Source organism: Streptococcus sp. FSL E2-3494 (genome assembly GCF_038007085.1).
GTDB lineage: Bacteria > Bacillota > Bacilli > Lactobacillales > Streptococcaceae > Streptococcus > Streptococcus thermophilus.
In genome coordinates, this window is record NZ_JBBOWN010000001.1 from 807,402 (window position 1) to 1,038,087 (window position 230,686).

General features: G+C 38.8%; 202 protein-coding genes, 1 tRNA gene, 40 pseudogenes and 1 riboswitch (2 of these 244 only partly in view). Of the genes and pseudogenes, 201 read left to right on the forward strand and 42 right to left on the reverse strand.

All coding sequences use genetic code 11. The features are described 5' to 3' along the window. The 7 genes from NST05_RS04215 to NST05_RS04245 form a co-directional block, all read left to right on the forward strand. A protein-coding gene (locus tag NST05_RS04215; protein WP_084828948.1) for a type I restriction-modification system subunit M crosses the window boundary here: on the forward strand, window positions 1-95 show its 3' portion. The gene continues 2,470 nt to the left of window position 1, outside the view; the window shows 95 of its 2,565 coding nt (coding positions 2,471-2,565); its start codon lies beyond the left edge, outside the window; the stop codon is at window positions 93-95. Continuing rightward, a complete protein-coding gene (locus NST05_RS04220; RefSeq protein ID WP_084828947.1) occupies window positions 95-1,339 on the forward strand; it encodes a restriction endonuclease subunit S in 1,245 nt (414 codons plus the stop codon). Before NST05_RS04215 ends, NST05_RS04220 begins: the two co-directional genes overlap by 1 nt. Window positions 1,340-1,372: 33 nt before the next feature. After that, window positions 1,373-4,495: a type I restriction endonuclease subunit R gene (locus NST05_RS04225; RefSeq protein WP_084828946.1), complete on the forward strand. Its 3,123-nt coding sequence runs from the start codon at window positions 1,373-1,375 to the stop codon at window positions 4,493-4,495. A gap of 157 nt (window positions 4,496-4,652) precedes the next feature. Continuing rightward, window positions 4,653-5,378: a hypothetical protein gene (locus NST05_RS04230; RefSeq protein ID WP_252989143.1), complete on the forward strand. Its 726-nt coding sequence runs from the start codon at window positions 4,653-4,655 to the stop codon at window positions 5,376-5,378. A 123-nt stretch (window positions 5,379-5,501) separates the two neighbouring features. Next, window positions 5,502-6,680 carry a hypothetical protein gene (locus NST05_RS04235; RefSeq protein WP_252989142.1) on the forward strand — a complete coding sequence of 393 codons (1,179 nt, stop codon included), beginning with the start codon at window positions 5,502-5,504 and terminating at the stop codon, window positions 6,678-6,680. A 178-nt stretch (window positions 6,681-6,858) separates the two neighbouring features. Then, window positions 6,859-8,274 carry a Y-family DNA polymerase gene (locus NST05_RS04240; RefSeq protein WP_084828945.1) on the forward strand — a complete coding sequence of 472 codons (1,416 nt, stop codon included), beginning with the start codon at window positions 6,859-6,861 and terminating at the stop codon, window positions 8,272-8,274. Next, window positions 8,271-8,630: a hypothetical protein gene (locus NST05_RS04245; protein ID WP_011681370.1), complete on the forward strand. Its 360-nt coding sequence runs from the start codon at window positions 8,271-8,273 to the stop codon at window positions 8,628-8,630. The genes NST05_RS04240 and NST05_RS04245 overlap by 4 nt, the downstream gene beginning before the upstream one ends. 45 nt (window positions 8,631-8,675) lie before the next feature. On the opposite strand, the gene NST05_RS04250 is transcribed toward NST05_RS04245, so the two are convergent. Next, window positions 8,676-8,885: a hypothetical protein gene (locus NST05_RS04250; protein WP_084828944.1), complete on the reverse strand. Its 210-nt coding sequence runs from the start codon at window positions 8,883-8,885 to the stop codon at window positions 8,676-8,678. Between NST05_RS04250 and NST05_RS04255 the strand changes: the two are divergent. Then, window positions 8,881-9,388, forward strand: a pseudogene (locus NST05_RS04255) (SSURE domain-containing protein); the annotation flags it as partial. The gene NST05_RS04250 and the pseudogene NST05_RS04255 overlap by 5 nt on opposite strands. Window positions 9,389-9,467: 79 nt before the next feature. Next, window positions 9,468-10,121 (forward strand): annotated as a pseudogene (locus NST05_RS04260) (response regulator transcription factor). A gap of 215 nt (window positions 10,122-10,336) precedes the next feature. Here NST05_RS04260 and NST05_RS04265 read toward each other — a convergent pair. Next, window positions 10,337-10,600: a hypothetical protein gene (locus NST05_RS04265; RefSeq protein WP_011227387.1), complete on the reverse strand. Its 264-nt coding sequence runs from the start codon at window positions 10,598-10,600 to the stop codon at window positions 10,337-10,339. Window positions 10,601-10,867: 267 nt separating this feature from the next. On the opposite strand from NST05_RS04265, the gene NST05_RS04270 reads away from it, so the two are divergent. Beyond that, window positions 10,868-11,212: a hypothetical protein gene (locus NST05_RS04270; protein ID WP_011681366.1), complete on the forward strand. Its 345-nt coding sequence runs from the start codon at window positions 10,868-10,870 to the stop codon at window positions 11,210-11,212. A 220-nt stretch (window positions 11,213-11,432) separates the two neighbouring features. On the opposite strand, the gene NST05_RS04275 is transcribed toward NST05_RS04270, so the two are convergent. Then, entirely contained in the window at window positions 11,433-12,917 is a 1,485-nt protein-coding gene (locus NST05_RS04275; protein WP_084828943.1) for a DUF1846 domain-containing protein, read from the reverse strand. 336 nt (window positions 12,918-13,253) lie between these two features. Between NST05_RS04275 and galE the strand changes: the two are divergent. The 7 genes and pseudogenes from galE to NST05_RS04310 all read left to right on the forward strand — a co-directional run bounded on the left by galE (window position 13,254) and on the right by NST05_RS04310 (window position 19,673). Continuing rightward, window positions 13,254-14,254: pseudogene (galE, locus tag NST05_RS04280) on the forward strand (UDP-glucose 4-epimerase GalE). A 136-nt stretch (window positions 14,255-14,390) separates the two neighbouring features. Next, on the forward strand, window positions 14,391-15,233 hold the full coding sequence (locus NST05_RS04285; protein WP_002951320.1) for an aldo/keto reductase: 843 nt from the start codon (window positions 14,391-14,393) through the stop codon (window positions 15,231-15,233). Between the two features lie 64 nt (window positions 15,234-15,297). Next, a pseudogene (locus NST05_RS04290) lies at window positions 15,298-15,985 on the forward strand (DUF1275 family protein). A gap of 92 nt (window positions 15,986-16,077) precedes the next feature. After that, entirely contained in the window at window positions 16,078-16,710 is a 633-nt protein-coding gene (locus tag NST05_RS04295; RefSeq protein WP_014608498.1) for a nitroreductase family protein, read from the forward strand. A 188-nt stretch (window positions 16,711-16,898) separates the two neighbouring features. Continuing rightward, window positions 16,899-18,191, forward strand: coding sequence for a PTS transporter subunit EIIC (locus NST05_RS04300; protein WP_084828941.1), 1,293 nt, complete (start codon window positions 16,899-16,901; stop codon window positions 18,189-18,191). Beyond that, window positions 18,178-19,041: an alpha/beta hydrolase gene (locus NST05_RS04305; RefSeq protein ID WP_011681357.1), complete on the forward strand. Its 864-nt coding sequence runs from the start codon at window positions 18,178-18,180 to the stop codon at window positions 19,039-19,041. The genes NST05_RS04300 and NST05_RS04305 overlap by 14 nt, the downstream gene beginning before the upstream one ends. A 182-nt stretch (window positions 19,042-19,223) precedes the next feature. Then, entirely contained in the window at window positions 19,224-19,673 is a 450-nt protein-coding gene (locus tag NST05_RS04310; RefSeq protein WP_071417530.1) for an Rrf2 family transcriptional regulator, read from the forward strand. 76 nt (window positions 19,674-19,749) lie between these two features. Here the strand turns inward: NST05_RS04310 and NST05_RS04315 are convergent. Then, window positions 19,750-20,999 (reverse strand): annotated as a pseudogene (locus NST05_RS04315) (ISL3 family transposase). A gap of 228 nt (window positions 21,000-21,227) precedes the next feature. Between NST05_RS04315 and NST05_RS04320 the strand changes: the two are divergent. The 8 genes and pseudogenes from NST05_RS04320 to NST05_RS04355 all read left to right on the forward strand — a co-directional run bounded on the left by NST05_RS04320 (window position 21,228) and on the right by NST05_RS04355 (window position 26,188). Continuing rightward, entirely contained in the window at window positions 21,228-22,046 is an 819-nt protein-coding gene (locus tag NST05_RS04320) for a VOC family protein (protein ID WP_084828940.1), read from the forward strand. A 179-nt stretch (window positions 22,047-22,225) separates the two neighbouring features. Continuing rightward, a complete protein-coding gene (locus NST05_RS04325) occupies window positions 22,226-22,828 on the forward strand; it encodes a nitroreductase family protein (protein ID WP_064355605.1) in 603 nt (200 codons plus the stop codon). Window positions 22,829-23,036: 208 nt separating this feature from the next. Then, window positions 23,037-23,135, forward strand: a complete 99-nt coding sequence (locus NST05_RS04330; protein WP_223899660.1) for a glutamyl-tRNA amidotransferase — start codon at window positions 23,037-23,039, stop codon at window positions 23,133-23,135. Next, a pseudogene (locus tag NST05_RS04335) lies at window positions 23,136-23,961 on the forward strand (aldo/keto reductase). 149 nt (window positions 23,962-24,110) lie between these two features. Continuing rightward, window positions 24,111-24,629, forward strand: coding sequence for a WHG domain-containing protein (locus NST05_RS04340; protein ID WP_084828939.1), 519 nt, complete (start codon window positions 24,111-24,113; stop codon window positions 24,627-24,629). A gap of 50 nt (window positions 24,630-24,679) precedes the next feature. Continuing rightward, window positions 24,680-25,361 (forward strand): annotated as a pseudogene (locus tag NST05_RS04345) (ABC transporter ATP-binding protein). Window positions 25,362-25,364: 3 nt separating this feature from the next. Further along, window positions 25,365-25,776, forward strand: a pseudogene (locus NST05_RS04350) (ABC transporter permease); the annotation flags it as partial. 151 nt (window positions 25,777-25,927) lie between these two features. Then, complete coding sequence (locus tag NST05_RS04355; RefSeq protein WP_084828938.1) at window positions 25,928-26,188, forward strand: SemiSWEET family transporter; 261 nt, start codon at window positions 25,928-25,930, stop codon at window positions 26,186-26,188. Window positions 26,189-26,295: 107 nt separating this feature from the next. Here NST05_RS04355 and NST05_RS04360 read toward each other — a convergent pair whose 3' ends face one another. Continuing rightward, window positions 26,296-26,778: a glutathione peroxidase gene (locus NST05_RS04360; RefSeq protein WP_084828937.1), complete on the reverse strand. Its 483-nt coding sequence runs from the start codon at window positions 26,776-26,778 to the stop codon at window positions 26,296-26,298. Between the two features lie 383 nt (window positions 26,779-27,161). On the opposite strand from NST05_RS04360, the gene NST05_RS04365 reads away from it, so the two are divergent. From NST05_RS04365 to NST05_RS04385, 5 genes are all read left to right on the forward strand, one after another. Further along, complete coding sequence (locus tag NST05_RS04365; protein WP_340742904.1) at window positions 27,162-28,157, forward strand: uroporphyrinogen decarboxylase family protein; 996 nt, start codon at window positions 27,162-27,164, stop codon at window positions 28,155-28,157. Window positions 28,158-28,175: 18 nt separating this feature from the next. Continuing rightward, complete coding sequence (locus NST05_RS04370; protein ID WP_084828935.1) at window positions 28,176-29,042, forward strand: transporter substrate-binding domain-containing protein; 867 nt, start codon at window positions 28,176-28,178, stop codon at window positions 29,040-29,042. Between the two features lie 68 nt (window positions 29,043-29,110). Continuing rightward, complete coding sequence (locus NST05_RS04375) at window positions 29,111-29,803, forward strand: amino acid ABC transporter permease (protein ID WP_084828934.1); 693 nt, start codon at window positions 29,111-29,113, stop codon at window positions 29,801-29,803. Window positions 29,804-29,806: 3 nt separating this feature from the next. Beyond that, complete coding sequence (locus NST05_RS04380) at window positions 29,807-30,493, forward strand: amino acid ABC transporter permease (protein ID WP_084828933.1); 687 nt, start codon at window positions 29,807-29,809, stop codon at window positions 30,491-30,493. 11 nt (window positions 30,494-30,504) lie between these two features. After that, window positions 30,505-31,269 carry an amino acid ABC transporter ATP-binding protein gene (locus NST05_RS04385; RefSeq protein WP_084828932.1) on the forward strand — a complete coding sequence of 255 codons (765 nt, stop codon included), beginning with the start codon at window positions 30,505-30,507 and terminating at the stop codon, window positions 31,267-31,269. 69 nt (window positions 31,270-31,338) lie between these two features. Here the strand turns inward: NST05_RS04385 and NST05_RS04390 are convergent, their stop codons facing one another. Genes NST05_RS04390 through NST05_RS04400 form a run of 3 tightly spaced genes read right to left on the reverse strand, consistent with a single transcriptional unit; the run spans window position 31,339 to window position 32,396 of the window. After that, complete coding sequence (locus NST05_RS04390; RefSeq protein ID WP_228024395.1) at window positions 31,339-31,728, reverse strand: hypothetical protein; 390 nt, start codon at window positions 31,726-31,728, stop codon at window positions 31,339-31,341. Next, window positions 31,703-31,966 (reverse strand): hypothetical protein, encoded by a 264-nt coding sequence (locus tag NST05_RS04395; protein WP_340742905.1) that lies wholly within the window; start codon window positions 31,964-31,966, stop codon window positions 31,703-31,705. Before NST05_RS04395 ends, NST05_RS04390 begins: the two co-directional genes overlap by 26 nt. A gap of 58 nt (window positions 31,967-32,024) precedes the next feature. Next, on the reverse strand, window positions 32,025-32,396 hold the full coding sequence (locus NST05_RS04400; RefSeq protein WP_134973317.1) for a hypothetical protein: 372 nt from the start codon (window positions 32,394-32,396) through the stop codon (window positions 32,025-32,027). Window positions 32,397-32,533: 137 nt separating this feature from the next. Between NST05_RS04400 and NST05_RS04405 the strand changes: the two are divergent. Beyond that, a pseudogene (locus NST05_RS04405) lies at window positions 32,534-32,839 on the forward strand (IS3 family transposase); the annotation flags it as partial. Between the two features lie 37 nt (window positions 32,840-32,876). On the opposite strand, the gene NST05_RS04410 reads toward NST05_RS04405, so the two are convergent. The 7 genes and pseudogenes from NST05_RS04410 to NST05_RS04440 all read right to left on the reverse strand — a co-directional run bounded on the left by NST05_RS04410 (window position 32,877) and on the right by NST05_RS04440 (window position 37,358). Beyond that, window positions 32,877-34,024, reverse strand: a protein-coding gene (locus NST05_RS04410) for an IS3 family transposase (RefSeq protein ID WP_099421341.1) whose coding sequence is annotated in 2 segments (ribosomal slippage) — window positions 32,877-33,772 and window positions 33,772-34,024 — 1,149 coding nt in all. Because the reading frame shifts where the segments join, the coding sequence is not laid out codon by codon here. Between the two features lie 172 nt (window positions 34,025-34,196). Further along, entirely contained in the window at window positions 34,197-34,991 is a 795-nt protein-coding gene (locus NST05_RS04415) for a hypothetical protein (RefSeq protein ID WP_334222915.1), read from the reverse strand. A 515-nt stretch (window positions 34,992-35,506) separates the two neighbouring features. Further along, window positions 35,507-35,689 (reverse strand): hypothetical protein, encoded by a 183-nt coding sequence (locus NST05_RS04420; RefSeq protein WP_223899663.1) that lies wholly within the window; start codon window positions 35,687-35,689, stop codon window positions 35,507-35,509. Between the two features lie 105 nt (window positions 35,690-35,794). Next, window positions 35,795-35,854, reverse strand: a pseudogene (locus NST05_RS04425) (hypothetical protein); the annotation flags it as partial. 47 nt (window positions 35,855-35,901) lie between these two features. Continuing rightward, window positions 35,902-36,132 (reverse strand): annotated as a pseudogene (locus NST05_RS04430) (hypothetical protein); the annotation flags it as partial. Window positions 36,133-36,206: 74 nt separating this feature from the next. Further along, entirely contained in the window at window positions 36,207-36,803 is a 597-nt protein-coding gene (locus NST05_RS04435) for a hypothetical protein (protein ID WP_322745648.1), read from the reverse strand. A 12-nt stretch (window positions 36,804-36,815) separates the two neighbouring features. Then, window positions 36,816-37,358 (reverse strand): hypothetical protein, encoded by a 543-nt coding sequence (locus NST05_RS04440; protein WP_223899664.1) that lies wholly within the window; start codon window positions 37,356-37,358, stop codon window positions 36,816-36,818. Window positions 37,359-37,680: 322 nt separating this feature from the next. Between NST05_RS04440 and NST05_RS04445 the strand changes: the two genes are divergently transcribed. Beyond that, window positions 37,681-39,066 (forward strand): amino acid permease, encoded by a 1,386-nt coding sequence (locus tag NST05_RS04445; RefSeq protein ID WP_022097091.1) that lies wholly within the window; start codon window positions 37,681-37,683, stop codon window positions 39,064-39,066. 870 nt (window positions 39,067-39,936) lie between these two features. On the opposite strand, the gene NST05_RS04450 is transcribed toward NST05_RS04445, so the two are convergent. Next, complete coding sequence (locus NST05_RS04450) at window positions 39,937-40,131, reverse strand: CsbD family protein (protein WP_014608492.1); 195 nt, start codon at window positions 40,129-40,131, stop codon at window positions 39,937-39,939. A gap of 67 nt (window positions 40,132-40,198) precedes the next feature. Continuing rightward, window positions 40,199-40,276, reverse strand: a pseudogene (locus tag NST05_RS04455) (DUF421 domain-containing protein); the annotation flags it as partial. Here NST05_RS04455 and manA point away from each other — a divergent pair. The 13 genes and pseudogenes from manA to msrB all read left to right on the forward strand — a co-directional run. After that, window positions 40,270-40,975: pseudogene (manA, locus tag NST05_RS04460) on the forward strand (mannose-6-phosphate isomerase, class I); the annotation flags it as partial. The pseudogenes NST05_RS04455 and manA overlap by 7 nt on opposite strands. A 213-nt stretch (window positions 40,976-41,188) precedes the next feature. Further along, window positions 41,189-42,517 carry a branched-chain amino acid transport system II carrier protein gene (gene brnQ, locus NST05_RS04465; protein WP_014608489.1) on the forward strand — a complete coding sequence of 443 codons (1,329 nt, stop codon included), beginning with the start codon at window positions 41,189-41,191 and terminating at the stop codon, window positions 42,515-42,517. Window positions 42,518-42,789: 272 nt separating this feature from the next. Then, window positions 42,790-43,929 carry a M20 peptidase aminoacylase family protein gene (locus NST05_RS04470; RefSeq protein ID WP_340742906.1) on the forward strand — a complete coding sequence of 380 codons (1,140 nt, stop codon included), beginning with the start codon at window positions 42,790-42,792 and terminating at the stop codon, window positions 43,927-43,929. A gap of 2 nt (window positions 43,930-43,931) precedes the next feature. After that, window positions 43,932-44,114 (forward strand): hypothetical protein, encoded by a 183-nt coding sequence (locus NST05_RS04475; protein ID WP_002953250.1) that lies wholly within the window; start codon window positions 43,932-43,934, stop codon window positions 44,112-44,114. Between the two features lie 2 nt (window positions 44,115-44,116). Beyond that, entirely contained in the window at window positions 44,117-44,983 is an 867-nt protein-coding gene (locus NST05_RS04480; protein ID WP_252989140.1) for an iron-containing alcohol dehydrogenase, read from the forward strand. 2 nt (window positions 44,984-44,985) lie between these two features. Then, window positions 44,986-46,161, forward strand: a complete 1,176-nt coding sequence (locus NST05_RS04485; protein WP_023909783.1) for an aminotransferase class I/II-fold pyridoxal phosphate-dependent enzyme — start codon at window positions 44,986-44,988, stop codon at window positions 46,159-46,161. Continuing rightward, on the forward strand, window positions 46,158-47,471 hold the full coding sequence (locus tag NST05_RS04490) for an MmgE/PrpD family protein (protein WP_084828929.1): 1,314 nt from the start codon (window positions 46,158-46,160) through the stop codon (window positions 47,469-47,471). Before NST05_RS04485 ends, NST05_RS04490 begins: the two co-directional genes overlap by 4 nt. A gap of 3 nt (window positions 47,472-47,474) precedes the next feature. Continuing rightward, window positions 47,475-48,020: a GNAT family N-acetyltransferase gene (locus NST05_RS04495; RefSeq protein ID WP_002953238.1), complete on the forward strand. Its 546-nt coding sequence runs from the start codon at window positions 47,475-47,477 to the stop codon at window positions 48,018-48,020. After that, entirely contained in the window at window positions 48,010-48,699 is a 690-nt protein-coding gene (locus tag NST05_RS04500) for an amino acid ABC transporter permease (RefSeq protein ID WP_002953237.1), read from the forward strand. Before NST05_RS04495 ends, NST05_RS04500 begins: the two co-directional genes overlap by 11 nt. After that, the gene (locus tag NST05_RS04505; RefSeq protein ID WP_084828928.1) at window positions 48,686-49,453 is read left to right on the forward strand and encodes an amino acid ABC transporter ATP-binding protein; all 768 of its coding nucleotides are present in this window, start codon (window positions 48,686-48,688) and stop codon (window positions 49,451-49,453) included. Before NST05_RS04500 ends, NST05_RS04505 begins: the two co-directional genes overlap by 14 nt. A gap of 9 nt (window positions 49,454-49,462) precedes the next feature. Then, entirely contained in the window at window positions 49,463-50,812 is a 1,350-nt protein-coding gene (gene purB, locus NST05_RS04510) for an adenylosuccinate lyase (RefSeq protein ID WP_084828927.1), read from the forward strand. Window positions 50,813-50,830: 18 nt separating this feature from the next. Beyond that, a complete protein-coding gene (locus tag NST05_RS04515) occupies window positions 50,831-51,643 on the forward strand; it encodes an amino acid ABC transporter substrate-binding protein (RefSeq protein WP_002953233.1) in 813 nt (270 codons plus the stop codon). A 127-nt stretch (window positions 51,644-51,770) separates the two neighbouring features. Continuing rightward, complete coding sequence (gene msrB, locus NST05_RS04520) at window positions 51,771-52,721, forward strand: peptide-methionine (R)-S-oxide reductase MsrB (RefSeq protein WP_041827064.1); 951 nt, start codon at window positions 51,771-51,773, stop codon at window positions 52,719-52,721. A gap of 364 nt (window positions 52,722-53,085) precedes the next feature. On the opposite strand, the gene NST05_RS04525 is transcribed toward msrB, so the two are convergent. The 3 genes and pseudogenes from NST05_RS04525 to NST05_RS04535 form a co-directional block, all read right to left on the reverse strand. Continuing rightward, entirely contained in the window at window positions 53,086-54,435 is a 1,350-nt protein-coding gene (locus tag NST05_RS04525; protein WP_014621757.1) for an MATE family efflux transporter, read from the reverse strand. A 127-nt stretch (window positions 54,436-54,562) separates the two neighbouring features. Next, a pseudogene (locus NST05_RS04530) lies at window positions 54,563-55,830 on the reverse strand (nucleobase:cation symporter-2 family protein). Beyond that, window positions 55,830-56,410, reverse strand: a pseudogene (locus NST05_RS04535) (xanthine phosphoribosyltransferase). The pseudogenes NST05_RS04530 and NST05_RS04535 overlap by 1 nt, the downstream one beginning before the upstream one ends. A gap of 150 nt (window positions 56,411-56,560) precedes the next feature. Beyond that, window positions 56,561-56,656: riboswitch (purine riboswitch) on the reverse strand. 204 nt (window positions 56,657-56,860) lie between these two features. Here NST05_RS04535 and NST05_RS04540 point away from each other — a divergent pair. The 26 genes and pseudogenes from NST05_RS04540 (at window position 56,861) to NST05_RS04665 (ending at window position 79,608) form a co-directional block, all read left to right on the forward strand. Continuing rightward, a complete protein-coding gene (locus NST05_RS04540; RefSeq protein ID WP_011681349.1) occupies window positions 56,861-57,541 on the forward strand; it encodes a response regulator transcription factor in 681 nt (226 codons plus the stop codon). Beyond that, complete coding sequence (locus NST05_RS04545; protein WP_340742984.1) at window positions 57,531-58,505, forward strand: sensor histidine kinase; 975 nt, start codon at window positions 57,531-57,533, stop codon at window positions 58,503-58,505. Before NST05_RS04540 ends, NST05_RS04545 begins: the two co-directional genes overlap by 11 nt. Before the next feature lie 144 nt (window positions 58,506-58,649). Then, complete coding sequence (locus NST05_RS04550; protein ID WP_011681347.1) at window positions 58,650-59,408, forward strand: ABC transporter ATP-binding protein; 759 nt, start codon at window positions 58,650-58,652, stop codon at window positions 59,406-59,408. Window position 59,409: 1 nt separating this feature from the next. Further along, on the forward strand, window positions 59,410-61,410 hold the full coding sequence (locus NST05_RS04555; protein WP_014621753.1) for an ABC transporter permease: 2,001 nt from the start codon (window positions 59,410-59,412) through the stop codon (window positions 61,408-61,410). 84 nt (window positions 61,411-61,494) lie between these two features. Beyond that, window positions 61,495-61,989 carry a YkgJ family cysteine cluster protein gene (locus tag NST05_RS04560; RefSeq protein WP_014621752.1) on the forward strand — a complete coding sequence of 165 codons (495 nt, stop codon included), beginning with the start codon at window positions 61,495-61,497 and terminating at the stop codon, window positions 61,987-61,989. Between the two features lie 12 nt (window positions 61,990-62,001). After that, window positions 62,002-62,667, forward strand: a complete 666-nt coding sequence (locus NST05_RS04565) for a hypothetical protein (RefSeq protein WP_011681344.1) — start codon at window positions 62,002-62,004, stop codon at window positions 62,665-62,667. Window positions 62,668-62,804: 137 nt separating this feature from the next. Further along, window positions 62,805-63,482, forward strand: coding sequence for a hypothetical protein (locus NST05_RS04570; RefSeq protein ID WP_014621751.1), 678 nt, complete (start codon window positions 62,805-62,807; stop codon window positions 63,480-63,482). 70 nt (window positions 63,483-63,552) lie between these two features. Beyond that, window positions 63,553-63,753: pseudogene (locus tag NST05_RS04575) on the forward strand (ATP-binding cassette domain-containing protein); the annotation flags it as partial. A 175-nt stretch (window positions 63,754-63,928) separates the two neighbouring features. Then, entirely contained in the window at window positions 63,929-64,933 is a 1,005-nt protein-coding gene (locus NST05_RS04580) for an IS5-like element ISSth7 family transposase (RefSeq protein WP_011681261.1), read from the forward strand. 143 nt (window positions 64,934-65,076) lie between these two features. Further along, on the forward strand, window positions 65,077-65,706 hold the full coding sequence (locus NST05_RS04585; protein ID WP_340742907.1) for a DUF6572 domain-containing protein: 630 nt from the start codon (window positions 65,077-65,079) through the stop codon (window positions 65,704-65,706). Between the two features lie 139 nt (window positions 65,707-65,845). Continuing rightward, window positions 65,846-66,130 (forward strand): hypothetical protein, encoded by a 285-nt coding sequence (locus NST05_RS04590; protein ID WP_011681341.1) that lies wholly within the window; start codon window positions 65,846-65,848, stop codon window positions 66,128-66,130. After that, window positions 66,130-66,486 carry an NUDIX hydrolase gene (locus NST05_RS04595; RefSeq protein WP_014621749.1) on the forward strand — a complete coding sequence of 119 codons (357 nt, stop codon included), beginning with the start codon at window positions 66,130-66,132 and terminating at the stop codon, window positions 66,484-66,486. The genes NST05_RS04590 and NST05_RS04595 overlap by 1 nt, the downstream gene beginning before the upstream one ends. Window positions 66,487-66,663: 177 nt before the next feature. Then, entirely contained in the window at window positions 66,664-67,539 is an 876-nt protein-coding gene (locus NST05_RS04600) for an Rgg/GadR/MutR family transcriptional regulator (protein WP_011681339.1), read from the forward strand. 373 nt (window positions 67,540-67,912) lie between these two features. Next, window positions 67,913-70,246: a ThiF family adenylyltransferase gene (locus NST05_RS04605; protein WP_340742908.1), complete on the forward strand. Its 2,334-nt coding sequence runs from the start codon at window positions 67,913-67,915 to the stop codon at window positions 70,244-70,246. Further along, entirely contained in the window at window positions 70,224-71,453 is a 1,230-nt protein-coding gene (locus NST05_RS04610; protein WP_064355611.1) for a transporter, read from the forward strand. Before NST05_RS04605 ends, NST05_RS04610 begins: the two co-directional genes overlap by 23 nt. Before the next feature lie 358 nt (window positions 71,454-71,811). Beyond that, complete coding sequence (locus NST05_RS04615; protein ID WP_014621746.1) at window positions 71,812-72,063, forward strand: hypothetical protein; 252 nt, start codon at window positions 71,812-71,814, stop codon at window positions 72,061-72,063. Between the two features lie 150 nt (window positions 72,064-72,213). Further along, a complete protein-coding gene (locus tag NST05_RS04620; RefSeq protein WP_011681335.1) occupies window positions 72,214-72,423 on the forward strand; it encodes a hypothetical protein in 210 nt (69 codons plus the stop codon). A 10-nt stretch (window positions 72,424-72,433) separates the two neighbouring features. Then, window positions 72,434-72,613: a hypothetical protein gene (locus NST05_RS04625; protein WP_011681334.1), complete on the forward strand. Its 180-nt coding sequence runs from the start codon at window positions 72,434-72,436 to the stop codon at window positions 72,611-72,613. Further along, complete coding sequence (locus NST05_RS04630; RefSeq protein WP_084828926.1) at window positions 72,606-73,487, forward strand: ABC transporter ATP-binding protein; 882 nt, start codon at window positions 72,606-72,608, stop codon at window positions 73,485-73,487. The genes NST05_RS04625 and NST05_RS04630 overlap by 8 nt, the downstream gene beginning before the upstream one ends. After that, window positions 73,484-74,221: an ABC transporter permease gene (locus NST05_RS04635; protein WP_014621744.1), complete on the forward strand. Its 738-nt coding sequence runs from the start codon at window positions 73,484-73,486 to the stop codon at window positions 74,219-74,221. The genes NST05_RS04630 and NST05_RS04635 overlap by 4 nt, the downstream gene beginning before the upstream one ends. Beyond that, entirely contained in the window at window positions 74,214-75,296 is a 1,083-nt protein-coding gene (locus NST05_RS04640) for a sensor histidine kinase (protein WP_084828925.1), read from the forward strand. Before NST05_RS04635 ends, NST05_RS04640 begins: the two co-directional genes overlap by 8 nt. After that, window positions 75,293-75,895, forward strand: a complete 603-nt coding sequence (locus NST05_RS04645; RefSeq protein ID WP_084828924.1) for a response regulator transcription factor — start codon at window positions 75,293-75,295, stop codon at window positions 75,893-75,895. Before NST05_RS04640 ends, NST05_RS04645 begins: the two co-directional genes overlap by 4 nt. A gap of 407 nt (window positions 75,896-76,302) precedes the next feature. Continuing rightward, window positions 76,303-77,291, forward strand: a pseudogene (locus NST05_RS04650) (ABC transporter ATP-binding protein). Window position 77,292: 1 nt separating this feature from the next. Beyond that, a pseudogene (locus NST05_RS04655) lies at window positions 77,293-78,110 on the forward strand (ABC transporter permease). Between the two features lies 1 nt (window position 78,111). Next, window positions 78,112-78,896 (forward strand): annotated as a pseudogene (locus NST05_RS04660) (ABC transporter permease). Between the two features lie 142 nt (window positions 78,897-79,038). Continuing rightward, entirely contained in the window at window positions 79,039-79,608 is a 570-nt protein-coding gene (locus tag NST05_RS04665) for a hypothetical protein (RefSeq protein WP_084829225.1), read from the forward strand. Between the two features lie 307 nt (window positions 79,609-79,915). Here NST05_RS04665 and NST05_RS04670 read toward each other — a convergent pair. The 3 pseudogenes from NST05_RS04670 to sdaAB form a co-directional block, all read right to left on the reverse strand. Then, window positions 79,916-80,148, reverse strand: a pseudogene (locus tag NST05_RS04670) (IS30 family transposase); the annotation flags it as partial. Window positions 80,149-80,331: 183 nt separating this feature from the next. Further along, window positions 80,332-81,200 (reverse strand): annotated as a pseudogene (sdaAA, locus tag NST05_RS04675) (L-serine ammonia-lyase, iron-sulfur-dependent, subunit alpha). Between the two features lie 12 nt (window positions 81,201-81,212). Further along, window positions 81,213-81,889: pseudogene (gene sdaAB / locus NST05_RS04680) on the reverse strand (L-serine ammonia-lyase, iron-sulfur-dependent subunit beta). A 277-nt stretch (window positions 81,890-82,166) separates the two neighbouring features. Between sdaAB and NST05_RS04685 the strand changes: the two are divergent. From NST05_RS04685 to cls, 3 genes are all read left to right on the forward strand, one after another. Further along, a complete protein-coding gene (locus tag NST05_RS04685; protein ID WP_084828922.1) occupies window positions 82,167-82,862 on the forward strand; it encodes a YjjG family noncanonical pyrimidine nucleotidase in 696 nt (231 codons plus the stop codon). Between the two features lie 59 nt (window positions 82,863-82,921). Then, window positions 82,922-84,709 carry an excinuclease ABC subunit UvrC gene (uvrC, locus tag NST05_RS04690; protein ID WP_084828921.1) on the forward strand — a complete coding sequence of 596 codons (1,788 nt, stop codon included), beginning with the start codon at window positions 82,922-82,924 and terminating at the stop codon, window positions 84,707-84,709. Between the two features lie 88 nt (window positions 84,710-84,797). Then, on the forward strand, window positions 84,798-86,348 hold the full coding sequence (gene cls, locus NST05_RS04695; RefSeq protein WP_340742985.1) for a cardiolipin synthase: 1,551 nt from the start codon (window positions 84,798-84,800) through the stop codon (window positions 86,346-86,348). A 90-nt stretch (window positions 86,349-86,438) separates the two neighbouring features. On the opposite strand, the pseudogene NST05_RS04700 reads toward cls, so the two are convergent. After that, window positions 86,439-87,121: pseudogene (locus NST05_RS04700) on the reverse strand (transposase); the annotation flags it as partial. Then, window positions 87,103-87,240, reverse strand: a complete 138-nt coding sequence (locus NST05_RS11040) for a hypothetical protein (protein ID WP_002948564.1) — start codon at window positions 87,238-87,240, stop codon at window positions 87,103-87,105. The pseudogene NST05_RS04700 and the gene NST05_RS11040, both read right to left, overlap by 19 nt. A gap of 158 nt (window positions 87,241-87,398) precedes the next feature. Between NST05_RS11040 and NST05_RS04705 the strand changes: the two genes are divergently transcribed. The 11 genes and pseudogenes from NST05_RS04705 to NST05_RS04755 all read left to right on the forward strand — a co-directional run bounded on the left by NST05_RS04705 (window position 87,399) and on the right by NST05_RS04755 (window position 101,748). Then, window positions 87,399-87,911, forward strand: a complete 513-nt coding sequence (locus NST05_RS04705) for a GNAT family N-acetyltransferase (protein WP_002951148.1) — start codon at window positions 87,399-87,401, stop codon at window positions 87,909-87,911. A gap of 191 nt (window positions 87,912-88,102) precedes the next feature. Continuing rightward, window positions 88,103-88,743, forward strand: a pseudogene (locus tag NST05_RS04710) (DNA alkylation repair protein). 296 nt (window positions 88,744-89,039) lie between these two features. Next, the gene (locus tag NST05_RS04715; protein WP_014621738.1) at window positions 89,040-90,116 is read left to right on the forward strand and encodes an aspartate-semialdehyde dehydrogenase; all 1,077 of its coding nucleotides are present in this window, start codon (window positions 89,040-89,042) and stop codon (window positions 90,114-90,116) included. Between the two features lie 337 nt (window positions 90,117-90,453). Continuing rightward, window positions 90,454-91,389, forward strand: coding sequence for a 4-hydroxy-tetrahydrodipicolinate synthase (dapA, locus tag NST05_RS04720; RefSeq protein WP_014608458.1), 936 nt, complete (start codon window positions 90,454-90,456; stop codon window positions 91,387-91,389). 156 nt (window positions 91,390-91,545) lie between these two features. After that, complete coding sequence (gene rnc / locus NST05_RS04725; protein ID WP_002951139.1) at window positions 91,546-92,235, forward strand: ribonuclease III; 690 nt, start codon at window positions 91,546-91,548, stop codon at window positions 92,233-92,235. 2 nt (window positions 92,236-92,237) lie between these two features. Beyond that, the gene (gene smc, locus NST05_RS04730) at window positions 92,238-95,771 is read left to right on the forward strand and encodes a chromosome segregation protein SMC (RefSeq protein ID WP_084826040.1); all 3,534 of its coding nucleotides are present in this window, start codon (window positions 92,238-92,240) and stop codon (window positions 95,769-95,771) included. Between the two features lie 619 nt (window positions 95,772-96,390). After that, a complete protein-coding gene (gene pheS, locus NST05_RS04735) occupies window positions 96,391-97,434 on the forward strand; it encodes a phenylalanine--tRNA ligase subunit alpha (protein ID WP_084828919.1) in 1,044 nt (347 codons plus the stop codon). A gap of 16 nt (window positions 97,435-97,450) precedes the next feature. Continuing rightward, window positions 97,451-97,969 (forward strand): GNAT family N-acetyltransferase, encoded by a 519-nt coding sequence (locus tag NST05_RS04740; protein WP_011226187.1) that lies wholly within the window; start codon window positions 97,451-97,453, stop codon window positions 97,967-97,969. A gap of 300 nt (window positions 97,970-98,269) precedes the next feature. Beyond that, window positions 98,270-100,678, forward strand: coding sequence for a phenylalanine--tRNA ligase subunit beta (pheT, locus tag NST05_RS04745; RefSeq protein ID WP_084828918.1), 2,409 nt, complete (start codon window positions 98,270-98,272; stop codon window positions 100,676-100,678). A 419-nt stretch (window positions 100,679-101,097) separates the two neighbouring features. After that, entirely contained in the window at window positions 101,098-101,319 is a 222-nt protein-coding gene (locus tag NST05_RS04750; protein ID WP_014621735.1) for a hypothetical protein, read from the forward strand. 90 nt (window positions 101,320-101,409) lie between these two features. After that, on the forward strand, window positions 101,410-101,748 hold the full coding sequence (locus tag NST05_RS04755; protein WP_014608455.1) for an ATP cone domain-containing protein: 339 nt from the start codon (window positions 101,410-101,412) through the stop codon (window positions 101,746-101,748). 43 nt (window positions 101,749-101,791) lie between these two features. Here NST05_RS04755 and NST05_RS04760 read toward each other — a convergent pair whose 3' ends face one another. Beyond that, on the reverse strand, window positions 101,792-103,057 hold the full coding sequence (locus NST05_RS04760) for an aminotransferase-like domain-containing protein (RefSeq protein ID WP_011681310.1): 1,266 nt from the start codon (window positions 103,055-103,057) through the stop codon (window positions 101,792-101,794). 157 nt (window positions 103,058-103,214) lie between these two features. Here NST05_RS04760 and NST05_RS04765 point away from each other — a divergent pair, with 157 nt between their 5' ends. From NST05_RS04765 to nox, 8 genes and pseudogenes are all read left to right on the forward strand, one after another. Next, entirely contained in the window at window positions 103,215-103,745 is a 531-nt protein-coding gene (locus tag NST05_RS04765) for a DUF5067 domain-containing protein (protein WP_084828917.1), read from the forward strand. Between the two features lie 137 nt (window positions 103,746-103,882). Beyond that, window positions 103,883-104,392, forward strand: coding sequence for an ECF transporter S component (locus NST05_RS04770; RefSeq protein WP_011226181.1), 510 nt, complete (start codon window positions 103,883-103,885; stop codon window positions 104,390-104,392). Continuing rightward, window positions 104,393-105,251: pseudogene (locus NST05_RS04775) on the forward strand (pyridoxamine kinase). Then, window positions 105,241-105,345 (forward strand): annotated as a pseudogene (locus tag NST05_RS11045) (ECF transporter S component); the annotation flags it as partial. The pseudogenes NST05_RS04775 and NST05_RS11045, both read left to right, overlap by 11 nt. A 90-nt stretch (window positions 105,346-105,435) precedes the next feature. Next, window positions 105,436-106,611, forward strand: a pseudogene (locus NST05_RS04780) (IS256-like element IS1191 family transposase). Window positions 106,612-106,660: 49 nt separating this feature from the next. Beyond that, window positions 106,661-107,092, forward strand: a pseudogene (locus NST05_RS04785) (ECF transporter S component); the annotation flags it as partial. Between the two features lie 138 nt (window positions 107,093-107,230). Then, window positions 107,231-108,769, forward strand: a complete 1,539-nt coding sequence (locus NST05_RS04790) for an ABC-F family ATP-binding cassette domain-containing protein (RefSeq protein ID WP_340742909.1) — start codon at window positions 107,231-107,233, stop codon at window positions 108,767-108,769. 315 nt (window positions 108,770-109,084) lie between these two features. Continuing rightward, complete coding sequence (nox, locus tag NST05_RS04795; RefSeq protein ID WP_084828913.1) at window positions 109,085-110,458, forward strand: H2O-forming NADH oxidase; 1,374 nt, start codon at window positions 109,085-109,087, stop codon at window positions 110,456-110,458. 124 nt (window positions 110,459-110,582) lie between these two features. Here the strand turns inward: nox and NST05_RS04800 are convergent. Together NST05_RS04800 and NST05_RS04805 are read right to left on the reverse strand one after the other, a co-directional pair. Next, a pseudogene (locus tag NST05_RS04800) lies at window positions 110,583-112,140 on the reverse strand (IS1182 family transposase); the annotation flags it as partial. Window positions 112,141-112,324: 184 nt separating this feature from the next. After that, window positions 112,325-113,311 carry an L-lactate dehydrogenase gene (locus tag NST05_RS04805; RefSeq protein WP_084828912.1) on the reverse strand — a complete coding sequence of 329 codons (987 nt, stop codon included), beginning with the start codon at window positions 113,309-113,311 and terminating at the stop codon, window positions 112,325-112,327. 218 nt (window positions 113,312-113,529) lie between these two features. Between NST05_RS04805 and gyrA the strand changes: the two genes are divergently transcribed. From gyrA to NST05_RS04825, 4 genes and pseudogenes are all read left to right on the forward strand, one after another. Further along, window positions 113,530-115,965: a DNA gyrase subunit A gene (gene gyrA, locus NST05_RS04810; protein WP_100262487.1), complete on the forward strand. Its 2,436-nt coding sequence runs from the start codon at window positions 113,530-113,532 to the stop codon at window positions 115,963-115,965. A 32-nt stretch (window positions 115,966-115,997) separates the two neighbouring features. Beyond that, window positions 115,998-116,759 (forward strand): class A sortase, encoded by a 762-nt coding sequence (locus tag NST05_RS04815; RefSeq protein WP_100262488.1) that lies wholly within the window; start codon window positions 115,998-116,000, stop codon window positions 116,757-116,759. 37 nt (window positions 116,760-116,796) lie between these two features. Beyond that, window positions 116,797-117,198, forward strand: a pseudogene (gene gloA2 / locus NST05_RS04820) (SMU1112c/YaeR family gloxylase I-like metalloprotein). A 113-nt stretch (window positions 117,199-117,311) separates the two neighbouring features. After that, entirely contained in the window at window positions 117,312-118,280 is a 969-nt protein-coding gene (locus NST05_RS04825) for a DUF1002 domain-containing protein (RefSeq protein WP_084828908.1), read from the forward strand. A gap of 265 nt (window positions 118,281-118,545) precedes the next feature. On the opposite strand, the gene NST05_RS04830 is transcribed toward NST05_RS04825, so the two are convergent. The 6 genes and pseudogenes from NST05_RS04830 to nrdH all read right to left on the reverse strand — a co-directional run bounded on the left by NST05_RS04830 (window position 118,546) and on the right by nrdH (window position 123,667). Then, window positions 118,546-118,974 carry a transposase gene (locus NST05_RS04830; protein ID WP_084828907.1) on the reverse strand — a complete coding sequence of 143 codons (429 nt, stop codon included), beginning with the start codon at window positions 118,972-118,974 and terminating at the stop codon, window positions 118,546-118,548. Between the two features lie 23 nt (window positions 118,975-118,997). Further along, on the reverse strand, window positions 118,998-119,498 hold the full coding sequence (locus NST05_RS04835; RefSeq protein WP_340742987.1) for an IS110 family transposase: 501 nt from the start codon (window positions 119,496-119,498) through the stop codon (window positions 118,998-119,000). Continuing rightward, a pseudogene (locus tag NST05_RS04840) lies at window positions 119,465-119,931 on the reverse strand (helix-turn-helix domain-containing protein); the annotation flags it as partial. The gene NST05_RS04835 and the pseudogene NST05_RS04840, both read right to left, overlap by 34 nt. Window positions 119,932-120,076: 145 nt before the next feature. Then, complete coding sequence (gene nrdF, locus NST05_RS04845; RefSeq protein WP_002946459.1) at window positions 120,077-121,039, reverse strand: class 1b ribonucleoside-diphosphate reductase subunit beta; 963 nt, start codon at window positions 121,037-121,039, stop codon at window positions 120,077-120,079. Between the two features lie 157 nt (window positions 121,040-121,196). Continuing rightward, the gene (gene nrdE, locus NST05_RS04850; protein ID WP_084828904.1) at window positions 121,197-123,356 is read right to left on the reverse strand and encodes a class 1b ribonucleoside-diphosphate reductase subunit alpha; all 2,160 of its coding nucleotides are present in this window, start codon (window positions 123,354-123,356) and stop codon (window positions 121,197-121,199) included. A gap of 86 nt (window positions 123,357-123,442) precedes the next feature. Continuing rightward, window positions 123,443-123,667 (reverse strand): glutaredoxin-like protein NrdH, encoded by a 225-nt coding sequence (nrdH, locus tag NST05_RS04855; RefSeq protein ID WP_084828903.1) that lies wholly within the window; start codon window positions 123,665-123,667, stop codon window positions 123,443-123,445. 322 nt (window positions 123,668-123,989) lie between these two features. Between nrdH and acnA the strand changes: the two genes are divergently transcribed. The 7 genes and pseudogenes from acnA to NST05_RS04890 all read left to right on the forward strand — a co-directional run. Then, entirely contained in the window at window positions 123,990-126,653 is a 2,664-nt protein-coding gene (gene acnA / locus NST05_RS04860) for an aconitate hydratase AcnA (RefSeq protein ID WP_084828902.1), read from the forward strand. 1 nt (window position 126,654) lies between these two features. Beyond that, the gene (locus NST05_RS04865; RefSeq protein WP_011226166.1) at window positions 126,655-127,779 is read left to right on the forward strand and encodes a citrate synthase; all 1,125 of its coding nucleotides are present in this window, start codon (window positions 126,655-126,657) and stop codon (window positions 127,777-127,779) included. 14 nt (window positions 127,780-127,793) lie between these two features. After that, window positions 127,794-128,969, forward strand: coding sequence for an NADP-dependent isocitrate dehydrogenase (gene icd / locus NST05_RS04870; RefSeq protein ID WP_084828901.1), 1,176 nt, complete (start codon window positions 127,794-127,796; stop codon window positions 128,967-128,969). Window positions 128,970-129,230: 261 nt separating this feature from the next. Next, the gene (locus NST05_RS04875; RefSeq protein WP_002946351.1) at window positions 129,231-129,494 is read left to right on the forward strand and encodes a phosphocarrier protein HPr; all 264 of its coding nucleotides are present in this window, start codon (window positions 129,231-129,233) and stop codon (window positions 129,492-129,494) included. Between the two features lie 4 nt (window positions 129,495-129,498). Then, window positions 129,499-131,232: a phosphoenolpyruvate--protein phosphotransferase gene (ptsP, locus tag NST05_RS04880; RefSeq protein ID WP_084828900.1), complete on the forward strand. Its 1,734-nt coding sequence runs from the start codon at window positions 129,499-129,501 to the stop codon at window positions 131,230-131,232. 219 nt (window positions 131,233-131,451) lie between these two features. Continuing rightward, window positions 131,452-132,885: an NADP-dependent glyceraldehyde-3-phosphate dehydrogenase gene (locus NST05_RS04885; protein ID WP_002951091.1), complete on the forward strand. Its 1,434-nt coding sequence runs from the start codon at window positions 131,452-131,454 to the stop codon at window positions 132,883-132,885. A 78-nt stretch (window positions 132,886-132,963) separates the two neighbouring features. Further along, window positions 132,964-133,115, forward strand: a pseudogene (locus NST05_RS04890) (ATP-grasp domain-containing protein); the annotation flags it as partial. A gap of 57 nt (window positions 133,116-133,172) precedes the next feature. Here the strand turns inward: NST05_RS04890 and NST05_RS04895 are convergent. Then, window positions 133,173-134,255, reverse strand: coding sequence for a DEAD/DEAH box helicase (locus NST05_RS04895; protein WP_084828899.1), 1,083 nt, complete (start codon window positions 134,253-134,255; stop codon window positions 133,173-133,175). 97 nt (window positions 134,256-134,352) lie between these two features. Here NST05_RS04895 and udk point away from each other — a divergent pair, with 97 nt between their 5' ends. The 5 genes and pseudogenes from udk to mprF all read left to right on the forward strand — a co-directional run bounded on the left by udk (window position 134,353) and on the right by mprF (window position 140,741). After that, window positions 134,353-134,988, forward strand: a complete 636-nt coding sequence (udk, locus tag NST05_RS04900; RefSeq protein ID WP_002946476.1) for a uridine kinase — start codon at window positions 134,353-134,355, stop codon at window positions 134,986-134,988. Window positions 134,989-135,024: 36 nt separating this feature from the next. Further along, complete coding sequence (locus tag NST05_RS04905) at window positions 135,025-136,944, forward strand: ABC-F family ATP-binding cassette domain-containing protein (protein WP_084826024.1); 1,920 nt, start codon at window positions 135,025-135,027, stop codon at window positions 136,942-136,944. Between the two features lie 89 nt (window positions 136,945-137,033). After that, window positions 137,034-137,282, forward strand: a pseudogene (locus tag NST05_RS11050) (YiaA/YiaB family inner membrane protein). Window positions 137,283-137,469: 187 nt separating this feature from the next. Continuing rightward, window positions 137,470-138,189, forward strand: a complete 720-nt coding sequence (locus NST05_RS04910; RefSeq protein ID WP_064355969.1) for an alpha/beta fold hydrolase — start codon at window positions 137,470-137,472, stop codon at window positions 138,187-138,189. Beyond that, on the forward strand, window positions 138,186-140,741 hold the full coding sequence (gene mprF, locus NST05_RS04915) for a bifunctional lysylphosphatidylglycerol flippase/synthetase MprF (protein ID WP_084828898.1): 2,556 nt from the start codon (window positions 138,186-138,188) through the stop codon (window positions 140,739-140,741). Before NST05_RS04910 ends, mprF begins: the two co-directional genes overlap by 4 nt. Window positions 140,742-140,791: 50 nt before the next feature. Here the strand turns inward: mprF and gatD are convergent, their stop codons facing one another. Beyond that, window positions 140,792-141,580, reverse strand: a complete 789-nt coding sequence (gene gatD, locus NST05_RS04920) for a lipid II isoglutaminyl synthase subunit GatD (protein ID WP_011226159.1) — start codon at window positions 141,578-141,580, stop codon at window positions 140,792-140,794. Continuing rightward, a complete protein-coding gene (gene murT / locus NST05_RS04925) occupies window positions 141,580-142,923 on the reverse strand; it encodes a lipid II isoglutaminyl synthase subunit MurT (RefSeq protein WP_084828897.1) in 1,344 nt (447 codons plus the stop codon). Before murT ends, gatD begins: the two co-directional genes overlap by 1 nt. Window positions 142,924-143,024: 101 nt before the next feature. Between murT and cdaA the strand changes: the two genes are divergently transcribed. The 24 genes and pseudogenes from cdaA to NST05_RS05045 all read left to right on the forward strand — a co-directional run. Next, window positions 143,025-143,876: a diadenylate cyclase CdaA gene (gene cdaA / locus NST05_RS04930; RefSeq protein WP_084825642.1), complete on the forward strand. Its 852-nt coding sequence runs from the start codon at window positions 143,025-143,027 to the stop codon at window positions 143,874-143,876. Next, complete coding sequence (locus NST05_RS04935; RefSeq protein WP_084828896.1) at window positions 143,873-144,838, forward strand: CdaR family protein; 966 nt, start codon at window positions 143,873-143,875, stop codon at window positions 144,836-144,838. Before cdaA ends, NST05_RS04935 begins: the two co-directional genes overlap by 4 nt. A 223-nt stretch (window positions 144,839-145,061) precedes the next feature. Then, a complete protein-coding gene (glmM, locus tag NST05_RS04940; protein WP_084828895.1) occupies window positions 145,062-146,414 on the forward strand; it encodes a phosphoglucosamine mutase in 1,353 nt (450 codons plus the stop codon). Between the two features lie 2 nt (window positions 146,415-146,416). After that, window positions 146,417-146,857 (forward strand): GtrA family protein, encoded by a 441-nt coding sequence (locus tag NST05_RS04945; protein ID WP_002951076.1) that lies wholly within the window; start codon window positions 146,417-146,419, stop codon window positions 146,855-146,857. Between the two features lie 97 nt (window positions 146,858-146,954). Then, the gene (locus NST05_RS04950) at window positions 146,955-147,641 is read left to right on the forward strand and encodes a tRNA (adenine(22)-N(1))-methyltransferase (protein ID WP_084828894.1); all 687 of its coding nucleotides are present in this window, start codon (window positions 146,955-146,957) and stop codon (window positions 147,639-147,641) included. Further along, window positions 147,631-148,419 carry a Nif3-like dinuclear metal center hexameric protein gene (locus NST05_RS04955; protein WP_011226154.1) on the forward strand — a complete coding sequence of 263 codons (789 nt, stop codon included), beginning with the start codon at window positions 147,631-147,633 and terminating at the stop codon, window positions 148,417-148,419. Before NST05_RS04950 ends, NST05_RS04955 begins: the two co-directional genes overlap by 11 nt. 12 nt (window positions 148,420-148,431) lie before the next feature. After that, a pseudogene (locus NST05_RS04960) lies at window positions 148,432-149,260 on the forward strand (ZIP family metal transporter). A gap of 66 nt (window positions 149,261-149,326) precedes the next feature. Beyond that, window positions 149,327-150,418, forward strand: a complete 1,092-nt coding sequence (locus NST05_RS04965) for an NAD(P)/FAD-dependent oxidoreductase (protein ID WP_084828893.1) — start codon at window positions 149,327-149,329, stop codon at window positions 150,416-150,418. A 230-nt stretch (window positions 150,419-150,648) separates the two neighbouring features. Further along, the gene (rfbA, locus tag NST05_RS04970) at window positions 150,649-151,518 is read left to right on the forward strand and encodes a glucose-1-phosphate thymidylyltransferase RfbA (RefSeq protein WP_084828892.1); all 870 of its coding nucleotides are present in this window, start codon (window positions 150,649-150,651) and stop codon (window positions 151,516-151,518) included. Then, complete coding sequence (locus tag NST05_RS04975) at window positions 151,518-152,111, forward strand: dTDP-4-dehydrorhamnose 3,5-epimerase family protein (protein ID WP_084828891.1); 594 nt, start codon at window positions 151,518-151,520, stop codon at window positions 152,109-152,111. Before rfbA ends, NST05_RS04975 begins: the two co-directional genes overlap by 1 nt. A gap of 429 nt (window positions 152,112-152,540) precedes the next feature. Then, window positions 152,541-153,587 (forward strand): dTDP-glucose 4,6-dehydratase, encoded by a 1,047-nt coding sequence (gene rfbB, locus NST05_RS04980; RefSeq protein ID WP_084828890.1) that lies wholly within the window; start codon window positions 152,541-152,543, stop codon window positions 153,585-153,587. 162 nt (window positions 153,588-153,749) lie between these two features. After that, entirely contained in the window at window positions 153,750-153,893 is a 144-nt protein-coding gene (locus NST05_RS04985; protein ID WP_223899688.1) for a hypothetical protein, read from the forward strand. Next, window positions 153,871-154,245 (forward strand): hypothetical protein, encoded by a 375-nt coding sequence (locus tag NST05_RS04990; RefSeq protein ID WP_232693823.1) that lies wholly within the window; start codon window positions 153,871-153,873, stop codon window positions 154,243-154,245. Before NST05_RS04985 ends, NST05_RS04990 begins: the two co-directional genes overlap by 23 nt. 202 nt (window positions 154,246-154,447) lie before the next feature. Then, window positions 154,448-154,747 carry a hypothetical protein gene (locus tag NST05_RS04995; RefSeq protein WP_084828888.1) on the forward strand — a complete coding sequence of 100 codons (300 nt, stop codon included), beginning with the start codon at window positions 154,448-154,450 and terminating at the stop codon, window positions 154,745-154,747. 207 nt (window positions 154,748-154,954) lie between these two features. Continuing rightward, window positions 154,955-156,188 (forward strand): annotated as a pseudogene (locus NST05_RS05000) (IS256 family transposase). A 103-nt stretch (window positions 156,189-156,291) separates the two neighbouring features. Further along, a pseudogene (locus NST05_RS11055) lies at window positions 156,292-156,988 on the forward strand (hypothetical protein). A 94-nt stretch (window positions 156,989-157,082) separates the two neighbouring features. After that, on the forward strand, window positions 157,083-158,219 hold the full coding sequence (gene hemW / locus NST05_RS05010) for a radical SAM family heme chaperone HemW (protein WP_084828887.1): 1,137 nt from the start codon (window positions 157,083-157,085) through the stop codon (window positions 158,217-158,219). Continuing rightward, complete coding sequence (locus NST05_RS05015) at window positions 158,220-158,963, forward strand: acyl-ACP thioesterase domain-containing protein (protein ID WP_084828886.1); 744 nt, start codon at window positions 158,220-158,222, stop codon at window positions 158,961-158,963. Between the two features lies 1 nt (window position 158,964). Beyond that, entirely contained in the window at window positions 158,965-159,738 is a 774-nt protein-coding gene (locus NST05_RS05020; protein WP_084828885.1) for a TIGR01457 family HAD-type hydrolase, read from the forward strand. Continuing rightward, window positions 159,728-160,372 (forward strand): TIGR01906 family membrane protein, encoded by a 645-nt coding sequence (locus NST05_RS05025; protein WP_084828884.1) that lies wholly within the window; start codon window positions 159,728-159,730, stop codon window positions 160,370-160,372. Before NST05_RS05020 ends, NST05_RS05025 begins: the two co-directional genes overlap by 11 nt. Window positions 160,373-160,380: 8 nt before the next feature. Further along, entirely contained in the window at window positions 160,381-161,115 is a 735-nt protein-coding gene (locus tag NST05_RS05030; protein ID WP_082245845.1) for a PHP domain-containing protein, read from the forward strand. Window positions 161,116-161,211: 96 nt separating this feature from the next. After that, window positions 161,212-162,010 (forward strand): annotated as a pseudogene (locus NST05_RS05035) (phosphodiester glycosidase family protein). Next, window positions 161,988-162,383, forward strand: a complete 396-nt coding sequence (locus NST05_RS11060) for a hypothetical protein (RefSeq protein WP_445684142.1) — start codon at window positions 161,988-161,990, stop codon at window positions 162,381-162,383. Before NST05_RS05035 ends, NST05_RS11060 begins: the two are co-directional and overlap by 23 nt. Before the next feature lie 75 nt (window positions 162,384-162,458). Continuing rightward, window positions 162,459-163,582, forward strand: a pseudogene (locus NST05_RS05045) (IS3 family transposase); the annotation flags it as partial. A 34-nt stretch (window positions 163,583-163,616) separates the two neighbouring features. Here the strand turns inward: NST05_RS05045 and NST05_RS05050 are convergent. Next, window positions 163,617-164,764 (reverse strand): IS3 family transposase gene (locus NST05_RS05050; RefSeq protein WP_095559415.1). Its coding sequence is split into 2 segments (ribosomal slippage): window positions 163,617-164,512 and window positions 164,512-164,764, totalling 1,149 coding nucleotides; the frame shifts between segments, so codons are not numbered across the junction. 206 nt (window positions 164,765-164,970) lie between these two features. Between NST05_RS05050 and NST05_RS05055 the strand changes: the two genes are divergently transcribed. The 33 genes and pseudogenes from NST05_RS05055 to NST05_RS05215 all read left to right on the forward strand — a co-directional run bounded on the left by NST05_RS05055 (window position 164,971) and on the right by NST05_RS05215 (window position 193,331). Next, the gene (locus tag NST05_RS05055) at window positions 164,971-165,102 is read left to right on the forward strand and encodes a hypothetical protein (RefSeq protein WP_265578702.1); all 132 of its coding nucleotides are present in this window, start codon (window positions 164,971-164,973) and stop codon (window positions 165,100-165,102) included. 424 nt (window positions 165,103-165,526) lie between these two features. Continuing rightward, window positions 165,527-166,579 carry a histidinol-phosphate transaminase gene (gene hisC / locus NST05_RS05060; protein ID WP_084828882.1) on the forward strand — a complete coding sequence of 351 codons (1,053 nt, stop codon included), beginning with the start codon at window positions 165,527-165,529 and terminating at the stop codon, window positions 166,577-166,579. Beyond that, a complete protein-coding gene (locus NST05_RS05065; RefSeq protein WP_014608424.1) occupies window positions 166,576-167,556 on the forward strand; it encodes an ATP phosphoribosyltransferase regulatory subunit in 981 nt (326 codons plus the stop codon). The genes hisC and NST05_RS05065 overlap by 4 nt, the downstream gene beginning before the upstream one ends. Then, window positions 167,549-168,199, forward strand: a complete 651-nt coding sequence (hisG, locus tag NST05_RS05070) for an ATP phosphoribosyltransferase (RefSeq protein WP_023909728.1) — start codon at window positions 167,549-167,551, stop codon at window positions 168,197-168,199. Before NST05_RS05065 ends, hisG begins: the two co-directional genes overlap by 8 nt. After that, a complete protein-coding gene (gene hisD, locus NST05_RS05075) occupies window positions 168,196-169,479 on the forward strand; it encodes a histidinol dehydrogenase (protein WP_023909727.1) in 1,284 nt (427 codons plus the stop codon). The genes hisG and hisD overlap by 4 nt, the downstream gene beginning before the upstream one ends. A 19-nt stretch (window positions 169,480-169,498) precedes the next feature. Continuing rightward, complete coding sequence (gene hisB, locus NST05_RS05080; protein WP_014608422.1) at window positions 169,499-170,083, forward strand: imidazoleglycerol-phosphate dehydratase HisB; 585 nt, start codon at window positions 169,499-169,501, stop codon at window positions 170,081-170,083. Further along, on the forward strand, window positions 170,080-170,688 hold the full coding sequence (gene hisH / locus NST05_RS05085) for an imidazole glycerol phosphate synthase subunit HisH (RefSeq protein ID WP_014621710.1): 609 nt from the start codon (window positions 170,080-170,082) through the stop codon (window positions 170,686-170,688). Before hisB ends, hisH begins: the two co-directional genes overlap by 4 nt. A 48-nt stretch (window positions 170,689-170,736) precedes the next feature. Next, window positions 170,737-171,456 (forward strand): 1-(5-phosphoribosyl)-5-[(5-phosphoribosylamino)methylideneamino]imidazole-4-carboxamide isomerase, encoded by a 720-nt coding sequence (gene hisA / locus NST05_RS05090; RefSeq protein WP_023909725.1) that lies wholly within the window; start codon window positions 170,737-170,739, stop codon window positions 171,454-171,456. 1 nt (window position 171,457) lies between these two features. Beyond that, a complete protein-coding gene (hisF, locus tag NST05_RS05095) occupies window positions 171,458-172,216 on the forward strand; it encodes an imidazole glycerol phosphate synthase subunit HisF (protein WP_084828880.1) in 759 nt (252 codons plus the stop codon). After that, window positions 172,213-172,551, forward strand: a complete 339-nt coding sequence (gene hisI / locus NST05_RS05100) for a phosphoribosyl-AMP cyclohydrolase (protein ID WP_023909722.1) — start codon at window positions 172,213-172,215, stop codon at window positions 172,549-172,551. The genes hisF and hisI overlap by 4 nt, the downstream gene beginning before the upstream one ends. Window positions 172,552-172,559: 8 nt before the next feature. Further along, entirely contained in the window at window positions 172,560-172,874 is a 315-nt protein-coding gene (hisE, locus tag NST05_RS05105) for a phosphoribosyl-ATP diphosphatase (RefSeq protein ID WP_084828879.1), read from the forward strand. 503 nt (window positions 172,875-173,377) lie between these two features. After that, window positions 173,378-174,547: pseudogene (locus NST05_RS05110) on the forward strand (FtsW/RodA/SpoVE family cell cycle protein); the annotation flags it as partial. Between the two features lie 377 nt (window positions 174,548-174,924). Beyond that, window positions 174,925-176,163, forward strand: a complete 1,239-nt coding sequence (gene hflX, locus NST05_RS05115; protein ID WP_084828878.1) for a GTPase HflX — start codon at window positions 174,925-174,927, stop codon at window positions 176,161-176,163. Next, window positions 176,156-176,803: a cystathionine beta-lyase gene (locus NST05_RS05120; RefSeq protein WP_011681259.1), complete on the forward strand. Its 648-nt coding sequence runs from the start codon at window positions 176,156-176,158 to the stop codon at window positions 176,801-176,803. The genes hflX and NST05_RS05120 overlap by 8 nt, the downstream gene beginning before the upstream one ends. A gap of 31 nt (window positions 176,804-176,834) precedes the next feature. After that, window positions 176,835-177,764 (forward strand): ribonuclease Z, encoded by a 930-nt coding sequence (gene rnz / locus NST05_RS05125; protein ID WP_011226135.1) that lies wholly within the window; start codon window positions 176,835-176,837, stop codon window positions 177,762-177,764. After that, window positions 177,764-178,531, forward strand: coding sequence for an SDR family NAD(P)-dependent oxidoreductase (locus NST05_RS05130; protein ID WP_011681258.1), 768 nt, complete (start codon window positions 177,764-177,766; stop codon window positions 178,529-178,531). Before rnz ends, NST05_RS05130 begins: the two co-directional genes overlap by 1 nt. Before the next feature lie 12 nt (window positions 178,532-178,543). Continuing rightward, a complete protein-coding gene (gene recJ / locus NST05_RS05135; protein ID WP_011681257.1) occupies window positions 178,544-180,754 on the forward strand; it encodes a single-stranded-DNA-specific exonuclease RecJ in 2,211 nt (736 codons plus the stop codon). A gap of 114 nt (window positions 180,755-180,868) precedes the next feature. Then, on the forward strand, window positions 180,869-181,387 hold the full coding sequence (locus NST05_RS05140) for an adenine phosphoribosyltransferase (RefSeq protein WP_002947203.1): 519 nt from the start codon (window positions 180,869-180,871) through the stop codon (window positions 181,385-181,387). Between the two features lie 170 nt (window positions 181,388-181,557). Next, window positions 181,558-182,502 (forward strand): homoserine O-acetyltransferase MetA, encoded by a 945-nt coding sequence (gene metA, locus NST05_RS05145; protein ID WP_011681256.1) that lies wholly within the window; start codon window positions 181,558-181,560, stop codon window positions 182,500-182,502. A 71-nt stretch (window positions 182,503-182,573) separates the two neighbouring features. Beyond that, entirely contained in the window at window positions 182,574-183,272 is a 699-nt protein-coding gene (locus NST05_RS05150) for a DnaD domain-containing protein (protein WP_002947201.1), read from the forward strand. Continuing rightward, the gene (nth, locus tag NST05_RS05155) at window positions 183,272-183,916 is read left to right on the forward strand and encodes an endonuclease III (protein WP_011681255.1); all 645 of its coding nucleotides are present in this window, start codon (window positions 183,272-183,274) and stop codon (window positions 183,914-183,916) included. Before NST05_RS05150 ends, nth begins: the two co-directional genes overlap by 1 nt. 347 nt (window positions 183,917-184,263) lie before the next feature. Next, entirely contained in the window at window positions 184,264-184,797 is a 534-nt protein-coding gene (locus tag NST05_RS05160) for a hypothetical protein (RefSeq protein WP_223899692.1), read from the forward strand. A gap of 188 nt (window positions 184,798-184,985) precedes the next feature. After that, window positions 184,986-186,326, forward strand: a complete 1,341-nt coding sequence (gene xseA / locus NST05_RS05165; protein ID WP_084828877.1) for an exodeoxyribonuclease VII large subunit — start codon at window positions 184,986-184,988, stop codon at window positions 186,324-186,326. Further along, window positions 186,304-186,519 (forward strand): exodeoxyribonuclease VII small subunit, encoded by a 216-nt coding sequence (locus NST05_RS05170; protein WP_002951008.1) that lies wholly within the window; start codon window positions 186,304-186,306, stop codon window positions 186,517-186,519. Before xseA ends, NST05_RS05170 begins: the two co-directional genes overlap by 23 nt. Continuing rightward, a complete protein-coding gene (locus NST05_RS05175) occupies window positions 186,519-187,391 on the forward strand; it encodes a polyprenyl synthetase family protein (RefSeq protein ID WP_084828876.1) in 873 nt (290 codons plus the stop codon). The genes NST05_RS05170 and NST05_RS05175 overlap by 1 nt, the downstream gene beginning before the upstream one ends. Continuing rightward, entirely contained in the window at window positions 187,384-188,250 is an 867-nt protein-coding gene (locus NST05_RS05180; protein WP_011226127.1) for a TlyA family RNA methyltransferase, read from the forward strand. Before NST05_RS05175 ends, NST05_RS05180 begins: the two co-directional genes overlap by 8 nt. Continuing rightward, window positions 188,198-188,644 carry an arginine repressor gene (locus tag NST05_RS05185; RefSeq protein ID WP_011681252.1) on the forward strand — a complete coding sequence of 149 codons (447 nt, stop codon included), beginning with the start codon at window positions 188,198-188,200 and terminating at the stop codon, window positions 188,642-188,644. The genes NST05_RS05180 and NST05_RS05185 overlap by 53 nt, the downstream gene beginning before the upstream one ends. An 8-nt stretch (window positions 188,645-188,652) precedes the next feature. Then, on the forward strand, window positions 188,653-190,323 hold the full coding sequence (gene recN / locus NST05_RS05190; RefSeq protein ID WP_002953185.1) for a DNA repair protein RecN: 1,671 nt from the start codon (window positions 188,653-188,655) through the stop codon (window positions 190,321-190,323). Between the two features lie 70 nt (window positions 190,324-190,393). Beyond that, the gene (locus NST05_RS05195) at window positions 190,394-191,230 is read left to right on the forward strand and encodes a DegV family protein (RefSeq protein ID WP_011681251.1); all 837 of its coding nucleotides are present in this window, start codon (window positions 190,394-190,396) and stop codon (window positions 191,228-191,230) included. After that, on the forward strand, window positions 191,223-192,098 hold the full coding sequence (locus NST05_RS05200) for an SGNH/GDSL hydrolase family protein (RefSeq protein WP_014608413.1): 876 nt from the start codon (window positions 191,223-191,225) through the stop codon (window positions 192,096-192,098). Before NST05_RS05195 ends, NST05_RS05200 begins: the two co-directional genes overlap by 8 nt. Beyond that, on the forward strand, window positions 192,091-192,660 hold the full coding sequence (locus tag NST05_RS05205) for a YpmS family protein (RefSeq protein WP_011681250.1): 570 nt from the start codon (window positions 192,091-192,093) through the stop codon (window positions 192,658-192,660). Before NST05_RS05200 ends, NST05_RS05205 begins: the two co-directional genes overlap by 8 nt. A 136-nt stretch (window positions 192,661-192,796) precedes the next feature. Further along, on the forward strand, window positions 192,797-193,072 hold the full coding sequence (locus NST05_RS05210; RefSeq protein ID WP_002950996.1) for an HU family DNA-binding protein: 276 nt from the start codon (window positions 192,797-192,799) through the stop codon (window positions 193,070-193,072). A gap of 58 nt (window positions 193,073-193,130) precedes the next feature. Next, entirely contained in the window at window positions 193,131-193,331 is a 201-nt protein-coding gene (locus tag NST05_RS05215; protein ID WP_011681249.1) for a hypothetical protein, read from the forward strand. A gap of 64 nt (window positions 193,332-193,395) precedes the next feature. Here the strand turns inward: NST05_RS05215 and NST05_RS05220 are convergent, their stop codons facing one another. Then, window positions 193,396-194,334, reverse strand: a complete 939-nt coding sequence (locus NST05_RS05220; protein ID WP_002950994.1) for a dihydroorotate oxidase — start codon at window positions 194,332-194,334, stop codon at window positions 193,396-193,398. Between the two features lie 254 nt (window positions 194,335-194,588). Between NST05_RS05220 and NST05_RS05225 the strand changes: the two genes are divergently transcribed. The 10 genes from NST05_RS05225 (at window position 194,589) to pyk (ending at window position 207,368) form a co-directional block, all read left to right on the forward strand. Next, complete coding sequence (locus NST05_RS05225) at window positions 194,589-195,281, forward strand: phosphoglycerate mutase (RefSeq protein ID WP_011226119.1); 693 nt, start codon at window positions 194,589-194,591, stop codon at window positions 195,279-195,281. A 346-nt stretch (window positions 195,282-195,627) separates the two neighbouring features. Continuing rightward, window positions 195,628-197,190, forward strand: a complete 1,563-nt coding sequence (locus NST05_RS05230; RefSeq protein ID WP_084828875.1) for a 2-isopropylmalate synthase — start codon at window positions 195,628-195,630, stop codon at window positions 197,188-197,190. A 12-nt stretch (window positions 197,191-197,202) separates the two neighbouring features. Continuing rightward, window positions 197,203-198,240 carry a 3-isopropylmalate dehydrogenase gene (gene leuB / locus NST05_RS05235; protein WP_011681247.1) on the forward strand — a complete coding sequence of 346 codons (1,038 nt, stop codon included), beginning with the start codon at window positions 197,203-197,205 and terminating at the stop codon, window positions 198,238-198,240. A gap of 4 nt (window positions 198,241-198,244) precedes the next feature. Further along, entirely contained in the window at window positions 198,245-198,526 is a 282-nt protein-coding gene (locus tag NST05_RS05240; protein WP_064355867.1) for a DUF1294 domain-containing protein, read from the forward strand. Between the two features lie 30 nt (window positions 198,527-198,556). Further along, complete coding sequence (leuC, locus tag NST05_RS05245; protein WP_011681245.1) at window positions 198,557-199,939, forward strand: 3-isopropylmalate dehydratase large subunit; 1,383 nt, start codon at window positions 198,557-198,559, stop codon at window positions 199,937-199,939. 9 nt (window positions 199,940-199,948) lie between these two features. Beyond that, window positions 199,949-200,539 (forward strand): 3-isopropylmalate dehydratase small subunit, encoded by a 591-nt coding sequence (gene leuD / locus NST05_RS05250; RefSeq protein WP_011226115.1) that lies wholly within the window; start codon window positions 199,949-199,951, stop codon window positions 200,537-200,539. Between the two features lie 96 nt (window positions 200,540-200,635). Beyond that, window positions 200,636-201,421, forward strand: a complete 786-nt coding sequence (locus tag NST05_RS05255; RefSeq protein ID WP_002950974.1) for an L-threonylcarbamoyladenylate synthase — start codon at window positions 200,636-200,638, stop codon at window positions 201,419-201,421. A gap of 152 nt (window positions 201,422-201,573) precedes the next feature. Further along, on the forward strand, window positions 201,574-204,684 hold the full coding sequence (locus NST05_RS05260) for a DNA polymerase III subunit alpha (RefSeq protein WP_084828874.1): 3,111 nt from the start codon (window positions 201,574-201,576) through the stop codon (window positions 204,682-204,684). Window positions 204,685-204,776: 92 nt separating this feature from the next. Beyond that, on the forward strand, window positions 204,777-205,796 hold the full coding sequence (pfkA, locus tag NST05_RS05265) for a 6-phosphofructokinase (RefSeq protein WP_084828873.1): 1,020 nt from the start codon (window positions 204,777-204,779) through the stop codon (window positions 205,794-205,796). Between the two features lie 69 nt (window positions 205,797-205,865). Next, complete coding sequence (gene pyk, locus NST05_RS05270; protein ID WP_084828872.1) at window positions 205,866-207,368, forward strand: pyruvate kinase; 1,503 nt, start codon at window positions 205,866-205,868, stop codon at window positions 207,366-207,368. Window positions 207,369-207,432: 64 nt separating this feature from the next. Here pyk and NST05_RS05275 read toward each other — a convergent pair. Further along, window positions 207,433-208,682, reverse strand: a pseudogene (locus tag NST05_RS05275) (ISL3 family transposase). Window positions 208,683-209,539: 857 nt separating this feature from the next. On the opposite strand from NST05_RS05275, the gene NST05_RS11065 reads away from it, so the two are divergent. The 19 genes from NST05_RS11065 (at window position 209,540) to NST05_RS05365 (ending at window position 222,474) form a co-directional block, all read left to right on the forward strand. Beyond that, window positions 209,540-209,644, forward strand: a complete 105-nt coding sequence (locus NST05_RS11065; RefSeq protein WP_372588902.1) for a hypothetical protein — start codon at window positions 209,540-209,542, stop codon at window positions 209,642-209,644. 26 nt (window positions 209,645-209,670) lie between these two features. Continuing rightward, window positions 209,671-209,889, forward strand: coding sequence for a hypothetical protein (locus tag NST05_RS05280; protein ID WP_133264056.1), 219 nt, complete (start codon window positions 209,671-209,673; stop codon window positions 209,887-209,889). Between the two features lie 164 nt (window positions 209,890-210,053). After that, window positions 210,054-210,317, forward strand: coding sequence for a hypothetical protein (locus NST05_RS05285; RefSeq protein ID WP_084829223.1), 264 nt, complete (start codon window positions 210,054-210,056; stop codon window positions 210,315-210,317). Between the two features lie 140 nt (window positions 210,318-210,457). After that, window positions 210,458-210,802 (forward strand): hypothetical protein, encoded by a 345-nt coding sequence (locus NST05_RS05290; RefSeq protein ID WP_340742910.1) that lies wholly within the window; start codon window positions 210,458-210,460, stop codon window positions 210,800-210,802. A gap of 1 nt (window position 210,803) precedes the next feature. Continuing rightward, window positions 210,804-211,013 carry a hypothetical protein gene (locus tag NST05_RS05295; RefSeq protein WP_064355875.1) on the forward strand — a complete coding sequence of 70 codons (210 nt, stop codon included), beginning with the start codon at window positions 210,804-210,806 and terminating at the stop codon, window positions 211,011-211,013. 201 nt (window positions 211,014-211,214) lie between these two features. Then, window positions 211,215-211,436, forward strand: coding sequence for a DUF4649 family protein (locus NST05_RS05300; protein WP_024704154.1), 222 nt, complete (start codon window positions 211,215-211,217; stop codon window positions 211,434-211,436). 135 nt (window positions 211,437-211,571) lie between these two features. Continuing rightward, window positions 211,572-212,573 (forward strand): tryptophan ABC transporter substrate-binding protein, encoded by a 1,002-nt coding sequence (trpX, locus tag NST05_RS05305; RefSeq protein WP_011681237.1) that lies wholly within the window; start codon window positions 211,572-211,574, stop codon window positions 212,571-212,573. A 9-nt stretch (window positions 212,574-212,582) separates the two neighbouring features. Next, the gene (locus NST05_RS05310; protein WP_011681236.1) at window positions 212,583-213,452 is read left to right on the forward strand and encodes an ABC transporter permease; all 870 of its coding nucleotides are present in this window, start codon (window positions 212,583-212,585) and stop codon (window positions 213,450-213,452) included. Continuing rightward, window positions 213,449-214,207, forward strand: a complete 759-nt coding sequence (locus tag NST05_RS05315; protein WP_002946104.1) for an ABC transporter ATP-binding protein — start codon at window positions 213,449-213,451, stop codon at window positions 214,205-214,207. Before NST05_RS05310 ends, NST05_RS05315 begins: the two co-directional genes overlap by 4 nt. 181 nt (window positions 214,208-214,388) lie before the next feature. Continuing rightward, window positions 214,389-216,050, forward strand: coding sequence for a ribonuclease J (locus tag NST05_RS05320; RefSeq protein WP_011681235.1), 1,662 nt, complete (start codon window positions 214,389-214,391; stop codon window positions 216,048-216,050). A 124-nt stretch (window positions 216,051-216,174) separates the two neighbouring features. Next, a complete protein-coding gene (locus NST05_RS05325) occupies window positions 216,175-216,957 on the forward strand; it encodes an alpha/beta hydrolase (protein WP_014608401.1) in 783 nt (260 codons plus the stop codon). Between the two features lie 119 nt (window positions 216,958-217,076). Beyond that, on the forward strand, window positions 217,077-217,796 hold the full coding sequence (locus tag NST05_RS05330; protein ID WP_014608400.1) for a matrixin family metalloprotease: 720 nt from the start codon (window positions 217,077-217,079) through the stop codon (window positions 217,794-217,796). A gap of 11 nt (window positions 217,797-217,807) precedes the next feature. Continuing rightward, complete coding sequence (locus tag NST05_RS05335) at window positions 217,808-218,179, forward strand: hypothetical protein (protein ID WP_011681233.1); 372 nt, start codon at window positions 217,808-217,810, stop codon at window positions 218,177-218,179. Between the two features lie 85 nt (window positions 218,180-218,264). Next, complete coding sequence (locus NST05_RS05340; protein WP_002888085.1) at window positions 218,265-218,708, forward strand: flavodoxin; 444 nt, start codon at window positions 218,265-218,267, stop codon at window positions 218,706-218,708. Between the two features lie 50 nt (window positions 218,709-218,758). Then, on the forward strand, window positions 218,759-220,294 hold the full coding sequence (locus NST05_RS05345; protein ID WP_084828868.1) for a ClC family H(+)/Cl(-) exchange transporter: 1,536 nt from the start codon (window positions 218,759-218,761) through the stop codon (window positions 220,292-220,294). 74 nt (window positions 220,295-220,368) lie between these two features. Then, entirely contained in the window at window positions 220,369-220,641 is a 273-nt protein-coding gene (locus NST05_RS05350) for a chorismate mutase (RefSeq protein WP_011226101.1), read from the forward strand. A 9-nt stretch (window positions 220,642-220,650) separates the two neighbouring features. Beyond that, window positions 220,651-221,877 (forward strand): voltage-gated chloride channel family protein, encoded by a 1,227-nt coding sequence (locus NST05_RS05355; RefSeq protein WP_014621688.1) that lies wholly within the window; start codon window positions 220,651-220,653, stop codon window positions 221,875-221,877. Window positions 221,878-222,004: 127 nt separating this feature from the next. Further along, window positions 222,005-222,352, forward strand: a complete 348-nt coding sequence (rplS, locus tag NST05_RS05360) for a 50S ribosomal protein L19 (RefSeq protein ID WP_002950935.1) — start codon at window positions 222,005-222,007, stop codon at window positions 222,350-222,352. Between the two features lie 50 nt (window positions 222,353-222,402). Beyond that, a tRNA-Arg gene (locus NST05_RS05365) sits at window positions 222,403-222,474 on the forward strand. Between the two features lie 816 nt (window positions 222,475-223,290). Here NST05_RS05365 and NST05_RS05370 read toward each other — a convergent pair. After that, window positions 223,291-223,467, reverse strand: a complete 177-nt coding sequence (locus tag NST05_RS05370) for a DUF3042 family protein (protein WP_014727550.1) — start codon at window positions 223,465-223,467, stop codon at window positions 223,291-223,293. A gap of 75 nt (window positions 223,468-223,542) precedes the next feature. Here NST05_RS05370 and miaA point away from each other — a divergent pair, with 75 nt between their 5' ends. The 4 genes from miaA (at window position 223,543) to NST05_RS05390 (ending at window position 227,051) form a co-directional block, all read left to right on the forward strand. Further along, window positions 223,543-224,442, forward strand: a complete 900-nt coding sequence (gene miaA / locus NST05_RS05375; protein WP_084828867.1) for a tRNA (adenosine(37)-N6)-dimethylallyltransferase MiaA — start codon at window positions 223,543-223,545, stop codon at window positions 224,440-224,442. A 44-nt stretch (window positions 224,443-224,486) separates the two neighbouring features. After that, window positions 224,487-224,987 (forward strand): GAF domain-containing protein, encoded by a 501-nt coding sequence (locus NST05_RS05380; protein ID WP_282634675.1) that lies wholly within the window; start codon window positions 224,487-224,489, stop codon window positions 224,985-224,987. Then, window positions 224,987-226,639, forward strand: coding sequence for a DNA polymerase III subunit gamma/tau (gene dnaX, locus NST05_RS05385; protein ID WP_084828865.1), 1,653 nt, complete (start codon window positions 224,987-224,989; stop codon window positions 226,637-226,639). Before NST05_RS05380 ends, dnaX begins: the two co-directional genes overlap by 1 nt. A gap of 226 nt (window positions 226,640-226,865) precedes the next feature. Beyond that, window positions 226,866-227,051: a DUF3272 family protein gene (locus NST05_RS05390; protein WP_011681224.1), complete on the forward strand. Its 186-nt coding sequence runs from the start codon at window positions 226,866-226,868 to the stop codon at window positions 227,049-227,051. On the opposite strand, the gene birA is transcribed toward NST05_RS05390, so the two are convergent. Beyond that, the gene (gene birA / locus NST05_RS05395; protein WP_011681223.1) at window positions 227,038-227,976 is read right to left on the reverse strand and encodes a bifunctional biotin--[acetyl-CoA-carboxylase] ligase/biotin operon repressor BirA; all 939 of its coding nucleotides are present in this window, start codon (window positions 227,974-227,976) and stop codon (window positions 227,038-227,040) included. The two genes, NST05_RS05390 and birA, sit on opposite strands and share 14 nt — an antisense overlap. 280 nt (window positions 227,977-228,256) lie before the next feature. Here birA and metK point away from each other — a divergent pair, with 280 nt between their 5' ends. Both metK and NST05_RS05405 read left to right on the forward strand, forming a co-directional pair. Further along, a complete protein-coding gene (gene metK / locus NST05_RS05400) occupies window positions 228,257-229,450 on the forward strand; it encodes a methionine adenosyltransferase (protein ID WP_084828864.1) in 1,194 nt (397 codons plus the stop codon). 663 nt (window positions 229,451-230,113) lie between these two features. Further along, window positions 230,114-230,686: the 5' portion of a hypothetical protein gene (locus NST05_RS05405; RefSeq protein WP_223899678.1), read on the forward strand. It continues 240 nt past the right edge of the window; only the first 573 of its 813 coding nucleotides appear in the window; its start codon is at window positions 230,114-230,116; its stop codon lies beyond the right edge, outside the window.

Sequence of the window (230,686 nt, forward strand, 5' to 3'; positions counted from 1 at the left end):
AACGTTACTCTGAAACATTAGATAGTCTAGATGATGAAATCTCTAAACTGGAAAAAGAACTGGAAGCAATGATGAAGGAATTGGTGGTGCTTTAATGACGAATAGTAAACATCTACCCAAAAGACGGTTTAAAGAGTTTGAATTAGATGGTGAGTGGGAACAATTAAAGTTAGGGGATCATGCCAATATTCTAACAGGTGGGACACCGAATACTTCTATATCTAGTTATTGGGAACCTAAAGAGATACCTTGGATGTCGTCAGGAGAAGTCAATAAAAGAAGACTTGATAAGACTGATAATATGATTTCAAATGATGGAATTCGTAACTCTAGTGCTCGTTGGGTGAAAAAACATTCAATTCTCATTGCATTAGCTGGACAAGGAAAGACACGTGGAATGGTTGCGGTTAATAATATTCCGTTAACAACTAATCAATCAGTTGCCGCTATTGAACCAGATAAAACACTAAACTATGAATTTGTCTTTCAGAATTTATCTAAACGATATGATGAACTCCGTCTGATATCATCCGGAGATGGAAGCCGTGGGGGACTTAACAAACAAATTGTCTCTGATATATCAATCGCTTGTCCGAACGTTAATGAGCAAGAACTGATTGGTAATTTTTTAGCTGATTTTGATAGCCTTATCACTATGAATCAGCATAAACTTGATAAACTCAAAAATCTGAAAAAAGCCTATCTCTCAGAAATGTTTCCAGCTGAAGGTGAGCGCGTGCCGAAACGTCGTTTACCTGGTTTTGAAGGGGAGTGGAGTACGAAGAAACTTCGAGAAATCACATCCCTGATAACGAAGGGAACAACTCCTCTAGAGAAATCTGGAGAAGGTGAAGTAAACTTTATAAAAGTGGAAAATTTAGATGCTTCTAACGGGAAAATATTATCATGTTCTAAAATTTCTAGCGAAGAACATAATGGGTATTTAAAACGATCACAACTTAATGAGAATGATATTTTATTTTCGATTGCTGGTACATTAGGTAGAATAGGTATAGTAGAATCTAGAATTTTACCAGCAAATACAAATCAGGCTCTTGCTATTATTAGAAATAAAAGATCTAATCTAAGGTATTTAGCAATAGCACTTAAGAGTGGGTCTATTACTAATTTTATTCTCAGTAATCCAACAATTGGGGCACAGCCAAATTTATCTTTAGAACAAGTAGGAAGTTTAGAAATACCATTTCCTTCATTAGATGAACAGAAACAAATTGGCGAATTTTTCCATAAGCTTGATCAGTCAATCACTCTCCAACAACAAAAACTAGACAAACTAAAAGATTTGAAAAAAGCTTATTTGAATGAATTATTCGTGTAACATCAGCTCCAGTTTGAGATAGAAAGGACACGTATGAGTAATGCTCCAAAAAATGCTTCAGAAAAGGCATTTCAGGAAAATTTCGTAAAAGAATTAACGAAGTTTAGGTGGCAAGCTCCCGATAAACTTAATGGTAATCTACATAAAGTAACTGTTCAAGACCTTATTAATAACTGGCGTGATGAACTAAATCGTATCAATGCGGACATCTTAGAGGGTGTTGCCTTGACGGATAATGAGTTCCAGCAGGTTATGGCGAAGGTCAAACAGATATCAAATAGTTATGAAGCCGCAAAGATCCTATCAATGGAAGGTTCAACGGGTAAAATCGACGGTATCTATCGTGACAGTCACCCAGATGTTACTAGACGACAAATCACCCTAACGATTCTGAGAAAGGCTCAAGTTAGTGGTGGAGACTCTAATTATCAAATTGCGCGTGAAGTACAGACTGACTATAATAACCGATTTGATATTGTCCTATTAATTAATGGACTGCCATTAATTAATATTGAGCAAAAACGTACGGATAAAACATTAGACGAAGCCTTTGGACAATTTAAGCGTTATTATCGTGATGGTGAATATACCAATAACTTCATGGCATTTTCACAAATGATGGTTGTGACAAGTGAGATTGAAACACGTTACTTTGCGACACCTAAAACACTCAACGATTTCAACCCTGCTTTTGTATTCCACTGGTCGCTTGTGAGAAAAAGTCAAGTTGATGGTAAGTTCTTGGGTCATCGTATTCTGACTGATTATCGAGAGGTCATTGAACATTTCTTAAAGATTCCTATGGCCCATCAAATGGTTGGGGATTATTTGATAATAAATGAAGATAAATTTGAAGAAAATCGCCGTCATATGTTGATGCGACCTTATCAAGTCCACGCGTTACAAGCCATTGAAAAGGCCGTTTTTGGCTCGCCAAATGATAGTATACCGCACGGTGGTTTTGTCTGGCATACAACTGGTTCAGGAAAGACCATCACAAGTTTTAAGACAGCTCAGGTTTTAGCCACTCGAACGGAGTATGATAAGGTAGTCTTCTTATTAGATAGACGTGATCTTGACGACCAAACTTCAGAAGCTTTTAAGGCTTATTCTGTTTATGAATCGGTAAATGTGGATGATACAAAAAGCACCTATCAACTTAGAAGACAATTGATGTCTGCTAAGAGTGGGATTGTTGTTACAACAACCTTTAAACTATATAACCTCGTTGAAAGTCTTGTTAAAGGACAGGATGATAGCCTAAAAGAGAAGAAAATAATCTTTATTATTGATGAGGCCCATCGGACAACTATGGGTGGTATGATGGCTAAAATTAAAGAGTATTTCTTTCAAAATGGTTTGTTCTTTGGTTTTACCGGGACACCTTTGTTTGATGAAAATAAGGCTAAAGGTAAAGTCAATAAACGTAGCGAGCTCATTAATACGACTGAAAAGCTCTTTGGCCCCTTGCTCCATCAATACACTATCGATGAAGCGATTGCGGACGGTAATGTCTTAGGTTTTCATGTTGATTACATCAATACAGGCGAGTTTAGAAATTATGATGAACTCCGTGAGCAACTGATTGAGACCTTATCTGAGCAACACCCAGAAAAAGGTGAGAAAGCCATCGCACGAGAGGTCTATCAGTGGGATGATTTGGAGGTTGAAAGCAAGGCTGCAGAAGAAGGTATCTTAATCTACCAAGATGAGACTCATATTCCACGAGTAGTTGAAGAAGTGCTAGATGGTTGGCAGGAACAGTCTCAAAACGGAGAGTTTAATGCAATCCTCACGGCTGCATATAAAGAGCGTGTAATTGCTTATTACCATGAATTTAAGAAACAAATTGCTGAGAAATTTAAAGATGGTGAAGCTAAACCCAATGTCGCCATGACGTTTAGCTTTGGAAACGAGAATGATCCAGATAATATTGCTCAAGAAGTCGTTGATGAGATGTTTGAAGATTATGCTAGTTTTACTGGTATTTCCTTTGTTCCTGGTAATAAGACTCATGGTGAAGCAGCCTACTTTGAAGATGTAACAGACCGTATGAAACGTGGGGGCAGTGGTAGAAACCCTAAGAATATCGATATTCTTATTGTTGCTGACCAATTACTAACAGGTTATGACTCAAAACGTATTAACACCCTTTATGTTGATAGACGTCTTGAACTTCAAGGCTTGATTCAGGCTTATTCTAGAACAAATCGTGTTTTTGGTTCTTCTAAAGAATTCGGAACGATTATTAATTTCCAATATCCAAGAATGACACAAGAGCTTGTTAGGGCTGCCCTTGAACTTTATGGTAGCGGGGGTAATAATAGTAAAGTTATCGTTGCTAAGTATGAGGATGCTGTCGATGAACTGAATAAGCGAATGGTTAATCTCATCCAAGAACTTTCAGACCCAACACGATGGATAGACCTACGTGACGATGAAGACGGCAAAAAACGATTTAAAGCAGCATTCGAAGAAGCTGCTAAACAGTTAAATGTTGTTAAACAATATTATGAATTTGTCTGGGATAATAAGCGTTTTGGCCTTGATGAGCATAAGTGGCTTCAGTATATAGGTGCTTATAGAAACCTTTTCCCTAGAGGTGGAGATGGACCAGAAGAGGAAGTCATTAGAGAATTACAAGGGAGAACTAAACTTCAAGGATCTCAAGTCATTGATGCTCAGAGCATCTTAGAGTTAATTGGAAATAAGACGACAACAGAAGGTGGTTATATTGTAATCAATGATAATAATTTGGTCTTAATTCAAGAGCAAATCCAAGAGTTGAGTAACCTTGGGGAACATGAAAAGGCTGAGTCTTTGAAACGTTTTGTTAATGAAGAATTACGAGGTGGTCACATTCCGGCTACTAGCAATTTTGATGAAGCCTTTCAGGATTGGCAGGACAAACAACAATTCAAAGAAGTTAAAGCATTTGCGTCCGAGTGGGGGATTGATGCTGATTTACTTAGTAAGTCGCTTAAAGAGTACAGTCTTATCAAGCCAGAAGAGATTCCATTTCGTGATGATATCTCTAAAACATTGGATCCTGATAAAGCTACCAATACCTTTGCAGGCAATAAGTTGATGCTTAATATGAAATTAGGTCCTGTTCTTCAAAAATGGATGCGTGAAATCAAACAGAAATATAAGTGATAACTCAAATAAAGAGTCAGGATTTTTCCTGGCTCTTTGAATTTTGAGAGGTATCATAGGCGATATAAAGAACGGTTATTATACACTAGGTTTCTTTCGGGTTGGAATTGTTTAAATGGTATAATAGTGGTGGGAATGGAATTAGGAGGGGATGACTATGCCTAAAAAACTACTTTTTGCGGTTCTGATGGTTGTCTCATTGTTCTTATGCAGTTCGGCTGTTAATAAGGCAATTACCTATGATAATGATTTCATCATTTCGTTGGCTGGGGGGTTAGATAAACGGCACCAAGAACGATTTGAGGTATTATGTGAAGCTCAAAAAGCTGAAAAGGACGGGCATCTTAATTTTGCCTCGGACGATGAATATAAAACAATCATTGATGCTGTAATGACTGGAAAATGGTCTGAAGAACTCTTTATGATCAACCTCTCAAATCCTATTGGATGCGAACACTTCCTTGCAGCACGAGAAGATGGCAATGGCGGACTAATTTGGGATGTCGTTGATTATAGTGAGGGAGACCGCTTCACCAAAGAACAAATCCAGACGATTGTTCCAGAGGCATATCGATATAGTGCCTTTATGGTCTCTGAGATTGCTGCAGAAAAAGACTGGGGCCCAGAAGCTCAACACCAACGACTTGAACAAGCCAAAGAACATGAAGAGCCTATCGAAAACTTTCCAAAACCTCGTGTAATCACAGATGAAGAAAGTCAAAATGAGCTTACTCAAAGTACTATTCGGACAGTAGCAGCAACTTTAGGACCTGCACAACAAACATTGAATGAACTAAGGATAACATCACTATATGCTATCCTTTTTGTATTGAATCGCATACCACGCGCAACATTTCACTTCTCAACTCCAATAATTTTCTAGAATAATAATCAAAAGACTACTTTAAAATGTGAGAATATTTAAGTATAATAAAAACAGAATACTTAATAGGAAGTCCCCGTTAGCTATTTGAGGTAACGAACACTTGATTTTTGGAGATTAAAAATGAAATCTGATTTTATGAAAAGAATTAATACAAAGAAAAGTGCCATAATTTCTCTTATCGTACTATTTTGTTTCGGTATAGGGTACTATGTACTTGCAATTTCACCACATCAAAGAGCGGTACAGTCATTTAATGAAGTGACAGCCAAAATTCAAAAAGAAAACCGTAGCATAGAGGAAACAATCAAAGTATCTAAGGAACTACTTAGTAGTAAAGATAAACCCTTAGACGAAAGTCTGACGGTTGAGTTAAAAAACGAAGTCTCAACTGCTGAAAAGAAAAAACAAGTAATTCCTAAAATCAAAAAGAAAACAAGCGACATCAATAAACAAGTTAAATCACTAAAAAAACCAATTAACTACACAACAGAGATAAAAGTACTTAAAGATAAAAACCAGAAGTATTCAACAAGTGTTAAGCAGTTAAAACAAATTACAAATCCTTCCAATACATTTGTGGAAAGTCGTCTTAAGGAAATTGATACGATTTCAGATGTTCAGTCAGCCACAGAAGATAATGATCCAAACCAAGGCTTAAACAAGCAAGGAAGTTATACGGCAGCAGTTTATTTCGCTGACAACGAAGTAACTAATCCAGTTCCTGGTGCTGATTTAGTAGCAAAAGGTACGGATGCAGGTGGGTGTGTTGAAGTCTATAAAACTGCAGAAGATGCCAAAAAACGAAATGACTATTTAAGTGCTTTCGATGGCCTTCCAACTGTCATCAACCCTGGGTCACACTATGTTTACGGAACGGTTGTTATTCGTGTCGCAGCATCATTAACGGCATCGCAACAAAATGCTTTGACGCAAAAAATATATGAGAAGTTAATTGAGATTAAAGATGATAGCACAAGCAAAAACACCTCAAAAACGGAAACCTCATCCTCTACGAAACCATCATCGTCTAGTTCAAGCTCTACTCAAGCAACCGTTAGTGAATCAGCTTATAGTGACACCAGAACTGTAGCTGGAAGCACCCCAAAAACACCTGCACAACAACAAGATTCTGGGGTTCCCGAATCATCAAATGATATAATGTTAAATCCTGAATACCATAGCTATGTTGATGAAAATGGTTATAATTCGCTCTTGGGTGCCAATGTCCTAGATAATAGCAACGGAGGCAATAACTCTAATGCCTCTACCGAGTCATCATCAATGGGAAGTTCTGAATAAGTTACTTATAACTCGATACTCCTTTTAAAATGAATTAGAAGACTACTGAAAACGCCAATTACACAGTTATTGGTGTTTTTTTACTCTCAAATACTATTGGCAACACTGTAACACTTGAAAACCTCACGAAAATAGTCTATACTTTTGTTAGTATATAAACTAACAAAAGAGGTAACACATGGGATATTTTGATTACACTAGGGAACCTCGCAGTGATATTGCCTTTATTGATATGAAGTCTTTCTATGCTAGCGTAGAATGTGTTGAGAGAGGGCTACATCCTCTAAAGACTTCTCTATGTGTTATGAGTAGAGCTGATAACTCTGCAGGTCTTATCCTAGCTTCTTCACCGATATTTAAGAAAGTATTTGGGAAATCAAACGTAGGAAGAGCATACGACCTCCCTTTTGATGTTCAAACAAGAAAGTTCTCGTACTACAATGCCAAGAAACAAGGACTGAGAACAGATCCAGAATACGTGCGATTCATTGAAGACTGGGCAAAAGTGACTTTCATCGTTCCTCCCAGAATGGACGAGTATATCGCAGTTAATATGGAAATCCAAGGCATTTTTCAAAACTATGGTAGTCCAAATGATATTTACCCTTATTCTATAGATGAAGGTTTTATTGACCTATCTAGTTCTCTTAATTACTTCGTTCCAGATAAGCAGTTGTCTCGAAAGCAAAAACTCGACCTTATTTCATCAAGGATCCAAAGAGACATCTGGAGACAAACTGGTATCTATTCAACCGTTGGTATGTCCAACGCTAACCCTTTACTAGCTAAACTTGCCCTTGATAATGAAGCAAAGAAAACTCCAACCATGAGGGCTAATTGGTCCTATGAGGATGTAGAGCAGAAAGTATGGGCTATTCCAAACATGACGGATTTCTGGGGTATCGGTAAAAGAATGGAGAAACGCTTCAACACATTAGGTATCCATTCAATCAAAGACTTGGCAAATGCTAACCCAGATATCTTGAAGAAAGAACTAGGAGTAGCTGGCCTTCGTTTATGGTTTCATGCTAATGGTATTGATGAAAGTAACGTTCATAAATCCTATAAACCCAAATCAAAAGGTCTAGGCAACTCCCAGGTTCTCCCTAGAGACTATTTTAGACAACGTGATATTGAGATTGTCCTTAGAGAGATGGCCGAGCAAGTTGCTATCCGACTGAGAAAGATAGGCAAAAAAGCGACTGTTGTTTCTATACACCTTGGCTACTCTAAGCAAGAAAACAAACGTTCTATCAATACTCAAATGAAAATTGAACCAACGAATAACACTAACAAGCTGACAAACTATGTGTTGAAGTTATTCCATAATAAATACACTTCAGGAGCAATCCGAAGTGTAGCGGTTAATTATTCTGGTTTTGTAGATGAATCTTTTGATTTAATCTCACTGTTCGATGATGTCGAACAAATTGAAAAAGAAGAAAGGCTCCAGACAGCAATAGATTCTATCAGAGACCAATTTGGCTTTACCTCTCTACTAAAAGCTAATGCACTTGACGGTGCATCGAGAAGTATTGCCAGAAGTAGGCTCATCGGAGGACATTCTGCTGGAGGATTGGTTGGTTTAAAATGATTGATCGTTCCTATTTACCATTTCAAGCAGCAAGAGAATACCAGGATCCAGGGATGCAAAAGTGGATGGGGTTCTTTCTGTCCGAACATACCTCATCATTACATGCTGCTAAATATCGTGTTGACTTTTCAACAGACTTAAGTAAACCTCAGAAACTCTTATTACTTTCTCAACTCTATGCCAACCAACTTAAAGGGCAGTTCACTATCAAACATCGTGATAGGAAAATTACTTTATTTGGTGAAGTGAGAGAACTGTCTCGTAAGGAAATATCAATAAAGACTAATGAAGGGTATAGATTAGTCCAACTCGACAATATTCTTCAAATTCATCTTTTGGAAAATCACATATACTAAAAAAAGCAACAACCTATATTATGTGGTTGTTGCTTTTTAACTAGATTAACTAAAATCAACTGTAATGATTGAACCATCTTCATCAATGATAATATCGACAATTTCATCATCTTTATCTGCTTCATTCAATAGATTTTCAGCATAATCCTTTGCACTTGTTTCCTTAATAGTTTCTATTTCGTTTTTTTCTTCTGCCTTTAGTTCCTTATGTGTTTTATATTTATTCCAACCCCACTTACCTAAAGATACAATCACACCTCCAAAAGGCTTGGCTAAAGGCCAATATTTCTAAGAAGTAGATTTGAATGGTAACACGACAGGCAAAGAAGGACAAGCCCTTCTAGACCAACTTCGTGCCAATGGCACTCACACTTACCAAGCTACTGTCAAAGTGTATGGTTCTAAAGATGGCAAACCAGACTTGAGCAATCTAGTTGCTACTCATCAAGTAACGATTCGACTTCATGGATCAGAAATGATGTCCAGAACTCCTCAAGGAGATCAGATAACCTATGTCTTCTTCTACGTCAGACTCAATGAACAAAATTAAATATATGACGAAAGAGGCCCATGTTTCAGAGATGAGAATGGCTGATTCCACAGATAATTCCATGGCTAAGACTAAGAAAAATGATGGGCAACCTATACTACCAAATACTGGGAAAGCTCAAACGGCTACAGCTGGCCTTGGTATGTTTGGTCTAGCCTTGGCAGGTCTTGTTGGACTTTTAGGTTTGACAACCAAACGAGAAGATTAAGATTCAAATCATTTAAATATTAGAATAAATAGTGTTATACTGACTATGTGTAACACTGTTTTTATCAAAGGAGCGTCAGATGAAAAAGACAATTTTGCTGGTTGATGATGAGATAGATATTCAAAACCGCTATTTTTTACAGGCGGGATACGATGTTTTAGTTGCTCATGATGGCAAGGAGGGATTAGAACTTTTCAGAAAAAAATCTATTGACGTCATCATCACAGATATCATGATGCCCAATATGAACGGTTATGATTTTATCAGTGAGGTTCAATATATTGCTCCTAATCAACCCTTTCTCTTTACAACTGCTAAAACAAGCGAGCAGGATAAGATTTATGGATTAAGTTTGGGGGGATATGATTTCATAGCCAAACCGTTTAGCCTGCGCGAATTGGTTTTAAGAGTGAATAATATCTTACGTCGCCTTAGCCGTTGAAGTGAGACAGAGCGGATCGATCTTGGTGACTTAGTAATCTACCATGTGACTCATGAGGTTCACATAGGGGACCAATCTTTGGAATTGACAGTGAAATCCTTTGAACTTCTATGGATATTGGCTAGCAATCCTGAGAGAGCCTTTTCAAAGACGGAACTTTACGAGACGGTATGGCAAGAGGAATATGTGGATGATAGCAATACACTCAATGTTCATATCCATGCTTTGAGGCAAGAGTTGACCAAGTATACAAATTCAAATACTCCTGCTATCAAAACTGTTTGGGGTTAGGGCTATAAGATGGAAAGACCAAGAGATTGAAAATGAAATAAAAAAACTATAATCAAATAGACATGGGAGAGACCAAAAATATAGGCTAAGTAAACCAACCGATGAAGCCAATGCCAAGTCTCGTATTTGAGACTTTTACCAAGAAAGGCCAGAACTACAATGGCCAAGAAAGTATGAATGTCAAGGTTTCCTAGCTGACCAGCTAGACGGGACCCCTATAGACTCCCCATACCGATGTTGTGGAAGACAAGGAGAATAACTGATAAGATGGCAAGAAATTTGTGGATAGCGTACATTCTCTCAATTCCGTTAAAGAGTTTTTCTAAAAGTCGTGATCGTGTTGCCAACATAAAAGTCCATGATAAGGTTGTTAAAGCTAGACCGGGAGTGACGAAGTTTGTCATGCCCGTTGCTAACCAGACGTAGACCGTAAGAACAATGCTTACGGTTAGTAGGAGAATTCCTTTATATGATTTCATGTAACCTTTTTTCTATATTTACATTATTACCAACTAGTTGTAAACGACGTTGTTACATTATATCTTAATATCTTATAACGGATTTCCTGTCAAAAATAATTGATTTTTTGAAGGAAAAGTGGATAGTGATATAGCAATCAAGATATCCAATACTTTTTGAAAAGGCACAAAATTGTAAAGGAACCTTGATTTAATAGTCGATTATCTTGTGAAAGCTTTTCGAAAAAGTGTATACTATAAGTAGAAGATAGGAAAAGGAGATGCTTAGTGGCTAGTATTACAATAGAAGCTAGTAAGGTGGCTAGAAAGAGTCCCATTCGAGTAGACACTAGTCTTGTCGGGACGGTTTCTGGTGTGGAAGCAGTGACTGTTTCCCTACCATCATCAAAAGCTCGATTGAGTGTTGGTAAATTGGGTTACAAGTCCAACACTATTACTGTGGAGGATGGACAAACCGTTCGGGTTACTAGCAATTTTCTAAATCATTTGATAGCGATAGCTCCATTGCTTCTCTACCTTTTTGGAGGTCGTTACCTCCCACTTGTTGCTGTTCTATCTACTATAGTTTTGCTTTTTAGCTTACCTTTTCTCAAGTTAGAAATCGTAGGCTGATTAGAATCGGGAGTGGCTTAGCCCTCTGTTTGATACCTTTAACTCATTTTTTTCATAATAATGCTAGGCCACCCCTTTTTATTAGGAACGGGTTGAGACGAAAAATTAGTTATCAAAAAGGGAACTCGATAGAGTTTCCCTTTTTTCTTTATCAAGCTAAAGTCATTTTTAAAAGACCCTAGTTATTAAAACTGAGGTCTTTGATGTTTATAGTCAGTTATCACTTACGGTACAATTTGTCGTATTGATAGTAAGGATCGAATGTGACATTGATACCAAGCTTACGAAGAACATTTTTATCTTCATCAGTAAGGATTATAGTTGAGTGAGCTTCAGACCCCTTAAGGTTATCAAGTTCCTCCATGGCACGTGCCGCATCCACATTGTTGGCAGCTGTAATAGCCAAGGCAATGAGGATTTCGTTGGAATGTAGACGAGGATTACGGCTACCCAGATGGTCAATTTTCAGACCTTGGATAGGTTTAACCACTTCAGGCTCGATAAGTTTAGTATCCTTATCAATACCTGCAGAAGTCTTGATAGCATTAATCAAAGCAGCTGCAGTTGGACCAAAGAGTTCAGAATTTTTACCAGTTATGATTTGACCATTTGGCAATTCGAGGGCAAGAGCAGAACCACCTGTTTCTTCAGCCTTAGCGCGTGCTGCAACGACCACTTGGCGATCTTCAGGAGTAATACCAAGATCATTCATGAGCAACTCAATCTTCTTGACAGCAGTCTCAGGCACACGTTCATTTTTGAAATCAAGAACGGTTTGATAGTAGCGACGGATGATTTCTTGTTTAGAGGCTTCTTTAGCTGCCTCATCATCCGTAATGGCAAAACCAACCATGTTAACACCCATATCCGTAGGTGAAGCGTAAGGTGACTCACCAAGGATGCGCTCAAGCATACGTTTGAGGACTGGGAAAATCTCGATGTCACGGTTGTAGTTTACCGTAGTTTTGCCATAAGTTTCCAAGTGGAATGGGTCAATCATATTGACATCATCAAGGTCGGCAGTGGCAGCTTCATAGGCCAAGTTAACTGGGTGATGAAGCGGCAAATTCCAAACTGGGAATGTTTCAAATTTAGCATAACCTGATTTGATACCATTGATTTGGTCGTGGTACATGTTAGACAAACATGTTGCTAATTTACCAGAACCAGGACCAGGTGCGGTAACGACAATCAGGTTACGGCTAGTCTTGATATAGTCGTTTCTTCCCATACCTTCAGGAGAAATGATATGGTTTATATCCGTTGGATAGCCCTTGATAGGGTAGTGGATGTAAGACGTGATGCCATTTTTTTCCAGTTGGTTATGGAAGGCGTCAGCCGCAGGTTGACCTGAATACTGCGTAATAACAACAGAACCTACATAGATATTGAGCTCGTTGAATTTATCAATCAGACGAAGGACCTCTTGATCGTAAGAAATTCCAAGGTCACCACGAGCCTTAGAGTGCTCAATATTGCTAGCATTGATGGCGATAACCACTTCGACTTGCTCTTTAAGCTCTTGAAGGAGCTTGATTTTATTGTCAGGTTCATAACCAGGAAGGACACGGGCAGCGTGGAAATCTTCCAACATCTTTCCACCAAACTCCAAGTAGAGCTTACCGTCAAACTGGTTAATACGCTCCAAAATATGGTCGCGTTGTAGATTCAAATACTGTTCAGAACTAAAAGCTTGTTTCTTCATAAATAAAAATACCTCTGAGAAAAATTATATCAAATGCCGAAGGTAAATGCTATTGGTGAGAGATGAATTATGGGAGAAAAAAGAGTGTGAAAGTCAATCATGAAACGTATTTTTTATGATAGTCCTTTAGAGTTATTATTTAATTTGGGTTCTCATCTCAGCAGTTAGATTTCTAGATAACAATCGCTTTAGAATATTTAATTTCATAAAGGAAAAATGCTTGCCAACTAACTGTTGGCGACCATTTTTTATCCTCTTTCACCTTACTTAACTCAAGTTGGTCTCGTAGACTAGAAGTATGTTTTCATAATAGAAAAATAAGAAAAAGGTAAATTTATGGCAATCTTAGTTTTAGGTGGGCTGGTTACATCGGTTCTCACATGGTGGACCGTTTGGTTGAAGCGGGCCAAGAAAAAGTTGTTGTCGTGGATAACTTGGTGACGGGTCACCGTGCGGCAGTCCATCCAGACGCTGTATTCTACGAGGGGGATTTAGCAGATCAAGATTTTATGCGTAAAGTCTTTAAGGAAAATCCTGATGTTGATGCGGTTATTCATTTTGCGGCTTACTCACTTGTGGCTGAGTCTATGGAAAAACCACTTAAATATTTTGACAATAACACTTCTGGTATGGTGAAGTTGCTTGAGGTCATGAACGAATGTGGTGTCAAATACATTGTCTTCTCATCAACAGCTGCGACTTATGGTATTCCTGAGGAAATTCCAATCCTTGAAACCACACCACAAAACCCAATCAATCCTTACGGTGAAAGTAAGCTTATGATGGAAACTATCATGAAGTGGTCAGACCAAGCCTACGGCATCAAGTATGTTCCTCTTCGTTACTTTAATGTGGCGGGTGTCAAACCTGATGGTTCGATTGGTGAGGATCGTGGTCCTGAAACCCACCTCTTGCCAATTATTCTCCAAGTGGCTCAAGGTGTTCGTGAGAAAATCATAATTTTTGGAGACGACTACAATACTCCAGATGGTACCAATGTTCGTGACTATGTACATCCATTCGACTTAACGGATGCCCACCTCTTAGCAGTGGAGTATCTCTGTAAGGGCAATGAGTCAACAGCCTTCAACTTAGGATCTTCAACAGGATTCTCAAATCTTCAAATCCTTGAAGCAGCTCGTAAGGTTACTGGTAAAGAAATTCCAGCTGAGAAAGCAGGTCGTCGTCCTGGTGATCCAGATACATTGATTGCATCCTCTGAAAAGGCTCGTACAGTCCTAGGTTGGAAACCACAATTTGACAATGTCGAAAAAATCATCGAAAGTGCCTGGGCATGGCATTCAAGCCATCTAAAAGGTTATGACGATAGAAATTAATCATAAGGAATAGGAGCACCACCTAATAGAAAACTGCAATTTGGAGTTTTTCCTATATATAGTCCATAGCAAATCTTTGCATTTTTATTTGATATCTTTTAAGATAATTCTATTACAACTTGAAAAGGAGAACAGGATGGAAACATATACACTTTCAAATGGGGTTACTATTCCTAAAATTGGTTTTGGGACTTGGCAGATCCCAGAAGGGGAAGAAGCCTACAATAGCGTTAGTTTCGCACTTAAGGCTGGTTACACACATATTGATACAGCACAAATCTACGGTAACGAGGTTTCTGTAGGTAAGGCGATTGCTGATAGTGATGTGGCGCGTGAGGATCTTTTCCTAACGACTAAACTCTGGAATGACAAGCACGATTACGATTTGGCTAAGGCCTCTATCGACGAATCTCTCGAAAGATTAGGTGTGGATTATTTGGATCTTTTTCTCATCCACTGGCCAAATCCAAAGGCACTTCGTGAGAATGATGCTTGGAAGGCTGGCAATGCAGGGGCTTGGAAGGCAATGGAAGAAGCCTACAAAGAAGGTAAGGTGCGTGCTATCGGTGTGTCTAACTTTATGCAACATCATCTAGAAGCTCTTTTTGAAACAGCTGAAATTGTTCCACATGTCAATCAAATTCTCTTGGCTCCAGGTTGTACCCAAGAAGATTTGGTTGCCTATTGCCGAGAGCGTGACATTCTTCTTGAAGCGTATAGCCCACTAGGTACTGGTAGTATTTTTGGGAATGAAGATGTTGAAGCAGTGGCTGAACGTAATGGAAAATCTGTTGCTCAAGTTGCCCTACGTTGGAGCCTTCAAAAAGGTTTCTTACCACTACCTAAGTCAGTGACACCAAAAAATATTGAAGCCAACTTGGATATCTTTGACTTTGATTTGTCAGAGGAAGACATGGCAGTCTTGGATAAGATTCAAGGGATCAAAACTCAGGTTGATCCTGACACAGTTAATTTTTAGTGTGTTTCTTTAGATTTGCTATAATAAAACTATCATTTTTTTATTTATAGATGGGAGTTACGTAATGGAGTCTCGAAATCTTTTGCCTCAGAATACACGTATGATGGCCAATTTGCTCAGTTTTTCGGGGGGAGCTTTGGAATGTCTTTTGTCATATGTATTACCATAGTTTGGTTGCCACTCAGACGGGGAATATTCTCTTGTTAGTTGCTGACTGGCGTAGTAGTAGCATGTACCATAACATGTTGCGATGTTTTTCTATTCTATTCTTTTCCATAGGTTTTCTTTTTGGAATGTGGTTTAAAGACCATCGTAAGAATGCTTACTGTCGTGTTCATGGTCTACTTCCTCTTTGTGTGATGACTGCTATTTTACCATTCTTATGGCCAAATGCTCTAATAGAGCTTCCGATTATTGCATTTTCTGCGGGTGTCATGATGAAGACTTTTACCAGTAGTCAGATTGAAAATCACCCCTTTGTGATTTTTATGACTTCAGGAAATTATCGAAGGATGCTGACGGCACTTTATTATGTTATTCAGGGTAGCAAGGATCAGAAAGAATATCGTTGCCAGGCGGTCAATTATAGCTTTGTCGTAGGCAGTTTTGTGCTTGGTGCTGTTGTATCAGCTCTTCTCATGCGCTTCATTTATATTAAGTCAATCTGGCTAATCACACTCAGCCTCTTTACCATCATGGTTTACTATTCATCTGAAGTGAAACGTCTGGGACTCAAGAAAACCAATCTTTAGGTATTTTTGTAGTAATTGTTTTTGATAAAAATAGTCTTGTGTTATAATCTTGGTTATATCAATATTGTCTAATGATAAAAGGGAGACATAAGATGCCTATAGTAAGTAATGATTTTTCAGATATTGTATATAACCGTCGTTCCATTCGTAAGTTTGATACCTCTGTCAAGATTCCACGTGAAGAAATGTTGGAAATCTTGGATAAAACCGTTACGGCACCATCATCAGTGAACATGCAACCTTGGCGCTTTGTTGTCGTTGATAGCGAAGAAGGCAAAGATAAATTGAAACCTTTTGTCAGCTACAATGGTGTACAAAATGAAACATCCTCAGCCATGGTTCTCATTTTTGCCGATTTGAAGAGCCAAGAAAGAGCAGAAGAAATCTATGGGAAGGCCGTTACTCAAGGAAAAATGCCAGAAGAGGTCAAGGAGAAACAACTATCAAGCATTGTACCAATGTATGAGAAAGCTCCTTTCGAAGTGATGAATGAAATTGTCCATATCGACTCTAGCCTTGCTGCTATGCAGTTAATGCTCGTTGCTCGCTCTTATGGATACGATACAAATGCCATCGGTGGCTATAAAAAAGACGGTCTTGCCAAAGCGTTTGGTCTTGATGAAGACCGACATGTGCCTATTTTGATTATTGCCCTTGGGAAAGCTGATGAAGAAGGCTTTGAGTCTGTTCGTTTGGACGCCTCTGATGTGACTACTTTTGCTTAATAAATAATCGGCCATGAGTCTCAAAAGTGGAGACTCATGTTTTTTTGTATTAAAAGATAACAAAGTATTTTTAGTAAGATTGAGAAGTTGGTGTAACCCAGGATTAAGGTGAGGCCTCTTTCTTTGTGCTATAATGTAAGAAAACGTTGCATTTAAAGTTTACTTTTGCCAATTTCTAGGAGTCTTTCATGATAGACTATTTGATCCTGAGGTTTCTCTGGCTTCGTGAGCGGGGCTTTGTCCAGATTACTCAAAAGACCTTGATTTCGCTCTTTCCATTTTTTCTGATTTCAGGAATTATTCGGGTGATTTCACTATCTGTTTTTTCGGAGATGGGCTATATCAATCAGCTGTTTTCAGTTTCTGACTGGTTACCGACCTTTAAGATAACTGGGCAGGTGCTCATTAATCTTTCCAACTTTCTTGGTGGCTTAGCAGGGCCCTTATCAACCTATTTTGCAGGAAAATACACAGCTGGTCACTATGGTAGAAGTACTGGTACAGCTGGTGTGACATCCCTTTTGGTTAGCTTGATTATAGGATCGCAGGAGCTGTTGCTGTCACCGCTAAACGATGGTGTCTTGACTCGTATCAATTTACCGGATTCAATCAACATTATTTTGGCTATATTTGTGGGGTATCTGGTTGGCCAGATTTTTCGCTTTTCGAGAGCTAGTGATGATCAGATTGTGGATAAGGACTATATTTATCAACCAAAGACTGTTCGTCCCATTTTTTTATCACTCATTTTAGCTATTGGGCTTAACCTTCTTCTTGTTATTGGAGATCAAGCTAATGTTTTTCAAACGATTAGGAAGTTTACTTCTACCTTTACTGTAACTGATAATCATCTGTTGTCAACCTTTATGATGGGACTTTTGAACACTTTTTCTGCTTGGATTGGGAATAATCAGGTTTTTACCCCAAATTCCATTGCCGAGGATAGTTTTGCCTTGAAAAATCTGACCTATGCTGTTTCTCATCATACGACGACTGGGCTTCCCCACCTTTATACGCTAACAAACCTTTATCATAGTTATGGTATGGTTGCTGGCATTGGCTCAGGGCTAGCCCTCTTGGTGGCTCTGCTTTTAGCATCAACCAGTTATAAGGATAAGAAGGTGAGTCTTCTAAGTGTCTTTCCTAGTCTCTTTAACTATGGGGCTCCATTTATGGTGGGGATACCAGTCTTGTTAAATTTAGTTTATTTGGTTCCTTTCCTACTGGCACCTATGGTAAATATAGGTATTGCTGCGGTGTCCTTGGCTATCCATCTTATGCCAGCTGCGGTTTATCCAGTTCCAGATGGCACACCAAGTCTTCTTTACGCCTTTATCGGAACTGGGGGTAGCTTACGAGCTCTAGCTATTAGTATCCTCTGTTTGGGAGTCGACATTCTTATCTTTATTCCATTTGTGCGTCTGTCTAATAAGGTACAACACGGTCTAAAAGAGGAAGGAGAAAGCCTTGAAACTAAATAAAAAAACTAAGTTGGTCTTTATCCTTGTTGCTCTCTTTCTCATTGGTCTAGCCGTCCCATCCTATAGTTGGACTAGGAAAAATGTCAAGGAAATAGAGACTTTCTATAATTCAAAATTGTCTCCCATTATCATGATTCCAGGGAGCTCTGCTACGGAAAATAGATTTGATGGCCTAGTCCGTAAGCTTAATCAAGACCGTCGTGGTACCAAGCATAGCCTCCTCAAGGTTAAGGTTTGGAATAATGGGCGTATCACCTTTGAGGGTAAAATCAGGAAAAATGACAATGAACCTATTATTGTTATCGGATTTGAAAATAATAAGGATGGCTATAGCAATATTAAGAAACAATCCAAGATGATGAATCAGGCCTTTGAAGCCTTGCAGAATAAATACAATTTCAATAATTTTAAAGGGTTGGCACATTCAAATGGTGGCTTGATTTATACGGCTTTTATTGAAAATTATCTTAGCGACTACGATGTCAAGATAAATTCTTTGATGACTATCGGAACGCCCTATAATTTCACTGAAACCAATATTAAAAATAAATCGGTCATGCTAGCAGACTTTATAGCTGCTAAAGAGAATATTCCGTCTACCCTGCATGTCTATTCGGTAGCGGGAACCATTACCTATGATTCGGACGAGCTGGTTCCTGATGCTAGTGTGTCCGCTGGGAAATATATCTATCAGAATCAGGCAAAAAGTTACACTGAAATCACTGTTACAGGTGAAGATGCCCAACACTCGGATTTACCAACCAATGATGAAGTAGTGGACTTGATCAAACAACATATCGAAGGACAAGGTCTTCGCAAGAAGCAAAAGACCAAGTTAGAGCCTCACTAGACTAATAATACTATGTATTATTAGTCTAGTTACTTATTTTCAAATACAAAAGGATAGAGTTTATGATAGCTCTATTTTTTTAGTGTAAGAGGAACTCTTTCAGTTGTTGTAACTCCTTGTTTTACAACGTTGGTTTTGTTATAATTGATTGAAAAGAAAAAGATTAACGAGAGGTTCTTGATATGCAAATTCCAAGTCGCTTTACCATTGCTGTCCATATTTTGACCCTCATAGCACAAAATAAGGGAAATGAAACTAAGCTAACCAGTGATTTAATGGCGAGTAGTGTGGGTGTCAATCCAGTTATTATCCGCAAAACCTTGTCACAACTGAAGAAAGCAGACTTGATTTTTGTTCAAAGGGGAAGTGGAGGAGCGACATTAGCCATGGCACCAGAGGAAATTAACCTTTTACAGGTTTATCGTGCGGTGGATAGCATCGGTCCAAGTGGGCAACTCTTTAGTTTTCATGACAATCCTAATCCAGCGTGTCCAGTAGGACGTAATATTCATGGTATTTTGGATCAGAGCCTAGAAGATGTTCAAATGGCAATGGAAAAAGAACTCGAAAAGAAAACTTTAGCTGGTATTTTAAAGGATGCTAAGGATAACTGGAAAGAAACTGGAGCTTGATTTTTAGATCTTAAATGATAAGAAATCGAAAATTATGGCTCTTTGTCAACTGTAGTGGGTGACGAAAAGCTAACATCTAGAGAGGACCGGATAGGTCCTTTTTTTATGTATGTTCAGTGTGATGAAGACACGCTTCTTAAAGTTGATAAAGTTTCTAAAACCGAAGCCCAAACGTTTGATGTCTTTGATCAACTTATTAGTCGCTTCAAGTTTCGCGTTTGAATAGTCCGTTTCTAGTGCGTTTTTGATGTATTGCTTGTGTCTAAGAAAAGTCCTAAAGACAGTTTGAAAATAATGATTGACCTTGCTCCTATTTTCCTCTATCAGTTCAAAGAACTCATCTACTCTCTTCTCCTGAAAGTGAAAAAGCAAAAGCTGATAAAGTGTATAGTAGTCAGTAAGCTCTTTTGAAAAGACTAGTGTCTTCGCAACAACTTCATGTGGTGCTAAAGTTTGACGGAAAGTCTTTGAATAAAAAGAGTTGAGAGATAGTTTACGGCTGTCCTTTTGGAAGAGTCGCCAGTGATTTTTCAGGGCTCGATAGGGTAGTGACTTCTTATCGAACTGGTTCATAATTGCAATTCTTGTCTTTAAAAAGGCACGTCCAAGGTGCTGGATGATGTGGAAACGATCAAGAACGATTTTTGCGTTTGGAAAGAGCTTGCGAGCCAGTGGAATATAAGCTCCAGACATATCCATCGTGATAAACTGTACCTGTTGTCGGACTTTCAATGGATACTTCAAAAAGTAGTTTCGTATAGTAGTTTGGCGGCGATTATCAAGGATGGTTATGAGTTCGTTTGTCTCATAATTCTGCGCCACAAAAGCCAATTCCCCTTTCTTGAACCCAAACTCATCCCAGGACATAACAGCAGGGAGTTTGTCATAATGTTCCTTGAAAGTAAACTGATCAAGCTTACGATAGACAGTGGACGTCGACACGCGAAGTCTTCTTGCAATATCAGTTAGTGACACTTTCTCAGTTAGGAGTTGTGTAACTTTTTGTCGGACTAGATTGGAGATTTGGCAGTTTTTCTCAACGATAGATGTCTCAGCCACCCTTACTCTCCTACAACTTTTACACTGGAAACGACGTTTTTTCAGACGTAGTAGAGTTGGCGTTCCCGCTTGCTCGAGAAGAGGGATTTTAGAAGGCTTTTGAAAGTCGTACTTGATCATCTTTCCATGGCAATGAGGACATGATGGTGCAGGGTAATCAAGTTTTGCTTTAATCTCGATATGAGTGTCAGTTTCAAAAACAAGTGAAATCTTGATATTTTGGTCTTTAATTCCGATTAATTCTGTGTTATTCTTAATAAGTCTCATAAGTTCTTCCTAATGATGGTTTGGTTGCTTTTCATTATAGTTCTTATGGGACTTTTTGTCTGCATTCAAAAAGCTCTATAATCTCTATGGTGGTTTTACCCACTACAGAAATTATAGAGCCAAAATTTATTCGGTTTCTTTTTTGATTCTAGGTTGTAATAATTGATATTACAATAAAACCAAGTATAATAATGTCACATAAAAGATTACAACACAGGAGAAAATCATATGACATACGATTACAATAGTAAGATTTACCTCGCAGAGGCGGTACTCAATGTAAAGGACTTAGCTGGTCAGACGGAGACGGCCTTTTACACACAGATTGTTGGACTTGGAATCCTAACCAAAACGGAAAGGGAAGTTGTTTTAGGAGCTGGAAACAAGCCTTTGGTCCATCTGATTCAGACCAATCGTGAGGAAGCGGTCAAGTCCAGTTATGGTATCTACCATATGGCGATTTTGTTACCGTCTCGCGAAGATTTAGCAGATGTTTTCAAACATATTGCTGATCTGGATTATCCATTTGTCGGTGCAGCTGACCATGGTTATAGTGAAGCCCTTTATTTGGAAGACCTTGAAGGCAATGGTATTGAGCTTTATAGAGACAAGCCGGTTGCTGAATGGGATATTCGTGAGGATGGTCGCATCGTTGGTGTCACAGAAGAGTTATCAGCTCAAGAAATTTACGATATGGGACGGAAGGTTGAGCCTTTTGTGATAGCTAAGGATACTCGCATGGGGCATATTCATTTATCAGTCAAAGATAGTCAGCTAGCAAGTACTTTCTATCAGGATGTTTTAGAGCTAGCGGATAAGTTTACCATTCCAAGCGCTAGTTGGATTGCTTCAGGTGATTACCACCGTCACCTTGCTGTCAACGAGTGGGGCGGAAAAAACTTGTCCAAACGTGACAAAGATATGCCTGGTATTGCTTACCACGTCATTGAATTGGCAAACAAGGACGACTTGGTTGGCATAGCAGAGCGTACTAACAATCGTGGAGGCAAGGTCAAATGGTCATCTTCTAATGAGTTAACAGTTTAGGATAAGGATGGTATTTTGACACGCGTAAGAAAGAAATATTAATAACTAGTGATTTTTTGAGTCGTAACTATTGACGTTACATTTTTAACGGCTATAATGGTTATTGTAATCAAAGTTATTACAAAGTAGCTTAACAATTTTAACAATTAACATTTATGATAAAGGAAGAGGGAATACCTATGACCTACTTTACAGACTTACAAATAAAACGCCGTTCAATCTATGCTTTGGGAAAAGACCTTGAGCTCTCTAACCAAGAATTGATTGAAACCATTCAAGGAGCTGTCCTTAACACACCAACAGCCTTCAACTCACAAACATCACGTGTGGTGATCTTGCTGGATGAAGAATCAGATGCTTTCTGGAATGAAATCGCTTATTCAGAGCTTGAAAAAGTAACGCCAGCAGAAGCTTTTGAGGCAACAAAAGAACGTTTGGCAGGTTTTGCTCAAGCTAAGGGAACAATCCTCTTCTATGAAGATCAAGATGTAGTGAAAGGCCTTCAAGAGCAATTCCCACTTTACGCTGAAAACTTCCCAATTTGGTCAGAGCAAGGTCATGGAATCGCCCTTTATGCGACATGGTTGGCTTTGGCTGAGAAGAATATCGGTATGAACGTACAACACTACAATCCACTTGTTGATGAACAATTAGCTGAAAAATATGACATTCCAGCTAACTGGAAACTCCGTGCTCAAGCACCATTTGGTCAAATCGTAGCAGCAGCAGGAGACAAAGACATCCAAACAGAAGGTCGTTTCAAAGTTTTTGGCGATAAATAATCACTTTAACTCAGGCAGTTAGCTTGACAATTGGCTGTACTATGACTGAACATTATCAAAATTATAAGACAAAAAAGTAGCAGGATTGAGAAATCTTGTTATTTTTTTGTATCCTAATACCAGTTAGTAGATTAATTATAAATGAAAGCTATAACTTGAGATTTGAAACCCTTTTCACTACAATAGAACTATAGAAAAGGAGGCGGACATGAAGTATATTGAGTTTGCTGAAAATGAGCGTTTATCAACCATTGTTCTTAGGATGATGCGGATTAGTCATATGAGTGAAGATGAGGTGGAGGTCTAGGTGGATACAGCCTTGTCGATTGGCATTAACACTTTTGACCTAGCGGACATCTATGGTGATGGCCAGTGTGAGGTTCTGCTGGGGAAGGTTCTCAAGCGCCGTCCGGATCTTCGAAATCAGATGTGGATTCAGTCCAAGTGTGGTATTCGCAAGGATAGCTTTACCTATTTTGATTTTTCCAAGGACTATATTTTGGACTCCGTTGATGGCATCCTTGAGCGTCTGCAGATTGAACGATTAGATAGTCTCCTCCTTCACCGACCGGATGCCCTCATGGAGCCTGAAGAAGTGGCGGCAGCTTTTGACCACTTGGAGCAAGTAGGAAAGGTTCGTCATTTTGGAGTGTCCAATCAAAATCCTATGATGATGGAATTGCTCAAAACGGCTGTCAAACAGCACCTAAAAGTCAACCAGTTGCAGTTGAGTGCCGGCCTTTACACCGAGCTTTGAGGCTGGTTTTCATGTTAATATGGAAGGTCCTAAAGCAGCCGTGCGAGATGGCAGTGTCTTTGAGTATTGTCGCTTAAATAACACAGTGATTCAGGCTTGGTCCGTCCTCCAGCATGGCTATTTCGAGGGGAATTTTGTCGGAAATGAAGAGTTTGCAGCCCTTAATCATGTCCTTAATGACTTGGCGAAGAAATACCAGGTCACTCCGACAGCTATCGCCCTTGCTTGGGTCCTCCGCTATCCAGGTAAGATGCAGGCTGTCATCGGAACAACCAAGCCCCAGCATGTCCTTGAAGTGGGGAAAGCAGCAGAAGTCACCTTGACCCGCAAGGAATGGTACCAAATCTACCTGTCTGCAGGTAATGATTTACCTTAGAATATTTATTAGTAGACCAGACGTCACTTGTATCGGTGAGCTGGTTTTTTGTTTTATGCTTTGCAGATTTTTCTTGGCAAGTCTTTCTTTGTTATGGTATTTGTTAGGTAACAAATGTTGCGTAACAACTGTTGCGTGAAAGGAGTCTTATGCCACCAAAGGTTAAATTTAGTAAAGAGACTATGATTGGGACGGCTTTACAATTGGTGAGAGAGAAGGGCATGGCTAGTTTGACGGCTGGGGCATTAGAGAAACTGGGAGCTACACCAAGAGTCATTTTTGGGCAATTTGCTAATATGTCTGAGTTACAAGCAGAGGTTATTATTGCTGCGGAGATGGTCGTGGTGGAGTATATACGCAAGTCCTTAGAAGATGAGAAGCCGTTTCGATATGTCGGGGTTGCTTATATCCTGTTCGCCTCAAAAGAGCCCCAACTCTTTCAATTGCTTTTCCAAAATCCTAGCAAGGATCCGATTCGTCGCTTTCAAGATTTTCTTCCCATGAAGGATCATAGTTACCAATTGGTTCTGGATTCGATTATCGCAGATTATCCGTTGACGTTAGAGGAAGCTAGTCGCTTGTACCAGCATCTATTTGTCTACTCACATGGGATGACCTCTTTGGTTGCTTCTGGTATTTATCAGTTCAGCATGGAAGAAGTGATTTGATTAATGACAGAAGTTTGTCAATCTCTCATCAAAGAAATGGTAGGAAAGAAATGATTCAACTAGAAAATGTTCACAAAAGCTATGGTCAAACCAAGGTTTTAAAAGTAATTGATTTGCAGATTCAAGACCAGGATGATGTGGTTATCCTAGACCCTTCTGGATCAGGAAAGTCAATCCTCTTAAACGTATTATCCGGATTAGACAAGGTAGATGAGGGGCATATTCTCATTCAAGGACAGGATTTATCTCAACTCACGGATGCTCAATTGACAGCCTTCAGACGTGAGAAGATTTCCTTTATTTTCCAGCAGTATTATTTATTGCCTAATCTAACGGTTAGACAAAATGTAAAGATGGGAGCTGACCTGGCAAACAATCACGATTTTTTGCAGATCATTGAGGATTTGGGTCTTGGCGATAAGCTGGACAAGTATCTAAGTGAATTGTCTGGTGGGGAACATCAGAGAGAGTCTATAGCTCGGGCCTTGGCCAAAAAGCCAGAGATTCTTTTCTTAGATGAGTCAACGGGAGCTCTCGATGAAGAAACAGGGCGCAAGATTCTTGACTATATCTGGAAGTTGAAGGAAAAGCTGGGCTTTTACCTTAATCATGGTGACGCACAACCAAAATATTGCGGATATGGCAAGAACCATCATTCGCGTCAATAGTGGCAAGATTACCGAAGTGGTGACCAACGATCAGCCTCAGACTACCTATGAGATTGGATGGTAAGCCATGTTTTCAGTAAAAGATATTCGAAAATTAGTTGTCGTCAGTATTATTGGGGCTTGTGCGGTCTCTGTGGCCAATCTCTTCTTGAATTTTTACCTGGATATCGAGCAGTTGGAGATTTCTAAAACCAATACGATGATTCAGACCTACTATGATGCCCAGGTTTCGCTATCTTGGATGGTGGTCATGGTTCAGTGGGGTTGTCTTGTCCTTAACGTCAATCCTACTCATGTGTTTTTATATCAAACAATTTGTCGATGACCACAAGGAATAATTAGGAATTTTAAAGACTTTGCGGTATAGCAATGGCCAGTTGGCTAAACGATTTTGGGCTTTTGGACTCAGTTTTGGAGCTGGAGCGCTCCTTGGCTATTTCGCTTCTTTTCTCATGATGGGACATTTTTATGACTTCCGCTTATTAACATTGTCCCAGAATCCTTGCATTCTTTGCTATGATAGCGTGAGATGGACACTGTTTTAATTTTAAAAGATTGAAACATGTCTCGAGGATAATATAACAGGTCTAAAGGACAAAGTGAATTTTTTTATGAAGGAGGAGAATCAACATGTCTGATAAACAAATGAAAACCCTATGTTGGGTAGCGACCTTCATGTCAGTAATGATGTACGTATCTTACGTGCCACAAATCATGGACAATCTGTCTGGTCATGAAGGAAACTTTATTCAACCTTTGGTAGCAGCTGTCAACTGTAGTCTTTGGGTTTACTATGGTCTCTTTAAAAAAGAACGTGACCTTCCCCTGGCTGATGCAAATGCGCCAGGTATCATCTTTGGAATGATTACAGCATTGACAGCTTTGTTCTAAAATAAAGAGAATTTTCTTTCTATACTTTTTTTCTTAACACAGAAAACGAGAGCAGAACCGGCGACAGTCAGTGATTGTCGTTCTAGTTTTACTCTCGTTTTTTGTTTTTAGTTATTGAGAAGAAACGTGATAGTCTCTTCCATTTTTAGTGGATCAGTTTTGGAAGAAAAGCGTTCGACGACTTGTCCTTCACGGTTAATCAAAAACTTAGCAAAGTTCCACTCAATTCTAGCCCCAAGTGGTCCGGATTTTTCTTTCTTAAGCCAATCAAAAAGTGGCTCAGCTTCCTTACCATTGACCCTGATTTTGGCAAAACGAGGGAAGGTTGTATGGTAGTTGAGGGTGCAAAAGGTGTTTATTTCTTCAGCACTACCTGGAGCCTGACCCATAAACTGATTACAAGGAAAATCAAGAATCTCGAATCCTTGGTCTTTGTATTTGTCATAGAGTTTCTGTAAGCCCTGATACTGTGGCGTCAAACCACAGCCTGTTGCTGTGTTGACAATTAGAACTACCTTTCCCTTATAGTCCTGGAGAGACACAGGTTGGTCAGCTTGGTCTGAAACTGTAAAATCGTATAAGTTAGTCATAAAAAGTCTCCTTTGCTTTGTTTGAGACTATTATAGCAAAGTTAGTCAGATAAGTGATTTTTCAAGAAGACCAGAGATTAAATGATGTTTGTGATAGAAATTATTTATCTTGGCGTTAAGAATTACTTATAACCAACAGGGATAATACTTTATAGTGATAGATAGCTTGATAATAGATAACTACTGGCTTGATTGGGAGTTTGATACTTTAATCATAAATTAAATTTATGGCAGAGGATAAAATTTTTTTATTTTACTGATTTGTTATTCTCTGATAGGATTATGTCATTCACTTTTGAAACAGCGATGATAATAGGAGTTTATAGAATTTTAGGTATGTTCATTAAGCTGTTGATATTAGGATAAAAGAAAAGGAGAATCTTATGTCAGAAAAAAGAGAGTTAGTTTTGAAAGCATTTCGTGGAGAGAGTGTTGATCGTGTTCCAGTAGGATTTTGGCATCATTTTACAACTGAAGACGAGTGGTTACATGGTTTTGAAAATCCAGGAATTATTGATAAGAACAAAGCTGGTCATAAAAATTTTATTGCAGAAGTCAAACCTGATTTTGTTAAATTGATGAGTGATGGTTTCTTTGCCTACCCACAACCAGCTAAAGATTTTAAATCAATCAGTGATTTGCAAAGGCTTGAACCTTTAGGTGCAAAACATCCTTGGATTTCTGCACAAGTTGAACTTGTAAAAAGTCTGATTGCCGATTTTCCTGAAGATATTGTTGCAATTTACAATATTTTCGCTCCTGTTACTTATTTTAAATGGTTAGTTGGAAGAGTTTCAGGTGGGGATGATCTTATCGCAGATTACATGGTGGAGAACCGTAAGGCGTTTAATCATGTTTTAGATGTTATTGGCGAAGACATTGCAAGTCTTAGTCAGAGGGTGATTGAAGAAGCAGGTGCTGATGGTATTTACCTAAGTGTTCAAAGTATTCAAGATAATCGTGTTAGCGCTGAGATTTATAAGGAAATCATTGCTCCAAGTGAATTAAAGGTTTTAGAAGCAGCTAACGAAGCTAAAGGACATAATATTCTACATATTTGTGGTTATGAAGGGGCCCGTAACAACATTGAACTTTTTAAAGATTATCCTGCTCAGGTAGTTAATTGGGCGGTTGTTTCTGAAGGAATTAGTTTGGCAGAAGGTCGTAATATTTTTGGTGGCCGGACAGTTCTTGGAGGTTTTGAAAATGGTAAAGATGGTCTTTTATACAATGGAAGTAAAGAGGTCATTCAAGAAAAGGTTAAAGAGATTATTGCTGATACAGGAACTCATGGGTTAATCATAGGGGCTGATTGTACGATTCCTAGTGATATTAGCCTCGAGCGTATTGCATGGGTTCGTGAAGCAGCAATTTTATAAGAAATAGGAGAGATTAATATGAGTAAAAAGACATGGATTATTGGTGGAGCTGTTGTTGTAGCACTTATTGGAGCTACAGTTATTGGACGTAGTTTAACAGGAGATAAAAAGGGAAAATCAGACTCTGGAAAGGTGACAACACTAAAAGTTGCCCATAATCAGAACTATGTTCCTTATGATTTTGTGGATAAAGATGGTAACTCTGATGGCTATGAGGTAGCTGTATTAAAGGAAATTGATAAAAAGCTTCCTCAGTATAAATTTGAATATACAGGAACAAGTGATGATGACCTCTTAATCGGTCTGGAGTCAGGTAAATATGATATTGGTACTAAGGGTGCTTGGTACACAGATGAACGAGCTAAAAAGTTCATCATACCAAAAGATCCAATTGGAGCAAGTATTATTGGATTTACCATTCGTAAGGAAGATAAAGATAAATATAAAAATATCTCAGATTTTGCCAAACAAAAGGGGAAATTGGTACCTATCTCACCACAAAATGCACAGTGGAATGTTATCAAGGAGTATAACGATAAACATAAAGATCAGCCAATTGAGTTGACATCTGCAGAATCTTTCCAAGTTTCAGATGCCTATGCATGGGTCTTGGAAAATCGTTATGATGCTTATTTTGATATTAAATTGTCTTTTGAAAAAGCTGTGACTGATAAGGATGGTGCTTATCATAAATATGCGGATAAGTTAACTTGGTTCCCATATAAAGGTATTCCGACTTACCCACTCTTCCATCGTGATAGTAAGAATGAAGAGTTTTCAAAAGAATATACTAAGGCTATCAAGGAACTAAAAGAAGACGGTACGCTTGAAAAGTTATCTAAAAAATACTTTGGCGAAGATGTTTTTTCATTTGTTGATAAATAATTAGATTGTGATGTATAAACAGTGGGCTACTTTGATAAGCTTCTGAACGAGTTTAGTTAGGAGAAAATATGGTCAATTACGACATTTCAAAAGTGATTGGAGCAATTCCCGAAATCATAAAGGGCTTACCAATGACATTGTTAGTTCTCTTGTTAACGACTATACTAGGGTCGTTATTAGGAGGTTTGATAACATGGGCAAGTCTTTCTAAGAATAAAGTTCTTGAAAATCTGGCTAAGGGTTATGTTTTTATCTTACGTTGTACTCCACCTATTGTATTGTTGTTCTTGGTATTCTATGGAGTTCCTGAATTTCTCAATTGGTGGTTAGGGTTAGATATAAACGATTGGTCTAAATTGATATTTGTTCTTGTGACCATGGTTCTCCTATTTTCAGCAATGATATCAGAAGTGTTTAAAGCAGCTTATCAAGCAATTCCTAAAGGACAATTAGAAGCTGGGCTTAGTATTGGACTTACTTCTGAACAAACTTTTGTAAGAATTATTACTCCTCAAGCATTTAGGATTGCTTTACCTAATATTACAACAGCTATGCTTAACCTAATGCGTGATTCAGCATTGGCTTATACGATTGGATTTATTGATGTCATGGGGAAGGGAAACCTTTTGATTAGTCGTCATTTAGGAAATTATTCTTTGGAGACATACACAGCTGTTGCCCTTGTATATTGGGGAATAGCATTAATAATATCTCTAATTTCTAGAATGATAGAGAAAAAATTGAGTATCAAAGCGAGGTAAAAAATGAATTCAACTTTTATTATTGATACCTTTATCAAAGCTTTACATGGGGTCCCAGTAACACTTGGAATCATGGTTGTGGCTATTCTATTGAGTTTTCTACCTGCTCTTTTCTTAGCGTTAGGTCAAATTTATCAGGTTAGAGGTGTCAAAACATTTTCAGTTATTTATCTTGCCTTTATCCGAGCAACGCCACCCATTTTGTTAATTTTATTTTTTTATAGTTTATTCCCCAGTTTACTAAACCAGTTTTTTAAAGGAATTGGAAGTCATGTAGATATCTTCAAGGTTAATCCGCTCTACTATGCTTTTATTATCTATAGCTTGATGACAACAGGAAGCTTATCTGAAATCATTCGTTCAGCATTGCTAACTGTTGATAAGGGGCAGCTAGAAGCTGCACAAGCCATAGGTTTAACAACAAGACAAGCCTATTTGAGAATAGTTTTTCCACAAGCGCTTAAAGCTGCTCTGCCAAATTTGTGTAACTTAGTTATTAATATTGTAAAAGGTACCTCACTTGTTTTTGTTATGACGATTAAGGATATAACAGCAATTGCACGAGTTGAAGCAGCATATGGATATCAATATTTTGAATCTTATTTTGTCATCTTCATTTTATATTTAATCATTTGTGGTATCATTCAAGTTCTCTTTAATTTTGGAGAAAGAAAATTGCAATTTACGTAGAGGGAGTCACTATGCTAGAAGCTAAACATATATCAAAAACATTTGGAGATCGTCAGGTTCTTGTTGATGTTAATCTACAAGTGAAACAGGGAGATGTAGTTGTTATATTGGGACCATCTGGTTCAGGAAAAACAACTTTCTTACGTTGCCTTAATCATTTGGAAAATGCAGATGGAGGGCAATTAACAATTGCTGGTAAGGATTACTCTTTGGACAAATTGTCGAAAAAAGAGATTTTGGATATACGAAAGAAAACGGCTTTTGTATTCCAACATTACAATTTATTTGCCAATAAGACTGCCATTGAGAACATCTTAGAAGGTTTAGTGATTGCTAGAAAAGTTCCAAAAGGTGAAGCACAACAAATTGCTAAAGAGGCACTTAAGAAAGTTGGTCTTTTGGAGTTTAAAGATTACTATCCTTCACAACTTTCAGGTGGTCAACAACAACGTATTGGCTTAGCCAGAGCAATTGCAGTTAAACCAGAAGTTATCTTGTTGGATGAACCAACATCTGCACTTGATCCAGAGTTAGTCGGGGATGTTCTCGACGTTATGAAACAACTTGCTAATGAAGGAACAACAATGGTAGTCGTTACTCATGAGATGGGCTTTGCACGAGATGTAGCTAATCATGTTGTCTTTATGGATGGTGGCCATGTCATTGAAGAGGGGAGTCCAAAGGACATTTTTTACAGACCAAAAGAAAAACGCACCCAACAATTTTTGGCACGTATTCTTTCTGATGCTAGTTACGACTTGGAATATATGATTTAAAAAACTACTGTGTTGATTAGGAATGAAAAAAACAAAGACGAGTTTAGTTTATCTTTGTTTATTTATTACTTATAGGTAATCTACTGCAAGGATAGGAGTGTTCTTTTTAGATGGTACACGTGTTTTGACACCATTATTCCCTTTAGGGAGACGTAATTTTGCAGTTCCTTGGTTTGAAGAATTTGTTTGGTGTTTGTAGTTAACAGGGATACGCGTTTTTACACCGTTATTGCCTTTAGGAAGACGAAATTTTTTATTATTTGTTGGTATAACTGGAGTAGTTGGTGTAACAGGTTTTTCAGCTGTACCTTCAGTTACTTCCTTGTAAATATACGTGATTGTCACAGTATTTGAGATACTAAATTTGTGTGACTTAATTTCTTGGTCATCGATTAATTGTAGCTCATATGTTTTACCATTTACCTGAATTGTTTTAGGTGCAGTCGGGGAAATAGGCATAGTAAGCTAAATCAATATCGCGTCTAACCATGTTGACTTTTGTTGGAGCAATTTCCTGTCCCTTATCATCGACAAAACGGGCCTGTTGCGCGACAGTTGGCGGCAAGGCTAACATCATCATAGAAGTAGGTGACATCAATAATGGGACTTGAAACAATTCCTTTTTTTGGAGCACCGTAATTACTCTTGTTGTTAAGCACCATGTCATCGTATTTAGCAAAATACCATGTTTTTCCATTTTCATCGGTAACGGTTGCTGGCGCAAAAGCTTTGTCGTATTCAGTGAAAGCAGGGGTTTAAATCGTTGCGTAAAGCACATCTGTTTGAAAGCTGAATTGTGAGTAACTTGCTTCGGTTGTTCGACGGATATGATGAATACGAACTTCTGACACACGCTCATCAACTGTTGGTGTGTATACAACTGGACTTGATTCTTCAAGATTTACAGGGGTTGCATTTTCAATTGCTGGTGCAGGTGCAGTTACTTCCTCATTAAGGACAGCAGTGGTCGCTGAGTTAACTTCAGTGGCAGGATTAGCAGTAGTAACTGTGTTTGCGGATTCGTTTGCTAGATTAACATCAACGGCTGAAGCAGGGATGTTTTCAACAACTAGGTTTTCAAAAGAAGTGTTATCAAGAGCCTCTTTAGCGGGAAGACTTACTGGCAATTATTGTTCATCTGCAAGTGCAGAAGATGATAGCCCAAGTGCTAAAATTGCAGCACTAAGACCCAATAATAGCATGTAATTTCTTATTCATGTTCTTTAATTCCTCCTTGATATATTGTGATTATAACAGAGGATATTATGAAAATACAATTCCCCATAGCGACCAAGGTTGGCAATACCAACATCAGTATTATCATCAATTTTTAGAGGATCAAGGGATCCAACCGTCCATGTCACGTAAGGGAAATAGTCCAGACAATGGTATGATGGAGTCTTTCTTTGGCATTCTCAAGTCTGAGATGTTTTATGGTTACGAGAAGATGTTTCACTCACTTGAGCAATTGGAACAAGCTATTGTAGACTATATTGATTATTACAACAACAAACACATTAAGGTAAAATTAAAAGGACTTGGTCCTGTGCAATACAGAACTAAATCCTGGAAAGTCAACGAAAAACTAGACACGGAGTTAAGAGAATTTAAGAATTATATTTTTCAAAGTCTTTTGGAGACTTGTAATCAAGACCTGAATGCATCCTTTTTGTATTGTAATAGGTCTCAATGTATTTAAATATTTCTTGAGTAGCCTCAGCTCTTGTCTCAAAATGAGCATCATTAATAAGCTCCCTCTTTAGCGTCTTATAAAAAGACTCCATCATTGCATTGTCATAGGGATTTCCTTTACGACTCATGCTAGATTGAGCACCGACTTGACGAAGAGTAGATTGATAACGAGAGCTTGTATATTGACTCCCTTGATCAGTATGGACAATCAAGCCAGGCTGAGGATGTTCTTTCCCACAAGCTTGTAAGAAGCAATCCCTCACCAGTTTATCTTGCATCCGTGAAGACATTGACCAGCCTACAATCTTACGTGAAAAAACGTCGATATTCACGGCTAAGTATAAGGTGCCTTCTTTGGTAGGGATATAGGTCATGTCTCCCAGCCATACTTTATTAGGAGCTGTTGCTTTAAAGATCTGATTAATTAAATTGGGTCTTGAAAGCGAAGCTCCTTTTCTGTTGTAATGTTTATATTTATAACGGCTTCCCTTGGCATAAAGTCCCATCAAGTGCATCAGTTTCCCAACACGTTTCGTGTTGGTCATAATACCAGTATTATGAAGTACCTTGGTAATTCTAACCGCACCATAGCGTCCCTTATGCTCATGAAAGACAGCTTTTATCTTCTCTGAGAGAATTTCTCTCTCCACTTGTTGTTTTGAAGGACGACGATGCATGTATTCATAGAAACCTGAGCGAGAAACCTTAAGAACTTTTACTGCATGCTTAATTTTTATCTTCCCATAATGTTTCAAGAGAAATTCAAAACGTTTTACTTGCTTCGCTTCAAGAAGACCCGGAACTTTTTTAGAAGTTCAAGTTCCTCCTGAAGATAACGATTTTCTTTCTCTAACAATTTAATCTTATGTTGGGCATTAGCTAGGGCTGTCCCATTGCCTGGAAAAGCACTTTCTCCATATTCTTCAACTTCTTGAACCCAGCGATAAAGACTATTGGCATGAACCTCAAGCTCTTGGCTGACTTCTTTAACAGAGTAACCCTCTTCAAGAATGAGTTTTACTGCAGAATTTTTAAATTGTTTATCGAATTTTCTTCTTGCCATAATAAACCTTTCCACGATTTCTCTTAACTTTGTGTCTAGTTTATTATAACCTTTCCATCCTTTGGATAAATTAGTTGTCTAACTTTTTGGGGTCAGTACAATACTAGAGTCCTCCTAGCCTATCATTTTGGTGTCAAAAAAACCAAGACATAAGTCTTGGTTTCATCTCATCTTAAGACACCACATGTCCATCTTTATCGAAGGTATAGATTTTACCATCGATGAGGACAGAGCGGTTAGTGTATCTTTCCCCTGTTTTAGGGTCGAAATAATAGGTGTAGTTATCAACTGTGACAAAGCGTCCGAGGACTTGTTTGCCTTCAGCGTCGAAGTAGAGGACTTTTCCGTCAAATTCTTGGAAGCCGGTAACTTTCTCACTTTTGTCATTGTAGTAATAGTTGTCACCCTTATCGTAGAGAATACGATTGCGATAGGCAGGTTCATCCTTGCGGTCAGTAACTACGCCATTGTCATCAGCATTGTAGGCTCTGTATCCTATGACAAAACGTCCTGTTTCAAGGTTGCCACTAGCTAGGAAGTAGTAGTCTTTGCCGTCGATGGTTTGCCAATCGGTAAGAGCAGCTCCGTCGTTGCCATAGTAGCGTGTTGGGTAGTATGGATAGCGTGGAGAGCCTTCATAATTGTATGATTTTGAAAAGGCGTTGCGTGTCATGATACCAGTCAATTGGTCAAATTGGTAAGTTTTACCGTTAATTGTAGCCTCTGTTCCTTTGGCTTGACGACCATCTTCATAGAAATAGTAACTGACGCCATCAAAGGTCTTCAAACCAGTGACTTTTTGACCATTTTTATAGAGATAACTTGTACCGCTAGGATCCGTTTGCAATTGGTCAAAGTGGATGGCTTTTTCTTTTGTCGCATCAATACCCTTGGCATCAAAATTAAAGGTCACACCTCGATAGGTAAGGGCTTTGTTAGTTGTTGTAATGGCAACGTTTGTGGTCACTTTTTGGCCATTTGGGGCTGTGAAGGTCATTGGCATTGAGTCGAAGTGGTAGAGGTGTCCATTAAGAATGTTCCATTCATCAAAAGTTGACCATTGTGATTGGCGGATGCTACTATATTTAGACCCAATAACCTTACAATCATACTGATAAGGACCTTCTTTGATATTACCGTTAGTATCTGTGACATAGACACCCTCAAGCTCATAAGCATTTTCACCAGTACGCTTGAATTCAGGCTAGAGACCGTTTGTCAAGAGTTTCCCATCTGGACTAAAGAGTTGTGAGCTGATGACTCCTGTGTAAAGGTTTCCTTTGGGGGTATCGTCATCAGAATAGTCGCTAGCGTAGTATCGGTTACCGTTGACTTCTAACCAGCCTGTCTTGAAGGCACCGTCATTGCCAGCGTAATAGATTTTTTCAGAGAAGTTGCCATAAGGGCCAGTTGATGTATCGTGATAAAAGGCATTACGAAGGGTAGCACCAGTATCTTTGTTGGCGACGTAGTAGTTTTCACCTAGGTTGAAAATACCTCCTCGAACTTGTTGGCGCCTTTATTGTTAAAGTAGTAGAGGTCCTTGTTAATGGTTTGGAAACCAGTGACCTTTTTGCCGTTAGCATCGTAGTAGTACCATTCTTGATCGGTACCCTTAACAAATTGGTTTTGATGTGTGGTTTGGTCAGCTTTAGTGGTTACCACACCATTATTGTCAAAGTTATAGACCGTACCGTTTAAGGTAAGTGAACGATTAACCCACTTGTCACCTGTATTTGGATCGAAGTAGTAGGTTTTGCCGTCAACAGTAACCAATTGTCCCTTGGCTTGAACGCCATATTCGTGGAAACATAGGTTCTGTCCGTTAATGGTTTGGAAACCAGAGACGGCTCTTTACCATCAGCTTCGAAATAGTACCAAGCATCATCTCTATTAACGAATTGGTTAGTTACTGGATTTCCATTATCCTTATCGAAATAGTAAATATCGTTATTGTAGTAAAGAAAGTCACCTTTGACTTGTTGGCCACTATCATTGAAGTAATGAAGGTTACCGTCCACTGTTTGAAAACCGTGAAGCGCTCTACCATCTTTGCCAAAGTAATACCAATTCCCCTGATCGTCAGAAACATAGCGATTGGTTACCATGATACCAGTCTTAGTATCAAAGTAATACTGTTGGCCGTTCAGGTTATGCACGCATGTCTTATAGTCCGGATTGGCTACGGGCTACGGTCTAGGAATTCGGCATCAAAACCAAATGGGGCTGAGAAACCTTTAGTTGCCTTGAAGTACCTCATGTAATACCAATGACCAGCTTTATCTGAAACAAAGACAAAATTAGGTTGATTGCCAGTAGCATCAAAGTAGTAAAGATCGCCATTCTCGGTGACGAAGTCATCTTTGACCATCTTGCCATCTTTGTCGAAGTAGTAAAAACCAAAGTATTTATGGTTGACGTTGTCAAGAGCTTGTCGACCTGTTACACGACGCCCATTGTCTTTATCGAAATAGTAGCTATCACCATCAATAGTGATGATTTCGTTTTTAGCTTGTCTACCATCTTCGTGGAAGTAGAGGTTAATGCCATCAATGTTCTGAGCACCAGTGACGGGTTTGCCATCTTTTCCAAGGTAATACCAGTTGTGGTTATTATCTTCGATAAACTGGTTGCGTTTGTTAGTTTCAGGAAGAACAGGTGTTAAACGTCCTTGGGCATCTGCATTATAGGTTTGACCATCGATGTTGATAGAAGTATTTGTTACCTTACGTCCATTGTCCTGGTCATAGTAGAAAAATTGTCCATTTTCAGTGACAATTTCCCCCTTGGCCTACTTGCCATTCTCGTGGAAATAAAGGTCGAAATGGTCAACGTTTTGAGCACCAGTCAGATTTTTCCCGTCTTTGAGATAGTACCAGTTGCCATCAGCATCGCTCTTGAAATGACCACCAGAAACGACAGCAGTTTCAACAGATTCTGGTACTTGACTGTTTACGTCAGTAGCTGAGCTAGCTACTTCTGAATTTGAAGTAGCAGTTCTTGTTTCGATGCTAGCCAAATTGTAAGTGCTACTTGCTTGGTCTTCTTTATGGACAGGCTGCTTATCAGCTGTAACAGTAGCAGTTGAATCAGTTGTATGATTGGTTGCGACTTGATTAGCTTTTGTCGTAGCTACAGTTGTTTCTGTGACGACAAGATCTGGATTTTGGCTGACGCTCTCAGCTGTGTTAGCTGAGCTTAATGGATTTGTTGCCTGCTCGTCGGCAGAGACACTAACTCCAATCAAAGAGGCACAAAATGCCAAACCAGACACGGCAATGGTAACCCATTGTATCTTCACTTTATGAAGTTTAAATTGAACTCTATTTTCCATAAAAGTTACCCTTTTCCTTTTAATGCCACCTTTCTAACATCTTTCATTAGAAAAATCAAACGCAATTGGTAACCTTTCCATAGTGTTTTCTAATTTAAATGATCCCAATTTACTAAAACTGCAGAATAATGGACAACTAAAGCAAAGTTTTGAGCAGTCGGTTTTTGATAGATATAGGGCACACGTTAGAAAATACTTATTACGAAATCTTAATCTTGATATGTTTTTTATTAATAGAGGTATAAAAACACAGAAATAGCTCTATTTTTGTCTTGCAGTATGGTATAATAGTGCGGTATTTCTCAGAAAATGGAGTATAAAAATGAGTATTTTTCGTAAAAAGGATGTTGGTTTGTCTCAAACCGAGATGAAACGGCATCTGACCCTTAGGGATGTAGTCCTTCTGGGAATCGGTGCCATGGTTGGGACAGGAATCTTTACGATTACTGGTACCGCGGCATCAACCTTGGCAGGTCCAGCCCTGATTATTTCGGTTTTGATTTCAGCCGTTTGTGTGGGTATGTCGGCGATTTTCTTTGCTGAGTTTGCCTCACGCTATCCATCCGCTGGTGGTGTTTATGGTTATCTCTATGCTTCTTGGGGTGAGTACCCTGCTTGGATGGGCGGATGGCTTACAATGATCGTTTTCATGAACGCCGTGTCTAGTGTTGCCTCTGGTTGGGGAGCCTACCTCAAGGGGCTCTTGGCAAGCTTTGGTCTACAGCTCCCCAAGGCTATCAGTGGCCCTTTTAATCCGAGTCAGGGGACCTATATTGACCTATTGCCAGTCTTGGTTTTGGTGCTTGTGACGGCTCTTCTCCTCATGGATTCCAAACAAGTCCTTCGTTTGAACTCACTCCTAGTAGTGCTTAAGTTCTCTGCCTTGGCGGTTTTCATCCTAGTTGGTCTTTTCCATCTGAATCCGGACAACTGGGCTAACTTTGCACCATTTGGCTTCGGCCAAATTTATGGTGGGAAGACGGGGATTATGGCAGGTGCTTCTCTCATGTTCTTTGGTTTTCTTGGATTTGAATCCATTTCTATGACAGTAGATGAGATTAAGGAACCACAAAAGAATGTTCCTCGAGGTATAGTTCTCGCTTTGATTATCGTCGCTTCACTTTATGCAGTGGTTTCATTAGTCTTGACGGGAGTTGTCCACTATACCAAGTTAAATGTCGACGATGCCGTAGCTTATGCCCTTCGTTATATTGGTGTGTCTTGGGCAGCCAATTATGTATCGGTAGTTGCCATTATGACCTTGATTACCGTATGTATTTCCATGGCCTATGCCCTTAGTCGCATGGTTTATAGCTTGGCGCGTGATGGATTTCTTCCACAAACTTTTCAAAAGGTTTCAAAGACCCATAAGGTTCCACATTATGCGACACTTTTGACTGGAGTCCTTTCTGCCATCTCATCAGGCATCTTTTCTTTGGCTAATATGGCATCCTTGGTTAATATTTCGACTTTGGCTTATTTGGTCCTCTTGGCTATTGCTCTTATCATTCTTCGTAAAGACAAGGGCTTGCCACAGAAGGATGAGTTCAAGGTCCCATTTGTTCCTGTCTTACCAATCCTTTCCATCATCGTCTGTCTCTCATTTATGAGTCAGTACAGTTGGCAAACCTGGTCAGCCTTTGGCATAGCAGTGCTAATTGGTTCGGCTATTTATGCCTTTTACGGTTACAAACATTCTAAGTATTAAGATGAGAATGGTAGAGCCCTTTTGGCCTACCATTTTTGATATTTGAAGTAGAGACAGACTAGCTCACAATTTGGTTTTGATGGGACAAAAGACAGTAATTAGCTCACCTGTCGACTTGTTTGCAGTTAGCTAGGCCCCATTGCCCAAGTAAAATGCCGTTTGTATTATTGAAACAACTAAAATTGTGGTTCTTCCTTTTAAACAAGTTAGCGTTGACCATACAAAGAAGGTAAAGGAGATTGAATCCTAGCTTACTGGCAAAAGATTCATGAGGACCTCTTTAGCAAATGGTTGCATGAGGCCGGATTGAATTTTAGTTAGGAAAGCCAAGTTGTTTTGGAAAAATTTAGACTGGTCTATCCTAGAGATTGAAAGTTCTCAATATTTTGGGGACTTTTTTACTTTAAGTAAAGATTAACGTTTCTTTAAGCCTTGTTCTAGTTTTCTAGTGTTTAATAGAGTCATCGCAAAAGTAAGTAGAAGGTTTAATAGATGACATACAAACATACCAAACAAACACAAGAACGTTATGCCATTAAGAAATCATCAAAACGGGAAAAAAGTTGGGGCAGTCCTAGTCGCTAGCTTAATTTTGGGTAGCTCAGTTGTACAAACTAATCTTGTTCAAAAATAAAATAAAAGCTCTAAGGCTAACCAGTCTGCTAAAAGTTCACAAAGTAGCCAAGTAAATAAATCAACTTTACCAGATACTGGTGATGTGAGTAGCTTGGGATTAGGTGCATTAGGAGCTGTACTTATGAAACATCATTTGCACTTAAAGGAAGCAAGCGTTCTCGTAAGTAATTTCAGTTTAGAAAAAAATAAAAAAGAAGTTCTCTTGCCAAATGGCTTGAAAACTTCTTTTTTGTCTTATTTTTTAAAGCTATTTTTAAGGACTTCAACCGCATCATCAACGCCTTCTTTAACATATTTGATACCGTCTTTTGCTTTTTCTACAACTTTTTCAACCGCACCTTCGATTTCAGTCTTTTTATCGCCAGTCAGTTTACCAGCACCCTCTTTAAGAGCTCCTTTAGCTTGATTCAATTTATCTTCGATACCCATGATAGTACCTCCTTTTTTATGATGAGACCATTGTAGAAAATCTTAGACCGTAATGCAAGTGATTTGTCTAATAAGTCACGACATTAATGTTTCCTTTATCATATTCAGTGATGAAGATATCTAAAATGTTGTCATATCCCATTTTTGACGAAGATTTTGGATGCCAATGATTGGCTTTCAGTTCAGGTCCACCCAGATGATGCTTATGGACTTGAACATGAAGGTGAGCTTGGTAAAATAGAGTGTTGGTATATCATTCCCGCTGAACCAGGTGCAGAAATCATTTATGGTCACAATGCTAAATCAAAAGAAGAATTGCGCCAGCAAATTGAAAGTAAGGATTGGGAAAATTTCTTGACCAAGGTTCCAGTTAAAGCAGGAGATTTCTTCTATGTACCAAGTGGTACCATGCATGCTATTGGTGCAGGTATCATGGTTCTTGAAACACAACAATCTAGTGATACGACTTTATCGTGTTTATGATTTTGACCGTAAGGATGACCAAGGCAATTTGCGTGATCTCCATCTAGAAAAATCTATCGACGCGCTTACTATCGGTGAACCTGCCAACAGTCGCCCAGTTACAACAAAAGTAGATGATCTCAAATCAACGCTCTTAGTGGCAAGTGATTTCTTTGCTGTTTACAAATGGGAAATTTCAGGTAAGGCTGATTTTGAAAAGACTGCTGATTACAGTTTGTTTAGTGTGCTTGATGGTCAAGGAAGCCTTAACGTAGACGGGCAAGATTACGACATTGCCAAAGGAGGTTATTTCATTCTACCAAGCGATGTTCAAGCTTGGGAAATCGAGGGAAATCTTGAACTAATTGTTAGTCACCCATAATTTAAGTCGTTAAACGAGACGAGATAGGAATCTTGTCTAGTTTTTTCATACAATCAGACAGAATATTTGAAATTTTAAAAACCTTTGTGGATAAGTTTCAATAGCTTGAAATTCCAAATTAATCATGTCATACTAATTAAGTTAACTAAAAGTATTAATGAACAAGCCGTTTCCTTTTGAAACGTCATGTTTTGTTTTAGATTGGAGTAACTTATGTTAAAAAAAGGAGGCCTTACAGCCCTTTTACTGTTTGGTATGTTCTTCGGAGCGGGAAACCTAACTTTCCCACCTCAGCTAGGCTTTGAATCTGGAGGTCATTTCTGGCCAGCTATTGCCGGTTTTGTTCTATCTGGTGTCGGAATTGCAATTCTAACACTTATTATTGGGACTCTAAATCCGAAGGGATATATTCATGAGATTTCTCAAAAAATCTCACCTAAGTTTGCCTTGCTATACTTGTCGGTGCTTTACTTGTCTATTGGACCATTCTTTGCCATCCCAAGGACAGCAGCAACAGCTTTTTCAATTGGTATTGAACCAATGCTTGGTAATAGTCATACTAGTCTATGGTTACTTGCCTTCACAGCCGTTTATTTTGCCTTGGCTTTATGGATTGCAATGAATCCTTCTAAGATTTTAGATAGTATTGGTCGAATCCTGACTCCTATTTTTGCCCTATTAATCGTTATTTTGATTGTAGTTGGTGCCTTTAAATATGGTGGTCATAGCACACATACTGCAACAGAAGCTTATAAAGCCTCAGCTTTTGGTAATGGTTTCTTGGAAGGGTACAATACTTTAGATGCCTTGGCTTCGGTAGCCTTTAGTGTGGTGGCAGTAGTAACCCTCAATCAATTAGGCTTTAAATCTAAAAAAGAGTACATCTCAACCATTTGGATTGTAGGTATTCTGGTTGGATTGATGTTCTCAGGTTTATACTTAGGTCTAGCATTCTTGGGTAACCATTTCCCACTTGATACATCAACTTTGGGAGAAGGTGCTAACCTTGGAGCAGCAGTTCTATCGAGTGCAACACAGGCTATCTTTGGTCCGATTTCACAGATTTTCCTAGCAGTTATGGTAACAGTGACGTGCTTTACGACAACAGCAGGCTTGATTGTGGCGACCGGTGAGTTCTTTAATAAGGCCTTCCCACAAGTCTCATACAAAACCTATGCTATTGTCTTTACTCTTATTGGATTTGCGATTGCCAACTTGGGACTTAATAATATCATTGCTTTCTCAGTACCAGTACTTTTGATTCTTTACCCAATTACAATTACAATTGTTATGATTGTAATTGCTAATAAGTTTGTAGCCTTGTCTAAACCTGGTATGCAAATTACAGTTACTGTAGTGACACTTATCGCTTTGCTTAGTGTAATTGGCAGTCAGTTCAAACTTGCAGGACTTAATGCCATCATTAACTTCCTTCCATTATCGGGAGCATCATTGCCATGGTTGATACCAGCCATCTTGTGTATCCTCTTGTCTCTCGTTTTACCAGATAAAATCAAGAGCGAAAGCTTTGAAATGGAATAAAAATAAAATCCTATCACAATTGTGATGGATTTTTTTTGTGTGGGTGATAGATTTTATTTATGGGTAGATAGGTTTTAGTAATGTCATCTCTCATTTTTCTTTTTATAAGAGTATTTAGAAATGTATAAAACCATTATTCTATAAGGAAATATAGATAGATTAAAAATTTGCAATAAATATTTTTTATAGCTAGCCATAATTTATGACAATTATGCAAGTTTAGAATGCAATGTTATGATATGGACTATGAAATTTTCGAGAGAGGTAACCCGATGACTGATACTTTTTATAGTAAATTAGCTAAAGTGAGACACTATATTCATGAACATCCAGAGATTTCTGAGCAAGAATATGAAACAACAAAATATATAAAAAACTATTTATCTGAGCTTGAAATCAAACCTTTGGATTATCCATTGGAGACAGGTGTGATTGCTGAGATTGGATCTGGGTTACCAATTATAGCTTTACGTGCTGATATTGATGCACTTCCAATTGTTGAGAGGACGAATCTTGACTATGCTAGTTCAAATGGTGCTATGCATGCGTGTGGTCATGATTTTCACCAAACAAGTTTGCTTGGTGCAGCAGAACTACTGAAAGAGCGTGAAGCTGAATTAAATGGGACAGTTAGGTTGATATTCCAACCAGCTGAGGAGAACTTTCAAGGTGGTCATAAGGTTATTGAAGCTGGTGGGCTTGAAAATGTTTCAGCTATTATTGGTTACCATAATAACCCGCATCTAAAACCAGGTCAAATTGGATTACGCTCAGGTGCAATTATGGCAGGGGTTGAACAGTTTAAAGTAATAGTAAATGGAGTGAGTGCTCACGCAGCTCGTCCAGACCTTGGTGTTGATACTGTTTTGGTTATTACGACAATCATTAATAATTTGCAAAATATCGTGTCTCGTACGGTATCACCTTTTGAATCAGCTGTTTTATCAGTTACTCATATTGATGTAGGTACAACTTGGAATGTCCTTCCAGCAAATGGTTATTTTGAAGGAACCATTCGTTCCTTTGATCCAGAGGTAAGACTTTCTGTAATTGAAAGATTTGAGAAAGTCGTAAAAGCTGTTTCGCAACAATTTGATGCAAGAGTTGAGATCAATTGGGGAAATGCTCCAAATGTAACATTTAACGATAGAGACTTGACACCAATCATTTTTGAAAATAGCAAAAAGTTTGCTGAAGTGATTGAAACACTTCCTTCAACAGGAGGAGAGGATTTTGCTGCTTATCAGGAAAAGATTCCTGGGGTCTTTGCTTTTGTAGGTTCAAATGGTGAAGAGAATGCTCCTGATTGGCACCATGATGATTTTATTGTTAGAGATGAAGCTTTACCAGTTGCAGTGAATTATTTCGTTGAAAGTGCATTTGCGCTACTGAATCATTTTAAAAAGGAGTAACGATGGTAAAACGCATTATTAGAATGAGACTATCAGAATATATAAATAAGGCCGGTATTTTGAATCAACTCCCATCTTTATTGAAGGATAGAGGAATTGATCGATCTATTATTCTGACAGACGAGATAGTACTGGAAGTTATCAAACCATTTCTCCCAGAAAGCTTTTTAGTTGAAAATCTATAATATTGTTCACGGGATATTGCACATTCCAAGAAGTTGAAAGAATAGAAAAAATTATCACTGATGCGGATGCTTTAATTGCTTTTGGTGATGGTCAGTTGGTAGACACAGCAAAACTTGTAACTGATAACTTATCGATAAAATCAGTTATCGTCCAAACAGTTCCTTCAAACTGTGCCGCCCTTATAACAAAGAGTATTGTCTATTCTGAGGCTCACGAAAAAATAGCTAATGTGAGACATAAAAAAGCGGTGGATTTAGTCTTGTTGGAACCAGATATTCTAAAGACAGCACCACGAAAATATCTTTTATGGGGCATTGGGGATACACTTGCTAAATTTTATGAAATAAGACGACAAATTACCAAGGAAAATGAGAACCTTGTCTCTGCACAAATAGGAAAAGAGTATATTACAATCTGTAGGCGTGAAGTGTTGAAGGTGACTGACATTGAAGCCCTAGACGATTTAGCATTGACCAATTTATTTGATACGATTTTCTTAGTTGCTGCATCTGTAGATGGGATATTGGATCAAGATGGTAGAAGTGTTATAGCTCATGCATTTTATAATGGCTATGTCAAAGTAAAACCGGATTATATAAAAACACACGGAGAAGCTGTTGCTTTAGGAAGTCTTCTACAGACAATCATTGAAAGGGAGCCTTCGGCAGTTTATCGTAAGGAGATTGAGGACTACCACGCTAAGATTGGTTTACCTTTGACATTAAAAGAACTGGGCTTGGATACAGACGAAGAGCTTGATGAATTATCTAACTATATATCTAAATCAAATGATAGCCGAGTTCAATCAGTATTCCCAGGTTTGGAAGCACACATTGTCAGGGAAGCTTTAGAAGAAATTAGAGGATAGATATGGAAATAATAGCGCCCTATCGAGTGTCTCAGAGACAGAATCATTTTACATCTCATCAACAGGGAGAAATAAAAAAATTAAACAAAGAGGGAAAAAGGGTCATTAACTTAGGACGAGGTAATCCTGATCAACCGACCTTTCAACCCATCGTTGAAGAATTTTTAAAGGCTTCAGTTAAGGTGAAAAATCAGGGCTATCCTCCATATGGAGGTAAGGACAGTTTAAAAGAAGCAATTATTTCTTTTTATAAATCTGAGTATGATGTTGAACTTAGTAATGACGAAGTGATGATATTTAGTGGTTTGCTTGTGGCATTAACTGCTTTACCAATGGTTCTGGCGAATCCTGAAGATATCGTTTTAACACCGAATCCAGCATTTTTTGGATATGATGCGGGAATTAAGATGGCTGGAGCCGTTAATTATCCTCTCCCTTTAACTATTGAAAATAATTTTCTACCTCAATATTCATCTATTCCTAAAGAAATCCTAGAGAAATCAAAATTACTTTTTTTAAATTATCCCAATAACCCAACTGGTGCTGGAGCAAATGACGAATTCTTTAAGGAAACTGTAGCCTTTGCTAAAGAGAATAATCTTGTTGTTTCTCATGATTTTGCTTATTCGGATATTAGCTTTTCAGGAAAATCTCCTAGTTTTCTGCAGGCTCCCGGAGCTAAAGAAGTAGGAATAGAAATCTATACACTTTCTAAGACCTTTAACATGGCGGGCTTTGGGATTGCTTTTGCAGTCGGAAACAAAGAGGTTATTTCTCTTCTAAAAGGCTATATTAGGGCTTCTGTTGGAGGAACGTTTGGATCGGTTCAGGATGCTTCGACATATGCACTTTTATATTCAGAGAAGGAACGTGGGCAACTTCAAAAGTTGTATAAGGAAAGACGAGATCTTGTTTTAAGTCTGTTGGAAGAACATAATATTGATGTTATAAAATCAGAAGGAACTTTTTTCATTTGGATTAAACTACCTAAAACAATAGATGATATTACTTTTGTGGAAGAGTTTCTTACAAAGGAACAAGTAGCTTTGATTCCGGGTTCTACTTTTGGAGAATTTGGTAAGGGATACATCCGATTAAGTTTAGTATCAGATTTAAAAACGATTCAATTAGGAATTGAGAAGCTAATTGCTTTTCTAGAAAAGAAGAGAGTTATATGACAGTAACTGAAGATTTAGTTTTTCATCTCTTGAAAAGATATAAACCTTCCACTCATAATCAAAAACAACTTGAGATAGCCTACCTAGCATTTATTGATTATCTTGCTTGTTTATCAAAGGGCTTGGAAACTACAAAGAACCAAGCGTTTATTAAATCATTCGGTTTGCTAGGAGAGAAAAAAATCTGGTTTTCATCGTATTCAACGACTCCTGAGAGATTAGCTCTATTACAAGGTTATCTAGCACATTACGAAGACTTAGATGATGTTTTAGTAACTTATAGAGGACATCCAAGTGCAGTCATTTTCTCAGCTTTGCTTGCAGTTTCTGAGAATGATGTTCAGCTAAAAGATTTTCTCTGGTCCTATGTTCAAGGAGTTGAATTAGCTGGTAGACTGGGGCAACAATTTCAACCACAACATGTCAAAGAAGGTTGGCATGCGACAGCAACAATTGGGACTTTGGCAGCAACAGCAGCAATAGGAAGCTTAAAACAGTTATCGAGCGATTGTTTTTCGCAATTATTATCATTGGCCACAAGTCAAGCATCTGGTTTTCTATATCAAGAAGGAACTGATGGTAAACCATTGAATGCGGGTTTTGCAGCGAGAAATGCAGTGGTTGCTTATCAAATAATAAGGTCAGGCTTAAGTGCGTATGCGGATCCTTTTTCGTCTAAAAGAGGATGGAGTCAAACTATAATTGGTAAGGCATTAGATAGTAAGCAACTTCTAGAGAATTGGTTGCAACCTAGCCAGTTAGAAAAAGTGGGTCTTTGGTTTAAGAATTATCCTATCTGCTCAGCAGCAACAGCAGGTTTAGAAGCGGCTCAGAAAGCTTTTGAACTAAACCTATCTCTATCAGAAATTGAAAGTCTTGTTATTCATTTTACCGAGGATGGTGACAGAGCTTTAACACATCGTACTCCTCAAAATGGTATCGAGGGAAAATTTTCAATCGAGTATATTACTTGGTTGGGTTTGATAAAAGGTAAGGTTGACTATTCTGATTTCTCTGAAAACACTGTTGACCAAGCATTTCATCAGTTTCGAAATCTGATTACACGAAAAAATGATTTAAAAGCAAGCTCAGAAAAAAGGACTATTTGTTTAGAAATCATTACTAAAGAGGAGACTTACTCATTCTTAGTTGAGGATCCTAAAGGTTCACCAGCTAATCCTTTATTAGAAGATGACATTTTTGAGAAGGCTTCTCAGCTAAGTCATGGAAAATTAGATGTTCTATTTAAGATAAAAGAAAGAGAAACTTTAACACTGGGTGAAATCAAGAAATTACTTTCAGAAAGGTAAGATATGGAGAAAGTTAGTATAAAAGAGATTGAACAGCTCACAGAACTCTTTCACACAGCATATAGTAATAATGAAAAGCTAGGAATTCATTTCAAAGCTGCTACCATTAGTTCTGAGGAAGTTGAAGACCATTGGCTAGGGCAACCCATGTTTACTGAAAAGGCCGATGGAAAGATAGTGACAACAGCATCTCTAAGATTACCATGGTCTAAAAATCCTTCTCCCTTTGCTTTACCTCATCTTGGTTGGGTTGCGACCCATCCTGATTATCAAGGGAGGTCTTTGGCTAGGATGCTTATAGAAGAAGTAATTGACGAATTTGTTATTAAGAAATTGAGAGCACCTGCTATAACTTTGGGAACTGCACTTGAACACCCATGGCTTATCAAAGCTTATGAGAAGTTGGGCTTTGTTTACTTATCGGAAAAACAACTTTTTTCGGATCATAAGACTATATATATGATTAAGATATTGGATAAAAAAGCTCTTTTGAATGTTAATGATAAAGAATTACAAGATCTAATAAAGGAGAATGTTAATGAATTTTAGTTGGGAATATTTTTTTGAATTATTTGTAAAGTTACCAGCCTATATTCCAGTAACTATTTTTATAGCTCTTATTTCTATGATTTTAGCTATTCTAATTGGACTATTTATTACATGGTTGCAATTGTCTAAAAATAAGGTTTTGATATTTATCTCACAAGTTTATATTTCTCTCTTTAGGGGAATGCCAACGCTTGTTCAATTGTTCCTTATTTTTTATGGTTTGCCTCAACTATTTCCTGCTTTCAAAGGGATGTCGGCATTAACTGCTGCTTTAATTGGACTTGGGTTAAAAGAGGCTGCTTACTTGTCAGAAATATTTAGGGCGGCAATTAACTCTATTGATAAGGGACAAATCGAAGCTGGGGAAGCATTGAACATTCCTGCCTGGAAGGTGTTTCTCCATGTCATTCTTCCCCAAGCTACCCTAAATGCTCTTCCTGCAACAGGAAATACCTTTATTAGTTTGTTGAAAGAAACATCTTTGGCTTTTACATTAGGGATAACAGAGCTTTTTGGTAATGCTAAGATGATTGCTGGCGAATCGTTTCGTTATTTTGAAACCTATTTAGCAGTTGGTCTACTATATTGGATAATGATTGTAGTATATACATGGGTTCAAAAACAATTTGAAAAAGAATTAGAAATTCCGTATAGGAGGGATTTACATGACTCTTATTAGTTTGAAAGATCTAGATGTAACAATTGGTAAAAAACAAATTTTGAAAAATATTGACTTGGAAGTTGAAAAAGGTTCAGTTACTGTTTTTATCGGACCGAGTGGTTCTGGTAAAACAACCCTACTAAGAACTATTAATTTACTTCAAAAGCCCAGTCAAGGTATATTACGGATTTCTAATACAGAAGTTGATACTTCAAAATTGTCTAAGAATGCTATTCGAGAGATAAGACAATACTCAACAATGATCTTTCAGAGTTTTAACTTATTTAAAAATTTTACCGTACTAGAAAATGTGTATCGTCCTCTTATTCTAAACGGAAAATATAGTAAGTCAGAAGCTAAAGAAATTGCGCTACAAGCTTTAAAAGACGTTGGTCTTGAGAAATTTGTTTCACAATACCCTGCTACCCTATCTGGGGGTCAGCAGCAACGGGTGGCAATTGCGCGTGCGGTTGCTTTTCATCCAGAAGTTATTCTATTTGATGAACCTACGTCTTCACTAGATCCTGAGATGGTTGAAAGTGTTCTTCAAGTTATTGTAAATCTTGCGAAGAAGAATATTACAATGATCTTGGTAACACATGAAATGGAGTTTGCAAGAAAAATTGCAGATAAGGCTGTCTTTATAGAAAATGGTGAAATCCTAACTCAAGGAGATGCTAAGATTTTACTATCTAATGAGGGTAGTCATGATAGGGTACGTTCTTTTGTAAACTCACTGTACAGAGGCACACCAGAAAGTGCAGAATTGTAAGGAGATTCTATGACGAGTGTTTTAGATTCCATATTATTGCAAAATAATTTTTCAACTCCAGCTATACGTTCTATATGGAGTGATGATAATAAAATTTCAAAACAATTGGCTGTTGAAGCTGCTTTAGCGAAGATTGAAGGTGATTTAGGCATCATTCCAAAATCAGCAGCTGATAAAATTGTGAAAAAAGCCAAGGTAGATAACTTTGATTTTCTTTCTCTACAAAAAGAAAGTGCTGAGAAACGTCATTCATTGATTGCTCTCATTCATGCTTTGCAAGAAGAGGTTGGAGGAAAAGAAGGTGAGTTTGTTCATTATGGTGTCACTACCCAAGATATAGTGGATACTGGTATAATGTTGCAAACTAAAGAAGCCTATAATATCATTTTGGATCATACAAAAGACCTTATTTCTACTCTAGCAAAATTAACCAAAGAACATCGTTCGACACTTATGATAGGTCGGACACATGGTATACATGCTATTCCAATCACTTTTGGCTTCAAATTGTCAATCTGGTTGGATGAACTCTTACGAAGTCAACGAAGGTTGAAGCAATTGCTTGAGAATGATGTTTTCGTAGGTAGTATCAGTGGTGCGGTTGGTTCTTATGCCTCATTTTTCGGTAGAGGAAGAGAAGTTGAGAAGGCAGTCTTAAAAGAGTTAGGCTTAGCTGTTCCTAACATCTCTTGGCAACCTTCTCGAGATCGTTTTTCTGAATTTGCAAGTGTTTTAGGTATTTTCTCAGGTACACTTGGGAAAATCGGTCGTGAGCTTTTTACATTGATGAAAACAGAAATTGATGAGGTACATGAGCCTTTTAAAAAAGGTGAAGTAGGATCATCAACCATGCCTCAAAAACGTAATCCTGCCCTTATTGAAGGGTTAGCGAGCCTGACACAACCGGTCTTTAAAGATGTTGATTTGATGTTTCAATCGCTTCTAATTGATGGTGAGCGGGATGCTATTCATTGGCGTAATGAATGGGTAGCTTTACCAGAAATTACAAGCTATCTTGATGCTCAAATCGTCAACGCAACTTATATTTTATCTGGATTGAAAGTTAATCAAGATAAGATGCTTGATAATTTAAATAAACAAGGAGCTCTCCCATATTCTGAGCGTATCATGTTTGAAGTGGGACTAAAACTCGGCAAACAGACTGCCCACGAAATTGTCTATCAGGCAGCAATGACTGCACTTGAAGAAAACAAAGACTTCATTGACTTGGTTTACTCAGATGAGAGGGTGAGGTTAAACTTCACAAAAGAAGATATATTATCTTGGGTAGATCCTAAAAATAATATTGGTGAATGTCTAGAAAAAGTGGATGAAGTTTTATCACAAGTAACTATTTAATTTATAAAGGAGATTATTATGAAAAAGAAATCAATTTTTGCTATTGTAGGTATTATTTTTATTGCTGTAATTGCATATTTTGGCTATCAAACTGCATCAGGTTCGAAAACGACCCAAACAGTCTCAAAATCTAGTTCAAATGAAAAGGTTCTACGTGTTGCCACAACAGGTGTAAGTTTCCCTGGTTCTTATAAAGATTCGAATGGTGATTTGACAGGTTTTGATGTAGAAATTGCTAGAGCAGTTGGCAAGAAAATCGGCTATAAAGTGGAGTTTATAACAACAAGTTTTGATGGACTGTTTGGTCTTTTGCAAAGTGGTAAAGTTGATGCGGTCGCAAGTAGTATCGCAATTACGGATGAACGCCAAAAATCTTACGATTTCACAACACCGTATGCAACCTTCCAATATGGTGTTGTCGTTAAAAAAGATTCTTCACTAACAAATATTAATGAGCTTGGGGGTCATACATTAGCAGCAACCGTTGGTTCAAACCAAATTAAAGTTGTTAATGCTTATGATCCATCTATTCAAATTCAAACCTTCGATGACCGTGAAGCAGCTTTGACAGGGGTAACGAATGGTCAAGTTGATGGTTACTCAAACTCTAAGACAATCTTATCAGCTATTATTAAACAAAAAAATCTAGATCTGAAGATTTTGGATGGTGAATTAGGACAAGAAAACATTGCCATTGCTTTCAATAAAGGAAAAAATAAAGACTTACGAGAAAAAGCGGATAAATCTGTGGAAGAGTTAATTAAAGATGGAACAGTCTCAAAACTTTCTAAAAAATACTTCTCAGGTATTGATGCCACTTATAAAAAATAACCCTCATCAAACAACGACCCAATGTCGTTGTTTTTTTCTCTCCAAGTCACCATAAGTGCGAAATCTCCCAAAAAGAGTTACACTTAAAGCGTGGAGATGCAAGTATCTAGTGAAGGGAGTGCTAAAAATGTCAAATCCAAATAATCATGTGATCTATCTTGCTGGTGGCTGTTTCTGGGGTGTGGAAGAGTACTTCTCTCGTGTGCCTGGTGTGTTAGATGCGGTTTCGGGTTATGCTAATGGTAGTAGTGAGACGACTCGTTATGAGCTCATCAGTCAGACGGGACATGCTGAGACTGTTCAGGTGACCTATGATGCTGGCAAGGTGACATTGCGAGAGATTCTGCTACATTTTTTCCGTATCATCAATCCTCTAAGCAAAAACAAACAGGGGAATGATGTGGGAACCCAGTACCGTACGGGTGTTTACTATACTGATGTAAATGACCTTCCAATCATCGAGAAAGTTTTCCAAGAAATGTCTGAGCAATACGGTCAGCCTTTGGCGGTTGAGTTGTTGCCACTTCAGCACTTTATTCCTGCTGAGGAATACCATCAGGACTATCTCAAGAAGAATCCTAATGGCTATTGCCATATTAATGTTAATCAAGCCGTTAACCCTGTTATTGATTCAAGTTCTTATCACAAGCCAAGTCAGGAGGAACTTAAAGTAAGTCTGAGTCCAGAAGCCTATGCTGTGACCCAAGAAAATAGAACAGAACGAGCCTTTACAAGCCCACTTTGGAATCATTTTGAACCAGGGATTTATGTTGATGTAGTGACCGGTGAGCCTCTCTTTTCATCTAGGGACAAGTTTTATTCAGCCTGTGGCTGGCCAAGTTTCTCTCGTCCTATTAGTCCCGAGGTTGCCAACTACAAAGAAGACCATTCTCACAATATGGATCGTATTGAGGTTCGTAGTCGTGTAGGAGATTCTCATCTTGGGCATGTCTTTCCAGATGGGCCAAGTGACAAGGGGGGGTTACGCTACTGTATCAATGGTGTAGCAACGCGATTTGTGCCTAAAGCTGATATGGAAAAAGAAGGCTATGCCTACTTACTTGACCAAGTAGATTGACTAGTCACGAGTTTTAAGAGATGTTTTTAGCAGAATCATGTCATAACTAAAGAGGTTGGAGTCCCTTGCTACCAACCTCTTTTGCATGTAAAAGAAATTAAGGAAAGCCTTTTAAATCTAACATAAAATATCACCTAACCTTTCAGGACAAAAATTGACCTTTTTCAATATTAAACATCTATGCTTTCATTAATGGATCCAGTTTGGCAATAAGCAGGAAAATCTGAATATAACTAATCACTCATAAAAGAAACTTTCTGTACATTGACAACAGTTTATTTGTTTTCAATATGAAGGAGGCTTTTTCTTTATTATCAAGTTTTGAGCAGAGAAAAAGCAGTCTAACTAGACTGTTTAAGGTATATTAATGATGTGATTCGTAGCGTTTGACGATTCTATTTAGGCGCCATTGGTAACAAAGACCACTGACGATAAGACTGGCAATCAGGCCAATCCAGTAACTATATGGACCCAGTCCAGCAACTTTTTCAAGAAGGTAACCAACAGGAAAGGTCAAGCCCCAGTAGGACAAGACACCGAGATAGAAAGGAACCTTGGTGTCCTTATAGCCACGCAGAATTCCTTGAAGTGGAGCCGCAAAGGCATCCGATACTTGAAAGAAGAGGCTATAGGTCATGAAAACGGTTGTCATTCTCAAAAACTCAGGTTCATGTCCATAGAGTTCAGCTAAATCATATCTCAAGAAATAGAGAAAGAACAAGGTAAAGCCAGCAAAAACTAAGGCAGTTAGACGTCCTAGTTTGCTATAGCTCTTAACCGCATCCATGCGTTTAGCTCCAAATTCATAAGAAATAATGATAGCCATTGCACTGGAAACACTGAGAGGAAAGGCATACGTGAGGTTTGAGAAATTCATGGCTGCCTGATGACTGGCAATGACTAGGGATGGATACTTGGCCATAACTAGACCAACGCCTGAGAAGATGGAGACCTCCGCAAAGACCGTTCCACCAATGGGGAGGCCTAGTTTCAGTGCATCAAGCAGAGCCGTCTTATCAAGGGGTTGGATTTTTTCAATCTGGTAGGGTTTAACCTTCTTATGCTTTCTGATAACTGCGATGGAAATAAGGAAAAGAGCCCAGTAAGCCAATGAAGTTCCCAGACCTGCTCCGGCTCCCCCCAACTCTGGTAGACCAGCGATGCCATAGATGAGGAGAAAATTGAAGAAACCATTTAGTGGTAGAAGCAAAAGCATGAGGTACATGGAAAGGCGCGTGAGGCCAAGCGCATCAAGGAAGGAGCGAACCACGCTAAAGAGCAGAAGGGGAATAATTCCAAGGCTCAAAAAGCGTAGGTAACCAAGGGCTACCTTTCTGACCACTGGTTCCAAACCTAAGTGTCCCAGAACTAAGGGTGCCCCCAGAAAAACGAGGGCAAAGAGGATCAGTGATAGACCTAAAGCCATATAGAGAAATTGATAGAAATCTGGAGCTACTCGATCCTTGCGACCTGCCCCTAGATGGTGCCCGATAATCGGAACCAAGGCAGAGACGATACCTGTTAAGAAGGTAAAAAAAGGACTCCATAAACTCGTTGCCATGGCTACACCCGCCAAGTGTAGGGCATCGTATTGACCAGTCATGGTAGTGTCCACAAAGGCTGCCGAGAAGTTGGCGAACTGATAGATTAGTATGGGCACAAAAATCTTGAAGAAAACAAGAAATCGCTCACGGAGAGAATGTGTTTCGTGCATTCTATTCTCCTTTCTAAATTAATTTTTCAAACATTTATATTTTTATTGTACTATAGATATGACTTGGATTCAATATGTTTTATTGCATGATAAAACACCTAAGTAAAGCGACTCAGGTGTTCTTGTGTTATTTTTCTTTTTTATTATGGTTCAAAATGGCACATTGAGGACGATGGCAAGTAAGCTTGCGACCACGATACCGTTTGAGAAGAACATTTGGAAAGCTGTTGGTAAACTGTTGAAGAGGTTGCTATTGTTAAGACCAACCCCTGCAGCGATTGATACCGCAGCAATCAAGAAGTTGTGTTCGTTGTTAGCAAAATCAACACGTGCCAAGATTTGCATCCCTTGAATAGAAACAAAACCGAACATGACTAGCATAGCACCACCAAGTACTGGGCTTGGGATGATTTGAGACAAGGCACCAAACTTAGGAAGGAGTCCGAGAAGAACAAGGAAGCCAGCTGTGTAGTAGATTGGCAAGCGTTTCTTAATGCCTGACAACTTCACAAGACCAACGTTTTGAGAGAAACCTGTGTATGGGAAGGTATTGAAGAGTCCACCAAGGAGAACAGCCATACCCTCAGCTCGGTAGCCGTTACGGAGGCGAGTGCTATCAATTGGGTCTTTGGTAATGTCAGAAAGCGCCAAGTAAACCCCGGTTGATTCAACCATTGACACAGTAGCGATGATACACATCATGATGATTGATGACAACTCCAATTTAGGCATTCCGAAGTAGAATGGTGTTGGCACATGGACAACAGGTGCCGCAGCTACCGGTGAGAAGTCAACTAAGCCCATGCTTGCTGCGATAACAGTACCTATAACCAAATCAATTAAGATTGAGATTGATTTGATAAATCCTTTGGTAAAAATATTAACCAAAAGGATGATAAGAATCGTTAGCTGCAAGGAAGAGGCTTTGACCAGTTGGTTTGTCAACATTGTTCCCCATATTTCCGATAGCGACAGGGATAAGGGTCAAACCAATAGTTGTGATGACCGATCCCGTAACGATGGAAGGGAAGAGGTTGGCAAATTTTGAAAAGACACCAGAAACAAAGATAACATAAATCCCTGAAATGATAAGGGCACCAAACATGGCACCGCTACCATGACTCTTACCAATCATAATGAGTGGAGCCACTGATTGGAAGGCAACTCCAAGCACAACTGGAAGACCAATACCGAAGTGTTTATTGAGTTGAAGTTGGAGGAAAGTTGCCACACCACACATGAAGATGTCAGTTGAAATCAAGTAGGTTAATTGATGAGCTGAGTAGCCCAAAGCTCCAGCAATCATGATTGGAACCAGATTGAGCCTGAGTACATGGCGAGTAAGTGTTGCAGTCCTAAGATTGCCACTTGTGAGTGTTTCTCTTTATTTTGCATTAGATGTCTGCCTCCTTAAATACGACCTGACCATTTTCGAAACGCTCCAAACGAGCAAGTGAAACAACTGGGTAGCCGGCTTCTTCCAAAAGAGCACGACCATCTTGGAAGGATTTCTCGATAACGATTCCGATAGCTTCGACGTGTGCGCCAGCCTCTTCAATGATTTGAATCAATCCTTTGGCAGCTTGGCCGTTAGCTAGGAAATCATCAACGATGAGAACCTTATCTTCAGGAGTGAGGAACTTGCTTGCGATAGAGACAGTACTAGTCACCTGTTTAGTGAAAGAGTAAACCTCAGCAGTGAGGATACCCTCATTCATGGTGATATTTTTAGCCTTCTTAGCAAAAATCATAGGGACATCTAAGGCTTCAGCTGCATAGAGGGCTGGTGCAATACCAGATGCTTCGATAGTCACCACCTTGGTGATGCCAGTATCCTTGAACTTTTTAGCAAATACCTTTCCAATTTCACGCATGAGCTCAAAGTCAACTTGGTGAGTTAAAAATAGTCAACTTTGAGGATAATTTTCCCAAGAACATTCCCATCATTGAGAATGCGGTCTTCCAGTAATTTCATATTACCTCCTATAAATTGAATAACAATGCTGTGCTTTGATTTATTTCAGAATCTATTGAGACTCTGACAAAAACCAAAACAATCGAATAATATAAAAAAGGCCTGCAAAGCAAGCCTTTAAAATCACAAAAAGACAGTGAAATCTTTCTATGACTAAATTAGCTTACTTATTGTTAGGTGTTACGGCACCTTGTAGAAACGTCACGCCCATTCGTGACATAAATAAGTAATGTTCTCATTGTTTGATGAAGCTTTCGAAGGTTGATGATAAACCAACATCAACACTATTATAATACTATATTTTCTTTGAAGACTAAAATAATTTTTCCATAAAAATGCACTCTTTAAAAAGTTGCAAAATTCAATCTAACATTATTGTAAGATTTGCTGAGAAAGGGCGATTCTTATGTCATTTTTGTTATAATAGTGAGAAATGAAAGAGGTTGAGTTATGCATAAGATTTTATTAGTTGAGGACGACGAGGTTATCCGTCAACAAGTCAAGAAAATACTAGAACAGTGGGAGTACGAAGTTGTTCTTGTTGAAGATTTCATGGAAGTATTATCTCTTTTTGTAAAAGAAGAACCCCACTTGGTTCTTATGGATATTGGTTTACCTCTATTCAACGGTTATCACTGGTGTCAGGAAATTCGGAAGGTCTCCAAGGTGCCTATTATGTTCTTGTCTTCCAGAGATCAGGCCATGGATATCGTTATGGCAATCAATATGGGTGGGGACGACTTTGTGACTAAACCCTTTGACCAAAATGTTCTCTTGGCAAAAATTCAAGGGCTTTTGCGCCGATCTTATGAGTTTGGAAAGGATCAGAGTCTTTTGGAATATATGGGTGTGATTCTGAACCTTAAGGCCATGGATCTGGTTTATCAGGGAGAAGTCGTTTCTTTGACTAAGAATGAATTTCAGATTTTACAAGTTCTCTTTGAGCGTTCTGGTAATATCGTTAGTCGTGAAGACCTCATGAAGGAGCTTTGGAATAGTGACTTCTTTATTGATGATAACACTCTCTCTGTAAATGTGGCACGTTTACGTAAGAAGTTAGAGGCAGTTGGTTTGAAGGACTTTATTGAAACCAAGAAAGGTGTCGGTTACGGGTTGCGTCATGATGGATAAGCGTCAATTTATCACATATCAGATTAGGTCTCGTCTACCTTTCTATCTTTTGCTTATTTTTAATGGAATCATCTTGGTTTTGTTTGCTTTTTTATTTGAAGAGGCAGCAGATATTCTTCATTATGCCTTGACCATACTGACATTTGTGGCTATCATCATAGTTATTTGGGACTTGGTTAGCTCTTATCAGTCTTATAACTTAGCCTATCTCTATGAGAAAATGACACCATCAAGTCCTTTAGAGTTTTATCTAGCTCAGGCCTTGGAAAATGCTAAGGAGAGTCAAATGGTTCAGACTGAGGAGGAGCGCAAGCGCTATACAGATTTGATGGACTACTATACCCTTTGGGTGCATCAAATCAAGACGCCAATAGCAGCCAGTCAATTATTGTTAGGGGATGTTACAGATAGTAAAACGAGGGCTCTCTTGGAGCAAGAGGTCTTCAAGATTGATGCCTACACCAATCTGGTCTTGCAGTATTTACGTTTGGAAAACTTTCATGATGATTTGCAGTTGAGGCAGGTTGCATTAGACCCCTTGGTTAAAGAAGTTATTCGAAAGCATAGTCTTTTCTTTATTCAAAAAGGGTTGACTATTAACCTAGATGACCTGGATGTTAAGGTTATTTCAGATGAAAAATGGCTCTTAGTCATCATTGAGCAGGTCTTGTCAAATAGTTTGAAGTACACAAAGAGTGGTGGCATTGACATTTACTTTAAAGATAATACGCTTTATCTTAAAGATTCTGGGATTGGTATCAAGGATAGTGATATTTTACGGGTTTTTGAGCGTGGTTTTTCAGGTTACAATGACCGATTGACTCAGCAGTCGTCTGGGTTAGGTCTCTATCTTTCAAAGAAAATTGCTGATCAGCTTGGACATGATATTAGTATTAGCTCCCAAGTAGGTCAAGGAACCACGGTTTCCATTCATTTTCAAAAGCAGAAGTTGGCTATTGATTAATAACTTACAAAAGTGTAAGAAATAAGACTAGAAATGAAAGCAAGGGTTATGGTTGAGACCTTGCTTTTTCTATAAAATGGTATCAGAAGTTAAGTAAGAGGTTCCTAAAATCTCTTCCAAATCTATTAAATAAAGGAGCTTATTATGACATTACTAGATGTTCAACATGTTAAAAAAATTTATAAAACGTGTTTCAAAGGAAATCAAGTTGAAGCCCTTAAAGATATCCATTTTACGGTTGATAAAGGTGACTATGTTGCAATCATGGGTGAGTCCGGGTCAGGAAAATCAACCTTGCTTAATATCCTTGCCATGCTTGATAAACCAACAGCAGGGCGTGTCTATCTGAATGGTATGGACACAGCAAGAATTAAAAATAAGGATGCTTCCAGTTTCCGTCGTGAAAGATTAGGATTTGTTTTCCAGGATTTCAATCTTTTAGATACCCTATCTGTTAAAGATAATATCTTGCTACCTTTGGTCCTTTCTCGATGCTCAGTTAAGCAAATGATGACACAAGTTGAAGCTATCAGTCGTCAACTGGGAATTCACTCTTTGCTAGAGAAGTACCCTTATGAAATTTCAGGTGGCCAAAAACAAAGGGTTGCAGTTGCGCGTGCGATCATCACTAAACCAGAAATCCTCTTAGCAGATGAGCCAACAGGCGCCTTGGATTCCAAATCTTCAGCGGCACTCTTGGATGTCTTTGATACTATTAATGCCAGCGGTCAGACCATTCTTATGGTAACTCACTCAACATCGGCCGCCAGTCGAGCGCAGCGTGTTTTGTTTATCAAGGATGGTATTCTTTATAATCAAATCTTCAAAGGGGATAAGTCTGAACATCAAATGTTCCAAGAAATTTCCGATACACTTACAGTAATGGCAAGTGAGGTGAACTAATATGTTTCGTCTAACCAATAGACTGGCTTTGTCCAATCTCATAAAAAATCGTAAGCTTTATTATCCGTATACATTGGCAACTATTCTGGTTATTGCTATTACCTATATTTTTACATCTTTAACGCTTAATTCGCATCTGGATGACTTAACTGGGGCAGATGCTATCAAGATGGTTTTGGGGTTGGGACTTGGAATTGTCGCCCTATCCTCTGGGATTATTGTTCTTTATGCCAACAGCTTTGTTATGAAAAATCGTTCAAAGGAGCTTGGTCTCTATAGTGTGCTAGGCTTAGAGAAACGTCACCTCTTTAGCATGATTTTAAAAGAAACGATGATTATGGGTTTTGTGACTTTGCTTCTAGGTATAGGTGTAGGGGCGCTATTCGATAAACTCATTTATGCTTTTCTTCAAAGGATTATCGGTGAAGGTACTGGTTTGGTTTCGACCTTTCAAGTAATGACGATCCCTATTGTTCTTGTCATCTTTGCTTGTATTTTTAGTTTGTTGGTTTTGGTAAATGGTTTCCGATTACTACGGCTTAATCCTTTACAATTAACTAAAGATGGCCTTAAGGGTGAGAAAAAAGGACGTTTCCTAGTTATTCAAACCCTTTTAGGACTTGGGACTATGGGATATGGTTACTATCTTGCTCTCTCTGTTCAGAATCCAGTAACGGCTATTATCAGTTTTTTCCTAGCTGTTTTACTGGTCATTTTAGGGACTTATCTTCTCTTCAACGCTGGGACAACAGTAGTTCTGCAACTCTTGAAAAAGAAGAAAAGCTACTATTACAAGCCTAATAATATGATTTCCATTTCCAACCTTGTCTTTCGGATGAAGAAAAATGCAGTTGGGCTTGCAACCATTGCTATCCTCTCAAGTATGGTTCTCGTGACGCTTGTAGGTGCTGCAAGTATCTATGCTGGAAAAAAAGACTATCTGGCGAGTGCTGCTCCACATGATTACACAGTTACCGGAACGAATGTAGATGTAACAAGTACACAAAAGGTTATGGATGATTTCTTATCACAGTCGGGAAATCAGGTCAATAGAAAAACGGAAGTAACTTACCTCTACTTTGGTATCAAAGAACAAGAAAAAAACAAGCTAACCATCTTTTCTGAGAATGAAAGAAAAGTTCTACCAAAGTCAGTTTTTCTTGTCTTCTCACAAGCAACTTATAAGCAATTAACAGGTAAAGACCTCAATCTGACTTCAAATCAAGTTAGCTTATTTACTAAAAATAAAATATTGAAAGATCAAAAGAGTGTCTCTATTAATGGTCAAAACTACCAGATTCAGGAAAGCCTTAATGACTTTATTAAAGGTAAAGTACCTAATATCTTTACAACCATAGTTTCTGATTATAGCTACCTTGTCGTTCCTGATATGGATATTTTTAAAGAAAGTATCAAAGGAACAGCAACAACTCAATCTACTTATGTTGGTGTTAACGTCAAAGACCCTACACATGAAGCCAAGAAAAATTCAGATTTGTTAGACAAACTCACGGATAAAGAAATGCAACAGTTAGCTGGACAAACTACTGGTGTCCCTGGGCCTAACCTCACTGCTAATAGCCGATATGATGTAGAAGGGATGCTAAATGGCTTTGTTGGCGGAACCTTATTTATCGGTATTTTCTTATCCATTATCTTTATGCTTGGCACAGTTCTCGTGATTTACTATAAACAGATTTCTGAAGGTTATGAGGATCGTGAGCGCTTTGTTATTCTTCAAAAGATTGGGTTGGACGACCTTCAAGTCAAGCAAACCATTCGTAAGCAAGTTCTTACCGTCTTCTTCCTCCCTTTGATTTTTGCCTTTATTCACTTGGCCTTTGCTTATCATATGATCAGTTTGATTGTGCGTATCATTGGAGTTCTCAATCCAGATCTTATGTTAGTGGTTACAATTATTGTTTGTGGCGTTTTCTTCTTAGCTTATGTCTTGGTTTTCGTCCTAACGTCGCGTTCTTATCGTAGAATCGTATCAATGTAACTGACATAGAGTCTAGTTCAAGCTAGGCTCTATTTCTTTTATGCTATAATAGATGAAAGAATTATAAATCATCGGAGAAAACACATGTCACAGACTATTGATGTCAAACGTTATGAGGAATTGGCACGTCAAAAGCAGGGGGAGCACCGTAAGTTTCTAGCACAACTTAAGAAGAAGGCTCCTAAAAATTTAGATAAGATTGTTCAGGAGGTGCACAATGAAGTCTTTCAGGAGATTGATTGTACCCAGTGTGCTAATTGTTGTAAGACGCTTGGTCCCGACTTCACAGAGCAGGACATTACTCGCATTGCCAAGCATTTTCGAATGAAATTACCTGCCTTCGAAGAGATGTACCTGCAGGTAGATGAGGATGGCGACAAGGTCTTCAAGTCTATGCCTTGTCCTTTTTTAGGGCCTGATAATCTCTGTGATATTTATGATGTCCGTCCTAAGGCTTGTGCAGCCTTTCCTCACACGGATCGTAAGAAAATCTATCAGATCAATCATCTGACTATAAAAAATACGCTTTTCTGTCCAGCAGCCTACCTTTTTGTGGAAAAACTCAAGGACAGGATTTAGGGAGGACTTGTTATGAAACGCTTTAATTCAGGTGTTATTACCTTACTTATCATTGCAGCCTATTTTATCGCAACAGCTTTTATTCCAGATTTGTATTTGGCTTTTAATTATAAGTTGATTTTAGCCTTGCTTTTTGTGCTTTTGAGCTGGCAATCTAAGGGAAAATTTCTCTTTTTCTTGGGGATGGCCTTTCTATCAACCTACATACATGACCTTTTTCGCTTGGACTATTCGGAATGGACTCTCTTTGTAGGGATTCTTATCTTGGGGATTGCAGTGGACCGTTTGAGCAAGCCAAGTTATAAGAAAAAATTCTCTTACAAGGTGTCTAAAGAACATGAGCGAGAAATTTTTGCTAAGACTCTTTTTTCAGAGTCTGTGCAAGTGGTGACTTCTCAGAATCTTGAAACTGTCTATGCCAATGCTGATTTTGGGCGTTTGACCTTGGATTTGCGTCAGGCTCAGTTTATGACGGACCGACCTCAGATTGTGGTTCAGGCAAATTTTTCTCAGGTTATCATTCGAGTGCCCAAGGATTGGCAAGTGGATACACATGGGCTTCATACAAGCCTAGCAGGAGTGAAAGGCTACGATAGTCTAGGAGAGCGAGAGTTATCAAGCACTACAGTTTCTCTAACAGGCTCAGTATCCTTTGGACAAATAACTGTCAAACATTGAAAATGATGAAAGAGCGAAAGCTCTTTTTTTCTTGCAAATCCTTTTAATATAACATTGAATACGTTTACAAATAGTGCTATACTGATAGTGAAAATAATTGGAAAATTGCAATCATTTCTTTAGAAAGGAGTTTTCTTATGGAACGATTTAATCTTCGGTCCTTCTTGTTGCTTTTACTAGCAGCTTGTTTTATCGCTAGTGCCTTTATTCCAGATTTTTGGATCATGGTCAACTATAATCTGGTCTTCTTCTTGGCCTTCTTTTGTTTTGGTATCTTGAATAGGCGACCTCTCCTTATTTTTCTTGGTTTGGCCTTCTTATCACCCTATGTTCATGACTTGTTAAACCTTGACTTTGCACAGTGGAATCTCTTTAGCGGTATCTTTCTAATAGGTTTGGCTTTAGAGTTGCTATATGGCCGTAGTCAAAAGAAAGATCTCACTAAAGACTATAAGGTCAATAAGAACGACCAAGAAGGACCACATATTTCTGTTAAGACATATATGGCTGAGGATAGGTATCGCATCTATTCTCAAGAAGTCGAAACGGTTGATATGAATATGGCTTTCGGTGAGCTGTGGCTGGATTTGAGTCAAGCCAGCTTTGCATCAAGTCAGGTAGCAGTTCATCTTGATGCTAAGTTTGGTGAAGTTCATATTCGACTTCCTCATGGTTGTGTCATGGACACCACTGGAATCTCACATCCCCTATCATCTGTAAAGGTGGATCGTTTTGAATCTGATTTAGAACAAGTTGAAACGAGACTTCATCTGAGCGGAAGTCTCTTCTGCACTGAGCTAGAAGTGGAGTATTAAGGGAGTCCAATGATATCAGCTCTTTTGTCAATTAGGATGGTTCCTATACAAAAGAAAGGAAATCACAGGTATGAGTGAAACGGTTATTCAAGTCACGTCTCTTGGAAAAAGAATCAAGGGGAAGACAATTTTAGAGGATATTAGTTTTGAGATTAAACAGGGAGATTGTGTCGCCTTGATTGGACCTAATGGGGCGGGTAAGACTGTCTTGATGTCCTGTATTCTTGGCGATAAAAAACACAGTAGTGGGCAAGTCCTCATCGAAGGCAAGTGGAATTCTGTCAATATTTTGGACACATTTTGGGAGAATTCTAAGATATTTGGTAGAAGACAAAGGATATAAGAATGGAATCAATTTATGGGCACCTCTAAAAACTCCTCAAAAAACCTATAAAATGAGATAATAGAAATACAAGTATAAAACTCGATAAACGAGGTTAAACACGATGCATTTATTTACTGATGATGAAAAAATCTTGTCAAAACTCACTGAAAAAGGTAATCCATTGGAACGTCTAGACGCTGTCATGGATTGGCAACTCTTTCTCCCCTTGTTATCAGAATTGTTTTCTCGCAAGAATAAAGTTATTGGTCGTGGAGGTCGTCCTCACCTTGATTACCTCATGATGTTCAAAGTCCTTTTACTTCAACGATTACATAACTTGTCTGACGATGCTATGGAATATCAATTGCTTGATCGCTTATCCTTTCGTCGTTTCGTTGGTTGCCACGAAGATAATGTCCCAGATTCAAAAACTATCTGGCTTTATCGAGATCGCTTGACTCAATCAGGTCGCGAAAAGGAATTATTCGACTTGTTCTATACTCAACTCTCGGACGAAGGTTTGATTGCCCACACAGGTCAAATAGTTGATGCTTCATTTGTGGAATGTCCTAAGCAACGCAATTCCCGTGAGGAAAACGAGAAAATCAAAGCGCATGAAACTGTAGAAGGTTGGAACAAAGCCAAACGATGCCAAAAAGATATCGATGGGAGCTGGACTCAAAAAGGGGGTGTTCGTTACTTTGGCTATAAAAATCACGTCTGTGTTGATAGAAAATCAAAGCTAATCAAAGATTATGGCGTCACAACAGCTAGTATACATGACTCCAATGTTCTAGCTTCTCTTTGTGATGCCAACGAACCTGTATTTGATGATAGTGCCTATGTGGGGAAAAGTGTTCCTGACAACTGCCAACACCATACCGTCCGTCGTGCTTTCCGAAATAAACCATTGACCGATACTGACAAGAACATTAACCGTCATATTGCCAAAGTCCGTTGTCGAGTTGAGCATGTTTTTGGTTTTATTGAAAATAGCATGAAGGGAAGTACCTTTAGAGGGATTGGAATGGATAGGGCAAAGACAAATGTGACCTTAACCAACCTCCTCTATAACATCTTTCGATTTGAACAGATTAAACGACTAGGGTTGAAATCATGGGCTTAGTGCGCCCAAAAATTGGGAAATAGCCTTGAGTAAGACTCACAAACAAAAATTTACAAGAAATAAACTGTAGATTAAAGATAAATTTGACGCTCTAGATGCTCTACTGGTGTTTTTAGAGGTTCCCTTATGTAAGTCAAAAAGACATGTTGGAAATCTGTCAAGATGGGGATAAGTATTTCTTGCGTTATCCAACTTTTAATATTACCTGCCCAGAAGTGATTAGAGAAATTCCCAAAGAAGCTGCTGACAGCTATATGTCGGGAGAACATACTGGTAAAGAGTTGATGAATTATGCGCAATATGGTTTTTGGAAATCTAAAAAAGAGTATACACAAGATGAATCCGATAAGCTCTTCATCGAAGATCATCCTTCCTTTATTTTGAAAAATCCTGAAAATAGCCGTTGTCTTTTTACAGCAGAGGAATTTAGACAAATTGTCACCCAAGCCATCTCTTCAGAACTTAAGCCAACTGAACTTGACGCTATTGGTACAGTTGATAATCATTTGGAACTTCTTCTGGTGGATTCAGTCGACTGGGAGGAAGAAATAGAAGCCGTCCATCTTGAAATTCTGCAAGAAAAAATTAACAATTATATTCACTTCCTCGAAAGCAAGCAGTATGTGGAGCGATATGGCGATAGCTTTGACAAAAAAGTCATCCATATTACATTCCAGTACTCTCCGTCTGATAATGGTTTAGCTTTTTTAGCTGCTGTTCAGAAGGTATTGCAACCAACGGATATGAGTTTGAAGCTAGAATTGCCGGAGTGATAAAGAGAGCGAAAGACGCTTTCTTTTTAAAATAAAACAGAGTGGGAATTCTATGTATGTTTCAAGTATCGAAATGTCAAAAAAATAAATTTTCTTCCTATGCACATAAAAAATAGCTTTCTAATCAAACAATTTGATAATGTTCCAAAAAAAATATAATGGCTTATTATTTGAGAAAATTGGATTATTAGTTACAGAACGGTATTCAATAATTATAAAAGGGATTATCATCTATTTGGATAAAAATTATTATAACGGACAAATTGACTATGAAATTGAAATAGAGTTTACAACAAATACTCTACCATATGCTATAGATGTAATAGACACTTTACAATTAAAAGATAAAAAGTCTAATTATGGAAAGAAAAAACGATTATTAAGAAGTATCAATTACAGAACAAGAGAAAGGAAAGAAAATTAATGGAAAATAAATTAATAGCACATAGTTTGATAATGTTTAAAAATAAATATCTTGTAATAAAACGTAGTGATATTAAACGAGGAGAAAAAAATTATTATCCCTCTTATTGGGATATTCCAGGTGGGAGTGTAGAAGATGGGGAGCTTCCTAGACAAGCTGCAATCAGAGAGTGTCAAGAGGAAGTTGGCCTAGTTATTTCATTAGAAAACATTATTCATGAAGATAGTAATATAGATAATAATAAGATATTTACAAGACTTGTCTATAGTGCCAACTTACTTCAAAATGAAAATATCAATATTAAATTAGATCCAGAAGAACATGTGGAGTATAAGTGGATAAAAAAATTTAGCTGATTTAGACGGGGAAAGTATAGTACCATACTTATATGATATTATGAAATAGTCATTTAGAAACGAAAAAAATTGAAAGTAATTAAAGCAATGAATAAATGGTATGATCACTAATAATAGACTTTTTAGGAATGATAATAATATTTTGTGAGATGGAGTTTGCTAAGGAGGAATAATGACATGGATTCTAATGAATTATTAAAATTAGGTGAATTCTATAAAGAGTTGAGAATTGCTAGAAAAGTTAAACAAAAGGATGTTGCAAAAAATAAATTATCAGTTTCTCAATTATCAAAATTTGAATCTGGCCAAACTATGCTTTCTGCTGATAAGATGTTAGAAGTAATTGAAGGTATTAATTTAACATTTTCAGAATTTGGATTTGCTCTTAGAGATTATAAACCTACTCAACATCAGTTACTTATGAATAAAATTTCGAAGCTATCAGCAGAAAACGATAAACAATCATTGCTTAAGCTACTTGACAAATACAAAGAAAGTCAATTGTTATATGATAAATTAAATACTTTGGTGATAAAAAATGCTATTCATCTAATTGATAGAGATTTCACTTTATCTCTAGATGATAGCAAATTTTTATCGAATTATTTATTTGATATTGAAGATTGGACTGCTTATGAAATCCATCTTTTTGGGAATACTATGCCTTTCCTATCTGACACAGATTTGTTATTTTTAGGAAAAGAACTGGTATCACGCTCAGAAATTTATAGTCCCTTGTTAGATTTTAGAAAGGCTTTAAAGTATACATATTTAAATTTAATTTCTGAGTTAGTAGAACGGAGATTAACAACTCATTTCAACTTTTTTGTCAATCAGTTAAGAATGATTCTTGATGTATTTGATACGTTTGAAATAATTTTATTAAATTTTTTAGTCCTAGTATACTCCTACTTAATAGAAAATAGTGTTAATCTTGAAGAAGTTGAGCAATATATTTTAAAAGTTTCTGAAATAGAACAATTAGGTCTCTCTAAGATATTAGAACAGAGACTATCCCAATATCTAAGAACTAACCAAAAGGGGGAAAGATAATAATATCTATTACCACAACAGTTTGTATAAAGAGAAAAATGGCTATTACTTTTTTCATGCTGTATCCTCCTAATCAATAGTTTGACTGTTATACTAACATAAAATTTATCAATTCAGCAAAATTGAAGATATGAAATAAATTTATTAAAAAATTTCATATCTTCAATTTTTTAATTTTGTGACATAAATAAGTTATAATTGGGATATCATAACGAAAGGGGAACAGGCATATGTTTATCGAAGATATCGAAGTAGAAGAACAAGTATGTAATGGCGGTTGCTTTATTGCTTGTTAATCTAAGAACAAGAAAAAGTGGTATATAGCTATTACCACTTTTTCTTAATTTTTGCATATGTGTTCAGTAGATTTAAAATGAAATATATACTAAAATCCGGAAGAGGTTTTGTCAAGAGAGAAAAAGATATAATTATGTATCCTGCATGTAAAGGGGGAGAGAAAGTGATTCATTCTCCTTGTATAAAAGAACTGTGGGAGGAAATGAAATATTTAGATAAAAATTTTTCATATAATAACATTGATATATATAACCTTCTGAAAGAAAATTCTCTTGTTTTTGAAATTAATGAAGATGAATGGGATGATTATCAACGATTATCTAGGAATATACAATTTTTATCATTACATAACGATATTGAACCTAATTTACAGTATAAATCTATAATTGATAAGAAAATATTAATAATTGGTCTTGGAACTGTCGGGGCACCTCTTGTTTATGAATTAGATAAATTTGGTTTTAAAAATATTGTAGTTATTGATGGCGATAGTGTTGAATTAAAAAATATTACTGCACAACTAGGGTATTCTATATCTGATGTTGGACAATTAAAAACTAAGACACTTCGAGAAAAAATCAGTAGTATAAAAGAAACGATCGATGATTATCTTTCGGTTGATAATATTGAAAAGAATCTGTATGATATAAAACCAGATATTATATTTTGTTGTGCTGATGATTCAACTGGTAATTTAATAAAATTATTAATCTCTAAAATGTCTAAATATAATTATACTCTGTTTTTGACAGGATATTCTCAAGAAGAATTAATTGTATATCATATGACTAAAGAGAATCAACAAGTCTTTTTGAATTATTTTAATGAACAACCTTATCTCTTGAAAACACAGTTTATATCCCATAATACAGGAACGATAGCAAAAGGGCTCATGAGTGCATCTTTAGCCTTTAATACCCTCATTAAAAGTTTTTATCTTAAAGTTGATGACATATTATTTTTTAATTTTAGATTGAACACTATCTATACTCAAAATTTGAGATATTTAAATCTTAATGAATTTGAAAAAAGATATATATTTAGGAATATAGAACAAGAAATATTGAAGATAGAGTATATTTTACAGCATACAACAGATTTCGATAAAGAAGAAATAATAAAAAAAGTCTTCGAGTTTAATTACTATACATATCTGACTTTCTGTACAGATATTACTAATCAAAATTATAAATATCTCAATAACCATCTAGATTTTCTTTTTAATAGAATTTATGGAGATTCTATTGAAGACCACTTTAGATCGGAAATTTTGCAACTAGAAACATTAAAGGCTGATTACTATAAGAAAAATGGGATTCCAATTGTAAATTACTCTAAGTTTAGACGTAATATCCCTATATTCGATGATATTTTATTGGATTATAAAAATTTTGTCTTCTCTCCTAAATTCAAAGATGTATATAACAGTCTCTTAAATAAGAGAAAAAAATTTATAGAAAATATATCACGGCAATTAAAAACACGATATGGCTTCGACTTTATTGAGTTGATTTCTAAAAATCTTAGAGTTTCTATTAATACTAAGAATCTTGATAAATATGATTTTTTGGAATTTGAATTTTTAGAATTGGAAAAGATAGTAGCTACTGATGCTTTCGAGATGATTTTAAGAGCTATAGACGATAAAGAATTTTTCAATTTTGTTGAAAATTATCGTAACAATGGATTTATCGATTGTGAAAAAAGAGCAGGTAAAACTCATAAGAATTTTACTCTCTATAACCCATATACAAAGACATCGAAAATAATAATGACATATCAAGAAAATTTTATGGGGGTAATGAGATTATCCCATGAGCTGATGCATGCATATTCTTATGATCTGTTTAAGGAACGATTACATTTAAATGAATTATATAAAATTCCTAAAAGCTTTTGGGAAATTTTTGCAAAATTAGGTGAGTTATTTGTTGCCGATAGTCAGGAAAAATTATCTGTATTTTTTAGAAAATCTTTTTACCAATATGTATTTTGTCAAATTGATTATAATGTTTTGAATTTAAGTAAAAATTCTTCTATAGAGGATATTTTGAAGATTAAGTCAGAGTTTTTTAACTCAATTGGTTTACTTCCAGAATTACTAGAATACACACAGTACAACTTCATTGACTATAGCATGCTGTATTCAAAGCATTTTTATGCTTATGATGCAGTGTTTTCAGATATTATTGCTTTAGGTATTTATAAATATTCTAAAAAACTTAATTATTCATTTGGAGAAATAATTTCTATTATAGCGTCCATTTCAACATTTACTATTGACTCAATAAAAAACGAATTTAATATAGAAATTGAGAGTTTAATAGAATCCTATGTATCTGAAATAAATAATTTTTTAAATAATTTTTTTTTGGAGGAAATGAAAGATGAATATTTTAAGGGAAAATAAATCTTTTAGAGCTTTAGCTATATCTGCATTTTTTAATAAATTGGGTTCATCTATGTATAATCTAGTTTTTGTATCTTTTGCTGCTACTATGCCTAATAACAAATTAGCTGTAGGTATTGCTAATATTATTGTCTTAATTCCTGTATTTTTTACATTATATATAGGAATAAAGGCTGATGAGACAAAATTAAAAAGGAGGTGGTTGATTTTACTGGGATTCGTTCAATCTATTTTGTTCATATTAGTTGGATTATTGACTCAGACTACAACTTGGTTGGCATTTTCTATAATATGTTTAATTAATATAGTCTCAGATATTATTAGTGACTATAGAGGTGGGCTAGAGCTCCCTATTTTTCAACATACAGTTAAACAAGAAAATCTAATAGAAGCACATTCTGTAAATCAATTTATTTCATATGTTTGTAATTTTTCTGGTCAAGCCTTAGGCGTATATGTGTTGACAATTTCAAATGATAATTTTGGCCTTGTCGCAGTTTTTAATGCTTTATCGTTCTTTGCATCGTCATTTATACTAATTAAATACAAAAAGTTTTTATTGCATACTAATGTGGAGATATATCAAAAATCATTTGTTTTAAAAATTAAAGAAACTTATTTAGGTTTAAAAGAAGTTTTTCAAAAGTCTGAAAAGACAAATTTCACATTAATGTTACTATCTATTTTACTTATTAATGCTTTAGGTAGTGGTTTTTCAGCTATATATAATATATTTTTTTTAAAAGTACCTCTTTTTGGATTAACATTTAGTCAGTCAGTATTTATATTGCAGATTATAATGATACTTTTTAGTATTATAGGAACCATAAGTCCTCATGATTATTTTTCAAAATTACGTCTCATTTCAATAATATTTTTAGATTCAATTATCATTTTTGCTATATCTCTGAATAATAGTCTTGGTGGGCCCCAAGTTTTATCTATGTTTGGACTAGCGTTTTTATTTTACTTGAGCGGTAAAATTAATCCCAAAATAAATAGTCTCTTGATGTCTTCACTTCCTAGCGAGCTTTTAGCAAGAAGTGGTGCATTGTTATCTTTGCTTTTCATGTTGGCTATGCCAATTGGAAATATCATTTTTACTATTTTTAGTTTGTTTGCTATTCAATCAGCTTGGCTTTTATACTCAATCTGCGCTTTTATAGTTTTATTATTAACACTTAAATTGACCAATGAGAAAGAATAGATTTACTCCTTACCATTTTGATATTTGGGCTCCATTTCCAAGTAGTAGATATTACCAGAAGATTGGACTGCCTTTGCTCTAGCTGTTGCACTTATTCTTGCAATTTATCATGTTAAAATCTCCCATCATGATTGAAGGATGAAAGATTCGACTTGCGGCCGACATTATTTGTGGTAGAAAGCAGATTGCCGATTTTCATAACAATGATTATGAAAAGTGGAGAAAAGATTATGAGCTTGTTCGTTCTAATTTAAACCTTCATTTTTTGTAGCCTAAACACAAGGCGCCAACGATTAATACTTATCGCTACACTAAATATTTAGATAGGATTGATTATCTACTTTTTGTCTTAACCAAGATGGGTTATTATAGCGAGGATCGGTCTAAGGTTGTTGGCGTCATCATTGGAAAGAGAATTGCCAAAGCACCAAGAACAAGGGCTAATCATTTCCTAGTCGTTAAGGTTGGTGACACTAAACGTAACTTTTTCGTCAGCCAATCTAACTTTAATATTCTTGAAAAGGGTGATAGCCTTTGGCTACGGAAAGTCAGAGTGCATTATAAAGGACGTGTCGTCCGCACTTTTTACGAACTCGCTGATCGATATTAGACAGTAAGAAGCTGACCTTGGGTCGGCTTTTTTTACGTCACATGACAAATGTCATATCATGTCATGACATCTGGTGCTAAAAAGAGAATGACCAAAAAGATATACTTTAGTCATAACTTAGAAATAATAAAAAACGAAAGAGGTCATCTCATGAAAATCAAAACATCTTACCTTGTCTACGCTGTTATCGCAACTGTCTTTGCTGGACTTAGCATGTTTACTGATATCTTTGAAAAAGGCAACTTTGAAGCTATTTTCTCAAATCTTGGCATGATTATTGGCTTGTCTATCTCAGCCTACATTCTCATCACTATGGCTAAAAGTTTTATCGACCTTGTCATTAATGAATTGAAAAACTAGGAGATCTAGCATGAAACTATTGAAACTACTGAGCATCATACTCCTAGCTACAATTTGGATCACCCTCTTTGTCTATGTCGTACTTCATGGTAGTAGTGGTATTCTCTACAGTGTTATGGGTGTCTCAGTTGCAGCTTGTTATGTCTTTTTAGCCTTCTACCAAAAGAAAGGAAATCACACACATGAGTGAAACAATCCTTCAAGTCACAAATCTTGTCAAAAAGATTAAGGGAAAAACGATTTTAGACCATATTAGCTTTGAGGTAGGACAAGGCGACTGTCTTGCTTTAATTGGGCCAAATGGTGCTGGTAAAACGACCTTAATGTCCTGTATTCTTGGCGATAAGAAAGCCAGTAGCGGTCAAGTCTTTATCAAGGGTAAAAAGGGAAAAGCGCAAGATCAAATTGCGGTTCTCCTTCAAGAAAATACTATTCCTTCACAATTAAGAGTTAGGGAACTGATTGCTTTTTTCCAAGATATTTCTGAAAATGGGTTATCTAAAGAAGAAATTCAAGCACTCTTACAATTTAAAGATGACCAGTATCAGCAGTTTGCGGACAAACTCTCAGGAGGGCAAAAACGTCTTCTTGCTTTTGTTCTCTGTCTTATTGGTAAGCCTGACATTCTCTTTTTAGATGAACCGACAGCAGGGATGGACACTACGACACGCCAACGTTTCTGGGAAATCATCAATGATCTGAAAAAGTCAGGTGTGACCATCCTCTATTCGTCCCACTATATCGAAGAAGTCGAGCACACAGCTGACCGTATTTTGGTCCTTCATCAGGGGAAACTCATCAGGGATACTACGCCACACGCTATGCGTAGCGAAGAAAAGGAAAAACAAGTCACCTTATCAAGTCGCTTTGCGCCAAGTCTTGACAAACTGGCAGACATTTATGATGTGACTGAAAAACGTGATGTTGTAACCTTTATGACTAAAGATATTGAAAGTGTATGGAGTAGTTTACAAGCTCACGGCTGTCGCATTTCTGACATTGAAATTCAAAACAAAACACTTTTAGATAGCTTATTTGATAGCACAAGGGAGGACAAGTCATGAAAGCACTACTTAAAATCGAATGGATAAAAACATGGCGCAGTTGGCCCGTCTTTATCATGTCTATCGGAATGCCCGTCGGATTTTTCCTCTTGTATTCAGGTATGGAAATGAGTCCTGACCCAGAGTCACAAAAAGCCTTTATTTTGTCCTATATGCTGACCATGACAGGATTCTCTATGTCCAGCTTTGGTTTCTTTACCTTTCCCTACATGCTTAGAGAGGATCAAACGGAGCATTGGCTAACCTATATCGAACATTCAAAAATCAGTATTCAGGCCTACTACCTCTCTAAAATCTTCCGAGTTCTTATGAACTTTATGGTTGCTATCATCGTAACTTTCTGTGTAGGAGCTTTTGTGCGTGATGTTAAGATGCCATTATCACATTGGCTTGGTTCAGGGGCTCTTTTACTCTTGTCAAGCCTAGTCTTCCTATCCTTTGGCTTGCTCCTAGCCCAAATTAAGTCTCAACAAATCATGGCTATTGTCGGAAATATCGTCTTTCTTGGACTTGCTATTATCGGTGGTTCTTGGATGCCAGTTACCATGTTTCCAAAATGGGTTCAGCACATTTCGGAGTGGACACCCATCTATCATATTAATCAGTTGGTAGTCAATTTTGCGAAAAAAGGGGAATTTTCATGGAAATCACTCATTTTTATCCTGGTCTATGCTACAATAGCTACAGGCTTAGCCCTTTTTATTAAATCTTACAGAGAAAGTGACCATGTTTAGAACTTACCAGAAAAATGATTTCGCTTATTTTGTTAGTCTGATTTTCCTTGTCTTTCCAGTATTGGGAGTCTTTGGTGGGTATTTTCCAGTTTGGACCATAGTTTTGACTGGACTGTTTACCATCGCTTATCTCCTGATGGTGTATTTGAAAAAAGCTTATAGTAAGTGGATTCCCTTTCTGTGGTTTTACACTCTAGCTTACATTATCTTTATGACCCTGACCTTCCAGGGGGGGATGATGTGGTTTATTTTTTTCAACGTCAATCTTCTCGTTTGGCGCTTTGAGGATAGCATATCATCTTATCGCTTCTTATCCTTTCTAGCGACACTCTTGATTTTGACGTCATCATCCTTCCTATTGACAGACGATTTGAGTACCCACCTGCTGTCTATGGTTATTCCCCTCTTTTCTTTGGGAATGTACTATTTTCAAAACCGTATGCGTCAGGAGAGAAAGATGGAAGAAGCCAACCGTACCATCAATATCCTATCAGCTGAAAATGAACGTAATCGTATTGGTCGTGACTTGCACGATACCTTGGGACACACCTTTGCCATGATGAGTCTCAAAACCGAGTTGGCTCTAAAACAGATGGACAAGGAGCAGTATGAAGCTGCTAGAAAGAATCTGGAAGAATTGAATCAGATAAGTCGTGACTCCATGTATGAGGTGCGTGAGATTGTCAATAAGCTTAAGTACCGAACGGTGGCAGAGGAGTTACTGGAACTTGAGCGACTCTTTGACCTATCTGATATCGTCCTGACCGTGGATAGTAGCCTTGACTTAGACAGCCTGTCACCAGTTAGTCAGTCTACCTTGTCCATGGTGCTTCGTGAACTGGCCAATAATGTCATCAAACATAGCCAGGCTGATAGCTGTCAGATTCGTCTAAGACGTGATCAAGGTATTATCCTTGAGTTTGAGGATGATGGTTGTGGCTTTGAGGAAGTCACTGGACAAGAACTACACAGTATCAGAGAGCGCCTCAGTTTGGTAGATGGAGACTTGGAAATTCTGTCTCAATCGCATCCAACCATGATTCGTGTGCATTTGAAAGAGGGAGGAAAAGCATGAAATTATTAGTCGCCGAAGACCAGTCAATGTTGAGGGATGCCCTCTGCCAACTCCTCATGTTGGAAGACGATGTCGAAGATGTCCATGCGGCCAGTGATGGTCAAGAAGCCATTGATCTCTTGAAAAAAGAAGAGGTCGACGTAGCAATTTTAGACATTGAAATGCCAGTTAAGACAGGTCTTGATGTCCTAGAGTGGATCCGTGCCAACCAAAGAGAAACGAAGGTCGTTATTGTGACCACCTTCAAACGTAAAGGCTATTTTAAACGAGCCCTTGCAGCCCAGGTGGATGCTTATGTGCTCAAAGAGCGTTCCATCAGTGACCTTATGGCGACCATCCATACCGTCCTAGCAGGTCAAAAGGAGTACTCGCCAGAGCTAGTTGAAGGTGTCGCCTTTGACAATAATCCACTTAGCCAACGTGAACAAGAAGTCTTGGTCATGGTTGCCGAAGGTTCAACTAACCAAGAAATCGCAGAAAGCCTCTTCCTCTCAAATGGAACAGTTCGAAATTACATGACAGCCATCCTGACCAAACTCGATGCAGGCAACAGAACAGAAGCTGTCCGCATTGCCAAAGAAAAAGACTGGTTGGGATGAGGAGAAGTAGGTAAATTTTCTATCATTATGATTACATTAAAAATTGAAATTAGATTAATTAGTAAGAGTGAAGTATTTTTAAGTGAAACTTCCTTGGAAGAGTTCCAAAGCCAACTCTAATACTGACTTGTTGGCTAAAAGATTTGTTTTATATACCAATCCTTCAGTGCCATATACCGCCAAGGATGTTTTCCTATAAATGCTTTATATCCTACATTCTGAGTCTGTCTTTTTAGACAGACTTTTTTGTTTTTTCAAGTATCAAAACTATTTTCTCTTTTGTGAGAATAATACTTGGTTTCCTTCTTAACTGCTTTATAATAGAGTCACACTGAGGCCTTCTCTGTGAAAAAGAAGGCAGATTTTAGGAGATGAGGAATCGGCCTTTTGTGTTTAGATGACACGAAATGATAGAAGTGAAACATCTTCAGAAAAATTTTGTTAAGACTGTTAAGGAACCGGGCCTGAAGGGGGCTTTGCGTTCCTTTATTCATCCTAAAAAGCAGACCCTTTGAAGAGGTCAAGGAATTTGACCTTTTAGGTGCCAAAGGGGCAGATTCTAGGTTTTATCGGGGCAAATGGTGCTAGGAAGTCGACCACCATTAAAATGCTGACAGGAATTTTGAAACCCACATCTGGTTTTTGTCGGATTAATGGCAAGATTCCGCAGGACAATTGTCAAGATTATGTCAAGGACATTGGAGTTGTTTTTGGGAAACGAACCCAATTATGGTGGGATTTGGCATTGCAAGAGACTTACACGGTTTTGAAGAAGATTTACTATGTGCCAGACTAGCTCTTCCATAAGCGAATGGACTTTTTGAGTGAAGTCTTGGATTTGAGGGAATTTATCAAGGATCCTGTTCGGACTCTTTCACTGGGTCAACGGATGCGGGCGGATATTGCAGCTTCCTTGCTTCACACTCCCAAGGTGCTCTTTTTAGATGAGCCGACCATTGGTTTGGACGTTTCGGTCTAGGATAACATTCGTCCGGGCTATTACCCAGATCAATCAGGAGGAAAAAACAACCATTCTCTTGGCCACTCATGACCTGAGTGATATTGAGCAACTCTGTGATCGGATTTTTATGATTGACAAGGGTCAGGAGATTTTTGATGGAACGGTGAGCCAACTCAAGGAAACTTTTGGCAAGATGAAGACTCTCTCCTTTGAATTGCTACCAGGTCAAAGGCGAGAGTCTCTCACTATGAAGGCCTGCCTGAAATCATTATGGATAGACAGGGGAATAGCCTCAACATTGAATTAGATAGTTCACGCTACCAGTCAGCCGATATTATCAAGCAAGCCCTGTCTGATTTTGAAATCCTCGATTTGAATATGGTAGATACGGATATCGAGGATATTATCCGCCACTTCTATCGAAAGGAGCTCTAAGATGATCAAATTGTGGCAACGTTATAAACCCTTTATTAATGCAGGTGTTCAGGAATTAATCACCTACCGAGTCAATTTTATTCTTTATCGGATTGGGTATGTCATGGGAGCCTTTGTGGCCTTTTATCTCTGGAAGGCAGTCTTTGATTCTTCCCAGGAGCCTTTGATTCAGGGCTTCAGTATGGCAGATATTACCCTCTACATCATCATGAGTTTTGTGACCAATCTGTTGACCAGGTCTGATAGCTCCTTTATGATTGGGGAGGGGGTAAAGGATGGTTCCATTATCATGCGCTTATTAAGATCAGTGCATTTTTCGGCCTCTTATCTTTTTACCGAGCTTGGTTCCAAATGGTTGATTTTTATCTCTGTTGGCCTGCCATTTTTGAATGTGATTATTTTGATGAAAATCTTGTCTGGACAAGGCATTGTAGAAGTGCTGGGATTGACGATTCTTTATCTCTTTAGCTTAACGCTCGCCTATCTGATTAACTTTTTCTTTAATATCTGCTTTGGTTTTACAGCCTTTGTGTTTAAAAATCTTTGGGGTCCAATCTACTCAAGACTTCCATAGTGGCCTTTATGTCAGGAAGTCTGATTCCTTTGGCTTTTTTTCCAAAGGTTGTTTCAGCTATTCTGTCACTCTTTCCTTTTTCATCCTTGATTTACACTCCGGTAATGATTATTGTTGGGAAATACGATGCCAGTCAGATGCTTCAGGCGCTTTTGCTCCAGTTTTTTGGCTCTTAGTGATGGTGGGGCTTGTCTCAGTTGATTTGGAAACGAGTCCAGTCATTTATCACCATTCAAGGAGGTTAGTATGAAAAAATATCAACGCATGCATCTGATTTTTATCAGACAATACATCAAGCAAATCATGGAGTACAAGGTCGATTTTGTGGTTGGTGTCTTAGGAGTCTTTCTGACTCAAGGCTTGAACCTCTTATTTCTTAATGTCATCTTTCAACACATTCCATCCCTAGAAGGATGGACTTTTCAAGAAATTGCTTTTATCTATGGATTTTCCTTGATTCCCAAGGGACTCGATCATCTCTTTTTTGACAATCTATGGGCACTAGGACAACGTTTAGTGCGAAAAGGGGAGTTTGACAAGTATCTGACTCGTCCTATCAATCCTCTCTTCCACATCCTAGTTGAAACCTTCCAGATTGATGCCTTGGGTGAACTCTTGGTCGGTGGTGTTTTACTAGCGACAACAGTATCAAGCATTGCTTGGACTCTTCCAAAATTCCTGATTTTCCTAGTCTGTATTCCCTTTGCGACCTTGATTTATACTTCCTTGAAAATTGCAACAGCCAGCATTGCTTTTTGGACCAAGCAGTCAGGTGCCATGATTTATATTTTTTATATGTTCAATGATTTTGCCAAGTACCCGATATCAATTTGCAATTCGCTCCTTCGTTGGTTGATCAGTTTTATCGTGCCTTTCGCCTTTACGGATTATTATCCAGCTAGATATTTCTTGCAAGATAAGAATGGGCTCTTTAACATCGGTGGTTTGATTTTGATTTCCCTTGTTTTCTTTTTTATTTCCTTAAAACTCTGGGATAGGGATTGGATGCCTATAAAAGTGCTGGTTCGTAAGAGGTAAAGATGAATTGACCATCACAGAATCTACACTGGCCGAGAAAACAAAAAGGTCTGTCTCGCTCTTTATGAAATAATCATTGCGCACAAAAGAAATGATTATTTCGAAGGGTTAAGCAATGACTTAAAGTACCATCAGTTGGAAGTTATCTACTACCAAGCCTTGAATGTCACTCTTAAAGGAGATGTACATAAAGCAAGTGAGCCCTTTCGCAAGTTAGTCTTAGAAGATGACAGGCTTGTTCAGTATCAAAATAAAGATGTTTTCTATAGGGTGGAAGCCTACTATAAACAAGGAAAACCCACTATAAAATTACGTCTTCAAAGCCTTTTTCTGACTTTGGTTGGCCCTATCTTTATCAATTTCATGATTCTAGTTGCCTCTCTATCCTTTCATGACTCTGATCCTAACAATTTAAGCTTACCCGTTTCTAAATATCCGCTTTTAATAGCGGATGTCTATTTAGTCTCTTTCTTAATATGGATTTCCATCATACTGGTTGTCAAATGTATTAAACGAGCCTATTTACTGCCTTTTAAAGTGTTTACTTATAACGTTTTCAACCTTGGTGGAGGGAGTATAATTCTTAGGAATGTGAATTGTAATGAATCTGATAATGATGGATTTTCTTATTTTTATGGAATTTCCATGCCTACTGCAAATGGAAATATCCTGAAGAATACTGTGACTGGGAGGGTGAGTCAGTAGAAGACTGGTATGGTAAGAAATATTTGAAGAAGCATAAGGGTATGTATAAGTGAAAAAGTTGAAATAATAAAATAAAGAAGCATCTGAGTCTGACTTCAGATGCTTCTTTGATAGTTATTGTATTTAGAATGAATCAAATTAAAGATGTTACTGATATTTTTTTCTATTATATGTGATAAATTGCAAGAATAAGTGCAACGTTTACTCTGACTCATCCTCTAGATCTTCACAAGCAGTTCTGAAGGCTAAACATTTTCATGGTCGGTGATTGATATCGTATAAAGCCTTGTTAAAAGCCTCATCAGAGATAGCAGTCACAAATCCATTCAGGCGACCAGGAGGATTTTAAACCGTTCTCAATCTCTATTTTCAACTTTGATATCGAACGAGACTTCCGACTTTTTACTTAGCTATGTGGTCGTACAGTTCCTGTGCTAAGGCTGCGGAATAATCATTTTGTCATCATCTTAACTCTCTTGAAATAGTAGACTTATGGACACTAAGTTTATTTGCAATTTAGCAAGGTTTCAAACCTATTATGGATTGTAACTTTTCTTATTAATATCGTATCTTTAACTTTAAGCCCTCTTTTTACTTTTGGACGTTATTATTAACTGAAGAGTATCATATAATTGATGATCTCAGAATGAAAGCAAACATCTTAATAGCAGATGTTTGCCTTTTATAGTTTTGAATTCGTAATTTATGGACGTTGACTGATTCTCAACCAAAGATTTCTTTTCCTAGTGCTTTTCCTTTTGGTGTTGCTGCTAAGCCACCTTCGGCAGTTTCACGAAAGGCAGTTGGCATAGCTGAACCGACCTGATACATAGCGTCAACAACTTGGTCTACTGGAATGGCAGATGTGATACCTGCCAAAACCATGTCGGCAGCTACTAGGGCAAAGCTTGCTCCCATAGCATTACGTTTGACACAAGGAACTTCGACTAATCCAGCTACAGGGTCGCAAATGAGTCCCAACATATTTTTTAGTACGAAGCAAATGGCTTGGCTAGCTTGAAAAGGTGTTCCACCAGCAGCCATTGTAATAGCCGCTGCAGCCATAGCAGAGGCAGACCCAACTTCGGCTTGACATCCTCCCTCTGCTCCAGAAATTGAGGTCTTATTGGCGATGACTAGACCAAATGCTCCAGCAGTGAAGAGGAAATCCAGTTGCTGTGATTCGTTCAAGCCTAATTTTTCGATAGCAACAGTTAGAACAGCGGGCAAACAACCTGCTGAACCAGCCGTTGGAGTAGCACAAACTAATCCCATTTTGGCGTTAGATTCATTGACGGCCATAGCATTTCTTGCAGCCCCTAAGACAGCAGAGTCAGCCAAAGTCTTCCCTCTTTTGATGTAGGCATCCAGTTTGGCAGCGTCCCCCCAGTTAAGCCTGTCGGTGATTTCTCTGGGGACAAACCAGTCTGAACAGAATTTTTCATCACTTCGAGATTTCGTGTCATGAGCTCTAAGATTTCAGAACGGTCACGTCCAGATAGCTCTGTTTCTGTGGCAATCATGAGTTCAGCAATATTACCTTGGTAATCACGGTCAGCTTGTTGAACCAATTCTTCAATAGTGTAAAACATGGAAATCTCCTCTTAACTGAAAAAATTCACATTATGCAAATTTGGAATTCTTGCGATATCAGCGACAGCTTCATCACACTGGTGCGAGTCAATTTCTATAATCATAATAGCCTTCTCACCAGCATTTTCTCGAGTGACAGTCATCTGAGCAATATTGATACCATAACGAGATAAAATATCAGTCACAAGAGCAACCAAACCATTCCTGGAACATCTTGGTGAACAATGATAAGTGTAGGTGTATTCATTTTGAGGTTGACCGCAAAACCATTGAGTTCAGTCACTTGGATATTCCCTCCACCGATGGAAATACCAGTGGCAGAGATAGTTTTTGTAGCATTTTTTAGTGTAATACGAGTGGTGTTAGGATGCGGTGCATTGCTGTCTTTGTTGATCTTCCAGTAGACCTTAATACCTTTTTCGTGTGCAATATCAAGCGCATGCGGAATATCAGGATCATCAGTTTCCACACCTAAAATACCAGCCACAAGAGCCACATCTGTCCCATGACCTCGATAGGTTTTTGCAAAGGAATTAAAAAGTTGAAATTCTACTTCAGTGGGTGCATCACCAAAGATTGCCGAAACAATTTTTCCGATACGAACAGCTCCTGCAGTATGGCTTGAGGAAGGCCCTACCATGACAGGACCGATGATGTCGAAAACGGATTGAAATTTTAAATTTTTCATAACACGCCTCGTCTGATTAATCTTGTATTCCCAGTATACCATGAATTAGTGATATTAGCTGCTTAAGCAAAATTGTATTTTAAAATAAAAAACATCCTATCTTAATGTTTCTTTAAGCTTTAACAGATATAATGGTAGTCTATTAAGTAAGCAATACCTATTTTTCATAAATCAGAGAGGGCGGCCTGCGGGTCGTCCTTTTGTGTTGCTTTGTTTGTATAGAGCTAGATTATGGTATAATAAACATTGATGTTTTAACTGTCAGAAAGGATCTGTTATGACCTACACCCATTTACTTTTTGACCTCGACCACACTCTCCTAGATTTTGACCGTGCTGAAGATTTGGCCTTAACTTTCCTACTAGAAGAGGCTGGTGTGGCTTCCCAAGAAATCAAGGTTTACAAGGACTACTATATTCCCATGAACCGTTCCATGTGGGAGGACCTCAACCATGGTTTGATTACAAAACCTGAATTGCTTCGCACGCGCTTTTCTCGTCTTTTTGACCATTTTGGACAGGAGGTTGATGGCAGTCACTTAGCAGGCCGTTACCAACATTTCTTGAGTCAGCAGGGGCAGGAGTTGCCTCAGGCCCATGCTTTCTTATCAAACGTCAAAGATCGTGGTCATAAGATTTATGCAGCAACTAATGGAGTTGGTTTTATCCAACATTTCCGCCTGCAGGCTTCAAGTATCTTACCTTTCTTCGACGATATTTTCATCTCTGATGAGGTGGGTGCCCACAAACCATCTACAGACTTTTTTGTTAAAATTACCAATCAGGTCCATGATTTTCATCCAAGCTCAGCTTTCATAATTGGTGATAGTCTAACTGCTGATATCCAAGGTGGTAATAATGCAGGCATTGATAGTGTCTGGTTCAATCCAAGGAACCTAGTCAATAAGACTCCAGCTGTTCCAACCTATCAAGTCAAAAACTATGAGGAAATCCTGAAAATTTTGTCTAAGTAGAGCTATGATAGCCATGATTTCGAAGAGCTTTTCTGCTCTTTTTTTGTTACAATGAGGGCATGAACGATCTGATTAAACATAAGTTGGAATTGCTCCCAAACAACCCGGGATGTTATCTCCATAAGGACAAATTTGGCAATATTATCTATGTCGGTAAGGCTAAAAATCTAAAAAATCGTGTGCGTAGCTATTTTCGTGGAAGTCATGATACCAAGACGGAGCTTCTGGTATCCGAGATTGCAGACTTTGAATTTATCGTTACCGAGTCTAATATCGAGGCCTTGCTTTTGGAAATTAACCTCATCCAAGAGAATATGCCCAAATTCAACATCCGCCTCAAGGATGGCAAGTCTTATCCATTTATCAAGATTACTAAGGAATTCTATCCAAGGCTCTTGATTACCCGCCAGGTTAAGAAGGATGGTGGTCTCTATTTTGGTCCTTACCCAGACTCTGGTGCAGCCAATGAAATCAAGAAGCTGTTGGACCGTATTTTCCCCTTTAAGAAATGTAAAAATCCTGCTAACAAGGTCTGTTTCTATTACCATATTGGCCAATGTAATGCCCACACCATCTGTCACACCACTGAGGACTATTGGCAAGATTTGGTTGAGGATGTCAAGAATTTTCTAAACGGTTATGATGATAAAATCGTTAACCAGCTTAAGGCCAAGATGAAGGACATGTCTGATCAGATGGAGTTTGAGCGGGCAGCAGAATATCGAGATCTGATTGAGGCGGTATCGACACTGAGGACCAAGCAAAGGGTTATTCGTCAGGACATGCAGGACCGTGATATCTTCGGTTACTACGTGGACAAGGGTTGGATGTGTGTTCAAGTTTTCTTTGTTCGCCAAGGAAAACTCATCCAGCGTGATGTCAATATGTTCCCTTACTATAATGATGCTGAGGAAGATTTTCTGACCTATATGGGTCAATTTTACCTGGATAGTCGTCATCTTAAGCCTAGGGAAATTTTTATTCCTGGAGATATTGATCAAGAGTCTGTCGAAGCTCTGGTCGGAGATGAAGTCAAGGTTTTTAAACCGCAAAGAGGCGAGAAAAAGCAGTTGGTTAATCTGGCAACGAAAAATGCCCGTGTCAGCCTGACTCAAAAATTTGATCTTCTTGAAAAAGATATAGCCAAGACCCAAGGAGCCATTGAAAATCTAGGCAAACTCATGGGAATTCCGACACCGGTTCGCATCGAGTCCTTCGATAACTCTAACATCATGGGAACGAGCCCTGTATCTGCCATGGTCGTTTTTGAGAACGGCAAACCTAATAAAAAAGAGTACCGCAAATACAAGATTAAGACGGTTGAAGGTCCTGACGATTATGCCAGCATGCGTGAGGTCATTCGTCGCCGTTATAGTCGTGTCAAACGTGATGGTCTAACCCCACCAGACCTCATTATCATGGATGGTGGTCAAGGTCAGGTCAATGTCGCTAAGGACGTGCTTCGTAATGAGCTGAATCTATCTATCCCGGTTGCAGGTCTTCAGAAAAATGACAAGCACCAAACCAATGAATTGCTCTTTGGAGATCCTTTGCGAGTCATTGATTTGCCACGTCAATCCGAGGAATTTTTCCTCCTTCACCGTATTCAGGATGAAGTACACCGCTTTGCCATCACCTTCCATCGACAAGTCCGTAGTAAGAATAGTTTCAGTTCCAAACTTGATGGCGTGGAGGGGTTGGGACCTAAACGCCAACAAAAACTCCTCAAAAACTTCAAATCAATGACAGCTATCCAACAAGCCAGTGTCGAAGACATCCAAGCTCTTGGAATTCCTAAAAAAGTAGCTCAAGCTTTATTAGATAAGTTGAGCCAAGATAGTCATTAAAGAAAATTTAAATTAATTAAGTCATTTTTTGTTATAATAAGATGATTTAAAAAGGGAAAGGAGTCATGCTATCAAAAACGAAGCTAAAATTGAACGTCTTTATGATAAGAGTCGTCGAGGCTTTCTTCGTGGAATATTTAGTCGTACTACGATTATCTTCTTAATCATTATACTGCAGCTTGTTGTTGTGGCCATGTCTTACCTCTGGTTGTATCAATATAGGATACACCTGCAAGTAACAGAAGTAGTCCTTTGTATTCTGGCCATTATCTATCTCTTCCAAAGTGATATGGAACCAACAGCCATCAACACTTGGCTCCTGATTGTATTGCCTTTTCCAATTATCGGAGCCCTGCTCTTGGCTTACACGAAACTTGATATAGGTTACACAGGGATGAAGCGTGCTATTCAGAGCAATATTGACCGCAGTTCTGGTATTCTGAAACAGGATAATCAGGCCCTCGAAGAGCTTAAGCAGTGTCACACGAGCAACTATAACTTGGTCCAATATCTTGAAAATGTGAATGGTTCTTTTCCAGTTTATCGTCACACGAAGACGACCTATTTCCCAAGTGGTGAAGACAAGTTTGAAGAAATGAAGAAACAGCTCCTTAAAGCAGAGAAGTATATTTTCTTAGAATATTTCATCATTGGTGAAGGTGAGATGTGGGGTGAAATCCTAGCAATCTTGAAACAGAAGGTTCAAGAAGGGGTGGAAGTTCGAGTACTGTATGATGGCATGAATGAATTCTCAACCTTAAGTTTCGACTATAAGAAACGTTTGCAAAATATAGGCATTCAGTCTCGTGTTTTTGCATCAGTGACGCCATTCTTGTCGACCTATTATAATTACCGTGACCATAGAAAAATTTTGCTGATTGATGGTAAGGTTGCTTTCACAGGTGGGGTTAATTTAGCTGACGAGTATATTAACAAGATTGAGCGTTTTGGTTATTGGAAAGATACTGCCCTTATGCTGGAGGGGCCAGCGGTTGATACTTTCATAGTCCTATTTCTGCAGATGTGGACCTACTCTCATGAACTGCTAGATGTGACACCGTATATGGTTGAACATGAGTGCTTTGACACTCTTGGCTTTGTTGTTCCTTATGGAGATATTCCATTAGACAAGGATAAAGTTGGTAAGAATGTCTATATTGATATTCTTAACCATGCCCGTGATTTTGTTCATATCATGACACCTTATCTTATTTTAGATGGTGAGTTATTACATGCATTGAAATTTGCGGCTGAGCGTGGGGTAGACGTTATTATCATCATGCCTGGCATTCCTGATAAAAAGTCAGCCTACTACCTAGCTAAGACCTACTACCCAACACTGCTGGCCTCTGGCGTTAAAATCTATGAGTACACCCCTGGATTTATTCATGCTAAGGTCTTTGTAAGTGATAATAGTAGGGCTGTTGTAGGAACGATTAATTTAGATTACCGAAGTCTATATCATCATTTTGAGTGTGCGACCTATCTTTATGGGACTTCTTCGGTTCTTGCTATTGAGGAAGATTTCCAAGCGACAAAAGACCAGTGTCACCGAGTCAGCACGACTGATGTTAAAAATCTTCCATTCTATCAAAAGACTCTAGGTTTATTGGCCAGACTAGTTGCGCCATTGATGTAATGTCATTTTTGTAAGAAGAGGGTTGAGCCCTCTTTTTTTAAAGTTTAAAAGGCTTCTTGTCAACTGTAGTGGGTGACGAAAAGCTAATATCTAGAGAGGACCGGATAGGTTTTCTCTTTTTGTATGTTCAGAGTGATGAAGACACGCTTCCTAAAGTTGATGAAGTTTCTAAAACCAAAGCCCAACCGTTTGATGTCTTTAATCAACTTGTTAGTCGCTTCGAGTTTTGCGTTTGAATAGTCTGTTTCTAGCACATTCTTGATGGATTTCTTGTGTCTAAGAAAAGTCCTAAAGACCGTTTGAAAGTAGTGGTTGACCTTGCTTGTGTTCTCCTCTATTAACTCAAAGAACTAATCTACTCTCTTCTCCTGAAAGTGAAAAAGTAAAAGCTGATAAAGTTTGTAGGCATTAGCGATCTCTTCTGAAAAGACCAATGTCTTCTCAATGATTCCATGTGGTACTAAAGTTTGTCTGAAGGTCTTTGAATAGAAGGAGTTGAGAGATAGCTTACGACTGTCCTTTTGAAAAAGTCGCCAGTGATTTTTTAAATCTCAATAAGGTAGTGAATTCTTATTAAACTGGTTCATAATGGCAATTCTTGTCTTTAAAAAGGCACGTCCAAGGTTCTGGATAATGTGAAATCGATCAGGAACGATTTTGGCGTTAGGAAAGAGTTTGCGAGCCAGTGGAATATAAGCTCCAGACATATCCATCGTGATAAACCTTACCTTTTGTCGGATTTTCAATGGATACTTCAAAAAGTAGTTTCGTATACAGGATAATCCAGTTTTGCTTGAACCTCGATATGAGTATCCGTTTCAAAAACAAGAGAAATAATGATGTTAGGGTCTTTAATTCCGATTAATTCTGTGGTATTCTTAATAAGCCTCATGAGTTCTTCCTAATGATGGTTTGGTTGCTTTTCATTATAGTTCTTATGGGACTTTTTGTGTACACTCAAAAAGATCTATAATCCCTACAGTAGTTTTACCCACTACAGAAATTATAGAGCCGTTTAAAATAAAGATAATGAAGTCGAAGGAGAAATTGATGATAACCATTCGTCCAGCCAACTTGGCTGATGCACAAGCTATTCAGGCCATATATGCACCCTATGTTGAGAAGACGGCGATTACCTTTGAATATGAGGTTCCCAGTGTTCAAGAGTTTGAAAAACGCATCAGCAATACGATTGAAAGATACCCCTATCTAGTAGCAGAAGAGGATGGACAAGTTCTCGGTTATGCTTATGCCTCAACCTACTATGCTCGAACAGCCTATGATTGGACGACAGAATTGTCTATCTATCTGAATGAAGATGCGCGTGGTCGGGGTTTGGGGAGCCAGCTCTATGGTGCTCTCGAAGAGGAACTTGAAAAACGAGGCTTTTTGCGATTCTTAGCCTGTATTGCTGTTCCGAACGAGGCTAGTATTGCCATGCATGAAAAACGCGGTTATATCCAAGTGGCTCATTTTCCAAAAGTTGGTTACAAGTTTGAACAATGGCATGATATCGTCTGGATGCAAAAGACCATAGATGGTCCTGTCAGAAAAATACGGTAGAAGTCTGGAAATCTCTAGTCAAAGTTGACAAATTAATTATGCAATCTGACAATGATAGATTGATACTAATATTTGAGAAACTGTAGAAAAAGCTCTAAACTGTGAACCAATTTCTTTGTAGTAAAGGAGCCTATACGTCCCAAACAACAAGTGCCCGACTATTGCCTCAGAAACCTTCTAAATGGGTAAAAATCCTTTTAAAACTGTAAGAGGACCAAGTTGACTCAGCTAAAGTACACACATGGAAGCCTATATGAAAAATAAATTCAGGTTTCTTGGCGTTCAAAAAAACAATTCTCAGAAAGATTGAAAGAGAGTTTTTTAAGCCTTTTATTAAGGATCCAATTGACTGGACTTTTATGGAAGAGTGTTGGCAACACCCCTACCGTGAGTTTCAATATATTGCTATGGATTATCTGGAAAAAAAGAAGAAGGAGTTTAGACCTGAAGATTTTTCAAAGCTAAAGGAATTAGCTCAAACCAAATCATGGTGGGATAGTATAGATCAATTAGACCGTATTATCGGGGAGATTACTTTTCACTATCCAGAAACTAAGGACTTCATGCGCCAATGGAGTCTGGATGAGGATTTTTGGTTGAGACGTATTGCCATTGACCACCAGCTTATACGTAAAGAATTGACAGATACAGACCTTTTAGCTGAGGTTATTTGTAATAACTTTGGACAGACTGAGTTTTTCATTACCAAGGCTTTCGGTTGGAGCTTGCGCAATTATTCAAAGGTAAATCCTGATTGGGTCCGTGATTTATTGATCACCATGCTAGTCAAATGACATCTCTTAGTATTAGGGAAGCAAGAAAGTATTTGTAGAACTCAACCGCTTGACTCTGTTACCTATTATGTTAGAATAGGAGTATGCGATGAGTCGATTGGCTCTTTAGAGCCTTTTGCGCTGAGGAGGTCAACATTAAATTGTAACGCAGGAGCGGACCTTGAGTAGTTGTGTGAACCTGCTACTCTCATCGAAAGATGCCTCTTATCCCTTGCCGTTTGGTAGGGGATTTTTCTGTTATTCTTGCTCTTTTAACCCTTTTCAACTGGGTTTAAACATAGTATAATAGATTTATTAAACTAAATTGATAGAAAATTCCAAAAGAGGTTTTACTATGGGATACACAGTCGCTGTTGTCGGTGCTACAGGTGCCGTTGGTGCTCAAATGATCAAAATGTTGGAAGAATCACCACTTCCAATCGATAAAATTCGCTACCTTGCGTCTGCTCGTTCTGCAGGAAAAGTCTTGCAGTTTAAAGGTCAAGACGTGACCATCGAAGAAACGACGGAAGACGCATTTGAAGGTGTAGACATTGCACTTTTCTCAGCTGGTGGATCTACCTCTGCTAAATATGCACCATACGCTGTTAAAGCCGGTGCAGTAGTCGTTGATAACACATCTTACTTCCGTCAAAATCCAGATGTGCCATTGGTTGTACCTGAGGTCAATGCACATGCGCTTGATGCTCACAACGGTATTATCGCTTGTCCTAACTGTTCAACTATCCAAATGATGGTGGCACTTGAGCCAGTTCGTCAAAAATGGGGCTTGGACCGTATCATCGTGTCAACTTATCAAGCTGTATCAGGTGCTGGTATGGGAGCAATCCTTGAAACACAACGTGAGTTGAAAGAAGTTTTGAATGACGGCGTTAACCCACGTGATGTTAAAGCTGAAATCTTGCCATGTGGTGGCGATAAGAAGCATTACCCAATCGCCTTTAACGCCTTGGCTCAAATAGATGTCTTCACTGAAAATGACTATACTTACGAAGAAATGAAGATGACAAACGAAACTAAGAAAATCATGGAAGACGATAGCATTGCCGTATCAGCAACATGTGTACGTATTCCAGTCTTGTCAGCTCACTCAGAGTCTGTCTACATTGAAACAAAAGAAGTGGCACCAATTGATGAAGTGAAAGCCGCTATTGCAGCATTCCCAGGTGCGGTCCTTGAAGATGACGTTGCAAGCCAAGTCTACCCACAAGCCGTTAATGCTGTTGGATCACGTGATACCTTTGTCGGACGTATCCGTAAAGACTTGGATGCTGAAAAAGGTATACACATGTGGGTTGTTTCAGATAACCTCCTCAAAGGTGCTGCTTGGAACTCAGTCCAAATTGCAGAAACTCTACACGAACGTGGACTTGTACGCCCAACATCAGAATTAAAATTTGAATTGAAATAGGGAGCGAAACAGAAATCAGTAACTCGAAGAGTTTGATTTCGTAGTTTCGCCCCCGAACAGTTGATTAGGAAGTACGAATGTTGTAAACATGAATGTTTCCAATTAACCACTGCGCCATGGCTTAGGGACTAGTAAGGTTTTAGTGTTGTATGTTAATACTAACTTAAAGCTGATTGCAATGAAACAGGTAGACATATCTCTCTATTTTTTTGTGTAAATCACCAAAAATTGGAAACAATGTGACATCACGTTTTCAGAAAATTGTCAACTTATCTGTCTGTCTGGTCAAAATTATGGTAAAATGGAAAGGATTAGAAAACGGTTGAAGGAGAATACTATGTCAATTGATCAATTAAGAGATGTCAAACTGATCACAGCCCTAATTACACCTTTCCATGAGGATGGATCTATCAACTATGATGCTCTTCCAGACTTGATTGAGCATCTATTGGCTCACCATACGGAAGCTCTTCTTTTGGCAGGAACAACTGCTGAAAGCCCAACGCTTACTCATGATGAGGAGTTGGAACTCTTTGCGGCTGTTCAAAAGATTGTCAATGGTCGTGTACCACTGATTGCTGGTGTCGGTACCAACGATACGCGTGACTCTATCGAGTTTGCTAAAGAAGTTGCTAAATTTGGTGGTTTCGCAGCAGGTCTTGCTATCGTGCCTTACTACAACAAGCCATCACAAGAAGGTATGTACCAACATTTCAAAGCTATTGCAGATGCTTCTGATTTGCCAATTATCATCTACAACATTCCTGGTCGTGTAGTTGTTGAAATGACTCCAGATACCATGCTTCGTTTGGCTGAACATCCAAATATCATTGGTGTTAAAGAATGTACCAGTCTTGCCAACATGGCCTACCTTATTGAGCACAAACCTGAAGATTTCTTAGTTTATACTGGTGAAGATGGAGATGCCTTCCACGCAATGAACCTTGGAGCTAATGGTGTTATCTCAGTAGCCTCTCATACAAATGGTGATGAGATGCATGCCATGCTTAAAGCTATTGAAAATAGTGACCTCAAGACGGCAGCAGCTATCCAACGTAAATTCATTCCTAAAGTTAACGCTCTCTTCTCAGTACCAAGTCCTGCACCTGTCAAGGCTGTTCTCAACCATCTTGGTTTGGAAGTTGGACCACTTCGTTTGCCATTGGTTGCATGTACTTCAGAAGAAGCTAAACGTATCATCAAGGTTGTCCTTGAAGAAGATGTCGAAGCAACACGTGAAACCGTTACAGGTGTTGTTCGTCCAGATTATTAAGAAAATGAAGTTGAGCATTGCTTAGCTTTTTTTAGTGCAATTGGTTACCTCTCACTAAATCCGCAGATATAGCTACTAAAAGCAGTTTTTCCATCATGAAAATCTGCTTTTTTTGATATAATTATAGTTAGTGTGTTTAAAAAGAAAGGATGTTTTATGAATCAACTTGAACAAAAACTTGAACAGGACTTTGGTATTGTTTTTAGCCAAAAGGACCTTTTAGAAACCGCATTTACACATACCTCATATGCCAATGAGCACCGCCTCCTAAACATTTCACATAATGAACGTTTGGAATTTTTAGGAGACGCGGCTCTGCAATTAGTCATTTCTGTTTACCTTTACAATCGTTATCCTAACAAACCGGAGGGGGAAATGTCTAAGATGCGTAGTACTATCGTTCGTGAAGAGAGCTTAGCCGGATTTACAAAGGCTTGCGGATTCGAGCAGTATATTCGTCTTGGTAAAGGTGAAGAAAAATCTGGTGGTCGTGAGCGTGCCACCATTCTCGGTGATCTCTGGGAAGCCTTCCTTGGAGCTCTCTATCTGGATCAAGGTTTGCCTGCTGTTGAGAAATTTTTGAATCAGGTCATGATTCCTCAGGTTGAAAAGGGGAACTTTGACCGAGTAATAGACTATAAGACGGCGCTTCAAGAGCGTCTCCAGGTCAATGGTAAGGTTGATATTACTTATACTGTTATCGATGAGTCTGGACCTGCTCATGCTAAGGAATTTACTATGCAGGTAGCTGTTGATGGTAAGGAACTCAGCACTGGTCTCGGAAAATCAAAGAAATTAGCTGAACAGGCAGCAGCGAAGTCTGCCCTTGAACAACTAGGTAATTAAGCATGTACTTGAAATCAATTGAAATGCAGGGCTTTAAGTCCTTTGCGGATAAGACGAAGGTCGTATTTGACAAAGGAGTAACAGCCGTTGTAGGTCCAAATGGATCGGGAAAATCAAATATTACAGAGAGCCTGCGTTGGGCACTGGGCGAATCCTCTGCAAAGAGTTTGCGTGGGGGCAAGATGCCAGATGTTATTTTCGCAGGTACAGAGGTCCGTAAAGCTCTTAACTACGCGGAAGTAGCGGTCACTCTTGATAACAGTGACGGCTTTATCGCAGGTGTTGGTGAAACCATTCGTGTGGAACGTCATATTTATCGAAATGGTGACAATGACTACTTGATCGATGGTAAGAAGGTTCGTCTGCGTGATATTCATGACCTCTTCATGGATACTGGTCTTGGGCGTGATTCTTTTTCTATTATTTCTCAAGGTCGTGTTGAGGCTATTTTTAATGCCAAACCTGAGGATCGCCGTGCTATTTTCGAGGAAGCTGCAGGTATTCTTAAATATAAGATACGTAAGAAAGAAACCGAAAGCAAGCTTAATCAAACTCAGGATAATCTTGATCGATTGGAAGATATCATCTATGAGCTAGATGGTCAGGTTAAACCACTTGAAAAGCAAGCAGCGACAGCAAAATGCTACTTAGAACTCGATGGAGAGCGTAGACAGACCCTGCTTAACCTTTTAGTGCATGATATTGAAGTTGGAAAATCTGACTTAACCCAAACACAAGAAGATTTGGCAGAGGTCAAGGACAAATTAACCAGCTATTATGAGGAACGTCATCGTTTAGAGACGGAGAACCAAGAACTCAAGCAAAAACGTCACCAAATTTCAGAACAAATTTCTTCTGACCAACAAACCTTAGTAGATGTCACACGACTTATTAGTGACTTTGAGCGTCAAATTGATCTCTATACCATGGAGAGTCAGCAGCGTTCCGAGAGAAAAGAAGAGACAGCAGCTCGTCTCAGCGAGCTAGAGAGTTTGAAAGCAGAAGCACAGGCTTCGCTTGATAAGGTTAACCAACGTCAAGTTAAATTGAATGCTGAATTGAATACTATTGCTCAGGAGCTGACTGCCATTCAAAAAGATCTGGAGCAATTCTCTGATAACCCAGATACGCTTATTGAACGTTTGCGAGAAGACTATGTCAGTCTTATGCAGGAGGAAGCTAAGGTTTCCAACAGTCTAACTCAGGTCACCCACGACATGGAAAGTCAGACACAAGCACTTGAGGCACAGGCTGAAGAATATAAACAGGCTCAAGCTTATTTGCTCTCTGCTCAGGAAGTAGCTAGCGAAGCTCAAAAGGCTTATCAAGCAGCTCAAGCGAGTCTTCAAAATCTCTTGAATAGCTACAAAGAGAAGGATCAGTCTTATCAAGTCATCGATAAGGACTATCAAGAAGCTCAAACGAAGATGTTTGACCTCATGGATCACCTTAAGAGTAAAGAAGCTCGCCGTCAAAGTCTAGAGTCTATTCAAAAAAATCATAGTAATTTCTATGCAGGGGTTAAGTCCGTTCTTCAAAATGCCCAATCCATTCAGGGAATTATTGGCGCTGTTAGTGAACACTTGACCTTTGATACGCGCTATCAGACGGCTCTTGAAATTGCAATGGGAGCTAGTGGGCAAAACATCATTGTTGAGGATGAAGCAGCAGCTAAGCGTTCGATTGATTACTTGAAACGTAATCGTCAGGGTCGTGCGACTTTCTTACCATTGACAACCATCAAACCACGTCAACTGAATGGGCAATTTGCTCAAATTCTTGCCAATGCACCTGGTTTCATTGGTATGGCTTCCGATTTGGTCACTTACGAGGAACGTTTGGCTAATATTTTTCAAAACATCTTAGGTGTAACGGCAATCTTTAATACCATCGACAATGCCAATAAGGCTGCTCAAGCTGTTCGTTTTCAAGTACGTATGGTTACTCTTGATGGCTCTGAAATCCGCCCTGGTGGAGCCTTTGCCGGTGGTGCCAATAAGCAAAATAATAGTCTCTTTATTAAGCCCGAACTAGATGCATTAACTACTGAAATTAGCCAAATTAAGGCTCAATTAAGTGATAGTGAGGCTAAGGTTGAAGCCCTTAAGACAAAGCGTAAGGCTTTACAGAAAGCGCTAGAAGATTTCAAAGTTGATGGTGAAAATGCTCGTCTGCAGGAGCAAAGGCTAGGCTTGGAGTATCAGCAAGCCTTATCAGATGTAGAGAAAAATCAAGTCTTGGTAGATAGTTTCAAGCAGGGTTCTCAGGGATCTGAAGGGGCAAATCTTCAAACTAAGTCTGAGCAACTTAAGGCAGAGTTAGCGCAAATTGCATCTAAGCTCGAGGCCATCAATGACCGTATCGAAGCAATTAAGGAAGATAAGGATGCCCTTGGCCAACAAAAACAAGCTCTCTTAGACAGGCAATCTGAACTCCAGTTGAAGGAGCGCGACTTGCAAGCGGAATTGCGTTTTGCTAAGACAGAAAGTAATCGTCTTCAAGCAGACTTGTCTGAATTAACGAAGGAATCTGACAGTCTCAAGGCTCTCCTCAATAACCAAGTCGATGAGGATCAAACTGATCGTCTGCCGCAGTTACAAGCACAGCATAAAGAAGCTGTTCAACGTAAAGACGATTTGGAACAAGCACTTGTTCGTGCCAAGATTCAAGTGCAAGACTACGAAGGTCAGTTGGAGGACTTGGAGGAGCGTTTGGCTAAAGCGGGGAACCGCAATGAAGATTTGATTCGTCAACAGACTCGATTGGAAGAGCGTGAAAGTCAAAATAGTCAGTCGCTTCGTAAGTTTGCGACTCAGTTGGCTGAAGATTACCAGATGACGCTTGAAGCAGCCAAAGGTCAGGTTACCCCTCTTGAGAATGTTGAGCAAACTCGCCAGAATCTTCAAAGTCTTGAGCGTTCGATTAAGGCTCTGGGCCCTGTCAATGTAGAGGCTATTGCCCAATTTGAAGAAGTTAAGCAACGTCTCGATTTCTTGAATGGTCAAAAGGATGATTTACTTGAAGCTAAGGGTCTCCTTCTGAATACCATCAATGATTTGGATGGTGAGGTGAAATCTCGCTTTAAAGCAACCTTCGAGGCTATCCGTGAAAGCTTTAAACAGACCTTTACCCAGATGTTTGGTGGCGGATCAGCAGATTTGATTTTGACCTCAGACAATCTCCTAGAGGCCGGTGTAGAAATTTCTGTTCAGCCACCAGGTAAGAAAATTCAATCACTTAACCTTATGTCAGGTGGTGAGAAGGCCTTGTCAGCTTTGGCTCTTCTCTTTGCCATCATTCGTGTTAAGACTATACCTTTTGTTGTCCTAGACGAAGTAGAAGCGGCTTTGGATGAAGCCAATGTTAAACGCTTCGGTGACTACCTCAATCGTTTTGACAAGTCTAGTCAATTTATCGTAGTTACCCACCGTAAGGGAACCATGTCAGCAGCAGACTCTATTTATGGGGTGACAATGCAGGAATCTGGTGTCTCAAAAATTGTTTCAGTTAAACTAAAAGACCTCGATTTTGACTAAAAATAGATTATAATTTCATGAAAGATAGTTGATAGCTTTATCACTATCTTTTTTTATAGTTTCAAAAAAATTTGAAATGACTTTCAAAAAAACGCAATCGATTGCGTAAAATGCTCTAACAGTGGCTATGATCAGGATTTTTGCCACTATGAGAAAGCGGTCAGCTGGTCTTTTTCGATTGAAATATTACAATTCTAAGAAGTTTTTTCTTTGTTTATTTTACCACTCATCTTTTTCAGTTTGAGACTAGGCTTGTCTGATACGGGCATTGAGCATTACCTGAATGATTTCTCCAAAAAGAATAGTTTCCAAAAAAACTTATTGAATTGACGTAACTGTAGGCACTTGAAAGCACAACTAATTTTTGATAGAATGGTGGTAATTAAATAGAAGTCGTAGAGACTAGTAACCTTATGGAAATTGACAGGGATTGGGGGTCATGGACTGGAAGCCTCCTCAAGGGGAGTTTGGCGAATTCACTCATGAAAACGGCTGACGAATCAAGGTCTGGGAAACCAGATAAAAAACGGATGGTACCGCGTGTCAACGCTCCGGGTTGGAGTTTTGGCGTGTGTTTTTTTGTTTGCGATTCGAAATTGTCATATCAGAAAGGAATATCATGGATTTACAAACACAATTACAAGAGTTGAAAACCTCAACGCAGGCTAAATTGGCTGAAATGCGTGGTGAACACTCTAAGGAATTACAAGAATTGCGTGTTGCAGTTTTAGGTAAAAAAGGTTCTTTGACGGAACTTTTGAAGGGACTTAAAGACCTTCCTAGTGAAGAACGCCCTACAGTTGGTAAAATGGTCAACGAAGTTCGTGACGTTTTGACTGAAGCTTTTGACGAAGCAGCTAAAGTTGTTGAAGCAGCTAAAATTCAAGCCCAACTTGACTCTGAAAGTATTGACGTAACCCTTCCAGGTCGCCAAGTAAACCTTGGTAACCGTCATATTCTTAGCCAAATAGCTGAAGAAATCGAAGATATTTTCTTGGGGATGGGCTTCCAAATTGTTGATGGTTTTGAAGTTGAAACAGACTACTATAACTTTGAACGTATGAATTTGCCTAAGGATCACCCAGCACGTGACATGCAAGATACTTTCTACATTACCGAAGAAATCTTGCTTCGCACTCATACAAGTCCTGTCCAAGCTCGTACACTTGATAAACATGATTTTTCTAAAGGTCCTCTTAAGATGATCTCACCAGGACGTGTTTTCCGTCGTGATACCGATGATGCGACTCACAGCCACCAGTTTCACCAAATCGAAGGTTTGGTCGTTGGTAAAAACATCTCAATGGGTGATCTGAAGGGAACGCTTGAGATGATTATTCAAAAAATGTTTGGTGCAGAACGTCAAATCCGTTTGCGTCCTTCTTACTTCCCATTCACTGAACCTTCCGTTGAGGTTGACGTGTCATGCTTCAAGTGTGGTGGTAAAGGATGTAACGTATGCAAGAAGACAGGTTGGATTGAGATCCTTGGTGCTGGTATGGTTCACCCACAAGTGCTTGAGATGTCAGGTGTTGATTCTGAAGAATATTCAGGTTTCGCCTTTGGTCTTGGTCAAGAACGTATTGCCATGCTTCGCTATGGTATCAACGACATCCGTGGTTTCTATCAAGGAGACGTTCGATTCTCAGAACAGTTTAAATAAGGTTTAGGAGGTTGTCATGACGGTTGTTATTCGAAAGGTTCTTCCCGAAGAAGTTGAAGAATTAAAAGTTATTTCGGAAGATACTTTTAGGGAGACATTTGCTCATGATAATACAGAATCCCAGTTGCAAGCTTACTTTGATACAGCACTGTCTGAGGAAGTTCTGCTCGATGAAATTACTCATGAAGAATCGCGTTACTTTTTCATTATAGTTGATGATGTAAAGGCAGGTTTTCTAAAAACTAATGTCGGATCTGCCCAAACAGAGCAGCACCTAGACAATGCCTTTCAAATTCAGCGTATTTATATCAGTCAGGCCTTTCAAGGCATGGGCTTGGGTAAGCGATTATTTGAGTTTGCTTTGCAAGAAGCTCGTGACCTGGGTTGTGATTGGGCTTGGTTAGGTGTTTGGGAAAGGAATTTCAAGGCACAGATTTTTTACGATAAATATGGCTTTGAAAAATTCGCAGAACACGATTTTCTTGTCGGTGATGGTAAAGTGGATCGCGATTGGTTGTTAAAATTGAAACTATAAACCTAAATGAAGTTGATAGAGAGGTTTTAAGAAGACGATAAAACGCATAAATTTGTCTTCCTCATATATCAAATACAGATATTCCTAAATTACAGAAAGGATTTGAACCCGTCTTAAGAGTGGTTGAAGTTCTTCTTACATTTATCAGTTGAACTGATAGTTTTACAGAAAGGATTTGAATACGACCTCAAAGTTCGAGATTTAGATAAGTCGCTACTGAAATCAGGATTTCAGGCGACTTCCTAAAATCTTGTCACTTTGGTCCTTGCTCTGCAAGGACACGGTCTTAATATCATTATTATGCTAGTTAGTTATAAATGGTTAAAAGAGTTGGTTGATGTGGATGTTACCACGGCCGAACTTGCTGAAAAAATGTCGACAACAGGTATTGAAGTGGAAGGTGTTAAGACACCTGCTGAAGGCTTGTCAAAATTGGTTGTTGGTCATGTCTTGTCATGTGAAGATGTGCCTGAAACACACTTGCACTTATGTCAAGTAGATACAGGAGATGCTGAAGGTCCACGTCAAATTGTATGTGGCGCTCAAAATGTCACTGCTGGAATCAAGGTAATTGTTGCCATTCCTGGTGCCCGAATTGCAGATAATTACAAGATCAAAAAAGGTAAGATTCGTGGTATAGAATCTCTTGGTATGATCTGTTCTTTAGCTGAACTTGGTCTTCCAGATAGCATTATTCCTAAAGAATTTGCAGATGGTATCCAAATTTTGCCAGAAGATGCTGTTCCTGGAGATAGCATTTTCCCATATCTAGACCTTGATGACGAAATTATTGAATTGTCAATCACACCTAACCGTGCTGATGCCCTTTCTATGCGTGGTGTGGCTCATGAAGTTGCTGCAATCTATGGTAAATCCGTTCATTTCCCAGAAAAAACAGTTACTGAAGACAGCAAACTAGCTTCTGATAAAATTTCAGTAGCTATCGAAAGTGATAAAGTGACTACTTATGCTAGTCGAGTGGTTGAGAATGTCACGGTTCAACCAAGTCCACAATGGCTACAAAACCTTCTCATGAATGCTGGTATTCGTCCAATTAACAATGTAGTAGATGTGACAAACTATGTTCTTCTATACTTTGGACAACCAATGCATGCCTTCGATTTGGATAAGCTTGAAGAATCACACATTGTTGCCCGTGATGCACGCGAGGGTGAAAAACTGGTTACTCTCGATGGTGAAGAGCGTGAATTGACTGCTGAAGATATTGTTATTACAGTTGCTGACAAACCTGTTTCTCTTGGTGGTGTCATGGGTGGTGCATCAACTGAAATTGATAACAACTCTAAAAATGTTGTCCTCGAAGCTGCTGTTTTTGATGGAAAATCTGTTCGTAAGACAAGTAGCCGTCTTAACCTTCGTTCAGAATCGTCATCACGCTTTGAAAAAGGTATTAATAACGATACTGTCCTTGAAGCTCTTGATTTTGCAGCAGCAATGTTGCAAGAATTGGCAAATGGATCTGTTCTTGCAGGCCGTGTTCAAGCAGGTTCAGTCGACACAGAACCAGTCCAAGTTTCTACAAGTCTTGACTATGTGAATGTCCGTCTAGGTACAGAATTGACTTTTGCGGATATTGAAGATGTGTTTGCAAAACTTGGTTTCGGTTTGACAGGTGATGCTGATAGATTCACTGTATCTGTACCACGTCGTCGTTGGGATATCAGTATCCAAGCAGACTTGGTAGAGGAAATTGCACGTATCTATGGCTATGAGAAATTGCCTACGACACTTCCAGAGGCAGCAGGAACATCCGGTGAATTGACTAAAACACAAACACTTCGCCGTAAGGTTCGTACCATTGCTGAAGGTGCTGGATTGACTGAGATTATTTCATACACTTTGACAACACCTGAAAAAGCCGTAGAATTTGCTGCGACACCAAGTAACTTGACTGAGTTAATGTGGCCTATGACTGTTGATCGCTCTGCCCTCCGTCAAAACTTGGTTTCTGGTATGCTTGATACCGTTGCTTACAATGTCAACCGTAAGAATAGCAACGTAGCTATCTACGAAATCGGTAAGGTCTTTGAGCAAAATGGTAATCCGAAAGAAGAGTTACCAAACGAAATCAATACCTTTGCCTTCGCAATTTCTGGTCTTGTAGCGGAAAAAGATTTCCAAACCAAAGCAACGCCAGTTGATTTCTTCTATGCTAAAGGTATCATTGAGGCTCTCTTCAATAAACTTGAAGTTTCGGTTGACTATGTAGCGACAAAAGACCTAGCAAGCATGCACCCAGGTCGTACTGCTGCTATTGTGCTTGATGGTCAAACTATTGGATTCCTTGGTCAAGTTCACCCACAAACAGCTAAAAACTACGGTATTCCAGAAACTTATGTGGCTGAAATTAATCTTAGTGCTGTCGAAGACGCCTTGAAACCAGCTCAACCATTTGTTGAAATCACAAAATTCCCTGCAGTATCACGTGATATCGCCCTTCTTCTTAAGGCAGACATCACTCATCAAGAAGTTCTTGATGCCATCTATTCAGCAGGAGTGAAACGCTTGATTGCTGTTAAACTCTTTGACGTTTATGCAGGTGAAAAACTTGGTGCTGGTATGAAATCAATGGCCTATAGCCTCACCTTCCAAAATCCAAATGACAACCTCACAGACGAAGAAGTTGCCAAATACATGGAAAAAATTACCAAAGCTCTCACTGAAAAGGTCGAAGCAGAAGTACGTTAATAGTTAAAAATCCATCTGATAAGATGGATTTTTAAGATAGTAGATATAAGGCTAAAAGGAGATAACTTGTTTTTAGAGTTTTTTGATGGGATTTGGGGACATTACACCTTTGAATCTGATAAAGTCAATACACTTATTGATGCCTTACCCAGTTTTGCTTATCCTTTGGGTCAACTGGTATTTTTAATACTAGTCTATAGGTTACTCGTTCATCAATATATTAAGAGGTTTTTAACCATGTACCTCAGTATATATGTAATTGGCATAAAGAAACATTTCGAAAAAGTAAATTATCTTTACTAGTCCTACCAATAGTTTATCTCTTTGTTTTCGGAATGACCTATGTTTTGGGTGGGAATGTTTTGGCTACCGTCACTGTTTACAAAGATTATAGAGGACTTAAAACTATTTATAGTTAAGTGGACAAAATAGATATTCGTTATCTTGGGTCAAAATCGAGTAGTACTAGAATTGATGCTGTCTTTATTGATTCTGACGGACAGATTTATGACATGCATCTGATAAACGGTGACAAGAGAATTGCTAATCATATTCGACATAATCAGTCAATGTCCTATTCCTCAACTCTATCCTTTGATAAACATGGCAAACCACTTTACATTTCTAAATTCTTGGAATAAGCAGTCCGAATAGCTCTTTCAGTGATTGACACTTGACAAATATGTAAATTCTCTGCATAATAAAAGAAAAAACCTGAAAAGAGGCTAGCCATGCAAATTATTAAACGTAATGGTCAAGTTGCTGAATTTGATCCTGATAAAATCTACCAAGCCATCTTAAAAGCAGCACAGACTGTGTATGTTCTTGATGATTCTTGGCGACAAAACCTTGCTCAAGTCACTAAAAAAGTAGCACTTGATCTACAAGATGCTCAAGTGGAACGTCCAACCATTAACATGATTCAATCATTGGTTGAAAATCGTCTTATGGAAGCTGGTTTCATCAATATCGCCGAGCATTATATTTCATACCGTTTACAACGAGATTTGGAGCGTAACGGTTATGGTGACAAAGTAATCGTACACCTACGCTTTGAACAGACTAAATAATAAAAAGCCATTACTTTGATGGCTTTTTTGTATGTTTGAGTTTTTAGTCTATCATTTTCAAAAGTTTTAAAAAAGTCTTCAGTTCTTTTCCATGTCCTATTTGCATATAAGTCTCAGAAGTTGGTCTTATAAAGGATGTTTCTAAAAAGCGAATTTGTTTCTGAGCTTTGAAATTCTCTAATGAGACCCCTTTTGGAAGCTTCCAGGTAATGTGTCTAGGAGAAATCTGATAGGGAATGGAAACCTTAGCTTTCTCGATAGTTTCCTGACTTTTAGCCATGTTTTGTTGAAAAAGGTCTTTAAGTTTTTTAATATTTTTTTTGAACATACCATTATCAAGATAAATTGAAAGTGCTTTTTGCATGATGAGGTTGGTATCATAGTCAATAAGTCCTTTGTGGGACAAAAAGGTAGTCTTAAGGTTTGGTGGTAAGACGAGGCTACCTAGTCGTAAACCTGGAAAAAGTGCCATGGAAAAAGATTTGATATAGATGGTCTGATTTTGGGTATCGTAGTAGTGAATTGGTAGATTTTTACTATCGCTAAAGTCACCCATATAATCGTCCTCGACGATATAGACATTATACTGTTTGGCAAGTTGAGCCACCTTTTCTTTTTCACTAGCAGTGTAGCTCAATCCAAGAGGATTTGAGTAACGACTAATGGTATAGAAAAACTTAATCTGACCAGTTTTAAAGTGTTCCTCTAATAGATTAAAGTCAATACCATCAAGATTGCGATTGATAGTTTCGTAGGATAGATTTTGACGCTTGACTAAATGGTTCATACGGTGGTAGGTAGGTTGTTCTAAAAGAATTTTGTGAGCACCATTACCGAAATCCATCTGTGATAGGATATAGAGAGCCTGTTGGCTTCCTGAAGTAATGACAATTTGATTTGAATTGACATAAATGTCGTCAGATGCAAGGCGATTTTTTAATGCTTCAACCAGTTCTTTTAGTCCAGCTTGCTCATGATAATAGTTGAAGAGGTAGTCTTGGTGTTCTGCCAAACTTTCATCTAAGCAAAGACGAAAATCCTCGTAAGCTAATTGATTATAGTCATTAAGGTTGAGTAGAACCGTATCATTGGATTTAGAGGGGCCCTCTAGAACATAATAGCCACTTTTGGGGACGGCATAAATATAGTTTTGATACTTAAGTTCCAAGAGCGCTCTTTGAGCAGTATCTTTACTGCAACCATAAGTCTGACTAATCTGACGAATAGATGGTAATTTACTTCCTTTCTCCAAATTACCATTTTGGATATCTTTTGCGATAGTCTTAACAATTTCTTGATAGATGCTCATAACTACCCCCTTACAGATTTTTTTATTCTACCTTATTTATTCTCTGAGAGCAAGATGTCTGGAGGCATTTGACAGTATTATTAGATTTTGACATAATAAAAAGGTTATTAGGAAATACTAAATTCCTATTTTAAACAAGTTTAAGGAGATTGTAATAATGACATTTAAGAAAGTCTTAGGACTTATCGCTCTTGCTTGCTTAACCATTATTGGTTTGTCAGCCTGTACACCGGATAAAGAGCCTACTTGGACATACGATAAAAACAAAATGCAATTTGTGGGACAAGATGCTAGCGTACAAGTTCTTTCTGCCACTAAAATCGAATCCCCTGAAGATCAAAAAGCTATTCGTGTTCACTATAAACTTAGCAACACAAGTAAAGAAACCATGAATGCCTACGCTCTTTTGATGAAAGTGGTTCTCGATGTTAAACAGGAGAAGGAAGAATTGAAGGTTGCGACAATGGTCTTCTCTAAAGACGATGACAGAGACAAGATTGCTAATAAGACAAAGATTGGCCCTAAGGAAGTTAAGGAAATTGTTGTTTACTATGCCGTGTCTGATTTTGATCATGACTTGATAATTGAATTCTCAGACTATGGTACAGAAGCAGATGCGACTGCTCATATTTCATTGAAAAATCTTGAAAATGCACCCGTCAAATACTTTGATAATAAATCTCAATAAGCTTTATCGCCACATGGATGTGTGGTGATTTTTTATAGCCTCACATCTGTACCGGGTCAGATAGAGAAATCTCTACTTGTTTAATCGTCAGAATTTTCATAAACTTATACTATATTTATTTCTAAGGAGTTTTAGATATGTCAGCAAAACGTTTAACCCTCTCTGCATTTTTCATGGCACTTGTTGTCATTTTGAGTTCAAGTCTCTTGTCAATTCCTGTTCCAGGAGGTCACTTCTATTTTAACGGTATTATCATTTTCTTGGTTGGTTTGATATTTCCACCTATGGATGCAGTCATAATTGCTGGTGTGGGCTCATTTATTGGAGATTTTCTTTTTTATCCTCTTCCTATGTGGGTAACACTAGCAACACACAGCCTTCAAGTTCTTGCTATCTCACTTGTTGTAGGTGGGCGATTAGGAAAATTGAGTAAACCTAGGGCTGTTTTAGGTCTCTTGCTTGGGGCAATTATCAACCTACTTGGTTATGGTTTTGGAAGAGCCTTTATCTATGGCACACCAGCCTATGCTATGATGAAAATTCCTTTTGATCTAGTTGCCGCAATTCTTGGTTCAGCTTTCGCCTACTATATTTACTTCCATACAGGATTTATTAAACAGTTTAAAAAAGTTTGGGAAGGAAAATAGATGACCACAGTGATTGTTGTCAATGATCTCGTTGGTTTTGGGAAGGTTGCTTTGACCAGTAGTCTTCCTATCATGTCATCTTGTCAGACTGAAGTTCTTCCCTTACCAACGGTTCTTTTGTCTTCTCATACTGGTGAGTTTGACAATATCTATGTACGATACCTTACAGTTGATATGCAAGGTTTTTGTGGGCAGTGGAAGCGATTGGATTTTAGAGTGTATGGCTTAGTCGGTGGTTATTTCAAGTCAGAAGAAGAACTAGGCCTTGTCAGTCAATTGTCTTACGAAAAAAAGATTCCTCTTTTTGTTGGATCCTATTATGGGTGATAATGGCCGTCTCTATCAAGGTTTTGATAGAGACTATGTAGAAGCTATGAAAGATTTCTGTCAACAGGCTGATGTCATAATTCCCAATCTGACAGAAGCTGCCTTATTGACGGGTTCTCCTTATCTTGAGGAAGGTTCCTATGATATGACTACTATTGAGAATCTTCTGAGAAATTTGAGCAGGCTTGGACCTCGAAAAGTTATTTTAACAGGTATTTCATTTGAGACTGAAAAGATCGGGTTGGCTTATTTCGATAAGGAGACCAATCAAGTAATTTATCGAATGAGGAAACGGTATCAATCACATTTTTATGGGAGCGGGGACTTACTGATGGCCATTTTATCAGCCGGATATTTTCATAACCTTGATTTTCTTAAGGTTTGTGATTTGGCTTTGGATTTCCTGAATAAAGTCCTATTGTTTACACTTTCAAGTGGTCGCCCTTTAAAATATGGTCTCTGTTATGAGCCCTATATCGGTTATTTATTTAATGGCATTAATGAGCTATTGGAGGAGAAAAATGAAAAATGATAATACTCGTGAATTAGTTGAATTGAGTTTGTATGCAGCCTTGATTATTGTTACTATACAGTTTATTCGTATTCCTTTTGGACCACAATTTGTCCGGTAGTGTAAAATAAGTTGTGTAAACACAAAAAGGAATAAATCCGTTATAGTAGAGTTGCAAAACATTACTAGAAAGAGATTTATTCCTATGACTCAGTTTACCACAGAACTACTTAACTTCCTAGCCCAAAAGCAAGATATTGATGAATTTTTCCGTACTTCTCTTGAAACAGCTATGAATGATCTGCTTCAAGCAGAGTTATCAGCCTTTTTAGGGTATGAACCTTACGATAAATTAGGCTATAATTCTGGGAATAGTCGTAACGGAAGCTATGCACGGAAATTCGAAACCAAATATGGGACTGTTCAGTTGAGTATTCCTAGAGATCGTAATGGGAACTTTAGTCCAGCTTTGCTTCCCGCTTATGGACGTCGAGATGACCACTTGGAAGAGATGGTTATCAAACTCTATCAAACCGGTGTAACGACTCGAGAAATTAGTGATATCATCGAGCGAATGTATGGTCATCACTATAGTCCTGCCACAATTTCTAATATCTCAAAAGCAACTCAGGAGAATGTCGCTACTTTTCATGAGCGAAGCTTAGAAGCCAATTACTCTGTTTTATTTCTTGACGGAACCTATCTTCCCTTAAGACGTGGAACCGTTAGTAAAGAATGTATTCATATCGCACTTGGCATTACACCAGAAGGACAGAAGGCTGTTCTTGGATATGAAATCGCCCCAAATGAAAACAATGCTTCTTGGTCCACCCTGTTAGACAAGCTTCAAAACCAAGGAATCCAACAGGTTTCTCTTGTAGTGACCGATGGCTTCAAGGGGCTTGAAGAGATTATCAATCAGGCTTACCCATTAGCTAAACAACAACGTTGCTTAATTCATATTAGTCGAAATCTAGCTAGTAAAGTGAAACGAGCAGATAGAGCGGTTATTCTGGAGCAATTTAAAACGATTTATCGTGCTGAAAATTTAGAAATGGCAGTGCAAGCTTTAGAGAACTTTATCGCCGAATGGAAACCAAAGTATAGGAAAGTCATGGAAAGTCTGGAGAATACGGATAATCTTTTAACTTTTTATCAGTTTTCCTACCAGATTTAGCATAGCATTTATTCGACAAACCTCATTGAGTCTCTTAACAAAGAAATCAAACGTCAAACGAAAAAGAAGGTCCTTTTTCCTAACGAGGAGGCTCTGGAACGTTATTTAGTTACCCTGTTTGAAGATTATAATTTCAAGCAAAATCAACGCATCCATAAAGGGTTTGGCCAATGTGCTGACACACTTGAAAGCTTATTTGATTAACATTCTTCAACTCTACTTGAGTGTTTACACATAATTATTGACAGTATCATTTGTCCATTTGGGAAATGCTTTGGTTGTAATTGCTATCTTAATTTTTGGTGCTAGAAAAGGTGCGTTAGTTGCAACGGTAGCATTAGGGCTATTTGATATTTTTAATGGCTATGCTGCTGAGGTTTGGATTACTATTTTAGAATCTTTGATTGTCTGTTTGGTGCTCTATCTTGTTTTTGAAAAGCTCCTAAAATCAAATGATAAAATAGTTAACGTCATTATCGCTGGAGTGATCGCTGCATTGACCAAAATTATTTTGAATTTCCTTAAGTATACGATTATTAATACCATCGTTGCGTCCCTCCCCTTAAAAGCTGCCATGCTAGCTTCAGTGATCAAGATTGGTGGAACTTTTGGAACATCAGTTGTTACAATCATTGTGGTTCCTCTTTTATATCCTGTCTTCAAACGCATTTTGAAAAAAGACTAAAGATTGAGCAGGCGGGTCCTGCTTTTTCTTTTCGATTTTACATAAGCAAAGGTCCAAATTTACACTAAAAAATGGTAAAATAACTAAGTTAATGTCAAGAAAGGAAAGGGCTAAAGACTGTTTTAGCCCAGATATGTTATGTCTATTTTAGAAGTCAAAAATCTTAGTCACGGATTTGGGGACCGTGCCATTTTTGAAAATGTCTCATTCCGTTTGCTCAAAGGTGAGCATATCGGTCTTGTCGGTGCTAATGGTGAAGGAAAGTCAACCTTTATGTCTATCGTTACTGGGAAATTGCAGCCAGATGAAGGTAAGATAGAGTGGTCTAAGTATGTGACAGCGGGTTATTTAGATCAGCACGCTGTCCTTGAAAAGGGTATGACCGTACGCGATGTCCTTCGTACGGCTTTCAATGAGCTTTTTAAAACTGAGGAACGTATCAACAAGATTTATATGTCTATGGCAGAAGAAGGTGCCGATGTTGATGCTTTGATGGAAGAAGTAGGTGAGCTTCAGGATCGGTTGGAAACTCGTGATTTCTATACTCTTGATGCCAAGATAGATGAGGTTGCTCGTGCCTTGGGTGTCATGGATTTTGGTATGGATACCGATGTGACGGATCTTTCAGGCGGTCAACGTACCAAAATTCTCTTAGCTAAGTTACTGCTTGAAAAACCCGATATCTTGCTTCTCGATGAGCCAACCAACTATTTGGATGCTGAACACATCGCCTGGCTTAAGCGCTATCTCCAAGAGTATGAGAATGCTTTTGTTCTCATTTCGCATGATATTCCATTCTTAAACGATGTTATTAACATTGTCTACCATGTTGAAAATCAAGATTTGGTTCGCTATGCAGGCGATTATGATGATTTCCAATCTGTCTATGCTATGAAAAAAGCACAATTAGAAGCTGCCTATGAACGTCAGCAAAAGGAAATTGCCGATCTTCAAGATTTTGTTAACCGTAATAAAGCTCGTGTTGCTACTCGAAATATGGCCATGTCTCGCCAGAAAAAATTGGATAAGATGGAGATTATCGAGTTGCAAGCAGAAAAACCAAAACCTGAATTCCATTTCAAGGAAAGCCGTACGCCTGGATGTTTTATATTCCAAACTAAGGATCTCGTAATTGGATACGACAGTCCTTTGACTAAGTCGCCTTTGAATCTCACTTTCGAACGTAATCAAAAGGTAGCTATCGTCGGTGCCAATGGTATTGGTAAGACCACTTTGCTGAAAAGTTTACTTGGGATTATTCAACCTCTTGAAGGAGAAGTTGAAACAGATGATTTTATTGACCTAGGTTATTTTGAGCAAGAAGCAGAAGGTTCACGTCAGACCCCACTTGAAGCGGTTTGGGATGCTTTCCCAGCTCTAAATCAAGCTGAGGTTCGTGCAGCCCTAGCTAAATGTGGTTTAACTTCTAAACATATTGAAAGTCAAATTCAGGTCTTGTCAGGAGGAGAGCAGGCAAAAGTTCGTTTCTGTCTCCTTATGAATCGTGAAAATAATGTCCTTGTTCTGGACGAGCCAACTAATCACTTGGATGTTGATGCAAAGGACGAATTGAAGCGTGCCCTTCAGGCCTTTAAAGGTAGTGTCCTAATGGTATGTCACGAACCTGAATTTTATGAAGGTTGGACAGATATTTGGGATTTTAATGAGTTAGTTTAATCAAAAAGAGTGTTGACATCTTCTCAATGAGTTAGAGTGTCACTCACTCTATTTTTGAGTGGGCAAAGAGCCAAGTAGTAGTCATTAGGATTTGCTAATAGCTTAATGATAGAGACTCTAGGGTCAGTCAGTGATAAGAATATTTCACATGGCACACTAGTTAATATGTATTGAGCTAATAAAATGACGATTTTAAATCAAAATATCTTATTTTGTTCAAAAAGTAACAAAGTTTGAGCATAAAACGTTTAACCGTTTTCTAATTGTGGTAAAATTGTATAGTAATCTATTATCAAAAGAAAGTTGGATAAATTTATGTCAAAAATCGTAGTTGTCGGTGCTAACCATGCTGGTACTTATAGTATTAATACTATTCTTGATAATTACGGAGACCAAAATGAAGTAGTTGTTTTCGATCAAAACTCTAACATTTCATTCTTGGGTTGTGGTATGGCTCTTTGGATTGGTAATCAAATCTCAGGTCCTGATGGCCTTTTCTATGCCAACAAAGAAGTCCTTGAAAGCAAGGGTGCAAAAGTTTATATAAACTCACCAGTTGAGTCTATTGACTTTGACGGTAAAACTGTTACAGCTCTTGTTGATGGTAAAGAACATGTTGAATCATATGACAAATTGATTTTAGCTACTGGTTCACAACCAATCTTACCTCCAATCGATGGTGCTGAGATTAAAGAAGGTAGCCGTACTTTCGAAGCGACTCTTGAAAACCTTCAATTCGTTAAACTTTTCCAAAACGCTCAAGAAGTTATTGATAAGTTGAACGATAAGTCACAAGACATCAAACGTGTAGCAGTCGTTGGTGCAGGTTACATTGGTGTTGAATTGGCTGAAGCCTTCCAACGTCGTGGTAAAGAAGTTATCCTTATTGATGTTGTTGACACATGTTTGGCTGGATACTATGACCGTGATATTACAGACCGTATGGCTAAAAATATGGAAGACCATGGTATCCAATTGGCCTTTGGCGAAACTGTTAAAGCAGTAGAAGGTGAAACTAAGGTAGAACGCATAGTAACAGATAAAAATGCGTACGACGTAGATATGGTTGTTCTTGCTGTTGGTTTCCGTCCTAATACAGCCCTTGGAGCTGGTAAATTGGAAACATTCCGAAATGGTGCTTACCTTGTTAATAAGAAACAAGAAACATCAGTTAAAGATGTTTACGCCGTTGGTGATTGTGCTACGGTTTATGACAATTCTCTTGACGATGTCAACTACATTGCCTTAGCTTCAAATGCTATTCGTTCAGGTATCGTCGCTGGACACAATGCCGGTGGTGGTGATGTTGAATCAAACGGTGTTCAAGGATCAAATGGTATCTCTATCTATGGTTTGAACATGGTTTCTACTGGTCTGACTGAAGAGAAAGCAAAACGCTTTGGTTTCAATCCAGCAGTAGTCGAATCAACAGATCTTCAAAAACCTCCCTTCATGAAGGATGAAAATGAATATGTAACTATCAAGATTGTTTATGATAAAGATACTCGTAAAGTTTTGGGTGCTCAAATGGTTTCACTCATGGATATCTCAATGGGAATCCACATGTTCTCATTGGCAATTCAAGAAGAAGTAACAATTGACCGTCTAAAACTGCTTGATTTGTTCTTCTTGCCACACTTTAACCAACCACTTAGCTATATTGCTAAAGCAGCTATCTCCGCTGAATAATATTAAACAGAGGCTGGGCAAAAACTAGCCAGTAAATAAAAAACACAGATAGATTCAAGCTGATTTTGATGAAATTCAGCCGAACTATCTGTGTTTTTCTTTTTATCTCTATTATCTTGGACTATTTTCTTAGCCAATTTCGTTAGATTCATGCTCATTAGGAGGAATCCTATCTCTGTTTCAACCACTTTTTGTCCTCTGACATGAACTCTGCGCACGCCAAAAACACCCTTCATCCTACCAAATACAGGTTCGACATCCACCTTTCGTTTGGCATAAATGCGGGCTCCCACTTTACTTGTCAACTCATCTTTGACAAGGTTCTTGAAATAGTTCCACGTAGGATTATACTGAATTTGTTTGAGATTTCCTTTTTCCGTCCGTGCTAATTGGTCTAATTCCTCACTAGCTTGTACTGGATCAGCTTCGTAAATCTTAATATCTCTCTCAAATCCATATTTATCCGTTCTTCGTGAATAATTCTTGAATGAATACACAACTCCATCTGGCTTTATCCACTGATCAGAATCTTCTAGATAGGTCCAGTTTTCAGGATTGGCATCACTCTTCTTATAGCTTTTCTTCTGCTCTTTCTGATATGTTCCGTAGGGAATCAGAGGTGTTTTCTCTAGGTCATCAACGATAAAGCTATAATTTTCTTCACTTCCATAACCTGCATCCGCGACAATGTGTTGAAAGAGTTCTAAGGTTTGGATGGATTGAAGAAAAGGCTTGAGTGTACGAGTGTCAGTTGGATTCGGATACAATCCGTAAGCTAAGGCAAACTGGCTGTTTGTACCAAGTTGGAGGTTGTAGCCTGGTTTGAGCTGACCATTCTTCATATGATCTTCTTTCATTCTCATGAATGTTGCATCATGATCCGTTTTAGAGTAGGAGTTTCGCTCTTGTAGAATCTGTTTATCTCGTTCGTACTTCTGTTTCCGAACAAGACAATCCTCTTTCAACTTTCTCTTTAGTTTCTTAATTCTTCTTCGTTTCTGTCTGTTGGCTGAGCCACCTTTAATGACTTTAGGCTCTTGTGAGATAGCTTCTTCCACCTCATCTAGTACTTGTTCAGTTTCTTGTAGGAGTTGTTTGAGCCCCTCGCTAGTGAGGCATTCTTCCTTGGACAAGGCAGTATTCACCCCTTCTTGAACTAGCTTGTCATAAAGGGCAGAAATGTTTCCATTTAAGGCATCTTCATAGCGTTCAACGGCCTTTTTCCACGTGAAGGAATACTTATTGGCATCAGCTTCTACCTTCGTTCCGTCAATGAAGAGAGCCTCATCTTCAATCAATCCATTCTCTCTGAGGAGGAGAGTGAAGTAGATGAAGGCAGTTTTGATGAGCTGATTGGCGTGTGTGCTAGCCCGAAAGCTATTTATGGTACGATAACAGACGTAGGTATCCTGACTCAGCCATTTCATAGGAATAACTTCTTCATTCATCTGAACGATTTTCCGACCAGAGAATACCTGACGAGCATAGGCAAACAGGGTCATTTTGAGCAACATAGCTGGATGAAATGCTGGACGACCAGTATGGGAAGTTTCTTCCAATAGAACGGATTGAGGAATAGTATCCACAAACTGACTAATCAGACGAGCCTCATGCGTTGCAGGTAAGTCCCAAGCAATATTTAATTCCAAACTAAGCTGATTTGTGTTATACTGTTTATACATTTTCATGCCTTTCTAGTTGTTTTGTGATTATTATAATTATAAAGCATGAAGTGGAAAACGAGCAACTCCTAATTGGAACTGCTCGTTTTTTTATTGTGAGAAGCTAGTTTTTGCCCAGCCTCGTTTTTCTTTTTAAAATACTAAAAAACCTCCAACTGGAGGCTTTTATTTAACTAAAGTAAGATTAGTTTTTTGAAGCTTCTTGGAATTCAGGGTTTTTCCATGCTTCATCAATGACAGCTTTCAATTCATCGGCAGAAGCTTTCATCTTTTGTTGTTCAGCATCGTTCAATGGGATGTTTACTGGACGTACGATACCGTGTGCGCCTACGATAGCAGGTTGACCGATAAAGATGTTGTTTACACCATATTGACCTTCTTGGAATACAGACAATGGAAGTACTGCATTTTCATCGTCAAGGATAGCTTTAGTGATACGAGCAAGGGCTACTGCGATACCGTAGTATGTAGCACCTTTTTTGTTGATAATTGTGTAAGCTGCATCACGAACACCTTCAAACAATTCAACTAATTCAGCTTCTTGAACGTTTTCTTCGTTTTTAAGGAACTCTTCAAGGTTTACACCGGCGATGTTAGCGTGTGACCAAACCGCAAACTCTGAGTCGCCGTGTTCACCCATGATGTAAGCGTGAACTGAACGAGCATCGACATTAAGTTTTTCAGCAAGTGCTTGACGGAAACGAGCTGAGTCAAGTGATGTCCCTGAACCGATAACGCGTTCTTTAGGGAATCCTGAGAACTTCCATGTAGAGTAAGTCAATACGTCTACTGGGTTAGCAGCTACAAGGAAAATACCGTTGAATCCTGACTCAACAACTTGAGTAACGATTGATTTGTTGATTGCAAGATTTTTACCAACAAGATCAAGACGAGTTTCACCTGGTTTTTGAGGAGCACCAGCAGTGATAACTACTAGGTCAGCATCCGCACAGTCTTCATATTTAGCTGCATAGATTTTTTTAGGTGAAGTGAAAGGAAGTGCGTGGCTAAGGTCAAGCGCATCACCAACGGCTTTTTCAAATAATTGTGGAATTTCGATGATTCCTAGTTCTTGAGCGATACCTTGGTTTACAAGTGCGAAAGCGTAAGATGAACCTACGGCACCGTCACCAACAAGGATGACTTTTTTGTGTTGTTTAGTTGCAGTCATGGTCTAAACATCTCCTTAATTTTTTATTGGGTTACCCCATACAATGCTTATTCTACCATTTTAAGTGATGAATGTCACGAAATAATAAGGAATTATTAAGTGAAAGAGTTTTAAACAACTGAAATATAAAGCTTTTTATGGTATAATATTATAGAAATTTTCCATTCTTTTATGAGAATTTGGAATAATTTGATTGAAAGAAAAGAGGCATTTTTAGAGTGCAAGATAATAATTTAATTGACGTTAATTTGACGTCTGAGATGAAAACGAGTTTTATCGATTATGCCATGAGTGTTATCGTATCTCGTGCACTCCCAGATGTTCGTGACGGTTTAAAACCGGTACAACGTCGTATTCTTTATGGAATGAATGAGCTTGGGGTGACACCTGATAAGCCTCATAAAAAATCTGCCCGTATTACCGGGGATGTTATGGGTAAATATCACCCACACGGTGATTCATCTATCTATGAAGCTATGGTTCGTATGGCTCAATGGTGGAGTTACCGTTACATGTTGGTTGACGGCCACGGAAACTTTGGTTCTATGGATGGTGATGGCGCAGCCGCTCAACGTTACACTGAGGCTCGTATGTCTAAAATCGCCCTGGAGATGCTCCGTGATCTCAATAAGAATACCGTAGATTTTCAAGATAACTACGATGGTTCTGAACGTGAGCCAATTGTTCTTCCATCCCGTATTCCAAATCTTCTTGTTAATGGTGCTACAGGGATCGCGGTTGGTATGGCGACCAACATTCCACCACACAATTTGGCTGAAACTATAGATGCCGTTAAATTGATGATGGACAATCCTGAAGTCACAACCCGTGAACTGATGGAAGTTCTTCCTGGTCCAGACTTTCCAACTGGTGGTTTGGTCATGGGAAAATCTGGTATTCACCGTGCTTACGAAACTGGTAAAGGCTCTATTGTTCTTCGTTCGCGTACCGAAATTGAAACAACCAAATCAGGTCGTGAGCGCATTGTAGTTACTGAGTTTCCTTATATGGTCAATAAGACTAAGGTCCATGAACACATCGTTCGTTTGGCTCAGGAAAAACGTATTGAGGGGATTACAGCAGTTCGTGACGAGTCTTCTCGTGAGGGGGTACGTTTTGTCATCGAAGTGCGTCGTGATGCATCTGCCAATGTGATCTTGAACAATTTGTTCAAATTAACTCAACTTCAGACAAACTTCAGCTTCAATATGTTGGCTATTGAAAAGGGTGTGCCCAAAATCCTTTCCTTGCGTCAAATTTTGGCTGACTATATTGCTCACCAAAAAGAGGTTGTGGTCCGTCGTACACAGTTTGATAAGGATAAGGCTGAAGCACGTGCCCATATTTTAGAAGGCTTATTAATTGCGCTTGATCATCTGGATGAAGTGATTACGATTATTCGTAACAGTCAAACTGATGCAGAGGCTCAAGCCGAGTTGATGGCTCGCTTTGAACTCACTGAACGTCAAAGCCAAGCCATTCTTGATATGCGTTTGCGTCGTTTGACCGGTTTGGAACGTGATAAGATCCAAAATGAGTACGATGATCTCCTTGCCTTGATTGCTGATTTGGCTGATATTTTGGCAAAACCAGAACGTGTTATTGCTATCATCAAGGAAGAGTTGGATGAAAGTAAGCGTAAATTCGCGGACGCCCGTCGTACAGAGCTAATGGTCGGCGAAGTTGTTTCACTTGAAGATGAAGACCTAATCGAAGAAGAAGATGTCGTTATCACTCTTTCTAACAAGGGATATATCAAACGTTTGGCTCAAGACGAATTCCGTTCTCAGAAACGTGGAGGTCGTGGAGTTCAAGGGACAGGTGTGAACGATGACGACTTTGTTCGTGATATCGTTTCAACAAGCACTCATGATCATCTTTACTTTATGACCAACAAAGGGCGTGTATACCGTCTCAAGGGTTACGAAATTCCTGAGTATGGCCGTACAGCTAAGGGATTACCAATTGTTAATCTCTTGAAGTTGGATGAAGGTGAGACAATTCAAACAGTGATTAATGCTAAGAGCGACGAAGCATCAGATAACAATCACCTTGTCTTTGTAACTCGCCAAGGTTTAGTGAAACGAACTAAAGAAGCAGAATTTAAAAATATCCGTCAAAATGGTTTGATTGCCTTGAAACTTAGAGAAGGTGATGAACTTATCAATGTCTTCTTGACTAATGGTAATGAAGAAATTATTATTGGTACTAAATTTGGTTACAGTGTGCGTTTCAAAGAGGATACTATTCGCAGTATGAGTCGTATGGCTGCTGGTGTTAAAGGGGTAACCCTTCGTGACGGTGACCAAGTCGTTGGTGCAGCAGCTATTACTGAAGACCAAGAAGTCTTGATTATCACGGAAAAAGGTTACGGTAAGCGTACTTCAGCTACTGAATACCCAACTAAGGGGCGTGGTGGTAAAGGTATTAAGACAGCTAATATCACAGATAAAAATGGTAACCTTGCAGGCATTGTAACAGTTTCTGGTGATGAGGATATTATGGTCATAACTGATACGGGTGTTATTATCCGTACTGCAGTTGCTAATATCTCTCAAACTGGTCGTGCAACTCAAGGGGTTAAGGTCATGCGTTTAGATGATACTGCTCGTATTGTCACCTTTGCTTTGGTTGAACCTGAAGAAATTGATTAAGTTACTGAAGACCAGTAAAGTGGTGATAACTAATGAGAAAAGATAATAAAAATAAGACTCCTAAAAAGCATCGTAAGTGGCTTGAGGTCCTTCGTTGGATCTTGATTGTTGTTCTCTTGGTTGTTGGTTTAGCTTTAATTTTTAATAAATCAATTCGAAACACTATAATTGCTTGGAATACTAATAAATATCAAGTAAGTAAGGTTTCTAAAAAGACCATAAAGAAAAACAAGGAAGCTAAGGCAAGTTATGACTTTGATACGGTTAAATCTGTTAGTACAGAGTCAGTCTTGCAAGCCAAGATGGGTTCTCAAAAACTTCCAGTTGTTGGTGGAATTGCTATCCCTGAGGTTGGTATTAATCTCCCTATTTTCAAAGGACTTGGTAATACAGAGCTTACCTATGGTGCTGGAACTATGAAGGAAAATCAAGTCATGGGTGGGGAAAATAATTATTCGTTGGCTAGTCACCACATTTTCGGTATCGCTGGGGCTTCTGATATGCTCTTCTCACCAATAGATAGAGCAAAAAATGGCATGAAGATTTATCTTACGGATAAAAATAAGGTCTACACCTATGTTATCAGTGAGGTAAAAATTGTCCAACCAACTGAAGTAGCAGTGGTTGATGACACTCCTGGTAAATCTGAAGTGACTTTGGTAACTTGTACAGATGCTGAAGCAACTCAGCGTACAGTTGTCAAAGGGAACTTGGAATCGCAGGTAGACTTTGACAAGGCAAGTTCAGATATTCTTGAAGACTTCAATAAGTCATACAATCAATTTCAAAGTTAAGAAAAGGCCGTAAGGTCTTTTTCTATGGAGGGAAAAAATGTTTTTGGAAACAATACATCATGTCGCTATCATTGTTTCTAATTATGATCTATCTCGAGATTTTTATGTTAATAAACTAGGTTTTGAAATCATACGTGAAAATCACCGTCCGGAACGTCACGATTATAAATTAGATCTACGTTGTGGTGATATAGAACTGGAAATCTTTGGAAATAAGACTACTGATCTAGCCTATGTGGAGCCACCAAAGCGTCTGTCTTGTCCTGAGGCGTGTGGACTACGTCATTTAGCTTTTAAAGTGGCTAATATTGAAGAGGTTGTCGAGTCTTTGGAACAAAAAGGTATTTCATGCTAACCTATTCGCAAGGACAGTTTTACTGGGGAAAAGATGACTTTCTTTGCTGATCCAGACGGGCTCCCTTTGGAATTACATGAGTAGTTTTTTTGACCCTATTTTTTTAAGTCATGGTATAATGAATTCACGGCTGAGCTCATACTCGGTCATCTTTTAGGAGATTATGGATACTATTCTATTTTCGAAAGGAAACATACATGAAATTGAAAAAGCTTTTCGTTGCTGGGATGGCTTTCCTAACTTTGGTGACAACCTTTGCCTCAGCTGCTCAAGCAGACACATCGTCAGATGTCCAAAAGGTTATTGATGAATCTTACGTTCAACCTGACTACGTTATGGGTTATTCTTTGTCAGAGGAAGAGCGTAATCAGACCCTAAACTTGCTAAGTTATGATAGTAGCAAGGATACCAATGTCAAGACATTAACGACTACGGCCTATGCAAATATCATGAATGTTGCAGATGATTCTAGTCTTCAGTTATATTCTTCAGTTAAGATTGCTAAACTAGGTGCTAAGGAAACCTTGAGTGTAGAAATTGTGACACCACAAAATATCACAAAAATCACTCCAGATATGTATCGTAATGCTGCAACGACACTTGGTATTGAACATGCTAAGATTACAGTAGCAGCACCTATTCCAGTAACTGGGGAAAGTGCCTTGGCTGGTATTTATTATTCTCTAGAGCAGAATGGAGCAAAAGTCTCAGATGAAAGCAAAGAGCTTGCTCAGGAAGAGCTTAAAACCCTTTCCCAAATCAATGATGAGAATTCAGGTAAGAGTAACTATGATGCGGATAAGCTTAATGTAGCCATGACTGATATCAAGACGGCAGTTGCTGATAAAGGAAATAAGTTGACTGATGATCAAGCTAAAACGATTGTTCAGCGAACCATCAATAACTACAACCTGAATCTTTCTGATACTCAAATCAATCTTTTGGTGAACTTTGTTTTAAATTTATCTAAGTCATCAATCATTGATAGTGCTAGCTTCAAGTCAAGTCTGAGTTCACTTAAAGCTTCTATCGTTTCAAAAGCGGGTAATACTTTCTCTGGCATCAACTTAAACTTTGATGCTAACCAAACACTTGAGAATAGCAAAAATATTTTCGCACAAATCTGGCAAGCTATCGTAGATTTCTTTACTGGACTTTCTAGGTAGTGAAAGAGCTGTCCATTTGGATGGCTTTTCCTATTTTTTGGCTCTTTGTCAACTGTAGTGTGTTGAAGAAAAGCTAAGATCGAGAAAGGACAAATTTCGTCCTTTCTTTTTATTATGTGACTTTCAGTCCGTCTCTTTCCGTTAGGTGCGAGACAAAACATGACCTCCTGTCTAACGGGGGAGTCATGATTTGAAAAAAAGACAGTAAAAAGTGCAAAAATCACTTCCTGTGCTATACGGTAATTGAAATTTTTTTAGTTTGGAGTTAGAACTGTTTCCTCAGTTCTAGCACTTTTTCTTTGTCGTATTCTTGATGTGTTGCGAGAATTTTGTAAAAGATATGAAGCAGCTTGTGTGCACAAGCAATGCCGGCTTTCATTTCACTCCCTCTTTTGGAAATTTTGATATAAAAAGATAAAAACGCATTATCTTTAGAGTGAGCCTCAATCAATACCGACATGGTCAAAGCCTGCTTGATATATCGATTTCCTTGTGTGATGTGTGAGGATTTTTTAATGTCAGCACTTTCATAGGATTCTGGGCAGAGCCCAGCCCAAGAAGCTAAGTCTGCATCCGATTGAAAAGCCTTCACATCTGGTCCAATCTCAGCTAAAATAGTGGCTGTACAAGTTTCACTCACACCAGGAATCGTTTGAAGTAATCTATTTTCTTCAGGGGAACTCCTTTTCGATATAAGCTATTATTTCACTCGTTAATTTATTCATGAGTTTTTGATACAATTGATATTCTTCTAGGCTTTGGTCCAAGAGAAATCGATCCTCCAGAGACAACTTCCCATTCATGGCCTACATTAAATTCTTCGGGACTTGCTTTGACACGCTTGTGAATACAAGCTGTCACATTGTCATAATCAATGAGTTCCCCATTGATAAAGAGCATTAAAAGAGATTGTCCTGTCTTAGAGAAGATAACAGAAAGATAGCTGGTTAGTTTGATATTACTAGGTTGTAAGAGGTTATGAATCTTATTCTTTATTTGAGTTTGACGTTGTTTGTAAGAACGTAACCTACGAGTGAGTAAACGTAACTGCATTACTTCAGGGTTAGGAATATAAGATGGCTCAATAAGTCCACAACGTCCGAGCTGTGCAATCCATTCGGCATCCTTCATGTCTGTTTTTCGACCTGGTACATTCTTAATATGTTGAGCGTTAGCTAATATCAGATTGAGCTCTGAGTCTGAGAATATATTAAAGATTTGTTAGTCTCATAGTTCTGAGCGACAAAAGTCAATTCCCCTTTCTTGAACCCAAACTAATCCCAGGACATAACCCTTGGGAGTTTATCAAAATGTTCCTTGAAAGTAAACTGATCAAGCTTACGATAGACAGTGGATGTCGACACACGAAGTCTTCTGGCAATATCCGTTAGTGACATCTTCTCAGTTAGGAGTTGTGAGACCTTTTGGCGGACTAGATTTGAAATTTGGTGGTTTTTCTCAACGATTAATGTCTCAGCCACCGTGACTTTTCTACAATCTTTACACTGGAAGCGACGTTTCTTCAGACGTAGTAGTGTTGGAGTTCTAGTTTTGCTTGAACCTCGATATGAGTATCCATTTTAAAAACAAGAGTAATGATGTTAGGATCCATCATTCCGATTAATCCTGTGGTATTCTTAATAGATTTCATGAGTTCTTCCTAATGATGGTTTGGTTACTTCTCATTATAGTTTTTATGGGACTTTTTGTCTGCATTCAAAAAGCTCTATAATCTCTACAGTGGTTTTACCCACTACAGAAATTATAGAGCCATTAAAGCTAGCCTAGGCTGGCTTTTATTTTAGTCCGTAGTTATAATCATCATCTTGCATAGCTTCAACAGTACCTAGAAGGTAACCATTACCGACTTGAGAAAAGAAATCGTGGTTTGATGTTCCTGTAGAAATACCATTCATAACGATTGGGTTAACATCGTTAGCAGAATCTGGGAAAAGAGGATCTTGTCCTAAATTCATCAATGCTTTATTGGCGTTATAGCGAAGAAAGGTCATTACTTCTTCGGTCCATCCAACACCGTCATAAAGAGATTTAGTGTAGAGTTCTTCATTTTCATATAATTGATAGAGGAGATCATACATCCATTCACGGAAACTCTCCTGCTCTTTTTCAGGTAATTCGTTGAATCCTAGTTGGAACTTATAGCCAATATAGGTACCGTGAACAGATTCGTCACGGATAATGAGTTTGATAATTTCAGCGACATTAGCTAGCTTATTATTACCAAGATAATAGAGTGGAGTGAAGAAGCCTGAATAGAAAAGGAAGGTTTCAAGATAAGTTGAAGCAACTTTTTTCTGAAGTGCCGTTCCGTTTTCATAGATATCATTAATGATTTTTGCTTTAGTTTGCAAGTACTTGTTGCTGTTTGTCCACTCAAAAATTTCCTCAATTTCTGATTTAGTATTCAAAGTTGAGAAAATAGAAGAGTAAGATTTTGCGTGAACAGATTCCATAAACTGAATGTTGTTCAAGACAGCTTCTTCATGAGGTGTACGAACGTCTGCTCGAATGGCTTCAACACCCGTTTGAGATTGCATGGTATCTAGCAAGGTCAAGCCGCCGAAAACTTTTCCAACTAAATCTTTTTCTTCAGCTGAAAGTTTACGCCAGTCATCAAGGTCATTTGAAAGGGGAATTCGAGTATCTAACCAAAATTGTTCAGTTAATTTTTCCCAGGTAGATTTATCAATCGCATCTTCGATTTCATTCCAGTTAATGGCTTTATAGTAAGTTTCCATTAGAAACCTCTTTCTTTATTGATATCATTTCTATTTTATCATAATTAAAAATCATGATATAGTTTTTTGAGTTTATCTATTAAAAAAGTCGGCGAACCGACCATTTTATGATTTTTATAAATAAGAGTAGTGAAGTTGTTAGCCTCAAATCACTATCTTAGATGACACAGCTTTCACACTGGTTAGAGCCAACTTCTTCGCCGTCATCTGTGTAAGTACGGATGTAGTAGATTGACTTGATTCCTTTGTTAAAGGCGTAGTTACGAAGGATAGAAAGATCACGAGTTGTTAGTTTATTTTCTGTTTTCCATTCGTAAATTTCTTTAGGCAACTCACTACGCAAGAATAGGGTTAATGACAAACCTTGATCAACGTGTTCAGTCGCAGCGGCATAAACGTCGATAACTTTACGCATGTCCATGTCGTAGGCTGAAGTGTAGAAAGGAATAGTGTCTGTTGAAAGACCGTTGGCTGGATAGTAAATTTTTCCGATTTTCTTCTCTTGACGTTCTTCAATACGTTGTGTGATTGGATGAATAGAAGCAGAACAGTCGTTAATGTAAGAGATTGAGCCATTTGGCGCAACAGCCAAACGGTTTTGATGGTAGAGACCATCTTTTTTAACGAGTTCACGTAGTTCCTCCCAATCCTTGGCTTGTGGGATGAAGTGGCCTTCGAAAAGTTCTTTAACACGGTCAGATTTAGGAACGTATTGCCCTGTAACGTATTTATCAAAGTAAGAACCGTCAGCATATTTTGAATTCTCAAAGCCGACAAAGGTTTCTTGACGTTCACGGGCGATATTGTTAGATTCAACTAAAGTCCAGTAGTTCATAAGCATGAAGTAGATATTAGTGAATTCAACAGATTCTGGGCTACCATACTCGATATGGTGTTTAGCAAGGTAAGAGTGAAGCCCCATAGCTCCTAAACCAAAGGTATGAGCTTGTTGGTTTCCATTTTTGATTGATGGAACGGCATCGATACTTGAGCTGTCTGTAACAAAGGTAAGCGCACGTGTCATAGTCTTAATGGAACGACCAAAATCAGGTGAAGTCATCATGTTCAGGATATTAGTAGATCCAAGGTTACATGAGATATCTGTACCGAGTTTAACAAATTCTTGAGAATCGTTAAGTTCACTTGGTGTTTGAACTTGGAGAATCTCAGAACAGAGGTTGGACATAACAATTTTACCATCAATTGGGTTATGTCTGTTAGCTGTATCAACGTTGATGATATATGGGTAACCAGATTCTTGTTGGAGTTTAGAAATTTCAGTTTCTAACTCACGCGCATTAATCTTAGTTTTGGTGATATTAGGATTGGCAACCAATTCATCATACATAGCTGTAATATCAATGTAGTTATATGGTTTACCGTATTCTTTTTCGAGAGAGTAGGGGCTGAAGAGATACATATCTTCATTATTACGTGCTAACTCGTAGAATTTATCTGGTACTGTAACACCTAGTGACAATGTCTTAACACGTACCTTTTCATCAGCGTTCTCTTTCTTAGTTGAAAGGAAGGCAAGGATATCTGGGTGGAAAACATCCAGATAAACAACACCAGCACCTTGACGTTGACCAAGTTGATTTGAGTAAGAGAAGCTGTCTTCAAAAAGCTTCATAACTGGAACAACTCCAGAAGCAGCACCAGCATATCCCTTGATAGGAGCACCAGCTTCACGTAGGTTAGATAGGCTAATACCAACCCCTCCACCAATACGTGATAATTGGAGAGCTGAGTTAATAGAACGACCGATGGAATTCATATCGTCCGTTACTTGGATAAGGAAACATGAAACGAGTTCTCCACGACGACTACGTCCAGCATTTAAAAATGAAGGAGTAGCAGGTTGATAACGTTGGTGAATCATTTCGTTAGCAAGGTCACTAGCCAGGTTTTCATCACCATCAGCGAAGTAAAGAGCATTAAAAAGAACACGATCTTCAAAACTTTCAAGGTATGTCTCGCCATCGTTTGTTTTGAGAGCATATTGTTGGTAGAACTTGTAGGCTGCCATGAAAGATTGAAAGCGAAATTTTTGAGCATGAATTTCTGCAGACAATTTTTCGATGAAAGCAGGTTCATATTTACCGATGAATTCAGACTCAATATAGTCGTTTTCAATCAAATAATTAATTTTATCTGTGATGCTGTTGAATGCCATTGAATTTGGCTTAACATTTTCAAGGAAAAAGGCACGAAGCGCTTCTTTATCCTTATGCAAAGGAATCTGACCGTTTACAGGACGGTTAATTTCGTTGTTGAGGCGGAAGTAAGAAACATCGCCAAGATTTTTTAAAGACATAATACAGATACCAGGCCTAGTTTAAAGGTTAAAGTTAACATATTAAACTAAGCAAACAAGTTCCTTTCTATATAAAAACTTAATAATTAAAGGATTTCTTTAAGTTTAGCCGGTTGAAAACCTGAAAAGACGATATCGCCTGCTTCAATCACTGGAGCAGCAGTAAAGCCTAGGCTTTTGACGTAATCAATTTTTTCTGGTTGTTCATCGATATTGATTTCTTCGAAATCAGCACCTTCTTTTTCCAAAAATTTTTTTGTCATTTTGCATTGCATACAGTTGTTTTTTGAAAACAATGTAATCTTTTCCATTGCAAATACTCCTTTTTTTTAAAGATTTTAAGTGACTAGGTGTCACTTTTTCGACTTTAATAGAATACCCAAAATATTGGGAAAAATCAAGCTAAATATTTTAAGGAATACAATATTTTGTGTTTAGTATTGAAACACAACCCTATATCTTGTGTTTTGAAGGCTTTTTAAGTTTTCTTAAATTTATTTATGGAAATGGCTAAAATTCCAACAACTGACTGAAGATGTAATAAAACATCACACCAGAATGCCAATTTTATTTGTTTTTTAAAAAAAAACAGTGTAGAATAGAGGAAATTTTTTAACTAATGGAGGTTCAAGTATGCAAGAATACTGTTCAAATCTAACTGTAAATGGTAAGATATTCTCTTTTTATGATCTCGAAAAAGCAGCAAAATCCTATGATGTTAAGGTCGAAGAACTACCTTATAGCATTCTAATACTACTTGAAAGTCTCCTCCGAAAAAAAGATGGCATTGACGTTAAGGAATCTCACATTTCTGATCTGATAAAATTTCCGAATTTTCCAACAATTTCTGAAGTACCATTTAAACCAAGTCGCGTCATTTTACAAGATTTCACAGGGGTTCCTGTTGTCGTTGACTTGGCCTCAATGCGGGATGCTATAGTGGCTAATGGTGGTAAAGCAGAACTTATTAATCCAGAGATTCCAGTAGATTTAGTCATTGACCACTCTGTTCAAGTCGATTCATATGGATGTGATACAGCGCTTGAAGATAATATCAATCTAGAATTTAAACGTAACAATGAGCGCTACGAATTTCTTAAATGGGCCGAACAATCTTTTGAAAATTACCGTGCGGTTCCACCAGCTACGGGTATTATCCATCAGGTTAATATTGAATTTCTAAGTGATGTCATTATTGAAAAAGATGGGCTACTATATCCCGACTCTATGTTTGGTACAGATAGTCACACAACGATGATTAATGGTATTGGTGTTCTGGGATGGGGTGTCGGCGGAATTGAAGCTGAAGCAGCTATGCTAGGTGAAGCTTCCTATTTCCCAATTCCAGAGGTTATTGGTGTACATTTAACAGGTGAACTTCCTAAAATTGCTACGGCAACAGACTTGGCTCTCAAGATTACTCAAGTACTTCGTTCTGAAAATGTTGTTGGTAAATTTGTAGAGTATTTTGGTTCTGGCTTAAAGAGCCTATCTCTAGCTGATCGTGCTACAATCGCTAATATGGCACCAGAGTATGGGGCAACTTGTGGTTATTTTCCTATTGATGACGAAACTCTTAACTACATGCGTTTAACTAATCGTGATGAGGAACATATCCAGGTCACTGAAGCCTACACAAAAGCCAATCATTTGTTTTATGACCCAAGTAAAGAAGCCAAGTATACTAAGGTTGTTGAAATTGATTTGTCAACCATTAAACCTTCTATCTCGGGTCCCAAACGTCCACAGGATTTGATTCTCTTGTCCGATGCTAAGCAAGAATTTCAGGATGCAGTGGTACGAGAAGCAGGTGTGCGTGGCTTTGGATTGAACAAGAAGGAGTTAGAAAAAACGGCAAAAGTTGATTTTGAGGATCATTCAGAAACAATTCAAACGGGGCATGTGGCCATTGCAGCGATCACATCATGTACCAATACCTCAAATCCTTACGTTCTTATGGCGGCTGGTCTTTTAGCTAAAAAAGCAGTTGAGAAAGGGTTAAAGGTATCTCCAACGGTGAAGACATCTTTGGCACCAGGTTCTAAAGTTGTTACTGGTTATCTTAAAGCTTCAGGCTTGCAAAGCTACTTAGACAAGCTTGGCTTCAATTTGGTAGGTTACGGTTGTACGACGTGTATTGGTAACTCGGGAGATCTACGTCCTGAGGTAGCTAAAGCTATTGTAGACACGGACTTACTAGCGAGTGCCGTTCTGTCAGGAAATCGTAACTTTGAAGGACGTATTAATCCTCTCGTAAAAGCAAATTTCTTAGCTAGCCCACCATTGGTTGTTGCCTACGCTTTGGCTGGTAACACTAATATTGATTTGACAAGGGAGCCTTTAGGTTTTGACGACAATGGGCGAGCCGTCTATCTAGAAGATATTATGCCATCACGTGATGAAATTGAAGCTTATGTTGATAAATACGTAACCCGTCAACTTTTCCGAGACGAATACGCTAGTGTCTTCTCAGACAGTGAGAAGTGGAATGCCATTCCTACTGAACAGAGCCAAAATTATAAATGGAATGAGAAGTCTACCTATATTCAAAATCCACCTTACTTTGATGCTTTAGGAGATGATTTGACCATTAAACCATTGAATAATTTGAAGGTATTGGCTAAATTTGGAGATACGGTTACAACAGACCATATTTCTCCAGCTGGTAATATTGCTAGAAACAGTCCAGCAGCACGCTATTTGTCTGAAAATGGTGTAGATTATCAAGAATTTAATTCTTATGGTAGTCGTCGTGGAAACCATGAAGTCATGATGCGAGGAACTTTTGCTAATATTCGTATCAAAAATGAGTTGGCAGAAGGAAAAATTGGTGGATATACTAAATATGAAGGTGACATTCTACCCATATACGATGCTGCCATGAAATATAAAGAAGCTAATCGAGATACACTTGTAATTGCTGGTAAGGATTATGGTATGGGCTCAAGTCGTGACTGGGCAGCTAAAGGGGCAAATCTCCTTGGTGTGAAAGTAGTACTTGCTGAGAGTTTTGAGCGTATTCACCGTTCAAATCTAGTCATGATGGGAATTTTGCCGGTACAATTTATGGAAGGAGAAAATGCTGAAACTCTTGGATTGACAGGACATGAGATTTTTAGCTTTGATCTTTCAGAAAATCCAGGTGTTCATGATGCTATTACTGTTACAGCTTCAACACCTGAACAAACCAAAACTTTCAAAGTACTGGTTCGTTTTGATGCAGATGCTGATATTCGCTACTATAAAAATGGTGGTATCTTGCCAATGGTTGTAAGAAAAAAATTGAAGGGAGCCTAAAATGACAACAGTTGAAATTGATGGACTTAAGGATATGATTGCCTGTAATACTAGGATTTCATCTATTATTGATGACCATTTATCCTATGCAGGATATGATATTTCCGAGTTTATGAATAATAAGGCGTCTTTTGAGGAAGTAATTTATCTGCTGTGGAATGGTCATCTTCCAACGCAAATGGAACTCAAGTATTTTGAGGCCGAATTACGTAAGAACTATGATATTTCAGATGCTGTAGAACAATGTATTCTTATCCAATCTCGCCCCCATTTACACCCGATGAGTGTTCTTCGTTCAACAGTTTCCCTACTTGGTGTATATAATGTGGATGCTGAGGAAAGATCCATGGAAGCTGTTTATCAGCAAAGCATCGAATTAATGGCTAAATTGCCAACTATCATCACGACTTTTGCACGTTTACGTACTGGTAAAATGCCTCTTAAACCACGGAAGGATTTAGGATTTGCAGCGAATTTTCTTTACATGTTGAATGGTGTTGAACCTTCTGAAATTGAAATCGAAGCTATGAATAAGACTTTAATCCTTCATGCTGACCATGAATTGAATGCCTCAACATTTGCTGCGCGAGTTTGTGCTTCAACCCTAACAGATATTTATTCTTGTGTCACGACAGCTATTGGTGCCCTGAAAGGTCCACTTCACGGTGGGGCTAATGAACGTGTCTTTGATATGCTAAAAGAAGTTCGTGAATCTGGTGATGTCAATGCATACTTGCAGGAAAAACTTGATTCTAAAGAAAAAATCATGGGATTTGGGCACCGTGTTTACAAGAAGAAAGATCCTCGTGAGATTTTCTTAAGGGATATGGCCAAGAAGTTGACAGAGGGTACAGAGAATGAAGAATTCTTTAATAAGTCTCAAGAAATCGAAGAGTTCATGAGAGATAAGAAAGGATTGATTCCTAATGTGGACTTCTATTCAGCCACTGTATATCATACTCTAGGAATTGACAGCGATATTTTTACACTCATCTTTGCTATGAGTCGAGTTGCCGGTTGGATTGCACATATTCACGAGCAACAAAAAAATAACAAATTGATTCGTCCACGTTCACAGTATATTGGACAAGAAAATATGACTTATATTGCTTTAGAAAAACGCTAGGGAGGAAAAAATATATGGCAGAAAGAATCCTTATGACTAATGGCAAGCTCAAAGTTACTGATAATCCGATTATTCCTTTCATTGAAGGAGATGGTGTTGGACGTGATATTTGGAAGAATGCTCAAGCAATTTTTGATAAAGCGGTAGAAGCAGCCTATGAAGGACAGCGTCGTATTGAGTGGCAAGAGTTTTTGGCAGGTAAAAAGGCTTTTGATAAAACAGGTGAGTGGTTGCCGCAAGAAACTTTAGAGGCTATTCGAGAAAGCCTGGTAGCTATTAAGGGGCCACTTGAAACACCTGTCGGAGGAGGAATTCGTTCTTTAAATGTAGCTTTACGTCAAGAACTTGATCTCTACGCTTGTGTTCGACCGGTTCGGTATTTTGAAGGAGTAGCAAGTCCACTTAAGGAACCAGAAAAAACAGACATTACTATTTTTCGTGAGAATACTGAGGATATTTATGCAGGAATTGAATGGGAAGCAGGAACGGTAGATGTAGAGCGCGTTATTGCTTTTTTTCAAACAGAAATGAATGTCGATAAAATTCGCTTTCCCAAGTCAAGTAGTATTGGAATTAAGCCTATTTCAATAGAAGGAAGTAAACGATTGATTCGTTCAGCTATTGACTATGCTCTTAAGAACAATCTAAAGAAAGTAACATTGGTGCATAAAGGGAATATTCAAAAATTCACAGAAGGTGGCTTTCGTAAATGGGGCTATGAAGTGGCTGAGGAAGAATATAAGGAAGAAATGCTTGCTGGCCGTCTAGAAGTTAATGATATAATCGCTGATAATTTTCTACAACAGATTCTTTTGAATCCCGAAAAATTTGATGTTGTTGCATTAACCAACTTGAATGGCGATTATGCAAGTGATGCTCTAGCTGCCCAGGTTGGTGGTATCGGAATCTCCCCTGGAGCTAATATTAACTATCAAACAGGCCATGCTATCTTTGAAGCTACTCATGGAACGGCTCCAGATATTGCGGATCAAGATAGGGCTAATCCTTGCTCTATTCTCTTATCTGGCTGTATGCTTTTAGAATATATCGGTTGGTCTGAAGCAGCTGAACTCATTATAAGTGCTATTGAAAAAAACTTTAAATCAGGGATTTTTACAGTTGACCTAGCCTTTGGAAAACGAGCCTATTCAACCAGTGGTTTCAGCAATCAAATTCTCTCAATTATATGATTGTTTTTGCACAAAAATGAAAATTAATGATTGAAAACAATATGAAAGAAGTTTTCTGAGAATATTGTGAATAGATAAAGACTGGTGTTTGATTATGGTTTGAAAAATGAAAATTGGAAATAAAATGAGAGATTAGCTTATGAAAAACTTTTATAAAGTGCGTCTTAACCTTGATAATATCAAACAGTTATGTTATAATACTAGATTGTAAGGGTTATCATTGATAACTCAAATATTCCAAATTAAGAAGGAGAGTCCATTATGGCTTCTAAAGATTTCCACATTGTTGCAGAAACTGGTATTCACGCACGACCAGCTACTTTGCTTGTTCAAACAGCAAGTAAATTTGCTTCAGATATCACTCTTGAATACAAAGGTAAAGCAGTTAACCTTAAATCTATCATGGGTGTTATGAGTCTTGGTGTTGGTCAAGGTGCTGACGTAACTATTTCTGCAGAAGGTCCTGACGCTGATGATGCAATTGCAGCAATCGCAGAAACAATGACAAAAGAAGGATTGGCATAAAAATATGACAAAAATGCTTAAAGGAATCGCGGCATCTGATGGTGTTGCAGTTGCTAAGGCATATCTACTTGTTCAACCAGACTTGTCATTTGAAACTGTTACAGTTGAAGATACAAGTGCAGAAGAGGCTCGTCTAGATGCTGCTCTAGCGGCGTCGCAAGACGAGCTTTCTGTTATCCGTGAAAAAGCAGTTGAAAGCCTTGGTGAAGAAGCAGCAGCCGTTTTTGATGCTCATTTGATGGTTCTTGCTGATCCAGAAATGACTGGTCAAATCAAAGAAACTATCCGTGCTAAACAAGTTAATGCCGAAGCTGCTTTGACGGAAGTAACTAACATGTTTATCGCGATCTTTGAAGGTATGGATGATAACCCGTACATGCAAGAACGTGCAGCGGATATTCGTGACGTTACTAAACGTGTGCTTGCAAACTTGCTTGGTAAGAAATTGCCAAACCCAGCAACAATCGATGAAGAATCAATCATTGTTGCTCATGACTTGACTCCATCTGATACAGCTCAGTTGAATAAAAAATTTGTAAAAGCTTTTGTTACTGATATTGGTGGACGTACTAGTCACTCTGCAATTATGGCTCGTACACTTGAAATCCCAGCAGTCCTTGGAACAAACAACATAACTGAACTTGTTAAAGATGGTGACATTTTAGCGGTTTCAGGTATTACCGGTGAAGTTGTTATTAATCCAACTGAAGAACAAATTGCTGAGTTTAAAGCAGCTGGTGAAGATTACGCCAAACAAAAGGCAGAATGGGCTCAACTTAAAGATGCTCCAACAGTTACTGCTGATGGAAAACACTTCGAGTTAGCAGCAAATATCGGTACACCTAAAGACGTTGAAGGAGTTAACGATAATGGTGCAGAAGCAGTTGGTCTTTATCGTACAGAATTCTTGTATATGGATTCTCAAGATTTCCCAACCGAAGAAGACCAATATGAAGCATATAAAGCAGTTCTTGAAGGAATGAATGGTAAACCTGTTGTTGTTCGTACAATGGATATCGGTGGGGATAAAGAACTTCCTTACTTTGACCTTCCTAAAGAAATGAATCCATTCTTGGGTTACCGTGCATTACGTATTTCTATCTCTGAAACTGGTAACCAAATGTTCCGTACTCAATTACGTGCCTTGCTTCGTGCATCTGTTCACGGTAAATTGCGTATCATGTTCCCAATGGTTGCTTTGTTGACTGAGTTCCGTACTGCTAAAGGTATTCTTGAAGAAGAAAAAGCTAAATTGGTTGCTGAAGGTGTTGCCGTTGCAAACGACATCGAAGTAGGTATCATGATTGAAATCCCAGCTGCAGCAATGCTTGCTGACCAATTTGCTAAAGAAGTTGATTTCTTCTCAATTGGTACAAACGACCTTATCCAATACACAATGGCTGCTGACCGTATGAATGAACAAGTTTCATACCTTTACCAACCATATAACCCATCAATCCTTCGCTTGATTAACAACGTTATTAAGGCAGCTCACGCTGAAGGTAAATGGGCTGGTATGTGTGGTGAAATGGCTGGTGATCAAACTGCTGTTCCACTCCTTGTCGGAATGGGCTTGGATGAGTTCTCAATGTCAGCTACATCAATACTTCGTACACGTAGCTTAATGAAGAAACTTGACACAGCTAAAATGGAAGAATATGCTAACCGTGCACTTACTGAATGTTCAACAATGGAAGAAGTTCTTGAACTTTCAAAAAAATATGTTAACGTAGATTAATCAAAAAAAGTGGAGGCTTGAGCTTTCACTTTTTTATATCTAAGCAGAGAGAAGAGATTTAACTCGTCCTTTGGTTAGGAGTAAAATACGTCTAACCTTGGTTAATAATTTTTTAGTATTTTTTTGTCAAAATTTTCTGAATACTACTCATTTAAATGTTGGAATATTGCTAAAAAAGTGATAAAATAGATTTTATAATAGATAAAAGGAGTTACTATCTTGGCTAAACAATACAAAAACTATGTCAATGGTGAGTGGAAAACATCTGAAAATTCAATTACTATTTACGCACCTGCAAACGGTGAGGAACTTGGGTCAGTTCCAGCTATGAGCCAAGCTGAAGTAGATGAAGTCTACGCAGCAGCTAAAGCAGCACTCCCAGCATGGCGTGCACTTTCATATGCTGAACGTGCAGCTTATCTTCATAAAGCAGCTGATATCTTGGAACGTGATGCAGAAAAAATCGGACAAGTTCTTTCTAAAGAAATTTCAAAAGGTTTGAAATCTGCAATTGGTGAAGTTGTTCGTACTGCTGAAATTATCCACTATGCTGCTGAAGAAGGTTTGCGTTTGGAAGGTGAAGTACTCGAAGGTGGTGCTTTTGATGCTGGTAGCAAGAAAAAAATTGCTGTTGTTCGTCGGGAACCAGTAGGTCTTGTCCTTGCTATCTCACCATTTAACTACCCAGTAAACTTGGCTGGTTCTAAAATTGCTCCTGCCTTGATCGCTGGTGACGTTGTTGCCTTCAAACCACCAACACAAGGTTCTATCTCAGGTCTTCTTTTGGTAGAAGCGTTTGTTGAAGCTGGTATCCCTGCTGGTGTCTTGAACTCTATCACAGGACGTGGTTCAGTTATTGGTGACTACATCGTTGAACACAAAGCAGTTGACTTTATCAACTTTACAGGTTCGACTCCAGTTGGTGAAAATATCGGTCGTTTGGCAGCAATGCGTCCAGTAATGCTTGAACTTGGTGGTAAAGATGCTGCTATCGTTCTTGAAGATGCTGATCTTGACTTGACTGCTAAAAACATTGTGGCTGGTGCCTTTGACTATTCAGGACAACGTTGTACGGCTATCAAACGTGTTCTTGTAATGGATAGTGTTGCAGATGAATTGGTAGAAAAAGTAACAGCTTTGGTCGGTAATATTACTGTTGGTATGCCTGAAGAAAGTGCAAGTGTTACACCACTTATCGATACGAAAGCTGCTGATTTTGTTCAAGGTTTAATTGATGACGCAGTTGAGCAAGGTGCTACTGCTAAAACTGAATTGAAACGTGAAGGAAACCTTATCTACCCAGCTGTCTTTGACCATGTAACTACTGACATGCGTCTTGCTTGGGAAGAGCCATTTGGTCCAGTGTTGCCATTCATCCGTGTATCTTCAGTTGAAGAAGCAATCAAGATTTCTAACGAATCTGAATTTGGACTTCAAGGTGCTGTCTTCACACAAGACTACCCACGTGCATTTGCAATTGCTGAGCAACTTGAAGTTGGTACAGTTCACATCAACAACAAAACACAACGTGGTACAGATAACTTCCCATTCCTTGGTGTTAAAGGATCTGGTGCCGGAACTCAGGGTGTGAAGTACTCTATCGAAGCTATGACTCGTGTGAAATCAACAGTATTTGATATTTCAGACTACTAAGTGTTAAGCCAGTCAATAATTATAAAAAGTAAAGAGGGCCTTAGTTATAAGGCTCTTTTTCTGTAAGAATCTGGTATAGAGGAAGAACTTTTCGACAAGTATCGTAACAACTCAAAAATAAGAAAATCATGCCAGCTGCCTTTGCAGAGTTGCAAGGTGACTTCCTCTATATGTTGACAACACCAAGTCGTGAGGAAATGGAACAAATGATTGAGAACTTTGGTAAAAAGCTTAATTTGTATATGTTAAAAGCACTTCAGTTGATTCTGAAGTGCTTTTGTCATATTTTATTTTTCGTGAATTTCTTGATTTTTAAGAACTATTTCTGAAACTTTAGCGAATTTTTTAAGCTTTTTGAGATCTTCTGGATGTGATACCAAGCTAATCACCCTACCTTCATTTCCCATACGGCCAGTACGTCCTGAACGGTGAGTGTAGGCTTCACGGTCTCGAGGAATATCAAAGTTGATGACTACTTCAAGGTTTTCAATATCAATACCTCGTGCTAAGAGATCAGTCCCTAATAAGAGTGAGATCTCGTGATTTTTAAATTTTTCTAGAATAACCTTACGGAATTTGACGTTAATGTCACTAGCTAGGGATACAGCTGAAGCTTCGTTAAATTGGAGACGTTCTTCAGTAGCACCAAGATCAGAAAGGCTATTGAAAAAGACAAGACCACGGAAATTAGGGATATTGGAGAACTTACGAAGAAGTTCGACACGATTACGTTTATCAACGCTGATGTAATAATGTTTGATGGTGTCTAGTTCCTGATTAGATAGGTCATAAACGATAGTATTTTCGAAAAAATCTTGACTATCAATTTTGTTGGTTGCTGAAATGTAAATCATTTGGTGGTTACGAGGGACATGGTGGCTGATTTTTGTTACGAAGTGATATTGGCTATCACTGAGAAGATCGTCAAATTCATCGAGAACAATGGTATTGACGTTCATCATTTTGATTTTTTTGAGTTTAATCAACTCAAAGACACGACCTGGAGTTCCAATAAGAATCTCTGGTCCTTTTTTCAGACGTTCAATTTGGCGTTTTTGACTAGAGCCAGAAAGGAAGAGTTGGGCAGTGATTCCTAGAGGTTCAGCCCATTGTTTGGTTACATCAAAAATTTGTCCAGCAAGTTCAGAGTTAGGTGCTAGGATAAGCAGTTGCTGAGCTTTTTTGGGCTTAAGAGAGAGAAGAAGTGGGAAAAGGTAGGCTAGGGTCTTACCTGTCCCAGTTGGACTGATACCTAAGATATTCTCCCCTTCAGTAATTGGTGTAAATAGTTCTTTTTGAATGGCAGTTTCTGTCGTGATTCCTTTTTCTTTAAGGAGGTTTTGCCATTGTTCAGGAAAGTTTTTAAACATAAATATAAAAGTCTCATTTTCTATATGGATTTGCTTTTATTATATCATGATTTAGTGTAGAATAGATACGAAAGACTATATTAGATAGGAATCTATCATGCCTAAAAAACCGATTATTATTGGGGTTACGGGTGGCTCTGGTGGTGGTAAGACCAGTGTTTCTCGTGCCATTCTATCCAATTTTCCAGATGAGAAAATTGCCATGATTGAGCATGATTCTTATTATAAGGATCAGTCACATTTGACTTTCGAAGAGCGTGTATCAACTAACTATGACCATCCTTTTGCCTTTGATACAGATCTTATGATTGAGCATATCAATGAGCTGATTGCTGGGCGTCCAGTAGATATTCCGATTTATGATTACACGCAACACACTCGTAGTAACAAGACCTATCGTCAGGAACCTCAGGATGTTTTTATCGTTGAAGGGATTTTGGTACTTGAAGATAAACGTTTGCGTGATTTGATGGATATAAAGCTCTTTGTAGATACTGATGATGACATCCGTATTATCCGCCGTATTAAGCGTGATATGGAAGAACGTGGTCGTAGCTTAGATAGTATTATCGATCAGTATAACAGTGTGGTCAAACCTATGTATCATCAGTTTATTGAGCCAACCAAACGCTATGCGGATGTGGTGATTCCTGAAGGTGTTTCAAATACTGTTGCTATAGATTTGATTAATACTAAGGTAGCTAGCATTTTAGAAGAAAGTAAGAAAGCCTAAGCAGGAGCTTGGCTTTTTTGGTATAATTAAAGCGTTATGATTATTTTACAAGGAAATAAAATTGAGCGCTCTTTCTCAGGAGATGTGCTCTTTGATAATATTAATATTCAGGTGGATGAACGTGATCGTATTGCTTTGGTTGGGCGCAACGGTGCTGGAAAATCAACCTTGTTGAAAATTTTGATTGGAGAGGAAGCACCGACAAGTGGTGAAATCAACACAAAACGTGATTTGAACCTTTCTTACTTAGCTCAGGACAGTCGTTTTGAGTCTAGTAATACCATCTATGAGGAAATGTTGAATGTCTTTTCAGACCTACGTGCAGATGAAAAACGTCTGCGTGACATGGAAATGAAGATGGCTGAGTTAACTGGGGAAGACTTGAATAAGCTAATGATAGACTATGATAGACTTTCCGAGGATTTCAGACAGCGCGGTGGTTTTACCTATGAATCTGACATCAGAGCTATTCTCAATGGTTTTAAGTTTGATGAAAGCATGTGGGGGATGCCTATTTCAGATCTCTCTGGTGGCCAAAATACCCGTTTGGCCTTGGCTAAAATGCTTCTAGAGAAGCCTGAGCTTTTGGTACTGGACGAACCGACCAACCACTTGGATATTGAGACTATCACTTGGTTGGAGAATTACTTAGTCAATTATCAGGGAGCTCTAATCATTGTCAGTCACGACCGTTATTTCTTGGATAAGGTGGCGACAGTAACCCTAGATTTGACCAAACATAGTTTAGATCGTTATATCGGGAACTATTCAAAATTCATGGACTTAAAAGCTGAGAAGTTGGCCACCGAAGCCAAGAATTTCGAAAAGCAACAAAAGGAAATTGCTAAGCTGGAGGACTTTGTTAATCGTAATATTGTTCGTGCCTCTACAACCAAACGTGCTCAGGCCCGTCGCAAACAGCTGGAGAAAATTGAACGCCTAGATAAGCCAACAGAAGGCCAGAAGTCTGCTAATATGACTTTTCATGTGGACAAGGTATCTGGGAATGTGGTCTTGACAGTTAGGAATGCTGCTATTGGTTACGATAATGAGATTCTCTCGGAGCCTATTTCTCTGGATGTTAAAAAAATGGATGCTATCGCCATTGTGGGTCCAAATGGAATCGGGAAAACAACCTTTATTAAGTCGGTAGTAGGTAAATTGCCATTTATCAAGGGATCATCAACCTACGGTGCGAATGTTGAAGTGGGTTATTATGACCAAACACAATCAGCCTTGACACCATCAAACACTGTACTTGATGAGTTGTGGAATGATTTTCCGACAACTCCTGAAGTTAAGATTCGTAACCGTCTGGGAGCTTTTCTCTTCTCAGGTGATGATGTCAAAAAGTCAGTTTCCATGCTTTCTGGTGGTGAGAAAGCTCGTCTGCTCCTAGCCAAATTGTCAATGGAAAATAATAACTTTCTAATCCTGGATGAGCCAACCAACCACTTGGATATTGATAGTAAGGAAGTATTGGAAAATGCTCTTATTGACTTTGATGGAACACTTCTCTTTGTCAGCCACGATCGTTACTTTATCAACCGTGTGGCAACAAAAGTGATGGAAATCTCTGAGGATGGAGCAACTATTTATCTTGGAGATTACGATTACTATCTTGAAAAGAAGGCGGAGCTTGAAGAATTAGCACGACTTGAAGCGGAAGAAAATCAAGGTCCAGAGGAGACCCAAGTAGCTTCAGCGGGTGCTAGTGATTATCAAGCTCAAAAAGCTAGTCAAAAAGAGATCCGTAAACTGAGCCGACGTATTGAGCAAATCGAAAATGAATTAGAAACCGTCGAAGAACGCTTGGGAAAAATCTCTATTGCCATGCTTGAAACCAATGATGTGGTGGAATTGTCTGACTTGCAGAAAGAACTAGACGACTTATCAGTCAATCAAGAGGCTCTGATGGAAGAGTGGAGTGATCTTTCGGAACAGTTGGAAAGTTAAACAAACATGGAAACCTTTTCGTATTTCAATTTGTACAAGTATTTTATTGTTGTCATACTAGTCTTAGTATATAAAAGGAGACTAGATTTATGAACAAAGTGTATCGTAATACGAGATCTTTCAAGATGATGACACGGGGATCATTTGCCCTCTTTGTAATCTCGATGTTGGTAAGCCTCTATACTATTAAAGAGTAAAGAGCCGTTGATGGTTAAGAGGTACTATCTTATGGGATGTGTTGGTTTGATTTTATCTTCATTTATGGTATCTAAGCTTGTCCGTGATAACCAAAAGATGGGGAAAACTATAACAAACTCATTGCCCCAAAAACTTATTAATAATAGGAGAAGTCTGAAAAGGCTTTTTCTTTTTTGCAGAAAATGTACTAATATTCTGAGTTTTGCTAAATAGAAGTGTTATAATGGAATGAGAGGGTCTGAGCACTTTGTTTTATGGTATCGGACCTAATGCCTTATAAGACTAATCATCGTATAAGAATACGTTAGTGAAAAGGTAGGTAATATTATGGAATTTAAAGTGAAAGATGGTCAAATCATCTATTATCGTGACCTCGGTAAAGGATTTCCAATTGTCTTCTTGCATGGCAATAATTCATCAGGAAACTACTTTGGTAAGCAAGGAATTCTATATCGAGACTATCGTTTAATTTTCATTGATAGTCGTAATCAGGGCAGATCCAGTCGTCAGAGTGCTAAGATGACCTTTGAACAGATGGCTGCCGATTTGGAGGAGATTTTGCAATTTTTAAATATCAAAAAGGCTCTGTTTGTTGGTCACAGTGATGGGGCTAATCTAGCTATGGTTTATGCCAGTCGCTTTCCTGACCGGATTGCAGGGCTCTTGCTTAATGCGGGGAATATGACTTTTAAAGGATTGACCAGACGTTCAAGATGTCTGGTTTATATAAAGTATTATTGCCTAAAAGCCTTATCACCATTTTCATCTAAAATGGACATCTTGGCTCAGGTAACGGAGCTCATGCTACATGATTTGCCGCTGGATAGGGAACGACTACATCAGGCATCCTATCCTGTTTGGGTAGTTATGGGACAAAGAGATGTCATTAGTATTAGTCATTCAAGGGAGATTTCGGACCTCTTTCCAATTCATAAGCTCTATGTCGAGCGTCGACAAGGACACCGTTTAGCCCAAGAAAAATACAAGGTTTTTAATCAAATGATCCGTGAGTTAGTTAGAATTAGTCAAAAAGAGGTGGTGGCATGAAGCGACTTATAGAGAGACTTCAACCTTTAAAAACTGCCGTTAAATCTGTCTTCTTTATTTCTATTGCGGTTCTTGTTGTTGTAGAGTTGATTCGTTTAAAACGAACGATCACTTTAGAATCGCTGGAGTCAGCTTTATCAGGTCTGTCAATTTGGCATCTTGCTTTGATGGTAGTGATAGGCTTAGTTGCTGTGTTACCCATGCTCTTTTATGACCTTATTTTGAATAAGGAGCTAGAGACGGATTATTCCAAATCCTATATACTAGAAACGAGTTGGGCTGTCAATACCATTAATAACTTGGCTGGTTTTGCCGGTTTAGTTGACGTGGGATTGAGGTATTCCTTTTATTCTGAAGATGGGCATGAAAAGTCTGGTGTTAAGGCACTATCACGTTTATTGCCTTACTTCATGTCGGGCTTGTCGCTCCTAAGTGGCTTGGTGTTTGCCACCTTTTGGTTTTTCCCTCTAAGTCCTGACTTGAGAAAATATTGGTTACTTTTACTAGGAATCTTTTTATACCTACCTTTTATTTTCTTTGTCTCAAGTTGCGAAAAATTGCCTTATTTTGGGCAAGTCCCTTTGAAAACGAGACTAAGCCTTATTTTAGTATCGACTGCTGAATGGGGCACAGCTCTTGTGAGTTTTCTGAGTGTGGCTTATTTAATGGGTCTACATGTTCCTCTTTATAATCTGATTCCCCTATATTTTCTAGCGGTTATCATTGGTATCTTTTCCATGATTCCAGGTGGGATTGGTAGTTTTGATTTGATTGTGATTAGTGGTCTGACGTCTATGGGTGTCAGCAATGCTCTTGCGGTCAGTCTACTTTTGCTCTTTCGTCTAACCTACTACATCATTCCATTTTTATTAGGTGTTGTCTTCTTTTTCAAACACATGGGAGGTCACATCAATGATAAATACTTCAATATTCCTTCACGAGTATTTGGTGGAAGTTTCCATCTTATCCTTGTTTATTTGTTACGTTTTTTAGGAATCTTCTTGATTTTATCTGCCCTAATCCCAGAAAGCTTGGCAAATGTTTACTTTATTAGCCGTTTCGATCCTATTCAGGAACAGTTGATCTGGCAGTTTCCAAGTATTTTATTTGGAACCCTCTTTGTTTTCATGGCTCGCCTCATCAGGCGACGCGTTAAGGGAGCTTTTATTGTATCCTTGCTTACCTTCGTCTTGACTTTGATTTACGTCAATCTCAATGGTACTTCCTGGACCATGTCTTTCATGATTGTGCTTTCCATGATACTTATGTTACTTATAAGGAAAAGATTGAATCGTCACTACTTTGTTTATAGCTGGGAAGACAAAACCAAGGATTTCCTTTTTTTAGCCTTTACCATTTTGGTTCTCCTTGTTCTGGGTGGTAGTGGTTTTTGGTCTCATTTGTTACCACCTAGGAACCGAGATATTCTTGGACATTTTGTTCATATTTGGTTTGATATTTTACTGGCATCGGTAATCATTGCAACCATTGTTTGGCTTGTACTGAGAGTTTTGGCACCTCGTAAGCATTTTGGTCAAAGCATGGATAATGAGCGTTTTACAGCACTTCTTGAGAAATATGGGGGCGCATCAGAAAGTGCTCTAGCTTATTTACATGATAAACGCCTCTTTTGGTATCGTGTCGATGGACAAGATCAGGTAGTTTTTCAATTTGCACAAATCAGTAACAAGTGTGTGATTATGGGCAATCCTATTGGTAATGAAAAATATTATCGTCCGGCTTGGGAAGCTTTCTTGAAAAACTTATCTGATTGGAATTTACAGGCTTTATTTTATGAGGCGGATGAGAGAGTGACCCTTATGCTTCATGATTATGGCTTTGACTTCATGAAATTTGGAGAAAATGCCATGGTTGATTTGACGACATATTCTATTGATGGTAAGCATGGTAAGAAGTTCCGTAAACCAACCAATCGTGTGGAAAAAGCAGGCTTCCAGTTTAAATTACTTAATCCTCCATTTTCGGAGACTCAGATGCAGGAAATGAAGGCAGTCTCAGATATATGGCTTAACGGTCGTAAGGAGAAAGGTTTCTCTCTTGGTTTCTTTGATGAAGCCTATTTACAACAAGCACCGATTGCTATCGTTGAGAGTAAAGAAGGAGAAATTGTGGCCTTCGCTAATATCATGCCAACCCAAAATAAACGGGTGGCAACCATTGATCTTATGCGTTATGACTTTAAAAAGGCTCCTGAAGGCGTCATGGACTACCTTTTTGTCAAACTCTTCCAATACTTCAAAGCAGAAGGCAAGCAATACTTTGATATGGGGATGGCTCCCCTAGCTAACGTAGGTACTGAAGAAGATAGTTTCATGGAGGAAAAGGTTGCCAATTTAGTTTATGTTTTTGCTCAGCGTTTTTACTCTTTTAGTGGATTGCAACGTTACAAAGAAAAATTCTCTCCAATTTGGTCTCCAAAATACATTGTCTATCCAAAAAGAACCTGGCTTTTGTTTGATATGATTGCTATTTTCAGGATTGATAATCGTAAAATTGAAGATAAAATGAAGAAAAGACGTCTTTGGAAGTAAATACGACAAAAAAAGTGACCCTCCAGGGTTCACTTTTTTGTTTAAAAGAATTATTTCTCGAATTCAGCTTTTGATTTAGTATCTGCATACTCTTCAGCTATCTCGCTTGAGAGTATGTCATCATAACTTGGTAATTGAATATCCTGACCATATTTGTTACGAAGGGCAGTTGTTACTAAGCGGTAAGCAAGGTTAGCATTACGAGAAAGAATCGGACCATGGAAGTAGCTACCATAAACGTTTTTATAGTGGACACCTTCAGTACCATCTTCCTTGTTATTACCATTACCGTAGACCACTTTACCAAGTGGTTTTTGATCATCGGAAAGGAAGGTGCGACCTTGGTGATTTTCAAAACCATAATAGGTTTCATTGAATTCTTCGTTATGAATCTTGATGTCACCGATGTAGCGGTTATTTTCCTGATTAAGGGTATAGTGGCCCATAACACCGATACCATCAATGCGGACACCGTTGGCTTGGATGTAATATTGTCCGAGAAGTTGGAAACCACCACAAATCGCTAAGATGACTTTGTTATCTTGAATGTATTGATCAATAGCGTCACGTTTTGACGGGAGATCTTTGGCAACGATGGATTGTTCGTAGTCTTGACCACCTCCAAAGAAGACTATGTCGTAGAGCTCCTTGTCGAAGTCGTCGCCAACTGAAACGATATCGAAGGTCATCTTAGCACCAAGCTTTTCCCCCACGTATTTCATCATAAGGACATTGCCATTGTCACCATAAGTATTGAGAAGATTACCGTAAAGGTGGGCAACATTTAGGATATAGGTGTAGTCACGATTTTCTGGCGATTTGAGAGAAGTATAAGTCATTAGTTCATCCCCTTTCCGACAGCATGACGTTGGGCCAGAATATCACGGAATTCAAGCATGGCAGTATAGGACGCTAAGATATAGGCGTGGTCGCAGTCTTGCTTTTCAATTAGGGTCATAATATCTTCGAGTTTTTCTGCTTGTGTAATTTTTTCCTCTGGATAGCCAGTTACACGCAGACGACGGGCAATTTCAGAGTGACGGACACCACCAGCATTAATTTCAGGAATATCCATATCGAGAATGCTTTCAAAGTTGGCATCCCAAATCCAGCTGGTGTCAATACTATCAGCATAGTTGGCATTAAGAAGGACTGACAAGCTAAATGGATAGTCTGCAAGTTTAATCATATCCAGAGCTTGGCTAGCTCCAACTGGATTCTTAATCAGTACGAGAGTACATGATTTATCACCAATTTTAAAGGTTTCTTGGCGTCCAAAGACAGCACGACTCTTATCAAAACCAGCTTTGATTTGCTCTGGCACAACGCCGAAGAATTCAGCGACAGAAACGGCAGCAAGGGCATTATAGATGTTGTAGAGCCCCCCAACGTTAATCTTGTAATCTTGACCGTCAATGATAAATTCAGAAGTGGTGTTGGTGATTTTTGTCAGCTGCGTTAGCTTATAATCTAATTCTGGACGGTGGAAGTCACAGTTAAGGCACACATAGTCACCCAAGTTAGCGTAAGTATTAAGGTGATACTGAAGAATGCTCTCGCACTTAGGACACACAATTCCTTCAGTATTATAGTGTGTAAGCTCTGGCGCATGTTTTTCAGTGTCAAAACCGTAGAAACGTACGGGATTGACTAGCTCTTTAGAATTAAAAAGAGGACTGTCCCCGTTAGCCAAAATAGTTGCCGCTGGCGCCTTAGCAGCACCATCTAAAATCATCTGATAAGTGGTGTAAATTTCACCGTAACGGTCCATTTGGTCACGGAAAATATTTGTGAAGACAAAAAGACTTGGAGTGATATACTCAGTGATTTTTGGAAGGCTAGCTTCATCAATCTCTAAGACAGCGATTTTCTTACCAGATTTAGCTCTTTTAGCAGTTAGAAAGGTGGAAGTAATCCCAGTGATCATGTTGGCTCCACTAGGATTAGTTACAATTTCACCGTAAGCTTCTTTTAGAATACCGACTGTCAAAGCGGTTGTCAGAGTCTTACCGTTGGTACCAGTGACAACGACGATTTCATAATCTTTAGCTAGTGTGTCTAAAATATCTTTATCAAATTTAAGGGCGATTTTTCCTGGGAGGGTTGAGCCACGTCCCAATTTTGAGAGAACAAAGTGACTAGCTTTACCTGCCAAGATACCCATAGTAGTTTTTATAGTCATGGTTTTATTTTATCATAAAAAGTAGTGATTGTAGCCTCAAAATAGTTTGAATTCATGGTATAATAGAAACTGTTAAAAAATTAAAAGAAAGTGTGATAAGTATGGGATTACTTTCGTCCATTGACGTTGATTTTTGGCGGTCACTTTTTGATAGTCCGCTGAGGGTTCTTGTCAATAGTTTGGACATATTGATTGTTGCTTTTGTAATTTATCGGTTTATTAGGGCTCTGAGAGGAACAAAAATCATGACCCTAGTCCAAGGGGTAGTCTTATTTATTTTTGTAAAGATTATCTCTGATTTTATTGGATTCACGACGATTTCTTATTTGATGAATCAAGTCATCAATTATGGTGCTATTGCAGCGGTCGTTATTTTTGCGCCAGAGCTTCGTTCGGCACTTGAGACATTTGGACGGACACCTCAGCATTTTTTGCAAAATAAAGAGGTCAGTTCAGATGAGAAATTGGTTCAGGCCTTTGTCAAGGCCGTCAAGTATATGAGCCCACGTAAGATTGGAGCCTTGGTGTCTATTGAACAAACTCAGACTTTACAAGAACAGATTGCGACAGGGATTCCGCTAGATGCAGTGGTGACTGGGGAACTTCTAATAAATATCTTCATACCAAATACGCCGCTTCATGATGGTGCAGTAATTATAAGAGATAATAAGGTTACAACAGCTTGTTCTTATCTGCCATTATCAGAGTCTAATAAGATTTCCAAAGAATTTGGGACAAGACACAGGGCTGCTATTGGTCTTTCGGAACAAACAGATGCACTAACCTTTGTTGTCTCTGAGGAAACGGGTGCGATTTCCATTGCGTACAAGGGCAATTTTTTGCACGGCCTCTCAGTTCAAGAATTTGAACATGAGTTAAGTCTTATCTTGTTGAAAGAGCAGGAACCACGTCAGTTATTCTTTCAACGTTGGATTGGAGGTGGTGAAAAATGAAGCGTCTAGTAAGATTTTTCACAAATGATCGCTTGTGGCAGATGGTAGTTGCCCTCTTCCTTGCTGTCACACTCTTTTTCACAGCATGGTCGGGGAATACGCAAAATAAAAATAATAGCTCAATTGCATCCAATACTTTCACGCAAACCGTTGAGTCGGTACCTGTGGATATCAAATACGATAGTGATAAGTACTTTGTCAGTGGCTATTCCTATGATGCTGAGGTCTATCTAACAGCGACGACACAATTAGCCTTGACAACTGAAACAACAAGTGACACACGTCATTTTAAGTTGGTTGCAGATTTATCAAATTTTGGCCCAGGGACAAGTCATGTTCCTATTCAGGTTAAGAATTTACCGGATGGAATGTCTGCCCAAGTATCACCATCGACCTTGACAGCAACCATAGGTAAAAAAGCTAGTAAGACATTTGATGTAGTTGCAAATATCACACCGGATAAGTTGGCTAATGGCTATGAAGTGAAAAAGGTTAGCTTGGATGAAACCAAGGTAGAGGTGACCTCAAGTGAGGATATCATCAATCAAATTGATCACGTTCAAGCAGTCTTGGAAGGCGATGACAACTTGTCTGATGATTATGATGGTAACTTGGTTCTTCAAGCAGTTTCGTCTAATGGAACGATTTTAGCTAGTTCAATTTCCCCAGCTAAGGTTCATGCCAAGATTAGTTTGAGAAAATTGAGTAAATCAGTTCCAGTTAAGATAGAGTTGACTGGCGATAAGGCTAGCAATGTGTCTAGTATCAGTTATAGTTTTGATCGTGGTCATGTGACCATTGTTGGTAGTCAAGAAGACATGGATAAAATTGATAGCATCACAGTCCCTGTAGACATTAGCCAAGTAACTAAAGATACATCGAAAACCTTAGAGCTAAAAGCAGAAGGTGTCACAGTGCAGCCAAGTACTTTGAAGGTTAACTTGAAAGTCACGCAAAAGTGAGGGAGTTACATTTTCATCAAATTGAGATATAATAGATTGGGTTGAGAGGAGTAGTATCATAATAATGTAACCAATTAATAATATTTTAAAACAAGGGTTGAACATATTGGTGCAATCTTATACAGCTAGATTATCTAGATAGGTTCACTAGATTAGATTGACTCTTGCTAAATGGCATCAAAGTTTAAGGAGGATTTAGTGCACAGGCACTAATAGTAAATTTATGGGTAAATATTTTGGAACAGACGGTGTTCGTGGAGAGGCAAACGTTGAGCTTACGCCTGAATTGGCTTTTAAATTAGGTCGTTTTGGTGGTTATGTGCTTAGTCAACATGAAACTGGCCGTCCTAAAGTTTTTGTGGCTCGTGATACACGTATTTCTGGTGAGATGTTAGAATCTGCTTTGGTAGCGGGACTTCTCTCAGTAGGTATCGAAGTCTATAAACTTGGGGTACTTGCGACACCAGGTGTATCATACTTGGTACGTACAGAAAATGCTAGTGCTGGTGTAATGATTTCAGCTAGTCACAATCCAGCACTTGATAATGGAATCAAGTTCTTTGGTGGAGATGGCTTTAAATTAGATGATGCACGTGAAGCGGAAATTGAAGCTCTCCTAGATGCCGCAGAAGATACTCTTCCACGCCCATCAGCTGAAGGACTTGGAACGCTTGTCGATTATCCAGAAGGTCTTCGTAAATACGAAAAATTCTTGGTGACTACTGGTCTTGACCTCAGTGGTATGAAGGTTGCCTTGGATGCTGCTAACGGTGCGGCTGCGGTATCTGCTCGTAACATTTTCCTTGACTTGAATGCAGAAATCGCTGTTATTGGTGATCAACCTGATGGCCTTAATATCAATGCTGGTGTAGGTTCTACACGTCCAGAGCAATTGCAGGCCTTAGTTAGAGAATCTGGTTCAGCAATCGGTCTTGCCTTTGATGGTGACAGTGACCGTCTCATTGCCGTTGATGAAAATGGCGATATTGTCGATGGTGACAAGGTGATGTATATCATTGGTAAATACTTGTCTCAAAAAGGTGAGTTAGCTAAAAACACCATTGTTACAACAGTTATGTCAAACCTTGGTTTCCACAAGGCTCTCGACCGTGAAGGTATTAACAAGGCTGTGACTGCTGTTGGTGATCGTTACGTTGTTGAAGAAATGCGTAAAAACGGTTATAATCTTGGTGGCGAACAGTCTGGTCACGTTATTATCATGGATTACAATACAACTGGTGATGGTCAATTGACAGCTATCCAATTGACTAAAGTAATGGTTGAAACAGGTAAGAGCTTGTCTGAATTGGCAGCAGAAGTAACCATTTACCCTCAAAAATTGGTTAATATCCGTGTGGAAAATAGCATGAAAGATAAAGCTATGGACGTTCCTGCAATTGCCGCTATCATTGAAAAAATGGAAGCTGAGATGGCTGGTAATGGACGTATCTTGGTTCGTCCAAGTGGCACAGAGCCTCTCCTTCGTGTTATGGCAGAAGCACCAACAGATGATGAAGTGAACTACTATGTCGATACTATTGCCGATGTTGTTCGTGCAGAAATTGGTTTGGACTAAGTATGCTAGCTAAACTCAGAGGCTTTATGGCTACCGAAGTTTTCAAATATCTCTTCTTTGGGGTTTTGGCAACTTTGGTTTACATGGTTAGTCGTACCTTGATTTTTCAGTTGACCAAACAAGGGACCCTCTCGGCTGTCCTGGCCAATGCGATTGCCATTATCTTTGCCTTTTTTACAAATGACATCTTTGTCTTTAATCAGGAAACGGCAGGTATGGCCACGCGCTTTGTTAAGTTCGTAGGAGCCCGCCTTTTGACCTTGGTCTTGGATTTGGCATTAGCCTATTTCTTGGTAGATACTTATCCAGAGATTATTGGTCAATTTGTTGGCCATAGTCAGGCATGGGTAAATGGTATCGAGAGCCTATTTGCTCAGGTCCTTATCATTGTGTTGAACTATATTATTTCAAAATTCTTCGTCTTTACGGACGAAAAAGTATAATCAAAAAGGAAGTTGTTAGGAAATATGTTAAAAGCGTTTCTTACCGACCTCCTTTTTTGATATAATTGAAGAGACTTAAAAAATAGAAAGATGAAACATGTACGTACAATTATCTCAACGTCTCAAGGACGTAGCAACCTACGTTCCTAAAGGCGCAAAACTCTTGGATGTAGGAAGTGATCATGCCTATCTTCCAATTTATCTACTTGAAAAGGGCTTGATTACTTCAGCCATTGCTGGCGAAGTGGTAAAGGGTCCTTATGAATCAGCTCTCGCAAATGTCTCAGCTTCTGGTTTCAATGATAAAATCGACGTGCGCTTGGCGAATGGCTTAGCTGCCTTTGAGCCTTATGATGCCGTTACAACTATCACGATTTGTGGTATGGGGGGACGTCTTATTGCGGATATTCTTGATGCTGGAAAGGACAAACTTAAGGACGTAGACCGTCTGATTTTGCAACCAAATAATCGGGAAGATGATCTCCGTATCTGGTTGATGGAAAATGGTTTTACTATTGTTGCAGAAGCCATTATGACTGAAAATGGCAAATATTACGAAATCATAGTGGCAGAAGCTGGTCAAATGAACCTTTCAGAGAGGGAGATTCGCTTTGGCCCTCATCTTATGAAAGAGCAGTCTCAGGTTTTCCAGCTCAAATGGCAACGTGAAATTAATAAATTAGAGATTGCCTTGGGGTCTATTCCCCTTGCCAATCAGGATGACCGTGCAATTCTTGAAGAAAAAATTCAAACCATTAAGGAGGTTTTGGACCATGTTAGCTAGTGATCTTATCAAGTCTTATGAAAGCTTTTGTCCACCGGAACTTTCCATGGAAGGTGATGTGGTTGGCTTACAAATTGGCAGTCTGGATAAGGAGATTCAGAAGGTCATGGTTACTTTGGATGTTCGTGAGAATACAGTAGCTGAAGTCATTGAAAAAGGTGTGGACCTTATCATTGCTAAGCATGCACCTATTTTCCGTCCTGTAAAGGATTTGGTGTCGTCACCGGACCGTGATATTTTGCTTGATCTAGTTAAGCACGACATTGCTGTCTATGTCAGTCATACCAATATTGATGTCGTTGATGAAGGTCTTAATGATTGGTTCTGCGAGTTACTTGACATTAAGGATACCACTTATTTAACAGAGACTGCTGAAAATCAAGGAATCGGTCGAGTGGGTGATATTGTGCCACAGACCATTGAAGATCTTGCTCTTAAAGTCAAGTCTGCTTTTGGTTTAGATAGTGTTCGACTGGTTCGTTATAATCATGACAATCCTCTTGTTAACCGTGTGGCTATTTGCGGTGGTAGTGGTCAAGGATTTTACAAGGATGCTCTGAAAAAGGGAGCACAGGTTTTTATCACGGGAGATATTTATTACCATACGGGTCAAGAGATGATTACTAATGGCCTCTTGGCTATTGACCCCGGTCACCATATCGAAGCCCTCTTTGTCTCAAAGATTGCTGAGAAACTTGAGGTCTGGAAACGTGAGCATAATTGGCATGTGACGATACTTGAAAGTCAGTCGTCAACAAATCCTTTTGATCATTTGTAGGTGGATTTGTTTATGACTTGGTTTTTACATCAAAATGTTGTTTTCTTAGCTTTTCTTGCCGGTCTCTTTACCTGGGGATGTACTATTGTTGGCTCAGCCATAGTTTTCTTCTTCAAGAATATTAGCCGTAAATTGCAAGACATCATGATGGGCTTTGCGGTTGGTGTCATGATTGCAGCCTCTTTTTGGTCCGCTACTGGCTCCTTCTTTGGCTTATGCTAGTCAAAATGGATATGGTAAATTGTCATGGTTTCCCGCAGCAGCTGGATTCTTACTTGGTGGTGTTGCCCTTCGTTTGATTGATGCTGTCGTCCCTCACTTGCATTTGGAAAATGATATTTCAAAAGCGGAAGGAATTCAGCCTCGTAAGAAAAAATTATCAAAAACTGCCCTACTTTTTTTGGCTATTACCATTCATAACTTTCCAGAAGGATTGGCAGTCGGGGTTACCTTTGGTGCCTTGGCAGGTGGTAATATGACACTCGCTGGTCTTATGGGAGCTATTGGTCTGGCTATCGGGATTGGTTTGCAAAATGTTCCTGAAGGTGCAGCCCTTTCTATTCCTATTAGAGCAGATGCTAAATCTCGAATCAAGGCTTTCTATGTGGGTTCTATGTCAGCTATCGTGGAGCCTATCGGAGCTATCATGGGAGCTGCTCTTGTTATGTGGATGATGGCTATTATTCCTTATGCCTTGGCCTTTGCAGCAGGTGCCATGATTTTTGTGGTAACAGAGGAATTGATTCCTGAATCACAGGCAAATGGTAATACTGACATGGCAACTTTGGGACTTATGGTTGGCTTTGTAGTCATGATGGTTATGGATGTGGCCTTGGGATAAATGATTAATGATGAGCTGTTCCTGTATGTATAGGTCTCAGCTCTTTTCAAATAGACGGAGTTAGAGATGAAAATTGCAATTGTTGGAGCAGGTATTGTCGGTTCAACGGCTGCCTATTACTTATCAAAAGAAAAAGACGTAGAGGTTACTGTTTTTGACCATGGTCCTGGACAAGCAACCAAGGCAGCTGCGGGGATCATCAGCCCCTGGTTTTCTAAACGCCGAAATAAAGCTTGGTATCGCATGGCTCGTTTGGGAGCTGATTTTTACCAAGAGTTAACTTCAAATCTTGAAAATGATGGTTATGACACGAGTTTTTATGATCAGTCTGGTGTGGTCCTTCTCAAGAAAGATGATGGTAAATTGGACGGTTTGTATCAGTATGCTGAAACTAGGTTAGAAGAGTCACCTATTATTGGTGAACTCTCTATAAAAAACGCCGATGAACTCCCTAAATTCACTGGATTTGACCGTTGTCTCTATGCTTCTGGTGGAGCCAGAGTTGAGGGGGCAGAACTGACAGCTACTTTGATTGAGGCCTCTGGTTTTGAAAAGCTAGAGGGGCTAGTTACACTCTCTTCTCTTGATAATGAGACTTATGAGATTAATGCTCAAACTTTTGATAAAGTCATTCTTTCTTGTGGTGCCTGGCTAGGTCAAACGCTTGAACCCCTTGGTTTTGAAGTGGGTGTTCGACCCCAAAAGGGTCAATTACGAGATTATTTCTTTGAGGGTTTAGATACTGGTAAGTTACCTGTTCTGATGCCAGAGGGTGAGTTAGATATCATACCTTTTGCGGGTGGAAAGATCTCGGTAGGGGCCAGTCACGAAAATGATAAAGGCTTTGATTTGACGGTTGATGAAGTTGTTTTAGAAGGTCTGGAGGAGGAGGCTAAGATCTATTTTCCTGACTTAAGTACTGCTAAGTCCTTCTCTGAACGTGTGGGAACTAGAGCATATACCAGTGACTTTTCTCCTTTCTTTGGAGAAGTTCCAGAGCTTAAAAACGTCTTCGTAGCTTCAGGTCTAGGCTCCTCTGGTCTTACAACTGGCCCACTTATTGGAAAAAATCTAGTTGATTTGGTTATGAATCGCTCTGGTAGCTTGGACAGTACTGATTATCCAGTGACTCAGTACGTTAAGAAAAAAGATCAATAGTTGTAAAGCCCCTCAACATATTAAAATTTAAGAAAAGAATGACAATCACTATTTTTAATAGAAATAGTGCAAAAAAGGATTTCATTCGAAATTCTTATTCCATTTGATTAAGAAAATGGACAGCCTTGATTTTCTTAATGAAAGCTTAAGAGGATAGGATTTATCGTGACAAGGAGCCTAAAAAATGCTAAAATAATAGTAATATATTAAGGAAAAAAAGGAGCCTTCCTATGAAAGGTATTATTCTTGCAGGCGGTTCAGGGACACGTTTGTATCCACTGACACGTGCTGCATCCAAACAACTGATGCCGATTTACGATAAACCAATGATTTACTACCCATTGTCAACGCTTATGTTGGCTGGAATCAAGGAAATCCTCATCATTTCAACATCACAGGACCTTCCACGTTTTGAAGAACTCCTTGGTGATGGTTCAGAGTTTGGTATTTCCCTTTCCTACGCTGTACAACCAAGTCCAGATGGCTTGGCTCAAGCCTTTATCATAGGCGAAGACTTCATCGGTGATGACAGTGTTGCTCTTGTACTCGGGGACAACATTTTCCATGGCAATGGTCTTTCTGCAATGCTTCAACGTGCTGAAGCTAAGGAAAAAGGCGCAACAGTCTTTGGCTACCAAGTTAAAGACCCAGAACGTTTTGGTGTTGTTGAGTTTGATGATGATATGAATGCCATCTCAATCGAAGAAAAACCAGAACATCCAAAATCAAACTTTGCTGTAACAGGCCTTTATTTTTATGATAATGATGTCGTGGAAATTGCTAAAAATATCAAACCAAGCCCTCGTGGAGAGCTTGAAATCACTGATGTTAACAAGGCCTACTTAGATCGTGGAGATCTTTCTGTTGAGTTGATGGGGCGTGGCTTTGCTTGGTTGGATACAGGCACTCACGAAAGCCTCCTGCAAGCTGCTCAATACATTGAAACGGTTCAACGTTTGCAAAATGTCCAAGTGGCTAACCTTGAGGAAATTGCCTATCGTATGGGCTACATAACTAAAGAAAAGGTCCTCGAATTGTCACAACCGTTTAAGAAGAATGAATACGGACAATATTTGCTCCGTTTGATTGGAGAAGCATAATGACTGAACAATTTTTTGGAAAAGAACTAGCTGTACGTAAGAGTGAAGCCATTCCAGGCTTGCTTGAATTTGATATTCCAGTACATGGAGACAACCGAGGTTGGTTTAAGGAAAACTTCCAAAAAGAAAAAATGTTGCCACTTGGTTTTCCAGAATCATTCTTTGCAGAAGGAAAATTGCAAAACAACGTTTCTTTTTCACGTAAAAATGTTTTGCGTGGTTTGCACGCTGAGCCTTGGGATAAATATATCTCAGTAGCAGATGAAGGAAAGGTTCTTGGAGCATGGGTTGACCTTCGTGAAGGCGAAACTTTTGGGAATACTTACCAAACAGTTATTGATGCCTCGAAAGGAATCTTTGTTCCTCGTGGTGTTGCTAACGGTTTCCAAGTTTTGTCAGATAAGGTTGCATACAGCTATCTTGTGAACGACTACTGGGCACTTGAACTCAAACCAAAATATGCCTTTGTCAACTACGCAGACCCAAGCCTTGATATCAAGTGGGAAAACTTGGAGGAAGCAGAAGTCTCAGAAGCAGATAAAAATCACCCATTTCTCAAAGACGTCAACCCACTAAAATCAGAAGATTTGTAAAAATATAGCTGTTAAAACAATCAAGAAAATTATTATACAGTTTTAAGCCTTGCTATAAACGAGCGAATCGAGCTATATGCTTAGCTTCCCGCCGTGAGAAAAGCACCTGAACTATTTTGTTTCAGGTGTTCGGAAGTTTTGAGAGTAAAACAGTTTGGGGAACTGTTTTAGCCTGAGCCCGGAAATTAAAGGGCGAAAGGGCTCAAAACTAATTGAACATGGGCTGAGGATCGTGTCAAAAAGATAAGTTCTCCTAGAATCGAAAGATTCAGCGTTAAACTTCCTATTTTGACTTTATCCGCAGACGCCCTTTATATCTTGATTTAGTCATGGAACTTCGCAGAAGTTCGTTTACGTCCGTAATCACCTAAGGAAAGCTAAAAAATTGATTTAAGGAACAATCAAAAGTAAAAACTATTTGGAGAAAAAATGACTGAATATAAAAACATCGTCGTAACTGGTGGTGCAGGTTTCATTGGTTCAAACTTCGTACACTATGTCTACAATAATCATCCGGACGTTCATCTGACTGTCCTTGACAAACTCACATACGCTGGTAACCGTGCCAACATTGAAGAAATCCTTGGTGACCGTGTTGAATTAGTTGTTGGTGATATTGCTGATGCTGAATTGGTAGACAAATTGGCTGCTAAAGCGGATGCCATCGTTCACTATGCGGCTGAAAGCCACAATGACAATTCATTGAACGACCCATCGCCATTTATCCACACTAACTTCATTGGTACATACACACTCTTGGAGGCTGCTCGTAAATACGATATTCGTTTCCACCATGTATCAACAGATGAAGTCTATGGTGACCTTCCATTGCGTGAAGATCTCCCTGGACATGGTGAAGGTCCTGGAGAAAAATTCACAGCAGAAACAAAATATAACCCATCATCACCTTACTCATCAACTAAGGCTGCTTCAGACCTTATTGTTAAAGCATGGGTTCGTTCATTTGGTGTTAAAGCAACAATCTCAAACTGCTCAAACAACTATGGACCATACCAACATATTGAAAAATTCATCCCACGTCAAATTACCAATATCTTGTCAGGAATTAAACCAAAACTGTATGGTGATGGTAGAAACGTCCGTGACTGGATTCACACTAATGACCACTCAACCGGTGTTTGGGCCATCCTTACTAAGGGGCGTATCGGTGAAACTTACTTGATTGGTGCTGATGGTGAAAAGAACAACAAGGAAGTTCTTGAGCTCATCCTTGAAAAAATGGGTCAACCAAAAGATGCTTACGACCGTGTGACAGACCGTGCTGGTCACGATTTGCGTTACGCTATTGATTCAACAAAATTGCGTGAAGAACTTGGTTGGGAACCACAATTCACAAACTTCGAATCAGGTTTGGAAGAAACAATTAAGTGGTACACAGATCACCAAGACTGGTGGAAAGCTGAAAAAGAAGCTGTTGAAGCTAACTACGCTAAGACACAAGAAGTACTTAAATAATTGGAAAATCTATCACTTATAAACTAGTGATAGATTTTTCTATTAAGAATTGTTAGGAGAGATATTGAATAGAAAAGAATTGATTGAATATTTTGAAGTGATTAATAATCGTAAGCCACTATTCAGGAGTGTCAGCAGGCCCTTTTAAATGGTGAATTTGTTATGGAAGGAAGACAAGCTAATTTTACCAACAACGGTAAGAATATGACTGAAGAAGCCATGCCTTTATCAAATCAAATGACTGGTCAAATGGTCAATCACCCCTCTGCAAAGCAGCTTGTCTTTGTTAAACAGAAAAAAGTTTAGAAAGAAGACGTTTATAGGTCTTGCCATTGCTTTACTTCTTGTTCTAACAACAAGTCTTGGATTATTTTTATTTTCTTCCAAAGGAACAAACTTGGGTGGTTTGTGGGTAAATAGTAATAATACTGCTTTGGTTTATGACTTAAATGGGAAGAAGTCAAAACTCGTTGTAGGCTATAGGGAAGAAGAAATCAAAGAAATCTCTATTGGTCAGAAAATTAGACAGAAGTTTGAAACAAGCTTAGAAGACGTCAGTGATTCAAAACTAAAAACGATTGCTGATTTTGACAAGAAATACCAATTACAGACAAAAGAGGTTGTATTGGTAAAGACGGAAAGGGGTTGGCTTCTATAATCTAATTCAGAAGGATGGGGCAAACTTTGTTCTAGATTTAACCTTATCAGACCTAGATTACTACGGTTCCAACACCAAAAATTTCAAAAAGAAATGTCTTTTTCACAAGGAAGAGGTTTCAAAAGTTTTTGTTGGAAAATGGAAGACATTTAATTATGAAGATGAATCAAAAGGAGAAGTTACTATCTCTGAAAATGGAGTAATGACTACAGATTCTGATGATATAGATATCTTAATTCTTACACCTTTAAAAGAATATCTGATGGATCAATCAGGCGGAGGTGATAATAGTAAGGTACAAAAAGAGTTTGCTGAAATACAGAAGTCCCTTAAGTCACACGGTTATCAGGCTAAGAGTGTTAACGATATCTACCACGTAGAGAAAGGTTTATACTATTTTGTAGTTGTGAATGGTAGTAAACGCATTATTGTCTCGGAAGATGCTACGATCATCCCTATTCAGGTTATCTTGAAAAAGAAGGTACTCGCTAATATCAGATAAGATAAGGAGTACTTAAATAATAGTCAAGAGTCTATCATTCCTGTGGGAGTGATAGGCTTTTTTGGTTAAAAGGACCTATTAACTTATAACAGAAAGACAAAACATTACAAAAAGTTACAAAATTACAAGGTAGTGTAAAATAAGTTGTGTAAACACAAAAAGGAATAAATCCGTTATAGTAGAGTTGCAAAACATTACTAGAAAGAGATTTATTCCTATGACTCAGTTACCACAGAACTACTTAACTTCCTAGCCCAAAAGCAAGATATTGATGAATTTTTCCGTACTTCTCTTGAAACAGCAATGAATGATCTGCTTCAAGCAGAGTTATCAGCCTTTTTAGGGTATGAACCTTACGATAAATTAGGCTATAATTCTGGGAATAGTCGTAACGGAAGCTATGCACGGAAAATTAGGCTATAATTCTGGGAATAGTCGTAACGGAAGCTATGCACGGAAATTCGAAACCAAATATGGGACTGTTCAGTTGAGTATTCCTAGAGATCGTAATGGGAACTTTAGTCCAGCTTTGCTTCCCGCTTATGGACGTCGAGATGACCACTTGGAAGAGATGGTTATCAAACTCTATCAAACCGGTGTAACGACTCGAGAAATTAGTGATATCATCGAGCGAATGTATGGTCATCACTATAGTCCTGCCACAATTTCTAATATCTCAAAAGCAACTCAGGAGAATGTCGCTACTTTTCATGAGCGAAGCTTAGAAGCCAATTACTCTGTTTTATTTCTTGACGGAACCTATCTCCCCTTAAGACTTGGAACCGTTAGTAAAGAATGTATTCATATCGCACTTGGCATTACACCAGAAGGACAGAAGGCTGTTCTTAGATATGAAATCGCCCCAAATGAAAACAATGCTTCTTGGTCCACCCTGTTAGACAAGCTTCAAAACCAAGGAATCCAACAGGTTTCTCTTGTAGTGACCGATGGCTTCAAGGGGCTTGAAGAGATTATCAATCAGGCTTACCCATTAGCTAAACAACAACGTTGCTTAATTCATATTAGTCGAAATCTAGCTAGTAAAGTGAAACGAGCAGATAGAGCGGTTATTCTGGAGCAATTTAAAACGATTTATCGTGCTGAAAATTTAGAAATGGCAGTGCAAGCTTTAGAGAACTTTATCGCCGAATGGAAACCAAAGTATAGGAAAGTCATGGAAAGTCTGGAGAATACGGATAATCTTTTAACTTTTTATCAGTTTCCCTACCAGATTTGGCATAGTATTTATTCGACAAACCTCATTGAGTCTCTTAACAAAGAAATCAAACGTCAAACGAAAAAGAAGGTCCTTTTTCCTAACGAGGAGGCTCTGGAACGTTATTTAGTTACCCTGTTTGAAGATTATAATTTCAAGCAAAATCAACGCATCCATAAAGGGTTTGGCCAATGTGCTGACACACTTGAAAGCTTATTTGATTAACATTCTTCAACTCTACTTGAGTGTTTACACATAATTATTGACAGTATCAATTACAAACAACGCTTGAATTTTATAATATAATATACATACAGAAAAAAGGTTTATGAAAATAAAAAGTATAGTTATCCATGTTTGTTTACTTGTTTTGTTATCTGTAGCTTTTTCTGGGGCTCTTATCGGATGTGGCTTCAAGTCAGAAAAAAGGCACTACATCATCATCTACAACTTCAACTTCTAAAGTAGTAAAGTCATCAGCAAAGACAAAAACTACTGAAAGGAAATCTGCTAAAAAGGCCAAGACCTAGCAAGTGATTCTGAATCTAGCTCAGTAAAAGAAATCAAGCTACAGCTGTAACTGATACTCAATCAGGAACAAGTAGTAGTGCTACTACTGAGTCAAATAAGTCTGGCCAAGTAACACCTGATACCCAAAGTGACTCTCATGTTCCATCAGCCTTGGTTGGAACCTGGACTGGTATGAGTCCTCAAGCAACAGATATTAGTTTTACAGTTGATGCTGATGAAAACATTACTTCAAAGGAAAATTTTAATGTCGCTTACGAACCCTATTGTCAAAGTTTTATAACTGCAAAAGCTGTACAGATTTCTGGTAATTTCTACGTTTAGTAAGGTGGCAATTACTCTCTGGCCTTACTGGAATGGGGGGATCTGGTTTCCAAGTTAAGCCTAGTTTTATTCTTGAAAATATCACATACACACCAGTTCAAGTTATCTCTGATTTGGGACCAACCTTTGATTATAGCCACTACAATGCTTTTCCATTTTCATTAACAAAATGAAGTAAAGAAGCTATCTGGAGAGATGGCTTCTTTTTTGCGTCAAACTCTTCTTTTTCAAGGTCTCATTTCTGCTAAAAAATGGTAGAATAGTTACATGCAAACAAAACCAACATCAGCTTATGTGCACATCCCATTTTGCACACAGATTTGTTATTATTGTGACTTTTCCAAGGTATTTATTAAAAATCAGCCCGTTGATGACTACCTACGGGCTTTGATTCGTGAGTGGGAGCTTTCAGATATCAAGGAGCTTCGTACCCTTTATATTGGTGGGGGGACACCCACAGCTATTTCTGCTGAGCAATTGGACTACCTTTTAAGTCATCTTCAGAAGAACTTGGATTTATCAAAGCTGGAGGAGTTTACCATTGAGGCCAATCCTGGTGATTTGACGGTTGATAAAATTGAAGTACTAAAAAAATCTGCTGTTAATCGGGTATCTCTAGGGGTTCAGACTTTTGATGACAAACACTTGCGTCAAATTGGTCGCAGTCACAATCAAGCACAGATTTATGAAAGCATTGATAGCTTGAAGTCTGCTAGTTTCCATAATATTTCCATTGACCTCATTTATGCTCTGCCTGGTCAAACTATGGACCAAGTCAAGGAAAATGTGAGAAAGGCACTGGAACTGGATATTCCACATCTAAGTCTCTACAGTTTGATATTGGAACATCACACGGTCTTTATGAATAAGATGCGTCGGGGTAAGCTCAATCTACCCACTGAGGACTTGGAAGTAGAGATGTTTGACTATATTATCCAAGAGTTGGAAAAAAATGGTTTTGAGCACTACGAGATTTCTAACTTTACCAAACCCGGGATGGAGAGCCGACATAATCTCATGTATTGGAATAATGATGAATACTATGGAGTGGGTGCTGGGGCCTCTGGTTATGTGAATGGTGTTCGTTACCGTAATCGAGGACCGATCCAACATTACCTAAAGGCTATAGCTGAGGATGGTCATGCTAGACTCAATGAAGAACATCTGACTAAGGTAGAGATGATGGAGGAGGAGTTTTTCCTTGGTTTACGTAAAAAGTCGGGTGTGTCTATCAAACGGTTTGAAGAGAAGTTTGGTATGTCATTTGCGGATACTTATGGAGACATTGTGGAAAAACTACAGGCAGATGGTCTCTTGGTCAAGGATCCAGAGGTTGTTCGTATGACGAAACGTGGACTCTTTCTGGGGGATAGTGTCGCTGAGCAATTTATCTTGGAGGATTAGATGGGATTAAAATTTAGCATTCCTTATCAGATTCCGTTTTATGAGACGGACATCACACATCATGTGAAATTGCCACACTTATTGGCTTTTTCACTGCAAGTCTCTGGCATGCAGTCAGAATCTCTGGGTAATACGGATAAGGACGTTTTTGATAATTACGGTCTTGTTTGGATTGTGACAGACTATGCTATTGAGATTGACCGTTTGCCTCGCTACAATGAAAAAGTAACCATTACAACGGAAGCCATTTCCTATAATAAGATTTTCTGTTACCGTAATTTTTATATCACAGATGAGGCTGGTCAGCAAATTATGCTCTTTAAGACTACCTTTGCCCTCATGGATTATGAAACGCGTAAGGTAGCGGAGGTGCCAGATGAGGTGGTAGCACCTTATGGAGCAGATAAGATTAAAAAGTTGCTTCGAGGTCCTCACTATAAGACTTTGGAAAATCCGCTTGAGATCTTATACCGTGTACGCTATTTTGACCTGGACATGAATGGACACGTTAATAATAGTAAGTACTTAGAGTGGATGTTGGATGTTTTCGATTTGGACTTTTTGACCGAGTACACACCAGCCCATATTGATCTCAAGTACGTTAAAGAAATCCATCATGGCTCAAAAATTTATTCTGGCTATGAGTTTGACCAAGGCAGTTTGAGCAGTCAACACCAGATTTGTGTTGATGGTAATGTTCATGCCCAGGCCATTATTCAATGGAAAGAAATAGGAGACGAGTAAGATGACATATAAAGGTTATTTGATTGATTTAGATGGAACCATTTATAAGGGAAAGGATCGTATTCCTGAAGGGGAGGCCTTTGTTAAGGAGTTGCAGAAGCGTCAGATTCCCTATCTTTTTGTGACTAATAACAGTACGCGTACACCAGAGATGGTCCAAGAGCTTTTGTGTAATCAGTGCGAGTTGGAAACGCCTCTTGAAACTATTTATACAGCAACCCTGGCGACAGTTGACTACATGAATGATATGAATCGTGGTAAAACAGTTTATGTTATTGGTGAGACTGGGCTTAAATCTGCTATTGCGGATGCGGGTTATACGGTAGATGAGGAAAATCCTGATTATGTGGTAGTGGGATTGGACCGTGATGTCACTTATGAAATGCTGGTTAAAGCAACCCTTGCTATCCATAAAGGGGCTATGTTTATTGGGACAAACCCAGATTTGAATATCCCAACAGAACGAGGTCTGCTTCCAGGTGCTGGTTCCCTCTTAGCCCTTATTGAGACAGCGACGCGTGTGAAACCAATCATTATTGGTAAGCCTAAAGCTATTATCATGAACAAAGCTCTTGAAATCCTTGGAACAGAACGTAGCCAAACTATTGTGGTTGGTGATAATTACTTGACTGATATTACAGCTGGCATTAAAAATGACTTTCCAACACTTCTTGTGACGACTGGTTTCACCAAGGCGGAAGAAGTTGTGGATTTACCAGTAAAACCAGACCATGTACTTGCTAGTCTAGCGGAGTGGGATTTTGATGCGAACTAATATTGAAGCAGTGTTGACTCCTATTTGGCTCCTGGCCTTGTCTATTCTGGTCACGATTTACCTAGCATGGGGCTTCTATTATTTTGATATTGACTGGATGCATCTTTTGAACTATGTCGTTATCGGCAAAAGTGATCTTTGGCATAACTTCAATGTCCTCATGCGGTATCTGACCTTTCCTTGGGTGGGCCGTTTGGCCATGCCTGATTTTCCGTCTTCGGAGAGTGGTCTTAAGCATTTTTATGATGTCAAGTGGCTCTTTCATCTGGTTCAGATCCTTGTTGTCCTACTGGCTTATCCAGCTGTGAGCTTTCTTTGGCGAAATGTGAAGAAGGGGACTTTTGGTCTCTATCGTAGACTTTATCTGAGTCTAGCTGTTTTACCAATCCTTATTGGAGTAGTGGGATTTTTCCTAGGATTTGATCAGTTCTTCATTCTCTTTCATGAGGCTCTCTTTCCTGGAGATAGTAGTTGGCTTTTTAATCCAATGCTTGACCCGATTATTAATGTTTTGCCAGAAGAGTATTTCCTTCAATGTTTTGTGATTTTCTTTATAATGTACGAGGGAATCATGATGGGATTGACCTGGCTAGCCCACAAACAGGTGAGAAGCTATTTAAAAAATAAGGAGTAATGATGTTTATTCGTGATAACCATTTGCATACCCATCATTCCTATGATTCGGATGCGAATTTTACTGATTATTTAACCCATTTTGATGGCGAGATTGTAACAACTGAGCATTATGATCTTTCTAATCCCTATACAAAACAGGACGATGTGCCAGATTACGAGTCTTATAGTCATGAGGTTGAAAAACTCAACCTCAAGTATGGCAATCGTATTAAACGAGGCATCGAGATTGGCTATTACCAGCCTAGAGAAAGCGATATTTTAGACTTTTTGGATGGTAAGGACTATGATCTCAAACTGCTTTCTGTTCACCATAATGGGGTTAATGATTATCTCGATGATGAGGTGGCTGATATGGACAAGGCTAACATTATTCAAGAATATCTGGATAAGTTGGAGTATGCTGTTGGTCGTGTGGACGCAGATGTTCTGGCCCACTTTGACTATGGTTTCCGTCTTTTTGATGTGACTGTTGATGAGCTAAAAGCTTATGAGAATCAGCTTAAACGTATTTTTAAGAAAATGATTGCTAATGATTTGGCTTTTGAGCTGAATTCAAAGAGCATTTACCTTTATCATCATGAAGGTCTTTATCGTTATGTCTTGGCCCTTGTCAAGGATTTGGGATGTCGCAAGTATTCTATTGGCTCTGATGGGCATAAATTGGAGCATTTTCGTCTGAACTTTGATAAGATTCAGGAGCTCTTGAGAGAATTCGAAATTACAGAAGATATGATTATATAGAGCAGACAGCTTCAGTTGAGGCTGTCTTTTCTTAAGGGAAACTTAAAGGAAAGACGCTGTTATGGGATTTATAGAAGATTTTAAGATTTGCTTGTTATGCTAATTTCAAGCAATTCGTCGACAGCATCTACCAGCACTGGTGATGCCACTAAGACGGATACGACTTATAAAGATGACAATATGGAAATTGAAATCACGACGGGCAAAGCTAGTGATTCCACTTACTATGTTGCTGATATCAAGCTTTCAAGTGCGGACTACCTTAAAACAGCTTTGGACAAAACACCTATGGTACCAATATAACTGACGTCACTTCAAGTATTGCCCAGCAACATAATGCTATCTTTGCCATCAATGATGACTATTATGGGGATAACTAGTCAGGCTGTGTGATTAAAAATGGTCAAGTCTATCGTGATACTGATCGAAACAGTGACTATGAAGACCCCTGCAGTCTACTCAGACGGTAGCTTCAAGACCTTTAGCGATAGTGAGACAACTGCTCAAAAACTGGTCGATTCAGGTGTGGTGAATACCTTTGCCTTCGGTCCAACCCTGGTTGAAAATGGTAAGGTAGCTGTCTCAGAAAATGAAGAGGTTGGTCAAGACATGGCCGACAATCCACGTACAGCTATCGTAGTTAATGAAGAAAGTGATGGAAGTGTACACTACATTGTCATTGTCTCTGATGGTCGTACCAGTGAGTCGTCAGGATTGACTCTTTATGAAATGGCAGAGTTGATGAAATCTTATGGCGTGATGACTGGTTACAACCTTAATGGTGGTGACTCATCAACCATGTATTCTAATGGTCAAGTCATTAATAAGCCAACCCACAAACGGAAACAAAATCTCAGAAAGGGCGGTGAGCGATATCGTTTACATCGGTTACTAAAAAATCTGCTAGCGAGCACTTTTTCACCACCTATATTGGTTTAACTATTTTTAGCCTGGTCTTTACCTTTGTCTATGAACTCTTTTCTTATGGTGAATCATCCAGGTTTATGCACCTGATGTTCTTTGCACCATTGGCTGGAGCTATGATTTATCTGCTAACAGGACTGGGAATGTCTTGGGTGAGAAATCGTGTCTCGAAATTCTTATTAAATTCAGCAATCGCGGTTGTATCAAGTGCCTGTTTAGTTAAAGGCATTGTTGAAGTTTCAGGACGTACAACTAGTGTGGATATGCCCTATTGGTATGTGGAAGCTGGACTACTTTGTTTGAGTCTTCTAATAGGATTTATCAGATCTACAAAACTGGCTTAAAAATGAAAGCTTGGAGTAATTGAACTGCACCCCAAAAGTTAGATAGAAAAATCTAACTTTTGGGGTGTTTTTATTATGAAATTAACTTATGAAGATAAAGTTCAAATATATGAATTGAGAAAGCAAGGTCAAACCTTCAACCAACTTTCAAAACGATTTGGTGTGGGTGCTTCTGGATTAAGATATATGACGAGATTGATTGAACGTTACGGAATAGAAATTATCAAGAAAGGTAAGCATCGTTACGATTCACCAGAATTAAAACAAGAAATGATTGATAAAGTGCTACTTGAAGGTCGTTCACAAAAAAGTGTAAGTCTTGATTATTGTCTTTCAAGTGGTGGAATGTTGCCTAATTGGATAGCGCAATATAAGAAAAATGGGTATACTCTTCTTGAGAAAAGAGGAGGGAGAGTACCTAAAATGGGGCGTAAACGTAAGAAAACTTGGGAAGAAATGACAGAACTAGAGCGACTCCAAGAGGAGAATGAACGCTTACGTACCGAGGTGGCCTACCTAAAAAAGTTAAAAGAGTTAGAGGAAAGGGACGAAGCCTTACAGCGAGAAAGGCAGAAACAGTTAGAGAAAAGGGTTTCAGGAGGATTTCGACTAGATTTACTTCTTGAAACTGCACGTTTTGCTCGCTCGACTTACTATTATCAGTTGAAACAACTAGATGGGCACGACAAAGATGAAGAGACTAAAGGCTAAATTCAAGAAATTTATTATGAGTATAAAGGAAATTATGGCTATCGCCGAATAACTCTTGAATTGAGGAATCGTGGTTTTGTAGTGAACCAGAAGAAGGTCCAACGTCTGATGAAGCTCTTTGGTTTAAGTTCCCAAATTCGTCGTAAACACAAATATTCTTCATACCAAGGAGAAGTTGGCAAGAAAGCAGATAACCTTAGTGATCAAGGTTGGTAATACCAACATCAGTATTAACATCAATTTTTAGAGGATAAGGGGATCCAACCGTCCATGTCACGTAAGGGGAAAATAGTCCAGATAATGGTATGATGGAATCCTTCTTTGGCATTCTTAAGTCTGAGATGTTTTATGGTTACGAGAAGACGTTTCACTCACTTGAGCAATTGGAACAAGCTATTGTAGACTATATTGATTATTACAACAACAAACACATTAAGGTAAAACTAAAAGGACTTGGTCCTGTGCAATACAGAACTAAATCCTGGAAAGTCAACGAAAAACTAGACACGGAGTTAAGAGAATTTAAGAATTATATTTTTCAAAGTCTTTTGGAGACTTGTAATCAAGACCTGAATGCATCCTTTTTGTATTGTAATAGGTCTCAATGTATTTAAATATTTCTTGAGTAGCCTCAGCTCTTGTCTCAAAATGAGCATCATTAATAAGCTCCCTCTTTAGCGTCTTATAAAAAGACTCCATCATTGCATTGTCATAGGGATTTCCTTTACGACTCATGCTAGATTGAGCACCGACTTGACGAAGAGTAGATTGATAACGAGAGCTTGTATATTGACTCCCTTGATCAGTATGGACAATCAAGCCAGGCTGAGGATGTTCTTTCCCACAAGCTTGTAAGAAGCAATCCCTCACCAGTTTATCTTGCATCCGTGAAGACATTGACCAGCCTACAATCTTACGTGAAAAAACGTCGATATTCACGGCTAAGTATAAGGTGCCTTCTTTGGTAGGGATATAGGTCATGTCTCCCAGCCATACTTTATTAGGAGCTGTTGCTTTAAAGATCTGATTAATTAAATTGGGTCTTGAAAGCGAAGCTCCTTTTCTGTTGTAATGTTTATATTTATAACGGCTTCCCTTGGCATAAAGTCCCATCAAGTGCATCAGTTTCCCAACACGTTTCGTGTTGGTCATAATACCAGTATTATGAAGTACCTTGGTAATTCTAACCGCACCATAGCGTCCCTTATGCTCATGAAAGACAGCTTTTATCTTCTCTGAGAGAATTTCTCTCTCCACTTGTTGTTTTGAAGGACGACGATGCATGTATTCATAGAAACCTGAGCGAGAAACCTTAAGAACTTTTACTGCATGCTTAATTTTTATCTTCCCATGATGTTTCAAGAGAAATTCAAAACGTTTTACTTGCTTCGCTTCAAGAAGACCCGGAACTTTTTTAGAAGTTCAAGTTCCTCCTGAAGATAACGATTTTCTTTCTCTAACAATTTAATCTTATGTTGGGCATTAGCTAGGGCTGTCCCATTGCCTGGAAAAGCACTTTCTCCATATTCTTCAACTTCTTGAACCCAGCGATAAAGACTATTGGCATGAACCTCAAGCTCTTGGCTGACTTCTTTAACAGAGTAACCTTCTTCAAGAATGAGTTTTACTGCAGAATTTTTAAATTGTTTATCGAATTTTCTTCTTGCCATAATAAACCTTTCCACGATTTCTCTTAACTTTGTGTCTAGTTTATTATAACCTTTCCATCCTTTGGATAAATTAGTTGTCTAACTTTATGGGGTCAGTACACATACTTCAGGCTTTTTACCTTGCTTTGAAATTTTATTTAGGATAAATATACACCTTATAAGTGGAAAAATTATTTTGAATCAGGAAATAGACTAAAGAGATTTTTATGAAAATAACAGAGATTTATTTTTGTGACAGCAATATAAATAAAAGGAGACTTTTTCTAGCGATGGAAGCAGCTGAAACTGCATGCATTGCTGAAATTATCCACAGGGAAATATCACCTGACGACCATTAACTCCTTAGGAAATCTCAAAAAGACTATGTGTTTTTTTATTAAATATACAAAAAAAGGCTTGCATTGTTTTAAATTTTCATGTAGAATAATTTCAAATTAAATCGTTGAGAGAAAAAAGTCAGATCGTTTTACAGAGAATGCGGGAAGCTGAGAACGCATGAGATCAAAGACGACACATTCTTGAGAGCGTATGCGAACTCTGGATGACAGTAGTGTACGACGGGTGGTTCCGTTAGAGACTGGGAGTTACAAGTGAAACTTTGTGACTTCATGAGGAAGAGGGGGTGACCCCTGTTCGAATTAAGGTGGAACCACGTGCCAACGTCCTTGCAAAAGTTATTTTTGCGAGGACGTTTTTTGTTACACTTTTTAGAGTCTGTAACGAGAAGTACACTTGGTTAGAGTCAAAGAGAAAGGATAAACTATGGAAATCAAAGGATTACGAAAGATTGAACCCTATGTAGCGGGTAGTCAGCCTGCTGAGAAAAATATCATTAAGTTGAATACTAATGAAAATGCTTATGGACCAAGTCCAGCAGTTCATCAATCTTTAGCATCCTTTGATGCCCATCAGTTACGCAAGTATTCGACTTTGGATCAAACGGCTTTGCGTCAAGCTTTGTCTGATCAATTGGGTGTGCCTGCCGATCAGTTTATTATTGGAAATGGGTCAGATGACATCTTATCAATGGCTTTTCTAGCTTTCTTTAACAGTGAGGAAAAAATCATATTTCCAGATTTGACTTATGGTTTTTACAAGGTATGGGCAGATTTGTATCGCATCCCCTTTAGAGAAGTGCCTTTGACCTCCTCATTTGAGATTGATACTCAAGATTATTTGGTCGAAAATGGTGGAATTATCCTTACTAATCCGAACGCTCCAACAGGTATTTATAAACCTTTAGATCAAGTCGAGGAGATTGTAAAGGCCAACCAGTCGGTAGTTGTGATTATTGACGAATCCTATATCAACTTTGGTGGGGGGACGGCCTTACCACTCCTAGAAAAATATGACAATGTGTTTATCACCAGGACCTTTTCTAAGGATGCCTCCCTTGCTGGTCTGCGTGTCGGTTACGGCATAGGAAGTCCAAAACTAATGGCTGTCATCAATGCCGTTAAGAATTCAGTCAACCCCTATAATGTGGATAGCATTGCTGAAGCCTTGGGGACTGCAGCGGTTAGATCTTGGGACTATTATGAGGACATTTGCGCTAAGATTATGGCAACACGTGACTGGTTTAGCCAAGAATTGCAGGCGATTGGCTTTGATGTCCTACCTTCAAAAACTAATTTTGTTTTGGTCAAGCCATACGGAGTGACTGCAGGCCAATTGTTTGCCTATCTCCAAAGTAAGAAAATTTATGTCCGTTATTTTCCAAAAGTGGAGCGTATTTCTGACAGACTACGCATTTCTATTGGAACTCAGGATGAGATGGAGCGTGTATTAATGACCATACAGGAGTTACAAGCATGAAAAAAACGACCTTAGCCTTAGGAATGCACGATAAACTTTTCAAACGTGCCCGTACCATGTATCAGATTGAGCATTGCATTTGTGATTTGTTGATGACAAAGGGTTTTCTTCGTATTGAGACACCAACCTTAGAGCATTTTGAAGTCTTCAGTGATGTGGTGGACAATGGTAACTATAATTTCTTTGATAAAAATGGAGATCTTATTAGCCTACGTCCTGATATTACCAGTCAAATCGGGCGCGTAATTGCTTCCACACAAGTTCATACACCGATTAAATTTTCCTACTCTGGAAAGGTCTTTAACTACAACGAAGAGATGCGTGGCTTGTCCAATGAGCATACGCAGGCTGGTGTGGAAATCATTGGTTTTCCAGTTCATCAGGCATTGGAAGAAGCTGTGATATCTGCTAAAGAGGCCTTGGATGTGGCAGGTGTCAGAAATTACAAGTTTGAATTTTCACATGCCCAGCTCCTGCAACTCATTTTTGAAGAATTAAACCTTCCAGCAGTAAAAGAAGCAGAGTTGGCCACCTATATCCGTGATAAATCAATCACAGGTCTCAAGGAGTTCACTAAAGAAAATCCAAGTCAATATGACAAGGTTTTGGAGCAGTTGCCATTCCTCTTTGGTGAGACAACTGCTGTCTTGACCGAGGCGAGACAGTTAACCGACAATGAATCCTTTTTGACAGCTTTGGATAGTTTGGAAGTCTTAACCAGTCGCCTAGCTGATAATCTCCCAGAGACGACGCTCGATTTGGCTCAATTACCAGCAGTGCCTTACTACACGGGCATAATGTTTAAGGTCTTCGGTGATAAGGTACCGGATGCTTTTGTATCAGGTGGCCGCTACGATAAACTATTTGAACGTTTTGGGGCTACCGAGTTAACAGCGGTTGGTTGGGCTATTGATATCGACTCAGTTTATCAAGCAGTACATGACGATGTGGAATTTGGAGGTGACATGGATGACTAGCAATCAAATCACAATTGCCTTGACCAAGGGGCGTATTGAAAAAGATGCGGTTACATTGCTGGAAAAAGCTGGCTTTAATATGTCTTTCATGGCTGATAAGGGACGTAATTTGATTTTCGAGAGTCCTGACAACCGTTTCCGTTTTCTCTTGGTTAAAGCTCCAGATGTGACAACCTGTGTTAGACACGGTGTCGCAGATATTGGAATTGTTGGGAAGGATGTTCTGGTTGAACATCCGACAGGCTATTTGGAAATGTTAGACCTTAATTTTGGCCTTTGTAAATTCTGCGTGGCTTCAACAGAAGACTATAATCCTAATGACCATAAACGTAAACGTATTGCTACCAAGTATCCAACCATTGCAACTGATTATTTTAATCAAAAGGGTGAGGATGTCGAGATTATTTCGATTCAAGGGAGCGTTGAGATTGCCCCCGTTATTGGTCTGGCGGATGCCATTGTCGATATTGTAGAAACAGGGAATACCCTTGTTGCAAATGGCCTAAAAGTTTATGAAGATATTTGTCGGATTTCAGCACGAATGATTGTTAATAAGGCTTCTTTGAAAAATAATAAGGAAGTCCTGCAATTCATTCGTAAGATTGAATCACTTGTTGGAAACGAGGAGGTACCGTTCGAATGAAACGATTAACTGGAACTAATAAAGAAATTGCTGAGCTTCTTTATCAGGAGCAATTGGAACTTTCAAAAGAAAATAGAGACGTTGAAAGAACGATTCAAGCTATTATCGAAGACGTTAAAGAACGTGGAGACGAGGCCCTTCGTGATTATTCAGCGAAGTTCGATAAGGTTGATTTGACTGATATTGAAGTTGGACAAGATCTTATTGATAAAGCCTTTAAGGAAATTGATCCAGAGGTTTATCAAGCCCTAGTCAATGCTAAAGAAAACATTGAATCTTACCACAAACATCAGTTGGAGGCTGGTTTTGAGGACCAACCAAGTGAGGGAGTTATTCGTGGTCAATTGATTCGTCCCATCAATCGTGTTGGTGTTTATGTGCCTGGAGGAACAGCGGCTTATCCGTCATCAGTTCTTATGAATGTCATCCCTGCTAAAATTGCTGGGGTTAAAGAGATTATTATGATTACGCCGCCACAAGAACACTTTGTTCCTGCAATTCTAGTAGCCGCAAAATTGGCTGGTGTGGACACCATTTACCAAGTCGGTGGAGCTCAAGGAATTGCGGCCTTGGCTTTTGGTACAGAAACGATTCCAAAGGTTGACAAGATTACAGGTCCCGGAAATATTTTCGTGGCGACTGCTAAGAAGCAAGTTTACGGCATTGTCGGTATTGATATGATTGCAGGACCATCAGAAATCGGTGTTATTGCTGATAGTAGCGCTAATCCAAGCTATGTAGCAGCTGATCTTTTGTCTCAAGCAGAGCACGACAAGCGAGCACGTGCCATTTTGGTAACAGATTCTGAAGTCTTGGCCGATGCGGTTGAAAGCGAGATTGAACGTCAACTCAAGCTTTTACCACGAGAAGCGATTGCTCGTCCTTCCATTGAAAATAACGGCCGTATTATTATCACTAAGGACACAGATGCCATGTTTGAGCTCATGAACTCGGTTGCGCCAGAGCATTTGGAAATTGCTATGGACAAGGCCTATGATTATCTAGAAAAAGTGGAAAATGCTGGTTCCGTCTTTCTTGGTCACTTTACGAGTGAACCAATTGGTGACTACTATGCCGGTGCTAATCACATTCTTCCAACGACAGCAACCAGCCGCTTTTCATCAGCTTTAGGTGTACATGATTTTGTCAAACGTATCCAATATACGCAATACGACAAGGCAGCAGTCAATAAGGCAAAACACGATATTACAACCTTGGCTTATGCGGAAGGCTTGCAGGCCCACGCCAAGGCTATTGAAGTCAGAAATGACAATAATTGAGAGAGTAGAGGAAGCAGTTATGAGACAAGCAGAAATTGAACGTAATACCTTTGAAACCAAAATTAAGTTAAGTCTCAATTTGGATGCTCAAGAACCAGTAGACATTCAAACAGGTGTCGGATTTTTTGACCATATGTTGACCTTGTTTGCCCGTCACGGTCGTATGTCTTTGGTGGTAAAGGCTGATGGTGACCTTTGGGTTGATAGTCACCACACTGTTGAAGATGTCGGTATCGTACTTGGTCAAGCTCTTAAAGAGGCTTTGGGTGATAAAGCAGGTATCAACCGTTATGGAACGTCTTTCGTACCTATGGATGAAACCCTCGGAATGGCAAGCTTAGATTTGTCTGGACGTAGCTTCTTGGTCTTTGATGCTAGTTTTGATAATCCTAAATTGGGTAATTTTGACACAGAATTGATTGAAGAGTTTTTCCAAGCTTTAGCCTTTAATGTTCAAATGAATCTTCATCTCAAGATTCTCCACGGAAAAAACAATCACCACAAGTCAGAAAGTCTTTTCAAGGCAACAGGTCGTGCCTTGCGTGAAGCCATTACAGTCAATCCTGACATTCACGGCGTAAATTCGACAAAGGGGATGCTATGATTATCGTCATTGATTACGATGCGGGGAATATCGCAAATGTTCTGCGTGCCCTTGAAAAAATCGGTGTGACTGCAGAATTGTCTGCTGACAAAGAGAAAATTCTAGCTGCAGATGGTTTGATTTTACCTGGTGTAGGTGCCTATCCAACAGCCATGGCAGAGTTGGAGCGAAGAGGTTTGGTAGTTGTAATCAAAGAGGCCGTAGCAAAAGGAGTTCCACTTTTAGGAATTTGCTTAGGTATGCAGATTTTAACAGAAAAAGGACTGGAGCATGAAGAAACAGATGGTCTTGGCTTTATTCCTGGTGTTTGCCGTGCCATTCCTGCTAATAAGGAGCGGCCTGTCCCACATATAGGATGGAATGATTTGACTGTTAAGCAAGCTAGCCCTTTGACAGATGGTTTAGATGGCCAATCTGTCTACTTCGTTCACAGTTATTTTACGGATGTACCTATCCAATATATTGATGTTACTGCAGATTATAGTATCGAGGTTCCAACCATGATCCATAAAGACAATGTTTATGGTGCCCAATTCCATCCCGAAAAATCAGGTGATATTGGTTTAGGTATTATTGAACGGTTTGTGGGATTATGTAAAACCTAGAATCTCGTGAGAACAAAGATTTTTTAGTTAGAAAGGATGGTAGGGGAGATGCAAATTCTACCAGCAATTGATATTAAGGATGGACAGGCTGTTCGTCTCTTCAAAGGAGATTTCAACCAAAAAACCGTCGTCAATCCAGATGTTATTGAGCAAGCAAAAACCCTTAAGAATGCGGGCATCCAATTCATTCACCTTGTTGACTTGGATGGTGCTCTTGATGGTCGTGCCACTAACCGTGACTTGATTGCGGAGGTCAAGAAGATTTCTGGACTTGGCATCGAAATGGGTGGCGGTATCCGCACATTGGAGCAGATTCGTGACTATTTGGCAGTTGGCATCGACCGTATCATTATCGGTTCAATGGCCGTCAAAGATCCTGACTTCGTTAGAGCAGCTTTGGAGGAATTTGGTGCCGATAAGATTGTCGTGGGTATAGATGCAAAGGCAGGTCTTGTCGCTACAGAAGGTTGGTTGGAAACCAGCAATGTGGACTACATCACCTTGGCCAAGGAAATGGAAAAAATGGGCGTAACCCTCATTGTTTATACAGACGTTGATCGAGATGGCACACTGACAGGACCCAATCTTGATCACTACAAATGTTTGGTATCTGAACTCACAACCGCTAAAGTCATCGCTTCAGGTGGGATTGCAGAGCTATCCGACTTAAATCACCTACAAGAGATTGGTGTAGCAGGAACCATTGTCGGTAAGGCCTACTATAACGGCAATATCACTTTAGACCAGCTCAAGTCTTTCGGAGGTTAATATGCTTAAAAAACGTATTATTCCTTGTCTGGATGTCAAGGATGGTCGTGTCGTCAAGGGAGTTAACTTTGTGAATCTAACAGATGTTGGTGATCCTGTTGATTCTGCCCGTGCCTATTATGAGGCTGGTTGTGACGAACTTGTTTTTTTGGACATCACGGCGACTTCAGATAATCGTGAAACAACGGTTGACATGGTGCGACGCGTTGCCGATCAGGTCTTTATCCCTTTCACAGTTGGTGGTGGTATCCGTTCGGTTGAAGACATGAACAAGATGCTCAAAGCCGGTGCAGATAAGGTTGCTGTTAATTCCTCAGCCCATGCCAACCCGCAACTAATCGCTGATTGTGCCCAAAAATTTGGCAATCAGTGTGTCGTGGCTGCGATTGATGCTAAAAAGATGGCTGATGGGAGCTGGCATGTTTTTGTGGCAGGTGGCCGTAAGAATACCGGTAGGGATCTCATCCAATGGGCTCAAGAAGTCGTCGCCTTGGGGGCTGGAGAAATTCTCTTAACCAGTATGGACAAGGACGGCACCAAGTCTGGTTTTGATTTGGAAATGCTTAATCGTGTGGCAGAAGTCGTCGATGTTCCGATCATTGCTTCTGGTGGTGCAGGAAATATTGAGGACATTGTAGAAGTCTTTGAAAAGACAACAGCGACTGGTGCACTGGCAGCCTCTATCTTCCACTTCGGTGAGGTAAATATAGGTGAAACCAAACAAGTCTTGGCAAAAACAGGAATTGAGGTGAGACAATGACAGAGGTTAAACTTGATTTTGACAAACAAGGAGGACTGGTACCAGTTATTGTGACCGATTACAAGACAGGACAGGTGCTTATGTTGGCCTATATGAATGAGGTGTCCTATCAGTTGACCCTTGAGACTAAACAAATGCATTACTGGAGCCGTTCCAGAAATGAGCTTTGGCATAAGGGCGCCATATCTGGTCATTTCCAACATGTCAAAAGCATCAAGACTGACTGTGATTGGGACACCCTACTTATTGCCGTTGAACAAGAAGGAGCAGCCTGTCATACAGGAGCTTACAGCTGTTTCATCACGGATATATATGATGACAATCAAGATAGATAGGAGTAGCTATGTTAGAAACACTTTATAAGGAAGCCTTGGATCGTAAAAAGAATCCTAAAGAAGGGTCTTATACCAATTACCTTTTTGACAAGGGTCTAGACAAGATTCTTAAAAAGGTTGGCGAAGAAGCGACAGAAGTTGTAATTGGAGCTAAGAATGCTGATAAAACGGAAATTGCCAACGAGACAGCAGACATCCTCTATCATTTAGCCGTCATGCTAGTTGAAACAGGGGTTAGCCCTGAAGACGTTGAAGCCGTACTTAAGGCACGACAAGGCAAGCAAAGCAATGTTCATGACCGAAAAGAAGTAACAGATTATTGAGGATTATCTCAACAGATTGAGACTAAGAATAAAAGTTTGAAGTGACGCCTCAGTTTTTTGCTAGAGAAATCCCATGAAGAAAAATACTCCTAATATCTCAATGCTTTCTAGCTTAGCTGTTTTCTTCCTCTGTAATCTAGCGTGTCATATTAGGATATTAGAAGTGTGGGTTGTGGGTTACAAACTCAGTGAAAACGAAAACTTCAAAATACACAAAAACATCTCCGAAAATCAGTCGGAGATACCTTTTTGTTTTACAGAAACGATAGGGGTTACCTTGTGACAGGACTGTTGATCGCTAGGTCCAAATTCCTTCAGCGCAACGTGTATGCTTCAATGCTCAAGGAAAAGGATACATGTCAAATTAAGACTGATGAAAGAAGTCAATCACTTTTGTGGTTGCTTTTTTTGTTAAAATTAACAACTTTTTACACATTCAGCTCATTTGTCTGGCCGAAAAAGTGGTATAATAACTCTTGCTAAATCTTTATTTTGGAGTACATATGGCTAAGTCAAAAAATACTATTGAAAGTCGGATAGATTACTCGATTCTCTTGCCAGTCCTTATCTTACTGCTGGTTGGTATGGTCTCAATTTTTATCGCGACAAATTTTGATTATCCAAAGAATCTCGTTCATGTCATGTCTCAGCAATTACTATGGATTTTTCTTGGTTCAGTACTTGCTTTTGTTGTCATGTTATTTAATACAGAGTTTCTTTGGAAGGTCACTCCCTGGCTTTATATTTTTGGCTTGGGACTTATGGTTTTGCCTCTTATTTTTTATTCACCTTCTTTGGTTGCCTCGACAGGAGCAAAAAACTGGGTCAGTATTGGATCAGTCACCCTTTTTCAACCATCAGAATTTATGAAGATATCCTACATCCTTTTTCTTTCGAGAATAGGTGTTCGGGCTAAACAAGGAAAAGAAGTAACTGAGCTTCAAGATGACTGGTTGCTACTTTTCCAATATGTAGCGGTCACGCTTCCTGTCTTAGGCTTACTGGTTCTTCAAGGTGATATGGGAACGGCCTTAGTCTTCCTCGCTATTTTAGCGGGTATAATAGTGGTTTCGGGAATATCCTGGCGTATCATCTTACCGGTAGTGCTAGCCTTTGCAGCAAGTATAGCTCTGTTTATAATGGTGTTTATCACAGATTGGGGAAAGGAAATCTTGCTCAAGTTAGGGGTTCAGACTTATCAGATTAACCGTATCTCAGCTTGGTTGGACCCCTTCACTTATGCGGATGGCATCGCCTTTCAACAGACACAAGGGATGATATCGATAGGTACTGGTGGTATCTATGGAAAAGGTTTTAATCACCTTGATTTGAATGTACCAGTTCGTGAGAGTGATATGATTTTCACGGTTATTGCAGAAGACTTTGGTTTAGTAGGCGGTGGATTGGTTCTGTTGACCTATCTCTTCCTCATTTATCGCATGTTGCGAGTGACTTTCAAGTCTAATAACCGCTTCTATACCTTTATTTCTACTGGTCTTATTATGATGATTGTCTTCCATATTTTTGAAAATATTGGGGCGGCAGTAGGAATTCTTCCTCTGACAGGTATTCCTTTGCCTTTTATTTCTCAAGGTGGATCTTCACTCATCTCAAACTTGATTGGTGTTGGCTTAGTGCTTTCCATGGCCTACCATACCAACCTCAACGAAGAAAATAAAATTCTTCTGGCTATGTCTCGTCGTATGCGTGCATCTGGGACTAGTAAAGTAAAGGCAGTGTCTAAGACCAAAACTAAGAAAAACAAACCTTCGAAGAGTGCAATCAAGGCCTCACAAGAATTGGTCAAGGCTAAAGATAAGGTTGATAAGGCTACTGTGAAATTACCTCAAACTATTTCTCAAATTAAGCCTAGCCTTCACCAAGGCAAGCGTCGTAAGGGGTCTAAAAAGAAACCAACACGTAAACACTAATTAGAAGCAAGTTGGACAATCCAACTTGTTTTTCTTTATAAAAAATTAAGGTCTGTCCCCTTCTCTTTAGGTCTCCCTGTGGTATAATAGAAGGCGACTATTTCGAAAAGGGGTTTGCTATGATAGAGACAGCCAAGCAGCAAGAACGTGCTATTTTAGTAGGTGTTGAATTGCAAGAGACAGAGAATTTTGACATGTCCATGGAGGAACTTGCTAGTCTTGCCAAAACAGCAGGAGCAGAGGTTGTAGCTAGCTATACTCAAAAACGTGAACGCTATGATAGTAAGTCCTTCGTAGGTTCAGGAAAATTAGAGGAAATCAAGGCTATGGTGGACGCGGATGAGATTACTACGGTCATTGTCAATAACCGTTTAACCCCACGTCAAAATACCAATCTTGAAGCAGCATTTGGCGTAAAAGTCATTGATCGCATGCAATTGATTTTGGATATCTTTGCCATGAGAGCTAGAAGTCATGAAGGAAAACTTCAAGTTCATCTAGCTCAGCTCAAATACATGTTGCCCCGTTTATCTGGTCAGGGAATTATGCTCAATCGTCAAGCAGGGGGCATTGGTAGCCGTGGTCCTGGTGAAAGTCAGCTGGAACTCAATCGTCGTTCTATCCGTAACCAGATTGCGGATATTGAACGCCAATTAAAGATTGTTGAGAAGAACCGAGAGACCATTCGTGAAAAGCGTGTCGACTCAACTACCTTTAAAATCGGCTTGATAGGTTATACCAATGCTGGGAAATCAACTATTATGAACCTTATGACGGATGATAAGCAGTATGAGGCCAATGAACTTTTTGCGACTCTGGATGCAACGACTAAGAAAATATACTTAAAAGATCAGTTTCAAGTGACCTTGACAGATACGGTTGGTTTTATTCAGGATTTGCCAACAGAATTGGTGGCTGCCTTTAAGTCGACGCTTGAAGAAAGTCGTAATGTGGACCTCCTTTTGCATGTCATCGATGCTAGTGATCCGAATCACGAAGAACATGAAAACGTGGTTTTAGATATCCTTAAAGAACTGGACATGACTGATATTCCTCGCCTAGCTATCTACAATAAGATGGACGTGGCGAATAACTTAGTAGCAACAGTCTTTCCTAATGTTCGTCTCTCAGCGCGTGACAAGGGAAGTCGTGAGGCTTTGCGAAGACTCTTGATTGATGAAATTCAACAGAATTTTGAACACTTTAGTATTAAGGTTAATCAGGACCAAGCTTATAAACTTTATCAGTTGAGTCAATTAGCCTTGTTAGATAGCTATAGTTTTGAGACAGAAGTGGAAGAAATTACAGGCTATATTTCACCGAAAAATAAATGGAAATTGGAAGAGTTTTATGACTGATTATATGGATTTAGCTTTAAAATATGGTGGTTTTACAAGTTTAGATAAGGTATATCTTCAAAATACCTTGTCAGACCTTTCAGACAATCAAAAACTGGCCTTTATTACGCCACCACCAAGTGTTATTAATGCTTATTTTGCAGAGATTTACCAGAAACAGTCTCCAGAAGCAGCAACGGATTACTATTTGGAGCTTTCGAAAGAACTTAACCTCTTTAATCCAGTACCATCTTTTGATGAACACAAGCCCTTTATTCGTCTCAATCTGTCAGGAAAATCTTATGGTTTTTGCTATGAAAATGCTGATGAAGTGGCCCTAGTCTTTGCTGAGCATTTAGAGGTTCCAACGACTGATATTTTGTTTGAGCTTGCTCAAGTTTTCCCACAATATAAGGTTTATCTTGAAGGGACTCAAGTTAAAATGGCCAAGGTTGACTTTGATGAAGAAGTATTGGAAGAGTTGACACCAGAGACTCAGTTACTTAGTCGTGTCACTAAACTGAAGGGAAATGTCATTAAGTTAGCTAGCTTCAATCAAGATGAATTAGTGGAACTTTTGTCTCAATATAAAGATAAAGGGCAAACTGTTTATTATGGATTTGCTCAGCGTGAATGCCTGGCTTATATTGTCCAAAAATAAGAAAAACGATAGATAGAAAGTATAGAAAGTCATGGAATTACAATTTTTAGGGACGGGCGCCGGACAGCCATCCAAGGCTCGTAATGTATCGAGTCTGGTTTTGAAGCTCCTCGATGAAATCAACGAAGTCTGGATGTTTGACTGTGGGGAAGGAACCCAACGTCAGATTTTAGAAACAACAATCAAACCCCGTAAAGTTAAAAAAATCTTTATTACACATATGCACGGGGACCATATCTTCGGTTTACCAGGTTTCCTGGCGAGTCGTTCCTTCCAATCTAGCGAAGAACAAACTGACCTTGAAGTTTATGGACCAGTTGGTATTAAGCAATACGTCATGACCAGCATTCGTACCTCAGGGACACGCTTATCTTATCATGTGCATTTTAAGGAAATTGATGAAAATAGTCTAGGTTTGGTTATGGAAGATGACAAGTTCGCTGTTTATGCAGATAAGTTGGATCACACCATTTTTTGTGTTGGTTACCGTGTGGTTCAAAAGGATCTCGAAGGCACCTTGGATGCTGAGGCCCTTAAGGCAGCAGGCGTACCATTTGGTCCGCTTTTTGGACAAATTAAGAATGGACAAGATGTGGTTCTTGAAGATGGAACGAAAATCATTGCCAAAGACTTTATTTCCGCACCTAAGAAAGGTAAGGTTATCACTATCTTAGGTGATACCCGTAAGACAAATGCCAGTGTTCGACTTGGATTGGGGGCAGATGTCCTGGTCCACGAGTCTACTTATGGTAAGGGTGATGAAAAAATTGCCAAGAGCCATGGTCATTCAACGAATATGCAAGCAGCCCAAGTAGCTAGGGATGCGTCAGCTAAACGCCTTCTTCTAAATCACGTATCAGCACGTTTTTTGGGGCGTGATATCGGTAAGATGGCAGCAGATGCTAAAACGATTTTTGAAAACACTCACATCGTTCGTGACTTGGAAGAGGTAGAAATCTAATGGCTAAACAACGAATTATCGCTATTACTGGTGCCTCAGGAGGTCTTGCTCAAGAAATTGTCAAGCAGCTCTCCCTCAGTGACGGCATTATCCTCTTGGGACGAGACAAGGACAAACTTGAGAAATGCTATCGCCATGTGAAAAATAAAACCTGTCTTGCTATTGACCTCAGAGACGACAATGCCATTAAAGAAATGGTCGATTATCTCTATCAACGCTTTGGCCGTATTGATGTTTTTATCAATAATGCTGGCTTCGGTGAATTTAAGTCTTATGATAATTACACTAGTCAAGAAGTTCGTGATATGTTTGACATCAATACCTTGGCGACAATGACTTTTTCACGCTTAATTGCAGAGAAAATGGTAGAGCAAGGCTATGGCCATATCATCAATATCGCCAGCATGGCAGGAAAAATTGCGACAGCCAACTCAAGTGTCTATGCGGCAACAAAGTTTGCGGTAATTGGCTTTTCAGATGCCTTGCGTATAGAGCTGGCTGATAAGGGAGTCTATGTGACTACGGTCAATCCAGGTCCAATTGAGACATCTTTCTTCGATCAAGCTGATCCCTCTGGAGCTTATCTTGAGAGTGTTAAGAAGTTTATCCTCAGTCCTAAATATGTGGCTAAAAAGATTGTCCGTATTCTGGGCAAAAATAAACGTGAAGTTAATCTACCACGACTCTTAGCAGTTGCTTACAAAGGCTATACACTCTTTCCCACGATAGCTGATTACCTTGCACGAACAAGCTTTAATTATAAATAAAGAAAGAAGAACATGATTACATCAACGTATGATTGGAAAATAAACACAAAAGAGCCAGATGCTGGCTTTTTTAAACTTGCTAAAGAACATGGACTGGTAAAAACAGCAGCCAAGATTGCCTATGAACGTGGCATTAGGACAGAAGAGGCACTTGAAGACTTTCTAAAGGCAGATTTATCGCACCTTCATGATCCTTATCTGCTTCATGATATGGATAAGGCAGTGGCTAGAATCCGTCAGGCTATTGAAAATTATGAACAAATCTTAGTATATGGAGATTACGATGCGGATGGTATGACGTCAGCCTCGATTGTCAAAGAAGCCCTTGAAATGATGGGAGCTGAAGCTCGAGTATACTTGCCAAACCGTTTTACAGATGGTTATGGACCAAACGAAAGTGTCTATAAGTATTTCATTGAGCAGGAAGGTATTTCACTCATCATTACAGTGGATAATGGGGTAGCTGGGAATGAGGCTATCGCTTATGCGCAAGAGCAAGGTGTGGATGTTATCGTCACAGACCACCATAGCATGCCGTCACAGCTTCCAGAAGCTTATGCCATTGTTCATCCAGAACATCCAGGTGCTGATTATCCCTTTAAGTATTTGGCAGGTTGTGGAGTAGCTTTCAAAATAGCAACGGCCCTCCTCGAGACCATACCAACAGAGATGTTGGATTTGGTAGCTATAGGGACTATTGCTGATATGGTTAGCCTGACCGATGAAAATCGTATTATGGTTAAGGTTGGACTTGAAATTCTCAAGACTACTGAGCGTATTGGGCTTCAAGAATTGCTCCGTATTTCCGAAGTAGACCTAACAACAATTTCTGAAGAAACAGTGGCTTTCAAAATAGCCCCTCAACTCAATGCCTTAGGACGTTTAGACGATCCAAACCCAGCTATTGAACTATTAACCGGATTTGACGATGAGGAAGCGCAAGCCATTGCTCTGGAAATCAATGCCAAAAATGAAGAACGTAAGGAAGTTGTTCAAAACATCTTTGATGAAGCCATGAGCATGGTAGACTTGGATAAACCAGTTCAGGTTTTGGCTAAGGAAGGCTGGCATCCTGGTGTACTCGGCATTGTTGCTGGCCGCATCATGGAGCAAATCAGTCAGACAGTAGTGGTTTTAAATATTGAAGATGGCTTGGCTAAGGGATCAGCTCGTAGTTTGGAATCTATCAATATCTTCCATGCACTTGATGACCACAGAGACATCTTTACTGCATTTGGAGGGCACGCTGGAGCAGCTGGTATGACCCTTCCAGAGGAAAATCTTACTCAACTCTCAGATATTTTATGTAGTTATGTCTACGATAATGACATTGATACGAGTGCCAAAAATACGCTTAATTTAGACGAGGAACTACAACTCGGTGAGCTTAGCTTGGATACCATAAGGAGCCTCGAAAAACTAGCACCTTTTGGTATGGATAATAAAAAGCCAGTCTTTTGGCTACATGATATTACCGTTACTCAAGCTAGAACTATGGGGCAAAATGGAGCTCATCTTAAGTTTAAGGTTAAGCAAGGCAAGGCTAGTTTTGATGTTGTCGCCTTTAACAAAGGGCATCTACTTCAAGAATTTCAGCAAGCTCAGGGGTTGGAATTAGCAGTGACGCTGTCCGTTAATGTATGGAATGGCCAGACAACACTACAGCTCATGTTGGCAGATGTGCGCGTGGACAATGTTCAGTTATTTGATTTTCGCTCAAAAAATATGGTACTACCTGAGGGCCTACCAACTGTAGAAGAGGCCTCAGACGAAGCAACTGCAGTTGTCCTCGACACCCTACCGAATTCAGAGACGGAATTAAAAGAGTGGTTTGACGGTAAGGAATTCCAGGCCATTTATTTTAAGAATCGCATTAAGGAAGCCTATTATCTGACAGGCTATGGAACTAGAGAGCAATTTGCAAGGCTCTATAAAACCATTTATCAATTCCCAGAATTTGATGTGCGCTATAAATTAGATGACCTCAGTCATTATCTTAAGATTGATAAAATTCTTCTCATCAAGATGATTCAAATTTTTGATGAATTGGGCTTTGTCACTATTGATAATGGTGTCATGACAGTTAATAAAGAGGCTGGAAAACGTGATATTGAGGAAAGCAAGATTTTCCAGGACCTTAAACGTCTTGTCAAGTTCCAAGAACTCATGGCTTTGGGAACACCACAGGAAATTTATGATTGGCTCTACAAGCAGGAGCAGTAGTGCCTAACTAAGATAATTGGTTTAGAATCTAGAGGTTAGTATTTTCTAAATCCATGGATTCATGCTATAATAGTATGTAAATATTTTTTGGCAAAATGCCCATAGGAAGAACAAATGAAATTAGAAGATTATATTGCAACTATTGAAAACTACCCTAAAGAAGGGGTTACTTTCCGCGATATTAGCCCGTTGATGGCTGATGGAAACGCTTATAGCTATGCTATTCGTGAAATCGTTCAGTATGCGACTGACAAGAAGATTGACATGATTGTTGGTCCCGAAGCACGTGGTTTCATTGTTGGATGCCCAGTTGCCTTTGAACTTGGTATTGGATTTGCGCCAGTTCGTAAACCTGGTAAATTGCCACGTAAAGTGATTTCAGTCGATTATGAAAAAGAATATGGTGTCGATACTCTTTGCATGCATGCCGATGCAATCAAACCAGGCCAACGTGTACTTATCGTTGACGATCTCTTGGCTACTGGTGGTACTGTCAAAGCAACAATTGAAATGATTGAACGCCTAGGTGGTGTTGTTGCTGGATGTGCCTTCTTGATTGAGCTTGACGGACTTAATGGTCGTGAAGCAATCGAAGGTTATGACGCTAAAGTATTGATGAACTTCCCAGGATAAAACTATCTATGTTTTACAAAAGGCCTCAGGGCCTTTTTAACTCTTTTAAAAAATAAGTGTGTCATCATATAGTTTAAAGTTATAGCTAACTAGAGAAAATATATATTTGATAACAATATTTACCCGGTTTATAATATGAAGATAGAATAAACAAGGATGGAGATGTTGTTATGCCTATAAAACTTGATAATAAGTTACCAGCTCTTGATGTATTGCGTTCGGAAAATGTCTTCATCATGGATGAGAATAGAGCTAGTAGCCAGGATATTAGACCAATGGAGGTCCTGATCCTTAACCTAATGCCAACTAAAGAAGTGACAGAAACTCAGTTGCTACGTCTTTTAGCAAATACACCACTCCAAATTAACGTAGAGTTTCTGTATATGGCTAGTCATAAATCAAAAAATACCCACGCTGAACATATGGAAACCTTCTATAAGACTTTTGATGAAATCAAGGACAAGTATTACGATGGTCTTATCGTAACAGGGGCTCCTGTTGAACAAATGCCTTTTGAGGAAGTTGATTATTGGCAGGAATTAACACGAGTTTTTGACTGGTCTAAAAAGCATGTTTATTCAACTCTTCACTTGTGTTGGGGAGCTCAAGCAGGTCTCTATTACAAACATGGGGTTGATAAGGTTCCCTTGTCAGAGAAATTATCAGGTATCTATAAGCAAACTGTTGACATGCCAGAAAATTTCCTCATGAATGGCTTTGATGATAGCTTTGTGTCACCGCACTCACGCTATACAGAGGTGACTCTGGAAGATATCAAGAATAAAACAGATTTAGACGTTGTTGCATCAGGTCAAGAGGTAGGTCTGTCCATTCTGGCAAGCAAGGATCTTCGTGAAGTTTACAGTTTTGGTCATTTCGAATATGATCGTGATACTCTTGCTAGAGAATATCGAAGGGATTTGGAAGTAGGCATCAATCCAGATGTGCCAGCAAACTATTTTCCTGGGGATGATCCAAGTCAGGAACCAAAACTTCGTTGGAACCTTGCGGCATCAACATTCTTTAGTAATTGGATTAACTACGCTGTATATCAAGAAACACCCTATCGTTTAGAAGAGTTGGAAGACGATTTTTCATTCTACGGTTATTTGTAGTAGGTTTCTCAAAAGACTTATGTTAAAACATAAAATTTTTTGAATTGACCTATCTACTCTGAAAGGTAAATATGAGTTTTTTTGAACAGTATCGAACAGGAAATCTAGTCCTTCCAAATGCCTTATTTTTTCACTTTAAGGATATTTTTCCATCAGCGGATGACTTTTTAGTTTGGCAGTTTCTCTATCTACAAACGACTACTCAGATTGGAGAAGTGGCCTCTAGCCAGATAGCGCAGGCAACTGGAAAGACCCCCACTGAGGTTAATAAAAGTATTACGACATTAACTGAGGCCGGACTCCTTGATTTTACGACTGTTAAAGTTAATAATGAAATTAAGATGGTTGTTGATGCTTCACCTGCCCTAGCAGTGTTAGACAAGCTAGTGAGTAGTGAAAATTCAACGACAGGTCCTGTTGCTGGCCAACCAACAAATACACAGCTTATTAAACAATTGACAGATGAGTTGGAACAGGCTTTGGGAATCTTGAATCCTATGGTAATAGAAGATTTAAATAAGGAAATTCAGGAAGAACACACTGACCCGGAATTAATCCGTGAAGCTCTGAAAGAGGCAGTATTTAACCGAAAAACCAACTGGAATTATATCAAAGGGGTTCTTCGTAACTGGAAATTAAGTGGTATTACTACTAAAATTCAAGTTGAAGAACGTCGTTTGGAGCATCAAGGAAAGAAACAACATCATCAGGTTTCGGATGAGTTCAAAACTGGTATGGACGCGGCCCGTCAATTGTGGGGTGGTCAATAATGTTGGGTAGAAAACGTGTTAATGAAGCTCTGGCCTTAATGGGAAAGATGTTTCCAGATGCACATGGTGAGCTGGAGTGGGAGACTCCCTTTCAACTACTAGTTGCTGTTATTTTATCTGCTCAAACAACTGACAAAGCTGTTAATAAGGTAACACCGGGTTTGTGGGCCCGTTATCCAGAAATTGAAGATTTAGCATCTGCTAATCTTGATGATGTTGAAATGTGCTTAAGAACCATTGGGCTATATAAGAATAAGGCAAAGAATATCATCAAAACTGCTAGAGCTATTTTAATGAATTTCGACGGACAAGTTCCCAAAACTCACAAGGAATTAGAGAGTCTACCTGGTGTTGGACGAAAAACAGCTAACGTCGTATTGGCTGAAGTCTATGGTATTCCGTCTATTGCTGTAGATACACATGTCTCTCGCGTTTCTAAACGGCTGAATATAGCTCCAGAAAATGCTAGTGTAGAGGAAATCGAAGCAGAATTGATGAAGAAAATACCAAAGAAAGATTGGATTATCAGTCATCACCGCATGATTTTCTTTGGACGCTATCATTGTTTAGCAAAGAATCCTAAATGCCAGACTTGTCCTCTTCAAAGTTACTGTAAGTATTATCGAGAAACAACTAAGAAATAAGCTGAGGATGTGATTTTCGTCAGCTTTTTACAGTTGTAAGATTTTGTTACAAACTAGTAACTTGACAAAAATCCCAGGCTTTAAGAAAATAGAAGAAACGATTTAGAAGCTAGAGCGAAATAGTGAATGGCTGAATTCAGTGATGAAGAGTATTTGAGAGTCTTAGCTGACAATGGTGATAGAGAAGCAGTCAAAGAATATGAGCAAGCTTTGGATAATCGTATTTTTTAGTTGCAAATTTCATTGGCTCAAACTAGTGATTCGCGGTGGCGTAAGGAAGTGCAAAAACTCTTGGAACAAGAGGAAAAGAAAAAAGGGACTACTTTCAAGAAAAAGAGGATAAAGCTGTGAGCGAATTTAGACGTCGTAAAACTGAAAGAACTAGGGGAAGGAAGGTTTCGAGTTTTAATAAACTCAAAGACCCTAAAAAAATTCGATGGGTAATTGGAGGAATTGCTTTAATTGCAGTGCTCATCCCTTTACTTACTTTAGTGTGGTATAGTAATAACCAAAACGAAAATGTCACTAACCCATGGAAAAATGGCCAATTGGCTAAAAGTAAGGAAGGATCATCATCAGATAGTAAATCATCTCAAGTTGATACGTCATCTTTGTCTGATCAGCAGTTAGGAGATTGGTTTTTTTCTACCTATGCTGAAGAACAAGGCTCAACTGGTGATAATTATAAAAATTTAGGTTGGAGTGTCTATTCTTGGAAAGATGATGACGATGGTTTGGTTTATGCACAACTTTATGATGCGTATGGTAATGATGCCCTCCTTTTCCGAGTAAACACTAAGGAACAACTCGAAGCCTATGGAGGTATTGACGGTTCAAGTGGTTCATGGGACGTTGTTTCAAAAACCTATAAAAGAAGCTAATTTAATCATGTTAAAGCACTAGCCAATAGTGGTTGAGACTGTCTTTTGACAGTCTTTTTTGGTATAATCTAAGATAATCGTATAAACAATTAAAAAGCTGATTGATAGTATTGGAGAATCATGGTTCTACAGAGCTTTTTTAGTGTCTTTAGATTTTTCCAGAGTCAAGTTAATAAAGGAGAGTTGTCGTGTCAGACTATTTATCGGTCACATCCTTAACCAAATATTTGAAAATGAAATTTGACCGTGACCCTTATTTAGAGAGGGTATATTTGACAGGCCAGGTTTCCAATTATCGCCGACGCCCGAGTCATCAGTACTTTTCTCTTAAGGATGAAGGGGCAGTCATTCAGGCAACGATTTGGGCTGGGGTCTTCAAAAAAATTGGTTTTGATCTTGAAGAGGGAATGAAGATTAATGTTGTTGGTCGGGTGCAGATTTATGAGCCTAGTGGTTCATATTCCCTTATTATTGAGAAGGCTGAGCCGGATGGTATTGGTGCACTCGCCCTCCAGTTTGAGCAGCTTCGTAAAAAACTTACTGCTGAAGGCTACTTTGATGATCGTCATAAGCAACCTCTTCCTAATTTTGTCAAGAAAATTGGGGTTGTCACTAGTCCTAGTGGTGCGGTTATTCGGGACATTATTACAACGGTTAGTCGCCGTTTTCCAGGTGTAGAGATTCTGATTTTCCCTACCAAGGTTCAAGGTGACGGAGCGGCACAAGAGATTGTTGAGAATATTCAAAAAGCCAATCAGAGGGAAGATCTGGATCTTCTTATCGTCGGCCGTGGTGGAGGTTCAATTGAGGACCTATGGGCCTTTAATGAGGAAATTGTAGTTCAGTCCATTTTTGAGAGTCGTCTACCTGTGATTTCAAGTGTTGGTCACGAAACAGATACGACTCTGGCGGATTTTGTAGCGGATCGCAGGGCTGCTACACCTACAGCAGCAGCTGAACTTGCTACTCCGATATCAAAGGCTGATACTTTGGCTTGGATTCGCGAAAGACAAAACAGAGCCTACCAAGCTTGTTTGAGGCGCATACAGTATAATCAGGAACGTTTAGCCAAATTATCACAATCGGTTGTCTTTAGGCAACCTGAACGTCTTTATGATGGATATTTACAAAAGTTAGATCGCCTAACAACAAGGCTCGAAACCTTCATGAGTCAAGATTTTGAGCGCAAACAAAAATCAGCTGAATTTTTGAGACAGCGATTACACGGTCTAAATCTCTCGACTCGTGTTAAGAACTATCAAGATCGTCGAGAGTCCTTACAGCGACTTTTAGTGACCACAACTAAGAATACTATCAATGGTAACCGGGTTAGACTAGAGAAGGCTCAAGATGCCCTATTGTCTCTAGATACTAGCCGTATTGTTGCCAGGGGCTATGCTATTGTCAATAAAAATGATAAGCCCCTAACAACTATCAAAGATATTACTGAAGGCGAGCAATTAACAATCCAAATGAGAGATGGACAACTAGAAGTAGAGGTGAAAAATGTCAACGAAAAAAACATTTGAAGAAAATTTACAGGACTTAGAAGCTATCGTCACAAAACTTGAAACAGGTGATGTTGCTCTTGAGGATGCGATTGCTGAATTCCAAAAAGGTATGGTATTGTCTAAAGATTTGCAGAAGACCTTGGAAGATGCTGAAAAAACACTTGTTAAGGTTATGCAAGCAGATGGTACAGAAATGGAAATGGATGCCTAATGACCAAGCTAAAAAAAATTGATGCTGCTATACGGGATTTTTATCAAAAGAAAACCCCACCAGTATCAAGCGATTTAATCACTGCTATTCTTTATTCAGTTGATAGTGGCGGTAAGCGTATCCGTCCACTGATTTTCTTGGATTTACTTGAAGGATTTGGTTTAGAGTTAACTCCCAGTCATTTTGATGTTGCAGCAAGTCTTGAAATGATTCATACCGGGAGTCTGATTCACGACGATTTACCGGCAATGGACGATGATGATTACCGTCGAGGACGTCTAACAAACCATAAAAAATTTGATGAAGCAACGGCAATTTTAGCTGGTGATTCTCTCTTTTTAGATCCCTTTGCACTTGTAGCTCAAACAGAGCTTTCTGCAGAGATTCGTGTTCAATTGATTCACGCTCTATCTCATGCGTCAGGGACCTTCGGTATGGTTGGTGGTCAGATGTTGGATATGAAAGGTGAAGGTCTGGAACTTGATTTATCGCAACTGGCTAAGATTCACGAGAATAAGACTGGTAAGCTTCTAACCTTTCCTTTTGTAGCGGCTGGTATTGTGGCCCAACAAGAAGATCGAGTCATGGAAAATCTTCAAGAAGCTGGTCGCTTGATTGGTCTTGCCTTTCAAGTTCGTGATGACATTTTAGATGTGACTGCTGACTTTGAATCCTTAGGAAAAACGCCTGGAAAAGATGTGGTCGCTGGGAAATCAACCTACCCTGCTCTTCTTGGTTTGGAAAAATCATATGCCATTCTCGAGGAATCACTAAATAAGGCTGAGGCCATTTTCAAAGACTTGGCTGAGTACCAAGGTTTCAAGCAAGACAATATTATGAAAATCATAGAAAGGTTAAGATTCCATGCCTAAGGAAAGAGTAGATGTCTTGGCTTATAAACAAGGCCTATTTGAAACGCGAGAACAAGCTAAACGCGGTGTTATGGCTGGTTTAGTTGTTAATGTTATCAATGGTGAGCGTTACGATAAACCTGGTGAAAAAATTGATGATGGAACAGAGTTGAAGCTCAAAGGTGAAAAGCTTAGGTATGTGAGTCGTGGAGGACTCAAACTTGAAAAAGCTTTAGCTGTTTTCAATCTATCAGTTGAAGATATGATAACCATTGATATCGGTGCCTCAACAGGTGGATTTACCGATGTCATGCTTCAAAATGGTGCTAAACTGGTTTATGCAGTAGATGTTGGTACCAATCAGTTAGTTTGGAAATTGCGTCAAGATGATCGAGTGCGTTCTATGGAGCAATATAATTTTCGATATGCTGAACCAGTCGATTTCACAGAGGGATTACCATCATTTGCATCTATTGATGTTAGTTTCATCTCTCTTAATTTGATTCTACCAGCTTTGGCTAAGATATTGGTTGATGGAGGGCAAGTTGTTGCTCTTGTGAAACCTCAATTTGAGGCAGGCCGTGAACAAATTGGAAAAAATGGGATTGTACGTGAGAGCAGTATCCATGAAAAAGTATTAGAAACCGTAACAGCTTTTGCAGTTGACTATGGCTTTTCAGTTAAAGGACTGGATTTTTCTCCTATTCAAGGTGGTCATGGTAACATTGAATTTCTCGCACACTTGGAGAAGACAGATTCTCCTCAAAATGATGTTCCAACTTCAATCAAAGAAGTTGTAGCACAAGCACATAAGGAGTTTAAGAAGAATGAAGAAGAAAGATCGTTTGGAGTTAATCCGAAAGATTGTCCAAGAAAATAAAATTACGACCCAGAAAGAATTGGTAAGATTACTCCAGGCTGAGGGGTTGAAGGCTACTCAGGCTACGGTATCACGTGATATCAATGAAATTGGTATTACCAAAGTGCCAACCGAAGATGGTTCGTACATCTATGGGCTCTCAACTGCTCCTAGACGAGTAGGTAGATCTTCTGTTGCTTGTCGCCGCTTGTTGCGTATTGATAGACAACATGCCTTTATGAATATCTTAGTTCAGCCAGGGACTAGTCGTCTCATCAAAAAGATTCTTTTGGATGAATACAAGCATTTGATTTTTAGCTTGATTGCTGATGATGACACGCTCTTTTTGGTTGCTCAGTCAGAATTAGCAGCTATCGAATTACATGGACAAATCGTCAAGTGGGTTGAAGAATAGGAGGAAGCATGCTTCTCGAAATTACGATAAAGAATTTCGCAATTATTGAAGAAATTTCTCTTAACTTTGAAAATGGGATGACTGTTCTTACCGGAGAGACTGGGGCAGGAAAATCCATTATCATTGATGCCATGAATCTTATGTTGGGGGCACGGGCATCTAGCGAAGTTGTCCGTCATTCAGCCCCCAAGGCGGAGATTCAGGGCTTCTTTTCAATTGAACAAAATCCTGCTTTAGTTAGTCTCTTGGAAGACAATGGGATTCCTGTTGAAGATGAGTTAATTATCCGCCGTGAAATTTTCCAAAATGGTCGAAGTGTTAGCCGTATCAACGGTCAAATGGTCAATTTAACGATTCTTAAAGCTGTCGGAAACTTTTTGGTAGATATCCATGGACAGCATGATCAAGAAGAACTTATGAGACCTGCTCTTCACATAAGCATGCTTGATGCCTTTGGTGACAAGGATTTTTTTCAGGCAAAAAAAGAATATCAGGAATACTTTGATCGTTACCGTGAGCTAAGAAAAGCTGTTCTTGAAAAACAGAAAAACGAGAAAGAGCATAAGGCTAGAATTGAAATGCTAGCTTTTCAGATTGCAGAAATTGAAGCAGCCTCTCTAAAAACAGGTGAGGATCTAGCTTTGATGAAGGAGCGAGATAAACTCCTCAATCATAAGCAGATTGCTGATACCTTAACGAATGCTTATGTTATGCTGGATAATGAAGATTTTTCAAGCTTATCAAATGTCCGTTCTGCCATGAATGATCTCCAATCTCTTGAAGAGTATGATTCTGATTATAAAGAACTCTCTAATAATTTGTCAGAAGCCTACTATGTCCTTGAGGATGTCACTAAACAGTTAGGAGATCTTGTAGATAATTTAGATTTTGATGCTGGGCGTTTGCAAGAGATTGAATACCGTTTAGATACGATTAATGCCATTACCCGTAAATATGGTGGAACTGTTGATGATGTCTTAGATTATCTCGAAAATTCAAGTAAAGAATATAACCTATTGACTGGAAATTCTAGCTCTTCTGATGCTATGGAACAAGAGCTTAAGCAACTTGAAAAAGACTTACTCGCGTCTGCAGAAACCTTGCAAAGGGAACGACATCAGATTGCAAACGCTCTTGAGTCAGAGATAAAGACTGAGTTATGTGATCTGTATATGGATAAGGCTGATTTTAAAGTTGTCTTTACTAAGGGGAAATTTAACCGTGATGGTAATGAGCAAGTTGAGTTTTATATTTCAACCAATCCAGGTGAAGGATTTAAACCGCTTGTTAAGGTTGCATCTGGTGGCGAACTGTCTCGACTTATGCTAGCCATTAAGTCAGCCTTTGCTCGAAAAGAAGATAAAACTAGTATTGTCTTTGATGAGGTTGATACTGGAGTGTCGGGCCGTGTAGCCCAGGCTATCGCACAAAAGATTCATAAGATTGGAAGTCATGGTCAGGTATTGGCTATCAGTCACCTTCCTCAAGTAATCGCTATTGCAGATTATCAATTCTTTATTTCTAAAGAAAGTGATAACGAGACAACTGTATCTCGTGTTCGTCTCCTAACACCTGAAGAAAGAGTTGAGGAAATCGCCAAGATGCTTGCAGGTGATAATTTGACTGATGCTGCCTTGAGTCAAGCTAGAGCTTTATTAAAAGTGGATGAACCTGTTTAAGAAAAGAGTTGGGCAAACCTCTCTAGTCATGCTATAATAGAATAAAAAAATTGTTTTAAGCGAGAGAAATATGAGTAAAATCAGAATTGTAACCGATTCGTCAATCACGATTGAACCGGAATTGGTTGAAAAGTACAATATCACTATTGTTCCATTGTCAGTTATGATGGATGGTGTCATCTATTCAGATAGTGACCTTCGTGAAGAAGGTCGTTTCCTGGAAATGATGAAGAATAGTAAAGAGTTACCAAAGACAAGTCAACCACCAGTAGGGTTGTTTGCTGAGACATTTGAAAAATTGATTAAAGATGGTGCAGAGCAAATTATAGCTATCCATCTTATGCATACTCTTTCTGGGACATGTGAGGCTTCACGTCAAGGAGCTATCCTTTCAGGAGCTGATGTAACAGTTATAGACTCAGGTTTTATAGATCAGTGCCTAAAATTCCAAGTAGTTGAGGCTGCTAAACTCGCGCAAGCAGGGGCTAGTCTTGAGGACATTGTGGCACATGTAGAAGAAGTGAAAAGTAAATCTGAACTTCATATTGGTGTCTCTACCCTTGAAAATCTTGTTAAAGGTGGTCGTATTGGTCATGTTACAGGGCTTTTATCATCATTGCTCAATATTCGTGTTATTATGGAATTGAAGGACTATCAGTTAAATACTGTTGCCAAAGGTCGTGGTGCAAAAACGTTCACGAGATGGTTGGATTCTTACATTGATGCTATCAAGGATCGCAAGGTTGCTGAGATAGGTGTCTCCTATGCTGGAACACCTGTGCTGGCACATGAACTTGCTTCGAAACTTAAAGTATTGGGTGCACCAATTTCAATTCTTGAGACTGGTTCCATCATTCAAACACATACTGGTGAAGACGCCTTTGCCGTAATGGTTCGCTATGAATAAATTGAAAGAATCAGAATTACTTAGAAGCTTTGCAGGCTTCTTCTTGTTTTTTCTATTATTTGTGGGGCTACTCATTTTTATTGTACCAAGCAGCCATCAGTCATCAAAGATTTCTGACAAGATAAGGTCTGTGAAAAAAGAAAAGGTAACTTATGTGGCCATTGGAGACTCACTTACTCAAGGTGTGGGTGATAGCAGCAATCAAGGGGGCTTCGTTCCTGTTTTATCACAGGCCTTAGAGTCAGATTTTAATTGGCAAGTGACTCCTCGTAATTATGGTATCGCAGGAAACACTAGCAATCAAATCCTCAAAAGGATGCAGGAGAAGAAGGATATCAAAAGGGATCTCAAAAAGGCAAAATTGATGACTTTGACTGTTGGTGGAAATGATGTGATTCATGTCATTAAGGATAATATCACCAATCTTAATGTGAATACCTTTAGCAGAGCTGCTGTGGGCTATCAAAAGAGATTGCGACAGATTATTGAGCTGGCTCGTAAGGAAAATAAAACATTACCGATTTATATTACTGGTATTTACAATCCGTTTTATCTTAATTTTCCAGAGATGACAGAAATGCAAACCATTGTTGATAATTGGAACCGGTCTACCGAAGAAGTGTCTAAGGAGTACGACAATGTCTACTTTGTTCCAGTTAACGATCTGCTCTATAAGGGAATTAATGGTAAGGGTGGAGTGACGAGCTCTGATGAAACATCACAGTCTACCAAATCATCCCAAGATAGTTTAAACGATGCTCTATTTGAGGAAGATCATTTTCATCCCAACAACACAGGTTATCAAATTATGTCAGATGCGATTTTGAAACGTATAAACCAAACAAAGAAGGAGTGGTCAGGTGAGTAAGGTATGGAAATGGTTATTTTTGGGACTTTTAGCCTTAAATCTAGCCCTAATTAGTGTCGTGACGGTTAGAATAATGACACCAGTCGAAATGAGCCCAGTATCCTTACCTAAAGGAGCTGCTAAAATTGGAAAGTATAGTATGAGTAAAGAGGAGCTTGATGCGTCGCTTAGAGGGTTTGCTCAAGATTATTCTACTGATAAGATGCGTTTCAAGGTCAAAGTGACTAATTCTAAAATTGTTTTTGAGAGTAGTTACAAGGTCTTAGGTCACGCAGTCCCCCTCTATGTTTACTTTACGCCTCTTGTAAGTGAGTCGGGTGCTGTCGTTCTTCAAGTGTCTGAGCTCTCGGCAGGAACCTTGAAGCTCCCTATTTTAGATGCTCTTAATATGATCAAACGTTCAACAAAACTTCCTGATTACATTGTAATTGACAGCAAGAAGGGTAAGGTTATCCTAAATATTCAGTCTATGAAGAATGATAAGGGAATAACAGCACGTGCTCAGAGTTTCGATTTAGTTAATGATCGTATCGAATTTGACATCTATAAGACAATAAATTAAAAACGCTTTACTTTTTACAAAAAAGCGATGAAATTAGCATTTATTACTTGACCTCATAAGGCTTTTAGGATAAGATAATACTTGTTAAAGCGCTAGAAATATCATTCGCTTATGAATAAATTGGAGGATTGTTACAATGGCTAACAAACAAGATTTGATCGCTAAAGTTGCAGAAGCAACTGAGCTTACAAAAAAAGATTCAGCAGCAGCTGTAGATGCGGTTTTTGCTTCTATCGAAGAATTCCTTGCTGCAGGTGAAAAAGTACAATTGATTGGTTTCGGTAACTTTGAAGTACGTGAACGTGCTGCTCGTCAAGGTCGTAACCCACAAACTGGTGAAACTATCTCAATCGCAGCATCTAAAGTTCCTGCATTTAAAGCTGGTAAAGCTCTTAAAGACGCAGTCAAATAATGTTAATCCCCCTAAGCTTTTAGGGGGATTGATTTATACAAAAAATATAAGGAAAATTATGAAAACTATAACAGTGGTATTGATCTTTCTTTTGGTTTTTACTGTTATTAAGTTATCAGCTATTGTTACAATTAGTAAACTGATGAAGCCAAGTGAAAAACAGATCGAAGAAGCTCGTCAAAAGCGTATTCAAGCCCAAAAAGAGGGGAAGGATACTTTTGAAGTCTGGGATGAACGAGACGATGATAGTCTCGTATAAGAAGAGAAACTCATCCTCAAATAAAGATAAAAAGAGTTTGGAAAAAAATCCAAGCTCTTTTTGGTTATCTGTCAATATAGTGCAGTTTTCCACGAAAGTCTTCAAGAGTTTCATAACCTTTTTTTGCCATGATTTCTTTAAGTTCTTTAGTGATGCGATCAAAGATAGTAACACCTTCTTTTTGAAGTGCAGTACCTACTTGCACCATACTTGCGCCACAAAGGATGTGTTCAAAAGCATCACGACCAGATTTTACACCACCAGTACCAATAATTTGGATCTCAGGTTTCAAACGTTGGTAGAAGGCATGGACGTTTGCCAAAGCAGTAGGTTTAATATAATCACCACCAATACCACCGAAGCCATTTTTTGGTTTGATGACAACAGATTCATCTTCAATGTAAAGTCCATTACCAATAGAGTTCACACAGTTAACGAAGACAAGAGGGAATTGGTTGAAAACAGCAGCTGCTTGATCAAAGTGAACAATATCAAAGTATGGTGGTAATTTCACGCCAAGAGGTTTCGTAAAGTAAGAGAAGACTTCAGTAAGGATATCGGTTGTGGTTTCAAAATCGTAAGCAATTTGAGGTTTGCCTGGAACGTTAGGACATGAGAGGTTGAGTTCAACGAGTCCCTCATAGTCACTTTTTTGAACTTTTTTAAGAATAGTGTGTGTTTCTTCTGGTGAGAGTCCCACTAGTGAGAGGAAATGGTTTTTTGTATTGGGTTGATTTTGCAATTCAATGACATAGTCAAGATAATATTCAAAACCGTTATTTGGCAAACCCATTGAGTTGATTGAACCAAGGGGTACATTGACATAACGAGGTTCTGGATTACCAGGACGGGCCTCAAGTGTCCCTGTTTTTGTGACGAATGAACCAGCAGCTGAAGCTTCAACCTCTGCCAGCTCTTCTTTGGTCATGCAGTAAACACCAGCAGCATTCATAAGACAGTTATCAAACGTAAAGTTACCAACTTTTGTAGCAGTAGAAACCATAAGATCCTCCTTAAGTATCACAAAGTAAAATGTTACTATTTTCATTTCATTCTAGCATGAAAGAAGGCTTAAAACAAGGAAATAATGGATAGGTATAAGCTTCTGACTTAAAAATCTGATTAGTTTTAATTTGCAAAGGAAAGGAACAGTAGAATTTTACAGAATTTTGATATTTTGCTAGCTTTTTCAATGTTTTTTGGGTAGAATATATAGAGTAGATGGGTTTAACCCGAAATAAAAAGGAGACATAACTAATGGTAAAATTGGTTTTCGCTCGCCACGGTGAGTCTGAATGGAACAAAGCTAATCTTTTCACAGGTTGGGCTGACGTAGATCTTTCTGAAAAAGGTACTCAACAAGCTATTGACGCTGGTAAATTGATTAAAGAAGCTGGTATTGAATTTGACAAAGCTTACACTTCAGTATTGAAACGTGCGATCAAAACAACTAACCTTGCGCTTGAAGCCTCTGACCAACTTTGGGTTCCAGTTGAAAAATCATGGCGCTTGAACGAACGTCACTACGGTGGTTTGACTGGTAAAAATAAAGCAGAAGCTGCTGAACAATTTGGTGATGAGCAAGTTCACATCTGGCGTCGTTCATACGATGTATTGCCTCCAAAAATGGACCGTGATGATGAGTACTCAGCACACAAAGACCGTCGTTACGCTTCACTTGACGATTCAGTAATTCCAGATGCTGAAAACTTGAAAGTAACTTTGGAACGTGCCCTTCCATTCTGGGAAGATAAAATTGCTCCAGCTCTTAAAGATGGTAAAAACGTATTCGTAGGTGCACATGGTAACTCAATCCGTGCCCTTGTAAAACACATCAAAAAATTGTCAGATGACGAAATCATGGATGTTGAAATTCCAAACTTCCCACCATTGGTATTTGAATTTGACGAAAAATTGAACGTTGTTTCTGAATATTACCTCGGAAAATAAGCTAAGAAAAGTAGATATTAAGAACAATTAGAAAAGTTGACTTTGGTCAGTTTTTTTGTTTTTCTGAAAAAAATATAAAAATCGGTCAGAAAAGTCAGTCAATTCAGTATTTTTTCCTTGACTTTCGAGATTGAAAGATGTATCATATAAAACAAGATACATCGAAAGGAAATAAATCAGATGACATTCGCAACTACAACTATCTTGCTATTGCGTAATGAGGGCTAGTGCAAAAGCATTAGTCCTGTTTGGTTTACCAAGCGGGAGTTCAAAACATCTCGCTTGGGTTTCCGAGTGAGATGTTTTTTTACTACTATTGTTTTTACTTTTAGAAAGAGGATTGTCTATGCGTAAAGTGGAGTTTCTTGATACAAGCCTTCGAGATGGGGAACAAACACCAGGTGTTAACTTCTCAATCAAAGAAAAAGTTGCTATTGCAAAGCAACTTGAAAAATGGGGAATTTCTTCAATCGAAGCTGGTTTCCCTGCAGCTAGTCCAGATTCATTTGAGGCTGTAAAACAAATTTCAGCTGCTATGACTACTACAGCAGTTTCTGGTTTGGCTCGTTCTGTAAAGTCTGATATTGATGCTTGTTATGAAGCTATTAAGGATGCAAAATTCCCACAATGTCATGTTTTTATTGCAACAAGTCCTATTCATCGTGAATTTAAGTTGAAGAAATCAAAAGAAGAAATTCTTGAGATTATCAAAGAACATGTGACTTATGCGCGTGAACGTTTTGAAGTTGTTGAGTTTTCACCTGAAGATGCTACTCGTACAGAGCTCGATTATCTCTTGGAAGTTGTTCAAACAGCAGTTGATGCCGGTGCGACTTATATTAATATTCCGGATACAGTGGGTTTTACAACTCCTGAAGAGTTCGGTCATATTTTCAAATATCTCATTGAAAATGTTAAATCAGATCGTGAAATTATCTTTAGTCCTCACTGTCACAATGACCTTGGTATGGCTGTAGCTAACACACTTGCAGCTATTAAAAATGGTGCTGGCCGTGTTGAAGGAACTGTGAATGGTATCGGTGAACGTGCCGGAAATGCAGCGCTTGAAGAAGTGGCAGTGGCACTTAATATCCGTGAAGACTACTATCAAGCAACAAGTGATATTGTGCTTAATGAGACAGTCAACACTGCTGAACTTGTATCTCGATATTCAGGTATCGCTATTCCTAAGAATAAAGCTGTTGTTGGTGGGAATGCCTTTTCTCATGAATCTGGTATCCACCAAGATGGTTTCCTTAAAAATCCTCTTACTTATGAAATCATTACACCCGAGTTGGTTGGGGTTAAGAAAAGCTCACTTCCACTTGGTAAATTGTCAGGTCGCCATGCCTTTATTGAAAAATTGAAAGAACTTGAGCTTGACTTTGTTGAAGAAGATATCAAACCACTCTTTGCTAAATTCAAGCGCTTGGCTGATAAAAAACATGACATTACTGATGCTGATATTCGTGCACTTGTTGCTGGGACTAATGTTGAAAATCCAGAAGGCTTCCATTTCCAAGATCTTCGCTTGACAACTAATCCTGATGAAACAATTACTGCTGCAGTTAGCTTGGTAAATGAAGACGGGGAAGCTGTAGAATTTTTGGCAAATGGCCAAGGATCAGTTGAAGCTATCTTCAATGCTATCGATAAGTTCTTCAATCAAACAGTCCGCTTGATTTCTTATAATATCGATGCCATAACTGATGGTATTGATGCCCAAGCACGTGTACTTGTATCTGTAGAAAATGTGGACACAGATACAATCTTCAACGCTTCAGGTTTGGATTTTGACGTCTTGAAAGCTTCAGCAATTGCATATATTAATGCGAATACGCTGGTTCAAAAAGAAAATGCTGGTGAGATGGCACGAAAAGTTTCTTACCGTGACCTTCCACAAACTTAAGAGGTGTTAAACATGACAAAAAAAATTGTAACACTTTCTGGTGATGGTATTGGACCTGAAATCATGGCAGCAGGTCTTGGAGTTCTGGATAAAGTAGCTTCAAAAATTGAATTTGATTATGATGTTGATGCTAAACCTTTTGGTGGTGCTGGTATTGATGCTGAGGGTCATCCACTTCCTAAAGCTACTCTAGAAGCTGCTAAATCGGCAGATGCTATCCTTTTGGCTGCTATTGGCGGACCTAAATATGATAATGCACCAGTTCGTCCCGAACAAGGGCTTTTGGCCATTCGTAAGGAGTTGAATCTCTTTGCTAATATCCGTCCTGTTCGTATCTTTGATGCTTTGAAACACTTGTCACCTCTTAAACCGGAGCGTATTGAAGGCGTAGATTTTGTCGTTGTTCGTGAGCTTACAGGTGGTATTTACTTTGGTGAGCACATTTTAGAGGAAGATAAGGCTCGTGATATAAATGATTATTCAGCTGATGAGATTCGTCGCATCATGCGTCGTGCCTTCAAGATTGCCCAAGGTCGTGGCAAAAAGGTTACTAGCATTGATAAACAAAATGTTTTGGCGACCTCTAAATTGTGGCGTAAGGTTGCTGATGAAGTTTCTTTGGAGTTTCCAGATGTAACTCTTGAACACCAGCTCGTTGATAGTGCAGCAATGATTATGATTACCAACCCAGCTCGCTTTGATGTTGTTGTGACTGAAAACCTCTTTGGTGATATCTTATCTGATGAGTCAAGTGTTCTTCCAGGTACCCTAGGTGTTATGCCGTCTGCTAGTCATTCTGAAAACGGTCCAAGTCTTTATGAACCGATTCATGGTTCAGCACCAGATATCGCTGGTCAAGGTATTGCCAATCCAATTTCAATGATTTTGTCAGTAGCTATGATGTTACGTGAAAGTTTTAATGAAACTGAAGGGGCAGAATTGATTGAAAATGCTGTTGATAAGACCTTGAATCAAGGCATCTTGACACGTGATTTGGGTGGTCAGGCTTCGACTGCTGAAATGACAGCAGCTATTATTAGCAATCTCTAAAATCATGACACTGAAATTAGTGTTACTAAGTGTTTTGTTGGTGTGGAATCTAGTCATCTTATCCATTTATGGACTTGATAAACATAAGGCTATTCAACATAAGAGACGGATTTCTGAGAAGTCATTATTATTGCAGACTATTATCTTTGGTGGTATTGGTGCCTTTCTAGGTGGGAGACTATTTAGACATAAAATTAACAAATGGTACTTTAAGTTCTGCTGGCTTTCAGGGATTGTTATAGATGTCGTTCTTTTATACCTTATCCTAACGAAGCTTTCGGATTAACCAATCCTTAGATTATAATTGGAGTATTTTATGAGCGGAAAATCAATTTTCGATAAACTTTGGGACCGCCACGTAATTACGGGTGATGAGGGGCAACCCCAACTTATGTACGTGGACCAACATTATATTCATGAAGTGACTAGTCCTCAAGCTTTTCAAGGTCTTCGTGATGCTGGACGTAAAGTAAGGCGTCCAGATCTGACTTTTGGGACCTTTGACCATAATGTTCCAACTGTGAATATCTTTGATATTAGAGATGCTATTTCTAAGGCACAAATTGATAAACTTGCTGAAAATGTCATTGAGTTTGGTATTGACAATGCGTCACATGGTTCGGATAAGCAAGGAATTGTACATATGGTTGGTCCAGAAACAGGACGTACGCAACCAGGTAAGTTTATTGTTTGTGGGGATAGTCACACAGCTACCCACGGTGCCTTTGGAGCTATAGCCTTTGGTATTGGAACGAGTGAGGTTGAGCATGTCTTTGCTACACAGACACTTTGGCAAGTCAAACCTAAAAAGATGTTGGTAGAATTCACTGGGAAGCCTCAGAAAGGCATTTATTCAAAAGATTACATTCTCGCCTTGATTGCTAAATATGGGGTTGCTTGTGGAGTGGGTTATGTTGTAGAGTACCGCGGTGAGGCAATTGACCGTTTGACTATGGAAGAACGTATGACAATCTGTAATATGTCAATTGAATTTGGTTCGAAAATGGGAATTATGAATCCAGACCAAACAACATATGATTATATGCGTGGTCGAGAATGTGTTCCTGAGGATTTTGATGCAGCAGTAGCTGACTGGAAGACACTAGTTAGTGATGATGATGCAGAATACGATAAAGTCATTCGAATGGATGTTTCTGAGTTGGCACCAATGGTCACATGGGGAACTAATCCATCTATGGGGGTAGATTTTGATACGCCTTTCCCTGAAGTTCGAGATATGAATGATGAGCGTGCATACCATTATATGGGTCTTCGTCCGGGTCAAAAAGCAGAAGACATTAATCTTGGGTATATCTTTATTGGGTCTTGTACTAATGCTCGCTTGAGTGACTTGCAGTTGGCAGCCAGAATTGTTAAAGGTAAGAAGATTTCCCCTAATTTGACAGCTATTGTGGTTCCAGGTTCTAGACCTGTTAAACGAGCTGCAGAGAAAATTGGGTTGGATAAGATATTTAAAGATGCTGGTTTTGAATGGAGAGAGCCAGGATGCTCAATGTGTCTTGGAATGAATCCAGATAAAGTGCCTGATGGGGTCCATTGTGCTTCAACAAGTAATCGAAATTTTGAGGATCGACAAGGGTTTGGAGCAAAAACACACCTTTGTAGTCCTGCAATGGCAGCGGCAGCAGCTATCGCCGGACATTTCGTTGATGTTCGCCGAATGCCAGAAGTACAATAAGGAGGAAACATGGAAAAATTTACCATTTATACCGGTACGACAGTTCCATTGATGAATGATAACATCGATACCGACCAGATTCTTCCCAAACAGTTTCTCAAACTGATTGACAAAAAAGGTTTTGGAAAATATTTGATGTATTCTTGGCGTTATAAAGATAACAAATACACTGAGGATCCTGATTTTGTTTTTAACCGACCTGAATATCGTAAAGCAACTATTTTAATAACAGGCGATAATTTCGGTGCAGGTTCATCTCGTGAACATGCTGCGTGGGCCCTAGCTGACTACGGATTTAAAGTTGTTATTGCAGGTTCCTTCGGAGACATTCACTATAATAATGAACTTAATAATGGGATGTTACCAATTGTTCAACCGATAGAAGTACGTCGAAAATTGGAACAATTAAAACCTACTGATGAAGTGACGGTAGACTTAGAACAACAAAAAATTATTTCACCGGTTGGTGAGTTCACTTTTGAAATTGATGGTGAATGGAAACATAAACTTTTAAATGGATTAGATGATATAGGGATTACCATGCAGTATGAGGATTTGATAACCGAGTACGAAAAACATCGTCCAAGCTATTGGCAGTAATAGTCTTATATTTTCGAATATTCCGAAAATTACTTGCCTGATAGCTATGAACATGGTAAAATATATGTATTATAAATTAAATGGAGAACACACATTATGACTAAACATGTCCAATGGGATGGTAACCTTAACCAAGAAGGTTTTGAAATTCTTAAAGGTGAAGGTGGATGTATCGTTACACCAACTAAAGTTGGTTATATTATTATGACTAGCGATAAAGCTGGTTTGGAACGTAAATTCGAAGCTAAGGAACGTAACCGTAACAAACCAGGTGTTGTTCTTTGCGGAAGCATGGATGAGTTGCGTGCATTGGCACAATTGACTCCTGAAATTGATGCTTTCTATCAAAAGCACTGGGATGAAGACATTCTTCTTGGATGTATTCTTCCGTGGCGTGAGGATGCTTACGCAAAACTCCAAGCATTTGGTGATGGCCGTGAAGAGCTTATGACTGATGCACGTGGAACATCATGTTTCGTTATTAAATTTGGTAAACCTGGTGAGCAAATTGCTAAAGAAATGTGGGAAAAAGAAGGTAAAATGGTTTATGCTTCATCAGCAAACCCTTCAGGTAAAGGTAACCGTGGTAAGGTTGAAGGTATTGGTGAACGTATTGAAAATGCTGTTGACCTTGTCATTGAAGCTGATGAATACGTTGCGTCAATTCAGCCTGATAAAACTGTTGAAACACGTTATGAACAAGGTGTTATGGTATCAATGGTTGATGCAGGCGGTAAATTAATTCCTGAACAAGGTGAGGGAAGCCGTTCAGTAGAACCATGTCCAGTAGTTATCCGTAAGGGTCTTGATATAGATAAAATTATGATGAACCTTTCAGACCACTTTAATTCTTGGAACTACCGTCAAGGTGAGTATTATTAAGAAAATAATGTCTTCAAGAAAGCAGAACCCTTGGTTCTGCTTTTAATATGCTTAAAAACTTGTGATATAATACTATTTGAATAGATTTCTTTAATTTTTTCTAGAAACCTAAATTATTATTTGACAAAAAATAATGTTGAAAGGAGCCCTTCATGTTTGCACAATTGGATACAAAATCAGTATATAGCTTCATGGACAGTGTTGTAGATTTAAACACCTATGTAAAACGTGCCAAAGAGCTTGGTTATCAAAGCATTGGTTTGATGGATCGTGATAATCTCTATGCGGCCTATCATTTTGCCCAGCTTGCAATCAGAAATGGTTTACGTCCTTTAATTGGAACAGAAGCTAATTTATTCTATGAAGGGAGAAAAATTCCCTTTCGCCTATTAGCTAAAAATAATCAGGGCTATAAAAACTTGATGAAGTTGGCAACAGAGCTGTCTTCAGGACAGCGGGAGTTTACATATTTTTCAGACTATCTGAATGACATTGCCCTAATTCTTCCAAGTGAGGACTGGGAGCCTGGGATGAGTCTTGGCTCAGAAGTTTTCATTGGGGTAAGACCTGAGGATGCTGGTAAAGAGTTTGATTATCCTGTGGTTCCTTTACATACAGTGCGTTACTTTGAAAATGCAGATCGCTCGACTATCCAGACGTTACATGCTATCTCACAAAATGTGTCCTTGTCTGAGGTATCCATCTGTCCTATGAATCAGCTCCTTTTCTCGGCCAAAGAAATGGAAGAAGCTTATAGTAAGCTTCCAGAGGCTTTAAACAATTTGAATCAGCTTGTTTCAGACGTCTCTTATCAATTTGATACAAATCTCAAGCTTCCTCGTTTTAATCGTGAAATGCCAGCAGTTGATCAATTGCGTCAGTTAGCTCAATCTGGATTAGATAGTAAAGCGTTAAGAGAACCAGCTTATCAGGAACGTTTAGACAAGGAATTGTCAATAATACATCAAATGGGTTTTGATGACTATTTCTTGATTGTTTGGGATTTGTTACGTTTTGGTCGTAGTCGAGGTTATTATATGGGAATGGGACGTGGGTCTGCTGCAGGGAGTTTGGTAGCTTATGTCCTTGATATTACTGGAATTGATCCAGTTAAAAATGATTTACTTTTCGAGCGTTTCTTAAATGAGGAACGTTATAGTATGCCTGATATCGATATAGACTTACCTGATATTTATCGAGGTGAGTTTCTTCATTACGTTAGAGACCGTTATGGTAGTAAGCACTCTGCACAGATTGTTACTTTTTCAACTTTTGGGGCTAAACAGGCTATCCGAGATGTTTTTAAACGTTTTGGAGCTAAGGAATTTGAATTATCCCAACTCAGTAAAAAAATATCTTTTCGAGATACTTTGACAACTGTCTATGAGAAAAATATGTCATTCAGACAGCTAATTAATCAGAGGCAGGAATTTCAGAGAGCTTTTGAAATTGCTAAGGCTATTGAAGGCCAGCCAAGACAAACCTCCATACATGCTGCAGGCATCGTGATGAGCGATGATGACCTGACCAATCATATTCCTCTTAAGGCAGGTGAGGACATGATGGTTACACAGTACGATGCTTCCGCAGTCGAGGCCAATGGTTTGCTTAAGATGGATTTCTTGGGGCTTCGAAATTTGACCTTTGTTCAAAAAATGAAGGAGAAGCTTGAAGAAGAACAGGGAATTGCTATCGATATCAAATCCATTGACTTGGAAGATTCACAAACCCTAGCGCTTTTTGCCAGTGGTAAGACAAAGGGAATTTTTCAATTCGAGCAGGCAGGTGCTATAAATCTCCTTAAACGGATTAAACCTGCTAAGTTCGAAGAAGTAGTAGCGACAACCTCTCTCAACCGTCCAGGAGCTAGCGATTATACAGATAATTTCGTTGCTCGTAAATATGGTAAGGAGAAAGTAGATCTCATTGACCCAGTGGTTGCTCCAATTCTTGAACCTACCTATGGTATCATGCTTTATCAGGAGCAGGTTATGCAGATTGCCCAAGTATTTGCTGGCTTTAGCCTTGGAAAAGCCGATTTGCTTCGTCGGGCAATGTCTAAAAAAGATGCCAATGAAATGTCCAAAATGTCCGAACAATTCATGGAAGGAAGTCGTCAGTTAGGGCGTGACCCACAGGTTGCTAAACGTCTCTTTAGTATGATAACTAAGTTTGCAGGATATGGTTTTAATAAAAGTCATGCCTATGCTTATTCATCCCTAGCCTTCCAATTAGCTTATTTTAAAACGCATTATCCTCAGATATTCTATGACGTCATGTTAAATTATTCGTCAAGTGATTACATTAGGGATGCAATTGAAAATGGCTTTTCCTTAGCTAGCCTGGATATTAATAGAATTCCTTATATGGACAAGATTTCCGATGGAAAGATTGTACTAGGTCTAAAAACCATAAAAGGTTTGCCCAGAGATTTTGCACTTTGGATTATTGAGGATCGCCAACAAAATGGTAAATACATTTCTATAGAGGATTTTTTGACACGTATTCCTAGTAAATATCAAAAAGTAGATATTTTGACACCTTTGATCCAAATAGGATTATTTGATCGTTTTGAGCCTAATAGACGGAAAATCATCGGAAACTTAAGCAACCTCTTTACTTTTGTTAATGAATTAGGGAGTTTGTTTGCAGAGTCGTCTTATTCTTGGGTGGAGTATGAAGACTATAGTCAGACAGAACGCTACAGTATAGAGCAGGATTTACTAGGAGTTGGACTTAGTACACATCCATTACATTTAGCTCAAAAAATGGCATCACGGCCCTACCAACCAATTTCTGAGTTGACTTTAAACAGTAAGGCTACAGTTTTGGTCCAGCTTGAATCAGTTCGCATTATCAGAACGAAAAAGGGAGACCAGATGGCTTTCCTAAGTGTTTTTGATGGGGTGAATAAACTGGATGTCACTCTTTTTCCAGAAACTTATTTCTATCACAAAGATAAGTTAAGCGAAGGTAGTCTCTTTTATCTAGAAGGACGAACTCAAGAGCGCGACGGACGTCTTCAATTAATTTTGTCAAATATAGAGGAGGCTAGCACTGAGCGTTTCTGGATTTTACTAGAGAATCATAATAAAGATTTAGAAGTTTCTCACATTTTATCCAAGTATCCTGGACATATTCCTGTGGTTATTCGTTATCAGGGAAGCAAGGAAACAATAGTTAGTCAACGATATAAAGTGTCTAAGAACGAAGAACTCAGTAGGGAATTAGCACCTTTTGTGTTGAAAACGGTTTTACGTTAAAAAAACCGATAAAACTTTTCAAATTTAAAGCCATTTATAATTCTTTGTGTTATAATGAAAATGTTAAATATATAAAAGGAGTATCAGGAATAATGAAACGTATTGCTGTTTTGACCAGTGGTGGAGATGCCCCTGGTATGAACGCTGCCGTTCGTGCAGTTGTTCTCAAAGCAATTTCTGAAGGAATTGAAGTGTTCGGCATTAACCGTGGATACGCCGGTATGGTTGAAGGAGATATCTTCAAACTTGATGCCAAACGCGTAGAAAACATCCTTAGCCGTGGTGGCACTTTCCTTCAGTCTGCTCGCTATCCCGAGTTTGCCCAACTTGAAGGTCAACTTAAAGGTATTGAGCAACTTAAAAAATATGGAATCGAAGGTGTAGTTGTTATTGGTGGAGATGGTTCTTACCATGGTGCTATGCGTTTGACTGAACATGGTTTCCCAGCAGTTGGTCTCCCAGGAACTATCGATAACGATATCGTTGGTACAGACTATACAATTGGATTTGATACAGCCGTTGCAACTGCAACAGAAGCTTTGGATAAAATCCAAGATACAGCTTTCAGTCATGGACGTACTTTTGTCGTTGAGGTAATGGGACGTAACGCTGGTGATATCGCTCTTTGGGCTGGTATTGCTTCAGGTGCTGACCAAATTATTGTGCCAGAAGAAGAATATGACATCAACGAAGTGGTTCGTAAAGTTAAAGAAGGTTATGAATCTGGCGAAAAATCTCACCACATTATTGTGCTTGCTGAGGGCGTTATGGGTGCTGAAGAGTTTGCAGCTAAAATGAAAGAAGCTGGAGATACATCAGACCTTCGTGCTACAAATATTGGACACGTAATTCGTGGTGGTTCACCAACTGCACGTGACCGTGTTCTTGCTTCATGGATGGGTGCACATGCCGTTGATCTTCTTAAAGAAGGAATTGGTGGTGTTGCTGTGGGTATCCATAATGAACAGCTTGTTGAAAGTCCAATCCTTGGTACAGCAGAAGAAGGTGCTTTGTTCAGTCTTACTGAAGACGGTAAAATTATCGTAAACAATCCACACAAAGCTCGTCTTGATTTTGCAGAGCTTAACCGTTCTTTAGCTAACTTGAAATAATAGCGGTTCTACTAATTATTGTTAATCCGTCGCAAAAGCGACAATAAATATAAGGGAGTTTTATATATCATGAATAAACGCGTAAAAATAGTTGCTACACTTGGTCCTGCGGTTGAAATCCGTGGTGGCAAGAAATTTGGTGAAGATGGTTACTGGAGTGAAAAACTTGACCCTGATGCATCTGCTAAAAACATTGCTCAATTGATCGAGGAAGGTGCTAACGTTTTCCGTTTCAACTTCTCACATGGTGACCACGCTGAGCAAGGTGAACGTATGGATGTCGTACGTATGGCTGAATCTATTGCTGGTCAAAAAGTAGGTTTCCTTCTTGACACTAAGGGACCTGAAATCCGTACTGAATTGTTTGAAGGTGATGCTAAAGAGTATGCATACAAAACTGGTGAACAAATCCGTATTGCTACTAAACAAGGTATCAAATCAACTCGCGACGTTATTGCTTTGAACGTTGCTGGTGCACTTGACATTTTCGACGATGTAGAAGTTGGTAAACAAGTTCTTGTGGATGATGGTAAACTTGGTCTTCGTGTTGTAGACAAGGATGCTGAAAAACGTGAATTCATCGTTGAAGTTGAAAATGATGGTATTATTGCTAAACAAAAAGGTGTAAACATCCCTTACACTAAAATTCCTTTCCCAGCACTTGCTGAACGTGATAATGCTGATATTCGTTTTGGTCTCGAACAAGGTATTAACTTTATCGCAATCTCATTTGTACGTACTGCGAAAGATGTACAAGAAGTACGTGCTATCTGTGAAGAAACTGGAAACGGCCACGTTAAATTGTTGGCTAAAATCGAAAACCAACAAGGTATCGATAATATCGATGAAATCATTGAAGCTGCTGATGGTATCATGATCGCTCGTGGTGACATGGGTATCGAAGTACCATTCGAAATGGTTCCAGTTTACCAAAAAATGATTATCACTAAAGTAAATGCTGCTGGTAAAATTGTTGTTACAGCTACAAACATGCTTGAAACAATGACAGAAAAACCACGTCCAACTCGTTCTGAAGTATCTGACGTGTTTAACGCAGTTATCGATGGTACTGATGCGACAATGCTTTCTGGTGAGTCTGCAAATGGTAAATATCCAGTTGAATCAGTTCGTACAATGGCTACAATTAATAAAAACGCTCAAACTCTTCTTAAAGAGTATGGTCGTCTTGATTCATCAACATTTGATCGCTCAAGTAAAACTGAAGCTGTTGCATCTGCAGTTAAAGATGCTACTAACTCAATGGATATCAAACTTATTGTTGCACTTACTGAATCTGGTAACACAGCTCGTTTGATTTCTAAATACCGTCCAGAAGCTGACATCTTGGCAATAACATTCGATGAACTTACTCAAAAATCATTGATGCTTAACTGGGGTGTTATTCCAGTTGTTACTGAAATACCTTCATCTACTGATGATATGTTTGAAGTTGCTGAGCGTGTTGCTCTTGAATCAGGTCTTGTAGAATCAGGTGATAACATTGTTATTGTTGCTGGTGTTCCAGTTGGTTCTGGTAATACAAATACTATGCGTATCCGCACAGTTAAATAATATAAGTTATACTTAAATATAAAGGGCTCTTTGTCAACTGTAGTGGGTGACGAAAAGCTAACATCTAGAGAGGACCGGATAGGTCCTCTTTTTATGTATGTTCAGTGTGATGAAGACACGTTTCTTAAAGTTGATGAAGTTTCTAAAACCGAAGCCCAAGCGTTTAATGTCTTTAATTAACTTATTAGTCGCTTCAAGTTTTGCGTTTGAATAGTCTGTTTCTAGTGCATTTTGGATGTATTGCTTGTGTCTAAGAAAAGTCCTAAAGACCGTTTGAAAATAGTGATTGACCTTGCTTCTATTTTCCTCTATCAGGTCAAAGAACTCACCTACTCTCTTCTCCTGAAAGTGAAAAAGCAAAAGCTGATAAAGTGTATAGTAGTCAGTAAGCTCTTTTGAAAAGACTAGTGTCTTCTTAACAACTTCATGTGGTGCTAAAGTTTGGCGGAAAGTCTTTGAATAGAAAGAGTTGAGAGATAACTTACAGCTGTCCTTTTGGAAGAGTCGCCAGTGATTTTTCAAGGCTCGATAGGGTAGTGACTTCTTATCGAACTGGTTCATAATTGCAATTCTAGTCTTTAAAAAGGCACGTCCAAGGTGCTGGATGATGTGGAAACGATCAAGAACGATTTTTGCGTTTGGAAAGAGCTTGCGAGCCAGTGGAATATAAGCTCCAGACATATCCATCGTGATAAACTGTACCTGTTGCCGGACTTTCAATGGATACTTCAAAAAGTAGTTTCGTATAGTAGTTTGGCGGCGATTATCAAGGATGGTTATGAGTTGGTTTGTCTCATAATTCTGCGCCACAAAAGCCAATTCCCCTTTCTTGAACCCAAACTCATCCCAGGACATAACAGCAGGGAGTTTGTCATAATGTTCCTTGAAAGTGAACTGATCAAGCTTACGATAGACAGTGGACGTCGACACGCGAAGTCTTCTTGCAATATCAGTTAGTGACACCTTCTCAGTTAGAAGCTGTGTAACTTTTTGTCGGACTAGATTGGAGATTTGGCAGTTTTTCTCAACGATAGATGTCTCAGCTACCGTGACTCTTCTACAACTTTTACACTGGAAACGACGTTTTTTCAGACGTAGTAGAGTTGGCGTTCCCGCTTGCTCGAGAAGAGGGATTTTAGAAGGCTTTTGAAAGTCGTACTTGATCATCTTTCCATGGCAATGAGGACATGATGGTGCAGGGTAATCAAGTTTTGCTTGAATATCGATATGAGTGTCAGTTTCAAAAACAAGTGAAATCTTGATATTTTGGTCTTTGATTCCGATTAATTCTGTGGTATTCTTAATAAGTCTCATAAGTTCTTCCTAATGATGGTTTGGTTGCTTTTCATTATAGTTCTTATGGGACTTTTTGTGTACACTCAAAAAGCTCTATAATCTCTACAGTAGTTTTACCCACTACAAAAATTATAAAGCCTTTTTAGTTTTATATTCTATTTAACTATAAAATTTATCTAGTGGAAAATACTATATAGATTATATTTGAGGAAGTGGATTAATGGGGGTATATAAAATAGCTGAGTTGGTTATAAATGAGTATTATGATAAATTACATGATTTTTCTTTGAATCTTAGCTTTTATTTTGATTGTAAATTCCTAGAAGATTCAGGTATAGCTGTAATAGTTTACGCTTTACACTCCTATTTTAAATCGCTAGCTAAATTCAATTGCTTAAGATAATTTGCCTAGAAATATATTGTCTTAGCTACATTTATTTTAAGAGTGCTTTTGAAATTTGTTAAAGCTCCTAAAAACTTTCAAAAAGATAATGAAGAGACGTTTTATGAAGTTAACCATAATCATTAAGATTTAGAAATTTAAACATTTCCTTTGAATTCATTTTTTAAAATTAATTAATATAATCGCTTTCTTTAAAATAATGAAATCTTAAAATTATCTTTTTGAACAATTTTAAATACTGCTAAACATACGCATATATTTTATATAGACTTGGATAAAGATATATTTATACAAAAAATAAATTTACTTTACTGATCGTGTTAGAATGTTAAACGATTAATATTTTAAAATACTTTTAATCTCATTGAGGGGTAAGATGCTTTAATGTTGGGTGTGGAGGATTACCAAAGTGGGTAAAGATTTATTAAATAATTGTATAAGTAGATTTTCAATTCGTAAACTCAATGTAGCCGTGTGCTCTGTCTTACTTGGAACTCTTGTGATGTTTGGTACTGATAACAAAGTTTTAACAGACGAGTTAACTACAGAAGTTCAAACAGTGCCGCTACACCACTAGTCAAGATGCACAACTATAATAGTACATTGGCATTAATTATTGCGAGCGAAGCAACAAGTGAAACTGCAACATCAGTTACAGATAGCCAAGCAAGAGTTAAAGCTGAAGCTTCTCAATCTACAGATAATGGTAGTGGAACTGATAAATCGATGGATTCATCAAGTCAAACATCAGAAGCCAAGAATCATGAATCATCTTTCATAGCTCAAGCCTCCTTAGAGAATTTGGTAGTTGCTAACGGTTAGACAAATACTTCAGCACTTGCTGTAAATAATGAATTAGAGGCAACTGAGGTAGCCATAATGAATACTAAATCAGATTACTGATAACAACGGCTATACAACTGATTGAGTTTCTAAAGACAAAGAAGCACATTCTTCTATAAAAAATGAAGTCTGGGATAGCATGGATGGACTATATATTCCATATTCCAACTGTTACTCCAAAAGAACTTGAAGGGGAAGACAAGACATCTATGGATGTTCAAGGAGTTAGTCAAACTGCTACTCCAGAATTCGCTATTGAAGGAACAAATAATAATGAGAAAGTTAAAATCACACCTGATTTTGATTATCTGTCCAAGCTTGTCGATCCAACAACTGGAAATGTAATCAATGATCCTGTTTTGACTGTAGAAGGAAAAGAAATCTACTTATATGAGCTGACTGTATAGGTTACCTTTGTACCAGACCCAGGATTTACTGGGACTGCCAAGGGTGTAACAGGTTTCTCTTACGGCTTCAGTTGGTAATAAGAGTGCAACTCAAACAGGAAAGCCAATCTTTACAGAAGGTGACATCCGTGTATCAATAAATGATGCCGTTCCAGTTACATTTGAAGATAGCACCACTTACCAAGAATATTTCATGTCTTGGTAGTTATAAGGTAGCTGCAGATGGTACAGTAACATTCACACCAGAAGCTGAATTTACAGGACCTGTTCCAGCAGTTACAGTGGTTCATGAAGATGTGAGCGGAACTAAGGATTCAGCGACCTACCCACCTACTCTGTATTGCCCAGTTAGGTCATTTGTAGATAAGAATGGTAAGGAAATTCCAGGAAATCCTACAGTTGATGGTGAACAAGCAAAAGCTGAAATTTCTTGTTCCCCAACAGAAGATAGCGAACAAGAGAAGAAAGAAATCCCGAGTTATTAATTTGAAAAGAGTAGTAGATGAAAATGGTAATACTCAGCACATCTACAAACATACTATGACTCCAACTCCAGAGTCACAGATAACTCCACAATCACAACCAGAACCTGAAGATACTAAGGATTTTGTCCATCCAGAAACTGGTAGTGAGAGTTCAGATCTTGTATTTGTTGGTCTGGCAATTCTTCTAGCAGAAATGGGATTCTATACTTGAAAACGACGCAAATGTTGAAATCAATTAGCAGTCGTTTAGGACAGTAGAATTCTGATTCCAATCAATATAGACCTCACAGCATTTGTTATGGGGTCTATTTGTATACCCATGCGTGATACTTTCCTAAGTCGTCAGAGTTGACTTTGCCTTTTAGGAAGTGTAAGCTATATTTCAGTTAAAGGATTATAAGGAGGTCCTACCATGATTGAAATTTCTTATCTAAATGCAGCTAAGCAAGAATGCCATATCTCATTTGAAGATTACAATGAATTCGTTAGAGCTCAGCAAGCCTGTTGGATTGCCATACCAGACTCAACGCCAGTAACTAAGGTAACCATCAACGACCATGATATTGAATACAAAGGACAATTCGGTGACCTTTACTTCCATATTATGAAGTTAGACTTATCTCAATATCAGTAAGAAAAAATGAGAAAAAACCAGAAGCTATCTTCTGGTTTTTTCTTCTTTAAAAGTTTTTTTTATAAATTAAGAATATTGCTAGTTAACTGAAAATGACTTACAATAGAGAGTAAGAATTTATATAAGGAGACAGATATGAAAAACAAGCGTTTAATTTGGACTTTGGTTTTCTTAGCTATCTTGACGCTCGGCTCTATTGGTACAGATCTGTTCAAAAAAGAACAGCAAAGTACCCATAAGGTTGCTAAAGTTGGAATCCTCCAGTTCGTCACTCATGATGCCCTGGATCAAATCGAGAAAGGTATTGAGGATGGACTTAAGGAAGCTGGCTACAAAGGGGACAAGGTTCAAATTACCCTCCTAAATGCCGAAGGGGACCAATCGAAGATTCAAACCATGTCTAAACAATTGGTCAACGATAAAAATGATGTTGTTATCGGTATTGCAACGCCAGCAGCTCAAGGACTAGCGGCAGCTACCAAGGATATTCCAGTCATTATGGGAGCTATCTCAGATCCTGTTGGGGCTAAATTAGTTAAGGATCTCAAGCATCCGGAAGGTAATGTCACAGGAACTTCCAATCAAGTACCTATTAAGCAGACAGTAGAATTGGTCAAATCACTGACACCAAATGCCAAAACAATTGGTATTCTCTACGCTTCAAGTGAAGACAATTCCAAATCACAGGTTGAAAGCTTTAAAAAATACGCTGAACAAGACGGTTTAAATGTGGTTGAATACGCTGTACCATCAACCAATGAAATCAACACAACCATGTCAGTAATGACTGGTAAGGTTGACGCCATCTGGACACCTCAGGATAATACCATTGCATCATCTTTTTCAACAGTAATCTCTTTAGCCAATCAAGCTAAGATTCCCGTTTATACAACTGTTGATACCATGGTTAAAGAAGGCGGTTTGGCCTCAGTTGCTCAAAACCAATATGAGCTTGGAAAAGCTACAGCCCGTAGTGCTATTAAAGTTCTTAAAGGTAAAAAAGTTAAGGATATCCCAGTTGATGTGATTGATGATGGGACTCCAACGCTAAACCTTAAAGTTGCTCGAGATCTTAACATCACCATACCTGACGATGTGCTTAAGCAGTCAGACATTGCTGTTAAAGCTGATAAATAAGGAGGACTTATGATTATTTCATCCATTTATCAGGGTCTTCTATACGGAATCTTAGGTCTTGGGATTTACATGACTTTCCGTATCTTAGATTTTCCTGATTTAACGACAGAAGGTTCCTTCCCTTTAGGGGGGGCAGTAGCAGTAACCCTCATGAATTTTGGTTGGAACCCTATCTTGGCGACCTTGGTTGCTGTAATAGCCGGCTGTCTTGCTGGTCTAGTGACTGGTCTCCTTTATACGAAAGGAGAAATTCCAACGATATTGGCAGGAATTCTGGTCATGACTTCCCTTAACTCAGTCATGCTTATGATAATGGGAAGAGCCAATCTAGGTCTCCTTGATATTAAGACAATTCAAGATCTGTTTCCTTTTAGTAAGGATTACAACCTCTTAATCGTTGGTCTCTTAGCTGTAACTATTGTTATTACTTCCTTGATTGCCTTTCTTAACACGCGCCTAGGCCAAGCCTACATTGCTACTGGTGATAACCGCGATATGGCCAAATCTTTCGGTATCAATACGGATTCAATGGAAGTGATGGGACTTGTTATCTCAAATGGTATTATTGCCCTCTCAGGAGCCTTGATTAGTCAACAGGACGGTTATGCCGACGTTTCAAAAGGGATTGGGGTTATAGTCATCGGACTTGCCAGCATTATCATTGGTGAAGTCTTGTACGAGACTAACTTGACCTTGTTGGAACGATTGATTGCCATCTGTGTAGGTTCAATCCTTTATCAGTTCCTTTTAACAGCTGTAATCGCTTTTGGCTTTAACACTAACTACCTAAAACTCTTTAGTGCGATTGTTCTAGCCCTTTGCTTGATTTCGCCTGTCCTGCGCCGAAAATTCTATAAGGGGGTAAGCTTATCACGATGACAGCTATTGTAGAACTCAAAGATGCAACTGTTAAGGTTAATAACGGTTTTGACACCGAAAAAATCATTTTGGATCATGTCAATCTTACCATTAGGGAAGGTGATTTTATTACCATCCTTGGTGGAAATGGTGCCGGAAAATCAACCCTCTTCAACGTCATTGCAGGAACCCTTATGTTGACTAGTGGTCAGATTTTTATCATGGGTGAGGAGGTTACGGCTCTACCTGCTGAGAAGCGTGCCAAACACCTCTCACGTGTTTTCCAAGATCCTAAAATGGGAACTGCTCCTCGAATGACTGTTGCGGAAAACCTTTTGATTGCCAAATACCGTGGCGAAAAACGAGGCCTTAAATCACGTCATCTTCACCTATATACCGAGGAGTTTCAAGGTTTGATTGAACGGATTAGTAACGGTCTGGAAAAACACCTGGAAACACCAGCAGGTCTTCTATCAGGTGGTCAGCGTCAAGCCCTTAGCCTCTTAATGGCGACACTTAAACGTCCTGAGCTCTTGCTCTTAGATGAGCACACCGCAGCCTTGGATCCTAAGACAAGTGTGGCTCTTATGAAGTTGACTGATGAGTTTGTGACGAGAGACCATCTTACAGCCTTGATGATTACCCATCACATGGAAGATGCTCTAAAATATGGGAACCGTCTTATCGTTATGAAGGATGGACAAATCATTAAAGATCTTACCAAGGAAGAAAAGGATCAATTGGATATCACAGACTACTACGCTATGTTCGAGTAGGCCCAGATTGACTCTAAATTGTAAAATAAGTCAAAAAGTTGTATACTTAAAGAGTATGCAACTTTTTTTGTTGTGGCCTGTAAATCGACAAGGAGACTGTTCGCATGAACGTTCAGCTTCTTGGACCGTCTGTATAAATAGGCTCTAGAAGAGAGTCAAACTAAAAAGGAGAAAAACAAGCATGAGCGATATTAAAATTATTGCCCTAGGTGGAGTGCGTGAAAATGCTAAGAACCTCTATATTGTTGAAATTAACGACTCCATCTTTATCTTGGATGCTGGTCTAAGGTATCCTGAAAATGAACAATTAGGTGTTGACTTTGTTATCCCTAATTTAGATTATTTGGTTGAAAATAAAGACCGTATCCAGGGAATTTTCTTGACGCATGGGCACGCTGACGCCATTGGTGCCCTACCTTATATCTTGCAAGACGCCAAAGTACCAGTCTTTGGGTCATCACTTACTATTGAGTTAGCTAAGCTTTTTGTAAAAAATGCTGGCGTTAATAAATTCAATAATTTCCATGTCATTGACTCAGAAACTGAAATTGAATTCGATGATGCAGTGGTCTCATTCTTTAAGACAACTCACTCTATCCCAGAATCAATGGGGATTGTTCTTGGGACGGACCGAGGCAATATTGTCTATACTGGTGATTTCAAGTTTGACCAAGCTGCTCGCCCTTACTACAAAACTGATTTAGGTCGCTTGGCTGAAATCGGTCGAGAAGGTGTCTTGGCCCTCTTGTCAGACTCAGCAAATGCGACAAGTACTGAACAAACAGCTTCAGAAGCAGAAGTTGGCCAAGAGATTGACCAAGTTATTGCCGATGCAGATGGACGTGTTATTATTGCAGCAGTTGCCTCAAACTTGGTTCGTATTCAACAAGTCTTTGATTCAGCTGCCGAACATGGACGTCGCGTTGTTCTTACAGGTTTTGACGTTGAAAATATTGTTCGTACAGCTATCCGTCTTAAGAAATTGACTGTGGAGCATGAGAAGCTCATTGTTAAACCAAAGGATATGAACAAGTTCGAAGACCACGAGTTGATTATTCTCGAAAATGGACGTATGGGAGAGCCAATCGACGGTCTTCAAAAAATGGCAGTTGGCCGTCACCGTTATGTTCAAATCAAAGATGGGGACTTAGTTTATATCGTAACCACACCAAGTATTGCTAAAGAAGCAGCGGTCGCACGCGTAAACAATGCTATCTATAAGGCTGGTGGGGCTGTTAAGATGATTACACAGAATCTTCGTGTATCTGGACATGCCAATGCTCGTGAGCTTCAATTGATGCTGAATCTTCTTCGTCCACAGTATCTTTTCCCAGTCCAAGGGGAGTACCGTGAACTTCAAGCTCATGCTGAGCTAGCCCTTGAAGTTGGGATCCTTCCAGAAAACATCTACATTGTTAAGCGTGGGGATATCATGCACTTATCAGAGGACCAAGGTTTCCTTCTTGAAGGTACTGTCCCAGCTGGTGATGTTATGATTGATGGTAATGCTATCGGTGATGTTGGAAATATCGTGCTTCGTGACCGTAAGGTCTTGTCTGAAGACGGTATCTTTATCGTTGCTATTACAGTCAATAAAAAGGAGCGTAAGATTGTCTCTAAAGCGCGTGTCAATACGCGTGGCTTCGTCTATGTTAAAAAGAGCCGTGATATCCTAAGTGAGTCTGCTGATATTGTCAATGCAACTGTTGAAAATTACTTGGCAGGAGATAGTTTTGATTGGGGAGAACTTAAAGGTGCGGTTCGCGATGATGTGGCTAAGTTCCTCTTTGACCAAACCAAACGTCGCCCAGCAATTCTTCCAGTTGTTATGGAAGTACGTTAATTAATTATTAGAGTGTGAGTATGTTACTTACATTCATTGATATTAGAAAGTCTCACAAGACTATTTTGAAAAAGAAAAAGCTGGGCTATCCCAGCTTTTCTATCATTAAGAAAGGAAAAGACAAATGGCTTTTTTTCAAATTGAATACTCATCAGTTGTTCTAGGACAATACCGTCAAGTAGATGTTATCTATCCGGATCGTGATCAGATTTCTGAAACGGAAAGTGATACGGACATTCCAGTCCTTTATCTTCTTCATGGTATGGGGGGAAATCATAATTCTTGGGCCTTCCGTACCAATATTCAGCGTCTCCTTCGTAAGACCAACCTCATTGTCATTATGCCTAATTCTGAAAATGGATGGTATACAAATACTAAATATGGCGTAAGATATTACGATGCCATTGCCAAGGAGCTTCCTCAAGTCATGCAACGTTTTTTCCCAAGTATGACAAAGAAGCGTAAAAAGACTTTTATTGCTGGACTTTCTATGGGGGGCTATGGTTCCTTTAAAATTGCCTTAACCACGAATAACTTTGCTTGCGCAGGTTCCTTCTCTGGTGCCCTTGGTTTATCTACAGAGATGATTAGAGATGAGACCATTGAGTCCAAGGAATACTGGCAGGGTGTCTTTGGTGATTTGGAAGGAAAAGATATTGAGCAGCATAAATTGGTTAATTTAGCCAAGCAACATGACAAGAAAACTAAATTTTTTGCTTGGTGTGGTCTGGAAGATTTCCTTTTTGACACTCAAGATCAAGCAGTTGCTGATTTGAAGGCTCTTGGCCTAGATATTGACTACAGTACAGACCATGGAAGACACGAGTGGTATTATTGGGAAAAACAACTAGAGGCCTATTTAGAATGGTTACCTATTGATTACATTAAAGAAGAACGCTTATCCTAATTGGTCAAGTATGTAACATCTTATTAAAGAGATGATAAAAGCTTAAAGTGATATTTTTTACTTTCTAGAATGATTAGAGCATGATATACTAGGGGAAATTTCGAAAAGGAGGCTCTGTATTGAAAAAATTATTGAGAGTAATCTTCTATATCCCCAAACTTCTCTTACGATTTATATGGAATCTTATTTGGGCTATTTTTAAACTTGCCCTTATCCTAGCCATAGTTGGTTATGGACTTATCTATTATGCTAACAACTCTTCAAGTACCTTAGCTACAAACATTAACCGTGCCTTTCGACAAGTTGAGCTAGGTTTTAGTGGGACCAATACAAGTGATGTTGAAAAGATCGTTTCAAACCTATCGACGACAGATACAATTCCTGAGTCTAATGGTGCCAGATGGGCACAAAATACAGCTAGCATCTATATTCAATCTACAGATGAAACCTTGGTAGCTGCTTATAAGGAAGCTATCACAAATTGGAACAAAACGGGTGCTTTCATCTTTACTCTGACAGATGATGCGTCAACAGCTGATATTGTTGCGACAGACTATTCCGATGCTAATTCGCAAGCAGCTGGTCTAGCGGATAGTCAGACTAATGTTTTAACAAATCGTATCACTCATGTGGATGTTAAGTTGAATCGTTATTTCCTCTTGAATAGTGATTTTGGTTATACCCACAAACGTATTGTTAATACGGCCGAGCACGAATTGGGGCATGCCATTGGCTTGGATCACGATGACTCTAAGACATCAGTTATGCAATCAGCGGGTTCTTATTACGGTATTCAACAGGTGGATATTGATACGGTTCATGCCCTTTATGCCAATTAAGGAGGGCTGTCATGTGTTATATTAAACACCTTGTTGGGCGTTACCCTATGCAAAGTTTTCTCATTCTTTTCAATGCTGGGGTATTTACCTGGTTGCAAACAACGGGAACCATGATTGCCTACCGTTTGGATTTATCAGGTGATGATATTTGGATCTATATTCCCACTTGGGTAAACACCTTAACTAGCCACTCCCTTGAGAATATTCGAACCCTATATGGTGCCTCAGGTTTGACTTGGCTAATGACATCTATGATTATAACCTGGTTCGTGACTTTTCTTAAAGGTCTTATGAGAGCCGTAGTTCTTGTGCTTGTCATTGCTATTGGTTTATGGCTTGTCTATCGACATTTCGAACTCTTGCAAAATTTAAAACTGTCCTAAGGGGTAGTTTTTTTAGGATATTACGGCGTTTATTTTCTGAAAAAGTATGATATAATATAGCTAATTTATTATTTTGGAGGACATTATGGCTTTAGCAAAAATCGTTTATGCCAGTATGACCGGTAATACGGAAGAAATCGCAGATATTGTTGCCAAAAAATTGGAAGAATTGGGTCACACTGTGGATGTAGACGAGTGTACAACGGTTGATGCCGCTGATTTTGAAGATGCGGACATCTGTATCGTAGCGACTTACACTTATGGTGATGGTGAGTTGCCAGATGAAATCGTTGACTTTTACGAAGATTTGGCTGACCTTGACTTGTCAGGTAAAATCTTTGGTGTTGTAGGTTCAGGAGATACCTTCTACGATTATTTCTGTCATTCAGTGGATGAGTTTGAAAATCAATTCACATTCACAGGAGCGACTAAGGGTGCTGATAGCGTCAAGGTTGACCTTTCTGCTGAAGATGAAGATATCGAAAACCTTGAAGCTTTCGCTGAAAAAATTTCAGAAGCATTAGCATAAGAAAAAAGCAGAGTAAAGTCTGCTTTTATTGTAGTTAAAATGGAGTTTTTATGAATGAAATAGAAAGAGATTTTAGGACGCAATCTCAACATCTTCTTTGGTCCGTTTGGCGAGGGCTCTTAGTGGGGGTGACGGCAGGAGCAGTGGTCAGTCTTTTTCGCTGGTTAATTGCCAAAGGGGCCGCGTTTTCTGTAGCTATATACAAAGACGCCCTTCATAATCCACATCTGATTTTGGGAATTGTCCTGGTTAATCTCTTGATTGCACTTTTTATTGGTTACCTTATTAAGCAGGAAAAAGACATCAAGGGCTCAGGAATTCCCCATGTTGAAGGGGAACTGATGGGGCTCTTACATCCGTCTTGGTGGTCAGTATTATGGCGTAAGTTCGTGGGTGGTGTCCTTGGGATTTCAATGGGACTGATGTTGGGACGTGAGGGCCCTAGTATTCAACTAGGTGCCATGACTGCTAAGGGATTAGCCGAGGGACTTAAGCTCTCTGCACGTGAGAAACGTGTCTTGATTGCTGCAGGAGCAGCAGCAGGATTATCGGCTGCCTTCAATGCCCCGATTGCTGGTCTCTTGTTTGTCGTTGAAGAAGTCTATCATCATTTCTCTCGTCCTGTTTGGGTGACAGCTTTAACGGCATCTTTAGTGGCCAATGCTGTTTCCCTACGCATCTTTGGTCAGGTATCAGTCCTTGCTATGACAGAAAAATTACCAGTATTTCCTTTGAAAGATTATTGGATTCTTATTCTCTTGGGGACTTTTCTAGGTGTGCTTGGATACGGTTATGAGTGGGTTGTCTTACGTATTGGTAAGGTCTACCAAGGGTTAGGGAAAATCTTCCACTTGCCATCTCATTTTTATGGCCTTTTGGCAGTTCTGTTTATCATTCCTATTGGTCTTTATTTTCCACATCTTTTAGGTGGTGGAAATGAATTGATTCTTGCTTTAAATGGTTTACATCCTGCTCTAACTGTGGCCATCCTCTATTTGGCTATTCGCTTTGTTTGGAGTATGTTGTCCTTTGGTTCAGGATTTCCTGGTGGGATTTTCCTTCCAATTTTAACTCTAGGTGCTCTTTCTGGTAGCGTTTTTGCGGCAGCTTTTGAAAATCTAGGATTCTTACAAGTCAGTCAGTTCCCTATTTTTATCATTCTTGGTATGGCTGGTTATTTCGGCGCGGTATCTAAGGCACCGCTAACTGCTATGATTTTAGTGACTGAGATGGTGGGGAACCTTCACCAATTGATGACAATTGGAGTCGTGACCCTGATTGCCTATCTCGTCATGGATTTCATGGGAGGAGAACCTGTCTATGAAGCCATGCTTCACAATCTAATCGCTCACGAACCAAAACAAGTTGATAATATACCGACGATGATTGATTTACCAGTTACAGATAGTTTAGCTGGTCGATTGGTTAAGGATTTAACTTTACCTGACGGGGTTTTGATTTCCACTCAGATTTTTCAAGACCAGTCTGAGGTTGTTCACGGAGACACACGTCTAAAAGCAGGAGCAACCCTGTATCTGGTTGTTAATGAAAGTAATATCAGTCAGGTAAGAAAACTCTTTTTATAATCAATTCAAAGGCTTGAGGCTCTTTTGTCCTCAGGTCATTTTTGTTATAATGGAGAGAAAAAAAGGAGGTCAGTATGGACTTAAATGAGATTCGCCAACAGATTGACTCCGTTGATAATGAGATTGTGGCTTTGTTGGAAGAACGTATGAAATTGGTAACTCGAGTAAGTGCTTATAAACAACGCACTGGAAAGGCGATTTATGATCCCGAACGAGAGCAAGCCCTGCTAGACAAGGTAGGCGCTAGTGTTCTTAATCCTGAATATAAAGAAGCTATCGTCGCAAGTTTTGCGGATATTATGAAGCATTCACGTACTTATCAAGCAAGTAAGCTAGAAGAAAAGTAGGCCCCTAGGATGAAAGTAAGACAATTAAGTGATAGTAAAGGTCTTTCTTACTTACATTTAGTAATGTTAAGTCTTTATGCAATTTTGTTAGGGGTACTGGTTGGACTGATTGATGCTGTTTTTGGGCGCGTGCTTATAGGACTCTCGGAATTTCGTGACCACCATCTCTTTTATCTAGTCCCGGCACTTCCTTTAGCAGGTCTTTTGATAGTTTACCTCTACCAAAAGTTTGCTGGTAAGGCAGCGCAGGGAATGGGCTTGATTTTCAAGGTTGGACATAATGAGGAGGATCAAGTTCCCCTAAGGTTAATTCCACTGGTGACTGTAACCACATGGCTGACCCACCTTTTCGGGGGATCCGCAGGTCGTGAGGGAGTTGCTGTACAACTAGGGGCCACAGTTTCTCATGCTTTTAGTCGCTATTTTAAGCTCCCTAATGCTTCATGCATTTTCTTGACCATGGGAATGGCCGCTGGTTTTGGAGGACTCTTCCAAACACCAATCGCTGCGACCTTCTTTGCACTTGAGGTCTTGACCTTAGGACAGTTAAGCCTGCCAATCTTAGTACCGACTCTTATTGCATCTTTTATGGCTAGTACAACAAGCCATCTCTTAGGTCTTGAAAAATTTAGCCACTTTGTATCCAAAAGTTTGACTATTGACCTTGAGACGTTTATGAAATTAGCTCTTTTAGGTTTGGCCTTTGGTCTAGCAGGAAACCTCTTTGCTTATCTCTTGTCACTAGCTAAAAAGAAAGTAGCAAGTTTGCTCCCCAATCCCTATTATCGTGTTCTCTTAGGAGGTGTCGTCTTAACCTGTCTTCTTTTGATTTTGTGTAAGGGACGCTATACAGGGCTTGGAACGAATTTGATTGCTTTAAGTGTTGATGGTGGGACCATTTATCCATTGGATTGGCTCTTTAAACTTCTCTTGACTGTCTTTACCTTATCTCTTGGATTCCAAGGAGGAGAAGTAACCCCTTTGTTTGCCATCGGAGCAAGTCTTGGTGCTGTGCTAGCACCCATTCTTGGTCTTCCTATCTCTCTTGTAGCAGGTCTTGGTTATTTGTCGGTCTTTGGTAGTAGCACCAATACTCTATTAGCACCGATTTTTATTGGTATTGAGGTCTTTGGCCCCGCTAATGCAATCCCTTATGCGATTGTCATGGCTTTTGCTTATATTATCAATCATAAGACAAGTATTTATGGTCAACAAAAAATGCTAGAAATGCAATAAGATACTAGACATCCTGATAATTTTTTGATAAGATACTAAGAGTGTGTAATGGACACACAAAAATAACGGCTAATCCGCTGGGACACAGAGGTTGCTCTTAAGATTAGTAAGATAGGAGTATATAAAAATGAATCCATTGATCCAAAGTTTGACAGAAGGTCAACTTCGTACTGACATCCCATCATTCCGTCCTGGTGACACTGTTCGCGTTCACGCAAAAGTTGTCGAAGGAACTCGCGAACGTATCCAGATCTTTGAAGGTGTAGTTATTTCACGCAAAGGTCAAGGGATCTCAGAAATGTACACAGTTCGTAAAATCTCAAGCGGTATCGGTGTAGAACGTACTTTCCCAATCCACACTCCACGTGTTGATAAGATTGAAGTTGTACGCTACGGTAAAGTCCGCCGTGCTAAACTTTACTACTTGCGTGCTTTGCAAGGTAAAGCTGCACGTATCAAAGAAATCCGTAAATAATTTACAGATTTCACCGAAAAAATCTGTCCTCGTGGCAGATTTTTTAATAAGTCCTCTTAGTTAAATGGATATAACAACTCCCTCCTAAGGAGTCGTTGCTGGTTCGATTCCGGCAGGGGACATTTTTAATCCTTTAATCATGCGGTTTTAAAGCTACTTTGCCCCAAATCTGCCTCAATTTTTATTTAAAGTTGTTTGACACCTATTACGAGATAGGTGTTTTTTAATACCTTGAATTGTGCACTTATATTGTATATTCAAGACTAAAAAACCCCAGTTAGATTTAGTTTCTAATTGGGGTTATCTCCTGAATACTTGATGATTCTGAGCAATTTTTTGATTTAATTTACAGTTAAACTTGAGTTAGCGCTTGATGAAGATTGTGGATACTCGTAAGTACTGTTGTCAGCATTAGTGCTCCACTCATTGATTTCATTGAATGAGCTATATTGAACACGTTCTCCATCGCTGTTAGTGACATATGAACCATCTTCTGGACCGCCCCAACCTCGTCCCCTTCAAAGGAATTTGGTTCTTCTTGAGAACCTTCTTTATGAGGAGGCGTATTGCTATTTTGCTTCTGACTTGATTGTTGAGAAGGAGAAGATGCTTGGTCCTTATCCTTCTCTTTAGAATTCCTTGTTTTATCATCCGTCGAAGTAGCTGTCGAGGAGTTGGTGGTAGTTTTCTTATGAGACGAGCTATTCTTAGATGATTGGAAAGATGATGAGTGATGTGTTTTTGTTTCTGGTTTTTCAGGTTCTTTGGAATGTTTTGATAAAATAGTTAAGAAAGAGAATACAGTCCAGTCATTAAAACAAAAGTCATAATAATAACTTTTTTATTATATTTTTTTCTTTTCATGTTTGGCTCCGTTCTTAGTCATAGCTGAAAGGAAAAAAATGCAGAGAAAAACCAGGTTTCCCTGGCCATAACTTTTAGCGACTTACACGACGGCGAGCTGCTTTTTTACGGTTTTCTTCGATGAAAGCCAATTTCTTTTTTTCTGGTTCGATGATTGTTTTCTTAACTGCGAAAACAGCTCCTGCTACAGTAGCAGCAGTTCCGAGAATGCCAGTAGCGACACCTTTAGCAAATGAATGTTTTTTAGCCATGAGACTATCCTCCGTATATGTTATAATATACTTACATTATCTAAAAAAATATCTAGAATAGCAAGTGAAATGATTATGAAAACCAAACTTATTGTAGTAGCTGGACCTACTGCTGTGGGAAAAACGGCGCTTGGAATCGAATTGGCTGAGCGTTTTAATGGAGAGATAATCTCGGGAGATAGCCAGCAGGTTTATCGACAACTGAATATAGGAACTGCAAAGGCCACTCCTGAAGAACAAGCAGCAGCTGTACATCATTTAATCGATGTCCGTGATGTAGATGAGTCCTATTCAGCCTATGATTTTGTGACAGAGGCGCAGGCTGCCATCACTGATATTGTTAGTCGTGGCAAGTTGCCTATCATTGTAGGGGGAACAGGTCTTTATTTACAGAGCCTTTTAGAAGGTTATCATCTAGGGGGGCAAGTTGACCAAAATCAGGTTTTAGCCTGCCGTTCAGAACTAGAGCAATTATCTGATCAGCAGCTTTTCGAAAAGATTGATAGCTTAGGTATAGAGATCAAAGAGATAAATCGTCGTCGCGCCATTAGAGCACTTGAGCTTTATCGTTTTTCGGACAATCTTGAAAATACTGAGACCTGTTATGAACCCTTTATAATTGGCTTGGATGACGAGCGTTCCCTGATTTATGACCGTATTAATACACGAGTTGACAAGATGGTTGAACTTGGGCTCTTAGAAGAAGCTGAGTGGCTTTACGATAATTTTCCGGAGGCCCAGTCGGCTCGTGGAATTGGCTACAAGGAATTATTTCCTTATTTTTCTGGGGAACAAACTTTAGATGATGCCTTAGAAAAACTCAAGCAAAATACCCGTCGATTTGCTAAACGTCAATTAACCTGGTTTAGAAATCGGATGACGGTAAGGTTCTATCAAATTTCTAGTCCAGAATATCCTGAAAATGTTATACAAGATCTTGCTATATTTTTTAATGAAGAGGAAGGAGAAAAGTAGGTCGATCTTAGTATCCAGGACCTATCTTTGCTATAATGGTAGTTATGACTAACGAAGAAAAAAAATTAGCTTATGAATTAATGCTTGCTCAGGCTAAGGTGCTATTTGCTAATGAAGACAACGCATTGGCTAATTTTGCCAATGCCTCAGCTCTTTTAAATACAACTTTGCCAAACTCTGTGTTTACAGGTTTCTATCTGATGGATAATATCAAAAATGAGCTAATCCTTGGTCCTTTTCAAGGTAATGTCTCTTGTGTTCGAATTGCCTTAGGTAAGGGTGTTTGTGGCCAATCTGCTGCAGAAAATAGAACCTTGATTGTCCAAGATGTCACTAAACATGCCAACTATATTGCCTGTGATTCTGCTGCTCGGAGTGAAATTGTTGTCCCTATGGAAAAGGGTGGTAAATTAGTTGGTGTTCTTGATTTGGATTCTCACCAAGTAGAAGACTATAACCAGGTGGATCAAGATTATCTGGAAGCATTTGTCAAAATATTACTTGAGAAAACTGATTTTACATTTGGAATGTTTGAGGTAAACTAATGTACCAAGCCCTATACCGAAAATACCGTAGTCAAACCTTTGGCGAAATGGTTGGTCAAAAAGTGATTTCAACCACGCTAAGACAGGCGGTAGAGTCAGGCAAAATCAGCCATGCTTATCTCTTTTCTGGCCCACGTGGTACTGGTAAGACCAGTGCAGCAAAAATTTTTGCCAAAGCAATGAATTGTCCTAATCAGGTCGATGGTGAGCCATGTAACCACTGTGATATCTGTCGTGATATTACTAATGGCAGTCTTGAAGATGTTATTGAGATCGATGCGGCTTCCAATAACGGTGTTGATGAGATTCGTGAAATCCGTGATAAATCAACCTATGCACCAAGTCGTGCCACATACAAGGTCTATATTATTGACGAGGTGCACATGCTGTCGACAGGTGCCTTCAATGCTCTCTTGAAGACTTTGGAAGAACCAACTGAAAATGTTGTTTTTATCCTCGCGACTACAGAGTTACATAAAATCCCAGCAACCATCTTATCCCGTGTTCAACGTTTTGAATTTAAATCGATTAAGCAGGGGGCTATTAAAGAGCATTTAGCTTCAATTCTCGAAAAAGAAGGATTGACTTTTGATGATGAAGCCTTAACCATTATTTCACGTCGTGCAGAAGGTGGTATGCGTGATGCCTTGTCAATCTTAGACCAAGCACTGAGTCTTTCTGCTGACAACAATGTCAGTCAATCCGTTGCCGAAGAAATCACAGGCTCTATTGGTCTTACTGCCTTGGATAGTTTTGTAGCTAGTGTTCGCAATCAGGATACCACAAAAGCCTTATCAAATCTTGAAACGCTCTTTGATAATGGGAAGTCTATGAGTCGGTTTGCGACTGACCTTTTGGAGTATTTCCGTGATCTTTTGATAGTAAAAGCGGGTGGTGAAAATAGTCACCATAGTCCCCTTTTTGAAGAAAACTTATCTTTGGAACAAGACCGACTTTTCCAATTGATTGACTTGGTAACAAGTGCTCTGCCCGAGATTAAAACTGGGACACATCCTAAAATCTATGCTGAGATGTTGACGATTAAACTAACTGAGACAAGTGCTCAAGTAAGACAAGACATCCCGGCTAATTTGCAAGAAGAACTTGACAGTCTTCGTCGTGAGGTAGATAGTCTACGTAAAGCTCTTAAAGAGGGCCCATCTCAAGGAAAAGTAGCACCTACTCGAAAATCCAAAGCTTCTTATCAGTATAAGGTGGATCGTGAGAAAATCCTTACTATTATGCGAGAAACTATGGAGAATCCCCAAAGATCACGCCAGTGTCTGGATGCTCTAAAAGCAACATGGCCTGAGATTTTGGATTCTATCAGCCCTCAAAATAGGGCGCTTTTGAACGGATCAGAACCTGTGTTAGCCAATCAAGAAAATGCTATCCTAGCTTTTAACGCTGCTTTTAATGCTGAACTGGTCATGAAACGAAGTGATCTCAATGATATGTTTGGCAACATCATGAGTTCAGCTGCTGGTTTTTCACCTAATATTATGGCTGTTCCGAAAGCAGAGTTTGAAAAACTCCGAACAGAATTTGCACGAAGCCTCAAATCTAAAGAAGAGCTGGAAAAAGAGGATCGTGAAGAGTACATCCCTCAAGAACTCGAGTTTCTCTCTGATGTAGTAGAAATAGAGGACTAAAAAGGTCCAGTGGACCTTTTTAGGTCCGAGCCAAGAAATGCAAAATCGAGGAGGTCCAGTGGACCTTTTTAGGTCCGGTCCAAGAAATGTATAAGCTAGGGAGAGTTAGTTCTTCTGCCTGAGGTATCTTGTGAGTGTGTTTATCTATCTTAATGGATAATCTTTCTATCATCTAAAAGAGCCTAGACTGCTTGTCCTAGGCTCTAACTATTGCTATAATAATCTTATGATTCAACAAATTTTGTTTATTACAGTGGAAACTATTTTTGAAACGGTTTGTTTTAATTACAGTTTACAGCAAGGCTATTACTTTTTTACAGCCTTTTTTGGTTACTTACTCTTACGTCGTCTTTGGACCACTTATATTATTTCTCGAATTGCGAGTGCAGCCGATAAGTCTACCAAGAAGTAAGGCTGACTTCACCAGCGCTCAGCCATTTTTCCTGACCGTCATCAGTGAGAACGAGGAGTTGCCCCTTGTCTCCAATTTCTTTAGCAATACCACTGTAAGCCTTTCCAGATTGTTCAAAGGTCACTTGTTTGTCTAAAACGAGGGACTTTTCTTTATAAACTTTGACCAAATCAGTAGTAGGAATGGTTAAAAAGAGCTTCCAAATTTCTGAAATGAGCTGATTCCGAGTGATTGTGGGACGCTCATTTTGGAAAAGGCTGGTTGCTTTAGTAGCTATTTCTTCAGGAAAATCGCTAATTGAAAAATTAAGTCCTACACCGATAATGACATCTGTGATACATCCAGATTCGATAGAACTGATGGCTTCGGTAAGAATACCAGCTATTTTTTTGTTGTTCAGATAGATATCGTTGACCCATTTGATGTCTGTATCTATGCCTGTAAGGCGCTGAATAGCCTTGACAATGGAAGCAGCTACCATCATGGTATAAGGCGGTAACTCACTAAAGTGACAGTTTGGCTTAAGGTGAATACTCATATAGATACCACCGTGAGGACTTGTATGAAAGTGACGTTCAAAGCGTCCCTTAGCTGATCCTTGATTAGACGCAAGATAAAGGCTAGGGGCAGGATCTTGTCTTTCCATACCATGTTTAGCATCAAGTTGTGTAGAGGTGGAGTCGGGATTAAAGTAGACAGGAAAGTTGAGTTGCTTAGAAATCTCTTGAGAAAGAAGAATATCTCCCTTTTCTAAATGGTATCCTTTTTTTCGGACACTTGTAATAACAACACCTTGATCCTGAAGTGACTGAATGGCTTTCCAAATGGCTGTTCGTGAGATACCAAGCTCTTTGGCGAGGCTTTCTCCAGTAACAAAATCAGGACTCTTTGCTAATATTTCATAAACACGTTCATAAGTTTTCATATTCTAAGTATAATACAAAAACCAGTAAATTGCTCGCCATAAAATATTGATAAGATTTGATAATTAATAACTATGTGACTAGACAAGAAAAAAGTGATATAATGAAACTTAGTTATTAAGTCCCGATAAGGCAGCAGTCATCCTAGAATGGTTGCTGGTTCTTTGTAACTTTTTAACGGCGCCGAGCTCTTTGTGGAGTATAGCGTTTTATCTATTAGGAGGCGGTTAAATCTCCGTGCTATCTAATACTATTTTTCATATTAAAAGGGGGACATTCTATATGTCAGAACGTAAACTTTTCACGTCTGAATCAGTATCTGAGGGACATCCAGATAAAATTGCAGACCAAATTTCAGATGCCATTCTCGATGCGATTTTAGCAGAAGATCCAGACGCCCATGTAGCAGCAGAAACAGCTGTTTACACTGGTTCTGTCCATGTTTTTGGTGAGGTTTCTACAACAGCTTATGTGGACATTAACCGTGTGGTTCGTGATACTATCGCTGAAATTGGTTATAATAATTCAGAATACGGCTTTGCAGCAGAATCTGTTGGGGTTCACCCATCATTGATCGAACAATCTCCAGATATTGCTCAAGGTGTTAATGAATCACTTGAAGTTCGTGGAACTGGTGACCAAGATTCACTTGATCTTATCGGAGCAGGTGACCAGGGTCTTATGTTTGGTTTCGCTATTGATGAAACTCCAGAATTTATGCCGCTTCCAGTTAGTCTTTCACATAAATTAGTAAAAAAATTGGCAGATTTGCGTAAATCTGGTGAGATTTCCTACCTTCGTCCAGATGCTAAATCTCAGGTTACCGTTGAGTATGATGAAAATGATCAACCTGTCCGTGTCGATACAGTTGTTATTTCAACACAACATGATCCTGAAGCGACTAACGACCAAATTCGTCAGGATGTCATTGAAAAAGTCATTAAGGCCGTTATTCCTGCAGAATACTTGGATGAAGATACCAAGTTCTTCATCAATCCAACAGGTCGTTTTGTAATCGGTGGTCCTCAAGGGGATTCTGGTTTGACTGGTCGTAAGATTATTGTTGATACTTATGGTGGTTACTCAAGACATGGTGGTGGTGCCTTCTCTGGTAAGGATGCAACTAAGGTCGACCGATCAGCTTCGTATGCCGCTCGTTATATTGCCAAAAACATTGTAGCTGCTGGTCTTGCTAAGAAAGCAGAAGTACAATTGGCTTATGCTATTGGTGTTGCTAACCCAGTATCTGTCCGTGTTGATACCTTCGGAACGGCAACAGTTGCTGAGAGAAAACTTGAATCTGCTGTCCGTGATCTCTTTGACTTGCGTCCAGCTGGTATCATTCAAATGCTTGATCTTAAACGTCCTATCTACCGTCAAACAGCGGCTTACGGTCATATGGGACGTACAGATGTTGATCTTCCATGGGAAAAATTGGACAAGGTAGATGCACTGAAAGCAGCTGTAGAAGCTTAAAATAATTTAATATTATATGAAATTTAATAATTTTAAATCTAACAGAATTTATTTTTTTGAATTCTGTTTTTTGTTCCCATTATAAATAATATGAATTTTCTGATTTAAGACTTTACTGAAACTTTTAGATGTTTAAAATGATAGGCTTAAGGACACTAACCATTAATAATTTTCTTAGCTGAAAAACACTGAAATCATTTGAAAAATAAGAATAAATTGTTATAATGAAAGTGACGATGTAAATATAAAACTAGAGTTATTTTAGATTGATAGAGTAAGAGAAACACCTATATATAGTTTTACAGGTGTTAGATAATCTAAAACACTTTGGTGAGTTTGTGATTTTTTGGGGAAACTAATCAACAAAACAGGATATTTAGTTAGTCAATTCAATTTATTTTTAATAATATTAATTTTAGTTAATGTTTGCTTAGATTAATCATGTTCTTCCTTATTTTTCTAAAATGTTTATACCTACAGAGCTAGGAGTCTGGTGGAGGTTGTGTCTTTTCTCATTGGGGAGAGAGATTTGGTTTCTACAGAGCTTGCTCAATAAAGATATTACATTGTAGTCCTAATGTTATAGGAAAATACCGAGGTCTAATGATTAGAATGGTTAAAAGGTGTAGTTAAGAGAACACTTTTAAATGTGGGTAGAAGCTTATGAACATATTGATAATTGGTAATACTGCTGGATTAACAAACGATTTCATTTTGAGAACGTTTCCTAATCAAGCAGTTTTTATTTTTGGTCATACAGGTGTAAAGAACTCTCGTAAAAATAAAATCACCGTTTATACCAAGCGTTATGAAAATGATCAGCTAGAAGATATTTTTGAATTTCATGATTATGATCAAATCATCTATCTTTCGGAATACCTCAATTATGGACATGAAAGTTCAGGGGAGATTGAGAATTTAATCAGATTACTAAAGTGTCTTCAAGAGAAAATAAATACAAGGTCTAACCTACTTGTAAATAATCTATCAGAGCTTCAAGAAGAGGCTAAAGCATTGCATTTGACATTTTTAGGGCCAAAGGTTGCTGAAGATATCGGTGATGGGCAAGCTGCTTATAGGGAGCTTTTGATGAATATGGGCTACCGCCTCTGGGTATCAGGTTTGACAATTTCCAAAGGAGAAGGCAAGGTTGATATTACACTTAATTTGGAAAATTCTGGGGTGCCCTTTTATATGGGGATTGGCCTGTGGTATAATACTTGTGTAATGCTAATG

Excerpts from the sequence above, each read along its gene's own strand:
- NST05_RS04220 (WP_084828947.1), top strand. The coding sequence starts at position 95 with ATGACGAATAGTAAACATCTACCCAAAAGACGGTTTAAAGAGTTTGAA.
- NST05_RS04225 (WP_084828946.1), top strand. The coding sequence starts at position 1,373 with ATGAGTAATGCTCCAAAAAATGCTTCAGAAAAGGCATTTCAGGAAAAT.
- NST05_RS04230 (WP_252989143.1), top strand. The coding sequence starts at position 4,653 with ATGCCTAAAAAACTACTTTTTGCGGTTCTGATGGTTGTCTCATTGTTC.
- NST05_RS04235 (WP_252989142.1), top strand. The coding sequence starts at position 5,502 with ATGAAATCTGATTTTATGAAAAGAATTAATACAAAGAAAAGTGCCATA.
- NST05_RS04240 (WP_084828945.1), top strand. The coding sequence starts at position 6,859 with ATGGGATATTTTGATTACACTAGGGAACCTCGCAGTGATATTGCCTTT.
- NST05_RS04245 (WP_011681370.1), top strand. The coding sequence starts at position 8,271 with ATGATTGATCGTTCCTATTTACCATTTCAAGCAGCAAGAGAATACCAG.
- NST05_RS04265 (WP_011227387.1), bottom strand. The coding sequence starts at position 10,600 with ATGAAATCATATAAAGGAATTCTCCTACTAACCGTAAGCATTGTTCTT.
- NST05_RS04275 (WP_084828943.1), bottom strand. The coding sequence starts at position 12,917 with ATGAAGAAACAAGCTTTTAGTTCTGAACAGTATTTGAATCTACAACGC.
- NST05_RS04285 (WP_002951320.1), top strand. The coding sequence starts at position 14,391 with ATGGAAACATATACACTTTCAAATGGGGTTACTATTCCTAAAATTGGT.
- NST05_RS04295 (WP_014608498.1), top strand. The coding sequence starts at position 16,078 with ATGCCTATAGTAAGTAATGATTTTTCAGATATTGTATATAACCGTCGT.
- NST05_RS04300 (WP_084828941.1), top strand. The coding sequence starts at position 16,899 with ATGATAGACTATTTGATCCTGAGGTTTCTCTGGCTTCGTGAGCGGGGC.
- NST05_RS04310 (WP_071417530.1), top strand. The coding sequence starts at position 19,224 with ATGCAAATTCCAAGTCGCTTTACCATTGCTGTCCATATTTTGACCCTC.
- NST05_RS04320 (WP_084828940.1), top strand. The coding sequence starts at position 21,228 with ATGACATACGATTACAATAGTAAGATTTACCTCGCAGAGGCGGTACTC.
- NST05_RS04325 (WP_064355605.1), top strand. The coding sequence starts at position 22,226 with ATGACCTACTTTACAGACTTACAAATAAAACGCCGTTCAATCTATGCT.
- NST05_RS04330 (WP_223899660.1), top strand. The coding sequence starts at position 23,037 with ATGAAGTATATTGAGTTTGCTGAAAATGAGCGTTTATCAACCATTGTT.
- NST05_RS04340 (WP_084828939.1), top strand. The coding sequence starts at position 24,111 with ATGCCACCAAAGGTTAAATTTAGTAAAGAGACTATGATTGGGACGGCT.
- NST05_RS04355 (WP_084828938.1), top strand. The coding sequence starts at position 25,928 with ATGTCTGATAAACAAATGAAAACCCTATGTTGGGTAGCGACCTTCATG.
- NST05_RS04360 (WP_084828937.1), bottom strand. The coding sequence starts at position 26,778 with ATGACTAACTTATACGATTTTACAGTTTCAGACCAAGCTGACCAACCT.
- NST05_RS04365 (WP_340742904.1), top strand. The coding sequence starts at position 27,162 with ATGTCAGAAAAAAGAGAGTTAGTTTTGAAAGCATTTCGTGGAGAGAGT.
- NST05_RS04370 (WP_084828935.1), top strand. The coding sequence starts at position 28,176 with ATGAGTAAAAAGACATGGATTATTGGTGGAGCTGTTGTTGTAGCACTT.
- NST05_RS04375 (WP_084828934.1), top strand. The coding sequence starts at position 29,111 with ATGGTCAATTACGACATTTCAAAAGTGATTGGAGCAATTCCCGAAATC.
- NST05_RS04380 (WP_084828933.1), top strand. The coding sequence starts at position 29,807 with ATGAATTCAACTTTTATTATTGATACCTTTATCAAAGCTTTACATGGG.
- NST05_RS04385 (WP_084828932.1), top strand. The coding sequence starts at position 30,505 with ATGCTAGAAGCTAAACATATATCAAAAACATTTGGAGATCGTCAGGTT.
- NST05_RS04390 (WP_228024395.1), bottom strand. The coding sequence starts at position 31,728 with ATGCCTATTTCCCCGACTGCACCTAAAACAATTCAGGTAAATGGTAAA.
- NST05_RS04395 (WP_340742905.1), bottom strand. The coding sequence starts at position 31,966 with ATGGAAAAACATGGTATTTTGCTAAATACGATGACATGGTGCTTAACA.
- NST05_RS04440 (WP_223899664.1), bottom strand. The coding sequence starts at position 37,358 with ATGGAAAATAGAGTTCAATTTAAACTTCATAAAGTGAAGATACAATGG.
- NST05_RS04445 (WP_022097091.1), top strand. The coding sequence starts at position 37,681 with ATGAGTATTTTTCGTAAAAAGGATGTTGGTTTGTCTCAAACCGAGATG.
- NST05_RS04450 (WP_014608492.1), bottom strand. The coding sequence starts at position 40,131 with ATGGGTATCGAAGATAAATTGAATCAAGCTAAAGGAGCTCTTAAAGAG.
- brnQ (WP_014608489.1), top strand. The coding sequence starts at position 41,189 with ATGTTAAAAAAAGGAGGCCTTACAGCCCTTTTACTGTTTGGTATGTTC.
- NST05_RS04470 (WP_340742906.1), top strand. The coding sequence starts at position 42,790 with ATGACTGATACTTTTTATAGTAAATTAGCTAAAGTGAGACACTATATT.
- NST05_RS04475 (WP_002953250.1), top strand. The coding sequence starts at position 43,932 with ATGGTAAAACGCATTATTAGAATGAGACTATCAGAATATATAAATAAG.
- NST05_RS04485 (WP_023909783.1), top strand. The coding sequence starts at position 44,986 with ATGGAAATAATAGCGCCCTATCGAGTGTCTCAGAGACAGAATCATTTT.
- NST05_RS04490 (WP_084828929.1), top strand. The coding sequence starts at position 46,158 with ATGACAGTAACTGAAGATTTAGTTTTTCATCTCTTGAAAAGATATAAA.
- NST05_RS04495 (WP_002953238.1), top strand. The coding sequence starts at position 47,475 with ATGGAGAAAGTTAGTATAAAAGAGATTGAACAGCTCACAGAACTCTTT.
- NST05_RS04500 (WP_002953237.1), top strand. The coding sequence starts at position 48,010 with ATGAATTTTAGTTGGGAATATTTTTTTGAATTATTTGTAAAGTTACCA.
- NST05_RS04505 (WP_084828928.1), top strand. The coding sequence starts at position 48,686 with ATGACTCTTATTAGTTTGAAAGATCTAGATGTAACAATTGGTAAAAAA.
- purB (WP_084828927.1), top strand. The coding sequence starts at position 49,463 with ATGACGAGTGTTTTAGATTCCATATTATTGCAAAATAATTTTTCAACT.
- NST05_RS04515 (WP_002953233.1), top strand. The coding sequence starts at position 50,831 with ATGAAAAAGAAATCAATTTTTGCTATTGTAGGTATTATTTTTATTGCT.
- msrB (WP_041827064.1), top strand. The coding sequence starts at position 51,771 with ATGTCAAATCCAAATAATCATGTGATCTATCTTGCTGGTGGCTGTTTC.
- NST05_RS04525 (WP_014621757.1), bottom strand. The coding sequence starts at position 54,435 with ATGCACGAAACACATTCTCTCCGTGAGCGATTTCTTGTTTTCTTCAAG.
- NST05_RS04540 (WP_011681349.1), top strand. The coding sequence starts at position 56,861 with ATGCATAAGATTTTATTAGTTGAGGACGACGAGGTTATCCGTCAACAA.
- NST05_RS04545 (WP_340742984.1), top strand. The coding sequence starts at position 57,531 with ATGATGGATAAGCGTCAATTTATCACATATCAGATTAGGTCTCGTCTA.
- NST05_RS04550 (WP_011681347.1), top strand. The coding sequence starts at position 58,650 with ATGACATTACTAGATGTTCAACATGTTAAAAAAATTTATAAAACGTGT.
- NST05_RS04555 (WP_014621753.1), top strand. The coding sequence starts at position 59,410 with ATGTTTCGTCTAACCAATAGACTGGCTTTGTCCAATCTCATAAAAAAT.
- NST05_RS04560 (WP_014621752.1), top strand. The coding sequence starts at position 61,495 with ATGTCACAGACTATTGATGTCAAACGTTATGAGGAATTGGCACGTCAA.
- NST05_RS04565 (WP_011681344.1), top strand. The coding sequence starts at position 62,002 with ATGAAACGCTTTAATTCAGGTGTTATTACCTTACTTATCATTGCAGCC.
- NST05_RS04570 (WP_014621751.1), top strand. The coding sequence starts at position 62,805 with ATGGAACGATTTAATCTTCGGTCCTTCTTGTTGCTTTTACTAGCAGCT.
- NST05_RS04580 (WP_011681261.1), top strand. The coding sequence starts at position 63,929 with ATGCATTTATTTACTGATGATGAAAAAATCTTGTCAAAACTCACTGAA.
- NST05_RS04585 (WP_340742907.1), top strand. The coding sequence starts at position 65,077 with ATGTTGGAAATCTGTCAAGATGGGGATAAGTATTTCTTGCGTTATCCA.
- NST05_RS04590 (WP_011681341.1), top strand. The coding sequence starts at position 65,846 with ATGTTCCAAAAAAAATATAATGGCTTATTATTTGAGAAAATTGGATTA.
- NST05_RS04595 (WP_014621749.1), top strand. The coding sequence starts at position 66,130 with ATGGAAAATAAATTAATAGCACATAGTTTGATAATGTTTAAAAATAAA.
- NST05_RS04600 (WP_011681339.1), top strand. The coding sequence starts at position 66,664 with ATGGATTCTAATGAATTATTAAAATTAGGTGAATTCTATAAAGAGTTG.
- NST05_RS04605 (WP_340742908.1), top strand. The coding sequence starts at position 67,913 with ATGAAATATATACTAAAATCCGGAAGAGGTTTTGTCAAGAGAGAAAAA.
- NST05_RS04610 (WP_064355611.1), top strand. The coding sequence starts at position 70,224 with ATGAATATTTTAAGGGAAAATAAATCTTTTAGAGCTTTAGCTATATCT.
- NST05_RS04615 (WP_014621746.1), top strand. The coding sequence starts at position 71,812 with ATGGGTTATTATAGCGAGGATCGGTCTAAGGTTGTTGGCGTCATCATT.
- NST05_RS04620 (WP_011681335.1), top strand. The coding sequence starts at position 72,214 with ATGAAAATCAAAACATCTTACCTTGTCTACGCTGTTATCGCAACTGTC.
- NST05_RS04625 (WP_011681334.1), top strand. The coding sequence starts at position 72,434 with ATGAAACTATTGAAACTACTGAGCATCATACTCCTAGCTACAATTTGG.
- NST05_RS04630 (WP_084828926.1), top strand. The coding sequence starts at position 72,606 with ATGAGTGAAACAATCCTTCAAGTCACAAATCTTGTCAAAAAGATTAAG.
- NST05_RS04635 (WP_014621744.1), top strand. The coding sequence starts at position 73,484 with ATGAAAGCACTACTTAAAATCGAATGGATAAAAACATGGCGCAGTTGG.
- NST05_RS04640 (WP_084828925.1), top strand. The coding sequence starts at position 74,214 with ATGTTTAGAACTTACCAGAAAAATGATTTCGCTTATTTTGTTAGTCTG.
- NST05_RS04645 (WP_084828924.1), top strand. The coding sequence starts at position 75,293 with ATGAAATTATTAGTCGCCGAAGACCAGTCAATGTTGAGGGATGCCCTC.
- NST05_RS04685 (WP_084828922.1), top strand. The coding sequence starts at position 82,167 with ATGACCTACACCCATTTACTTTTTGACCTCGACCACACTCTCCTAGAT.
- uvrC (WP_084828921.1), top strand. The coding sequence starts at position 82,922 with ATGAACGATCTGATTAAACATAAGTTGGAATTGCTCCCAAACAACCCG.
- NST05_RS11040 (WP_002948564.1), bottom strand. The coding sequence starts at position 87,240 with ATGAGGCTTATTAAGAATACCACAGAATTAATCGGAATTAAAGACCCT.
- NST05_RS04705 (WP_002951148.1), top strand. The coding sequence starts at position 87,399 with ATGATAACCATTCGTCCAGCCAACTTGGCTGATGCACAAGCTATTCAG.
- NST05_RS04715 (WP_014621738.1), top strand. The coding sequence starts at position 89,040 with ATGGGATACACAGTCGCTGTTGTCGGTGCTACAGGTGCCGTTGGTGCT.
- dapA (WP_014608458.1), top strand. The coding sequence starts at position 90,454 with ATGTCAATTGATCAATTAAGAGATGTCAAACTGATCACAGCCCTAATT.
- rnc (WP_002951139.1), top strand. The coding sequence starts at position 91,546 with ATGAATCAACTTGAACAAAAACTTGAACAGGACTTTGGTATTGTTTTT.
- smc (WP_084826040.1), top strand. The coding sequence starts at position 92,238 with ATGTACTTGAAATCAATTGAAATGCAGGGCTTTAAGTCCTTTGCGGAT.
- pheS (WP_084828919.1), top strand. The coding sequence starts at position 96,391 with ATGGATTTACAAACACAATTACAAGAGTTGAAAACCTCAACGCAGGCT.
- NST05_RS04740 (WP_011226187.1), top strand. The coding sequence starts at position 97,451 with ATGACGGTTGTTATTCGAAAGGTTCTTCCCGAAGAAGTTGAAGAATTA.
- pheT (WP_084828918.1), top strand. The coding sequence starts at position 98,270 with ATGCTAGTTAGTTATAAATGGTTAAAAGAGTTGGTTGATGTGGATGTT.
- NST05_RS04755 (WP_014608455.1), top strand. The coding sequence starts at position 101,410 with ATGCAAATTATTAAACGTAATGGTCAAGTTGCTGAATTTGATCCTGAT.
- NST05_RS04760 (WP_011681310.1), bottom strand. The coding sequence starts at position 103,057 with ATGAGCATCTATCAAGAAATTGTTAAGACTATCGCAAAAGATATCCAA.
- NST05_RS04765 (WP_084828917.1), top strand. The coding sequence starts at position 103,215 with ATGACATTTAAGAAAGTCTTAGGACTTATCGCTCTTGCTTGCTTAACC.
- NST05_RS04770 (WP_011226181.1), top strand. The coding sequence starts at position 103,883 with ATGTCAGCAAAACGTTTAACCCTCTCTGCATTTTTCATGGCACTTGTT.
- NST05_RS04790 (WP_340742909.1), top strand. The coding sequence starts at position 107,231 with ATGTCTATTTTAGAAGTCAAAAATCTTAGTCACGGATTTGGGGACCGT.
- nox (WP_084828913.1), top strand. The coding sequence starts at position 109,085 with ATGTCAAAAATCGTAGTTGTCGGTGCTAACCATGCTGGTACTTATAGT.
- NST05_RS04805 (WP_084828912.1), bottom strand. The coding sequence starts at position 113,311 with ATGACTGCAACTAAACAACACAAAAAAGTCATCCTTGTTGGTGACGGT.
- NST05_RS04815 (WP_100262488.1), top strand. The coding sequence starts at position 115,998 with ATGAGAAAAGATAATAAAAATAAGACTCCTAAAAAGCATCGTAAGTGG.
- NST05_RS04825 (WP_084828908.1), top strand. The coding sequence starts at position 117,312 with ATGAAATTGAAAAAGCTTTTCGTTGCTGGGATGGCTTTCCTAACTTTG.
- nrdF (WP_002946459.1), bottom strand. The coding sequence starts at position 121,039 with ATGGAAACTTACTATAAAGCCATTAACTGGAATGAAATCGAAGATGCG.
- nrdE (WP_084828904.1), bottom strand. The coding sequence starts at position 123,356 with ATGTCTTTAAAAAATCTTGGCGATGTTTCTTACTTCCGCCTCAACAAC.
- nrdH (WP_084828903.1), bottom strand. The coding sequence starts at position 123,667 with ATGGAAAAGATTACATTGTTTTCAAAAAACAACTGTATGCAATGCAAA.
- acnA (WP_084828902.1), top strand. The coding sequence starts at position 123,990 with ATGCAAGAATACTGTTCAAATCTAACTGTAAATGGTAAGATATTCTCT.
- NST05_RS04865 (WP_011226166.1), top strand. The coding sequence starts at position 126,655 with ATGACAACAGTTGAAATTGATGGACTTAAGGATATGATTGCCTGTAAT.
- icd (WP_084828901.1), top strand. The coding sequence starts at position 127,794 with ATGGCAGAAAGAATCCTTATGACTAATGGCAAGCTCAAAGTTACTGAT.
- NST05_RS04875 (WP_002946351.1), top strand. The coding sequence starts at position 129,231 with ATGGCTTCTAAAGATTTCCACATTGTTGCAGAAACTGGTATTCACGCA.
- ptsP (WP_084828900.1), top strand. The coding sequence starts at position 129,499 with ATGACAAAAATGCTTAAAGGAATCGCGGCATCTGATGGTGTTGCAGTT.
- NST05_RS04895 (WP_084828899.1), bottom strand. The coding sequence starts at position 134,255 with ATGTTTAAAAACTTTCCTGAACAATGGCAAAACCTCCTTAAAGAAAAA.
- udk (WP_002946476.1), top strand. The coding sequence starts at position 134,353 with ATGCCTAAAAAACCGATTATTATTGGGGTTACGGGTGGCTCTGGTGGT.
- NST05_RS04905 (WP_084826024.1), top strand. The coding sequence starts at position 135,025 with ATGATTATTTTACAAGGAAATAAAATTGAGCGCTCTTTCTCAGGAGAT.
- NST05_RS04910 (WP_064355969.1), top strand. The coding sequence starts at position 137,470 with ATGGAATTTAAAGTGAAAGATGGTCAAATCATCTATTATCGTGACCTC.
- mprF (WP_084828898.1), top strand. The coding sequence starts at position 138,186 with ATGAAGCGACTTATAGAGAGACTTCAACCTTTAAAAACTGCCGTTAAA.
- gatD (WP_011226159.1), bottom strand. The coding sequence starts at position 141,580 with ATGACTTATACTTCTCTCAAATCGCCAGAAAATCGTGACTACACCTAT.
- murT (WP_084828897.1), bottom strand. The coding sequence starts at position 142,923 with ATGACTATAAAAACTACTATGGGTATCTTGGCAGGTAAAGCTAGTCAC.
- cdaA (WP_084825642.1), top strand. The coding sequence starts at position 143,025 with ATGGGATTACTTTCGTCCATTGACGTTGATTTTTGGCGGTCACTTTTT.
- NST05_RS04935 (WP_084828896.1), top strand. The coding sequence starts at position 143,873 with ATGAAGCGTCTAGTAAGATTTTTCACAAATGATCGCTTGTGGCAGATG.
- glmM (WP_084828895.1), top strand. The coding sequence starts at position 145,062 with ATGGGTAAATATTTTGGAACAGACGGTGTTCGTGGAGAGGCAAACGTT.
- NST05_RS04945 (WP_002951076.1), top strand. The coding sequence starts at position 146,417 with ATGCTAGCTAAACTCAGAGGCTTTATGGCTACCGAAGTTTTCAAATAT.
- NST05_RS04950 (WP_084828894.1), top strand. The coding sequence starts at position 146,955 with ATGTACGTACAATTATCTCAACGTCTCAAGGACGTAGCAACCTACGTT.
- NST05_RS04955 (WP_011226154.1), top strand. The coding sequence starts at position 147,631 with ATGTTAGCTAGTGATCTTATCAAGTCTTATGAAAGCTTTTGTCCACCG.
- NST05_RS04965 (WP_084828893.1), top strand. The coding sequence starts at position 149,327 with ATGAAAATTGCAATTGTTGGAGCAGGTATTGTCGGTTCAACGGCTGCC.
- rfbA (WP_084828892.1), top strand. The coding sequence starts at position 150,649 with ATGAAAGGTATTATTCTTGCAGGCGGTTCAGGGACACGTTTGTATCCA.
- NST05_RS04975 (WP_084828891.1), top strand. The coding sequence starts at position 151,518 with ATGACTGAACAATTTTTTGGAAAAGAACTAGCTGTACGTAAGAGTGAA.
- rfbB (WP_084828890.1), top strand. The coding sequence starts at position 152,541 with ATGACTGAATATAAAAACATCGTCGTAACTGGTGGTGCAGGTTTCATT.
- NST05_RS04985 (WP_223899688.1), top strand. The coding sequence starts at position 153,750 with ATGGAAGGAAGACAAGCTAATTTTACCAACAACGGTAAGAATATGACT.
- NST05_RS04995 (WP_084828888.1), top strand. The coding sequence starts at position 154,448 with ATGACTACAGATTCTGATGATATAGATATCTTAATTCTTACACCTTTA.
- hemW (WP_084828887.1), top strand. The coding sequence starts at position 157,083 with ATGCAAACAAAACCAACATCAGCTTATGTGCACATCCCATTTTGCACA.
- NST05_RS05015 (WP_084828886.1), top strand. The coding sequence starts at position 158,220 with ATGGGATTAAAATTTAGCATTCCTTATCAGATTCCGTTTTATGAGACG.
- NST05_RS05020 (WP_084828885.1), top strand. The coding sequence starts at position 158,965 with ATGACATATAAAGGTTATTTGATTGATTTAGATGGAACCATTTATAAG.
- NST05_RS05025 (WP_084828884.1), top strand. The coding sequence starts at position 159,728 with ATGCGAACTAATATTGAAGCAGTGTTGACTCCTATTTGGCTCCTGGCC.
- NST05_RS05055 (WP_265578702.1), top strand. The coding sequence starts at position 164,971 with ATGAAAATAACAGAGATTTATTTTTGTGACAGCAATATAAATAAAAGG.
- hisC (WP_084828882.1), top strand. The coding sequence starts at position 165,527 with ATGGAAATCAAAGGATTACGAAAGATTGAACCCTATGTAGCGGGTAGT.
- NST05_RS05065 (WP_014608424.1), top strand. The coding sequence starts at position 166,576 with ATGAAAAAAACGACCTTAGCCTTAGGAATGCACGATAAACTTTTCAAA.
- hisG (WP_023909728.1), top strand. The coding sequence starts at position 167,549 with ATGACTAGCAATCAAATCACAATTGCCTTGACCAAGGGGCGTATTGAA.
- hisD (WP_023909727.1), top strand. The coding sequence starts at position 168,196 with ATGAAACGATTAACTGGAACTAATAAAGAAATTGCTGAGCTTCTTTAT.
- hisB (WP_014608422.1), top strand. The coding sequence starts at position 169,499 with ATGAGACAAGCAGAAATTGAACGTAATACCTTTGAAACCAAAATTAAG.
- hisH (WP_014621710.1), top strand. The coding sequence starts at position 170,080 with ATGATTATCGTCATTGATTACGATGCGGGGAATATCGCAAATGTTCTG.
- hisA (WP_023909725.1), top strand. The coding sequence starts at position 170,737 with ATGCAAATTCTACCAGCAATTGATATTAAGGATGGACAGGCTGTTCGT.
- hisF (WP_084828880.1), top strand. The coding sequence starts at position 171,458 with ATGCTTAAAAAACGTATTATTCCTTGTCTGGATGTCAAGGATGGTCGT.
- hisI (WP_023909722.1), top strand. The coding sequence starts at position 172,213 with ATGACAGAGGTTAAACTTGATTTTGACAAACAAGGAGGACTGGTACCA.
- hisE (WP_084828879.1), top strand. The coding sequence starts at position 172,560 with ATGTTAGAAACACTTTATAAGGAAGCCTTGGATCGTAAAAAGAATCCT.
- hflX (WP_084828878.1), top strand. The coding sequence starts at position 174,925 with ATGATAGAGACAGCCAAGCAGCAAGAACGTGCTATTTTAGTAGGTGTT.
- NST05_RS05120 (WP_011681259.1), top strand. The coding sequence starts at position 176,156 with ATGACTGATTATATGGATTTAGCTTTAAAATATGGTGGTTTTACAAGT.
- rnz (WP_011226135.1), top strand. The coding sequence starts at position 176,835 with ATGGAATTACAATTTTTAGGGACGGGCGCCGGACAGCCATCCAAGGCT.
- NST05_RS05130 (WP_011681258.1), top strand. The coding sequence starts at position 177,764 with ATGGCTAAACAACGAATTATCGCTATTACTGGTGCCTCAGGAGGTCTT.
- recJ (WP_011681257.1), top strand. The coding sequence starts at position 178,544 with ATGATTACATCAACGTATGATTGGAAAATAAACACAAAAGAGCCAGAT.
- NST05_RS05140 (WP_002947203.1), top strand. The coding sequence starts at position 180,869 with ATGAAATTAGAAGATTATATTGCAACTATTGAAAACTACCCTAAAGAA.
- metA (WP_011681256.1), top strand. The coding sequence starts at position 181,558 with ATGCCTATAAAACTTGATAATAAGTTACCAGCTCTTGATGTATTGCGT.
- NST05_RS05150 (WP_002947201.1), top strand. The coding sequence starts at position 182,574 with ATGAGTTTTTTTGAACAGTATCGAACAGGAAATCTAGTCCTTCCAAAT.
- nth (WP_011681255.1), top strand. The coding sequence starts at position 183,272 with ATGTTGGGTAGAAAACGTGTTAATGAAGCTCTGGCCTTAATGGGAAAG.
- NST05_RS05170 (WP_002951008.1), top strand. The coding sequence starts at position 186,304 with ATGTCAACGAAAAAAACATTTGAAGAAAATTTACAGGACTTAGAAGCT.
- NST05_RS05175 (WP_084828876.1), top strand. The coding sequence starts at position 186,519 with ATGACCAAGCTAAAAAAAATTGATGCTGCTATACGGGATTTTTATCAA.
- NST05_RS05180 (WP_011226127.1), top strand. The coding sequence starts at position 187,384 with ATGCCTAAGGAAAGAGTAGATGTCTTGGCTTATAAACAAGGCCTATTT.
- NST05_RS05185 (WP_011681252.1), top strand. The coding sequence starts at position 188,198 with ATGAAGAAGAAAGATCGTTTGGAGTTAATCCGAAAGATTGTCCAAGAA.
- recN (WP_002953185.1), top strand. The coding sequence starts at position 188,653 with ATGCTTCTCGAAATTACGATAAAGAATTTCGCAATTATTGAAGAAATT.
- NST05_RS05195 (WP_011681251.1), top strand. The coding sequence starts at position 190,394 with ATGAGTAAAATCAGAATTGTAACCGATTCGTCAATCACGATTGAACCG.
- NST05_RS05200 (WP_014608413.1), top strand. The coding sequence starts at position 191,223 with ATGAATAAATTGAAAGAATCAGAATTACTTAGAAGCTTTGCAGGCTTC.
- NST05_RS05210 (WP_002950996.1), top strand. The coding sequence starts at position 192,797 with ATGGCTAACAAACAAGATTTGATCGCTAAAGTTGCAGAAGCAACTGAG.
- NST05_RS05215 (WP_011681249.1), top strand. The coding sequence starts at position 193,131 with ATGAAAACTATAACAGTGGTATTGATCTTTCTTTTGGTTTTTACTGTT.
- NST05_RS05220 (WP_002950994.1), bottom strand. The coding sequence starts at position 194,334 with ATGGTTTCTACTGCTACAAAAGTTGGTAACTTTACGTTTGATAACTGT.
- NST05_RS05225 (WP_011226119.1), top strand. The coding sequence starts at position 194,589 with ATGGTAAAATTGGTTTTCGCTCGCCACGGTGAGTCTGAATGGAACAAA.
- NST05_RS05230 (WP_084828875.1), top strand. The coding sequence starts at position 195,628 with ATGCGTAAAGTGGAGTTTCTTGATACAAGCCTTCGAGATGGGGAACAA.
- leuB (WP_011681247.1), top strand. The coding sequence starts at position 197,203 with ATGACAAAAAAAATTGTAACACTTTCTGGTGATGGTATTGGACCTGAA.
- NST05_RS05240 (WP_064355867.1), top strand. The coding sequence starts at position 198,245 with ATGACACTGAAATTAGTGTTACTAAGTGTTTTGTTGGTGTGGAATCTA.
- leuC (WP_011681245.1), top strand. The coding sequence starts at position 198,557 with ATGAGCGGAAAATCAATTTTCGATAAACTTTGGGACCGCCACGTAATT.
- leuD (WP_011226115.1), top strand. The coding sequence starts at position 199,949 with ATGGAAAAATTTACCATTTATACCGGTACGACAGTTCCATTGATGAAT.
- NST05_RS05255 (WP_002950974.1), top strand. The coding sequence starts at position 200,636 with ATGACTAAACATGTCCAATGGGATGGTAACCTTAACCAAGAAGGTTTT.
- NST05_RS05260 (WP_084828874.1), top strand. The coding sequence starts at position 201,574 with ATGTTTGCACAATTGGATACAAAATCAGTATATAGCTTCATGGACAGT.
- pfkA (WP_084828873.1), top strand. The coding sequence starts at position 204,777 with ATGAAACGTATTGCTGTTTTGACCAGTGGTGGAGATGCCCCTGGTATG.
- pyk (WP_084828872.1), top strand. The coding sequence starts at position 205,866 with ATGAATAAACGCGTAAAAATAGTTGCTACACTTGGTCCTGCGGTTGAA.
- NST05_RS05285 (WP_084829223.1), top strand. The coding sequence starts at position 210,054 with ATGGACTATATATTCCATATTCCAACTGTTACTCCAAAAGAACTTGAA.
- NST05_RS05290 (WP_340742910.1), top strand. The coding sequence starts at position 210,458 with ATGATGCCGTTCCAGTTACATTTGAAGATAGCACCACTTACCAAGAAT.
- NST05_RS05300 (WP_024704154.1), top strand. The coding sequence starts at position 211,215 with ATGATTGAAATTTCTTATCTAAATGCAGCTAAGCAAGAATGCCATATC.
- trpX (WP_011681237.1), top strand. The coding sequence starts at position 211,572 with ATGAAAAACAAGCGTTTAATTTGGACTTTGGTTTTCTTAGCTATCTTG.
- NST05_RS05310 (WP_011681236.1), top strand. The coding sequence starts at position 212,583 with ATGATTATTTCATCCATTTATCAGGGTCTTCTATACGGAATCTTAGGT.
- NST05_RS05315 (WP_002946104.1), top strand. The coding sequence starts at position 213,449 with ATGACAGCTATTGTAGAACTCAAAGATGCAACTGTTAAGGTTAATAAC.
- NST05_RS05320 (WP_011681235.1), top strand. The coding sequence starts at position 214,389 with ATGAGCGATATTAAAATTATTGCCCTAGGTGGAGTGCGTGAAAATGCT.
- NST05_RS05325 (WP_014608401.1), top strand. The coding sequence starts at position 216,175 with ATGGCTTTTTTTCAAATTGAATACTCATCAGTTGTTCTAGGACAATAC.
- NST05_RS05335 (WP_011681233.1), top strand. The coding sequence starts at position 217,808 with ATGTGTTATATTAAACACCTTGTTGGGCGTTACCCTATGCAAAGTTTT.
- NST05_RS05340 (WP_002888085.1), top strand. The coding sequence starts at position 218,265 with ATGGCTTTAGCAAAAATCGTTTATGCCAGTATGACCGGTAATACGGAA.
- NST05_RS05345 (WP_084828868.1), top strand. The coding sequence starts at position 218,759 with ATGAATGAAATAGAAAGAGATTTTAGGACGCAATCTCAACATCTTCTT.
- NST05_RS05350 (WP_011226101.1), top strand. The coding sequence starts at position 220,369 with ATGGACTTAAATGAGATTCGCCAACAGATTGACTCCGTTGATAATGAG.
- NST05_RS05355 (WP_014621688.1), top strand. The coding sequence starts at position 220,651 with ATGAAAGTAAGACAATTAAGTGATAGTAAAGGTCTTTCTTACTTACAT.
- rplS (WP_002950935.1), top strand. The coding sequence starts at position 222,005 with ATGAATCCATTGATCCAAAGTTTGACAGAAGGTCAACTTCGTACTGAC.
- NST05_RS05370 (WP_014727550.1), bottom strand. The coding sequence starts at position 223,467 with ATGGCTAAAAAACATTCATTTGCTAAAGGTGTCGCTACTGGCATTCTC.
- miaA (WP_084828867.1), top strand. The coding sequence starts at position 223,543 with ATGAAAACCAAACTTATTGTAGTAGCTGGACCTACTGCTGTGGGAAAA.
- NST05_RS05380 (WP_282634675.1), top strand. The coding sequence starts at position 224,487 with ATGACTAACGAAGAAAAAAAATTAGCTTATGAATTAATGCTTGCTCAG.
- dnaX (WP_084828865.1), top strand. The coding sequence starts at position 224,987 with ATGTACCAAGCCCTATACCGAAAATACCGTAGTCAAACCTTTGGCGAA.
- NST05_RS05390 (WP_011681224.1), top strand. The coding sequence starts at position 226,866 with ATGATTCAACAAATTTTGTTTATTACAGTGGAAACTATTTTTGAAACG.
- birA (WP_011681223.1), bottom strand. The coding sequence starts at position 227,976 with ATGAAAACTTATGAACGTGTTTATGAAATATTAGCAAAGAGTCCTGAT.
- metK (WP_084828864.1), top strand. The coding sequence starts at position 228,257 with ATGTCAGAACGTAAACTTTTCACGTCTGAATCAGTATCTGAGGGACAT.